Here is a 228554-nt window from a genome sequence, read left to right as displayed (position 1 = left end):
TAACAAATAATTGGCGGCGACATTGACAAGCGCACTCACGGCGCAGTCAAACAGTGCGAGATCAATTTTTTGCCCGCGCCCCGTTTTCTCGCGGGCCAAAAGCGCCGCTTCGACCGCGATGGCGGCATACAGGCCGGTGAACACATCCGTGACGGCGACGCCGACTTTGAGCGGGCCAGTATCCACAGTGCCATTGATGCTCATCCAGCCGCTCATTGCCTGAATGATGTAGTCGTAGCCGGCTAATGGAGCGAGCGGCCCCGTTTCGCCAAACCCGGTGATGGAACAGTAAATGAGGCGCGGGTTGAGGCGCGACAACGATTCATAGCCAAGTTCCCACTGTTCCATCGTTCCGGTTTTGAAATTGTGGATGAGGACATCGGCCGTTTTGGCGAGGCGGCGAATCGTTTCCCGTCCTTCCTTGGATTTCAAATTAACGGTCATGCTTCGTTTGTTGCGATTGACGGCCGTATAGTAGGCGCTCATGCCGTTTTGGAACGGCGGCCCCCAAAACCGGGTGTCATCTGATCCGCCCGGCGCCTCGATTTTGATGACATCAGCCCCTAAATCGCCTAAAATCATCGTTGCATACGGGCCGGCCAACACGCGTGACAAGTCGAGCACACGTACGCCATCAAGTGCTCCTGGCATCGATTCCCCTCCTTTCGTTTCACATGCAAAAAGCCGGTTCCTATATAGTGCAGGATAGGAACCGGCTTGAACGGACTGAGAAGGCATTCCGGCGCGGAGATGCCGTCAGGCCGTACAGTTCTTTTGGTGGTCGATGCATAAAAGATGACAACGCTGCCTGTCAGGCAATGGGGCCATCGGACAGATGGCAGGGGCCGTCCGGTCTGCACAAGCGGCCAAGCTGGCAGGAGACGGCTTATACGTTTATTATAGTGTTTTGTTTGATAATTGTAAATAGTCGAACAAAAAATTGTCAGCGAAAAGGGAAGTAAGGCACATTGTCGGGGTGCTGGCATAGAACGTTTTCAATGGAATGACCAGACATCATGGTCCGGTTGGACAATTTAGCATGAAAAGGACGCAACATTCACCTAAATTTCTATATAATTGTAGAGAAAGGGGAATCGATGACGCAAAAAAGGAAGTGATGGTGCATGTTCCATGTGTTAGTGACGACAGACGCCAATTATCTTCCGCCGCTGAGAGTCTTGATGCATTCGCTGTTTTGCAACAACCGGCGCCCGTTTACGTTTTACTTGCTTTACTCGCGCATTGCCGAGGAAGAGATTCAGTCCCTTGGCGAGTTTGTTCGCCGGCAGGGGCATGAGCTGGTGCCGATTTACGTTGATCCAGAACTGTTTCATGATGCGCCTGTTTTCCGCCACTATACGGTGGAGATGTATTACCGGCTGGCGGCGCATTTGTTTTTGCCGCCGGACGTCGACCGTGTCTTGTACCTTGATCCAGATATTGTGGCGATCAACCCGATGGATGAGCTGTATGACATGGATTTTGAAGGGAACTTGTTCATTGCGGCTGAGCATACCCATTCGACGAAGGTGGCAAACTTGTTCAACAAGTTGCGGTTAAAAACGCCGAACGCGAAAGGGTATTTCAACACAGGTGTGATGATGATGAACATTGCGATGATGCGCGAACACGTTCGGCTTGCGGACATTTACCAGTTCATTCGCGACAATCGGTTCAAGCTTGTTCTTCCTGACCAAGACGTCGTAAATGGGCTGTATTGGGACAAGATCAAACCGGTCGACGGCTACCGTTACAACTACGACGCGCGCTATTATGACTTTCTGCAGCTTTTGCCCAACCCGAAACATGATTTAGCTTGGATTGAGGAAAACACCGTTTTTATCCATTATTGCGGCAAGGAAAAACCGTGGAAAGACCATTACAAAGGGGAGTTGGGGCGGTTTTACAAACAGTACAGCCAAGTGTTGGAGCTCGAGGGCGAGGCGACGGTGTAGCGAGGCTTGGGAGACGCGTTGAACAAAGAAAGTCTTTAACTTCCAGCAAAGCGAAGTGGAAGCAGTTCACAGGAAAAAGGCGCCCATCAAAACGGGCGCCATGTTCGGTTATTGTTTGCGCTCTTGCCGGCGGATGCCGGCTGCCGCAGCGCGTGCCTGTGCTTCAAGGTCTTCATGGTCGGCAAATTCTGCGGAGTATTCCACATCGATGCCGTCCGATTTCAGCTGTTTCGGCACTTGCGGCAAAGTCGCCTTGTTTTTGTCGCGCGTCCGTTGTCCGCGAGAACGGCCCATCATCCATGCCCCCTATAGAGAAGTGTGAATCGTACGATTCAATCATTAGGATGGCATGGAGGGAGCCAGAGTATAAATAGCAATCGTTTCTAGTGGCGCGCCTTTTTGGCCGTATAGCCGCCCGCTTGGTCCGCCATTTTAAAATCGCGGGCATAGCTTACTTCTTGGGCGCTTGTCAGCGTATGCTTCGCTTTTTCGCGTTTTCGTTTTTCCGCCATCGCTTGTTCCCTCGCTTTGCATCCATATTCCTTTAGTTCCATTTTGGACAAAACGAGCCGTTTTTATGCTTGACACTCCACACGGCTAAAGCCGTGGGATTCTTGGGTCGTTCGCGTCTTCCTCCTTGCAGCAATGACAGGATGCCATTTCCATATGAAGAAAACGGCTCACTTTCATCCCACGCCTAAAGAGCGTGGGCTTTCGCGTTCGCGAATCTGTAAAAAAGAGGATGTCCCTTTGGACAGCCTCTTTTTGCATCAGATGCGCTCTCTCGCGGCTTATGCCTCTTTGCGCTGTTCTTCATTGTGGGCAAAGGAAGGATGGCGCATGGTATAGAGCGTGTAGTTGTCTTTTGTAATTTCGTACAAATTGTATACATCCGTGCCGATTTGCTCGAGCAACGCCCGCCGCGTTTCATTGGCCGGCGTGACGTACGGCAGTTTTTCCGCCGCTTTGATCGAGCGGACGTTGACTTTGCGAATGCGCAAAAACACGGTTTCGATCGACAGCTCATAAAACAGCTCATGGAAAAACGCTTCTTTGGCGCGCCGATTGTAACCGAGCCCGTGATACGGCTTGCCGAGCCACGTGCCTAAAAAGCCGGCGCCATCTTGGATATCAAAGAGGCTGATGGTGCCGATGGGGTTTCCCCATTCGTCCAAAATCGTGCGCGAAATCAATTCGCCGCGTTCTTCCGCCTCGATGAGCTGTTTTGTCATGAATAAAAACTCTTCGTACGAGCTGGCTTTTTGGCGCACGAAAGGGAAGACGTCCGGATGCACCATCAGCTCGTACAGCGCATGGCAGTCTTGCAGCTCGCGTTTTTTCAACATGGCCAATCCCTCCTTTGGATGCCGAGGGCAGCCTCCCAGCGGGAACCCACCCTCGAAATTTTTTTATTAAAACTTCATTAAAAAAATTTCGGGGTGGGAATCGAACCCACTAGGACCAGCGCGAGCGCTGGTGGCGCACCATTTGCCTTCCCCTTATCTCAGCCCGTATGCGATTATGACGACAACTAGCCTAGGGTCTCCTTTATCATACACGATCGGAGGTGAAAAGGGAATTGTTTTTTTGTTAATTTTTTTTGGATATTTTTTGTCGGTCATGGGGCAAAAGCAAATCGGTGAGACAGCTTTCCAACGTTGGAAACGAAAAGCGGAAGCCGGCTTGCAATAGTTTCTCTGGAATGACGCGCTGCCCTTCGGTGACAAGCATGCTCATTTCGCCAAGGAGAAGGCGAAGCGCCCAAGCGGGAGTCGGAAGCCAATGCGGACGGCCAAGAAGACGGGAGGCCATGCGGCCGAACTCATCCATTTGCACTGGATCGGGTGCGGTGAAATTGATCGGGCCGGACAATTCCTCGTGTTCGATGATGTACGAGACTGCGCGCACGACGTCTTCAAGATGAATCCACGATAGCCATTGCCGTCCGCTGCCGATTGGGCCGCCGACAAACAGCCGGTACGGCTTGATCATCATCGGCAAGGCGCCGCCATGTCGGGCAAACACGACGCCAAAGCGAGCGTAGACGGTGCGAATGCCAAGCTGCTCAATCGGACGGGCCGATGCTTCCCATGCTTGGACGGTCTGGGCTAGAAAGTCGCCGCCGTAATCGGTCGTTTGCTCGGTAAATGTTGCGGAGTCCGAAGTGCCGTAAATGCCGATGGCGCTGGCGTTGATAAACAACGACGGGGGGCGGGACAGTGAATCGATGTAGCGGCCCATCGCTTCGGTGGATCGAAGGCGGCTGTCAAGGATGATCTCTTTTTGCTTCGCCGTCCAACGTTTTCGATTGAGCGGCTCCCCGGCTAAATTAATGGCGACATCGACAACTTCAGGCTTTCGGTCGTTGTCGAAGGAAAGATAATGAATGCTGCCTTCGGAAGGTTTGGGAGAGCGGGTGAAAATGTAGATCTCATGTCCTTGCTTGGAAAAATGGCGGGCGAGCGCCTGGCCGATCAGCCCAGTGCCGCCGTTGATGGCGATGCGCATCTTGATTCCCCTTCCATTGGTTTATTTTATGACTTCGCTTTTGGTGTCAGAAGTTCCTGCTTATGATACCATAAAAGATAAGGGGGACAAACAATGGGAACGATTGCCGACATTGTCGCAACCGAACAAAATGCTGAACGATTTTGGATTGTCGTGCACCGTGACGGCGCACCGTCGTTGAGATTGACAGTTGATCAAGATGTATTGCTTCAATTCCGCTTGAAAAAAGGGATGGAGATCAGCGACGACCTGCTTCAACATATTGTGTATGCCGATGAGGTGAAAAAGGCGTATCAACAGGCGCTTTACTTTTTGGCGCACCGGATGCGTTCAGAGCATGAGGTCGCCGCACACTTGCGAAAAAAAGGCGCTCCGGATTCGGTGATTGATGAAGTGCTCAAAAAACTTCGCGCCGAGCGGTATGTCGATGACGAGGCGTTTGCCGCCGCTTACGTACGCACGCAAAAAAAGACGGCGGCGAAAGGGCCGCTTCTCATCGGAGCTGAATTGGAACGGCTCGGTGTTCCGGACCGCTTGATTGAGCAGAGTTTGGCGGAGTATACGTTGGATGAACAGAGGGCCATCGCCCGCTCGCTTTACGAAAAAGCGAAAAAACAGCGCCGGGCTGAATCGGCTCGCGCGTTTTTGGAACGGGTGCGGCAACAGCTGATGCGCAAAGGGTTTCCGCATGAGGTGATTGCCGCCGTTTTGGCGGGTGGCGGCGATCATACTGAACAAGAAGAACGGGAGGCGCTCCGTGTTCAGGCGGAGAAAGCGCACCGCCGTTATGCGCACCACCAGCGGCCGCTTTATGAGCAAAAGATGCGCCAAGCCCTGTGCCGAAAAGGATTCGCACTTGACTTGATCAATGAATGGCTGCGCATGCACGGTAATGACGAGTGATCTCGAATGAAAGGATTTGAAAAAATTAGGGGATATTATCAGTTTTGTCGTTGAATGTTGATCACAAAATCGTTTCAGTTCTATAAATCAAGAGATGTTCTGAGCCCTTTGCCGAGTTCCATGTGGATGAAAACGATCCATCCGGAATGCTCAAAAAGGAGGCTTGCCTATGATCAAAGGAGAACAAAAACGGTACAGCGAAATGACGAAAGAAGAACTGCAACAAGAAATCGCCATGTTGACGGAAAAGGCACGCAAGGCGGAGCAGATGGGGATGGTGAACGAATACGCCGTCTACGAGCGGAAAATCGCCATGGCGAAGGCGTATATGCTTAATCCAGCTGATTTTCATCCTGGGGAGATTTATGAAATGGAAGGGGCGCCCGGAGAGTATTTTAAAGTCCGCTATTTAAAAGGAGTGTTTGCTTGGGGATGGCGGTTGAAAGGAAACGGAGAGGAGGAGGCGCTGCCGATTTCACTGCTTCGTAAACCGAATTTGCCTCAATCATGACGGGCGGGACAAGTTCACAGTCGGACGGAAAGAGAGCCTAACAACCTAGGGAGGGTGTCTCCCTAGGTTGTTTCGCTACGACTGCTTGCGCGTCTGCCGCTCTAAAATGATGAGGTCAAGCGTTTGCTGCGTTTCACCGTTCACCTGCGAATGAGCGTGTTTTGGATTGGCCCACGGCTGCTGAAACGGGTTCGAATAAAAGTTGTCATAAAATTTTTTGCGCCGATGGTGACCCATGATTGTTCACCTCGCTGCGGAATGTGCCGGGGGAGTGCGGCGAACGATGCCGTGCTCCCCCTTCATGTTAAAAGAAATCGCTTCGTTCGCCGGAGGCGCGCATCCGCTCTTGCGGGTGAGTGTTGGTTGTACCGTCAGCCCGCTTTGATGCGTACTCCGCTTTGGCGCGCGGCTCGCCTTCGAGCTTGTTGTTGTTTTGGTTCGGGAAGTTGCGCTCCTTATTCCGCACGACCCATTCCCCCTTTTGAGGCGTGCTCGTGTTGGATGGCCAACACGTATTTTTATTATGGGACGCCCTGTAGCGCTTATGCGTGGCAATGATTGGGGCGGAGCCCATCAGCCGTTTGGAGCCAGTTCTAGCTTTTTGCGCAGTTTGCCTTCGCTGCAAAATTGGTCAACTGTCTTTTCTCTGACAGCCGATCGATTAGCCGTCATTTCTGAACCGTTTGCCGATCGCTTTGAGAGCGGACAGGAAAAAGCGGATCGCGCGGTTGATGTCCGGGTCATTGAGCGCTTTAAGCAAATCAAACAACCCGATTTTTTTTGTTTCGGCGGAGTTTTGTTCGTACGCCTCCAGCGCGCCGGCGGCGATGTGCTCAAGCAGTTTCGCCGTTTTCTCCGGATCAAGTGAAGCAGCAAGGCCAGCTATAGCGAACGCATGGTTGATCATCGTTGTCACCGGTTTTTGGTTGAGCTGGCCGACGACGATTTTCGCCACGTCTTCCCGCGCTTTTAACAAGGCGTTGGCCGCTTCGAGCAGGCCGCTTTCATGGAGCTGCTCGATGAACTCCAAGAGCTCGCGAACCGCCTCTTCACTGTCGCCGACAGCGGCTTTTAGCTTGGCCAGCGCTTCAGTTCGTTTTTCTTCCTCCGTCATTTGGCGCTTTTGAATGGTGGTAATCGGCTTAGCCACCGATCGTCACCCCCTTGTTTTCCTCGGTGAGCGGCACGTAGTCGCTTCGCCGCCACTTCCGCTCCACCTCGACGCCGTTTTGCGGATGCCGCTTTTTAAAGCGCGGATTTGTGCGCGGCAGCGGCGTCTTGCCGGACCGTTCAATGACTTCCATGCGCACGCGGGCTTGTTTGTAAGCCGGCGTGTTCGTGCGATGGTCGGTTTGCGGGCCGGTCAGCATGTTAATGGCGCTCTCATTGGCTGTAGAGTGCATCGGCAAGAACAGTTCATTGCCTCTGACTCGATCGGTGACAAGCACGCGCACTTTGACGCGGCCGTACGGCGAGATGAGCCGAACGAGCGCTCCATCTTCAATGCCGCGCTCTTTGGCGAGTTCAAGGGATACTTCGACAAACACTTCTGGGAATTTATGCTCGATGCCTTTGGATTTGTACGTTAAGTTCCCTTCATGGAAATGTTCGAGCAATCGGCCGTTGTTCACAAGCAAATCGTACTCTTTTGGATATTGCACCGGTTCGACCCAATCGGCTAACGCAAAGCGGGCTTTGCCGTCCGGGAAGTTGAACCGCTCTTTGTACAACAGCGGCGTATCAGCGCCATCATAGCTGCCCCAGCAAAGGCTGTTCCAGCCCTCGAGCCGGTCGTAATGCGCTTGTGAGTACAGTGGAGCGAGGCTGGCGATTTCATCCATGATTTCTTTCGGACCGGCGTAATGCCAATCGGCGCCAAGCCGCTTCGCGATTTCTTGAATGATCCACCAGTCTGGCTTGGAGTCGCCAAGAGGCTCCAGCGCTTGGTAAAACCGTTGGATGCGGCGCTCCGTATTGGTGAACGTTCCTTCTTTTTCCAAGCTTGGCGCGGCCGGCAGGATGACATCCGCAAATTGCGCCGTTTTTGACAAGAAAATGTCTTGAACGACAACAAAGTCAAGCTTTGCCAACGTCTCTTGCACATGGTTGGCGTTGCAGTCGACAAGCGCCATATCTTCGCCGACGATGTACATCGCTTTCAGCTCGCCGCGCTCGGCCGCTTCGAGCATTTGGATGTTGTCAAGGCCTGGTTTCGCATCGATGCGGACGCCGTACGCTTGTTCAAACTTCGCTCGCGCCTCATCATCGGTGACATGTTGGTAGCCAGGCAGCCAGGCAGGAAGCGAACCCATGTCGCAGGCGCCTTGGACGTTGTTATGGCCGCGCAATGGGAACGCGCCCGCCCCCGGACGGCCGTAGTTGCCGGTGGCCAACAACAAGTTGGAAATCGCCGCCGATGTGTCGCTGCCGCCTGTGTTTTGCGTGACCCCCATGCCCCAGAGGACGCACGTGCCGTCCGCTTCATGGATCATTTCGGCGATGCGGATGAGGTCGGCTTTGGCGACGCCGGTGACTTGTTCGGCATAATCAAGCGTATATTTTTCCAGCAATTGTTTAAACTCTTCAAAGAAATGGACGCGCTCGCGAATGAACGCCTCATCGTGCCAGCCTTGGTCGATGATGTATTTCGTCACGGCCATGAGCCATACTTGGTCGGTGCCTTGTTTCGGGCGGATGAACAGGTCAGCTCGCTCGGCCATTTCATTTCGGCGCAAGTCCGCGACAATGAGTTTTTGCCCAAACAGTTTATGCGCCCGTTTGACGCGGGTGGCGATGACCGGGTGCCCCTCGGCTGGGTTGGCGCCGATGATGATGACTAGGCCGGCAGAGGCGATGTCATGAATCGTGCCGGAATCGCCGCCCATGCCGACCGTGCGGAACAGGCCGTCCGTCGCCGGCGACTGGCAGTAGCGCGAACAGTTGTCGACATTGTTCGTTTCAAATACTTGCCGTGCGAGTTTTTGCATTAAATAGTTTTCTTCGTTGGAAATTTTGGATGATGAAATAAAACCGATGGCGTTGCCGCCGTATTGCCGCTTGATCGCCCCGAGCTTTTCCGCGACCAAGTCGAGTGCTTCGTCCCATGTCGACTCGACGAATACGTCGCCTTTGCGAATGAGCGGTTTCGTTAGGCGTTCTTCGCTGTTGACGAAATCCCAGCCGAATTTTCCTTTGACGCATGTGGAAATGGCGTTGACCGGCGCTTCGGATACCGGCTGGATTTTTAAAATTTTCCGCCCTTTCGTCCACACTTCAAACGAACAGCCGACGCCACAGAACGTGCAAACCGTTTTCGTCTTTTTGATCCGTTGTTCGCGCATGGCCGCTTCAATTTCGGAAACGGCGAAAATGGCGGTGTAATTCGGCTCCACTTCTTTGACAAACTCGATCATCGGGTTGAGAACGTCTTTGTCCAGCCCCGTCATAAATCCGGCCTCGCCGAGCATCGATTTTTCCATTAACGCGTTGCACGGACAGACAGTGACGCAATGCCCGCAGCTGACGCACGACGATTCGTTGATCGGCACCCCACCGTCCCAAACGACGCGCGGCCGTTCCGCTTCCCAATCGATCGAAAGCGTTTCGTTCACTTGCAAGTTTTGGCAGGCCTCGACGCATTGCCCGCAGGCGATGCATTGATTCGGGTCGTAGCGGTAGAACGGATGCGACATGTCCACCTCGGACGGGTCGACTTTCGGCCGGTACGGGTATGTTTGATGTTCAATTTGCATCATTTCCGCCGTGTTGTGCAGCTTGCAGTTGCCGTTGTTGTTGTCGCACACCGTACAGTATAAAAGGTGGTTTTCCAAAAGGCGATCCATCGCTTCTTTTTGCGCCGCTTTCGCCCGCGGTGAACCGAGCTCGACGACCATGCCGTCTTCCACTAGCGTCGAACAGGCGCGCACGAGTTTTCCGTCCGCCTCCGCGATGCACGTGTCGCATGTCTGAATGGCGCCAAGCTCCGGTGTATAGCAAACTTGCGGATGCGGGATGCCGTGCTCATTGACGACTTCCAAAATCGTCATGCCTGCTTTGGCGCGGTACGCGTGCCCATTGATGGTGACCGTCACCATTTGCGCTTCCATCATCGCTCCTCCTTTGTCAAAATAAAAAACTCCACCCGCGACGAGACGAATGCTTCATCGTGGTGGAGTAGTTCTTTAGCATCACGATACTAAACAACCAATCCAAACTTTTTATATTTAGTAGAAAAATAACAAGGCCGCTTCTTGCCTTATTATTTTTCCACTATGTATACATTTGCTATAGTTTTATTATAGTACAGCGAAACAGAGAACACAACGGATGGGCCGGAAGTTTTTCTGCTGACTGCAAGGAGGGGTGAGAATGTCTAAAAAAGAAGCCGCTTTCAACGATATTGTGCGCAAAGTGCGCAAACAACTGTTTGGGAAAGGGCCCGAGCGGATCAAAACGTATTTTGTCGACAATTTGGCGATTACGATTTTGCACGGCAATTTGACGCCGACGGAGAAATTTATCGCCCGCACGCCGGAGGGACGGGAGATGGTGCATGCGGCGAGAACGAAAATGATCCAAGATGTGTACGCCCAGCACGTGCCGGACGGCATGGAAGAGCTTGTCGGTTCAAAGCTGCTCTATTTATTCAGCGATATTAAAGTGGAAGAAGATATGGCAGTGTCCGTTTTCGTTTTTGAAAAACCGATTGAATTGTGACGATTTTGTGAACGGAAACCATTGTTTTTCGCTGCTGTTCGTGGTATGCTTATGAATAGTTAGCACGATGAAAATAGTGGAAGCCTTGCCGGCTAAACGGTTTTGCCGCTTGGCAGGCAGGTTTCGGAAACAGATGTGCGTTGGTTTCGCTGCAGACATGCTGGGCGCAAACTACCGCCGCTTTTCGCTGACAGGGGGCGAGTGTGTCCTCTTGTCCGGAAGGCGGCGGTTTTATTTTGCATGGAAAGGGGGAATGGCAAGGTGAGCGGGTTTGCGGCGAAACGGCGGCCGATTGCGAAATATCGGAACGGGCGCCTTGTTGAGGAAGAGGACGAGATCGCGCTCGAGTTTCCGCTGACCATAACGGTCAATGGCGAGGAGTTTGCGACGATCGTTTGCACGCCGGCGCATCTCAATGAATTGGTCATCGGATTTTTGGCTTCGGAAGGAGCCATTCGGACATGCAGCGACATCAAAGGGATGACCATTGATGGTGAGCGGGGCTTTGCTTATGTCGAACTCGCCGCAGGCGGACTGCCGGCCAAACAGTTTTATGCCAAGCGGTTCATCGGCTCGTGTTGCGGAAAAAGTCGGCAGTTTTATTTTTACAATGACATGAAGACGGCGAAAACGATCGTCGGCGGCATCGTCGTGAAGGCGGATGACTGCATTCGCCTCATGGAAGCGCTGCACGAGCGGTCGACGGACTTTGCGGCGACGGGCGGTCTTCACAACGCCGCGCTCGCCACACCGGATGGGATGGTCGTAATTCGTTCTGACATCGGGCGTCACAACGCGCTTGATAAGCTGTATGGCTATTGCCTGCGTCATCAAGTTGCAGTGAAAGACAAGCTCATTGTATTCAGCGGCCGCGTCTCGTCGGAAGTGCTGTTAAAGGCGGCGAAAATGGGAGTGAGCGTCCTGCTCTCGAAATCGGCGCCGACGACGCTGGCCTTAGATTTGGCGGATGAACTCGGCATAACCGTCGTTGGCTTTTTGCGCGGGCAGGCGTTTAACGTGTATACGCATGAGAGCCGGATCATAATCGGGTAAAAGGGGAGGAGAGGCTGTGAAAAACCGTTGGCTCATTGCGTTATCGGCCGTCGGCATTCATATTTCGATTGGGTCTGTTTATGCGTGGAGCAATTTTACCAATCCGTTAAAACAATTGTTTGGATGGTCGGACCAGGAAGTGGCGCTCACGTTCAGCATTGCGATCTTGTTTTTAGGATTGTCCGCTGCGTTCCTTGGCCATTTTGTTGAAAAACACGGACCGCGGAAATCCGGGCTATTGGCCGCCATCTTTTTTGGCCTTGGGGTGACGGGGTCTGGTTTGGCCGTAGCGCTTGGTTCGAAATACTTGCTGTATTTGTTTTACGGGGTGTTGGGAGGAATTGGGCTCGGCGTCGGGTATATTGCGCCGGTGTCAACGCTTGTCAAATGGTTTCCAGACCGGCGCGGGTTGGCTACAGGGCTGGCGATTATGGGGTTCGGGTTTGCCGCTGCGATCGCGAGCCCGGTGATGAACAGTTTGATTGCCTCCGTCGGCGTCCAAAATACGTTTTTCATTTTAGGGATTACGTATTTTGTCATTATGACATTATCTTCTCTTTATTTAGAAAAACCGCCGGAAGGATGGCTGCCGGAAGGATTTCAGGAGAAAGTGAAGGCTGGAAAAGCCAAACCTTCGCTTGATTTGGCGCAATTGACGGCCAACGAGGCGGTCAAAACAAGACGGTTTTGGTATTTATGGTTGATGCTCTTTATCAATGTAACGTGCGGGATCGCCGTTTTAGCGGTGGCGAAACCGCTGGCGGTGGAAAGCATCGGCATCAGCCAAACGGCCGCGGCGGCATTAGTTGGCGCCATTGGGGTGTTCAATGGGTTAGGGCGCATCGGTTGGGCATCGGCTTCTGATTATATTGGACGGCCGAATACGTATACGGCGTTTTTCGTTTTGCAAATTGTGATTTTCTTCCTGTTGCCGAACGTGTCCATCAAATGGCTGTTTGTGGTGATGCTGACGATTGTGTATACGTGCTACGGCGGCGGATTCGCCTGCATCCCGGCGTATATCGGCGATTTGTTCGGCACAAAGCAGCTCGGCGCCATCCATGGTTATATTTTGACCGCTTGGGCTGCAGCGGGCCTTGTCGGACCGATGTTTGCCGCGTATATTAAAGACACGACCGGTTCTTATGAAGGAAGTTTGGCCTTTTTTGGCGGATTGTTTGTCATCGCTTTCATCATTTCGTTGCTCGTGCGCATGGATATTCGCCGATTGCGTGCTCGACATGAATCGATCGCCTATGTTTCTGCGGCTAAGGAAAGTTGAGAACGATTTCCTTCCGTTTCCCCTCGGCGTGCGGCAAGCCACGCCGGGGGTTTTTTGATATAATAAGGTGGATATGGATAATAGGCATCATGGGGGAAACGTTGCATGACAAGAGAAACAGAGCGATTTCCAGCGCGCGAGTTTCAGCGCGATTTGCTTGACTGGTTTGCCCGCGAGCGCCGCGACCTGCCGTGGCGGAAAGACCGCGACCCATATAAAGTATGGGTGTCGGAAGTGATGCTGCAGCAGACACGCGTCGAGACGGTCATTCCGTATTTTGAACAGTTTATCGATCGGTTTCCGACGCTGGAGGCGCTTGCTGACGCTGATGAGGACGAGGTGCTGAAGGCGTGGGAAGGGCTCGGCTATTACTCGCGCGTGCGCCATTTGCACGCGGCGGTGAAAGAAGTGAAAACGCGCTATGGCGGCAAAGTGCCGGACGATCCAGATGAATTTTCTAGGCTGAAAGGAGTCGGACCGTATACGGTCGGGGCGGTGTTGAGCCTCGCTTATGGGGTCCCGGAGCCGGCTGTTGACGGCAACGTAATGCGTGTCTTGTCGCGTCTGTTTCTCGTGACAGACGATATTGCCAAACCGTCGACGAAAAAACGATTTGAACAAATCGTCCGCGAAATTATGGCGTACGAAAACCCGGGAGCGTTTAACGAGGCGCTGATTGAGCTTGGCGCTCTTGTTTGCACACCGCGCCGCCCGTCGTGCCTTCTTTGTCCCGTGCAAGTCTACTGCCAAGCGTTCGCCGAAGGGGTGGCGGAAGAGCTGCCGGTGAAAACGAAAAAAACAGCGGTCAAACAAGTGCCGCTCGCCGTAGCGGTGCTGGCCGATGATGAAGGCCGCATTCTCATTCGCAAGCGCGACAGCACCGGTTTGCTTGCGAACTTATGGGAGTTCCCTAGCTGCGAAACGGACGGCGCAGATGGAAAAGAGAAGCTCGAGCAAATGGTTGGGGGGCAATACGGTTTGCAAGTGGAGCTTACAGAACCGATTGTTTCGTTTGAGCATGCGTTTTCCCATTTAGTCTGGCAGTTGACCGTGTTTCCCGGCCGCTTGGTTCATGGCGGACCGGTCGAGGAGCCTTACCGGCTTGCGCCGGAAGACGAGTTGAAGGCGTACGCCTTTCCGGTGTCCCATCAACGTGTTTGGCGCGAATATAAAGAATGGGCGGGTGGAGTACGCCGCCCCGATTAATCAGGCACCGGCATTGTGCCGTGTGTATACGTTGCTTCACGGCGCCCAAGGCCGCCGCGCGCTTCGATTTCCTCGATGATTTCGCGGTGAATCGTCTGCCCTTCAACGTTTAAATATGGAGCGATTTGTTGGAACGAATGATGAAAATAAGCGAGTTCGTCATCGGTCCATTCCGTTTTCGGAATCATCGACAGCTCCGTCATATCGCGGCCGACGTACATAGGCAGCCCCTCCCTCATCTATGGAATTCGGCTATATTATATGTATAAGGAGTGAAAAACATGAGCGGAAAAGTAGCAGTGGTCACCGGCAGCAGCCGCGGCATTGGCAAAGCGATCGCTTTGCGGCTGGCCAAGGAAGGATATGATATTGTCGTCAATTACGCCCGCAGCAAAACAGCCGCCGAAGAAACGGCGCGCGAAATTGAAGCGCTCGGGAGAAAAGCGCTCGTCGTCAAAGCGAACGTCGGCGACGTTGAGAAAATTCACGCCATGTTTGCCCAAATCGATGAGGTGTTCGGGCGGGTCGACGTGCTCGTGAACAACGCCGCATCCGGCGTCTTGCGCCCGGCGATGGAACTTGAGGAAACGCATTGGAACTGGACGATGAACATCAACAGCAAAGCGCTTTTGTTTTGCGCCCAGGAAGCGGCCAAAAGAATGGAGCGGGTCGGCGGCGGGAAAATTGTCAGCATCAGCTCGCTCGGGTCGATCCGCTATTTGGAAAACTATACGGCGGTCGGAGTCTCGAAGGCCGCACTTGAAGCGCTGACCCGCTACTTGGCTGTCGAGCTGGCGCCGAAAAACATCGCCGTCAACGCTGTCTCCGGCGGGGCGGTCGATACAGATGCGCTGAAGCACTTCCCGAACCGTGAAGAGTTGCTCGCCGACGCGGCTGCGAACACGCCGGCTGGCCGCCCGATCAAACCCGATGATATCGTCAACGCGGTTTTGTTTTTGCTCTCGGATGCCGCCGAGATGATTCGCGGGCAGACGATCATTGTCGATGGTGGAAGATCTTTACTTTTGTAACGTCAGCGGATAGAACGATCACCCCCGGGGCATAGTAAAGCACGTGGAGGTGAGAACAATGGCCAAACAACCGAACAAAACAGCAGCTGGCACAAACATTCAAGAAGTAAGACAACAAAATGCCCAATCGGCTCAAGCCGCTCAAGCTGGCCAGTTTGCGACGGAATTTGCGGCTGAGACGAATGTGCAACACGTAAAACAACAAAATGCGCAAGCGGAAGCCCGCAAAGCGCAAAATGTCAATCAATAACCAATGATCATCCATGGCTGACGCCTGGCGGTTGTGACGACGGCGTATGTTGCTGCAAGAGCACAGGCGATAGGCCGAAGATGGAAGGCAAAAGCAGGGGCAATACGCCTCTGCTTTTTTTGTCGACAAAAGCTGTCATCTCTTTACAAGATTAGTGAAAGGGATTTATGGGTGCGGACGCGAAATGATGAAAGGAAATCACACGACAAAGGGGAAGGGAGAACGGAAGGGCGATGGAGCACGCATGGACGAATGTAGGCGACGAGGCGCTGTTTTTGCAACAGGAGATGGAGCGTTGCGAGGAGATCACCCGCCAGTTGGATGAACTTGAACGTGAAGCGCCGACCGCCGCCTTGCGCGAGGAAGTGCGGCAAATGAAACGGGAGGTGGAAGCCATCCGCCGCGCATTTTTAGGGCAGATGGCATCCGGTGTCTGACGGACAGGCTGCGTCTTTGAGCCAACGCGCCAGTTGCCTTTTCCTCAGTAAGGCGGCCTGCTTTTCTTTCCTTTTGCAAAAGGAACAGGGTATAATATAACGAAGAAGCTCCCATCGGAAAGTAGGGAAGAATGATGCCAGCTTACCCTCGGGAAGGGAAAATCATTCAAATCCATAGCTACAAACATAATGGGATGATTCACCGGATTTGGAAGGAAACGGTCGTATTAAAAGGGACGCCATCGTATGTGATCGGCGGCAATAACAAAACACTCGTCATGGAAGCGGACGGCCGGACGTGGGTGACGCGCGAACCGGCGATTTGTTTTTTTCATGCTAAGCATTGGTTTAACATTATCGCCATGATTCGTGAGGACGGGGTGTACTACTATTGCAATTTAAGCTCGCCGTTCGTATGGGATGAAGAAGCGCTGAAGTACATCGATTATGATTTGGATATGAAAGTGTTTCCCGATATGACGTACATGCTGCTGGATGAAGATGAGTATGAGCGGCATCGCCGCGAAATGCACTATCCCGATGTGATCGACCGCATTTTAAAAAACAACGTTCAAAAACTGATCGGCTGGATTAAGGAGCGGAAAGGGCCGTTTGCGCCCGAGTTCATCGACAAATGGTATGGAGTGTTTCAGGCGCACCAAACGTAAATAGCGGCATGAAAAAAGCCTGTTCGGCATCGATGGAAGGTTTTTCTGCATTTTTGTCGAAAGCGGCACGCCTGAAGAGCTGATGGTGAGGCGGGGGATTGTCGGGAGCACCCGCCCTACGGCAGGTTGTCAGCCAAGCCATTCTCGTGCGTCCCACGGTTGGGCTGCCTTGCTAACGCTTATGCTTAAAAGCAGGGGTCTCGATTAGAGGTGAGAAATAGCGACATGAAAAATCCTGTTCGCAAGTCGGCAGTTTTTCTGCTTTTTCCCGCATGCATGAGGAATGGTGACGGTCAAGCAGGGGTGATCAGTTGATTTGGGGGCAAAAATGGAATGAAACATTAGAAATTATGATAAAAAATCTCCGTGCACTATTTTGGCAATCGGTTCGGCGTGAAAACGGCCGCTCAAGGTGCTTGCATCTTTACAACAAATAAGGTCAACGAGGGATTGTTTCATCCCCTCGTTGTTTTATTGTTTTCGCTTTTTCGATAATTTTAATTTTTTATAATATTATATTGTGTTAGAAAACAATACATGGCATAATTTTATTCAGAGAGCAAAAGTTTCATCAAAATCGAATGAGAGAAGGGGAGCGTGATGGGGGAGAAGGTTTTATTGGAAGTGCATGGACTTCGGACATCTTTCTTTACGGATGATGGGGAGATCCCGGCGGTCGATGGTGTAGATTTTTTCATTCGTGAAGGCGAAGTGCTCGGCATTGTCGGGGAGTCCGGGTGTGGGAAAAGTGTGACGTCATTGTCTATTATGGGGTTGTTGCCAAAAGGAATCGGCAAGGTGGTTGGCGGCGAGATTTTGTTTAAAGGGGAGAATCTAGTCGAAGCCTCCGAGCGGCGGATGAAGCAAATCCGCGGCAATGAGATTGCCATGATTTTTCAAGAGCCGATGACTTCCTTGAATCCGCTGTTTACGATTGGCAACCAGTTGGTTGAGGCGATTCGCATACATACGAAAATAGGAAAAAAAGAAGCGCGAGCGCGGGCAGCGGAGATGTTGAAACTCGTTGGGCTGCCGCGCGCTGCGCAACTGTTGGACGAATATCCGCATCAGCTGTCTGGCGGCATGCGCCAGAGGGTGATGATTGCGATGGCGATGTTGTGCCGCCCGGCGCTTTTGATCGCGGACGAGCCGACGACGGCGCTTGATGTGACCATTCAGGCGCAAATTTTGGCGTTGATGAAACAATTGAACCAGACGTTCGGCACAGCGGTGATGATGATCACCCATGATTTAGGAGTTGTCGCTGAACTATGCGATCGCGTCATTGTCATGTACGCTGGCCAAATCGTGGAAGAAGGAAGCGTTCGGGACATTTTCCGCAATCCGAAGCATCCATACACCATCGGCCTGATCCGCTCGATCCCGGATATCCGCGGCAAAAAGGAGCGGCTTTATTCCATTCCGGGTCAAGTGCCAAAACCTGGGGCGATCCGCCGCGGCTGCCGGTTTGCTGATCGGTGTGAATGGGTCGTTGACCGCTGCCGCCACGAAGATCCGCTATTGTACGAAACGAGTGAACAAGGCCATCGCGCCCGTTGCTTTTTGGCGTTAGAGAGGGAGGGGCTAGTTGATGAGCGAGCCGCTGCTCGAAGCGAAAGGGCTTAAAAAATACTTTCCCATTACCGGGGGCGTTTTTGGCAAACAAATTGGGACGGTCAAAGCGGTCGATGATGTGACATTCACCGTGTACCGCGGTGAGACGCTTGGCATTGTCGGTGAGTCGGGCTGCGGCAAGTCGACGACGGGCCGAATGCTGCTGCGCCTCATTGAGCCGACAGACGGTTTGATTCTATTTGAAGGGAAGAATGTAACCGCTTTATCCAAAGTGGAGCTGCGTCGGTTGCGGCGCGATATGCAAATGATTTTCCAAGACCCGTTCGCTTCGCTGAACCCGCGCCATACAGTCGAAAAAATTTTGGAAGAGCCGCTTATTGTCCACGGCATTGGATCAAAAGAGGAACGGAAGCGGCGGGTGCGGGAGATGCTTGAGGTGGTCGGACTCGGTTTGTATCATGCCAAGCGCTATCCACATCAGTTCAGCGGCGGCCAGCGCCAGCGCATCGGCATTGCAAGGGCGCTGATGACCCGTCCGAAACTGATCATCGCCGATGAACCGGTGTCGGCGCTTGATGTCTCGATTCAGGCGCAAGTGCTCAATTTGCTCGAAGATTTGCAAAAGCAGTTTGGGCTTACATATATTTTCATTTCCCATGATTTAGGGGTCGTTCGCCATATCAGCGACCGGGTCGGCGTCATGTATTTGGGGCGAATGGTCGAATTGGCGGACAGCGAATCGTTGTATGAATCGCCGAAGCATCCGTATACGCAGGCGCTTTTGTCCGCTGTGCCGATTCCAGATCCTGATCATAAAACAGAACGACAGTTGCTCTCCGGCGATTTGCCGAGCCCAGCGAATCCGCCGCAAGGATGCGCCTTCCATACGCGTTGTGCATTCTGCATGGACATTTGCCGCGAGCGGCGTCCGGAGTGGCGAGAAGTGGCCGATGGGCATTACGTTGCTTGCCATTTATACGAGCCAACAGGCGAGCAGCGTGATGATAAACAAATGGAACACAGGGGGGAAATGGAATGAAGAGAAAAACATGGTTCACATGGCTTGCTCTGATGCTGGCTGTGATGCTTGTTCTTGCCGGCTGCGGCAAGTCGAAACAAACCGCAGGGGGCGGAGGCGACAAGTCGTCGACCCAAGACACGCTCGTGTACGGGCGCGGCGGCGACTCCGTGTCGCTCGACCCGGCGACTGTGACCGATGGTGAATCGCTGAAGGTGACGAAAAACATTTTTGACACACTGCTGGACTACAATGACAACGATACGTCCATCAAACCGGCCCTAGCGACGGAATGGACGATTTCAAACGATGGATTGACGTATACGTTCAAACTGCGCCAAGGTGTCAAGTTTCATGACGGGACAGAGTTTAACGCCGATGCAGTGGTCTTTAACTTCGAGCGTTGGGCGAACGGCAATGCCGACAAGTTTCCGTATTACGGATCGATGTTTGGCGGTTACAAGCAGGATGACAGCCATGTGATTAAAGAAGTAAAGGCGCTTGACAAGTACACGGTGCAATTTGTGCTGAAACGGCCGCAAGCTCCATTTTTGAAAAATCTCGCCATGACGCCGTTTGCCATCGCCAGCCCAGAAGCCGTGAAAAAATACGGCGACAAGTTTGGCGAACACCCAGTCGGGACCGGCCCGTTCGTCTTTAAAGAATGGAAGCGGAACGAACGGATCGTGCTTGAAAAAAATAAAGACTATTGGGAAAAAGGCTATCCAAAGCTGAACCAGCTCATCTTCGTGTCCATTCCGGACAACTCGGCGCGTCTCAATGCGCTCTTAAAAGGCGAAATCGACATCATGGAAGACTTGAATCCGACGGACTTAAAACAAGTGGAAGGAAACAAAGAGTTTCAAATTTTCAAGCGACCGTCGATGAACGTCGCCTATGTCGGACTGACGGCGACGAGAGGGCCGCTGAAAAACAAGTTGGTTCGCCAAGCGTTGAACTACGCGGTTGACAAGAAAGCGATCATCGATGCGTTTTACGCCGGCCAGGCGGAACCGGCGAAAAACCCGATGCCGCCGAGCATCCCGGGATACAACGATGCGATTCAAGACTATCCGTTTGATTTGAATAAAGCGAAAGAGCTGCTGGCGAAAGCGGGTTATCCGAATGGCTTTGAAATCGAACTGTGGGCGATGCCGGTGCCGCGTCCGTATATGCCGGACGGTCAAAAAATCGCTGAGGCCATTCAAGCGAATTTTGCCAAAATCGGCGTGAAAGCGAAAATCGTAACGTATGAATGGGCGACCTATTTAGACAAGCTCGCTAAAGGGGAAGCGGACGCCTTCCTGCTCGGCTGGACGGGCGACAACGGCGACGCGGATAACTTCTTGTATGCGCTCCTTGACAAAGACAGCATTGGCAGCAACAACTACACCTATTTCTCGAATGATGAGCTGCATGACATTTTGGTCGAAGCGCAAACGGTGAGCGATGAAAACAAACGGAACGAGCTGTATAAAAAAGCGCAAGAGATCATTAAAGAAGAAGCGCCATGGATTCCGCTCGTCCATTCCACTCCACTGTTGGCTGGCAAGGCGAATATCCAAGGCTTTCACCCACACCCGACCGGTTCGGATAAGTTTACGAAAGTCGAGTTTCGATAATCGACTGAGAGAGGGGAAGGAGCGCATCTTCCCCTCTTTGTTTGCCGCATGTTAAGGGAGGGAGAGTCAGGTGCTGTCGTATGTTGTGAGAAGGGTGCTGATGGTGATCCCGGTGTTGTTTGGCATGTCGCTTGTCGTCTTTTTTATGATCCGAGCCATTCCAGGCAACCCGGCGCAAGTCATTTTAGGGCAAAAAGCGACGAAAGAGGCTGTAGCGGCTTTGACCCATAAGCTGGGGTTGGATCAGCCGTGGTATGTGCAGTATGTCAAATACATCGGCGGTTTGCTGCACGGTGACTTAGGCGAGTCGATCCGCACCGGTGCCCCCATCGCCGAAGAAATTTGGCCGTATTTAGCGGCCACGATTGAACTGTCGCTGGCGGCGATGCTGATTGCGGTGATCATTGGCGTGAACGCCGGCATTATTAGCGCTTGGTTTCAAAATTCATGGTTTGATTATATTGCGATGGTGTTGGCTCTCATTGGAGTGTCGATGCCGATCTTTTGGCTTGGCTTAATGGAGCAATGGCTGTTTTCCATCCAGCTCGATTGGCTTCCGACATCAGGACGGGAAGACGTGCGCAACCCGATTGAACCGATCACCCATCTTTATCTCGTCGATACCCTTCTGTCGGGGAACACCGATCAGTTTTGGCAAGTGGTGCAGCATCTTGTCTTGCCGAGCATGGCGCTGGCGACGATCCCAATGGCGATTATCGCCCGCATGACGCGCTCAAGCATGTTGGAAGTGATGAAATCGGACTACATTCGCACCGCTCGCGCGAAAGGGTTAAGCATGTTTTGGGTCGTGTACAAGCATTCATTAAAAAACGCCATTATTCCCGTGTTGACGGTCATTGGGCTGCAAACAGGGCTGCTGCTCGGAGGAGCGATTTTGACGGAAACGATTTTCAGCTGGCCCGGCATCGGACGCTATATTTATGATGCAATCGGGTATCGGGATTATCCGGTGATCCAATCAGGCATTTTGATCATTGCCACTATTTTTATTTTCATTAATTTAATCGTGGATTTGCTGTATGCGATCATTGATCCGCGCATTAAGTACAATTAAGAGGGGGAGGGCGCCTATGGCTGAACTAGCACGCACGCCGGCAACACCGCCAGCGGCAATGGGGGAGACGGAATCCGTTTCTTTATGGAAAGAAGCATGGCGGCGATTTCGAAAAAATAAAATCGCCTTGGTCGGCGCTGGGATCGTTTTATTTTTCATCATTGTCGCCCTCTTGGCGCCGTGGCTGGCGCCGTATGATTACAAGGAACAGCAATTGGCCGAGCGGCTGCAGCCGCCTTCTGGGGAGCATTGGTTCGGCACCGATGATTTCGGCCGCGACATTTTTTCCCGCGTGATATATGGAGCCCGCATTTCCCTGTGGGTCGGATTTTTTTCCGTGCTCGGCTCGGTCGTGGTTGGTTCGCTGCTTGGCATTATCGCCGGCTACTATGGGCGCTGGATTGATGGGGTGATTTCGCGTTTGTTTGACATTATGCTGGCGTTTCCGAGCATTTTATTGGCGATCGGCATCGTTGCTGTGCTCGGGCCTTCTTTGCAAAACGCCCTCATCGCCATTGCGGTCATTAATGTACCGAACTTTGGGCGGCTCATCCGTTCTCGCGTGCTAAGCATTAAGCAAGAAGAATACATTATGGCAGCGAAAGCGATCGGCATGAGCGACTGGCGCATTTTATTCCATCATATTTTGCCCAACAGCCTCGCGCCGATCATCGTTCAAGGGACACTGGCGATCGCCACGGCCATTATCGAAGCGGCCGCACTGGGCTTTTTAGGCTTGGGGGCGCAGCCGCCCAATCCGGAGTGGGGGAAAATGCTATCGGACGCCAAAGATTTCTTGACTCAGGCGCCGTGGACGATGATTTTCCCTGGATTGGCGATCATGCTGACGGTGCTTGGCTTTAACTTAATGGGCGACGGGTTGCGCGATGCGCTTGACCCACGGATGAAAAATTGAGACAGGCGGTCCGCTACGAGCGGCCGCCTGCTGACTTTTCCAGCTCTTTTTCCAGCGTTTCATCGTAATGGTAGTGATGGTAACTGTCAATCAGTTTATCTAAATGTTCAAGGCGATCCCCATAATCCATGATCGCTCCGATTAAAGAAAACAACCGATAATCGCCCGGCGGTTGGCCGTCCGCATAAAAGGCGGAAGTGAGCTGCTCGCGCTGATGATGAATTTCCTCGGCCCGTCTGCTGTGAGGGAGCGGCTTTGCCTTATGGATAAATTTCAGCAACAGTTGCTCATGGTAGTCAAGCAAGCAGCCAAGATGCAGGCAGATGGCTTGACGAAGCTCGGCGGGCAAGCGGCTGAACTCGTTTTCGAGCCGGTGCAGCCATTTTAAGACAGATAAAGCCCGATCGGCCGCTGCTATCATTTGCCGGTACAACACGAGTTTGCGAGATTTTTGAAAGCGTTGGCGTCGAAAATACGTGCGTTCTTCTTTGTACATAAAATATAGATGCTCGAGTTTGGTCATTTCTTCGTGTCGTGTTTCAATTTCTTCCTTCAAATGGTGATGGTTGGCTGCCTGCTGTTTATGCAGGCGGATCCATTTTAAAATGGCCTCTGTTTCTTCGCTGATTTTTTCATATACCTTTTTTTCGTATTTTGGCGGCAAGAAAATCAAGTTGACGACAAAGGCAGCGAAAATACCGAGCATCATCGTGAAAAAGCGAATGGCCGCAAATTCAATGAACTGGCGGTCTGTATATTCCATAATGGCAATGACGGTGACAAGCGCTACGGAAATCGTCGATGATTCAAGGCGCATTTTTAGGCAAAGGGCGATGACGAGCATCAGCGTCAAACCGACGATCAACGGATCGCGTCCAAGGATAAGGACAGCGGCAATGGCGAACAAGGCGCCGATCACATTCGCTTGCACTTGCTCGATCAGCGATAAATAGGAGCGGTAAATGGTCGGCTGCATGGCGAACACAGCGGAAATGCCGGCGAATGACGGCGATGGAAACTGAAAGAGCGTTGCTAAGAACAAGGCGAGCGCCACTGCGATCCCCGTTTTGAAAATGCGGGCACCGAGTTTCATCTATATCAAAACTCTCCTTTTTGTTTTGGTGGACCATTCAGTACTATACACAGTTTCATCCTATGTGCGCAAGGAAAAAATATAACGCCCCGCCGAAATCGACAGGGCGTGAAGGATCAAAAGGAGATCGGAGCATGTGCGTCGCGTCGGTTGGAGAGGCGGATTGCCATCTCTTGGCGGAAATGGTCGCCATTCAGCCATTGGTTTCGCCCCGCTGTGGAATGGATGAGCGCCAGCGGCTGGCCGGGAGCGAGCGGTTCGGCATGGCCGCCCTGCGGATGAGAGGCGATGAACACACGAGAGGAATCGTCCGTTTTCCAAAGCGCTCCGGCTGTTCCGGCGACCCATACAGCTTCTTGTTCGAAGCTGGCGACAAAACATGCCGGCATTTGTCCGAGCGGCTGAAAGCTGTGTTGTTTGGCCGCGTCGGGCCAAAAAGCAACTCCGGCTGCCTCGAGCAGGCTGTAACCGTGGTCGTAAATGAGCGCCTCCACAGCACCAACAGACATTTCCCCGCAATGGACAAGCATGCCGGCTGAACCGAGCCGGTGATGGCAAAGGGAGGCGTCTGCTTGCCCGACATAGGCGAACGCGGCGGCTGAGGCGAGAAACGGATGGGATACATCCGGTTCGCGCAACAAATCAGCCAGCGTATCTGCTTGATAGACAACATGAGTGTGGCCGAGCGAAGCAACGCGGACGTGCGGCTCGCGTTCCATAGCGGCCGTCAGCCGAAACAAGCGGTCGGATAACGAAAATACATCGCCTGGCAGCATGGCGATTTGCCAAAACAAGGCGCTTTCATCTGCGGATGGCCGGATGGTTTCGAACAGAAGAATGAAGCCAAACTGTTTGCACAATTGGCGAAGGTGCGCCCGAATCCGCTCCGCGTCAGCGGAAGGCGCAATGTGTATATGGCCGACGGTGAAATAGCTGTTTGTTGCAATTTCTGGATTTTGTCCGGCATTAGCCAGTTTTTCCATCCATAGTTTGCGCGGGATGTCCAGCTGAATCGCAGCGTTTCCTTTTGCGCCCCATTGGGCAAGCGTCTGAAGGACAGCTTGGACATGTTCGTTGGTCGGGATGTTCCGCTTTTCCACGGCCGCCAACAACAGGGCGCCGCGCTGGTTCGCTTCGTTTGCCAAACGATATGTACGTTGCTCCATATATACTTAGGCGCGGTCGGGAGGGCGTTCTCCCCTCGGCGCCGGTCACCTCCTCCACTGCTTGCTGGATGAAAAATGCGAGTCTTAATTTTCAGAATTTGGTGTTTATCATACCATGCAGGCAGGTGGAAATCAATGACCCTTTCCCGTTCTCCTGCGTTGTTCACAAAATTGTCAACAAGTGCAGCGAAAACAAAACATCGCCCGTCTGACGCGGGCGATGTTGGATGAGGGTGACGGAGGCGTAAGCGATTATAGCTGCCGGAACGCCTTGCCGACCGCGTCGATCGTATAGGCGATATCGTCTTCCGTATGGGCGAGGGTGATAAACCATGCTTCGTATTTCGATGGCGCGAGATTGATTCCTTGTTTTAACATCAGTTTGAAAAACTTGGCGAACATCTCGCCGTCGCTTTGTTGGGCTTGCTTGTAGTTTTCTACTTTTTCGTCAGTGAAGAAGACGGTGAGCGCGCCTTTTAAGCGGTTGACAGTCACCGGCAGGCCGCATTGGCGAGCATGGGCAAGGATGCCCTCTTCCAGCATGGCTCCCAATTGGTCGAGATGCTCATAGACTCCCTCTTGTTTCAACACTTCAAGGCAAGCGATGCCCGCAAGCATCGACGCCGGGTTGCCGGCCATCGTCCCGGCCTGGTACGCTGGTCCGAGCGGAGCGACTTGTTCCATAATGTCTTGGCGTCCGCCATATGCCCCGATCGGCAAGCCCCCGCCGATGATTTTCCCCATCGCTGTCAAGTCGGGCTCCACACCGAGCAAGTTTTGCGCTCCGCCGTACATAAAGCGGAAGGCGGTGATCACTTCGTCGTAAATGACGAGCGCCCCTTCCTTGTGAGCAATCTCATTGATCGCTTCTAAAAAGCCCGGTTTTGGCAGGACGATGCCGAAGTTGCCGACGATCGGCTCGACGAGGACCGCTGCGACTTGCTCGCCCCAAACGTTCATCGCTTCGCGGAACGATTCGACATCGTTGTATGGCACGGTAATGACTTCTTGGGCGATGCTCGGCGGCACGCCGGCTGAGTCCGGCGTCCCCAACGTCGATGGGCCCGAGCCGGCGGCGACGAGCACAAGATCCGAATGGCCATGGTAGCAGCCTTCGAATTTGACGATTTTGCTTCGTCCGGTGTAGGCGCGGGCGACGCGGATCGTGGTCATCACCGCCTCCGTTCCCGAGTTGACAAACCGCACTTTCTCGAGCGACGGGATCGCCTCTTTTAACATTTTGGCAAACGTGATCTCATGCGGCGTTGGCGTGCCGTACAACACACCGGTCTCGGCGGCGCAGCGGATGGCTTCCGCGATGTGTGGATGGGCGTGCCCGGCGATGATCGGTCCGTAGGCGGCCAAGTAGTCGATGTACTTGTTTCCATCCACATCCCAAAAGTAGGCTCCTTGCGCCCGCTCCATCACGACTGGCGCACCGCCGCCGACCGCTTTGTATGAGCGGGACGGGCTGTTCACTCCACCAACAATGTGCTGGAGCGCTTCTTCATATAATTGTTCTGATTTGGTCCACTGCATGGCTTGATCCTCCTGTTTCCGTTGACTGCCTCTTTCTATAGTAAACCGATGAGAATCAAACTTCAATGCTGTAGTAGGTGTAAGGGAGTGCCGGCTGAAAAAATCCGGCAAGAAATCGTTTGTTTCCGTCAATTGACGACGGTCGATCGGCGAGTGGGCGTTGATGGAAGATGAACGCAGGGCGGCGGCTGGCGCAATGGCGTCAACAGACTGGAAAACAAAAAAGATGCAAATGGCGGCGATTCATGTATAATGCAACATAGGAGAAGGGCGCATGCCGCCTTTTTCAATTGACGCCAAGGAGAGGCCAGGAGGAAAATGATGAACGCGATTGAAGTAGAACATTTGCGCAAAGAATTTAAAGTGCACAAAAGCCGCTCCGGCCTTGTCGGAGCGTTTCGCGATTTATGGACGCGCCGTTATACGCTCGTTCGAGCGGTTGATGACATTTCGTTTGCTGTTAAGCAAGGGGAAATCGTCGGCTATATCGGCGAAAACGGCGCCGGCAAATCGACGACGATCAAGATGTTGACCGGCATTTTAACCCCAACGTCTGGGCGCATTGTCGTCAACGGAATGAATCCGCATAAAGAACGGGAAAAATTCGTGCGCACGATCGGCGTCGTGTTCGGCCAGCGTTCGCAATTATGGTGGGACATCGCTGTTCAAGAATCGTTTCGCTTGTTGAAAAAAGTGTACCGCGTCTCAGACGAGCAATATCGCCGCCATATGGGCGAGGTGATTGACATGCTTGAGATCGGCCCGCTGCTTGATAAACCGGTGCGCAAGCTGTCGCTTGGCCAGCGGATGCGCTGTGAGCTTGCCGCCGCGCTCATTCACAACCCGCCGCTGTTGTTTTTGGATGAACCGACGATCGGCCTTGATGTGCTTGTCAAACTCAACATCCGCCAGTTTTTAAAGCAATTGAATGAACGGTATGGCACGACGATTCTGCTGACGACGCACGACATGTCAGACATTGAAGCGCTTTGCGAACGGGTCATTATGCTCGATGAAGGGAAAATCATTTACGACGGGTCGCTTGAGCGCCTGAAAGAAAGATGGGGCCAAGGAAAACGGGTCGCCTTTACGTTCGCCGAAGCGGTGACGTCCGCTTTTTTGCAGCAGTTGACTGAAGGGTTGGAGGTTGTTTGGAAAAAAGGTGAACAGCCAAACGTTTGGGTCTCGCACGTCCCATCAGGAGGCGTGCCGGAAGTGGTCAGTCGCGTGGCTGCCCGTTGTGCGCTGCAAGACATTCGCATTCATGAAGTGCCGACGGAAGAAATCGTCCGCAACATTTATGAAGAAGGTGCTGTCCGTGGATAAGTATATGGAAATGGTCCGCATCCGCTTTTTAATGATGCTCGCCTACCGGACAAACTATTACACTGGCATTTTGATTTACGCCATTAACATCGCAGCGTATTACTTTCTTTGGTCAGCCATTTATGGCGGTAAATCATCGATGCAAGGGATGTCGCTTGGGCAAATGACGACGTATGTCGCCATTTCGTGGCTGGCGCGGGCGTTTTATTTTAATAATCTTGACCGTGAAATCGCCATGGAAATCCGCGATGGAAAAGTGGCGGTCGAACTCATCCGCCCGTACAGCTATTTAGGGATGAAAGCTGTGCAAGGGCTTGGCGAAGGGTTGTTTCGCCTTTTCTTTTTATCGCTGCCTGGGCTTTTTTTCGTATCGCTTTTTTTGCCGCTTCAGTTTCCGGGACACGCCAAAACGTGGCTGTCTTTCGGCTTGTCGCTTCTATTTAGCTTTATCATTTTTTCGGAGCTGAACTTGCTTGCGGGGGTTGTGACGTTCTTTACGTTCCGAAATGAAGGGTTGCTTAGGGCGAAGCGGTTTATTATCGATCTATTTTCCGGTCTTATTTTGCCTTTGTCGTTTTACCCGGATTGGGCGCAGCAGCTCATGGCGTATATGCCATTTCAAGCCATTAGCTATATTCCAAGCATGATCATTACGGAAAGCTTCCAAGGCGCCGCTGTAAGCGATGGATTGTTCACGCAGGCGGCGTGGTGCGTGCTGTTATGGTTTCCGATCGCGCTGCTATGGCGGGTGGCGAAAAAACGGCTTGTTGTGCAAGGGGGGTAGACATTGTTTTACGTATCTGTTTTTTTTCAATATATGGCCCAGTACATGAAGACAAAATTGCAATACCGCACTGATTTGCTCATTGAATGGTTGTCCGACTTAATGGCGCAGGCGGTCAACTTGGTATTTTTGCTGGTTGTGTTCGGCCATACAACGCTGCTTCACGGCTGGTCGCGCGATGAGATTTTGTTTATTTACGGTTTTTTTCTTGTTCCGTATGCCGTATTTGGCGCCTTTTTTAACCTTTGGGATTTTAATGAACGATATATTGTGCAGGGGGAAATGGATCGCGTGTTGACACGCCCGCTAAACAGCCTGTTTCAAATTGTTTTGGAGCGGATGGAGCTCGAATCGTTGCTTGGCGCTGTGCCCGGGCTGATCATTATGCTGTATGCCGGCAGCCGCTTGTCTCTTTCATTTCATTGGTATGATGTCTTCGTGTTTATTTTGCTTGTGATTGGCGGTGCATTGATTTATGCCGGCATTTTCATTTCACTGGCGACGATCAGTTTTTTTGCCGACGCCCGCACCTCCATCATGCCGATGATGTACAACATCAGCAGCTATGGCCGCTACCCGATCGATATTTATCATCGCGTCATCCGCTATATTTTAACGTGGGTGCTGCCGTTTGCCTTTGTCGGCGTTTATCCCGCTGCTTATTTTCTTGATAAAAAGGAATGGTACAGTTATGCCTTTTTCACCCCAGTGGTCGGCATGGTTTGCTTCACCGTTTCGGTCATGCTTTGGAACGCCGGGGTGAGACGATATCGCGGGACGGGGAGCTAGGCGCCCCGCCCGTTTTTGTTCATTTGCCATCAAAATGACAAACAATGGTCAAGCAATCGACACAATCTTGTCTGTATCGTTAGCATGTTGTGGCGTAAAATAAAATGTGAATATATTCACAAAAAAGGAAGAAGGGGTGAATAGTGATGAAAAACGGGAGAGGAAATCGGGTAGCGGTCGTCGGCACCGGGTTTGTCGGCGCCAGTTATGCGTTTGCCTTAATGAATCAAGGGATTGCCGATGAGATCGTGCTCATCGATGCAAATGAAAACAAGGCTGAGGGCGATGCGATGGACTTAAACCATGGGAAAGTATTTGCGCCGAAGCCGGCTGACATTTGGCACGGCGATTACGATGATGGCCGCGATGCCGATTTGGTTGTCATTTGCGCCGGCGCCAACCAAAAACCGGGCGAGACGCGGCTTGATCTTGTGGATAAAAACATTGCCATTTTCCGCTCGATCGTTGAGTCGGTCATGGCATCTGGATTTCAAGGGGTGTTTCTTGTCGCCACCAATCCGGTCGACATTTTAACGTACGCGACGTGGAAATTCAGCGGCCTGCCGCAAGAGCGGGTGATCGGATCGGGCACGATTTTGGACACGGCGCGGTTTCGCTTTTTGTTGGGCGACTATTTCGCCGTCGCCCCGACGAACGTGCACGCCTATATGATCGGCGAACACGGCGACACTGAGCTGCCGGTCTGGAGCCAGGCTGATATCGGCGGCGTGCCGATCCGCAAGCTGGTCGAGTCCAAAGGGGAAGAAGCGCAAAAAGAGCTTGAGCGCATTTTTATCAATGTGCGCGACGCTGCCTACCAAATTATTGAGAAAAAGGGAGCGACGTACTACGGGATTGCGATGGGGCTTGCCCGAGTGACGCGCGCCATTTTGCATAATGAAAATGCCATTTTGACCGTTTCCGCTTATTTGGACGGTCCATACGGCGAACGTGATGTCTACATCGGTGTGCCTGCTGTGATCAACCGAAATGGCATCCGCGAAGTGATTGAAATTGAACTTGACGAGGAGGAGAAACAATGGTTCCACCGTAGTGCTGCGACGTTAAAAGGTGTATTGGCGCGCTATTTTGCGCAGTAAAGCGCAACGATTGGCTTCGTCTGACGGGACGCTGGCTTGCCAAATGGGTCGGGCGATCCGGTGGAATACAGGAGTGCTGCCGATTCAAGCAGGGTGCGGAGGGTCATGCGGTATAATCGCCCGGTTGTCCGCGTATATATGAACGACGGACCAAAATGGGGGGAACGTGATGGATTACGCCTTCCTTGGCATTGTTGCCGCCGTACTGCTCGGCAGCATCACCTCGCTTTGGACAGTGCGCGTGCAAGCGACGCATCGCATGTCACTCGATAGCTTATGGGTTCTCGTCCAATGGTATTTAACGATGTTGCTCGGTTTTGCCATGATTTATATGATTTTACAAGTAAACGGCCATGCCGTGTTTACCCCATCCCCAAATAGCGCATCGAAAGATCGTTTGTCGCTGCTTGAAGACAGCTTGTATTTGAGTGGCATGACGCTTTTGTCGGTCGGATACGGAGACGTTACTCCAATTGGCGTCGGGCGGTGGATCGCCATTGCCGAAGCGCTGCTCGGCTACATTATGCCTGCTGTCATCGTGACGCGCACCGTGTTTGACTGGGATCATCGCTGATATGAATTGCAATTTCCCCTCGTCTTCGCTACGCTAAAAGAAAACGAAGAAGACGGAGGGAACGACATGACGATTGCCATTGGCCAGCCAGCTCCAGATTTCACTTTGCCGGCAAGCAATGGGAAAATGGTTTCGCTGTCTGATTTTCGCGGCCGGTATGTGGTGCTTTACTTTTATCCAAAAGACATGACCCCGGGGTGCACAGCCGAAGCATGCGACTTTCGCGATCGCCATGCGCAGTTCGCTGAGTTGAACGCCGTCATTTTAGGAGTGAGCACTGACTCGCTGAAGCGGCATGAAGCGTTTATCGAAAAATACGAGTTGCCGTTTTTGCTTCTTTCCGATGAGCAGCATAAAGTGGCTGAGCTGTACGGGGTATGGAAGAAAAAGAAAAATTTCGGCAAAGAATATATGGGCATTGAGCGCTCGACGTTCATCATTGCTCCTGACGGAACATTGGCCAAAGAATGGCGCGGAGTGAAAGTGAAGGGTCACGTCGATGAGGCGCTGGCGGAAGTTGCCCGACTAGCGTCATCTAGGTAAGCGTCCAGACAATGTACATCGTTTTGCGTATGATACATAGTAACCTCCTCAAATGAATGACATCAGAGGCGGAAACAATTTCCGCCTCCTTTTTTTGTTAAAACGGCGTCTGAGCCTATATATTAATGGCATCTATATTGACAAATGGCATGTATTCTTTGTAGACTAATTATAAATATTATAAAGTGATAATTTTTTTCGTCTTTGAACAGAGAGTGAGGTGCATGACGGTGTCTGACAACGAGCAACTGAAGGAAGCGCTTGACATGTTGAAAAAGACAGGCATACGCATTACGCCGCAGCGTCATGCGATATTGGAGTATTTGATCAGCTCGATGTCCCATCCGACGGCTGATGAAATATACAAAGCGCTCGAAGGGAAATTCCCGAATATGAGCGTAGCCACCGTCTACAATAACTTGCGCGTCTTTAAGGAAATCGGGCTTGTCAAAGAGCTGACGTACGGCGATTCGTCCAGCCGGTTTGACTTCGTCACTTCCAATCATTATCACGTCATCTGTGAAGAGTGCGGCAAAATTGTCGATTTCCACTATCCAGCGCTTGATGAAGTCGAGCAGCTTGCCGCTCACGTCACCGGCTTTAAGGTCGACCATCATCGCATGGAAGTGTACGGAATCTGCCCTGACTGTCAAAAAAGCGGGGCGCCGGCGCATTCGCATTAAAAAAGCTGATAGCACAAGGCGGCTATCAGCTTTTTCTTTTTTTGTTGTACTTTTCGTCAAACTCTTTTCCTTCCAGTTCGCGGTCTAACGTCAACGGTTCACGGCAAAACATACATAAATCGACGCGTCCGAGCATTTTTGTCACTTTGCCGCACGACGGGCAAACAACTTGGACGGCTCTCGTCGAGAGTGTACCGATCCAAAAATATACAATGCCACTGGCGACAAGAAACAACATCCCAAACAACATAAACAACGTCATGATGACCGGGGACGTACGAAAAAACAGCCCAAGATACATGACAATGACACCGATAAAAATCAAGCTTAAGGCGAAAGTGCGAATTTTGTTGATTTTGCTCGAATATTTGATGCTCATCACAGTCCCTCCTACATAGACCACTATACCATAAAACCGGGTCTCATCGCGAAGAAGAAATCAACAAAATCGACGTTTTAAAGAAAGGAATTCCTTGTTTTTTGTCGAATAACGAACGACGTCAACAAACGACAGCTTCATGGATGCGAGCATTCTGGTCTTTCTGAAATGAAACAGACGTTGACACCATTGTTTGAACATCTGCACAAACGCAATGTGATGATTGATGACGGTGGAAGGGAGGAAAAAAACGTTGCAGAAAAACAGCCGGCTCAAAATGGGAACGTATGGTTGTCTGTCAATCGATATGTGGGGATATCTGAGGGATTTGTCCGCCGGATATCGCGGTCGGCTTTCTGCAACGGACGCGAGGTATGAAAGAATTGGTGCATCCCATCTGTCACGAATGGGCAAACCGCTGCAACACGCACGGAATTTTAATGATTGAAAAGACGGCTTGCCATGCAGCCACAACGGATACGTTTGATGTCGTGCTGCTCGTCATTGTCGACCCACAAAGCGAGCCTATGGTTCTCAGACAGTATTCACGAAACGAGAAAAAGGCGGTGCTTTATGCAGTCAGTGAACGGCAGTTAAATGAATGGCTTGTTCTCGGGTCACATCGAAAGGCGGTCGACTGGGTGTTCAACGGAAAGGTCGTGTTTGACCGAAACGGCTATGTTCAGCAGTTGCGCCAGCGCCTTGAGCAATTCCCGCCTAAAGAACGGCGATTGAAAATGGGACTCGAGTTTGCCAAACTGATCCGCCGCTATACAGATGGCAAGGCGCTGTTTGCCGCCAAGCATTGGCTTGACTCATACAACCATATGGTGCAAGCCCTCCATCATTTGGCGCGATTGACCGTGATCCAGCACGGACTTTACCCGGAAGTGACCGTATGGAATCAAGTCAAGCGAATGGATGGAAGGATTTATAAACTGTATGAAGAACTCGTCGGAAGTGAAGAACCGCTTCCGAAACGGCTGGAACTTTTGTTGCTGGCCAGTGAATTTTTGATTCATTCTTACGTAGAATCAGGTTCCTCTCATTTATGCGAAGCGCTGAAAGAAAAAAATGGTGCTTGGAGCATTGAGGAAATGACCGGTCATCCGCAGTTTGCGCCTTACTCGATTGATCTTGTCATCATGCTTGAGTATCTTGTCGAAAGGAAAGTGCTAACCGTCGTGGAAATGCCGACAAAAGGAAATACAATGTTCGAACGGTATTACCGTTGCAAAAAAGAATTTTGACGGTCCCCTTCCTCTTATACCAAAAAAATGGAATGTAACCGATGAAAGGATGGATACTATTAGAAATTTCATTGTGTTTATACAAATATCAGTTGCCAAGATCATCGAAGGAAGGAGGCAACGCGGCCGAAAAAAGCTCTTGACTTCCTTGTCGAACGATGATATATTTTAAATCGCTGCCGCGGCGGGAAAATGTTGCGGAGTGGTATGAATAAAAGGATGTTGACAACGAACAATAAAAATGCTATGATGTAAGGGCCGCTTTAGGAAGTGGAAACAAATTTGCGTTTGAGGGAGTTTAGAGGAGTTGGATTCCTCGACGCAAGACTGCAACGAAGCAAGTTCAAGAAGAGGTCTCGTTCCTTGAAAACTGAACGAAACGAAGTGCGACGAAAAGCGGAGGCCGCATGGGCCAAAGCAAAAGCCAATCAACTTTCTTTTGGAGAGTTTGATCCTGGCTCAGGACGAACGCTGGCGGCGTGCCTAATACATGCAAGTCGAGCGGACCGGATCGGGGCTTGCCTTGATTCGGTCAGCGGCGGACGGCAAAGAAGCGGGGCGAAGCCTTCATGCTTGGGCGTTCCATCAATTGCAAACGATGATCGCCTATAAAGCGGAAATGGCGGGCATTCGGGTGGAGTGGGTGAATCCAACCTACACGAGCCAAACGTGTAAATGTGGTCATCGAGAGAAAGCGAACCGAAACGGCATCCGCTTCCGATGCCAAAGGTGTGGATACACTCTCCACGCCGACTTGAATGGCGCGATCAACATCGCCAAAGCGATTTCGGGCTTTGCCGTCTAACCTAGCGCACTGGTCACAGGTGCGCCGCCCATCGGGGTACACTCTAACCCGATGGGACGGGGTGATGACACACCCCGAAGCTTTTGCGTTGTCCGAACCAGAAATGGATGAGGACGCGAACGACCCAAGAATCCCATGACTTTAGGCGTGCGGAGTGTCAAAGATGGACGCCACGAACGCTTCGCAAATAGGAACGGAAAATCAAAAATGTCCTCCTTCACCAAGGGATGATGGCGATTCGCTTAGTCACGGAAAGGCTATTTGGGCAAAGAGATGGCCTCTATGGTCAATGTTTGCTGACAAACGGCGTCCCATTCTGTCTCACTGTTTCTGATTGTTCGATTCTCCTTGTAAATTTAGAGCGTCGTGGAACGTATGTTTTTAAATAAAAAATGGAAGAAATTTGAAAAAATATGTACATATCTTCCAATATTTGATATAATATAATTAGTGAGATATAAAGGAGGTGGGAAAAATATGAAAGAAAGACAAATGACAGCTGACGAAATTATTGAGGCCATCCAAAAAATGAACAACGAAGAACGTTGGAAATTGCTTGATAAGATGTACGAAATGTATTTCAATAAAGAACACTTAATTATAAAAGAAAAACGTGAGCTCTTAGAGGAGGACGAATATTAATGAAAGGTGAAATCTGGATATACCTCGACACTGAGAGCTCAAAGAAAAGACCAGGAGTTATAATTGGTTGCGGTGCTACAATTGCGGATATAGATGTGACGATCGCTAAAGTAACAAGTCAACAACCAAGAAATGAATTCGATGTTCCAATTGAGCATTGGCAAGAAGCTGGTTTAATAAAACCCTCAGTGGTTCGATGCACAAAACTAAAGACTTTAAGCAGTTTGGAACTTTTATATAAGGTCGGAACACTTCATGAAGACGATCTAAAGAAAGTTATCGAAGCTGTAATCAAATATCTAACGTCATAAGGGGCAAGAAGCCCTTTATTTTTATCCTTTTTCTTTTTTTACAATCCGAAGGCTTCTGCCAACAACTCTTCATCCTTATTTTTTAAATACCTCTGAGTTGTATCAATGGACTCGTCCTCCATATATCTCGACTTTGATAGAATGCGGCGGGTGCTCTGCTGGATGTAAAAAGATAAACCAAAAAAGCTCTACAAACACCGGACTGATTCAAAAGAAAAAATGTGTTGACAAAAACAAAAAAGGGTGATAAATTATAAGAGTCGCCTTTGAGGAGGTAATCCTTCGGGCGATAAAGAGATTGATCGTTCCTTGAAAACTGAACGAGACGAAGCGCAACGAAAAGCGGAGATCCGATATTTCGCCTAAAAGCAACCCGCGTTCTGCGGGCAACGGCGAAATATCGCCATCCTGGCGATCGCGACGGGCAAATGTTCTTCACCTCGAGGGGTGCTTGCACCCCCGAGGGGGAAGGTGATTTGACCCCGAGCGGCGGCGGACCGAAGCTGGACAATCCGGAAAGCAGAGGCCGCTTGCCTATCGGCGAAACGCGCTGAGAGGCCCGCGAGCGGGTTTAGCCCGCCAAAGCGGGACACGAAGCGTCGCGAGCCGATAGCGGCCGAAGCTAGACAATCCGAAAAGCCAATCAACTTTCTTTTGGAGAGTTTGATCCTGGCTCAGGACGAACGCTGGCGGCGTGCCTAATACATGCAAGTCGAGCGGACCGAACGGGAGCTTGCTCTCGTTTGGTCAGCGGCGGACGGGTGAGTAACACGTGGGCAACCCCATTGAGCACATTCACCGCCCCAAATACAGAAACGTGGGCATGATGGCCGTACGTGGGCACTTGTTTTTGCCGGCCTGCCTCCGACCAAGTGGCCCGCAGGATTTGATAAGACCGGACATGAGTCTCATCGGCATATAAAAGAATCGTATCGGGAGTGATCAGTTTTTTTTAATGAGATCCATTTGTTTCTCAAACGCCTGCTGTTGTTCGGCATCGCCTTTGGCCAGGGTATAGGTGGGACGAGTCCAAGACAATCTCATTCGATGTAAAAGTTTGCGAATTCCTTCCCGGGACATGTCCACCTCGTAGTGTTCGCGGATATAAGACTGAAGAATCCGCGTATTCCAAGAAGAAGCGATGTCCCAACCGAGTTCGGCCGGGGTGTGGGTCAAGATCGTCTGTTTCAGTTCCTGTTGCTGTTCCAGTGTCAAAAACGGCTCCCGGCCCGGCGGATATTTCCGATCGAGCAGGAGATCGAGCCCTCCTTCGTTGAATAAGGAGACATAAAATGCGACGCTTTGGCGGCACAGGTTGAGCATGGAAGCGACGTCTTTCCCTAGATACCCTTCCATGACGAGGCGAACGGCCATGACGCGTTGACGCAGGGAAATGTTTTTGATTTTTTTCTCTTCCTTTCGAAGGGTTCGTGGCGTCCATCCATGGTCATTGGTGATTTTCAATCGTTTCATTCCGTTTCCGCTCCTTTTCTTCGTGAAGTACCTAGGAGCAGTATAACCGGGGTGGAAGCCACTTATACGGACGTTAATGTTTCAATGTGCATCTATATATATGCTCCATGGAATTATCATGACGTATAAAGATGTGGAAGAACGTGTGATTGAAATTGAAAGACGAGTGTTTCCTATTGTCAAAAAATCAGTCAATTATTTGGTAAAAGGAGCATTCCCGTTAGGAGCTTTTCCGGGGACTTGATCAAAAAAAGCCCTCTTGGTATGATGCAGGGGTGTCAAACAACACCTACCATCATGCCAAGGAGGACTTCAGATGAATTGTACACAAAACGCGTTAGGCGGGTAAGATCCCTCGAAGATGACGAGGTCGATAGGTCCGAGGTGGAAGCGTGGCGACACGTGGAGCTGACGGATACTAATCGATCGAGGGCTTAACCTAGAAAAGCGCAGGCGAGCGGCGGCGAGCCGGAGCTGGACAGCAGAAAAGTGGAGGCCGCCCGCTTATCGGCGAAACGCGCTGGAGGGCCTGCGAGCGGGCTTAGCCCGCCGCAGCAGGACCGAAGCGTCGCGAGCCGATGGCGGCCGGAACTAGACAGCGAAAAGCGGAAGCGCCGCGGCTTCTTCCGACGGTTATCTAGTTTTGAGGGAATGAAAAAGTCTTGACAACAGGTCAACTTTCCTTATAATAAGACTTGTCCATTGTTGCCTAGTGGCTATGGCGGAGGGGAAACACCCGTTCCCATCCCGAACACGGAAGTTAAGCCCTCCAGCGCCGATGGTAGTTGGGGCCAGCGCCCCTGCAAGAGTAGGTCGCTGCTAGGCAATTTCGTGGAGGATTAGCTCAGCTGGGAGAGCACTTGCCTTACAAGCAAGGGGTCGGCGGTTCGATCCCGTCATCCTCCACCATCTTAATATAAAAGCTGACTTGCTTTCTCATCATCGCGGCGTGGAGCAACGAGCCTTCGCTTCATCGAAACCGCTTCGAGTTGCCCCGACGCATCTCGCTTCCTCGAATCAGCTAGTAGAGGAAGAGGCAACGAAAAATTTACTCAGAGTATGATCAAAACTGAATCATTTCTTATCGCCGCGGGGTGGAGCAGTCCGGTAGCTCGTCGGGCTCATAACCCGAAGGTCGCAGGTTCAAATCCTGCCCCCGCAACCAAAACTGGTCCCGTAGTGTAGTGGTTAACATGCCTGCCTGTCACGCAGGAGATCGCGGGTTCGAGTCCCGTCGGGACCGCCATTCTTTCAAAATTGTGAAAGATGAAAAAATATGGCTCGGTAGCTCAGTCGGTAGAGACGAGCATCCGCTTCATTGAATTCGCTTCGAGTTGCCTCAACGCATCTGGCTTCTTCGAATGGGCTGGTAGAGGAAGAGGCACAAAAGTCATCAACGAACAAAGGAAAAATAAGATACGGCTCGGTAGCTCAGTCGGTAGAGCAAAGGACTGAAAATCCTTGTGTCGGCGGTTCGATTCCGTCCCGAGCCACCATTTGTATCATAGTTCTGAAAGAAGATTCCTGCTTCATGCAAAGCTAAGAGTAGTTCACAGACATGTCAGATGTTCAAGCCACCCCGGCTTAGTTCAATGGGTAGCCACGAGTACTCGCATCGTCGAATCTGCTTCGAGTTGTCCCGACGCATCCCGCTTCTTTGAATAAGCTTGCAGAGGAAGGGACACCGAGCATTTGACTTCCTCGAATCAACTTGTAGAGGAAGAGGCACAGCTCAGCATAATAGGAATCATTGCTTCATTACTAAATATGCCGGCTTAGCTCAATTGGTAGAGACGAGCATCGGCGTCATCGAATTGGCTGCGAGTTGTCTCGACGCACAAGGCTTCCTTGAATGAGCTTGAAGAGGAAGAGGCACAGTTCAGCGTAATAGGAGTCATTGCTTCATTACTAAATATGCCGGCTTAGCTCAATTGGTAGAGCAACTGACTTGTAATCAGTAGGTTGCGGGTTCAAGTCCTGCAGCCGGCATTCTTATTCTTTAATAACCCCTTAAGCCATTAAGGCGGCAACCGCGAGCCATTAGCTCGGTAACGAGCGTTGCATCTTTCGAGTTCACTGCGAGTTGCTCCGACGCATTTGGCATCTTTGAATCGGTTGGGAGAGGAAGAGGCAGGTAGAGCTAGGTAGTACCTAGCGTGTATACCCAACCATGAGCCATTAGCTCAGTCGGTAGAGCAACGAGCATTGCATCCTTGGAATAGGCTTCGAGTTGTCCCGACGCATCTTGCTTCCTTGAATACGCTTGTAGAGGAAGGGACATCATTATCCTAGAGTGTTATCCAACTCATGAGCCATTAGCTCAGTAGGTAGAGCATCTGACTTTTAATCAGAGGGTCGGAGGTTCGAGTCCTCCATGGCTCATCGTCTTGCGGAAGTAGTTCAGCGGTAGAACACCACCTTGCCAAGGTGGGGGTCGCGGGTTCGAGCCCCGTCTTCCGCTCCACTTCCGCCGGGGTGGCGGAATTGGCAGACGCACAGGACTTAAAATCCTGGGGTAGGTAACTACCGTGCCGGTTCGAGTCCGGCCCTCGGCACTTGTGCGCTCGTAGCTCAATTGGATAGAGCATCTGACTACGGATCAGAAGGTTAGGGGTTCGAATCCTCTCGAGCGCGTTTTGTCGGGAAGTAGCTCAGCTTGGTAGAGCACACGGTTCGGGTCCGTGAGGTCGCAGGTTCAAATCCTGTCTTCCCGATTTATCATGGGGCCTTAGCTCAGCTGGGAGAGCGCCTGCTTTGCAAGCAGGAGGTCATCGGTTCGATCCCGATAGGCTCCACCTTTTGACTTAGATTTGGCGGTGTAGCTCAGCTGGCTAGAGCGTACGGTTCATACCCGTGAGGTCGGGGGTTCGATCCCCTCCACCGCCACCATTATCGGACCTTTAGCTCAGCTGGTTAGAGCAGACGGCTCATAACCGTCCGGTCGTAGGTTCGAGTCCTACAAGGTCCACCATTATTATTGTTGCTTTTTTGGAGGAGTACCCAAGTGGTTGAAGGGGTCGGTCTTGAAAACCGAGAGGCGCCGCAAGGCGCGCGGGGGTTCGAATCCCTCCTCCTCCGCCATGCACTTTAAAATCGTGCCGGCTTAGCTCAATTGGTAGAGACGAGCACTTGCATCGTCGAATCTGTTGCGAGTTGTCCCGACGCATCCCGCTTCTTTGAATAAGCTTGCAGAGGAAGGGACACCGAGCATTTGACTTCCTCGAATCAACTTGTAGAGGAAGAGGCACAGCTCAGCATAATAGGAGTCATTGCTTCATTACTAAATATGCCGGCTTAGCTCAATTGGTAGAGACGAGCATCGGCGTCATCGAATTGGCTGCGAGTTGCCTCGACGCACAAGGCTTCCTTGAATGAGCTTGAAGAGGAAGAGGCACAGTTCAGCATAATAGGAGTCATTGCTTCATTACTAAATATGCCGGCTTAGCTCAATTGGTAGAGCAACTGACTTGTAATCAGTAGGTTGCGGGTTCAAGTCCTGCAGCCGGCACCAGAACGAGGCGACTATGGCGAAGTGGTTAACGCACCAGATTGTGGCTCTGGCATGCGTGGGTTCGATTCCCACTAGTCGCCCTTTTCTTCTTTAATATATTTGCCGGTGTAGCTTAGTGGTAAAACCTCAGCCACGAGCATCTGCATCATCGAATCTGCTTCGAGTTGCCCCGACGCATCTGGCTTCTGTGAAACGACTGGCAGAGGAAGGGGCATGGAAGTAGCGTGGCAGATGTTAAGCCAAATATTATGCGGGTGTAGCTTAGTGGTAAAACCTCAGCCACGAGCATCTGCATCATCGAATCTGCTTCGAGTTGCCCCGACGCATCTGGCTTCTGTGAAACGGCTGGCAGAGGAAGGGGCATGGAAGCAGCGTGGCAGATGTTAAGCCAAATATTATGCGGGTGTAGTTTAGTGGTAAAACCTCAGCCTTCCAAGCTGATGTCGTGGGTTCGATTCCCATCACCCGCTTTGATGGGCCTATAGCTCAGCTGGTCAGAGCGCACGCCTGATAAGCGTGAGGTCGGTGGTTCAAGTCCACTTAGGCCCACCATTTTCCATTGCATGTTGTTTCACTGTTCGCTATAATAGTGAGCGAACGATGTTTGATCATTCCGCAATAGCTCAGCGGTAGAGCAACCGGCTGTTAACCGGTAGGTCGTAGGTTCGAATCCTACTTGCGGAGCCATGTTACGGAGAAGTACCCAAGTGGCTGAAGGGGACGGTTTGCTAAACCGTTAGGTCGCAGTTTTGCGGCGCGCGGGTTCAAATCCCGCCTTCTCCGCCATAATGGCCCGTTGGTCAAGTGGTTAAGACACCGCCCTTTCACGGCGGTAACACGGGTTCGAATCCCGTACGGGTCACTGGTTGCGGCACCAGAGATTCTGGTGCCCTTTTGTGTAATTTCTTTTGTCGATTTTTGCGTTTTTTTCTTGCGATGCGTGTGGAAGTCTGTTATAATGTCTCTCATCAGCTTTAAAAACGTTATGATGGTTGGGGACAACGCAGTGTTTCGTTTCGTTCAAGAACGAGGCATTGCGTTTTTTTATTTACCACCCTAAACCGAGAAGACCCTCACTTCCACGCGTGAGCGTAGGGAGAGAGTTCAGGTAGGGAGGGAGTCCCCCGTTTCCAACGGCAGGAAAGTGGGGGGAGAAGATCAAACGAACAATTGGGCGTCGGCTTCGCCGCCATGAATTTGCACAAACATCGTTTGGATGGCTTGAAGCTGGCGCTTGGCGGTTTCTTCTGGCGTTGATGGGAGAAAGTAAACGATTTGCAAAGCGTTTTTCGTTTCTCTCGTCACGGCGGTCCGCTCCGAATCGACGATCGGACTGCCAAACGGCCCTCGTTCATCTTTGCTGACGAGTTTGTTGGCAAAGTTGACTGTGCGGCCGTTTAACGCGATGTATTCATCTTGTTCCGTGCCGATCGTGAGCGTCACTGTCCCGTTGATGCGGTCTAGATCATAGATGCCGAGCGGAATTTTATAATAGAGTGAAAAAAAGTTGTTTATGTCCGCCGCTGAATGGATAGGCGGAATGAAGCTTTTTTTCTGGATGCGTCGGTACAGGCTTTCACTTGACGGTCGATAGCGGCTTGGGTCCGTTCCGATTTGTTTGAAAGTACGGCGCCATTCGACCATTTCAGGAATGTCGGCAATCGACTTTTCCTGCAGCTCGATGTAAAGAGATTCTTGAAACAGCTCAAGCCGCCCCCTTAACATTTGCGGTGAATCGCTGACCTCGATATGATGATAGCGGATGACGCCGAATTTACCAGAAGGAAGGCGTTGCTTTAGTTGTTCTGATATCACGCATTTCATCTTGATCACCTCGGATTTCATTTTACCATATATGACGAAAGGAGGGAAAACGATGGATGTTATGGCATTAAAGCAGGAAGTCATTGAGTACAGTCGGTCAATCGGCATCGATAAAATCGGATTTGCGAGCGCTGATCCGTTTGTGGAATTAAAGGAACGGCTGCGCCGCCAGCAGGAGCTCGGCTATCAGTCCGGTTTTGAGGAACCAGATATTGAGAAACGGACGAATCCTTCATTGCTTCTTCCGGAAGCAAAATCGATCATTGCCATTGCTCTTGCCTATCCGTCTAAAATGCAAAATGCGCCGCGGGGGACAAAGACGGAACGGCGCGGCGTTTTTTGCCGCGCTTCATGGGGAAAGGACTACCACGATGTGTTGCGGGAACGTTTGCAGCAGCTCGAGGAGTTTTTGCTGGCCAAAGTGCCCCATGCCCGCGTTCGCTCGATGGTGGATACCGGAGAGCTCGCCGATCGGGCGGTGGCGGAACGGGCAGGGATCGGTTGGAGTGGCAAAAATTGCTCTATTATTACACCGGAGTATGGATCGTATGTGTATTTGGGAGAAATGATTACGAATATTCCATTCCCCCCTGATGAACCGGTTGAAAACCGATGCGGCACGTGCACGAAATGCATTGATGCCTGCCCGACCGGGGCGCTTGTGCAAGGGGGACAACTGAACGCACAGCGGTGCCTTTCCTTTTTAACGCAAACGAAAGGCTTTTTGGCCGACGAGTTTCGAGAGAAAATCGGGAACCGGCTGTACGGCTGCGATACATGCCAGCAAGTCTGCCCGGAAAATAAGGGAAAAGACTTTCATTTGCATCCAGAATTCGAGCCGGATCCGGAAGCGGTAAAGCCGAAACTCATCCCGCTGCTTCAGATGAGCAACCGTGAATTTCAAGAAACATTTGGGGCCATGGCGGGTTCATGGCGTGGGAAAAAGCCGATTCAGCGCAATGCCATTCTGGCGCTTGCCCATTACAAAGACCAAACCGCGGTGCCGCATTTGCTGCGTTTGTTGAAAGAGGATAGCCGTCCAGTCATCCGCGGGACGGCGGCGTGGGCGCTCGGGAAAATCGGGGATCCAAGCGCTAAGCCTTATTTGGAGGCCGCGCGGCAAACGGAGGCGGATGCCGATGTGATCGCTGAGATTGAAAAAGGACTAAAACTGTTGGCTGAGGCAAAGGAATAGGGAAAAAAACGCAGCTTCCCCACATAAGGTAGTAACAAAAACGAAAGTGGTGGAAAGCAGCATGAAAAAACAGTTGCGCGCGTGGTTGGATGAGCGAGCCCGCTCGTTTGTGTCGGAAAGCAATATCCGAAGCGAAGAGGCAGCAAGAAAGCAACAGCTTTGCCAAAAGCGCGGTGCGGAGATCGTCCGTTGCACGATCCGGGGACAAATTGTCGGCAGGCAGACCATCGAGCGGGAAGCGAAAGTGATGTATATTGCCCACCATCAATTTTTAATTAAGCAAAGGGGTTCACTATATATAGAAGAACAGGTTGAGGAGCGATGCGCCTGTTTTGTTCGCGGTGAGCTTGTTGCTGATGAACCGATCAACCGATTGGGGGGGGATATGGAGGCGCCGCGCGTCGAACGAGAGCAATGGACGGGAGATCGTCTTTCTTACCAGTATGACCGCGCCCGGGCGGTGCGGTATGCGGAAACGTGGTGGAATCGGCATAACCCGGTGTTTCCGTCGTTTCCGGTGGATTGCACGAATTTTGTTTCCCAATGCTTGTATGCGGGCGGGGCACCGATGACGGGCTATCCGAACCGGGCGAGGGGATGGTGGTGTCAAAACGGAAGTTGGAGTTACAGCTGGGCTGTCGCTCATTCCTTTCGTTGGTATTTGAGCGGGTCGCGCATTGGCTTGCAGGCGGTGGAAGTGGCGGAACCGGAGCAATTGATGGCAGGCGATGTGATCTGTTATGATTTTCAAGGGGACGGGCGCTTCGACCATTCGACGATTGTGGTGGCGAAAGATCAGAACGGGATGCCGCTTGTGAACGCCCATACGACCAACAGCCGAATGCGCTATTGGTCGTATGAAGACTCAAGCGCCTATACGCCGAACATTCGCTATAAATTTTTTCACATCATCGATCGCAAATAATCGTTGTTGAGGTGAAGGAAATGCCGCTTCATGTAGTGCTATACCAGCCAGAAATTCCAGCCAATACTGGAAACATCGCTCGTACGTGCGCAGCAACCGATACGTCGCTCCATTTGATCCGCCCGCTCGGTTTTTCTACGGATGATAAAATGTTAAAGCGCGCCGGGCTTGATTATTGGCCGTATGTCAATATTTCGTATTATGACTCGCTTGACGAACTATTCGCCCGCTTTCCGGAAGGGGAGTTTTATTTCATTACGAAATTCGGGCGCCGGTATTATGATTCGTTTGATTTCAGCGATACGGAAAAAGACATTTTCTTTGTGTTTGGACGCGAAACGACTGGGCTGCCGAAAGAACTGCTTGAAGCCAATATGGACCGTTGCCTGCGCATTCCGATGAACGACAAAGTCCGTTCGCTGAACTTATCCAACACGGCGGCCATTTTAGTGTACGAAGCGTTGCGCCAGCAGCGATTTCATGGGCTTTCGTAAACAAAAAAAACGACCTTCGCTCTGGAGGTCGTTTTTTTGGTCTTATTGTCTGACGCCTGGTTTGTCTTCATAGCCAGCGGTGAAAATGGCCGTCAAAAACGCAATGATAACCCCTAGCACAAGCAAAGTGCGCATCGTTTGTTCCTCCTTCATAATGAAAGTGGCAGGCGTTTTCCCCCTTTATTATAGCGAATATGGCCAAGCATGTGAATGACCGCAGCTAGTTGTTAGGAGACAAAATTTTTTTTGCGGCGAATGATACGGGACATCCTCGCATAAATTGTAATAATCTTGCTGTTAGACATCCAAGGGTGAGGAGGTCCTTTATGGATATTTTGCAAAAGATCGCCCGGTATCGGGAAGAAGAAGAAAAGTTGAAATGGGAAGGAACGTTTGCCGAGTATTTAAAGATTTTAAAAGAAAAGCCGTGGGTGGCCCAGTCGGCTCATTCGCGTGTTTATAATATGATCAAAGATGCTGGGGTCGAAGAGGTGAATGGGCGGAAACGATATAAGTTTTTCAGCCAGCACCTGTTCGGGCTTGAGGAGGCGCTTGAGCGGCTCGTTGAGGAATATTTCCATCCGGCGGCGAAGCGGTTGGATGTGCGGAAGCGGATTTTGCTGCTGATGGGGCCGGTCGGCGGCGGGAAGTCGACGCTTGTGACTTTGCTAAAGCGCGGGCTTGAAGAGTATTCCAAAACAGAGCGCGGCGCTGTTTATGCCATTAAAGGCTGCCCGATGCATGAAGATCCGCTTCACCTCATTCCTCACCATTTGCGCGACGATTTTTACCGCGAATACGGCATTCGCATTGAAGGCGAGCTGTCGCCGCTCAATATGATGCGGCTGGAGAAAGAATACGGCGGACGCATTGAAGACGTGCTAGTGGAGCGCATTTTCTTCTCGGAAAACCGCCGCGTCGGCATCGGGACGTTCAGCCCGTCTGACCCAAAATCACAAGACATCGCCGATTTAACGGGAAGCATCGATTTTTCAACGATCGCGGAATACGGATCCGAGTCCGACCCGCGCGCGTATCGGTTTGACGGCGAACTGAACAAGGCGAACCGCGGGATTATGGAATTTCAAGAGATGCTAAAGTGCGATGAAAAATTTCTTTGGCATTTATTGTCGCTGACGCAGGAAGGCAATTTCAAAGCGGGACGGTTTGCTTTAATCAGCGCCGATGAATTGATCATCGCGCATACGAACGAAACGGAATATCGGTCGTTCATTGCCAACAAAAAGAACGAGGCGCTCCATTCGCGCATCATCGTCATGCCGATTCCATACAACTTGCGCGTCTCGGAAGAAGAGCGCATTTACGAAAAAATGATCCGCGAAAGCGATGTCGCCGACGTGCATATCGCTCCACATACGTTGCGGATTGCGGCCATGTTTACGATTTTGACGCGGTTGAAAGAATCGAAGCGGCCGGATGTGGATTTATTGAAGAAAATGCGCTTGTATGATGGCGAAATGATTGAAGGATTCAGTGAGGTCGATGTGGAGGAGCTGAAAAAGGAGCATCCGGACGAGGGGATGAGCGGCATCGACCCACGCTATGTCATCAACCGCATTTCTGCCTGCATCATTCGCAAAGGAGTGCCGTCAATCAATGCGCTTGACGTGCTTCGTTCGTTGAAAGAAGGGTTAGATCAGCACCCGTCGATCACGAAGGAAGACCGCGAGCGGTACTTGAACTTCATTTCGCTTGTGCGCAAAGAGTATGACGAAATCGCCAAACAAGAAGTGCAAAAGGCGTTCGTCTATTCGTATGAAGAGTCGGCGAAAACGTTGATGGATAACTATTTGGACAACGTCGAGGCATACTGCAACAAGACGAAACTGCGCGACCCGCTTACGGGTGAGGAAATGAATCCGGATGAAAAGTTGATGCGCTCGATCGAGGAACAAATTGGCATTTCCGAAAATGCGAAAAAAGCGTTTCGTGAAGAAATTTTAATCCGCATTTCCGCCTATGCGCGCAAAGGGCAGCGATTTGATTACAACTCCCATGAACGGCTGCGCGAGGCAATCCAGAAAAAACTGTTCGCTGATCTAAAAGATATTGTGAAAATTACAACGTCGACGAAAACACCGGATGAGCAGCAGTTGAAAAAAATTAACGAAGTCGTCGCCCGCCTCATTGATGAATACGGGTACAACTCCACGTCAGCCAACGAATTGCTCCGTTATGTCGGCAGCTTGTTGAACCGCTAGGCATGCCTCCAAGCGCTGAGGCATGCTTTTTCTCATCTTTTCAGCGAACTTCCTGGGCTTTGGGAGCGGCGCCTTTGCTTAAAAGGCTGGTGATTTCGTTAGTGAAAAACTAAGCAAAACGGACTCTATTCTCAATCAGAGAAGCCTTGTCAAATCAACGCTTCTCTTTCAACTGACAACAACCGGTTCGGTGAAATCGGCCGTTTTTCGCCAGTTCTTTAAAGGAGATGTGAAATCGACAATCGGGCTTGTCCATCCTTTTGTTTTCCATATTCATTTGTCAATTATTTTTCGTTTTTGCATAGGATAAAATAAACCAACTTGGCATCGTGATGGCCCGTTTGGATGACGCCAACATAAGTATATGCGGGAAAGCGAAAAGTGTGAAAATGATTTTTTCAAAGGAGGGGAAAACATGAAGGGGAATTTTGTTGTATCAAAAGAAGATTGGTCCCTCCACCGCAAAGGATATGATGATCAAAAGCGCCATCAAGAAAAAGTGAAGGAAGCGATCAAAAACAATTTGCCCGACTTAATTACGGAAGAAAGCATTATCATGTCCAACGGACGCGACGTGATCAAAATTCCGATCCGCTCGCTCGATGAATACAAAATCCGTTACAATTATGAGAAAAATAAACACGTCGGTCAAGGAAACGGAGACAGCCAAGTCGGTGATGTCGTAGCCAGAGACGGAAGCGGGGAGGGGCAGGGGCCAGGAAAAGGCCAAGGGGCTGGCGACTTGCCAGGCCAAGACTATTACGAAGCTGAAGTGTCGTTGATGGAAATTGAAGAAGCTCTCTTCAGCCAATTGGAGCTGCCCAACTTGCAACGAAAAGAGCTGGATCAAAATGTAACTCAACATATCGAATTTAATGACATCCGCCGCACCGGACTGATGGGGAACATCGATAAAAAGCGGACGATGCTCGCTGCCTTCAAACGCAATGCCATGAACGGCAAACCGGGCTTTTATCCGATTTATCGCGAAGATTTGAAGTTTAAAACGTGGAACGAAGTCGTCAAGCCAGAATCGAAGGCGGTCGTCCTGGCGATGATGGACACAAGCGGCTCGATGGGCATGTGGGAAAAATACATGGCACGCAGCTTTTTCTTCTGGATGACGCGCTTTTTGCGCACGAAATATGAAACCGTTGAGATCGCCTTTATCGCCCATCATACGGAAGCGAAAGTCGTCAGTGAGGAGGAGTTTTTCACGAAAGGGGAAAGTGGAGGGACGATTTGCTCATCCGCCTACCGCAAAGCGCTTGAGCTGATCGAAACGAAGTATTCTCCGTCGCGCTACAACATTTATCCGTTCCACTTCTCCGACGGCGACAACTTGACATCGGACAATGCCCGTTGCGTGAAGCTTGTTCAAGAGCTGATGAACGTATCGAACATGTTTGGGTACGGGGAAGTCAACCAGTACAACCGCCATTCGACGCTCATGTCGGCGTATCGCAATATTAAAGACGAAAAATTCCGCTATTATATTTTGAAGCAAAAATCAGATGTGTTCCACGCGATGAAAACATTTTTCCGCAAAGAAGAGAGCAAACAGCTTGTTTAATCCTCTTGTTGGGCTGGAAGGGGGATTTCTTTTTTTTGGAAGCGGGGAAGAGCGGTTTCCTTCCCCGTTGGATATGTTATTGCTTTTGTAATGTAGCAACCATTGCGAGCACGGCGCCAAGCACGTCTTCGTTGCTTGGAGCGTGCACGGTCAATAGCATCGGTGTTGGTTGGGCGCTGGCGATGACATGAACGGTGACGCCGTCCGCTTGTGCAGTGTACCAAACCGCATCGGCGAACGGCTTAGGCAATCCGTTCGTTTGTTGGCGGGCGGCGTTGGCGTCAACCGCTTGGGCATGTTCTTTCGCCAGCTGCTCGTAGTTTGTTTCCCCCTCCGAAAGCAAGCGGATGCGGGCGAAGGCTTCGCCATGGAGCAAGACATCGGCGCCCGGTTCTTCCGCGTCAAGGGCCCATCCTTCCAAAACATAGAGGGAAAAATGTTGATTGTTGCTCGTTTGCAGTGTTGCCGTTTTCGTGACGGTTTGTTTCCCTTCTTGATAGGACAAGGAAACGGTCGGTTGTGAAGCAGCCGATTGCTCTTCTTTTGTCGTTGATTGTTCTTCCTCTTTTCCTGTTGGTGATGTTTGATCTTTTGTTTCTTTCGAGGAAGAATGTTCTGTGGATGACGGCGCATCAGACGATGGTTTTGGATCGTCGGCGGTCTGCTCTTCCTTTGCCCCCTGTGTTGTCTCATGCTCTTTTGTTCCACAACCAGCGAGCAAGACAGAGATGACAGCGAGGGAACATAACCATTTCCCGTATCGATTCATATTGAATTCCTCCTTATGTTCCATATACCGCTCATTATACCAATTGAAACGGTGGAAACAAACAGACTCGTTTCCCTATTTTTTTGTTTGTTTGGCGTGCAAGGCGACATGCGCGCCGCCCCAAACAGCGGCGACGATCAGAATGAGTGAAGCCAATCCGCAAAGCATGCGGTCACCTCCTCGTGTATACTAGATGGCAGAATGAACGTAATGTATGAAACGCGTTTCAAGTCAAGCGTTTTTATGCGGGAGGAGTGGGAACGTGGCGAACATCCGTGATTTGGCGAAAGAAGCGGGCGTGTCGGTAGCCACTGTATCGAGGGTGTTGAACGGACATCCATATGTGAGCGAGGAAAAACGAAAAGCGGTTTGGGAAGCGGTGGAGAAGTTAAATTACTCGAAAAATATTCAAGCCGTTCACTTGGCGAAGGGAAGGACAGCGATTGTGGGGGTCATGCTTCCGTACATTCACCATCCTTATTTTTCCGCTGTAATCGAAGGGATTTCCAAAGAGGCGCTTCGTTATGGCTACCAGTTGCTTTTGTTTCAGACAAATTATGAGGTGGAAAGGGAGCTTGAGGCGTTGGAACGGCTGCGGATGAGGCAAATGGATGGATTGATCGTATGTTCCCATGAAGTGGACTGGGAAGTGTTTGACGCTTATCAGGAAGACGGTCCCATTGTTTTATGTGAGCAGGTGGAAAGGTATGATTTTTTCACCGTCTATATCGATCACTACCAGGCGTTTGTCCGAGCGCTTCGCTACTTGATCAAAAAGGGGCACCGGCGCATCGGTTATTGCATCGGAAGAACGACCGGGCCGAACAGCCAAGCGAGGGCGGCGGCGTACCAGGATGTGTTGCGTGAAGTCGGCGCCCTTCCTCGTCGGCAGTGGGTTTTCGATGGTTGTCTATTTCTTGAAGATGGAAAGCGCGTTATGGAGCAATGGATCGCGATGGAGGAGCGGCCGAGCGCGCTGCTTGTGACGAGTGACCAAGTGGCGGCCGGAATCGTGCTCCATGCGCGCCGAATCGGGGTGCGCATTCCAGACGAGCTTGCCGTCATTGGGTTTGATAATGATCCGCTGGCCGAAATGCTGGGCATTACAACCGTGGCACTCCCCCATTTTACGCTCGGAGAAAGAGCGTTCCGCCTTCTTCACCATTGGCTGGAGACAGGCCGTGTGGCGCGAAAACAAGAAGAGCTGCCTGCCCAGTTGCTGGTGCGGGATACGGCATAATAGGGGCTGGCTTTTCCGTCTCTGACAACTAGCTTGAAGCCAAGTGAAACGGCGTCGTGTTATGTTGCTTTCAGATGGTACCGATTCACTGGGCGTCCGACGCCGCCGTATTGCACATCGAGCACGACTTTCCCCGTTTTCTCAAGGTACTCCAAATAGCGGCGGGCCGTCACGCGGGCGATGCCGACTCCTTCGGCCACTTCCTCGGCGGAAACGGGGAAGCGGTGTTGGCGCAAATAGGCGATCACTTTTTCCAATGTGACCTCATTCAGTCCTTTCGGAAGCTCGGAGGACGGTCCAGCCGATTGTTCAGTCGCCCGCCTTAGGGAATCGAGTTCCACCTGGGTGAGCGATTCCTTTTCCGCAAGCGACCGGCGGAACGTCCGATAATTTTCCAACGCCTGTTTGAGCCGTTCAAATTTGAACGGTTTCACAATGTAATCGAAGGCGCCGTTTTGCAGGACGCGGCGCACCGTTTCAATGTCGCTCGCCGCGGTAATGGCGATGATATCGACTTCATGGCCGCGGGCGCGGATTTGTTTTACTGTTTCAAGGCCGTCCAGCTGCGGCATGTAAATATCGATCATTGCTAAATCCGGGTGCAGCTCGTCGATGAGGCGGAGTCCTTCTTCACCGTTTCGAGCGAGGCCGATGACGGTGAAGCCGTCGACTTGTTCAATCATTTGTCGATTCACTTCTTGCACCATCGGGTCATCCTCGATCAACAATACGCGATACATCGCTTTTTCCTCCTTCGTCTCGACGGGGGTGTCTTTCGCGGCCGCCGCTGCATGAATGGGTAGTCACATATCAAAGGTAACCGTAAACACCGTTCCATTTCCTTCTTCCGACCGCACATCGATGCGCCCGTTTCCCTTTTCCACAATTTGCTTCACCAAATACAAGCCGATGCCTCGACCATTCTCTCCTTTGGTTGAAAAGCCTTCATCAAAAATGCGGTTGATATGCTCGCGAGCAATGCCTTGGCCGTTGTCTTCGACCGAGAGGGAACAAATGTCTTCATTTTGTTCAATGCTGATGTAGATTTCTTTTTCCCGGTCGGTTACATCACGGAACGCATCGAAGGCGTTTTCAATTAAATTGCCAAGGAGAACAACGAAATCATGGTGATCGAGATGCGGCGGAAACCGGTGCAGCCGGCTGTGGCGATCGATGGTCACGCGGATGCCGAGCTCCTTGCCGCGGCGGATTTTGCTTAAGAGCAGTCCAGAAATGCTTTCGTCCTTAATGTTGCGGCTTAAAAACTGCGTCAGTTCTGCTTGTTCCTCCGTGACTTGGAAGACGTACTCGAGCGCTTTTTCGATATGGCCGAGCTGAATAAGGCCGGCGATTGTATGGAGTTTGTTCATATATTCATGGTTTTGCACGCGCAAGGCGTGGACAAACGCCTTGACGCCCGTCAATTCTTCAGCCAGCCGCTTCACTTCCGTCCGGTCTTGGAAAATGGCGATGGCGCCAACCGTTTTCCCGTTGACTTTGATCGGGATGCGGTTGCTCCAAATCGTTAAATTGCCAATCTGCAACTCCTTATTGTAAATCGGCTTGTTGACTTCCAAGATTTCCGGAAGGTGTGTGTCCGGAATGACGGAACGGATCGACCGGCCGATGACATCCCCTTTGACGCCGAGCATTTGTTTGGCCCGGTCGTTGAAGATGGTAATGTTTTCATCGCTGTCAATGGCGATGACGCCTTCGTGCATGGCGTTAAACGCTTCCGTCCGTTCGATCAGCAGCTTGGCGATCTCATGCGGTTCCAACTCAAACATTTGCCGCTTGATATGGGAGGCGAGCAGCCATGCACCAATTCCACCGACAACGAGCGACAAAACGACCGCTACGGCAGCTTCTTCTTTCAAAGAATCAATGGCTTCGAAAAACGTCGGCAACCGGTAGGCGGCGATGACGACGCCGATTTGTTCGTGATCGCTGTTCATAATGGGAACGAAGGCGCGAACCACTGTCCCGATTTCCCCGCGGGCTTTGGACGTGTACGTATGTTCGGCAAATGCCGGCCCCTCATCAGCACCGCGGGAGATCGTGCCGATCATCGAGGGGAGCGGATGGGAGAGGCGCACTTTGTTCATATCGAGAACGACGATATAGTCGGCGCTGTGAATGACGCGCACCCGCTCGACGACCGGATTGATCAGCGCCCGGCTTTGTTTGTTTCCGACAATATGGCGTCTGACTTCGGGCAGCTCGGAGACGGTGCGCGCGGTCAATAAGGCGCGCTGGCTAAGTTCCTCTTCCTTTGTATGGAAAAAGTCGCTGATGATGAATGCACCGCTCAGCAACATGGAAAAGCTGACGATGGCGAAAATCAAAATCGTAATTTTCCAGCGAATCGGCAGCCGGTTCATGGCGGGACTCCTTTTTGGCAGTCGTGATGGCAGTTGGACATGCCATATGAATCGGGAAAGGAATAAATCAACGTTTTTTTCATTATACCAAATCTTCTTGAACGGAAAGAAACGAAAGGTGTAAAATGGCAGTGGGGAACAAATATTCTGTTCGACAGCCTAGAAGATGGGGCATGCGTAAGGCGCGACGATTGCTGCTTTCAAACCGAATCGATGGGCTAAAGCCGCCTTTTTGCTTCAATGCTTCGAGTCGAGAGAGCGTTGCGCTCGGATGAGGTTTTAGAAATAGACGGGAGAATGGTGTGAACGATGAGGAAAAGATGGAAAGCATGGACAATCCTTTTGTTTGTCGGCCTCGGTCTGGTCGGCTGGGCAGCGAGCCGTCAACTGGGACGTGAACCACTTGTTTATGACGACGAGCAAAAAGGATTGGAAAAGCAAATCATTATTTATTTCAGCCATGTCGTAGCAGAGAATACGCCAAAAGGGCTGGCGGCGCAAAAGTTTGCCGAGCTTGTCGAGCAAAAAACAAACGGCCGAGTCAAAGTCGAAGTGTTCCCGAACGGCTCGCTTTATTCGGATGGGGAAGAGCTTGATGCGCTGTTGCGCGGCGACGTGCAAATGATTGCGCCATCATTTTCGAAAGTGACAGAATTGATCCCTGAGTGGCAAGTGCTCGATTTGCCGTTTTTGTTCCGCGATGAGGACGATGTGCGCCGTGTGTTTACCGGAAAAGTGGGCGCCGAGCTGCTTCGGATGCTGGAGGCAAAAGGAATGAAAGGACTGGCGTTTTGGAGCAATGGATTTAAGCAAATGATGAGCACAACCCGTCCGCTCATCGCCCCTGACGATTTTCGCGGGTTGCGTTTTCGCATTATGCCGAGCGAAGTGATTGAAAAGCAGTTTCGCTTGCTTGGCGGTGAACCGGTTGCCGTTTCATTTGACCGCGTTTATCAGGAGCTTGAACAGCATAAGTTTGATGGGCAGGAAAATACGATTTCCAATATTTATTCGAAAGGGTTTTACAAATTTCAACCGTATATTACAATCAGCAATCATGGCTATCTCGGATACGTGGTCATGATGAATCAGTCATTTTGGGACAGATTGCCGAAAGACATCCAGCAAAAAATTACGGAAGCGATGGCGGAAGCGACGCGTTGGAATTTAGAGCAGTCGAAAGAGCAAAACGAACGGGAGCTCAAGCAGCTCGAGCGGCGTGAAGATGTCTTCCTTTACCGGCTGTCGGAAGAGGAGAAACGGAAATGGGAGCAGAAGTTCGCCCCGCTGTACGACGAGTTTACGAGGCAGTTTGGTTCCAGGCTTTTGAATGAAATGAGAGGATCGCAATAGGCTTCCGCGGGCGGAAGCTTTTTTGTTTTTGAACAGCAAAAAAGGTCAAGACCAAAACGACCATTATCACCATAATATTTTGATTTCAACGATTTTTCTTTATGATAGTGTTGAAAGCGTTGTCAAGATATCGAAAGGAGTGGGAGAAATGCGGAGAAAGCTGAAAAACTTGACGGTGCAAGTCATCATCGGCATTATTTTAGGGATCATTGTCGGATTTGCATTTCCGGAATTTGGCGCGAAGTTAAAAGTATTGGCGGATGGATTTATTAAGCTCATTAAAATGGTGATCGCCCCGATCATTTTCTTTACCGTCGTCATCGGGATCGGCAATATGGGCGACTTGAAAAAGGTCGGCCGCATCGGCGGCAAGGCGCTCATTTATTTTGAAATTGTCACCACGTTTGCGTTGGCGATCGGGATTGTCGTCGTCAACCTTGTCAAACCAGGGGTTGGGTTTCATACCGATGCCGTAAAAGGCGGCGACATTTCACAATACACGAAACAAGCGGAAGAAACAAGCCACGGGTTTGTAGACTTCGTGCTAAGCATTATCCCGGATAACGTTGTCGCCGCGATGGCGAGCGGACAATTGCTTCCGGTGCTCTTCTTCGCTGTGTTATTCGGTTTGGCTGCCGCGGCGCTTGGGGAAAAAGCAAAACCAGTGATTTCCTTGTTTGAACGGCTGGCGGAAATTTTCTTCGGCGTCGTCAACATGGTCATGAAGGTGTCGCCGATTGCCGCATTTGGCGCGATGGCGTATACGATCGGCACGTTCGGCATTGGTTCGCTCGTGTCGCTCGGCAAATTGATGGGTTCTGTTTACATTACGATGGCGCTCTTTATTTTCATCGTGCTTGGCGGGATTGCGAAGTTTTACGGATTTAACATTTTTAAGTTTCTTGCCTACATCAAAGAGGAACTGTTGCTTGTGTTGGGCACGTCTTCGTCTGAATCAGCGCTGCCGCGGCTGATGGAGCGACTCGAAAAATACGGGTGCTCAAAATCGGTTGTTGGTCTTGTCGTTCCGACAGGGTATTCGTTTAACCTCGACGGCACATCGATTTACTTGTCGATGGCAGCCATTTTCATCGCTCAAGCGTACGGCATTGATTTAACCATTGGGCAAGAGCTGACGTTGCTTGGCGTATTAATGCTCACCTCGAAAGGGGCAGCAGGGGTTACCGGTTCCGGCTTTATTACGCTGGCGGCAACGTTGGCAGCATTTCCGATGATTCCGGTCGAAGGCATCGCCTTGTTGCTTGGGGTTGACCGCTTTATGTCGGAAGCGCGGGCGATTACGAACATCATCGGCAATGCGGTGGCGACTGTTGTCGTTTCGAAAATGGAAAATGAGTTTCATCCGAACGAAGCTGAAGTGGAGCGCGCCTCGATGAGCGTGGCCAAATAAGAGTCAGGAGAGCTCTGCAAGTCCCATTAACGGCTTTTCGCCGGTGTGTTTCTGGCCTTGTTGCGGAGGGCGCCGCACGCTGCAAATCGCCGAATGGATGAAAAAAGGAATGCAATGAGACAGCGCGAGGGGAACGTTTCCCCTCGTTTTTGCGCCTATTTTCCCCTAAAGAAAGAACAAGAGGGACGTGGGGAAGTGAGAAAGGAGAGCAAGCATATATTTTGATTTTCTTTCCCTCTTTTCCCATAATGAAACTATAATGACGCTCGAGGAGGAGAGGATATGAACGGCCTGCACGATTGCGCCACTTTGCATAACGGGGTGAAAATGCCTTGGGTCGGCCTTGGCGTTTATAAAGTCAAAGAAGGGGAGGAAGTAAGAAGCGCGGTGCGCACCGCGCTCGAGATCGGCTACCGCCATGTTGATACAGCCGCTTTTTATGAAAACGAAGAAGGTGTCGGTCAAGCGATCCGCGAATCCAGCATTCCCCGCGAACAAGTGTTTGTGACAACGAAAGTGTGGAACACCGATCAAGGATATGAGACGACGCTGAAGGCGTTTGACAAAAGTTTAAAAAAACTCGGGTTCGATTATGTCGATTTGTATTTGGTTCACTGGCCGGTGAAAGGGAAGTATAAAGAGACGTACAAGGCGCTGGAAAAGTTGTATAAAGACGGTTATGTGCGCGCGATTGGAGTGAGCAACTTCCAAATTCACCATTTGCAAGATGTGATGGCTGACTGCGAAATTAAGCCGATGGTCAACCAAGTCGAGTATCACCCACGCCTGACGCAAAAAGAGCTGCTTACGTTTTGCCGGGAAAACGGCATCCAGCTTGAAGCATGGTCGCCGCTCATGCGTGGAGAAATTTTAAGCGAACCGACGATCGTTGACATTGGGCGCAAGTACGGGAAAACGCCGGCGCAGGTGGTGTTGCGCTGGGATTTGCAACACGGCGTTGTGACGATCCCGAAGTCGGTGACGCCGGCGCGGATCAAGGAAAACGCTGATATTTTTGATTTCTCGCTGACCGACGAAGAAATGAAGCAGATCGACGCGTTGAACTTGAACAAACGGGTCGGTCCTGACCCAGACAATTTCAATTTTTGATGTTCCCATGAGCCAAATAGCGCCTCGATGCAGGCGCTGTTTTTTTTTGAAACCAAAGCGGGTCGTTTGACGTATGAAAAGGTGAGCAAGTACAATAAATAATAGTATACACATTTGATGAACATTGAAAAAACGGAGGGTGCTGTGATGCTATTCCATCCGATGGATATTTTCATTTTTATCGCCTTCCTCATATCGCTTTGGGCGCAATGGAAGGTATCAAGCAATTTCAATGCCTGGTCTGAAGTTCCAGCCTCATCGGGGTTGACGGGGGCGGAAGTGGCGCGCATGATTTTAGACCGCCACGGGCTGCACCATGTGCCGGTGGAGGTCGTGCCAGGGAGATTGTCCGACCATTATGATCCGATTTCCCGCACGGTCCGTTTGTCGGAGCCGGTCTTTTATGGGCGTTCCATCGCTTCTATTTCCGTTGCCGCCCACGAGGTTGGCCATGCCGTTCAACACCAGCAAGGCTACGCTGCGCTCGTCCTTCGCCACCGGATGTTTCCAATTGTGAACTTCGCTTCGGGCGTTGCGCCGTTGTTGTTGCTCGTTGGATTTGTGCTCCATCAATTTTCGCTGATTGGACTCGGGATTTTGTTTTTCTCGCTGGCGGTGGCTTTCCAAATCATTACCTTGCCGGTGGAGTTTAACGCGAGCGCACGGGCGAAGCGGTTTATGCTGGCTGAAGGGTTGATCGCCCCAAATGAAGCGCGCGGCGTAAACAAAGTGCTTGGCGCGGCGGCGCTGACATACGTCGCGGCAACGTTGATCGCCGTGTTTGAATTGCTGAAATATGTGCTCATTTTCACCCAAGGGAACAATAATGAGGAATCGTAACATATTGGGCCGCCTAAGGCGGCCCAGCGGCATCACCGTCTATCAGCTGCAATGGAAACTTTTATGTGCAGGAGGTGTAACCTGGGCGCTTCATCCGCGCTCGGAGACGAATTGGATATAGCCAGTTTGCTGTTGGTGGCGTTTCTCATCGCTTGCACCGCCTTTTTTGTCGCTTCTGAATTTGCGATCGTCAAGGTGCGCAGCTCGCGCATCGATCAACTTGTCAATGAAGGGAATCGACGGGCGGTCGCGGCGAAAAAAGTGATTTCGAATTTGGACGGCTATTTATCGGCGAACCAGCTCGGCATTACGCTCACCTCGCTTGGCCTTGGCTGGCTGGGGGAGCCGACGGTGGCGCGGATGTTGCTGCCGCTGTTTGAACGCCTCCATCTATCGGAATCTGTCTCCCATTTTTTAGCGTTTATCGTTTCGTTTTCGCTCATCACCTTTTTGCATGTTGTCGTCGGTGAATTAGCGCCGAAGACGTTTGCCATTCATAAGGCGGAAGCGATTACGCTGTTTACGGCTCAGCCGCTCATTTGGTTTTATAAAATCATGTATCCATTCATTTGGACGCTCAACAACTCTGCGCGGCTTGTGACGCGCCTGTTTGGCCTCAAGCCGGTGGCGGAGCATGAAATCGCCCACTCTGAGGAGGAGCTGCGCCTCATTTTATCCGAAAGCTACAAAAGCGGGGAGATCAATCAGTCAGAGTACCGCTATGTCAATAACATTTTTCGTTTTGACGACCGCATCGCGAAAGAAATTATGGTGCCGCGCAAAGAAATTGTGGCGCTCGATATTAACAAAAGCGTCAAGGAAAACTTGGACATCATTCGCGAAGAAAAGTATACGCGCTATCCGGTCATTGACGGCGATAAAGACCATGTGCTTGGACTCATCAACGTGAAAGAGGTGTTTACGGACTTTATTGCCAATCCGTCCAACGAAAAGCAGATGAAAGACTATATCCGCCCGATCATTCAAGTGATTGAATCGATCGCCATTCACGATTTGTTGGTCAAAATGCAAAAAGAACGCATCCATATGGCGATTTTGGTCGATGAATACGGCGGCACATCTGGACTGGTTACAGTCGAGGACATTTTGGAAGAAATCGTTGGCGAAATCCAAGATGAGTTTGATATTGATGAAACGCCGCTCATTCAAAAAATGGACGATCGATTGATTTTGGATGGCAAAGTGTTGATCAGCGAAGTGAATGACTTGCTTGGGCTGGATATTGACGATGATGACGTCGATACGATCGGCGGCTGGATTTTAACGAAGCATTATGATATCAAACCTGGCGAGAGTGTCGAAATCGATGGCTACTTGTTTACAGTGAAGGAAATGGATGGACATCATGTAAAAACGCTGGAAGTGGCAAAGAAAGAGCCGAACAAAGAGGAGGAGACGGCAGGCGCCGAAGAGGAGGAGTTGCGTTTGTAAGGCAGACGGGGGCGTCTGCCTTTTCTCGTTTCGGCCGATAAATCTCCTCCTCCATTGAAGGACGGTGGAGTAGATCAATTGTAAATGCGCGAAAGGTCGGTGGGAAAATCGCTTGTTGGCGCGAGACAAATGACTTCTTCAGTTGTAAACGGATGGCGGAACGTTAGTTTGGCGGCATGAAGCGCATGGCGATGAAACACTGGCTGGCCGCCATAAAGCACATCGCCGACAAGCGGATGGCCGAGATGGGCCAAATGGACGCGGATTTGGTGCGTCCGTCCGGTCTCGAGAGAAAGCTCGACAAGCGATGCTGACGGGAATGTTTTGATGACGCGATAGTGTGTCACCGCTTTTGCCCCCGTCTTCGAGACGCGCCGGCGCGTCGGATGATGGCGGTCGCGGCCGATTGGCGCGGAAATGGTTCCTGATTTCGGGGACAAACGACCGTGAACAAGGGCGACGTACGTCCGCTTGATGGCACGGTGGGCGAGCATCCGATCGAGCGTCGCACCGGCAAGCGGGTGTTTGGCAAATAAAATCGCTCCCGACGTGTCGCGGTCAAGTCGGTGAATGTGGCGCACTTTTGTTAAAATTGCCTGCGACTGCAAATAAAACGCGACCGCATTGGCGAGCGTGCCGGTTTGCCCCGGTTCGGACGGATGAATGTCGATGCCGGCTTCTTTGTTCAAGACGAGCAGATGGTCGTCCTCCCATAAAATCGAAAGTTCCCGATATTCTGGAACGATGAACGACGGCTCTGGCTCATATGCGTAAAGCTGAAGCCGGTCGCGTTCGTTGAGCACCGTCTTCCAGGGAACAGCCTGGCCGTTCAGTTTGACGCCGTGTTCCATCCGCCAACGGTGGGCGAGCTTTTTCGAGGCGGCCCATACGTCTTTCAGGAGCTGTTCAATCGTCAAACCGCTCCACCAGCTAGGGATGATGCATTCCAGCCAATCGCCTTTTCTTGTCCACAAAGGTTGTCACACTCCCAATTATTTGTTAGCTGTGGAAACACTTTCTACCCCTATCCTTGCGCGAGATATGGTACACTCATAGTATCGTCTTCGTGATGGAGAACGCAAGCATTGCGGCGAGAAAAGGTGGTATGGACGTTGAAAATGATGTATGCGGCGACTCCGGAACAAGAGCATTACATGCAGTATTTGCTCAACTACTTTTATACCGATGTGTTCCCGTATTACTTCGATGATGAACAAATCCGTCAATTTGAGGAATGGGGCATTCTTTCGCTGGACCACAAACATGTGGCATATAATGGGACAATGAAAGAGGCTTTCCAAATCATTTCGGCGCTGCAGTCGCTCATTACCGTCATCGAGCACATCGGAGAGCATGGGGATTTGGAACAGTATGAATGGCTGTTTGTTCGCAATCAAAAGATTTTGGCCCGCCATGGCATCACGTTCCCATTTCGGGCCAAGCAGTTTCTCCATAAGCGGGCGATGCCGTGCAGCATGTATGTTCCCGCTGTGAACCAGTGGGTGATGTAGGGCAAGGGGCTGCGTCTGGTAAAAGGCGCAGCTCCTTATTTTTTTGGCATTGGCAGTGAGGCAAACCATCGGCGAAACGTTTTTTCATCATGGTATCCTTCGATGCGTTTTGCCTCTTTGCCGTTTTCGTAATGGACGATCGTCGGGGTGGCTTCAATATGGTACGCATCCCACCCGTCTTCGAATTCAAGCAAGTTGAACAGCTTTAAATCGATGCCAAGCTCCTTGGCTAGCGGCACGACGATCGGCGTTGTCCGGCGGCAGTGCGGGCATGTCGGGCTGTAAAAGTAAACGGTGAGCGTCTTGCCGTCAGCCAGCTGCTGTTTCAACTCCGTGGGCAAAATAATGTTGCGGTAGTTCGGGTCGTCAAGTTGGGCGATGGTGGCTGGGTTGAGTTCGCTTTTATGGTAAGGATTCTCTTTGGCCGCCTCTTTTTGCTCATAAGAAGTGATGAAAGCAATCGCTGCAAACAAGGCGATAATGGTCCCGCCTAATATAAGCAGTTTTTTCAACCTTGTTTCCCCTTTCTTTGCTGTTTTAGGATGGATAGGCTGAGCCCCATGATGATCAGAAAGGCGGTTAGCGCCAAAAACGGGATGGTGATAAATCCGAGCCAGTTGATATATTGCCCTGTGCATGGAATGCGGCCGCAGCTGATGGAGTATTCTTGAAGAAGCGGAATTTTTTGCAATCCGTAATGATACAGAGAAATACCCCCGCCAATCAATGACAGTGTGAAGCTATAGCGAGCTGCCGCAGCGTCTTTCCGTACGATGGCGATTCCTAAAATGATGACTTGCGGATACATAAAAATGCGTTGAAACCAACAAAGATCACAAGGAATAAAGCCGAGCACTTCGGAAAAATAGAGGCTTCCGAGCGTGGCGATCAGGGCTGTCGCCCATGCGGCCAAAAGCAAGTTCTCTGCACGTTTTTCTCGTTCCATGTTCTCTCCTTCTTCCCCATCATGCTCCCGATCTTGCCTCCGTCAGCTCCATTATAAGGGAAAAGAAAACGGCACGTCCATTCATAACCGGCAAAGGGCAGGAAAGAAAGCAACATTTTCTATCTATATCGCTCGACAAACGAGCCATACTAATCGGTGAAAGGGGAGGATCACATTGACGAACAACAGCGGAAACAAAGTGCAGGACATTATGACGAAAAACGTCGCAACGATTTCGCCGAACCAAACGGTGCAAGAAGCGGCGCAAATCATGAGCCAAAAAAATATTGGGGCGCTTCCGGTTGTGGAAAACGGGCAAGTCAAAGGGATGATTACGGACCGCGATATTACGTTGCGTGTTTCGTCCCAAGGAAAAGACCCGTCGACCGTCAAAGTAGCGGAGGTCATGACGAACCAAGTCGTCACCGGTACGCCGAATATGAGCGTACAGGAAGCCGCGAATGTCATGGCCCAACATCAAGTTCGCCGTTTGCCGATCGTGGAAAACAACCAGCTTCAAGGCATTGTTGCGCTAGGCGATATTGCGACGAACAGCGCATCAAACGAAGCGGCTGAACAGGCGTTGACGAACATTTCGGAACCGTCGCAACCGCAAGGGTAATGGGGGAAAAAGGATGTCCACATTTTTTCCAGGGCATCCTTTTTCTTTTGGCAGGTATATTGTATGATGGGAGCGAATACATAAACAGGGAAAATGAAAATCAAGGGGGAACAGCGATGGAGTGGAGACGAAAATACGAACAATGGCTGCGTGAGCCGCAGCTCGATCCGGAATTGAAGCGGTTGTTGGAACAACGCCGCCATGATGAACGGTGGCTGGAGGATTGCTTTTACAAAAATCTCGAATTCGGCACCGGCGGCATGCGCGGCGAGATTGGCCCGGGGACGAACCGAATGAACATGTATACGGTGCGAAAAGCGTCGGAAGGATTGGCGCGATACATACAATCGTTTGGCGACGAGGGGAAGCGGCGCGGGGTCGTCATTGCCTATGACTCCCGGCATAAGTCGCCGGAATTTGCGATGGAGGCGGCGAAAACGTTGGCGACGAACGGCATTCAAACATACGTGTTTGATGAATTGCGTCCAACGCCGGAACTGTCGTTTGCTGTTCGCTATTTGCGGGCGTTTGCCGGCATTGTCATCACCGCTAGCCATAATCCGCCCGAATATAACGGCTATAAAGTGTATGGAGAGGACGGGGGACAGCTGCCGCCTGCTGTCGCCGACCAAGTGATCCGCTATGTCAATGAAGTCGAAAATGAGCTTGCCATTCATGTGGAAGATGAGGAAACGTTAAGAGAAAAAGGCCTTATTCGCATCATCGGAAGCGAAGTCGATGATGCTTATATCCATGCGGTCAAAACGATTTCCATCCATCCGGAGCTCGCTCGGGAAGCGGCGATCCGTATCGTGTTTACGCCGCTTCACGGCACGTCAAACAAACCGGTGCGCCGCGCGCTCGCTGAGCTCGGCTACCAAAACGTCTTTGTCGTCAAAGAGCAGGAGCTGCCGGATCCGAATTTCTCGACGGTCGCTTCGCCCAATCCGGAAGAACACGCGGCCTTCGCCATGGCGATGGAGTTGGGCAAGCAAGTAAATGCCGATCTGTTGATTGCCACCGATCCGGATGCCGACCGGCTGGGCGTGGCGGTGAAAAATGACAAGGGCGACTATGTCGTGCTGACTGGCAATCAAACCGGCGGCTTGTTGCTCCACTATTTGCTGTCGCAACGAAAAGCTCAAGGCACTCTTCCGGAAAACGGAGTTGTCTTAAAAACGATCGTGACGTCTGAATTGGGCCGGGCGATCGCCCAATCGTTTGGTCTTGAGACAGTCGATACGCTGACCGGGTTCAAATTCATCGGTGAAAAAATAAAGGAATACGAGCAAACAGGGCAATATGTGTTCCAGTTCGGATATGAGGAAAGCTATGGGTATTTGATCGGCGATTTTGTCCGTGACAAAGACGCGGTGCAGGCGGCTGTTCTCGCGGCGGAAGTGTGCGCGTTTTATAAAAAGCAAGGAATGTCGCTGTATGAGGCGCTCTTGCAATTGTTTGACCAGTACGGCTATTATCGCGAGGGACAACGATCGCTCACGCTGAAAGGCAAAGAAGGAGAAGAGGCGATTGCCGCGATTTTAGCGTCGTTCCGCCAACAGCCGCCGGTGGAGGCCGCGGGGACAAAGGTGACGGTGATTGAGGATTACAAAACGAAAGAGCGGACGAACACGTTGACCGGCGAAAAAACGGCCATTGATTTGCCGACATCCAATGTGCTTAAGTATATCTTGGAGGATGGCTCGTGGTTTTGTCTGCGTCCATCAGGGACGGAGCCGAAAATGAAGGCGTACTTCGGCGTCAAAGGGACGTCGCTAGGAGATAGCGAAGAAAGACTAGCGCGCTTGGCAGACGCCGTCATGCAACGCGTAAAGGATGTGCTCAGCACCGTTTCGTCTTCTTATGCGCCATGATCAGCGCAATTTACGGGGAATTGGCATCGGCCAATTCCCCGTTCGATTTACGAGTAAAACTGCGCGTACTGCTCGACTCCCATTTTTTGTTCGCTCACTTCAAGCGCATGGTCTATATAGCGAAGCAAGGCGTGCAACCGCTCCTGGATGACGGAGTAGTCATGTTCAAAGTTATAAGCGTGGAGAAACTTTTCAATTTTTTTCGACAGAATATCATCAGGCGTACGCACCATTAAAATGAGCAAATTGTCCCATTCAGAGCGATGCGTGTAATAGAGCGCCTTATCATAGTCGACGGTGTTCAAGCGGCATGCCTCCTTTATCAAGAAGGAGTCATTGTTAGTGTATGACGGCGGGGCGTTTTGTTGCCCTGTAAATGTTGCGACAGAAGGTAAAATATAAATTATAACCGAAATGAAAACGAAAAAGGAAAAATAAATGTTGCAATTTTGTGACAAGGATAGTATCCTCAAAGTAAGGGGATGATGAGAATGAACAAACGGCGTGAAGGGCACGAAATGATCAACATGTGCAAATGGATGGCGTCAGTGGGATTGATTGTCGGATTTGTACTGTTTTTGCTTAGTTTTATCGCAAGCGCTTACAACAAAGACTATTTCTTGACGATCGTCAGCCTCGGCATTATCGGGGCCTCGATGTTTATGTTCGGATTCGGCCTGTTTATGGGTCTGCTGACGGAAACGTACCATCGCGGCCCGCGCGAGAACGTGTAGCGTGCATCGAGAAATGAGAAACACCGGGATTACCCCGGTGTTTTTCGCTTTTGTTGCATGTACCAATAAAGGATGGCGAAGCCAAGAGCGACCAAAAAGACGGGAAATAAGAACGGACGGTAGGCATGGATGTACTGCTTGACGGCCATCCAGCGGCTTTCAAAATAGGCTCCGATTGTCAAAAAGACAGCGACCCACACCATCGCCCCGCTGTAGGCGAACAAAGCAAACTTTCTCAAGCTGTAGGCGTTCATGCCGGCCCAAAAGGCGGCGAGATGCCGAACGCCGGGGATGAAATAGCAAATGAACAATACCGCTGGGCCGAGTTTCGAAAAAAGTGCTTTCGTTTGCTCGAGCCGCTTTTCCGTAAGATGGAGCTTGGGACCGAATTTATGCAAAAACGGGAGCCCCAATGTGATCCCAAGGGTATAACTGATTGAAATACCTGCGATCGCCCCGAACCAACAAGCGAGAAAGGCGAGTGGATACGAAAAGGCGCCGGTTGAGACGCGGTAACCGGCATATGTCAACAGCAGCTCATCGGGAATCGGCAATCCGACGATGCCAAGCATGAGCGAAACCATAATGCCGACGTAGCCAAAATGTTCAATGAAATGATGCCAATATTGATGCAAACGATCACCACGCTTTATGGAAATATGTCGTGTACAACACAAATTATAAAGGACGGCAGGCAGAAATGGAAAGCATGGACAATGATTCAACGTATCAAAATTTCTTTTCCCTCATACATTGTGGTAAGGGGGAAAAGGGGGGGTTTGGATGCGGAAGGGCGACCTGAAAGAGCTGGAACGGGCCATTGCCGAAATTACCGAAATTGCGGAAGGATTTGGCCTTGATTTTTATCCGATGCGTTATGAAATTTGTCCGGCGGACATTCTTTATACGTTTGGCGCCTACGGAATGCCGACGCGATTTTCCCATTGGAGCTTTGGGAAACAATTTTACAAAATGAAGCTTCATTATGATTTAGGGTTAAGCAAAATTTACGAACTTGTCATTAACTCGGATCCTTGTTATGCGTTTTTGCTCGATACGAATACGCTCATCCAAAATAAGCTGATCGTCGCCCATGTGTTGGCTCACAGCGACTTTTTCAAAAACAACGTCCGCTTTAGCAACACGAAGCGCGATATGGTGGAAAGCATGGCGGCGACAGCGGAGCGGATCAAGCATTATGAACATCAATACGGAAAATTGGAAGTGGAAAAATTTTTAGATGCCGTCTTGGCCATTCAGGAGCATATCGATCCCTCGCTCTTGCGGCCGAAGCTGTCATGGACGTGGGAAGATACGGAAGTGTACGAAGAGGAGGAGCCTCCGAAAACATCGACGCCGTACGACGATTTATGGTCGCTTGACGAGCGGAACAAGCTGAACACGCCGCCGCGAAAGAAACGGCGCAAGTTTCCGCCGCAACCGGAAAAAGATGTGCTATTGTTCATTGAAGAATACAGCCGCGAACTGGAGGACTGGCAACGCGACATTTTAACGATGATGCGCGAGGAAATGCTCTATTTTTGGCCGCAGCTGGAGACGAAAATCATGAACGAAGGCTGGGCGACGTATTGGCATCAGCGCATTTTGCGGGAAATGGACTTAACGAGCGATGAAGCGATTGAATTCGCGAAGTTAAATGCCAATGTTGTGCAGCCATCGCGCACTGGCATCAATCCGTACTATTTAGGGCTGAAAATTTTTGAGGACATCGAAGAGCGCTGGAACAATCCGACGGAAGAGATGAAAAAATACGGTGTCAAACCAGGCTCAGGACGGGCGAAAATTTTTGAAGTGCGCGAGCTGGAATCCGACATTTCGTTTTTGCGCAACTATTTGACGAAAGAGCTCGTCATGCGCGAAGATATGTATTTGTTCCAAAAACAGGGGAAAGAATATAAAATCGTCGACAAAAACTGGGAGCATATCCGCGATCAGCTTGTCAGCATGCGGGTCAACGGCGGGTTTCCGTATATCACGGTCAATGACGGCGATTATATGCGCAACGGGGAGCTGTATTTGAAGCATTGGTATGAGGGGATTGAGCTTGACTTAAAATATTTGGAAAAAGTATTGCCGTACATTTATCAACTGTGGGGACGGCCGGTTCATATGGAGACGGTTGTTGAAGAGAAGCCGATATTGTTCACATATGATGGGAAAACGGTCCATCGAAAATATTTGTAATTGGCAAGGCAGGGGCATCCTGCTTTTTTTGTTTGCCATCATGAAAGGATGATGCATAGTCTGCCGTCAATCGCCCACACTAGCGGATGACAAGTCATAAAGAAAGGGTGGACGATGATGAAAGAAGTATTGCAACGCGTAAAAGAGCAGCTCGAACAATCGTTCCATGACCCACTTTCAACGAATCTTGATGAAGGGATTCGCGAGCTTGAACAATTAAAAGCGAGCGCAGGTGAGAAACAGCCAATGATTGAAGACGTCATCCGCGCTGTCACCCATGCGCACAATGCACGGGTCGAACTTGCCGCCGCCGGTGACGAATCGGCGACGAACGCCTTCGCTGAAGCTTACCGGGCGCTTGATCAGGCGATTGAATCGTACAGTGACGTCGATAACGACCCGGTGTAAGACGGATGGGGGCCCTCGGCCTTCATCTGTCGGAAATATGCGGAAGACGGATGGATTGCAAGCGCTTGGTTCACGTGGTATGCTGATTGGCAGCCAGTCAATACAAGAAACGTTTTCGAGGGTTCCGCAGCTGCCAGGCGGCTGGGCTGTGACCGAGAGAAAACGCGCGGCGCTGCTCGCGTACACGGAGGGATAAAAGCCCGGGAGGAGTATCGTTTCGATATTTCCCGCGGCTTTTTTATTTTGGAAAGGGGGAATGCTCATTGGCGTGGGTTTACTTAACGGTCGCCGGACTGTTCGAGGTGGTGTGGGCCATTGCGCTGAAATATACGGCCGGGTTCACCCGTCTTTGGCCGTCTGTCGTCACTGTTGCGGGGATGGCAGCCAGTTTTTACTTTTTATCGATGGCAACGAAAACATTGCCGATCGGCACCGCCTATGCGGTTTGGACGGGAATCGGGGCGCTCGGGGCGGTCATCATCGGCATGCTGTTTTTAAATGAGCCGATAAACGCGCCGCGGATTGTCTTTTTATTGTTCATTCTTGTCGGGATCATCGGTTTAAAGTTCACAGCCGGGCAATGAAAAGGCGGAGGGGAATTGTTGCGCTGTTTGGAAAGGGAGTGGAGGCGATTTTTTGCAACAGATGAAAAAATGGTATTGACAGGACGCGTGAACATTGAATATCATGAAATTGCAAAATGAATGTGCATTTGTTAAAGGGGAGTAGCTTTAACAGCAAAGTCGTCAGTTCAGGGCGCGCGCCCTCGGCTTTGTTGGCAACGGCGACGTTGTTAGCGAGACCTTTACCGATGTGGGTAAAGGTCTCTTTTATTTATGAAGGCCTTTACCAAGGATGGTAAAGGCCTTCTTTCATGTCATGAAACAAAAGGGGGGAAGATAATCGTAAAAGAAGATAGGTTCGGCTTCAAAAAGAACAAAAAGCGGGGGGAATGGCATGCGCAAATGGTGGAAACGGCTTCGCTTCATCATCCATGTCCGGCGTTTTCTTCCATTTCTGTTTGAATTTTTTGTTTCGCGCGAGGTGCCGATGCGAAAAAAAGCGTTCTCTGTCGGGTTGTTCCTGCTATATATGGTGCTGCCGTTTGATCTCATTCCTGATTGGCTCGCGTTATTTGGTTTGATCGATGATTTGGCCGTCTTCCTATTTATTTTGCAGCAAGTCATCAAGATGGCTCCGATTTCGCTAAAGGAAAAATATAACTTGTAAAGGGGGATTGTTCCATGGATGTATTGTCAGCAGAGTTTTGGACGGCGTTGCTCTCGATCATTATTATCGATCTTTTGCTGGCAGGGGATAACGCCATCGTGATTGGGTTGGCGGCTCGCAACTTGCCGAAACACCAGCAAAAAAAGGCGGTTGTCTGGGGAACGGTAGGCGCTGTCGTCATCCGGGCGCTGGCGACGATTTTTGTCGTCTGGCTGCTGAAAATCCCAGGGCTTTTGCTTGTCGGCGGCGTGCTGCTTGTGTGGATCGCCTATAAGTTGCTTGTTGAGGGGAAGGGACACGACGATGTTGAAGCAGGGGGGAGTTTATGGGAGGCGATTCGCACGATCATCATTGCCGATGCGTTGATGGGCCTTGACAACGTGTTGGCGGTTGCCGGAGCCGCGCACGGAAGCTTTCTCCTCGTGATCCTTGGGCTGCTCATTTCCGTTCCGATCATGGTGTGGGGAAGCACGCTCATTTTAAAATGGATCGAGCGCTTCCCAATCGTTATTACGATCGGCGCCGGTGTCCTCGCTTGGACGGCGGCGAAAATGATCGTCGATGAGCCGTTTTTAAAGGCGTATTTTGCCAATCCCGCCGTGAAGTATGGATTTGAGCTGCTCGTTGTTGCCGCTGTCATTGTGGCGGGAGCGATAAAAAAACGAAAAAGCGCCAAAGAGCCGCAACCGAAAGCCGCCAATGAATAATTGGCGGCTTTTGTGGTAGGGCAATCACCAAGCGGATGGCTATTTCCATTTCAGCAGCAGAAATTGCAGCAACCATCCAATGAAGAGCCCGGGAATGACCGCTAAGATCGGCAGCCAAATCGGCCCGAAAAACACGCCGCCAACCGTTACGTGCGTCGAGTACATCAAGCCGACCGTCACAAAGTAGGCGGAGACGACAAACGGTAAAAACGAGTACGGTGTCCGCCCGCCGCCAGCGTCTTTAAATGCATCCCACATGGCAAAAAAGTATAGACATGGATAAAACATCAGCCATCCGATATCGATGATGCGGGAGGCCTCATCTGTACGTCCCAAAAAGCTGAGGCGGATGGCTTCATTGAAATGAGATTGGGTGTTAATCACAAATTCCAACGCAATAAACAAAATTCCTTTTATATACTTTTTGTTCAACAGTTGCCCAAATCCAGGCAAAGCAATGCTCCATAACAATGCTTCGATCGCCTTCACCTTCTCGAACCCTTTACTGAAATAGTAGTTGATCGTTGTTTTGTCCATTGTGCCGTTAGATGGAGCTGGAGACAATCAATGGGTGCTTCATAGTCAGTTGCTGGTTAAGCCGATGGGTGCAATTACATTTTTTGCGCCAAAGACTTGTTTTATACTTTTGTGAAATAGGAATGCGGAAAAACGTTCCTATAGAACCAAACGATACGTTAGTTTGAAGATGAAAAAATATCTTTAAATTTTTCAGAATAATGAATATAATGGTAGCGTAAAGGATTTTGATAATAAAAAAGGAGGAAGCCGTGTGAAGGGACTAAAATCGATCCTGTTATGGGGACTCATTTCTGTCCTCGGGGCCGCCGCGTTTGCCATTTTGGCTTTAAGCCGCGGCGAGTCGGTCAACGCCATGTGGCTGATCGTCGCCGCTGTCTGCACGTATGCGGTCGCCTATCGTTTTTACAGCCGGTTTATCGGCCGCAAAGTGTTTGGCCTCGATGATAATCGAAAAACGCCGGCTGAAGTGTTTAACGACGGGAAGGACTATGTCCCGACGAACAAATGGGTGCTGTTCGGGCATCACTTCGCCGCCATCGCCGGCGCCGGGCCGCTTGTCGGACCGATTTTGGCCGCGCAGATGGGGTACTTGCCCGGGACGCTTTGGATTGTGATCGGCGTTGTGCTCGGTGGAGCGGTGCAAGACTTTGTCATTTTGTTTGCGTCGATGCGTCGCAACGGGAAGTCGCTTGGCGAAATGATCAAGGAAGAAATGGGACCGGTGACGGGCTTGATCGCAGCGCTTGGCATTTTGGGCATTATGATTATTTTATTGGCCGTATTGGCGCTCGTTGTTGTGAAAGCGCTTGTCGGAAGCCCGTGGGGGATGTTTACGATTGCTGCGACGATTCCGATTGCGATTTTGATGGGCATTTACATGCGCTTTATCCGTCCGGGGCGTGTGGCAGAGGCGTCGCTTGGGGGATTTGTGCTGTTGATTTTGTCGATTGTGGCCGGTCAGTACGTCGCAGAGCACCCGACGCTCTCGGCGATGTTTACGCTCAAAGGGGAAACGATCGCGATCTTAATGATCATTTACGGATTTGTCGCTTCGGCGCTGCCGGTATGGCTGTTGCTTGCGCCGCGTGACTATTTGAGCACATTCTTGAAAATCGGTACAATCGTTGGATTGGCGCTTGGCATTTTTGTTGTCATGCCGGACTTGCAAATGCCGGCGGTGACGAGATTTATCGACGGCACAGGGCCGGTCTTCGCCGGCAACTTGTTCCCGTTCTTGTTCATCACGATTGCCTGCGGCGCGGTGTCCGGGTTCCACGCGCTCGTTTCATCCGGCACGACGCCGAAGATGATTGAGCTTGAAAGCCATTCGCGGCCGATCGGCTACGGTGCGATGTTGATGGAGTCGTTCGTCGCGGTTATGGCGATGGTGGCGGCTTGCGTCTTGACGCCAGGGGCGTATTTTGCCATCAACAGCCCGGCGGCAGTGATTGGCCAAGACGTGGCGCAGGCGGCAAAAGTGGTATCGTCATGGGGCTTCACCATCACACCGGATATGCTTGCGCAGCTGGCGAAGGACGTCGGCGAGCAAACGGTGTTGTCACGCACGGGCGGGGCGCCGACGTTGGCGATCGGGATGGCGCACATTTTATCGAGCGTCATCGGGGGCAAGGCGCTTATGGCGTTCTGGTATCACTTTGCCATCTTGTTTGAAGCGCTGTTCATCTTGACAACGATTGACGCCGGCACGCGCGTCGGCCGTTTCATGATCCAAGACATTATGGGCACGTTTTACAAACCGCTCGGAAAAACGGATTCGCTTGCCTCGAACTTGATCGCCACGACCCTTTGTGTGCTGGCGTGGGGCTACTTCCTGTACCAAGGCGTCGTCGACCCGCTAGGCGGCATCAACACACTATGGCCGCTGTTTGGCATCGCCAACCAAATGTTGGCGGGCATCGCCTTGTTGTTTGCGACGACGGTTCTATTTAAAATGGGCAAAAAGGCATATGTTTGGGTCACGCTCGTGCCGACAACATGGCTTTTGGTTGTCACGCTGACGGCCGGGTATCAAAAGCTGTTCCATGAAAACGTCAAAATTGGTTTCTTGTCGCATGCAAACATGTTCCAAGACAGCTTGAGCCAAGGCAAAATTTTGGCGCCGGCCATGAATGAGGCGCAAATGCGGCAAATTATTATGAACGACTACATTGATGCGACATTGTGCGCGATTTTCATGCTCGTGGTGATCGCCATGCTCATTTCCGCATTGAACATCTGGATCAAAGTGCTGCAAAACAAACATGTGCCGCTCAAAGAAGCGCCGTATGTGCCGCGCGATGGAGAAGGAGCGAAGCACTATGCCTAAATGGCTGCAAACCGTGTTGGCTTATCGCCGCCAGTTTCTTGACTTGCTGGTCGGCGTGCCGAGCTATGAAAAATATGTTGAACATATGAAAACCCATCATCCGGGCGAGCCGATTAAGTCGCGGAAAGAGTTTTTCTGCGAGGCGCAAGAGGCCCGCTATAATGCCAAAGGCGGCAAAGTGTCGCGTTGTTGCTAGCGGACGAGAAGGAAGGAGGGGCGCGTTCCCTTCTTCCTTTTTTCTCTTCTTGTTCATCATCGTCGAGAAGCATGTTCGATTGGCGGCATGGCTTTTGTGAAAGACGTTGGAAGCGCAGGATCAACCCTCAAGTAGAGAAAGGAGCTGTACATACGATGCGCATTCTGTTTGTCGGAGCGGGAGCGGTCGGCGGGTATTTCGGCGGCCGTCTTCTTGAAAAAGGAGTGGACGTAACGTTTCTTGTCCGCGAGCGCAGAAAACAGGAACTGGAGAAATACGGGCTTGTCATCCACAGCATCCATGGCGATGCGGTATTGGCGCCGAGATTGCTTGTTGCCGATGAATCGGCCGAGCCATTTGATCTTGTCGTGTTCTCAAGCAAAGCGTACCATTTAGCCGGCGCCATCGCCGACGCGAAACCGTATGTTGGAGAGGGGACGATGATTTTGCCGCTGTTAAACGGCATGGCCCATATGGATGCATTATGGGAGGCGTTCGGCCGCGAGAATGTCTTAGGTGGGCTTTGCTTTATCGAAACGACGTTAAACGAGAGAGGGGAGATCGTCCAAACGAGCTCAGCGCATGAGATGCGATTCGGCGAATGGCCAAACGGGCGGAGCGAGCGAACGGAGGTGCTTGCATCGCTGTTTGCCGGCGCCAATGCCCGTTTTCGCCTAAGCGAACAGATCGCTGCCGATATGTGGAACAAATATTTGTTCATTGCGACGATGTCGGGCGTGACGACGCTGTTCCGCGCCCCGATCGGGCCGATTCGCTCCGGCGAGTACGGGAACGTCATCATCGACCGGCTGTTTCGCGAAATCAAAACGATCATCCAAGCGCAGGGGGCGCCGTTGACCGATGAAATGGCCGAGCGGCAACGCACCCAGCTCGAACAGATCGCCCCGACGATGAAATCGTCCATGCAGCGTGATATGGAAAAAGGGATGCCGATTGAAGCCGATCATTTGCAAGGGTATTTGCTGGAGCTGGCGAAGCGGTACGGCATCGACGCCCCGATGCTCGAGGCAGTGTATCACAATTTAAAAATTTACGAAGCGAGCCGCACAGCCGCGCACTAACCGATGGACAAGCGCTGTCCGGCGGGCGGGAGCCGAAGGGCAACCGCTCGCCGGCTGTTTTTATCATCTCTAACCGAGAAGATCCCCACTTCCACGCGATCAGCGTAAGTGGGAACAGCGGAACCGTGAGGCGCACGGGGATGGCTTGGCTGTCAGCCTGCCTTGGAGCAGGTGTTTCCAAGAATCTCTCACCTCTAAGCATTTGCGTAGGTGGGAGAGCGTTCAAAAAAAGAGAGTTGTTTCTTGCGGCAATGTAGTGTACAGTTAGTAGTGAAAACGTGTGCACAGAGGAGGAGCTGCTGTGAAAAAGGCGTGGTGGAAAGAGGGCGTCGCTTATCAAATTTATCCGCGCAGCTTTATGGATGCCAACGGCGACGGCATCGGCGATCTTCGCGGCATTATGGAAAAGCTGGACTATTTGGTGGAGCTTGGGGTCGACATCGTTTGGATTTGCCCGATTTACCGATCGCCGAACGCCGATAATGGATATGACATCAGCGACTATTATGCGATTATGGACGAGTTTGGAACGATGGACGATTTCGATGAATTGCTTGCCCAAGCCCATCGGCGCGGGTTGAAAGTCATTTTGGATTTGGTCATCAACCATACGAGTGATGAGCATCCGTGGTTTGTTGAATCGCGGTCATCGCGAGACAACCCGAAGCGCGACTGGTACATTTGGCGCGATGGCAAGGATGGGCGCGAACCGAACAACTGGGAAAGCATTTTCGGCGGCTCGGCGTGGCAGTATGACGAGCGGACGGGTCAATATTACTTGCATATTTTTGACGTCAAACAGCCCGACTTGAATTGGGAAAACAGTGAGGTGCGCCAAGCGCTGTATGACATGATCAACTGGTGGCTGGATAAAGGCATCGACGGCTTTCGCATCGACGCGATTTCCCACATTAAGAAAAAGCCAGGCCTTCCTGATCTTCCGAATCCGAAAGGGTTGAAGTATGTGCCGTCGTTTGCTGCGCACATGAACCAGCCAGGGATTATGGAGTATTTGCGAGAGTTGAAAGAGCAAACGTTTGCGCGATATGACATTATGACGGTCGGCGAGGCGAACGGAGTAACGGTTGATGAGGCCGAACAATGGGTCGGGGAAGAAAACGGCGTGTTTCATATGATTTTTCAGTTCGAGCATTTAGGGCTTTGGAAAAGGAAAGCCGATGGTTCGATCGATGTCCGCCGGCTGAAACGGACGTTGACGAAATGGCAAAAAGGATTGGAAAACCGTGGGTGGAACGCGCTCTTTTTAGAAAACCACGACTTGCCTCGATCAGTGTCGACATGGGGAAATGACAGCGAGTATTGGGCGGAGAGCGCAAAGGCGCTTGGCGCGCTCTACTTTTTCATGCAAGGGACGCCGTTCATTTACCAAGGGCAAGAGATCGGGATGACGAACGTGCAATTTTCCGACATTGGCGACTACCGCGATGTCGCTGCCTTGCGTCTGTATGAGCTCGAACGGGCGAACGGCCGGACGCATGAGGAAGTGATGAAGATCATTTGGCAAACCGGGCGCGACAACTCGCGCACCCCGATGCAATGGTCTGGTGCCCCAAACGCTGGATTCACGACAGGTACGCCATGGATCAAGGTGAACGAAAACTATCGTACGATCAATGTCGAGGCCGAGCGGCGCGATCCGAACTCGGTATGGTCGTTTTATCGGAAAATGATTCAGCTTCGGAAAGCGAACGAGCTGTTTGTTTATGGAACGTACGATCTGCTTTTGGAAAACCACCCATCCATTTACGCGTACACAAGAACGCTTGGCCGCGATCGGGCGCTTATCATGGTCAACGTATCCGATCGTCCTTCACTTTACCGCTATGACGGCTTCCGCCTTCAGTCAAGCGATTTGGCGCTCTCGAACTACCCGGTCCGTCCGCATAAAAATACGACGCGTTTTAAGCTGAAGCCGTACGAGGCGCGCGTATACATCTGGAAAGAATAAGAAGGAATTTGCCTTTCTGTGTGGAATGAATGAATACGGAAGGGAGATGATCAACATGGCGACGGTCGATCCGATTCGCTACCCGATCGGAACGTTTCAAGAGCCGGAGCGTTTTGAGGCTGAGGAGGTGCAAAAGTGGATAGCTGCCATCCGCGGACTGCCGAACGACTTAAGAACCGCTGTTTCCGGCTTGAACGATGAGCAGCTGAACACGCCGTATCGCGACGGCGGCTGGACGGTGGCCCAAGTCGTCCATCATTTGGCTGATGCAAGCATGAATGCGTTTTTGCGCACGAAATGGGGAGTGACGGAAGACGGCCCAACGGTGAAGCCGTTTGCGGAAAGCGAATGGGCGAAAACAGCTGATGCCCGTACATTGTCGATTGAATCGTCGCTTTTGTTGCTTGACGGGCTGCATGCGCGCTGGACGGTGTTGCTTGAATCGATGACGGAGGTGGATTTTCACCGAACCATTCGGCCGGAAGGGGCGGCGAGGGAGATGCCGCTGTATGTATTGACCGCGTTGTACGCATGGCATGGGAAACATCATACCGCACAAATTGTGTCGTTGCGCAAACGAAAAGGATGGTAAAGGCTGCCGATTGTTCGGCGGCTTTTTTTCATGCATCATTAAGTAAGGATGATGCTGCGCAAACACTATTGGGAATCCGCCGGCTGGGCAGGGCTTTTTGGTTCTGATCCTGCCAGGAGAACGGTGAAATCGCATTTTGCTTAAACGACGGCATAGGATTATGTTATACTAACAAATATTAAGGGACACGAAATACATCGTTCGCAAGGGGGATCGGTATGGGAGCGGAGCAGCAGCCGCTTATGGCAGAACAAAAAGAAAAAATATGGACGAAAGATTTTGTGTTGATTTGTTTGGCCAATTTTTTTGTGTTTCTTGGGTTTCAAATGACGCTGCCGACCATTCCGCTGTTTGTCGAGCATTTGGGCGGCAACGATCAGCTGATTGGCGTTGTCGTCGGTGTGTTTACGTTTTCAGCGCTCATCGTCCGTCCGTTCGCCGGCCATGCGCTTGAGACGAAAGGGCGCCGGTTTGTGTTTTTATTGGGGCTTCTCATTTTTGTTATTTCTGTCGGTTCCTACAGCTTGATCTCAAGCATTTTCCTTCTCTTTTTGATGCGGGTCGTCCAAGGAATCGGCTGGGGGTTTTCGACAACCGCTTCCGGAACGGTGGCGACGGACATCATTCCAGCGAGCCGCCGCGGGGAAGGAATGGGCTATTACGGGCTGTCGGGGAATATCGCCTTGGCGTTTGGTCCGTCGCTTGGACTTGTGCTTGCCGCTATGATCCCGTTTAGCCATCTGTTTGCCATTTGTGCAGCGCTTGGGGTCGCTTCGGTGCTGTTTGCCGCCGCGATCACGTATAAAAAAGCGGAAGCTGTGCATGGCAAAGGGGCGGACCGATGGGATTTGTATGAAAAAAGCGCTTTGACGCCGTCGTTGCTGTTGTTTTTCTTGACGGTGACGTTCGGCGGCATCGCCTCATTCTTGCCTCTCTATACGACGCAAAAACAGATTGGCGGCCTGCAGCTGTACTTTTTGCTTTACGCGCTTGCCTTGATGGTGACGAGAACGTTCGCTGGCCAGTTGTATGACCGAAAAGGGCATCGAGCCGTCTTTCTCCCTGGTGCGGGGCTGATTTTGCTGGCGATGCTTCTTCTCGCTTGGCTGCCGGGAGAATGGGCGTTGCTTTTGGCGGCGGTGCTGTACGGTTTCGGCTTTGGCATGGTGCAACCGGGGCTGCAGGCGTGGTCCGTCGAGCGGGCGCCTGCCCACCGCAAGGGAATGGCGAATGCGACATTTTTCTCGTTTTTTGATTTAGGGGTCGGAGTCGGGGCGATGGTGTTTGGCCAAATCAGCCATTGGTTCGGCTATCCGAGCATTTATTTGGCCGCCGCCGGTTCGGTGCTCCTTTCGATGTTTGTCTATTGGACTGTCTTGCACAGAGAGCAGCCCCTTCGTTCAAAAGCGGGAAAAAACGCTTAGGGACGCCCCTAAGCGTTTTTGGCTAGGTTCTTTACCGGCGGGAATGCACTTCGTAAATGGCGAATTTTAAGTAGTCGCCTTCTTCAGCGGCAAGAAGTTTCGGGTGGTCGTAGCCGGCGCCGTTCCAATATACTTGACGCAGCACTTTTTTCGCGTCAAACGCCGCATCAGCGATCATCTCTTGAAATAGGTGTGGGCGGACGTGGTACGAGCAGCTTGATGTGACGAAGAAGCCGCCGTCTTTGACAAGCTTCAACCCGTTTAAGTTAATGTCTTTATAGCCGCGCAGCGCCTTCGGGACGGCATGGGCCGATTTCGCGAACGCCGGCGGGTCGATGATGACGACATCCCACTGTTTGCCGGCGCGCACCGATTCACGCAAATAGTCGAAAGCGTTGGCGACGACAAATTCAACGTTCGTGAATCCGTTTAACGCGGCGTTCCGTTTCGCCGTTTCGATGGCATGTTCCGAAATATCGACGGCAGTAGCATGTTTTGCCCCATACAGACAAGCGTTTAGCATAAACGAGCCGGTGTGGGTGAAGCAGTCGAGCACGGTCGTCTCCGGACCGATGAGCGGACGAAGAGCGGCGCGGTTTTGCCGCTGGTCGAAGAAAAAGCCGGTTTTTTGTCCGTTTTCAATATCGACGATGTATTTTACGCCGTTTTCCTCGATTTCGATTTCCGTTTCCGCTTCCCCGTACCAAAAGCCTTTTTCTTGTTTGAGGCCTTCAAGCTCGCGGACGGATACGTCGTTGCGCAAATAAATGGCCCTTGGAGCAAACACGTCAAGCAAGCCGCGCAAAATCCAGTCTTTCCGTCTTTCCATGCCGAGCGCCAAGATTTGCACAACAAGCACATCTTCATATTTGTCGACGATCAATCCGGGCAAAAAGTCGGCCTCGCCATAGACAGCGCGGCAGGAGCGAACGCCGGGAATCATCCGTTCACGGTACGCCCATGCCTGACGGATGCGCTCAATGAAAAAGCGTTCATTGAGTTCATCGTTTCGGTTTTGTGTCAAAACGCGGACGATGATTTGCGAAGCGGGGTTGATATATCCTTTCGCCAGCCAATAGCCTTGATGATTGTAAACATCAACGAAATCACCCGGCGCCGCATCGCCTTCGATGCGGTCGACTTCACTTTGAAAAATCCATGGATGCCCTTGTTCAAGCCGTTTTTTTCGTTCTCTTTTCAGGATGACCTTCGCCATCATTTCCACTCCCATTCCGTCGTCAATTGCTGCGTTTCCATCATAGCGGATTGGAACGCATAGCGCAACGTCGGCAAAAAAAAAGATTGACAATCGTTCGTGCCATGGTATGATTAAGTGTAAAGAAAACTGAAAATTGCACCATCATCCACTAGGGGGGCCTTTAGAAAGGCTGAGATCAAAGTGTGCCTTTGAGACCCTTAGCACCTGATCTGGGTAATGCCAGCGTAGGGAAGTGGAGGAGCAGCACAGCAAGGCTAGGCTTTGCCTTGCCAACGTCGCATGCCCACGCCGCTTTCTTTACGCCAATCGGCAAAGGAAGCGGCGTTTTTATTTTGCCAAAAAGGGGGAAAACGAATGTCATTTGCCAAACAATTGCGTCAAGCGGCCGATCCGATCTGGCAGGCGAGTTTCCGCCATCCGTTTGTTCAGGAGCTTGGCCAAGGGACGCTTGCGCGCGAGAAGTTTCGCTATTACGTGATGCAAGATGCCTATTATTTGCGCCATTTTGCCCGCGTGCAGGCGATCGGGGCGGCGAAATCGCCGGATTTGGCGACGACAGCCCGGTTGGCGCACCATGCACAAAGCACGTGCGAAGCCGAGCTGTCGCTGCATGAAACGTTCGCCAAGCTCTTGGGCATTACGGAAGAGGAAAGGGCGGCGTTCATTCCGGCGCCGACGGCGTACGCCTATACGTCGCACATGTACCGCGCGGCGTACGAAGGGCATCTCGGTGATGTGATCGCCGCCATTTTGCCGTGCTACTGGCTGTATTACGAAATTGGCGAGCGCTTGAAAACGTGCCGGCCGAACGATCCGATTTATGAAAAATGGATCGGCACCTACAGTTCCGACTGGTTCCGCTCGCTTGTGGAAGAGCAAATCGCGCGGCTTGACGACATCGCTGACGCGGTCACCGAAGAGGATCGCCATCGGATGAAGCGGCATTTCCTCATCAGCAGCGAATATGAGTACGAGTTTTGGGAGATGGCGTATCGGCTTGAGCAGTGGCCGTCGGTTGAATTGGCGGCGAGCCGTTGACGCAAGACAAGGAGGAGAACAGGATGGAAGCGAAGACAAAAGGGTTAAAATTGGCGGATATTTTAACGACGATCGTCATTGCGATTGTGTTTGGAATTATTTACAAATTATGGGGACCGCTATATAGTGCGGTGGGAGCAGTAGGGTTTCATCTCGATCAACTCATTTACGGCATGTGGTTTATTGCCTCCTCGCTCGCTTATTTGCTCATTCGCAAGCCGGGGGTGGCGTTGCTCGCAGAAACAGCTGCATCAGCGGGAGAACTGATTACAGGATCGCAATGGGGGCTTGAAGTGCTTATTTACGGGGTTGTACAAGGGCTGTTTGCCGAGCTTGTCTTTGCCGTCTTCCGCTATCGGCGCTTTGATGTATTTGTTGTATCGCTCAGCGCGGTCGGGGCGACGATTGGCTCGCTCATCATGGACTTTTACAAAGGCTATATTGGTTCGCTCGCCCCATGGAATCTGGCGCTCTTTTTGCTGGCGCGTTTTATCGGCGCCATCCTCATCTCCGGCGTGTTTGCCGTTTCATTGGCGAAAGCGCTCGAAAAAACCGGAGTGACGCAAATGTGGCGGACGGCCTCAAAAGACGATTACGATGCATTGAACCGGTAAGGCGGCGAATGGCGATGAAACAAGCAATTGTGATTGATCGGCTGCGCCTAAAATTTCCCGGGAGCGACGGGCTGCTGTTTCGCGACTTGTCGCTTTCGATTGCCGAGGGGGAGAAAGTGCTCCTCCTCGGTCCGTCGGGATGCGGCAAGTCGACATTATTGCAAGTGATGGCTGGCATCATTCCCCACTCGATCGATGCACCGATGAAAGCGGAGCGCCTTGAGCGGCCGGAACGGTGGGGCTATGTTTTCCAAGATCCTGATGCGCAATTTTGCATGCCGTATGCGGACGAGGAAATCGCTTTTGCCCTCGAAAATCGAAGTGTGCCGCGCCGTGAGATGCCCGCCCGCATTCGCGCCCTGCTGGACCAGGTCGGTTTGGAGATCGCCCCGCATACGGATATTCATACGCTTTCCGGTGGAATGAAGCAGCGGTTGGCTCTTGCTTCGGTGCTGGCGCTTGAGCCGGATGTGTTGTTTTTGGATGAGCCGACGGCGCTGCTTGATGAAGAAGGGACGAAGGCGGTATGGCAAACGGTGAAGCAGGTGGGCCGCGGCAAAACGGTCATCATCGTCGAGCATAAAATTGACCATGTGCTCGACTTTGTGGATCGCATTGTCTTGTTCGGCCGCGATGGGCGCATCATCGCCGACGGCGAGGCGAAGGCGGTGTTTTCTGACTATAAAGACGTCATTGCTGCTGAAGGGATCTGGTATCCGGGTGTTTGGGACGACTATGACCGGACGGCAAGGCGGCGAAATCGCCATCAAGGCGAGGAGCTTCTTCGCCTCTCCCATTTTCGCGGGTTCCGCGGTCGGGAGGCAAAAATCTATGTTCCTAAAGCAACGGTGCACGCCGGCGAATGGATTGCCGTCACCGGAAAAAACGGCGCCGGTAAAAGCACGTTGCTGCAAGCGCTTATGCAACTCATCCGCACGGACGGAGAGTATATGCTGCTAGGCGCCGACATCAAGCGGCAACACCCGCTCTACCGCCATATTGCGTTCGTTTTCCAAAATCCGGAGTGGCAATTTGTCGCCCATTCTGTTCGCGAAGAGCTCGCCTACTCGCTTCGGCTTGAAGGGCGGCCGGAAGCGGAAATCGAGGAAACCATCGCCTGCCTGTTGCGTGAATTTGATCTTGTTGAGCAGCAAGACCAGCACCCATACCAATTGTCGATCGGACAAAAGCGGCGGTTGAGCGTCGCCGCTTCGATCGTCGCCGGCCAACGCCTCTTTTTGCTTGATGAGCCGACGTTTGGTCAGGACGCGAAAAACACGTTTGCTTTGCTTGAAATGCTTGAAGCGCACCGCGAACAAGGAGCGGTGATCATGATGGTTACACATGACGAACAAATCGTCCGCCGCTTTGCGACGAGACAGTGGGTGATTGAAGACGGGGCGCTCGTTCGGGACGAACAGCTTGAAATTCGAGAGCCGGTGTTGACGGAAGGTGGAGCAGGGCAATGAAATGGGAGGTTCGCTGCCGCGAGACATGGCTTCATGAGACAAATCCGAGCTTGAAGCTCATTGTGCTTGTCGTGCTCTTTTTCGCTGTGTTGTTCATTCATAACCCGAACGTGCTGATTAACGTTTCGCTCGCTCTCTTCGTTTTGTTTTGCTTTGGCACCGGCTATCCGGCGAATGTGTTGTTTTGGCTGTTTTTGCCGTTTTTCCTCGTGTTTGTTTCGACCGCTTCATCGATGATGATGTTTGGCGAGGGAACGACGACATGGGTTCGCTGGGGGCTCATCCATGTTACAGCGGAAAGTTTTTGGCGCGGGGTGCACATCGGGTTTCGCGCTTTGGCGCTTGGGCTTCTCGGATTGATTTTTTCGCTGACGACCCGGCCGGTTCCGTTGTTTTATTCGCTCATGCAGCAGCTGAAGCTGAAACCAAAGTATGCATACAGTTTTTTAGCGGCGGTTCGGTTGTTGCCGATGATGCTCGAAGAGTTTCAAACCGTTCGCTACGCTTTGACCGTGCGCGGCGTGCCAAACAAGGGCGTCCTCAGCAAAGTGAAGCGCTACGCCATTCCGCTGTTGTCGCAAAGCATCCGCCGCGCCCAGCGCATCGCCGTGGCGATGGAAGCGAAACAATTTTCCGGCAGCGGGCAGCGCACGTTTTATTATGAAATCGGGTTCGGCAAATATGATATTTGGCTTGTCGCCTTGTTTGCCGCTTTGATGTTCGTCGCCTACTATATGGGTGTTCATTATCCGTATATTTCGATAAGGGATGTACGATAGAAAGAAAGGGATGGCAATGGGGGTTCTCCATTTTGTTTCCACCGGGCGTCAGACGGTTGACGAATTCGCCGCGATTTGTGCGCACACCCATCCGTATGCCGACCTGATTCATATTCGCGAAAAAGGGAAGACGGCGCGTGAAGTGGCGGCGTTTGTCGCGGCACTGCTTCGCGTCGGGGTGCCGCTGCAAAAAATCATCGTCAATGACCGGGTTGATGTCGCCGCCGTCTACGGTGTCAAAGGTGTGCAGCTTGCTTATCACAGCCTGCCGGTGCGCGCCGTCCGCCGCTCGTTTCCGGACTTGACGGTTGGTTGCTCGGTGCACGGTTCGGAGGAGGCGAAACAAGCCGAACAGGACGGCGCTCACTTTTGTTTGTATGGCCATATTTTTCCGACGGACAGCAAGCCCGGTTTGCCGCCGCGCGGTCTGGACTCGCTTGCGGAAATCGTGGGCGCCGTGTCCATTCCCGTCATCGCCATCGGCGGCATTCACGCCGGCAACGCCCGTCGGGTGCTGGAAGCGGGCGCAGCCGGGGTGGCAGTATTGTCGGCTGTTTTTTTCGCTGCTGACCCCGTTGCTGAGGCCAAACGGCTGGCAGACATCGTGAAAGGGAGGGGGTAGGGGATGACGCATCGGTATGACGTCGCCATCGTCGGCGGCGGGGTGATTGGGGCGGCCATCGGTTTTGAGCTCGCCAAGCGGCGGCATCGCGTCGCCATTTTTGAAAAAGGAACGATGGGAAGCGGGGCGTCAAGCGCGGCAGCCGGCATGCTTGGGGCGCAATCTGAGTTTTCGACGCCAAGCCCGCTTGTGCCTCTTGCCTTGCAAAGCCGAGCGCTCATGCCGGCCTTGGCTGAAGAGCTGAGGGAGAGGACCGGCATCGATATCGGCCTTGTCGAAAAAGGATTGATCAAACTAGCGACAACGGAAGAGGAAGCAGACGATCTCTATCGCCATTATACATTTTGGCGGGACATAGGCGAACCGGTGCAGTGGCTCACGAAAGGGGAGGCGCTTGAAATGGAGCCGCGCCTTGCGGCGGAAGCGCTTGCCGGCGCGATGTACATCCCTGGCGATGGGCAAGTGAGCGCTCCGGATTTGGCCGCCGCTCTCGCCTATGCCGCCGCCTCCGCCGGCGCTTGTCTGTACGAGTATACGGAAGTGTTCGACATTCGTTCCGACAGCAGCGGGCATATGTTAGACACAACAGGCGGGACGTTTGCCGCCGAGGCGGTCGTCATCGCTTCCGGCGCTTGGGCGGCGCGGCTCGGCGCGCGGGTCGGTCTTTCGCTTTCCGTTTATCCGGTCAAAGGGGAGTGCGTCATGGTGCGCACTCCGGTTCCGTTGTTGCAAACGACTGTATTTGCGAAAAACGGCTGCTACATCGTTCCGAAATCGGGAAACCGGCTGCTCATCGGAGCGACGTCCACGCCCGGCACGTTTGATCGGCGCGTATCGGCCGGTGGGGTGATGAACTTGCTTCACCGCGCCGCCCACCTTGTTCCGGACATCGAACAGGCGGAATGGGTGGCATCATGGAGCGGCATTCGACCGCAGACCGAAGACGGCTTGCCTTATCTAGGCGAGCATCCGGAGCGGCGCGGCTTATTCGTCGCTGCCGGCCATTACCGGAACGGCATTTTGCTCAGCCCGTTGACCGGTCTGCTTGTCGCCGACTTAGTGGAGCGGAAAGAGACGGCGTTTGACCTTGCGCCATTTTCGTTGACACGCCATATCGGAAAGGTGGGGGTGGAATGACGTTAGTGATTAACGGGGAGGCGATCGCAGTGCCCGACGAGGTGAAAACGGTGGGCGATTTGCTTGCCCATTTCCGGCTTGAGAACAAGCTTTGCATCGTCGAAGTCAATGTCCGCATCATCCAAAAACATGAGTATGAGACGACGGCGCTATGCGATGGCGATCGCGTGGAGATCGTTCATTTTGTAGGAGGTGGTTGAGATGTTGAAAATTGGCCCATATGAATTCTCTTCGCGGCTGTTGCTCGGCACGGGCAAATATCCGAGCTTGGACGTGCAAAAAGAAGCGGTGGAAGCATCAGGGGCGGAAATTTTAACGTTCGCCGTCCGGCGGATGAACATCTTTTCCCCAGAGCAGCCGAACTTTTTAGAGCAGCTCGATTTAAGCAAATATAAGCTTTTGCCGAACACCGCCGGGGCGAAAACGGCCGAAGAAGCGGTGCGCATCGCCCGGCTCGCCAAGGCATCCGGATTGTGTGATATGATAAAAGTAGAAGTGATCGGCTGCGACAAAACGCTCCTCCCAGATCCGATCGAGACGTTGAAAGCGGCGGAAATGCTGCTTGAGGAAGGGTTTATTGTGTTGCCGTACACATCCGATGATGTCGTGCTGGCGAAGCGGCTAGAGGAGCTTGGCTGCCATGCGATCATGCCAGGCGCCTCGCCGATCGGGTCCGGGCAAGGCATCATCAATCCGCTCCATTTGAGCTTTATCATTGAGCAGGCGAACGTGCCGGTCATTGTCGACGCTGGCATCGGCGGACCGGCGGACGCGGCGCTGGCGATGGAGCTTGGCGCGGATGGGGTGCTCTTGAACACCGCTGTTTCCGGCGCGGCCGATCCAGTGAAAATGGCGAAAGCGATGAAGCTGGCGGTGGAAGCGGGCCGGCTCGGCTATGAAGCCGGACGCATCCCAAAAAAACGGTACGCGTCAGCGAGCAGCCCAACGGAAGGAATGAGTGTTGTTTGAACGAACGGTATTCCCGGCAGCAATTATTTGCACCGATTGGCGAGGAAGGGCAAAAGAAAATACGGGGAAAGCATGTCGTGTTAGTCGGAGCCGGAGCGCTCGGCACAGGCAACGCCGAAGCGCTCGTTCGCTCCGGCATCGGCAAATTGACGATCATTGACCGCGACTATGTCGAATGGAGCAACTTGCAGCGCCAGCAGCTTTACAGCGAAGCGGATGCGAAGGAGCGGCTGCCAAAGGCGATCGCTGCCAAACGGCGCCTTGAACAAATCAACAGCGAGGTTGAGATCGAGGCCATTGTCGGCGACGCCGGCCCGGAAGAATTGGAAACGATCGCCCTCAAGCAACGCCCTGACTTATGGATTGATGCGACAGACAATTTTGATACGCGCCTTGTCATCAATGACGTTGCCTACAAGTACAACATTCCGTGGATTTATGGCGCTTGTGTCGGCAGTTACGGTTTAAGCTGCGCCTTCATTCCGAACCGCACGCCTTGTTTGTATTGCTTGCTTGAAACGGTGCCGCAAGGAGGATTGACGTGCGATACGGCCGGCATTATCAGCCCATCGGTGCAAATGGTGATCAGCTATCAGATGGCTGAGGCGTTAAAAATTTTAGTGGAAGACTGGTCGGCGCTCCGCGGCAAGCTCGTTTCGTTTGACCTTTGGACGAACGAATACGCCGCCATTCGCATTGACGGGGTGAAAAAGGACGGTTGCCCGACGTGCGGACGTCATCCATCTTATCCGTTTCTTTCCTATGAACAACGGACGAAGACGGCCGTCTTGTGCGGGCGCGATTCCGTGCAAATCCGTCCGCCTGCTTTGCGCCAGTACGACTTGAATGAATTGGCGGAGCTGTTTCGCCGCCAAGGGCTTCAAGCGGAAGCGAACCCGTATCTTGTCTCCGTTTCGCTCGGTGACAAGCGATTGGTTGTCTTTCGCGATGGCCGTGCGCTTGTGCACGGCACGAAAGACGTGCAGGAGGCAAAGGCGATCTATTACCGCTATTTAGGTTGAAACGAGAGAAAATGAAATGAGGGCGTCCATTGATGGGAGGACTCCCTTGTTTTGTTCATCAAACTGTCAAAAAGACACCCTTCTCCTCCTGCTTTTCCCGCCGCCAAAATGGTACGATGAAAGAGGGGAAGAAAAGGGAGGGGAAGACGAATGGCCGAGTGGTCGGTGACATTCAACATTGCCTCATTGCTTGTTCTTATGTATTTGATTGGTTCCTGTTGGCTTGAATCATGATGCGCTTCGGTTCATCCGGCGCATTTTTCTTTTTGGTTGTCTGGATTTATATGGAAGGACAACTCGCCAGCTATAGTCAGTTGGCGAAAAATTTGTTATATTTAAGACTAGGAAGAGAGAAAACGGCTGCTGCCGGCCGCATCGCTTTGTTTCCGCTTAGCGCGGAAAGTGTGGCTTTTACAGATTCGCGAACGAGAAAGCCCACGCTCTTTAGGCATGGGATGAAAGTGAGCCGTTTTCTTCATATGGAAATGGCATCCTGTCATTGCTGCAAGGAGGTGAATCCATGCCCACGATCACACTAAAGCTGGACCTGTACAAGCCGACGAAAGTGAAACAAGATATGTATGAACGGATGACAGAAGTGAATACCGCGTTTGCGAATTGGCTGTTGAATCCAAGCTGAATCAAGCGACGAGCAAATTATTTAAAGCGTTTTCGTCGCAGCGGTTTCCTTGCGCCGTCGTGAATCAGACGATTCGAGAAGTGAAGTCCCAAAAGAAAAACCAGAAAACAAAGAAGTTTCAAACATTATGGTGTTGCTTTAACAATCAAAACGTGAAGGTGGAAAAGAAAGGAGCGTTCTACACGGTTTCCTTCCCCACACTGGAGAAGCGAATCGGCGTGCCTGTCGTCACGCGCCCCTATCAAGAAGCGTGGCTGAATCGGCTGCTCGATGGAACCGCCAAACAAGGGGCCGCCAAGCTTTATAAAAAGAGAACGAAATGGTGCTTGGCTGTTGCGGTCACATTTGAAGTGGAACCGCGGCACGAAACAAAGGTGATGGGCGTTGACCTTGGGCTTCGCTATATCGCCGTGGCCAGCGTGGGAACGAAATCGTGGTTTTTCAAAGGGAACCAATGCGCCTTCATTCGTCGACGATATGCGGCTTTGCGGCGAACGTTGGGCAAAGCCAAGAAGCTCCAGATGATTCGCAAAATCGGCCGCAAAGAGTCCCGCTGGATGAAGGATCAAAATCACAAAATCAGCCGTCAAATCGTGAATGTTGCGCTCGCCAACGGTGTTGGCGTGATTCGGATGGAAGCGTTGACGGGGATTCGAAAGCGGACAACATCGGCCAAAGAAGCAGGACGAAGCCTTCACTCTTGGTCATTTCACCAACTGCAAACGATGATCGCCTATAAAGCGGAAATGGCGGGCATTCGGGTGGAGTGGGTGAAGCCGACCTACACGAGCCAAACGTGTAAATGCGGGCATCGGGAGAAAGCGAACCGAAACGGCATCCGCTTCCGATGCCAAAGGTGCGGATACACTCTCCACGCCGACTTGAATGGCGCGATCAACATCGCCAAAGCGATTTCGGGCTTTGTCGCCTAACCTAGCGCACGGGTCACAGGTGCGCCGCCCATTGGGGTACATTTTAACCCGATGGGACGGGGTGATGACACACCCCTGAACTTGGGCGTTGTCCGAACCAGAAATGGATGAGGACGCGAACGACCCAAGAATCCCACGGCTTTAGCCGTGTGGAGTGTCAAAAGCATGATTCGGCGGAAAAATGGATATGAATAACATCGTCACCATCCATAGGAGTGTGAAGATTCGTTGGAAGAGTGGCCGCTAAGGTTGTTCGGGTGGTTTTTCCTCTCCCTGCTCGCGAATGCACTGTTCGCTTCAGCAGAAGCCGCGTTTTCTTCGGCAAGCAAGGCACGGTTGCGGCATTATGCGGAAGAGCATCTGCACAATAAGCGCCTCCAAGCGGTGATCGGTCAGCTTGACCGCGTGTTGTTGGCGCTTGCTGTGGCCAACCGCCTCACCAGCGTCATGACGGTCGTGCTCTTTACGGACATCGCCGTTTCGTTGCTTGGGGAACAGATGGGCTTATTTGCCACGCTGGCGGTGATGACCGTATTATTTGTCGTCTTCGGTGAAATTTTGCCAAAATCGATGGCGAAAGAGCATGCGGAGCAGCTCGCCATCCGATACGCCGGCCTTGCCTATGGGCTGATGAAGTTGATGACGCCGGTTACGGCATCGCTCCAAGCCTTAAAAAATCGAATCGCTAGGCGGTTCGCCAATGGGGTGGCTGTGCCGGCTGTGACGGAGGAAGATATTAAAGTGATGGTTGAGCTGAGTGAAGAGGAAGGGGTCATTGACAACAAAGAAAAAGAATTGATCCAACGTTCGCTCGATTTTGATGAAATTTTGGTCGGAGAAATTTTCACGCCGCGCGCTGATATGGTGGCGGTCGAGGTCAACCAGCCGATTGAAGAGATTCGCGACGTGTTTTTGGAAGAGAAATATTCCCGCATCCCGGTCTATGAAGGGGATATTGACAACGTGATCGGCATTTTGTCGGAAAGCGACTTTTTCAGCGAGCTTGTGCAAAAGCGGGAGGTGCGCATCCGCGATTTGTTGCGCCAGCCGTTGTTCGTTGTCGAGTCCATGAAAGTGTCGGATCTCCTGCCGGAGCTGCAAAAAAGCAAAGTGCATATGGCGATCGTCGTCGACGAGTTTGGCGGCACCGCCGGCTTGATTACGCTCGAAGATATTCTCGAGCAAATTGTCGGCGAAATATGGGATGAGCATGATGAGGCGGTGAAAACGGTGCGCCAAATCGACGAGCACAGCTTCGAGTTCAGCGCCGAACTGCCGCTGGATGAATTTTGCGAAGTGATGAACATCGACGTGCCAAAGAGTGAATCGCATACGTTGGGTGGCTGGATTTTTGAGATGTTTGAGCGCATTCCAGCAGTCGGCGAAACGTTGCAATATGGATCGCTGACGTTCACTGTCCGCCAAGTCGACAATCGCCGTATTCGCAAAGTGCTTGTCTCATTGAGCCAACCGCTTGCTGAGCAGGCGGGAGGCGCCTGATTCGTTCTCCGTTTCCATATGAAAGCGCCCCGGGCTGACGGCCCGGGGCGTTTGCCATCTATTATGAAGTTGTTCGTAAGGCGGTTATTGAACGTTGCCGAATTGGCCGCCAAGTTGTTGCTGAGCCATGGCGACAAGACGTTTCGTAATTTCGCCGCCGACCGAACCGTTCGCGCGAGAAGTCGTGTCAGCGCCGAGGTTCACACCAAATTCTTGGGCGATTTCGTACTTCATTTGATCAATGGCTTGTTGAGCACCAGCGACTAACAATTGGTTGTTGGTATTGTTGCGTGCCATCGTTGATCATCTCCTCTTAAAAATTTTTGATGGTTGAGGTGGTTGGATTTGCACCAACACTTCACGCTGCAAGGCGTGTGCCAAGCTTGGCTGAACCCACCGGCCCACCCGCTTTTGGCTTCGCCAGCGTCCCTCGTTGCAACGGATGGGTGGTTTCGCTGGCGGTACTCATAGTTTGGGACGTTTTTTGCCTGTTATGCATGGTGAGAATATGGGAATTTTTAACGTTTTACCGCTGTCACCATTAGGGAATATGTAAAGATAAGGAACATCTTCGAGGAGGAAGCAGCATGAATGTATGCCCGCTGTGCAACGGGCTGCGCCGGGTGACGGTGTATTGCAGCTACTGCCGGCAACCAATGGAAGATCATGGGAAAGTTACGGATTATTTCGATGACTACAGCCCGTACATGGATGCCGACGTCATGAAGCTTGTCGACGGCTATTTGCGCACGTATACGAATCATGAATGTGTTCATTTGTTTTACTGTCCGACTTGCCGTGAGGAGGAAGTGCGTTTTATCAAGGAATAAAGCTGTTGATGGAGTGAAAAGAAAGGCGTTCCTTGTTTTTTCGGAACGCCTTCGAACGAATCTATATGAACAACAATGGGGGGTTACTTTTCATCTGCCGCTCGGATGCGCCGTTCCGTTTCAACGTCAAAGAAATGCGCTTTGTTCATATCAAGCGCCAGGTCAATCCGGTGGCCCGGCTTGATTTCCGTGCGGGCGTCGATGCGAGCGACCAATTCTTGGTTGTCGATGCTAAAATAGATCATCGATTCAGCGCCAAGCAGCTCGGCGACTTCGACGAGAGCGGTAACTTTCGTCGCCGGAGAGGCTTCAAGGAAGAGCGGTTCGTCGTGAATGTCTTCCGGACGAATGCCTAAAATCACTTCCTTGCCGATATACCCTTGCTCACGCAACACTTTCATTTTTCCTTCCGGAATGCCAAATGATGTTTGGCCGACGACAAACTTGCCGTCTTGCAGCGTTCCGCGAAGGAAGTTCATGGCCGGTGAACCGATAAAGCCGCCGACAAAAATGTTTTCCGGTTTTTCGTATACCTCGCGCGGCGTTCCGACTTGCTGGATGATGCCGTCTTTCATGACGACAAGACGGGTGGCCATTGTCATGGCTTCCGTTTGGTCGTGGGTGACGTAAATGGTTGTCGTTTCCAAGCGCTGATGGAGCTTTGCGATCTCCGAGCGCATTTGCACCCGCAGTTTCGCATCCAAGTTCGAGAGCGGCTCGTCCATTAAGAACACTTTTGCATCGCGGACGATGGCCCGTCCCAATGCCACGCGCTGCCGCTGCCCGCCGGAGAGCGCTTTCGGTTTGCGGTCCAAATATTGCTCGAGCCCAAGAATGCGCGCCGCCTCGCGGACGCGTTTTTCAATTTCCGCTTTCGGGAATTTGCGCAATTTTAAACCGAACGCCATGTTGTCATAGACGCTCATATGTGGATACAGGGCGTAGTTTTGGAACACCATGGCGATATCGCGGTCTTTCGGCGGCACATCGTTCATTCGTTTGCCGTCGATGTAAAGATCGCCTTTGGAAATTTCTTCAAGGCCGGCGATCATCCGCAACGTGGTGGATTTGCCGCAGCCGGACGGGCCGACAAATACGATAAACTCTTTGTCTTGGATATGTAAATTGAAGTCTTTGACGGCGACCACATTGTTGTCGTAAATTTTGTAAATATGATCAAGAATGAGTTCTGCCATAACCATCCTCCTCATCGCCGAAATCGTTTTCTTGTTATTAGTGTATAGAAAAATAGGAACATTCGTAAATGGACGAGGTGCACAAAAAATGCCGCCGATTTTCGGCGACATGACAAAAAAGCGGGGGATTACGAACGGCGCCGATGCAAGATGGCCAAATAGACGGCTGCCGCCCCTTTGAACCGTTTGATGTCAACACCAGTTTGCTCCGCCCATTTATCGATTCGATATTGCAAACTATTGCGGTGCATATACAGCTTTTTCGCTGCCATCGAGACGTTTAAGTTGCATTGCAAAAACGTCTCCATCGCCCGCACTTCCTCCTCGTCGAATCCGTCAAGAAACGAGAGGGTCCGGCGGGCTTTCTCACTGACTGCTCCTTCTTCAAAGAGCGGAAGCGGAATGACGTCTTCCCATTCGTACACCGTTCGTTTCGGCCAAAAGCGCCGAGCGGCGGAAAAACACTCTTTTTCAAGGAGAAACGATTCATATAGCCGTTCATCGACGGAGCGGATTGGGCCGATCAATAAATGAAGGGCAGTATAAAAATCAGCGGCGAGCGCCTCAGCCATGTCCGCTAACGAAGGCGGCTCCGTCGTCCGCTTTTGTTTCGCTTCGACGATCAGCCCGCGCCGATCTTGTTCCCAGACGATGGCAACCGGGGAGGAAAATAAGCCGCGAACGGCGTCAGCAAACTCCTCTTTGTTGGCGATCGGCCGGCTGGCTGTAAAATGAATGAACCGGCAATACGGAGCAGCGAGCCGAGCGAGCGCGGCTGGGTCGCCGTTTGCCATCCATCGTTTCCATGCCCGCTCCTCTTCGCTTTCCGGTTCGCGCCGGCGCTCGGCGGGGGTGAAAAAAAGCGCCAGCAATCGCCGCTCCTGCTCAGTCAATCGATGCTTGGCGATGCCGATCTCATCACCATCGGCAGTATAAAACCATTCGTAATCTTCGGGGTGTTCCGGCTGACCGTTGATGACGATGTTCCCTTCATAAAGCGATTCGAGCTCTTTTAGCATCGCGGCGCACCACTTTCCGTCAAGGATGATGTCACGCCGAAGAGGAATCGGCGTTGTTTTCATTATACCAAATCCCCGCGAACGGAAAGAAAGACAAGGGATGAAAGCGGGAAAGCCGCAGGATGAACGGGCGGTTTGGCCAACAGCAGTCGTTTCGAACGATCCCTGCCTAACGCATTGGCGGAGAGGCTTCATAAAACAAAAGACCGACTTTCCCGACGAGGGAAAATCGGCTCCGTTTACTGGCCGGTTTCGTACGGCGGCTCTTCTTTGACAAGATCGCGCGCTTCCTCCATGTTGACGTCATCGCCGTGGCCGTACACAGCACCTCCGGCCATCCCTTCGTTGATCATGCGGTCGATGTCCATATAGTATTCATCGCGCCCTTCGTACAATGAATCCCGGCTCTCGTTTTCCTTTCGTTCCATCATCTTGCTCCTTTCTCTCATCATTTTTCCTAAAGTTTGTCCAAAAGAAGCATACGCTATCCATGCCATTCATATGGATGAAAGAGGACAAGTGGAAAGAAAGGAGCGGCAAGCGATGATCATGCTGATCAAAAAATTGCTCGAAACAACCGCTGCGGCGGAAGAAAAAGCCCGGCAGCTCGCTGAGATGGAAACGGATGAGGCATGGGCGGTCTATTTGGCTGAAGCCGAGCGGCAGCGTAAACTTTGGCAATACGTGCATTATTTCGTTGCTGGGGCTAACGCCGACAGTCGAGTGGAAAGAAAGCAAAGAAAAGCAGGCGCAACGCGTTGTGATCTCTTGCAAGCCATGGCGGCGGCTGAGTGGGAAAAAGCGATGTTATGCCAGAACGTCTGTCAAAGCGTAAATGGAGCCGTCAAACAAGCGGTTGATGCTGTGTTCCGCCAGGCGCTTCGCTACAGCGGCCAGTTTCTAGCTATGGCGTACGATGAGCGAGCTCGGCAAACAGCTGATTGAGCCTCTCGAGCCGCCGTGCCTCAATCTCCGGCTCATCAAACACCATCGGCTTGGCGTTGATTTCATAAATGTAAAGCTCGCGTTCGCTTCCGACGCCGATGTCGGCGGAAAACTCGCCGACAAAGCCAAACCGTTCGCCAAGGCATGCGCCGCTCAAGGCAATAAGCCGCTCGAGCGCCGCTTCATCGATGCGTTCCTTGACTTCTTTGTACGGAAGGATGGTTCCGCCATGAAACACATGGGTCGTCATTGACTCGACGTCGGCCGAACGGACGCCGATGCCGGTGATCGCATGGCGGCCGTTGTGCCAATGGGCGAGCACGCGCAAATCGTAGCGGCGTCCATTCCACTCGTCCGTTTCAGCCAATGCTTGGGCGATGTAGCGGCCGGACTGAATGAGTGATGCGAGCGCATCGAGTGAGCAGAACCGTTTTTGGCCGCCCGGATATTCGCAAATGGCTTCCGTCTCCGACAAGGCGGTGAGACGAAACAGCCCCATTCCTCTGGCGCCGTCATCCCGCTTCAAGTAAATGCAGCTGTATTGGCGGAGCCAAGCGCGAAGATCGGCCGCTGTTTGGACAGGCGCCGTCGACAATAGATGTGGCCAGAGCCGACGGTCGGACCGCAGCGCGTCATAAACGTCCGATTTGCGAAAAAAAGAGCGGTTGACAAGTGGAATGCCATGGGCGCTCAACTGGGCGGCCGCCGTTTGAAACGGCTCGCTTTCTTCTTCTTCGCGGCTTTTTACTCGATTGTAGACGACATCGGGCAGTGGAGCGGCCGCTTCGATGAAACGATGAAGCGGCGGAACGAATACATATCCGGAGACCGTTTTCTCTCCGATGCCGGCGGCCGCACTGACGACGGAGATGCCGCCGGCTTTGTGGATGGAGCGGATGACGGTTTCAAGCCACGGCTTTTTCCCAGCCAGCAAAGCGGCAAGGGACGAGGCGCTGACCAGCACGCCGACGAGCGGTCCCACCCGTCCATCTTGCTCGCGGACGGGAAAGACGGGATCGGGAAGGACAGCGGCGGGAGCAACCCAGCCGCTGCCGAATCGATAAGGGCCGCCCGGGCTGTTGCACACCCACTCGCCGGTGTCAGGACGGTAGCCGATCGTCAGCATGACCAAAGCGCCTCGGGTTCGGTGATGGCGGTTTTGCTGAGGTGGACGGCGTAAGCGAGCGGCAACCGCGCTGTTCGTTCGTCTGCGTCCTTTAATTTTGGATGCTTAAAAATCGACCGTCCGGGTTTGGAATTGGCTTCAAACATCCAAATCCTTCCTTGTTGGTCAACGCCAAGGTCAAAACCGATTTCGCCGATCAACGTTTCGGATGCTTCATCAAGGCAACGGCTGAGCGTAAGGGCGGCGTCAGAAAGACGGGCGAGCATGATTTCGCGCTCGGCGGCATCTGGGAACATTTCTTCCAGCGTTTTGACGATGCCCCCGCTGTTCATATGGGTCGTGATGCTTTGTTTTCCAGCGATTTTGGCGGCGATGGCGCTCACTTGCCATATGCCGTGTTCGTTTTTGTTAACGTGAACGCGGAAATCAGTCGGTCGGCCGTTGACGGCAAGAAGCGGCACCGCTTGTTGGATGACATAGCGGTGAAGCGGCGCATGAGCGAGCAAATGATGCCACACCGCCATGGCGGTCGGAAACAGCACTGTTTGTATTTCTCCGCTTTCATCGCGGAATCGGCATTCATAGGCGTTTTTTTTCACTACATGATAAATGCCGCGGCCGAGGCTGCCGTCGGCCGGCTTAATGTACGCTTCACGGTAGCGGGCAAGAAACTGCTCAATGGTGTGCTGCGTCACGTGGGCGGACGTCGCCGGCAAATACGGCTGCGCCTTCGGATGAAGAGCGAGCCGGCGGTAAATGTCCCATTTGTTGAAAAAACACCCGTTAAAGATCGGGATGCCGTAGGTGGTTTGCAGCGTCTTCGTCATCGTTTGAAACGTTTCCTCCTTTTCGACGCGCCGGTTTGGCAGCCGGTTGTAAACGACATTCGGCAACGGCACCGTATGGCGTTCCCAGCCGCGCTCTGTGTAAAAATAGCCGTTCGTCATGCCGTTTTCCCAGTCTATATGGGGCGCGCCAAACAAAAAGGCAAATCCGCCGACTTGCTTTTCTTGCGCCAGCAACTTGGCAAAAAAGAAGCTCCGGCTGCCGACCGGGCGGTGGAGCGACTTTGTGAATCCGGCGGTCAAAATGCCGACAAGCGGCCCGAAGTGAACGGTCTCATCGGTCAAAAAGACATGAACGTCAGCGGCAAATGGGATCGACAAGCATCGAGCGACGTCATGTGCCACAATCACGCGGTCGACAAGACGGGGAGAGGAAATGACCCGGCATGGGGTGACAAGGCTGCCGAACGCAGCCGCCGTTTGCCCTGCTGCTTGGAGCGTGGCGGGAAGAATCACCGTATTGGTTTGTTGTTCGTCAATGATCAATGTGTAGGTCATTGTCTTTTCCTCCTCTGGCCAAAAACAAGCAATACCGAAGCGGCGCTTCGTACAGTTCGTTTTGTTGCTCCGGGGGCAGAAGATGCGCCACTTTTCTCCCCGGTTTGGAATTGACATCCAAAATCCAAACCGCCCCGTTGTCAGTTGCCCCAAGATCCAAGCCGATTTCAAACAGAGGGCCGAACGTATGATCCAAGTAAGGAGGCAACGTCTCGATGATTGTCTCTATGCCATCGAGCACGAAGAGACGTTTTGAAGAGGAAAGCCGGTCGAGCCACTCGGAAAACGGACGAATGTCCGCGCCGGCGCGGACGTTGGCCACCCATGCCCCCGGTCGGCCGACTCGCACGGCCCGCACCCGCTCTATCCAGCGTCCGTTTTCATCCTTTTGCAAAAGAATGCGGAGGTCAAACGGTTCACCCTCCGGGGTTGATAACGGGAGCAATGGCTGCAGGACATACTCGCCGCGGCGGCTCCAAGAGGCGATGAGCTGTTCCAGCTCGCTTCGGCGGGCAATGACGGCCTGTTCTTGACCGTGATGGTCTTGGACGGACAGCGTCTTCCCCTTCTTTTGAAAGATGCCAATACCGCGTCCCCCGGAGCCGTGCACCGGCTTGGCGATGGCGGCTTGTTCGCGGCGGAGAAGCACAAGCACATCATCGGCGCGCTCAAGACGGACAGTCGGAGGCACGTATGCGGACAAGAGGGGATGAGAGGAGAGCGCTTCATATACGTCCCATTTGCCCGGCAGGCCATAGCCTAAAAATGTGAGGTCAGGTCGCTGCTTCAACCAGTTCATAATCGGTTTTGCTTTTTTGGACCGCTCATCATGGCCGTAAAAGCAGCGGTCATATAAAAATGGCGGAATGGCAAAGACGGCGTTTGTCCATTCGTTCGTTTCCTCTTGAAAGAGAAAGCCGCGGACATTTTCCGTCTGCGGATCGATCGATAGCGGTGAAAAGCGGCAGACGGAAATGCCGTAGCGTCTGGCGCGTTTCGCCACCTCCGTGCAATACGTGTGGTCTTGCTGCTCGTCAAGGGTGACAAAACCGAGTGAAAGCAAAACGGTTCACTCCTTTTCTTCCATCAATGTCAAACTATAGTCGATGATTGCCTTCGCCGACGGGCGGACCGATTGGCAGGAAGCGGCCATATTCGTCTGTTTCGACGGCTTCGTATTCACCTCGATGATCCACGGCTGGCCATGGATGTCAATGGCAAGATCAACGCCAAACTCTCCATACAGTCCTTCCGATTCCGAGGCGAGGACGACGGCGGATTCCAGTGCGATTTCTTTCAGAAGCTGTTTTTGCTGGAACGCGTCAGCTCTCGTACACCACTTTCGCAAGACGTCATTGACCGCCATGAGCTCCCCGCCGCGGGCAAGGTTGGCCACGAATTGGCCGGGCGGCGCGATGCGGGCGACGGCGGACGTGACGCGCCAATCATTGTGGCGGACTCGATGACAAAGCAGGCGAAAATCGACCGGGCGGCCGTCGAGGGTGCGAAGTTCAAGCCCTTGTTGGATGATCATCGGCGTTCGGATTTGTTGCCGCAAAGCGGAAGCTAAAGCGTCCATTGAACGATATACGGCCGTTGAAGCGGAAGTGGAATGGCGAAGACAAATTCCGTCGTCCGAATGTTGGAGGCAGAAAATCCCTCGCCCTTGGCTGCCATAGATCGGCTTGAGAAAGACGGATGGGAAAGCGCCAAGGAACGCCTCAAGCGTATGTTGACCGCTCCAGAGCGCCGTTTTCGGCAAGTGCGGGTGCAAGTACTCGTGCCGCTCAAAATGGCAGTGCACTTCCCATTTATGCAAAAAGCGATGGTTGAATATCATCCCATTCTCTTCGGCAAGCCGAGCAAGCAGCTCGGCAAACAAAGGGGAGCGTTCGAGCTTGCGCGAGTGAAGGCGATTGTAAACGACATCGGCTGGAGGCACGTCCCGCTTGCTCCATCCGCTTTCGGTCCACTGATAGCCGACTCCCTCTAAGTAAAGCGCCGGCGAGGACACGTAAAACAAGAGACCACGCTTTCTAGCATATGCCGCCAATTCCTCGCAAAAATGATGGATGGATCCAAAAGCAGCCCGTTCACTTGTTTCATGGATTTCCGTCAGCACAGCCATCGTTCGTTGTTTACTCATCGCAGTCCCTCATTTGCGCATTCGTCAGGCAAGCTCTATAATGAACAATTAGGCAAACGTTTATATCGCCATCGTATGATGACGGACGCCGTTTGGTGACAGCGGCGGGGACGGAAGGAGAAGAGGATGGAAACGTTCGTTTATTTGCTGTTTATGGTGGCGGTCGGGGCGCTCATTGGCGGGGTGACGAATTTGATCGCCATCGTGATGCTGTTTCGCCCATATGAGCCGATGTACGTGTTTGGAAAACGGCTGCCGTTTACGCCGGGATTGATTCCAAAGAGGCGGCAGGAGCTGGCCGAACAGCTCGGGAAAACGGTCGTGGAGCATTTGGTGACGCCGGAAGGATTGCGGCGCAAACTCACGGATCCGGCCTTTACGGCCAAGATGGCCGAGTGGGGGCGGGAATGGCTTCGAAAGTGGCTTGCGCGCAAAGAAACGCCGGCTGAGTTGCTTGAACGCCTCGGTATTCGCTCTCCAGCCGAGCGGCTCGAAGCGATGGCGGCCGAGCAAGCTGAGCGAGCGTACGAACGGTGGAGCGAAACGTGGCGTCTGCGGCCGATACGCGATGTATTGCCAGCGGAGTTGAAGCAGACGATGGAAGCGCGCGTCGAAAGTCTAGCGGGTTATTTGGCCGACAGGACGCTTGACTACTTTCGCAGCGAGGAGGGAAAGCAGCAGATTTCCAGCATGATCGAGCGTTTTTTCCAAGAGCGCGGGATGGTGGGAAATATGCTGCAAATGCTGCTTGGCAATGTCCATTTCGTCGATAAGGTGCAGGCGGAGCTCGGTAAATTTTTGCGCCATGCTGGCACAAGAGAGGTGCTCTCCCGCCTTCTTTGGACGGAGTGGAACAAATGGTTGGACTATCCGCTCGCAACCGTGGAAGAGATGATCGGCCGCCAGCGCATCGATGAAGCGATGCGGTCGGCTGTCCGCCGTTTGGTGCAAAGCGGCGGCTGGCTGCATCGCCCGCTTGATGAGCTGATCGCTCCGTATGAGCAACCATTGTTTGACCGCCTCATCCCGCAGGCGGCGGAAGCGGTCAGCCGTTTGCTCAGCTGCAAGATTGAGGCAATCGTGGCGCAGCTGGGGCTCGAGGATATCGTCCGCGACCAAGTGGAGTCGTTTTCGTTGCGGCGGTTGGAAGCGATCATTTTATCGATTGCCCGCCGCGAGCTAAAGATGATTACGTATTTGGGCGCTTTGCTGGGCGGGTTGATCGGCGCTGTTCAAGGCGTCATTGGCTTATGGCTGTAGGCTGTGGCATATCGCCGTCAGATGGCGCATACGTTAGAACGTGAACGATATTCGTATAGGAGGCTCTTTTTATGTCTGAACCCCTTCATGCGCTCGCTAGACAGCTTGAGCAGGCGATTCGGGCGAGCGAGCCGTTTCAGCAGCTGAAACGGGCATACGAAGATGTCCGCCGAGATGAAATCGCCTATCGAATGTTCGTGAATGTCCGCGACATCCAGCTTCGGCTCCATGAAAAACAGATGCGCGGGGCGGCCATTTTGCCTGATGAAATCGAACAGGCGCAAAAGGCGATGGCGCTCGCCCAGCAAAACGAGAAACTCGCCCGCCTGATGGCGCTCGAGCAGCAAATGAGCATAACCATTGCCGAGGTTCAGCAAATCGCCATGAAGCCGCTTGAGGAGTTGCACCGTTCATTCATGGAAGGAAGATAGGAAAAACACCCGGTCGGGTGTTCTTTTTTTGTCCGTTTCGTCATAGTCATGAAAATGATAAGGAATGCAAAGCCGCCGCCAGCTTGCTGGCGGCGGCAAGAGAGGTTGAGACGGACAAAAGGGGGAGACAGCCGTGTATAAGCTGTTGGCGCTCAACATTGACGGAACGATTTTAAAAAACAACGGCCGCCTGCCGCGCGAAACGAAAGAGGCGGTCGACTATGTGAAGAAAAAAGGAGTTTATGTTACGTTAATCACGAGCCGCAATTTGCTTTCCGCCCGCAAAGTGGCGAAAGCGCTGCGGCTTGATGGGATGCTCATTGCATTCCAAGGAGCGATGATTGCCAGAACGCTTGATGATCGGCTGTTTGACGCCGTGATCCCTGAGGAGCGGACGTTTAATATCGTGCAAATTTTAGAAAATTTCAACTGCAACATCCGCCTTATGCATGAGCGGTATTCGCTCGGCAATCGAAAGAAGGTGAAGAAAAACCTTGTCGTGCAAACGGTTCTCTCCTCAAGCGACCCGTTTTTCTATCCGACTCAATTTGTCGATTCACTCGGCGATGTGCTGATCGACGAACCGATCGCTGTGCCGAAAATTGATGTCTATTTTGCTGCAGACGAAGAGAGGGATGCAGCGGCCGCTTTATTGATGAAATCGATTCCGTCCATTGATATGATTATGCAGCCAAACGGAAAAATGGAAATTGTCCCACAAGGAGTGTCGAAACTCGCGGGGTTGCGCCGGCTGGCTCAACATATCGGCGTATCGTTGAAAGAAACGGTGATGATCGGTGACGGCCTTGACGATTTGCCCGCCATTGAAGCGGCTGGACTCGGCGTCGCCATGGGGAACGCGCCGCTTGAGGTGAAGCGGGCGGCAGACTGGGTGACGCGTTCGAACGAACAGCTCGGCGTCGCCTACATGGTGAAAGAACATTTCCGCAAACAGCAACGGATCGAGTTTTTGCAAAAACTCAAAACAAAACGATGAGCAGTCCATGGGGGCTTGCTGTTTCAAAATGAGGCCGGGAGTGAATGCCCGGCTTTCTTCATTAATACATTCCGAGTTCGATAGTCACTAGGCAAACAAAATGCCTCTTGGGCGCACTTTGGACGTGTATCTAGGAGGATGGTGAAAAACAACCGATTGCGCCGAACCAGTTGCTTTTGGATGAACGAAAATCGTTGATTTTAAAGGGTTTCTCAATTTGAGAAGGAAATCCGTTTTCTGCGACTTTTCACTCAATCACCAGCCTTCTAGGATCCACATTACGAAACCCTTGCCTTGATATAACAACATTTTGGTCATTTCCATTTGCCTAAAATGACCTCAAAACTGTCGAACTCGGGCTTTTCAAGGTGCATCTATTACATCACAATTTGCTCATCCATCCCAATGCTGATAATATGATAATAATAGTGATCATCTTGATGAAAAGACCCTTTAGATCTATTTTTTTATTTTTTATTTGGAAAAACAAAATAAACAGAGAAATAATTAAAACTGTAGATGAGCAAATTCGCTAACATAAATTGACAATCAAACAAAAAAGGAGACATGAACCGGACTCCTTGGTTAGAATAGATGTGCTACCAACTACCCACAAGGAGGTTCATGTCCCATGAATAGATTAGCACATCACCAAGGAATCTACAAGTTTTTCTTCACTTTGGGGTTGACGCTGCAACTTTCCAAACCGGTCTTGAAGCATCTCGTTCACATTGTCGATGCCTTGACCACCAAGGGATTTTCGGGAACGTTGACCGATGTCCATCACTGGGTGAAACGGTATTGGGCGGTGGTGCTGCTCTCCTGCGTGTACAGCATCGCCGAATCCCGACAAACCCTTTCCGCTGGACTGGAGCTTCTTCGATCGCGGAAAGGCCACAGCGTCGTCGAGTTCATTGATGACGCCGCGAAGCAAGATATTCCCATTGATGTGATCAAAAAACAGCTCCATGTGGCCTAAGGGGTATCCTGTTTGTCTCTTAGAACATGGAAATTATTGTAATTAAAAATGCTCATCTACAGTAGGAGTAATGTTGTTCGTGCCGTTGATTTTCTTAGTCATTTCCTTATTGACAAACAGGTGGGGATTTTTCCTTTGGAGTTTGGCACCAAGCTTTACTGTGGGGATGACAGGGTTTTTCGTAGCAAAAGATAAATAATATACCACACCCGTGGTGCTAGTTGAGTGGCTAACGCTCGACTAGCACCACGGGTTATTTATACAAATATTGTAGTGGAAAAGGGAGAAGTGTATTGAAAACGCGGACATCGTTGCGACCTGAAACATTTTTACTATTTTTACATAAATGGATAAGAGGGATTTCCATCATGAAGAACATGTATTATAATAAGAGCTGGATATGATAGACATAGGAGGGAAATGATGAATAAAGCGAAGCATGTGATAATGTCTTTCTTGTTGTTGGGGACATTATTTTTCCCGCTCTCGCACAGTTGGGCGCAATCCTCCATCTTGCTTTACGTCAACAACAAAGCCGTGCCGACGAAAGAGGGCGTGCCGTTTGTGTCGAATTCCGTGACGTACGTGCCGCTGAAGGCGGTGGTGACGCGGATGGGGGACAAGTATTCGTACAGTTCGAAGACGCTTACGGCTACGGTGACGCTGAAAAACAAAACGAAGATTCAAGTGCAGGCGGGGAAAACATACGCCAAAGTGAACGGGAAGGCGCGTTACTTGGTGTGGACGACGAAAAAAGGGGTGAAGTACCCAACAAGCGACAAGGCGCGCATCAAAAACAATGTGTTTTACGTTCCTGCGCCGTTTGTTCGTGACGTGATGAAGTACCCGCTTTCGACGAAAACGACAAGCGGCAAGACGGTGGTGTATGTCGGCAAGCAGCCGAAAACGACGGCCAAGCCGACGACGCCGAGCAGCAAAACGACCGATCCTGATGAGCTGGCGAAGCAGGAGTTTTTGAAAACGTGGACGCCGCCGAAAATCAAGTCGAAAATGACGAACGATCCTGTGAAAAATGCTCGCATTTTGGCAGATGAGCTTGGATTGTATCAGCCTGATCCTGACGGGGCGGCTGCGATTTTCAATCCGTTTGCGCAATCCAGCGGCGCTTGGGCGTTCGCTGTTTGCGAAGACACGGGGATTGAGGGTGTGGATTTGGAGATTGGGATTAATCAGTGGTTTGGAAACCGATGGAACCCTGAATTTTACAAAACTCCTTATGTGTTAAAAGAGGTGTTCAAGTTTTACGAACTGCCAGAGGTTTACGACATCTTGTATAGAGGAATTGAGAAAAAGGAAAATGTAGACGACAAGGTCGGAAAATGGTTGACGTTTGGAAAGAGAAAGGTATTGATTTTTGAAGGAAAAAGTCAAGTTTTTGTTCAAGTGAAGAACTTGTATCAACGTTGACGGGGCGATGGGTCCCGTCTTTTTTGTTATATTTTCTGTTTTGATTGATAAAATACGTTAAACAGAAAAAGAGAAGGGGGTGTTTGCATGAAGAAGTGGGCAGGAATTGTTTTGGCCTTTTTGTTTTCCTTTGGGATAAGCGTTGATGTACATGCATTAGGAGATCCTTTGATAGGGAAAACTATCAAACACTACGACGGCCGCACGACGACGACGGGGGCGCCGACGTATATCACCTTCAATCCTGCTTATCGGACGAAAGACGGGAAGCAGAGTCCGCAATATCGGTTTTACGGCGGGGACAAAAAGTTTTGGGAGGACTTCCATTGGAATGAATTCCATTGGTACACCATTGTGCCGCCGAAAAACCCGACGGCGGATCAGCAAAACATGAAAAACATGTTGGAGAACAATCAAGATGAGCTCGGCTGCAACGGCCGCTATTTGGTCAGCTCGTCGGACTGCAACTTAAAGAAAGGGCGGCAAGACCCTCGCACGCGGGTGTATATGGGAGACAATTCGGGGACGACGTTGATCACGGTCGGTCCGTATAAAGGCAAACATTATGAGTGGCGGTACTTGGGCTATACGCCCGACGGGGAGCCTGTAGACAACCCGTTTTTTCCTGATGATTACGCGGCAACGGACACGAAATGGTACACGCGAAAATGGGTGAATTTCGAACAAATTGCTTCGATGGGGTACATGGAAAAAACGGATTATGACTACAAAGCTCTTTCGAAGCGGATTCAGTGGATTAAGGAGAAATTGTTGCCTGCAAATCCAGGTTTGATCAATCCCAAAAAATCGTTGGAAGAAAACGCGGAGTATTATGCAAGAGTCTTTTCGTTTCGTTCCGACCCTGACATTTCTACAGGCATTGTGACGGGGTGGCACAATACGAACGGCAGCTTGAGATATGTGTCGTTTGCGATGAAGAAACCGATTAAGCCGAACTTGCGGCTGGTTGAGTACGACATTTATCTCAAGACGGACGTGGACGGAGACGGGGACCAAGACCTGAAACTTATCGCGACAGCCAAACGGGACCCGAACGATGACGACGACATCGAGGAAACCAAAAAAGTCTTGTACAACAAGGTGTCGCGAGGACAGACGTATGTCTTTGTCGCGAAGGTCAAGAACATGAAGACAGGAGCCAACCACGATACGACCTATCGTCCCATCACGCTTGACCACATGTACGCCTTTGATGAGGACGCGTTGCAATTCAACGACTATTCGGTGGTGTTTGAGGGCGCTCAAGGGGCAAAGCCGACGACGCCGAAGACTGCGATTAAGTACGGAGAGACCGTGGAGTTTCGTTGGGAGTACACCGTTCCTTACACGCCGCAAAAGAAAATATTGATGGGAGCCAGCATTCCGATTGGGTTTTTTGAAAAGGGAGACAACATTTATCGAGGCGACGACAAGTCGGAGTTTCTCTTTGACGTCGAACAAGAGGACATCGGTCTTGTGAACCGCATTGAGTTGGTGGATGTCGCGACAGGAGATGTCGCGGACACGGTGATCCCGAATCATACGTACACGCTGCGTTACTACGTGAAAAAATATAAGGGCAACATGCCTGTCGGTGACGCGAAAAGGCCTGACAAGAATCCGTTTGCTTCGATTGACGCGACCGTCAGCGACCAAGTCACGACAGAAAAGGGGTTCAAAGATCAAAGGGCGACGCAGACGCTGAGAAAGGCGGGGGATATGGTTCGGATTGAGATCCCGAACGCGGTGACGCCAAAGGGCCCCTGTGTCTTCACTCGTGTCGTGTTGAATGCAAAACATCGGGCGAATGGACAAAGCACGGACTATTCCAACGATGGCCCTATTGAAAAGCGTATTTGTGCAGAGATCAATATCAGCGTGAAAGGTTTTCAAGTAAAGCCGCAAGGGATTCGTCTTCCGTACAATCAATCATCCAGCCGAGAGGATTTGTCGTTTTCGTTTACGGTGACGAATTACAACTTGGAAGGACAAGCGAAGGATATTCCGTTTGTCCTTTACAAAGAAGGCTCGGTATTGTATAGAGGGTCTGTTTTGGTTCCGCCGAACAAGCCGACGACATACCATGTCGCGGTGCCGAACGTATCTCTTTCGACGGGGGACGAGGTCTTTCAGATTGAGGTGAACTACCCGAATCCGACTCGAAAATGGGTTGAATATTTGCGGGATGGGTCTGATCCGTATAAAGACAATGTCGCGAAAAATGCCATCACGGTGCAAAAAAACGAGAAGCCTTACGCGGTGTGCAAATTAAATCATACACGAAATACATGGAAAACAACGTATTCGTTGTATCAATGGGATGGAACTCGGGTCTATTATTGGGTTCCAGGCTGGTGGGAGTATGACAGCAAGTTTTTTCATGATAGGGCCTATGATCCTCCACCGCCTCGCAAAAAAGCTATGAAGGCTTGATAGGTTTCGGCAGAACCGTCGGATATAAAAGATGATGCCGTCCTTTGTCGGGAGGAACGGAGCCTGGTTCGTCCTTTCGGTCAATCCCAACGGCTCTTTCACGACTTGCCATACGGCGGACAACGTATACTGAAAATACGGGAGGAGAAAGGAAGGCAGCACACTCACCGTCTTCAAGCATTCCCGACAGCGATACCGCACAATCCAAATGCGATCATCGCCATGTGGGGTCAATGCGTTTCGCTTATAGTAACCGTGGCGGTGCAACGAGCGCTTGGCCCGGCAATGCGGACACTGTGTCAGAAGAGGGAAGTCGTTTTCTTTTCCACGTTCTGCATACGTTTGAACGTCAATGCCAAAGTCATGAAATTGAATCACGTCCTCCTCCCCTCCCCTCCTCTGAACCGATGGACTTTTTCTTCCGAAATAATTCACAAAAAATTTAGCACATTCTTTCGGAAAAGGGGAGAGGGCTTTCTGAAAGAATGTGCAAAAAAAATGGCTCTTTTGTTCCGAAACAAAGTGATAATTTACAATAAACCTTATCGTATTTCATATAGATTGGCGAAGTTTAGGAAAACACGACTTTTTCCTTTTTGTATATCATCTAGATGAATAAAACTTTCTTCTCTTGGATTGTTGTTAATTAACAAGAAAAACCGTTTTTTGCTAGATAAAGTGATTTCTTTTGGAATAGGGATGATAAAATCCTGATCTTTTGGTTGTTCAAGTGTATAAGAACGAGGTTGTTTTCCTTTTAATCCATATATATTTCCTTCCATATCAAAAAACATGATCTCCTCCACCATTTTGTGCGGACTTTGATCAATTCGAACATACCGTGCTTTATGAACCTCTTCTACTTTTAAAGGGGTGAAACGATCATTTAACAAAACAACAGATGGCAGGCCAAACTCGTTGCTTTTACTCTTTTCCTTCTTAAATATCTTTTGAACATTATCCAATTTTATATGTGATGGTATTTCAGAGAAATCATTTTTATTCTTTTTACTTACTAATATCTTCGTTACAGGTATGTTTTCTGTAAAAAAATGTTTTTGATCTTTATCAATTAAAATAGGCAAATACTCACTAAAATCATCATTATTTGCTATCTGGACACGAATCGGGATTTTTAAGGATCCATTCCCTTTCATGCGAATATCATAATACGTATATTTTTTATTGTTAATCGAAAATTTAACAAATTTTTGATTATGGAAAATAAACAGACGAAAGTGACGGTCTCTATCTTTTAGACTATCAATGATAAAGTTGAACGTGAATTGTTTCATTCCAGGTTTTAAAGAAACAATATCAACGGATTCATTATCAATCATCCACTTTTTTTTCAGTTTCGAATCCACTGCAAACGAAGTTGCGGTATCAGGAATAAATCCAAGCTGTTCCTGCGCATTATTTGGTATAATAAAGTGTTCATTTTCATGGAAGGAGATAGTATCACTTGTATGTAAGGGTTGCCTATTTTCTTTTTTTAAAAAATGATTGCATCCTGAAAACAACAATACAGAAAGCATGGTGAGTGCTAGAATCAAATAGCTTTTTTTTGGATCCATTTTATCATTTTCCACCTTTCGTTTTTACCTTGATGAAAAAGCTCAAAATGCCTCAGCATTTTGAGCTTTTAGTTTTTATTAAAATCTTATACTATCCCCTGTATCAGCCATATAAGTATTGGTAGAAGTTGATAATGTGTGATGAGAAGTCGCTCGATATTCCCATCCAGAAGGAATACTTCCTGGATAATGAGAAACTGTTGCTGTATCAGTTGTTTTTCCTAACCCAGTATCGTGCTTAGTGCCTAGAGAGTTTCCATTAAGCATTAACGTCGTAGTTACTCCATGAGATGAAAGAGTAACTTTACTCGTCGTTTTTCCAACAGCCTTCACTTCACTAACAGGATACGCATTCGGAGCAATTCCTTTTATTGAAGAAGATAGTGAAGATTCTGAAACATAAATATACGTGGAGCCTGTCCCTACCGTGGATATAGAAATTGATCCTTGAGCCGTCACTTTTCCGTTTTCTACTGCTGCTCTCAAGTTTGCTTCATTGCTATAATGGATGGCATTTTCCATAATTTCGAAACACTGTCTTTATTCTCTTCTGCAAAAACTCCTCCTGAAGAAAGAGAAATCAAAGAAGCGGACAAGGCTGTAGCAAGTCCGAATTTCCAAAATTTCATTTTCTTCATTTCTTATCCCCCTCGTATAGTATGTTTAGAAAGATTTTTAAATCGAATTTCCAGTTGGATATGCTCCTTGACAATCGTATATGCTTGAGTGATTTGCCCACGGGGGGGAGGGGCGCGCCCCTCCCCCGTGGATCGCACCACATCGGGGTTGGATTATTTATCATTTTTTTACAGTTCCATTGTAAATTATTAAAAATAAACTTTTCAATAGTAAATTTTACCCGAGTTAGTCAGCTTTGAGGCCATTTTAGGCAAATGAAAATGGTGAACAATCTCACATTTCGCACCCTAACAGGGTAGTAAAGAAAGGATTTTTATTTTGTTTTTCGGAATAACGTTTCGGTCAACACAACTACAATTAATAGGGATTGTCATCACTTTTTGTGCTGATTTAAAAAATTAATAAAAAATCCTTTGTTTCTGTACTGTTGGGGTAAGGATGAGTCGAAGGGTTTTTGGGGGTTTTCATCATCCATTCAAGCTCCGTTCCAACGATTTTCCCGACATAAGCCCCTTAAATCCCTGCCTCAGAGTGTACTTTTTCACCGGCCTTCTAGGTTCTCCAAGCAGGAGCCATTCCCAATAAAGTCGGCGAAAGGTGCATTCTTCCGCTTGACGAAGGAAACAGCCGTTCAGTACACTGAAAGAAGTTTGACAGAAAAGGTGATGAACGTGCGGATTGAAATTCAAGGACTGCCAAATCCGGAACGGTTTCAGCGCCCGCTTGAGGTGATGACCGAGCTGTTTTTCGAAGCGCCGGAGCTGTCGTTCGCGCCGCTTCCCGAGGCCGATATGGCCGCTATGTTTTCCGTCAAGGAAGACGGGGGCATTGCTGTTTCGGGGACGCTTCTTGACAAGACGTCCGGGCGTGTTGAGGAAGTAAGTCATGAACGCAGCACGCCGGCGGACGCTGACGGGAAAACGTACGAAAAACAGCTGAAAAACGCCGTTTTGCATGTCTATTTGACGTTGCTTGAGCGTTCTACCGGCCTCGTTCAGCCGTGGGGCGTGCTGACCGGCGTCCGCCCGGTCAAGCTGCTTCATCAGCTTTTGCGCTCGGGCCTTTCGAAAGAAGAGGCGCACCGGAAGCTGGCTGAAGAGTATTTAGTGACAAACGAAAAAATCGAATTGATGCAAGCGATCGTGGATCGCCAGCTCACGGTCGTGCCGGATTTGTACGATTTGGCCCACGAAGTGAGCATATATATCGGCATTCCATTTTGCCCGACGAAATGCGCGTATTGCACATTTCCGGCGTACGCCATCAACGGCCGCCAAGGGTCGGTCGACGCCTTTTTGGCCGGCCTTCATTACGAAATGGAGGCGGTCGGCCGCTTTTTGCGCGAGCGCGGCATTCGCATTACGACGATTTACTACGGCGGCGGGACGCCGACGAGCATTACGGCCGACGAGATGGACCGGCTGTACGCTCATATGTACGACGTCTTTCCGGATGTTGACCGCGTCCGTGAAATCACGGTCGAAGCCGGGCGGCCGGATACGATTACGCCGGAGAAGATTGACGTATTGAAAAAATGGAAGATCGACCGAATCAGCATTAACCCGCAGTCGTACATCCAAGAGACGTTAAAAGCGATTGGCCGCCATCATACCGTTGAAGAAACGATTGAGAAGTTCCACTTGGCGCGGCAGATGGGGATGAACAACATCAACATGGACTTAATCATCGGACTGCCGGGCGAGGGGCTTCCAGAGTTTACGTATACGCTTGAACAGACGGAACGGCTTCTGCCCGAGTCGCTGACCGTTCATACGCTGTCGTTCAAGCGGGCGTCGGAAATGACGAAAAACAAACAAAAGTACAAAGTCGCCAGCCGCGAGGAAGTGCAGGCGATGATGAAGGCGGCCCAGGAGTGGACAAAGGAGCACGGATATGTCCCGTATTACTTGTATCGGCAGAAAAATATTCTCGGCAACCTTGAAAACGTCGGCTACGCGCTGCCAGGTCAAGAGAGCATATACAACATTATGATCATGGAAGAGCAGCAGTCGATCATCGGCCTTGGCTGCGGGGCATCAAGCAAATTCGTCGATCCGAAAACGCGGAACATCACCCGCCAGGCGAATCCAAAAGAACCGAAAGTGTACAACGAGCATTTCACCGAATATACGGAAGAGAAAATCAATATATTAAAGGGAATATTCGGATAAATAACAACACCCCGGGAACAACCCCGGGGTATTTTGATTAGCGGTGAAATAAAATGAGCTTGCCGCTGGCGTTGACGCAACGGTGTGTTTTGTCCCAACAGCCGCGCTCGCGCAGCTTTTGCTCGCCGATTTTTTTCGCTTCTTCATCATTGGCTGCTTCAAACGTTTCATCGAGCAATTTTTCCCCGTCGCGCTCAAAAGCGGTCAATGTATACATCGGCATGTGATCATCCCCTTTCGCTGAACCATCATTCATTTCTCTTTCATTAGCGGTTGGATCGGCAAATTCCTGCTTTTATCTGAAACTTTTTTTAAGATTGTACGTTTTAATAGTGTAGTGGAAAATTTATTTTACGTTGGGGGAATGTGGATGGGTTTAGAGATCATTGAGGTGACGAAACGGTTTGGCCAGGCGACGGCCGTTGATCATTTGACGTTGACGGTTCCGGAAGGGGAGATGTTCGGATTGCTTGGGGCGAACGGGGCGGGAAAAACAACCACTTTTCGCATGATTTTAGGCCTTCTGCTCCCGACGGAAGGGGTGATCCGTTGGCAAGGCGAGCCGATTGATGACGCGAAAAGCCATCTGATCGGCTATTTGCCGGAAGAGCGCGGGTTGTACCCGAAGCTGAAAGTGCAAGAGCAGCTTCTGTATTTAGGGCGGCTGCGGGGGATGAAAAAGACGGATCTTCTTCCGGAAATCGACCGCTGGCTCGAGCGTTTCCATATCCGCGATTACGCCAACAAGCGGGTCGAGGAGCTGTCGAAAGGCAACCAGCAAAAAATCCAGTTTATCGCTGCTGTGCTTCATCGACCGAAGCTATTAATCTTGGATGAGCCATTCAGCGGTCTTGATCCGGTGAACGTTGAACTGTTGAAAGAAGCGGTGCTTGATTTAAAACGGAACGGCACGACCATTGTCTTCTCGAGTCATCGGATGGAACATGTGGAAGAGCTGTGCGAACATGTCTGCATTTTGCGCCGCGGCCGCGCGGTGGTGGCTGGAGCGCTGCGTGAACTGAAACGTTCGTTTGGCAAACAAATACTTGTTATTCAAGGGGACGGGCCGTTTGAACAATTGGCGCGGTTTCCTGGCGTTTTGCAGTGGAAGCGGACGGCGGAAGGGGTGCGGCTGCAAATCGCCAATGAGGAGGCGGCGCAAGCGATACTCGGCCATATAGCAGGAAAAGTCGCGGTTCGTCTGTTTGCCTTGGAGGAACCGTCTCTGAATGATATCTTTATTGAAAAAGTAGGTGCGGCGTATGAATAAGTTTTTCCTTGTGGCGGTACATACGTATCAGACGAAGCTGAAGGCGAAAGCATTTTTGGTGACCACTGCCATCACTTGCCTGTTGATCATCGGGGTGGCCAACATTCAGCCGATCATCGAGTTTTTCACCGGTGATGAAAAGACTCATGTCGCGGTCATTGACCGCACGGGGTCTTTGTACGGTCCGCTTGCGAAGCAAGCAAACGATGATCAAGTAGCGTTGACGAAAATTACGGATATGGAAAACGAAGCGAAAGAAGCAGTCAAAGAAGGCAAATGGGACGGATTGCTCGTATTGTCCATGGATGCGGAAGGATTGCCGGAAGCGGTGTATTATGCCAATACGATTGTGGACAATCAGACGCCTGAGGAGCTGGAACGAGCGCTAAGCCAGCTGAAAACAGCACTTTCAGCTGCTAAGCTCGGCCTGACGGATGAACAAATGGCTGAGCTTTACAAACCGGTTCCGTTCCAAAAGGTGGCATTGGAAAAAAACGCGAAGACGGAAGAGGAGCTGAACCAAGCCCGCGCTCTTGTTTATGTCCTTCTGTTCGCGATGTATATGTTCGTTTTGATGTATGGAGGTATGATCGCGACGGAGGTGGCGACGGAAAAATCGTCGCGCGTGATGGAAATTTTAGTGTCAAGCGTCCCGCCAGTCCAACAGCTGTTTGGCAAAATCATCGGCGTTGCGCTTGTCAGCTTGACGCAATTTTTCGTGTTTTTCGCCGTCGCGTTCGCCGCGTTAAAAACGAGCGGGCAGGAAGTGTGGCGTTTTCTCGGATTTGACCACCTGCCGGCCTCGATCTTTGGATACGCTCTTGTTTTTTTCCTGCTCGGCTACCTCTTGTATGCGGTGCTGTTTGCCGTGCTCGGTTCGCTCGTCAGCCGGGTTGAGGATGTGCAGCCGGCGATTACGCCGGTCATGATGCTGGTTGTCGCTGCCTTTATGATCGCGATGTTTGGCTTGAATGCCCCAGAGTCGGCGTTCGTGACCGGCGCTTCGTTCGTTCCTTTTTTTGCGCCGATGCTCATGTTTTTGCGCATCGGCCTCGTTTCCGTGCCGGGATGGGAAGTGGCGCTTTGCCTTGCGCTTTTGGCGGCGACGATTGCCTTGCTGATCTATTTTGGCGCCAAAGTGTACCGAGGCGGCGTGCTGATGTATGGGCGAATGAACATTTTCAAGGATATAAAACAGGCCATTCAGCTGACAAAAAAATAAACAGTGTGACGGGACGTATGGGCCAATGTTTCCTTGCCGTTTCGGCAAGGCTTTCTTTTTGCCCTCTACCCGTTATGATATACTAGAAAGTACGTACAGAGAAACGGAGGAGAACGAAGTGGCGAAAGGCATCATCCATTATGAGGTTGGGGAACAAGTTGATCTCTTTTTGCTCATCAAATCCGCAACGAAAGGCATTGCCAGCAACGGCAAGCCGTTCTTAACGTTGATTTTGCAAGATAAAAGCGGCGACATTGAAGCCAAACTGTGGGATGTCTCGCCGGATGACGAAGAGCGGTATGTGCCGGAGTGCATCGTCAAAGTGGCGGGAGACATCCATAACTACCGCGGCAAATTGCAGCTGCGCATCCGTTCGATCCGTCCCGCACATCCGGGCGATGCGGTGCGCATCGATGACTTTTTGGAGAAGGCTCCGCTCGGCCGCGAGGAAATGAAGGCGAAAGTCATGGAATACATATTTGCGATGGAAAATCCGAACATCCAGCGCATTACCCGCTATTTGTTGAAAAAATACGAAAAGGCGTTTTTTGAGTACCCAGCGGCGACGAAAAACCATCATGAATTCATCTCCGGACTGGCGTATCACGTCGTGTCGATGCTTGAACTCGCCAAGGCGCTCATCCATCTCTATCCGTCGCTCAATAAAGACTTGCTTTATGCCGGCGTCATTTTGCATGACCTTGGCAAAGTGATGGAATTATCCGGTCCGGTATCGGCGACGTATACGCTTGAAGGAAATTTGCTCGGACACATTTCGATCATGGTGAGCGAGATCAGCAAGGCGGCGGAACAGCTCGGCATTCAAGGGGAAGAAGTTGTCATTTTGCAGCATCTTGTGCTCGCGCATCATGGCAAGGCGGAATGGGGCAGCCCGAAGCCGCCGCTTGTCAAAGAAGCCGAGGTGCTTCATTACATTGACAATTTGGATGCGAAAATTACGATGATCGACCGCGCGCTTGAGAAAGTGAAACCAGGTGAATTCACCGAACGTGTCTTTGCCCTTGACAACCGCTCGTTTTACAAACCGGCGTTTTTATCTGTTTCAAAGCCAAAAAACGCGGGTAGTAAAGAGTAGGGACGGATCAAGGGAGGGATGGATCATGATCGAACCGATCATTGAAATCGTCCCGACGGCTCAGTATGAACAGGCGAAAGAAGAATTGAAGGAATTGCGCCGTCAATGGAAAAAGGTAGAAGAGAAGAAGAAGCCAAAACGAAGCGAAACATAAGCGTTGTCCCCATGAAAGAGGCGGCTTTCCCGCCTCTTTCTTCATGCATACGGCTGCCCGCTCACGCGTATAGTGTACTAAGACAAGCATACAAGGGGGAATGGCGATGCTCAGTTTGCCTTGGTGGGTGTATTTGGTTGTGGCCGGCATTATTTTCAGCGGCTATATGACCGTCAAAACGGCGGCGCGTGAGCGGGAAATCGACGAAGCATTCATTGAAAAAGAAGGGGAGATTTACATGGAGCGCATCCGAAAGGAGCGCGAGCGGCGGAAACAAGCGAAGTCCTTGCAATAGCCAAGGGCTTTCTTTTTTTTGTTTTTTTGAAAACGCTTTTTTCAAAAAATTCTCTTTCTTTTTTTGTGAATCGTGTTAGGATAATAATATCGATGGACTACCAGGAGGCAAAGTGAGGGATGACAATGAAACGCGCGTACAACTTCAACGCCGGCCCGTCAGCGCTGCCGCTTCCGGTGCTTGAGCGGGCGCAAAAAGAGCTGCTGAATTTTCAAAACACCGGCATGTCGGTGATGGAATTGAGCCATCGAAGCAAGGAATACGAGGCTGTCCATAATGCGGCGAAAGAGCGGCTCAAGCGGCTTCTAAATGTGCCGGACGGATATGACATTTTATTTTTGCAAGGCGGGGCGAGCCTGCAGTTTTCCATGGTGCCGATGAACCTCCTCACGGAAGGGAAAATCGGCTGTTATGTGCTGACCGGGGCGTGGTCGGAGAAAGCGCTGAAAGAAGCGCAAAAAATCGGTTTGACAACGGTCGTCGCTTCGAGCAAAGAAGCGAACTACACATACATTCCGCCGCTTGATGACGTCCAATGGCCGAAAAACGCCGCCTATGTCCATATTACGTCAAACAACACGATCTTCGGTACCCAATGGAAGGAATTTCCGAACACGCCGGTTGACCTGGTCGCGGATATGTCGAGCGATATTTTAAGCCGTCCGTTCGATGTCAGTCAATTTGCCCTCATTTACGCCGGGGCGCAGAAAAATCTCGGCCCGTCAGGAGTCACGGTTGTCATTCTCCGCAACGATTTGCTTGAGCGCATTCCGGACGGGCTGCCGACGATGCTGGATTACCGGACGCACCAGAAGAGCAATTCGTTGTACAACACGCCGCCGACGTTTGCGATTTACATGCTGTCGCTCGTGCTCGAATGGGTCGAAGAGCAAGGCGGTGTGGCGGCGATGGAAGAGCGCAACCAGCAAAAGGCGGCCGTGCTGTATGAGGCGATTGATGAAAGCGGCGGCTTTTACAAACCGCACGCCGAAAAGGGGAGCCGTTCGCTCATGAACGTCACCTTTACGCTTCCAAATGAGGAGCTGACGAAAACGTTCCTCGCCGAGGCGAAAGAACGCGGGTTTGTCGGGCTCGGCGGGCACCGATCGGTCGGCGGCTGCCGGGCGTCGATTTACAACGCGGTGCCGCTTGAGGCGTGCGAAGCGCTCGCGTCGTTTATGAACGAGTTCCGCCGCCGTTTTGCCTGAAAATTTCTTCTTCACTTTTACACTGCAAAGTGATATAATGATAGAAAAATTCTCGAGCAAAAGATATAGACGAGGAGAGATGAGGAGAGATGAGCATGAATGTGAGAGCATTAGTATCGATGGCGCTGTTAGTCGGAATCGGAGCCGTGTTGCATGCGGTCATTCCGGGGTTGTTTTTCGGAATGAAGCCGGATATGATGCTGGCGATGATGTTTTTGGCGATTTTGCTGTTTCCAAACGTCAAAGCGGTCGGCCTTGTCGGCGTCGTCACTGGCTTGATCTCCGCCATGACGACGACGTTCCCGGGCGGACAGCTGCCGAATATGATCGATAAGATCATCACCGCCTTTGTCGTGTTTGCCCTAGCGACTTTGATGAAAGCATACAGCCAAACGGTCATTGGGGCTTCAGTGCTGGCGGCAGTCGGCACGGTCATTTCCGGCGGAGTGTTTTTGGCTGCGGCGCTCTTGCTTGTCGGGTTGCCGGGCGGATCGACGTTTTCGGCGCTGTTTGTCACCATCGTGCTGCCGACAGCGGCGTTGAACGCCGTGGCGATGGCCATCATCTATCCGATCGCATCGTCGATTTTCCGACGGATGAATGTGACAGCGCACGTGTAGACGGCGAAAAACCCGATCATGGCTGGTCGGGTTTTTTGCTATCAAAAGAGAGAGGAACAGGCAGGAGAAAAATGCCTCCCGTTCCATTCAGTTCTGACGTATATTAGACATAGCTGAGAATCCAAGCGGCGAGCAAGCAAATGAACGCTATTCCAATATAGCGCAAAGTCCGCTCTTTCAGCAATGCTTTCGGCGGGTACGCCCGCGTTTTCCATAAGGCGAAAAATGCGTTTATAAAAAGACAGAAAAATAAGAATCCGACAGCGATCAACATCCATTGTATATACACCATGGCATTCTCCTCCTGTATGCGCCAAGCGCCTTATGCTTACTACTATGAATATGCAAAAAAAATCATAAAAATAAACACTTTTGTCTTTATTCCTTTTTGTTTTATTGATATAATGGGGAGTAAAAAATACGGTGAGGGAAGAGTGGGTGGAACGATGAAATCGACAGAACAGCATTATTCCATCAAAGAGGCGATGTTATTCAGCCAACGAATTGCCCAGTTGAGCAAAGCGCTATGGAAATCGATTGAGAAAGATTGGCAGCGGTGGATCAAGCCGTTTGACCTAAACATTAACGAACACCACATTTTATGGATCGCCTACCACTTCAAAGGAGCCTCGATTTCCGAAATCGCCAAGTTCGGCGTGATGCATGTGTCAACGGCGTTCAATTTCTCAAAGAAATTAGAAGAAAAAGGATTGCTTTCCTTTTCCAAAAAACAGGATGACAAGCGCAATACGTACATTGAGTTGACGGAAAAAGGCGAAGAAGTGTTGATGAAGTTGATGGAGACGTATGATCCGACGAAAAATGCCGTTTTCAATGGGGCGTTGCCGTTGCGCGAGTTGTACGGGAAGTTTCCAGAAATTTTAGAAATGATGTGCATCGTCCGCAACATTTATGGCGATGATTTTATGGAAATTTTTGAGCGGGCGTTTGAAAACATTAAAGAAGATTTTATCGAGCAGGACGGCAAACTTGTCAAGCGAAAGCCGAAAACGGAAGAGCACGAGAAAGAATTGGCCGGCCAGGCTAACTGATGGTGCGAATGAGCGTTTTCAGCTCGGTCATCAGCGGGACAAACATTTGTTGGGCCAAAAGAGCGTCAACGGTCTGTTCCAGCGGAAGGTTCGGATGAAGCATCCCAGCAAACTGCACGAGCAGGGGAGTGAACATCGTCAACCCTTCCGCTTTTTGCTGTTCGTATTGGTCGGCAAGCTCTTGGCAAAACGCCAAGAAGGCGTCGACTTCTTCTTTGGTCAAATCCGCGCGGATGATGAGGGAATAAAATGGTTTTTTCGTTTCGTCGATCATTTCCATCAGCAGAGACTGGTGAAACTCCAGCTTGGCCACTCGCTTTTCCAACGATTCCATATATCGTGCTCCTTTTGGTGACGAAAATGTGACCGTTTTTACGTATATTTTACCGAATTTGTGCGCATTCACCAATAGAAAAATCGGTTTGTGTCTGGAAAACGAAAAATGATTGATTTCCCGCCATGAACGATGTAAAGTTAAAGCCATGGGCGGCGTTTGGCGAAGAAGCAAAGAGGAGGGGAACAGTTTTGGCGCTTTCTTTCATCCTCCTGGCGGTTGTGGTCTTATTTTGGATCAACCAGCTCACACACTCGCTTTGCGCGCAGCGTGACATCCCGGAGGAGCAGCAGCCAGCGGTTTTTCGCACGATCAATGTCCTGATTACGATTTTATTAATTTCTTCTTACTTTGAAGTGTTGTTTACATAACTTTTCTCTCTTCTGACAGTTGATGCGGGGTTGTGACGTTTTTCTTTTGATGGAGCAAGTTCCATTGTCGTGGTTCCTTCCTTTTGTTTGAAGGAAGGCGAAAAAAGGGGTGCTCCTTTTGCGGGAGCCCCCTCTTTCGTTTAGTAGATGACGCAGGCGCAGCCGACAATGATTAGCAAAATAAACAGCACGACAATCAACGCAAAGCCTCCGGAATAAGGTGCGCTCATCGTAACACCCCCTTTCGGCAAGAAGAAGCCTGTCGAGCGCTTCATCCTCATCATATGTATGGCAAGCGTGCATGTTATGGGCGGATGACTAAAGCGGAAAGAGGTTTTTTTTTCGTTGGAAATATGGTATAGTTATTGTCGTGGCTGAAGAGGCGAGCATGTTGTTTTATGGGCGCGCTTGGGCGCCATTCGATCTGCGCCGCTGGAAAGCGTGGGGACATCCAATCGAAAAAAGATGTAGGAGTTGTGAAGCGAATGAAAAAATGGATGATGGCCGCTGCCGTCGTTTCGCTCATGGCTTTGTCGGCCTGCAGCAACGACGGTTCGGAAGCGATTGTGGAAACGAAAAACGGCAATATTACGAAAGACGAATTTTATAATGAGATGAAAGAGCGCGTCGGCAAATCCGTCCTTCGTGATTTGATTGACGAAAAAGTGTTGAGCAAAAAATACAAGGTGACCGATGAAGAGATCGACCGCGAAATCGAGCGAATCAAGGAAGCGTATGGAACGCAATATGATTTAGCCGTGCAGCAGAACGGAGAAAAAGTGATCCGCGAAATGGTCAAGCTCGATTTGCTGCGGACGAAAGCGGCCGTTGAAGACATAAAAGTGACGGACAAAGAGCTGAAGGAGTATTATGACAACTACAAGCCGAAAATTCGCGCCAGCCATATTTTGGTCAAAGATGAAAAAACAGCAAAAGAAATCAAGGCGAAGCTTGATAAAGGCGAGGATTTCGCCAAGTTGGCCAAAGAATACTCCCAAGATCCAGGCTCGGCGTCCAACGGCGGCGATTTAGGCTGGTTTGGCCCAGGGAAAATGGTCAAGGAGTTTGAAGAAGCCGCCTATAAGCTGAAAGTCGGTGAAGTGAGCGATCCGGTGAAAACGGATTACGGCTACCATATCATTAAAGTGACGGACAAAGAAAAGAAAAAGTCGTTCAACGAAATGAAAGACGAAATTGCGTTTGAAGTCAAACGGAACAAGCTTGATCCTGCGACGATGCAGTCAAAAGTGGACAAACTGGTGAAAGAGGCCGGTGTTGAGATCAAAGACAAAGATTTGCAAGATGTGATCGAGCAGGAAAAACAGTAAAAAACGGAAGCGGAACATCCCTGCTTCCGTTTTTTATTGGTGGGCTTGGCCTTTCTTGCTGTTCAACAACGGGAGATCAGCCGAGCTGCTCGCGAATGGCGGCCGCGATCGCCTGCAGGTCAGCGGGCGTATAGTCGCTTGCATGCGACTTCCAGACCGCGCCAAACCCATCCCCTTTGCCGTAGCGTGGAATGAGGTGAAGATGGTAATGAAACACTGTCTGCCCCGCTTGCTCGCCATTGTTGTTCAATAAGTTGAGCCCGACCGGGGAAAATGCTCGCTTGAGTGCATTGGCAATCGTCGGCACTGCGCGAAACAGTTGGCCGGCCGCCTCCGACGTGAGGGTGAAAATGTTTTCCGTATGTACTTTCGGGATGACAAGCGTATGCCCTTTTGTCACTTGGCTGATGTCCAAAAACGCGAGCACATGGTCGTCTTCGTACACTTTCGCCGCGGGCAATTCGCCGTTTATGATTTTGCAAAAAATGCAATCGCTCACTGTGATCACCCTTTCCTTCCTATTTTCTTCATTTTACCATAAAAAAACCGAGATGTAATCCCGCAACGCAGGTTACATCCCGGTTGGTGAAAAGGGGAGAGGATGATTCAAGCAAATGTGCGTTTGATGAACACCCCATTTGCAGCAAAAGTTGGTTCGGCGTGAGCGCTTCCTTTGTTCAACGTGACCATCCCCTTTGGACAGGCTCGTTGCTTCCCAGCAACGAATGCGATGGTCGCTTCCTAGGAACGTTTACAACGTTTTGCGGCTCACAACGGTGTCTTTGACGAACACCCCATTTCGGATGGATCGTTCATCAACTTTTTGATTCCTCATCCCCTCTTCGCTATTTATCATGCCCGGCTTGAGTGAGTTTATGCAAAAGAACGGTGTGATCTTTTTTTGGTAAGCGAGGTTATCGTTTGGTACAATGGGGACAAAGGCCAGAATGGAAAGGGAGCGGACGATGACGCTTTTAGAAGTGAAGGATCTATCCGGAGGCTACACGGCGCAAAACGTGCTTGAAGACGTGACGTTTTCGGTCGACCGCGGCGAAATGGTCGCCTTGATCGGCCTGAATGGAGCCGGCAAAAGCACGACGATCAAACATATTATCGGCTTGATGGAACCGCGCCGCGGCGCGATTTCCATTAACGGCTATCGGCTTGCAGACGGGCCGGAAACGTATCGAAGACAGTTTGCTTATATCCCGGAAACGCCGGTGTTGTATGAAGAATTGACGCTTGAGGAACATTTGCGTCTAGCGGCGATGGCGTACGGGTTGAGTGAAGCAGAGTATGAACGCCGCCTTCCGCCGCTGCTTCGCGAGTTTCGATTGGAGCGGCGGCTTTCCTCGTTTCCGGCTCATTTTTCGAAAGGAATGAAGCAAAAAGTCATGATTGTATGCGCCTTTTTGCTTGAACCGCCGCTTTATATCATCGATGAGCCGTTTCTCGGCCTCGATCCGCTTGCCATTCACGCCCTGCTTGAGCGAATGAATGAACAGAAAGAGAAGGGGGCGGGCATTTTGCTGTCGACGCACATTTTAGCGACGGCAGAGCGGTATTGCGACTCATTTGTGATTTTGCACAACGGCCGCGTCAAAGCCAAAGGGACGCTCGATGACATTCGCCGCCAGTTCGGGCTCTGGGGGGCGTCGCTTGATGAACTGTACGTCGAATTGACAAAGGACGATGCGCCATGATTGACGCCCGCCGTCTTTGGAAGCAGCGTTTCCAAGCGGAATGGCGAAAACGGATCCGCTACTTGCGCTATATGTTCAACGACCATTTGCTCGTCGGGTTGATCATTGTGCTTGGCGGCATAGCGGTGATGTACAAGCGCTTTGCGGCGTCGCTTCCTGACTCGTTTCCGTATCCGGCTATTGCGGCGGTCGTGTTCGGCTGGGCGGCGGCCGCTGGATCGGTGCGCACCTTGTTCCGCAAGGCGGATGCGGTGTTTTTGTTGCCGGCGGAAGAACGGCTCGGTCCGTATATTCAGCGGGCGTTTTTCGTCTCATGGTTATGGCAGGCGTACGGCCTTTCTTTGCTTTTGCTGTTGGCGGGTCCACTTCACGCTCGCTTTTCCCTGGTGCCATGGCCGCTTTTTTTGTTCGGTCTTTTCTGCTTCAAAGGATGGAGCTTATGGGCCAGTTGGCAAGGAAGCTACATCGCCGATCCGTCTTTTCATCGCTTTGGCGCCTTTACCCGTTTCAGCCTAGCGGCGGTGTTCGTTTATTTGGTACTGGTTGCGGCCCCATGGCCATTTTTTGTCGTTTTGGTCGGTTTGATGGCCGTTCTGTCCATCTGTTTGTCACGGTTGACGATAGGGAAAACATGGAAATGGGAACGGATCATCGCGGAAGAACAGCGAGCGGCCACGGCGTTTTACCGGCTGGCCCACTTGTTTACCGATGTTCCGGAATGGCGGGAGGCGGCGAAGCGGCGGCGCTGGCTTGATTCGCTGCTCGCTTTGATTCCGTATGACAAGCGGCATGTGTTTTTTCATTTGTATGCCCGCACGTTTTTGCGCGCCGGCGGGTATGCTGGTCTATATGTCCGTCTCACTGCGATCGGAGGCGTCATGCTGGCTGTGATCGATCACCAATACGGGCGGGCGGCCATCGTATGTTTGTTTCTTTACGCGACCGCTGTTCAATTGGCCGCGCTGCCTTCTCATCATCGCTATTCGCTATGGCCGCGGCTGTACCCGTTGCCGCAGGCGCAACCGGATGCTGCGGCGGTTCGGTTGCTTTCCATTCTGCTGATTGGGCAAAATACGGTATTCCATCTCGTACTGTTGGCTGTTTCCCCGCGCCTTCTTTGGCTCGCCACTTGGCTTGGCGGAAATATATGGGGGCTTTGGACGGCAGGGCGGTACGTGCGCCTGCAGCGTGGGCAGAACGCCGGACGCTAGCGCTGTTTGCGCTGGCGCCGGCGTTTTTCATTCTTCAATGGATGGCCGAAGCTTTCACACCTTTTTTCCCGCTTCATATGCTGTAGTACACCGGCCTGGGCGCATGTCCGGCGGTCAGGCTGGAAGTCGGGAAGAGAGGGGAACGATTCATGGGTGTAGAGCTTGTAGCGCTCCACTGGATTTACTTGCTGTTCATCGTGCTCATTATTGGGTTTATGGTCGCCCGCAAAGATACATCGCTCATTTGCATTGCCGGCATCTTTTTATTGGCGGCGGTCGCTACCCATTCGTTGAGCGCGGCGGTCAGCGGAGTGTTTAACAGCTTTATTTACGCCATTACGGAGCTATTGCCGACGATTTTAGTCATCTCCATTATTGTGGCGATGAGCAAAGTGTTGTCGGCCACCGGCATCAATGATGTCATGGTTTCGCCGTTTGTCCGTTTCATCCGTACGCCGGCTTGGGCGTATTGGACGATCGGAATTTTGATGATGATCATTTCTTGGTTTTTCTGGCCGTCCCCGGCTGTTGCTCTCATGGGGGCAGTTCTGTTGCCGGCAGCGGTCCGGGTGGGTTTGCCGGCGTTGGGAGCGGCGATGGCGATGAACTTGTTCGGACATGGCATCGCGCTTTCCGGCGATTTTATCATCCAAGGGGCGCCGAAATTAACGGCCGATGCCGCCGGGCTGCCGGTCGGCGACGTCATTGCCGCCAGCGTTCCGCTTGTTTTTGTCATGGGGGTCGTCACAACGGTCACCGCGTTTTCCTTGCTGCGCCGTGACATGAAGCGAGGGCGCCTGGCAAGCGGGGAGGCGGAAATGGCTGCAACGGTCGATTCGACATTGGAAAAAACAAGCCATTTCCTGACGGGACAAACGAAAAAATGGCTTGCGCTGTTGATTCCGATTTTGTTCGCCCTTGATGTCATCGCGATGTTTGATTTGCGGTTGCAAGGCGGGGAAGCGACTGCCTTGGTCGGTGGGACGGCGATTTTCATTTTGATTCTCATCTCCGTTCTCGCCCATCGGCAAGAAAGTTTTGCGGAAGTGACCCATTACTTTATTGAAGGGTTTCAGTTCGGGTTTAAAGTGTTCGGCCCTGTTATTCCGATCGCCGCGTTTTTCTATCTTGGCGATGCGGGGTTTGTGAAAATCATCGGCGACTATTTGCCGCAGGCATCGCAAGGCATCGTCAACGATTTAGGGGTTGCCTTGGCTCATGCGGTGCCGCTGAACAATGAGGTGGGGGCGGTTACGCTCACGATCGTCGGGGCGATTACGGGTCTTGACGGCTCTGGGTTTTCCGGCATCTCGCTCGCCGGTTCAGTCGCCCATTTGTTTTCTGTAGCGATCGGCGGCGGAGCGGCGACGTTGACGGCGCTCGGCCAAATCGCCGCCATTTGGGTCGGCGGCGGCACGCTCGTTCCGTGGGCGCTCATTCCAGCGGCAGCGATCTGCGGGGTTGACCCGTTTGAGCTGGCGCGCCGCAACCTCATTCCTGTTGCTGTCGGCTTGGTAGTTACGACCGTTGTCGCCATGTTTCTCATCTGAACAGAAAGCTGTCCCGTGCGGCCGGGGCAGCTTTTTTGCTATAATGGGCATGGACTTAAAAATCGGTCGATTTTTTGACAGTTCGCCTTCTTCTCTATACATTGGGTACGGAAAGCTGTATAGTGAAAAGGAGATAGGCAACGTTTAAAGATGAAGAAAAACGCGAAACCATTGACGGGATTGTGAGGAAAGAAAGGCGGATGGAGATGGCTAGACAGATCAACGATACATTTTTGCGCGCCTGCCGCGGCGAACAAACATCGTACGTGCCGGTTTGGTATATGCGGCAAGCCGGACGGTCGCAGCCGGAGTATCGGGCGCTGAAAGAAAAATATTCGCTGTTTGACATTACGCATCAACCGGAGCTTTGCGCGTACGTCACGAGACTCCCAGTTGAGCAATATGGCGTCGATGCCGCCATTTTATATAAAGACATTATGACACCGCTGCCGGCCATTGGCGTGGACGTCGAGATTCAGGGCGGCGTCGGGCCGGTGATCGCGAATCCGATTCGCTCGCTTCAAGACGTCGAGCGGCTTGGGGAGATTGATCCAGAACATGATGTGCCGTATGTGTTTGAAACGATCCGGCTCCTTGTCAACGAACAGTTGGATGTGCCGCTCATCGGGTTTGCCGGGGCGCCGTTTACGTTGGCGAGCTACATGATTGAAGGCGGTCCGTCAAAAAATTATCATAAGACGAAAGCGTTCATGTATGCTGAACCGAAAGCGTGGTTCGCCTTAATGGACAAGCTCGCTGAGATGACGATCCGTTATGTGCGGGAGCAAATTCGGGCGGGGGCAAGCGCTGTGCAAATTTTTGATTCTTGGGTTGGCGCCGTCAATGCTGACGATTACCGGACGTTTATCAAGCCGGCGATGGCGCGCATTTTTGCCGCTTTGCGGGAAGAAGGGGCTCCGCTCATTATGTTTGGCGTCGGCGCCAGTCACTTAGTGCATGAGTGGAACGACTTGCCGCTTGATGTCATCGGCCTTGACTGGCGGCTATCGATTCGCGAAGCGCGCCGCCAAGGCATTGCGAAAGCGATTCAAGGCAACTTGGATCCGGCGGTGCTCCTTGCGCCGTGGGACGTGATCGAAGAACGGGTGAAGCGCATTTTGGACGAAGGGATGGAACGGCCGGGCTACATCTTCAACTTAGGCCACGGCATTTTTCCGGATGTTCAACCGGCGACACTGAAGCGTCTGACCGCTTTTATCCACGAATATACGTCAACCAACTAAACGAGGGGGTGGCACAATGGTGAAAAAAACAGCGGGGCTGCTCGTGATGGCGTACGGAACGCCGTACCGGGAAGATGATATTGAACGGTATTATACGCACATTCGCCATGGGCGCAAGCCGCCGCAAGAACAAATCGAGGATTTAAAAGCGCGCTACCGGGCGATCGGCGGGTTGTCGCCGCTTGCGAAAATTACGGAAGAGCAGGCGAAACGGCTCGAGGAGCGGCTGAACGAAGTGCAAGATGAAGTCGAGTTTCGCATGTATTTAGGGCTCAAACATATTGAGCCGTTCATTGAGGATGCCGTCGAGCGCATGCATGATGACGGCATCCAAGAAGCGGTTGGGATCGTCCTAGCCCCTCATTATTCCACATTCAGCATTCGCTCGTACAATGAGCGGGCGAAAGCGGCAGCAAAAAAGCTCGGCGGACCGACCATTTACACGATTGATCAATGGTATGAAGAGCCGAAGTTTTTGCAATATTGGGCAGAACAAGTGCGGGCGATTTTTGCCGCCATGCCGGAACGTGAGCGGGAGCGAGCTGTGCTGATCGTATCCGCACATAGTTTGCCGGAAAAAATTATTCAAGGCGGTGACCCGTATCCAACGCAGCTCGAAGATACAGCGAAACGAATTGCGGATCAAGCCGGCGTCGCCCACTATGCCGTCGGCTGGCAAAGCGCCGGTCAGACGCCGGAACCATGGCTTGGGCCGGACGTGCAAGACTTGACGCGCCAGCTTTACGAAGAGCGCGGCTATACGTCGTTCGTTTACGCACCGGTCGGTTTTGTCGCCGACCATTTGGAAGTGTTGTATGACAACGACATTGAGTGCAAACAGGTGACAGAAGAGATCGGCGCCCGCTATTACCGACCGGAGATGCCCAACACGAATCCATTGTTTATTGATGCATTGGCGTCGGTTGTGTTAAAGCGGTGGGCGGAAGAAGGCGATCGAAATGAATGAAGGGCAACGGACGGTCGTCATCATCGGCGGCGGCATTACCGGCTTGACGGCTGCTTACTACTTGCAAAAAGCGATTCGAGAGCAACGCCTCCCACTTGCATGCAAACTTGTCGAGGCGACGCACCGGCTCGGCGGAAAAGTGCAGACGGTCGTCCGCGACGGTTTTGTCATTGAACGCGGTCCAGACTCGTTTTTGGCGCGGAAAACGAGCGCGTTTCGCCTTGTGAAGGAAGTCGGCCTTGAACATGAGATCGTTCATAACGCGACCGGAACATCGTACATTTTGGTCAACGGCAAACTCTATCCCATTCCGGGCGGAGCAGTGATGGGCATTCCGACGCGCATCGCCCCGTTTTTAACGACCGGACTGTTTTCCCCGGCCGGCAAGCTGCGGGCGGCGCTTGACTTTGTGCTGCCGCCGGTGAAAGTCGATGGTGATATGCCGCTTGGCCGCTTCTTCCGACGCCGCCTCGGCGATGAGGTGGTGGACAATCTCATCGAACCGCTGCTTTCCGGCATTTACGCCGGCGACATTGATGAGATGAGCCTAATGGCGACGTTTCCACAGTTTTTTCAGCTTGAGCAAAAATACGGAAGCCTTGTCCGTGGAGCGAGACGAACGACGCCGAAAGAGCAAAAAGAGCGGAAAGGGGCGTTCCAGACGTTAAAAACGGGCTTGCAGTCGCTCGTTGATGAAGTGGAAAAACGGCTTGAGCCGGGCAGCGTCATCAAAGGGGTGCGTGTCGAGCGGATCGTTCGCACCGATTCGGCGTATCGGCTGCAACTGAGCACAGGAGAGGTGTGGGGGGCAGACGGCATCATCGTGACAACGCCGCATCATGTTGTGCCCGACATGTTCGCTGACTATCCGTTTTTCGCCCCGTTCCGTTCAGTGCCGCTGACGTCGGTGGCGACGGTGGCGCTCGCATTTCCGAAGGAGGCGATCCGCCAAGACATTGACGGCACCGGGTTTGTCGTTTCGCGCCGCAGCGATTACACGATGACAGCGTGCACATGGACGCATAAAAAATGGCCGCACACCGCGCCGCCTGGCAAGGCGCTCTTGCGCTGCTACGTCGGGCGCCCGGGCGATGAGGAGATCGTCGACCAACCTGATGATGAGATCGTCCGTGTTGTATTGGATGATTTAAATAAAGTGATGAACATCGCCGGCCAACCGGAGTTCGCCGTCATCTCGCGCTGGAAGCGGGCCATGCCGCAATACACGGTCGGGCACCGCGAGCGGCTGGCGCACATGAAACGGCAGATGGGCGATGCGCTGCCGGGGGTGTTTTTGGCCGGCAGCTCATACGAAGGGCTCGGATTGCCGGATTGCATTGACCAAGGCGAAAAAGCGGTGCGTGACGTGCTTCTGTATTTGCAGCAAGCGCCAGTTCAACAGACGTCCGATCTGTACAGCAGCGTCCGTTAACCAACGGTTTTCCAACGCCTTGGTCCGTTCGCCGCTCACATTTGGACGTCGGTGCGGCCGCCCGCCGTTTGAAGCGAAAAGCAGCGGATGGCTGTTTGTCTCTTTTGGTTCGTGGAAGTGGTTTTCGCTGCAAAAGGATGTGAAAAGAACGTGGGAGAAGCTCCGACAGGCTTCTCCTCATTTGCTTGGAAAGGATGAGGGAGCAGGAAGAAATTCTGTCCCCAATGCGACGGCCCTTTACATCCATGTTGTTTGATAGTATAATGGATACGGATTGACCAAATTGTTCATTTAGTCAGTTTGAAGGATGAGGAGTATGGCAAGCGACCGCAAACGGCAAATCATCGAAGCGGCGGCCCAATCGTTTGCTGCCTTTGGCTACAAGGCGACGACGATGGAGCAGATCGCCAAGCTCGCCAACGTCGGCAAGGGGACGATCTATACGTTTTTTAAAAGCAAAGAGGAATTGCTTGATGAAATCGTCTCTGAATTGATTATAGAAATCAAGGCGGAAGCGGAGCTGGCGATGGACTCGTCGCTGCCGTTTTCCGAAAACGTCCACCGCGCCTTGTACCGCATTTTGGAATTTCGCCAGCGCCATCAGCTGACGGCGAAGCTGCTTCAAGAAGTGCGCAATATCGGCACGGCGGCGGTGCAAGAAGTGCTTGCCAAACTGGACCGAGCAATGGTCGAGTTCATTCGGCAAAAAATTGATGCGGCGGTGGAAAAAGGGGAGATTCGTCCGTGCAATTCGGAAATTACGGCATTTTTGATGCTCAAGACGTACATCGCCTTGATCGTCGATTGGGAAAAAGATCATGAACCGTTGACAAAAGAACAAATGGCGGAATTGTTTACGCTCTATTTTTTGCAAGGATTGTCGAGATAGATGATCCTCGTTTTTTGTTGGAAATTGACCGTGCGAACAATTTGGTCATCTGTACAAAGGAGGGAGCGCCATATGCTGCGAAAAGAGCTGCGGGCCATCGTGCTCCGCCCGAAAGTGTTTGTCCCGATCCTAGCTGTTCTGTTCATTCCTCTTCTGTACAGCGGGTCGTTTTTATGGGCGTTTTGGGACCCGTATGGGCATTTGGACCGCCTGCCGGTCGCGGTCGTCAATGAAGACCAAGGAGCTAAGCTTGACGGTGAACCGATGCATCTTGGCGACGATGTTGTCAAGCGACTGAAGGAAAAACATTCATTTGCTTGGCATTTCGTCAGCCGAAAACAAGCTCTTCAAGGTTTGAAAAACGGAGAGTATTACATGGCCATCATCATCCCCGATGATTTTTCCGCCAATGCGACGACGGTGCAAAATGAAGCGCCGAAGCCGCTTCGCCTCATGTATATTCCAAACGAAGGGGCGAACTATCTTGTCGGAAAAATTGGGGATTCGGCCGTGACGGCCATCAAAGAGGAGATTGCAAAAAATGTCACCAAGGCCTATGCGGAAACGATGTTGTCGAAGATGAAAGAGGCAGGAAAAGGGTTGGAAAAAGCGAGCGAAGGAGCTTCCCGGCTTCGTGATGGAATCCAATCGGCCGAACAGGGCAACCGCAAGCTAGTCGAGGGGATGGATGTTGCCGAACAAGGCAGCGCCCGCTTGGCCGCCGGAGCGGAAAAAGCCAAAGACGGGGCGGTTCAATTATCAGGCTATTTAGCCGAACTTGCTCGGAAATCAGTGAAGTTTGAAAACGGATTGCAGTCTGCAAGCAATGGAGCAAAGCAAATGCAGGCCGGCGCCGCCGCATTGCGAGATGGTCTCGGGAGGCTTGCTGATGGCAGCCGCCGCTTGGCTGATGGGGAAAAACAAGCGCAAACGGGCGCCGCTATGTTGGCTGCTGGGCTTCATGAATCCCTTAACGGTGTAGAAACGTTGCAATCCCGGCTTCCCTCTCTAACCAATGGGGCGAACAAAGTCCAGGAAGGAGCTCAGCAATTGTCGCAAGGGATGGCCATTTGGCAACAAAAAGCTGGAGAGGCTGCGGCCGGTGCGGACAGGGTGAGCGAAGGATTGCAGCAATACGCCGTCAGACTGCAAGCGTTGGCGGAAAAAGCGGGCGATCCAGAGCAAAAAGCGATGCTTCAAGCGTTGGCGCAACAGCTAGAGCCGCTTGTCGAAGGCAGTAAAAGCGTGGCGGCCGGCGTCGGGGAACTAGCTGGTAAAGCCGGCCAGCTTCAAAGCGGTGCAGTCCATCTAGCTGATGGTGCATCATCGCTCGCGAGCGGACAGCAGGCCGTACAGGAGGGAATCGGGAAGATCGCCAACGGCCAACAGCAGCTCGCAGCCGGGGCTGATCAATTGGCTGCTGCTCACCAAAAATTAACAGGTGGAGCGAACGAGCTGGCCGGTCAGCTTGAGCGGGCTTACCGCGGGGCGCAGACGCTTGCGGAAGGCAGCGGCCGATTGGCTGAAGGAGTGCATGAGCTCGCTCTTGGTTCAAGCAAGCTCGTTTCCGGAACGGGCGAATTGGCCAATGGGGCGGGCGAACTGTCAGATGGCGTCGATGCCGTGGCGAAAGGAGCATCATCGCTTCATCAGGGGATGGACCGTCTCCTTGGCGGCGGGCGGTCGTTATCATCCGGATTGGGACAGTTGGAGCGAGGATCGGCCGAGCTGGCGAATCGGTTGGATGAGGGAGCGAAAGAGGCGGCTGGTGTTCGGGCGAACAAGCGCATTTATGAGATGATCGCCAATCCGGTGAAAAACGACAAAGAGCCGCTCCATCATGTGCCCAACTATGGAACCGGTTTTGCTCCGTATTTTTTGTCGCTTGGGTTATTTGTCGGCGCTTTGCTGCTGACGATCGTCTTTCCGCTGCGTGAGCCGGTCGAGCGACCATCGTCAGGCGTCGCTTGGTTTTTTGGAAAATGGGGCGTGCTCGTTTTGGCTGCGGCAGCGCAAACACTCTTGGCCGATGCGTGGTTGTTGTATGGGCTTGATTTGCATGTCGAAAGCGTAGGGCGTTTTCTAGTGTTCACTTGGATCATTAGCATAACATTTATGATGATTATTCAATTTCTTGTTACGCTGTTTGATAATCCTGGGCGTTTTCTTGCCATTTTGTTGCTGATCGCTCAGCTGGTCGGAAGCGCCGGCACGTATCCGATTGAGCTCGTTCCGGGTGCGTTGCAGTCGCTTCATCCGTGGCTGCCGATGACCCATGCGATCCGTGGGTTGCGAGCCGTCATTTCAAGCGGCGATTTCTTGGTCATGTGGAAGGAAGCTGCGATATTGCTTGCGACAGCCGCGGTCTTTGCCTTGGCGACGCTCGTGTATTTTCTCCTTCGGTATCGCCGCCGTTATGCGGTATGGACGGAAACGGAGACAGCGGCGCAAACGTGATGGCTGGCTGCGCTGCCGGCTGGCGCAAAAGCAGTCATTTCTCCGACATGCCAATGAGCAATGCGAAATGAGAATGAAGGAAAGGCGTCCCTCTCATCTTTTTGGGGCGCCTTCTTCTTTTCACATGAATCAAACCATCAACCGGGAATCAATGAGAGAATAACCATTGCTGTGATTGGGGCGGGTGGCGGCTGTTCAAACATGGGGCGATGAGGGGGACGACCGAAAATGAAAAAACTGCCTCTCAACCAGAGGCAGTCAAAAGAAAAGGCAGGCTGCATTAGGGAACAGCCAAGCGCCGGCGGGGCAGCCGACGTCGTGACGCAAGAAGGTATTCCGCTTACCTATTGGCGGTAAGCGGCGCCAAGGCAATCAGAGCACGCGTTGCCGTAGCATTCATGCTGCTCGTCAATCTCTTTGCCGCAGTGCGTGCATTTTTTAGGTGGCAAGTTTCTGAAAAATTCTAACACTTTCATCAACATTCCGATCCCCTCCGTTGTCTTGGTGACTTTATTGTATTATAACACAAACCAAAATGTCAATATGTGTTTTAAAACAAAAATCAACAAAGATGAAAAAATAGGCGCGGTTGTGTATGATGAAGACAAAACGAATAGAAGGAGAGAACCGAAAATGAAAGTGACGGTCATCGGCTATTGGGGAGGATTCCCTGCCGCCAATGAAGCGACATCGGCGTATTTGTTCGAGCATGACGGATTTTGCCTGCTCGTTGATTGCGGCAGCGGGGCGCTTGCCAAGCTGCAAAACTATACGGCTGTGGAAAACTTAGATGCGGTCATCATCTCCCATTACCATTACGACCATATCGCCGACATCGGCCCGCTCCAATACGCGCGTCTCATTCATAAAAATTTGGGCGCTGACCTTCCTATCTTGCCGATTTACGGCCATATGGAAGACGAGGCGGCGTTTTCCCGCTTGACGCACAGCGGCATTACGGAAGGAATGGCCTATGACCCGAATGGGACGCTGGCTGTTGGACCGTTTTCGATCACATTTATGAAAACAGTCCATCCGGTGCCATGCTACGCGATGCGCATTACGGCCGGCGGCAAGACAGTTGTTTATACAGCCGATTCAAGCTATATACCGGAGTTTCTTCCGTTTGCCAAAGGAGCCGACTTGCTCATTTGCGAGTGCAACTTTTACGCTGGGCAAAACGCGGCGCCGGCTGGGCATATGACGAGCGAGGAGGCGGCGGCCATCGCGGAGGGAGCACGTGTCGGAGAATTATGGTTGACGCATTTGCCGCACGTTGGCCGGCACGAGCAGCTGGTTGAGGAGGCTGGCCGGACGTTCCGCGGTGTCATCCGCCTTGCCCGCACTGGCCTCACATGGGGGCAATAGGCCAAAAACAGGGGAGAACAGCAAAGGAAACGCTTTCTCTTGCCCTTTGCTGTTCTTTTTTTTATAATGGATATAGTTCGAATTTTTTTACTTATAAAATGAATGGTCATTCATTCATTTTTGGGGGGAGGAGCGTATATGAACGTCACGGCGCGGTTGGCGCAAATCGCGAAGCAGTTGCCGGACAAAGAAGCGTATGTGTTTAGGAAAGAGCGATGCACGTATCAACAATTGGATGAAGCCATTTCCCGATTTGCCGACGGATTGGCGAAGCTTGGCATTCGCCAAGGCGACCATATTGCCTTGTTGCTTGGCAATTCGCCGCAGTTTGTCATCGGCTTGTACGGGGCGCTGCGGCTTGGGGCGACCGTCATTCCGATTAATCCCATCTACACGCCCGAGGAACTTTCTTATATTTTGCACAACGGCGACGTCAAGGCGGTGATCGGCCTTGACTTGCTTGCTCCGTTGTTGGTGGAGGCGAAAAAGCGGCTTCCGCTGCTCGAGCATGCGATCGTTTGTGAAACGCCAGAAGGGAAGGAGAAGGGCGTTACCCTGTCGGAAGGGATGAAACCGTTTGCAGAATTGTTGGCGGACGGCAGCCCAGACTTTACCGGACCTGAACTGGGTGATGACGATGTCGCCGTCATTTTGTACACATCGGGGACGACCGGCAAGCCGAAAGGGGCGATGCTCACTCATCAAAACATATACAGCAATGCGCAAGATACGGCTGATTATTTAGGCATCAATGAAAACGATCGTGTCATCGCCGCCTTGCCGATGTTTCATGTCTTTTGCTTGACCGTGGCGCTCAATGCCCCGCTGATGAACGGCGGAACGGTGCTCATCATGCCAAAGTTCAGCCCATCGAAGTTGTTCCAGCTGGCCCGCGAGGAAAAAGCGACGATTTTTGCCGGCGTGCCGACGATGTACAATTTCCTTTATCAATATGAAGGTGGATGTGCGGACGATTTGCGGACGCTCCGCCTCTGCATCTCAGGCGGCGCTTCGATGCCGGTCGCCTTGCTTGAAAACTTTGAGAAAAAGTTCAATGTCATCATCTCGGAAGGGTACGGGCTTTCGGAGGCATCCCCTGTCACCTGCTTCAATCCTCTCGACCGGCCGCGCAAACCCGGCTCGATTGGAACAAGCATTAAGAATGTTGAAAATAAAGTCGTAAACGAATATGGAGAAGAAGTGCCCATCGGTGAGGTTGGCGAGCTTGTCGTCCGGGGGCCGAACGTCATGAAAGGGTACTACAAAATGCCGGAAGAAACGGCGGCCGCCTTGCGCGACGGCTGGCTGCACACCGGCGATTTGGCGCGCATGGACGAGGACGGTTATTTCTATATCGTCGACCGAAAGAAAGAGATGATTATCGTCGGCGGCTACAACGTGTATCCGCGCGAAGTCGAAGAAGTGCTGTACAGCCATCCAGATGTCGTGGAAGCTGCGGTGATCGGCGTGCCGGATCCAGACTACGGAGAGGCCGTGCGGGCGTATGTCGTCGCGAAAAATCCGGAATTGACGGAGGAAGAGCTCATTGCTTACTGCCGTGAGCGGTTGGCAAAATATAAAGTGCCGAGCGCGATTGACTTTTTGGACGAGCTGCCGAAAAATGCGACAGGGAAAATTTTGCGAAGAGTGTTAAAAGAGCGGCTCGTGTCTTCCCATGCTTGATGGTGCTGAATTTTCAGCGCCTTTTCTTTTTTTTGAATAGTATATTGAAAACAAGTAGAGAAATTTATATAATTTAACACATAAAAGTTTAAAAGGAATAAACTTTTCTACATAGGGGGATGGGATCGTGGGTCAATCGATTCGGCAGTTCGCCGCGGTGTGTGCGGCCAGCTTTTTGTTGCTTGGAGGCTGCGGCGGTGCGAAAGAGACGGGAAGCAGCCAGGGAAGCGGCGGACAGAGTGGAAAAGAAAAGACGTACAAAATCGGCGTGACGCAAATTGTCGAGCATCCATCGCTCGATGCGGCGCGCAAAGGATTCCAGCAGGCGTTAAAAGACAAAGGGCTGTCCGTTGAGTATGACGTGCAAATCGCCCAAGGCGACCAAAGCAACAACCAAACGATCGCCAATAATTTTGTTTCGGAAGGCGTCGACTTGATTTTTGCCAACTCAACGCCAAGCGCGCAGGCGGCGCTCAATGCGACAAAAGACATTCCGATCGTGTTCACTTCGGTGACCGACCCAGTCGGCGCGCAACTTGTTCAATCAATGGAAAAACCGGGCGGCAATGTGACGGGGACGACCGATACGCACCCGGATGCGATCCCGAAAACGGTGCAGTTTATTGACAAATATATCAAAGGCAACCGTGTCGGCATGGTATATAACGCCGGCGAACAAAACTCCGTCGCTCAAATCGAGCAGGTGAAAAAAGCGATGCAAGGAACGGACTTGAAAGTTGTTCCGGCGTCAGTATCGACATCAGCAGAGGTGAAGCAGGCGACCGAGTCGCTCGTCGGCAAAGTCGATTGTCTGTACATCATCACCGACAATACGGTCGTCTCGGCGCTTGAATCCGTCATTCAAGTGGCGAATGAGCACGACATTCCGCTTTTTGTCGGTGAACTCGATTCCGTCAAGCGCGGCGGTTTTGCGGCGTACGGGTTTGACTATTATGACATCGGCTACGAAGCGGGGGAAATGGCGGCGCAAATTTTGCAAGACGGCAAAAAGCCAGCCGATTTGCCGGTGCAATATCCACAAAAATTGAAGCTTGTCATCAACAAAAAAGCAGCGCAAGAAATGGGCATCAAGCTCAATCCAGAATGGGATTCCATTGCGGAATATATTGAATAAGCGGCCTAAGCGGCCGTCCCTCCTTCGATAGAAGGAGAGGGCCAAAAAAGTAGGGAAAGTGCGTTTTGGCACTCAACGTGTCACATGCGCCTTCGGTGTGTTTCCGAAAAGGTAGGTGAAAAGCTGTGTGGACAGCGATGTTCAGTTCCGTCGAAGCCGGCTTGATTTACGCCGTGATGGCGCTCGGCGTCTATCTATCGTTTCGCATTTTGGATTTTCCCGATCTGACGGTTGACGGCAGCTTCGTCACCGGCGCGTCCGTCGCCGCCGTGCTCATTGTCAATGGAGCCAACCCGTTTGCCGCCTCAGCCGCGGCGCTGTTGGCCGGCTTTGCCGCCGGGGTGTTGACCGGGCTTTTGCATACGAAAGGGAAAATCAATCCACTGTTATCCGGCATTTTAATGATGATCGCTTTGTATTCGATCAATTTGCGCATTATGGGCAAATCGAACGTTCCGCTCTTGCAGCAGGAAACGGTCATCACCAACATCACCGCTGTTTGGCGGCAAGCCGGATTGGATGCGGCGTTCAACCAGCTCGTTTCCTTCACCGGCTTTGCGCCGCGGACATGGGCGGTGCTTGTGTCAATGGCGATTGTCGCGCTAATGGTCAAAGGACTGTTGGATTGGCTGTTGAAAACAGAAGTGGGGATCGCCTTGCGGGCAACTGGAGACAACAAGCCGATGGTGGCGAGCTTTTCTGCCAACACCGATTGGTTGATCGTGTTTGGCCTTGGGCTGTCGAACGCACTTGTGGCGCTTTCCGGAGCGCTCGTCGCCCAGTACGGCGGATTCAGCGACGTCGGGATGGGAATCGGGATGATCGTTATTGGGCTCGCTTCCGTCATCATCGGGGAGGCTTTGTTTGGCGCCCGTTCGGTCGCACGCGCGACGTGGGCGGTCATCGGTGGCGCCATCGTCTATCGCCTCATTTTGGCGCTTGCGTTGCGCGTCGAGTTTTTGGAGACGGGCGATGTGAAATTGATTACTGCGCTCATTGTGATGATGGCGCTCGTCGTGCCCAACACGTTGGCGGCGCAAAAAGAACGGCAGCGGAAAAAGCGGAGGGTGCGGCAGTTGGAGAGGGGGGAAACCGTTGCTGGAGCTGAAACGAATTACAAAAGTGTTTAACGAAGGAACGGCTGACGAGAAAATCGCTTTGCGCGGCATTGATCTGACGCTTGCCCCCGGCGATTTCGTCACCGTCATCGGCAGCAACGGCGCCGGCAAGTCCACGCTCATGAACATCATTTCCGGACGGCTGTCTCCTGATACCGGCGAAGTGTGGATCAACGGCCGCGATGTAACTGCGCTCAAGGAGCATGCGCGCGCCCGCTACATCGGCCGCGTCTTTCAAGACCCGATGGCCGGCACCGCCCCGCATATGACGATTGAGGAAAATTTGGCGCTCGCCTACAACCGGACAAAGCGGCGCACGTTAAGCCTTGGCGTCACGAAGCAAAAGCGCGAGTGGTTTCGGGAGACGCTGCGAACGCTTCATTTAGGGCTTGAAGACCGGCTCGCCGCCAAAGTCGGGCTTCTTTCCGGTGGGGAGCGGCAGGCGCTTTCCCTGTTGATGGCGACGTTTACAAAACCGGATGTGCTGTTGCTCGATGAACATACCGCCGCCCTTGATCCGGCGCGGGCGGAGTTGGTCACGGAGTTGACGAAGCAAATGGTTGAGCAGCACCGCCTGACGACGCTCATGGTGACGCACAACATGGAGCAGGCGATTCGCCTTGGCAACCGGTTGATCATGATGGATGGCGGGCAAATCATTTTTGCCGCAGAAGGAAAGGAGAAAGAAGAGCTGACGGTCGAGCGGCTGCTTGAGGCATTCCAACGCATCCGCGGCAGCCAGTTTGCGAGCGACCGCGCCGTGCTCAGCTCATAAAGGAAATGAGGTGTCCTTCTTTGGCTGGGGGACACCTCTTCTGTTCGGCCGGCCGGTCAGATATTTTGGGTTTCTCGCTGCGTCGCTTGTCGGTAGGCGGCTTGCAGCGCCTTCGTCACCGCCCCCGGCGCGCCGCTTCGGATCACCGTTTCGTCGACTTGAATAATCGGGATAATCGCTGACGTCGTGCTCGTTAAAAACAGTTCGTCCGCCTCCCTAAGGTCGTTGGTGGAAAACGCTTCTTCGACAAATGGAATGCCAAGCTCAGCGCAAAACTGCTTCACTTTCGTGCGGACGATGCCGTTTAAAATCCGTGCGGTGGCCGGATGGGTGTACACCGTTTCATTTTTGACAAGGAAAATGTTTGACGAGCTGCCTTCGGTTACGACGCCGTCGCGATGCAAAATCGCTTCAAACGCTCCGCGCTCAACCGCTTCTTGTTTCGCCAATACGTTGGGCAATAAGTTCAAGCTTTTAATGTAACAGTATTCCCAGCGGACATCTTTCGTCAAAATCGTGCGCACCCCATGTGTCATTTCCTCGGTTTTCCGCGCCATCGGCTGGATGTAGGCGTACAAGTTCGGCCGGTTTTCCGCCGGAAACGCATGGTTGCGCGGGAAGCTGCCGCGCGTCATTTGCAAATACAAAATCGCATCTTCCTGCACATCGTTGAGGCGGCGAAGCTCCTCAAGCTGTTCGATGAGCTCTTCGCAGCCAAACGGAACGGATAGGCGAATGGCGGTCGCTGAACGGTACAGCCGGTCAAGATGCTCGTGAAGCCAAACGTATATCCCGCTATATAAACGGACGACTTCGTAGACCCCATCGCCGAATTGCAAACCGCGCTCTTCCATCGGGTACGTGACTTGTTCATAACGGAAAATGCCGCGGTCGGTTAATACATACGGTTTCACTGACATGGACGTGCACTCCTTTTCTGTTGCCGTCAATCATGAATCAGTTTGATTATATCATAGATTGGCCTCTCTCTGCGTTTGTCTCGTGTTTGGCGTGAGCAGAAACAATGGATGGACGTTCGGGTTGCGAAATGAGGGGAATTTTTAGACAATAAAGTTATCAATCTAGTCGAATGGGGGGATGAGTGAATGGAAACGACATGGGCAGCCGGCAAGATGGCGCCGTTTCGCCAAGGGGTGCAAGCAGGAGCAACGATTGCCATCGGCTACATGCCGATCGCGCTGGCGTTTGGGCTGCTCGCCAAGACAACCGGACTGACGTTCGCCGAGACCGTGCTCATGAGCATCGTCGTCTTCGCCGGCGCCTCGCAATATATCGCGTTAAGTTTGCTTTCGGCGGGCACCGGAGTGTTTGAAATTGTGTTGACGACATTCGTATTGAACATTCGCCATTTTTTAATGTCGGCGTCCCTTAATGAAAAGGCTGGGCCGGACGCACTTTGGAAAAAAGCGCTGTACGCCTTTGGCATTACCGATGAGACGTTTTCGGTGGCGGCGATGAAAGAAGGAACAATCAACGCCTCATATATGTTTGGGCTCATTGCCATGGCGTATGGCAGCTGGGTCGTCAACTCGGGCATTGGTTATGCCGCTGGGGCCGGTTTACCGGAAAGTTTGCAAGAAAGTATGTCCATTGCCTTGTATGCCATGTTTATCGGCCTGCTCGTTCCAGCGTTGAAAAAGCAGCGGAAAATCGTCTGGCTGGCGGGGCTGTCGGCTTTATTCAACTCGATCGGCACGTTTGCCTTTCACTTGTCGAAAGGCTGGTCGATCGTATTGGCTACATTGTTGTCGGCTATCATCGTGCAATGGCTGATGAAGGAAGGAGGAAACGACGATGAATAGCGCGATCGTATGGATGATCATCGGCATGGGAATCGTGACGTATTTGCCGCGCTTGTTGCCGTTTTTGTTGCTCGGCGGCGTCGAGCTGCCGTCGTTTTGGCAAGGAGTGCTGAAAAATGTGCCGTATGCGGTGCTTGGGGCGCTCATTATTCCTGACGTTTTTTTCATCCAAGATGATCTTTCGTTCGGTGTCATCGGTTTTGCGGCGGCCGTCATTACAGCTTGGCTTGGGGCCAACGTCATGATCGTCGTGCTTGCGGCGGTTGCGGCGCTCAGCTTGTATTCGTTATTTGTTTAAAAAGGGAAGCGGACATCGCTTCCTCTTTTCCTTTTGCCATAGGTATGCAAACCCGCTGTGTGGTTATGACAATTCCTCCATAATCGCCTTATATACCTCATCGACATGAAATCGAGATGCCCCCATGCCAATTTGCTCAACGACGCGTCCGTTGCGGTCGAGCAAATAAGCGAGCGTCGTATGCACGATCATGCCGCTGCCCGGGTCGCGGTATTGAAAGTGGAAGGCGTTCGCTACTTTTTTCGTGTCCGCTTCACTGCCGCGCAAAAACATCCAACCTTGTCCGTCGCTCGTGACTCCAAACGTATGGGCATATGTTTGCAGCTTTTCGTTCGTATCGCGCGCCGGATCGATCGTGATCGTGATGAATTCGACTTTGCTTCCGAACACACCGGCTTTTTTCAGCCGATCCCGCAGCTTCGCCATTTGCATCGTTGTATTCGGACAAATATCCGGGCAACTTGTATACATAAATTCAACGAGCCGTACTTTCGGCGGAAGGTCGCCAAACGCGTACGGTTTTCCCCATGCCGTTTCCATCGTCACGTCATTTGGAAGCCGCATCGTCGATGGCTGGTAGACAGCAAAGTACAGGATGCCGGCGCCAACGCCGATGATGATGAGTAAGGCCGCTAACATATACCATTTTTTCACCGTTCATCACTCCTCTACAGTAGATCATACCAAAAAGGTCAATGGAAAAATCGCTATGTTTATGAACATTATGCGACTATTTTCCTAATTGAAAAAAGTTTCAAAAAAAGTCTTGCGTTTTTGCCTTTCTGTTATATAATAAAAACGTAAACAAAAATATGTAATATAACAATAGAGAGATGGGGGAAGGAAAAATGGCGTCATTTGCTGAACGTGTCCGGCAATTAGAAGAAAGTTGGAAAAATGAGGAGCGCTGGAAAGGGATCGTCCGTCCGTACAGCGCCGAGGATGTCATTAAACTGCGCGGCTCGCTGGATATCGAGCATACGCTCGCTCGACGCGGAGCGGAAAAACTGTGGAAGCTGCTTCATACAGAAGATTACGTCGCCGCCCTTGGCGCGCTGACCGGAAATCAGGCAGTGCAGCAAGTAAAAGCCGGCTTGAAGGCGATTTATTTAAGCGGCTGGCAAGTGGCCGCCGACGCCAACCTCGCCGGACAGATGTATCCGGACCAAAGCCTGTATCCGTCCAACAGCGTTCCGCATGTCGTCAAGCGAATCAATCAAGCGTTGCAGCGCGCGGATCAAATTCAATACTTAGAAGGCAGCGGGGACGTGGACTACTTTGTGCCGATCGTCGCTGACGCTGAGGCGGGGTTCGGCGGCCAACTGAACGTCTTTGAGCTCATGAAGGCAATGATTGAAGCCGGAGCGGCTGGCGTCCATTTTGAAGACCAGCTGTCATCGGAGAAAAAATGCGGCCATTTAGGCGGCAAAGTGCTTTTGCCGACGCAAACGGCGATTCGCAACTTGATTGCGGCAAGGCTTGCCGCCGATGTCATGGGGGTTCCGACGGTGCTCATTGCACGCACCGACGCGAACGCTGCTGACTTGATCACAAGCGACATCGACCCGCGCGATCAAGCGTTTATCACCGGAGAACGGACACCGGAAGGATTCTATCGCACAAGAGCCGGTTTGGATCAAGCGATCGCCCGCGGGCTTGCCTATGCGCCGTATGCCGACCTCATTTGGTGTGAGACGAGCGAGCCGAACTTGGATGAGGCGCGCCGGTTTGCCGAAGCCATTCATGAGAAGTTCCCAGGCAAGCTGCTGGCGTACAACTGCTCGCCGTCGTTCAACTGGAAGAAAAAATTGGACGATGAAACGATCGCCAAATTCCAGCAAGAGCTCGGCAAAATGGGATACAAGTTCCAATTTGTCACTTTGGCTGGCTTCCATGCGCTCAACTACAGCATGTTCGAACTGGCGCGCGGCTACAAAGAACGCGGCATGGCGGCGTACGCCGAGCTGCAGCAAGCCGAATTTGCCGCCGAGAAGTACGGATACACGGCGACGCGCCATCAGCGTGAAGTCGGCACGGGCTATTTCGACGAAGTCGCCCAAGTGATCTCCGGCGGCCAATCGTCAACCGTCGCTTTGAAAGGATCGACCGAAGAAGAACAGTTTACAGCCATCTAATGCCGATCACCAGCAAAGAGACGCCCGGCTTGGCCGGGCGTTTTTTGTTTGAGACGAAGGGCCTCCTTGCTTCCATCGCATAATAAGGAAAAAAATGACGCATCCTATGGAGTACAAGGAGGCGATGTGATGGAAAAGAATCAAGGCGATCTGCCGGAGCTGATGCCCGCTGAGTTTCGCGTCAGTACGGATCTTCATGTTGAGCAATGGTTGATGGATGAAGAGACGTATGCTGGCGACTCGGTCGGCGAGCATACCGCGTTGGAACAGGCGAATGAATATTTAGCGTCCAAAGAAATCGGTCAAACGTTTGAAAACTCTTAGAACACCCATGACGATTGTCATGGGTTTTTTTAATAGATTTTTTGCAAAATATAGAAAAATATAACTGCTGATGGTATGATAGGAGTAGTGGGTGAGTTGATTAAGAGAGGAGACGAACGGATGAAAGTCAATGAATTCATTGTCTTGGAGCAATTCATCGTAAGCCGTTATACGATGGCGATTCTCCCATACTTTTTAAACAGCGATGTGTATGCGAAAGTCATTGAGGAGGACGGCGAATATATCATCAAACAAACGCCGATGGACATTATTAAACATAGTTGCGATTACTATGGAAGCAGCTTTCAAGGGAGAAAAGAAGGAACAAAAGCCGTCATTGGCATCACCCATAAAGCGCCGATCGCCATTGAACCGGCCAATGAAATTTACGTATTTCCAACCGCTTCTCCGCGTGACTCCCGCTGCGTTTGGCTCTCGCACATGCACGTCTATCGGTATGAGCCTGCCAAATATGAGCGGACCATCGTTTATTTCCGCAACGGAAAAAGCATATCCCTCGATGTTTCCTGCAAATCGTTCATCAACCAGTTATACCGAACGGCTCAACTTCGAACGAAATTATCCGAGCGGATGGAAGCGAGGGAGCGCAAACTCCAATACATATTTCGCATGCAGCAAGAAAAAAAGAGTTAGCTGAACAAATTGATAAAAATGGTTTTTCAGATGAGTTCAAATTAGGCGTCCGGACGTGTAAAATAAAGATATAAACGGCATATGAATGGGGAATAGACATGGATATGGAAACAATCAAACAATGGTTCACGCTCGACAGCATCCTTTCCCTGCTCGAACAATACCGCTCTTTCGGCGTGCTTCCCGGCATCGCAGCGACGTTGCTTGAGTCGTTTTTTCCCATTTTGCCCATGTTCGTCTTCGTGATGGCGAACGCAGCGGCGTTCGGACTATGGAAAGGGTTTCTGATCTCTTGGCTAGGCGCTTCACTTGGCTCGCTCATCGTGTTTTGGCTGACGCGGAAAGTGGGGCAGAAGCGTTTTTTTCACTTTGTCCGCCGCCACCCGAAAGTGCGGCAGTTTATGCATTGGATTGAGCGACACGGATTTGGTCCGCTGTTTTTGTTGTATTGCTTTCCGTTCACCCCATCGGCGCTTGTCAATATTGTTGCCGGACTGTCGCGCATCAGCCGCCAGCAGTTTGTATTGGCGGTGCTGCTAGGAAAGATGATCATGGTGTTTACCATCAGTTTTATCGGCTATGACTTGAAGGCGCTCATCCGTCAGCCGCTGCGCACGGCGATGATCGCCGCAGTCGTTTTGTTGCTTTGGTACGCCGGAAAACGGGTGGAAGCGCGATTTTCGTTGACGGAAGAACAAGGCGGCGAGGAGGGCGGGGAGTGACAAAGCAAAAGGAAAAAGAAAAACGAGGCCGCCGATGGCCATGGTTTGTTGCCGTTTGCGTTGTCGCCACGCTTCGGTTGTTCGTGTTCAGCAATTACGTGGTGGAAGGAAAATCGATGATGCCGACGCTAGAGAGCGGCAATTTGTTGATCGTCAATAAGCTTTCCTACGACATCGGGCCTATTCGCCGGTTCGACATTATCGTTTTTCACGCCAACAAAAAGGAAGATTACGTCAAGCGGGTGATCGGCCTGCCTGGCGATCGGATCGCGTACAAAAATGACATCTTGTATGTCAACGGAAAAAAAGTTGACGAACCGTATTTGCGCCCTTATAAGCAAAAGCTGCTTGACGGCAGGCTGACCGGGGATTTTACGCTTGAGGAGGTGACCGGGAAAACACGGGTGCCTCCCGGCTGCATTTTCGTTCTTGGCGACAACCGGCTTAGCAGCTGGGACAGCCGCCATTTTGGGTTTGTCAAAATCAACCAAATTGTCGGCAAGGTGGACTTTCGCTACTGGCCGTTTAAACAGTTCGCCTTTCAATTTTAACCTTAATCTCGAAAGAAGTCTTCCGCTTCTATAACGAAGTGAAGCTTCAGAGACCAATAAATGGATCCTTCGAAGCGAGGTTGTTCAGTCGTCCGACAGTCGCTGACATGTCGGCTGGCTCCACAAAAAGAAACAAACGTTAACGTTTCAGATTGCCTCTATATAACCCGCAGCCGAAGGGCGTTTTTTTTCTTCCCAAAAGCGAACATACGTGCTAAAATAAAACAAATAAAGGAAACGAATGGTGGTGGATACAATGTCGCTGCGGTTTTTGCTCGGACGGTCAGGAAGTGGGAAAACGGCCGTCTGCCTCGAAGAAATTCGCCGCCAGTTGCAAGAGGATCCAAAAGGAAGGGCGATCGTCTATCTCGTTCCGGAGCAAATGACATTTCAATGCGAATACGCGTTGATCCATACCGAGGGAGTGGGCGGGATGATTCGCGCCCAAGTGTTCAGCTTCACCCGTCTCGCTTGGCGCGTGCTGCAGGAAACAGGCGGCATGACCCGGTACCACATTCATGATGTTGGCGTGCAGATGATGATCCGCAAAATTATTGAGCAACGCAAACAAGAGCTGAAACTGTTTGGCCGCGCGGCGGACAAACATGGGTTTATCGAGCAGCTGAACGAAATGATCACCGAATGCAAACGGTATTGCCTGACGCCGGGCGAACTCCGCCGACATGCTGAGGCGTTCGAGGATGGGCCCGATCAACCGGGCCGCCGCTTGCTCGCTGACAAGTTGAGAGATGTCGCGCTTGTGTATGAGGAACTTGAGCGGAGTCTTATCGGCCACTATCTTGATTCGGAAGATTATTTGCGCTTGCTCGCTGAGCATATTCCGCGCTCAAGTTATTTGCGGGATGCCGATATTTACATCGACGGCTTTCATCATTTCGCGCCGCAAGAATATATGATCATCGAACAGCTTCTTCGCCATTGCCGGCGCGTCACCGTTTGTTTGACGATCGACCGCCCGTATGACGACGGAATGCCGGACGAACTTCATCTCTTTTATTTGCCGGCGCAAACGTACCGCCAGCTGAGGGAGTTGGCGCTAAGCAATGACATTGCGATCGAAGAGCCGATCGTGCTTTCGGCCAACCGACGCCATGAAGACAGGGCGCTCGTTCATCTTGAGGCGCAATTTCACCGACGCCCCCTGTCGCCATACGAGACGACGACCGATGCCATCCATCTTTATGAAGCGGCCAACCGCCGCGCAGAGATTGAAGCAGTCGCCCGGGAGATCGTTCGCCTTGCCCGCGATGAAGGGGCGCGCTATTGCGACATTGCGCTGATCATCCGCCAGACGGAGGCGTATCGCGATCTGGTGAAAACGGTGTTTTTTGATTTTGGGATCCCGTATTTTATGGATGAAAAAGAACCGATGCACCACCACCCGCTCATTGAACTCGTGCGCGCTGCCTTAGAGACGGTCGTGACGCGTTGGCGATATGAAGCGGTGTTTCGGGCGGTGAAAACGGATTTGCTTTTTCCAACGGACGGCGATCTGCACATGTGGCGCGAGGCGGCCGACAAGCTCGAAAACTATGTGCTTGCTTACGGAATCAAAGGGGATAAGTGGACAAACAATGAGCGCTGGGCGTATCGGCGCTATCAGGCGCTTGACGGTTTGAACGTACCACAAACGGACGAAGAGCGGCAGTTTGAGGACATGCTCAATGAATGGCGCGAGGCGTTGGCCGCTCCGCTTCGCCGGTTGGAGCGCCGTCTGCGCCGGGCGGAGGACGGACGCGGGTTTTGTATGGCATTATATCTGTTTTTGGAAGAATTGCAGATTCCAAAAAAACTAGAGAAAATGAGCGCACAAGCGGAAGCGGACGGCCGCCTCGTTGAAGCGCGCCAGCATGAACAGGCGTGGAACGCCGTCGTCGATTTGCTTGACCAATATGTAGAAATGCTCGGGACAGAATCGCTGCCGCTCGCTGAGTTTGTCAAGATTATCGAGGCCGGGCTCGATCGATTGGAATTCTCCCTTGTGCCGCCGGCGATGGACCAGGTGATCGTCGCTCAGCTTGATCGCTCTCGTTTAATTGACATCAAGTATGCGTTCGTCATCGGCGCCAACGATGGCGTGATTCCAGCGAAAGTGAAGGAAGACGGGCTGATGGCGGAAGTGGAGCGCGAGCAGCTGCGTGAGTTGGGGGTGGCGCTCGCCCCAGGGGGGCGGGAGCAGCTGTTTTATGACCCGTTTTTTGTCTACTTGGCACTTGTTTGTCCGAGCCGGCGGCTGTATGTTACATATCCGCTTGCTGATAGGGAAGGGAAAGCATTGATGCCGTCGCCGCTCATCAAGCAGCTTACGGAACTGTTTCCGCATGCGCCGGTGCATCTGTGCGGCAACGACCCGTTCGACGCCCCGGCAGAAAAAGCAGAGGCGTTCGTGACCGCGCCGCGGGCGACGCAAACGTATTTGATCAGCCAGCTTCGAGCATGGAAGCGCAACTACGGCATCGATCCGCTTTGGTGGGATGTATATAACACGTTCATCGGCCATCGGGACTGGAAGGAGCCGGTGCGGCATGCCGTCTCCGCGCTCTTTTATACAAACGGAGCGACGCCGCTCAAAAAACAGTGGAGCCAGCGGCTGTACGGCAAAAAAATTCAGGCGAGCGTCTCGCGCATGGAGCAGTTTCAAAAATGCCCGTACGCCCATTTCGCATCGCACGGGCTGCGGTTGAAAGAGCGCAACGTTTTCCGACTTGAGGCGCCGGATGTTGGGCAATTGTTCCATGCCGCCATCAAGCAAATCGCTGACCGGCTGCGTGAACAGCATCTTGATTGGCGCGAACTGTCAAGATCAGACTGTGAACGGCTGTCGGCCGAAGCGGTCGAGCGAATCGCCCCGCTTATCCAGCAGCAAGTGCTCTCAAGCTCTCATCGCTATGAATATATGAAACGAAAATTGAAACACGTCGTTGCCCGTACAACCCATGTGTTAAGTGAGCATGCGCGGGCGAGCGGTTTCGTTCCGATCGGACTTGAGCTGTCATTCGGCCCCAATGGCGACCTGCCGCCGCTTCGGTTTCGGCTTCGCGATGGCACAGTGATGGAGCTCGTCGGACGGATCGACCGCGTCGACAAGGCGGAAAGCAGCCAAGGGGTGCTTCTTCGCATCATCGATTACAAATCGAGCGCGAAAACGCTCGATTTGACGGAAGTATATTACGGCCTGGCGCTGCAAATGTTCACCTACCTGGACATCGTGCTGACGTATGCCGAACAGCTCGTCGGCCAGCCGGCCTTGCCAGCCGGGGTGCTTTATTTTCACATCCACAATCCGATCGTTCAAGCGAAGCAATGGGTGGATGATGAGGTGGAAATGGCGAAAAAGCTGCTTGAACCGTTTCGGATGCGCGGACTGTTGCTCGCTGACGTCGAGGCGATCCGGTTGATGGACAACCGAACGGAAGACGGACAATGGTCGCTGATTGTGCCCGCTCAGCTTACGAAAAGCGGATCGATCCATTCGCGTTCGTCGGTGGCGAGTCCATCCGACTTTGCCGCGCTCCGCCAGCATGTCCGCCGTTTGTTCATCGACATCGGCGGGCAAATCGCCGACGGCGTCGTGTCGATCGCCCCGTACAAGTTGAAAGATAAAACAGCGTGCGAGTTTTGCGTCTTCAAACCGGTCTGCCAATTTGATGAGGCACTCTCCGGCAACGAATACCGGAAGCTTGCCCCGCAAACGAAGGAAGCGGTCATCGAAAAACTAGCGGAAGGGAAGGAAGGATAAATGAACGCCACGATTCGCCCGAAGCCGGCTGGGAGCCGATGGACGGATGAACAATGGAAGGCGATCGCCGCGGGTGGCCGAGACATTCTTGTCGCCGCGGCGGCCGGATCCGGGAAAACGGCCGTTCTTGTCGAGCGGATCATTCAAAAAGTGACGGCGGAAGAAGGAGCGGTCGATATCGACCGGCTGCTTGTCGTTACCTTTACCAATGCGGCAGCCGCGGAGATGAAAGCAAGAATCGGTGAGGCGCTCGAGCGGGAATTGGCCAAGCGTCCGCATTCGCTCCATTTGCGGCGCCAGCTCAGCCTGCTTCCCCGCGCCGCGATCTCGACGCTCCATTCCTTTTGTTTGGATGTCATTCGCAAATATTACTATTTGCTCGATTTGGATCCGTCGTTTCGCATCGCGGATGAAACGGAAATCGAGCTGTTGAAAGAGGATGTCCTTGAAGAGCTGCTTGAGGAGGAATACGGAAAGCCGGACAACGAGCGGTTTTTCGCCGTCGTGGATGCCTATACGGGCGACCGGAGCGACGCCGAGCTGCAGGAGATGATTGTCGCCCTTTATGAATTTTCCCGCTCCCATCCGGAACCAGATGAATGGTTGGCCGGTTTGGCCTCGATGTATGACGTCGATGAACGGACGGATATCAAGACGCTGCCAGCAGCCCGCTATATCGCGCAACATGCCGCGATGGAGCTGGCGGCGGCCAAACGGCTGATCCGAAGGGCGCTTGAGCTCGCCGAAGAACCGAGCGGGCCGCGGCCGTATGCCGAGCGGCTATGCGAAGATCTGGAGATGATCGCCAAGTTAGAGGCGCAACTTTCCGGGCCGTGGGCCGAGCTGCATCGCGCGCTAAAGGCGCTGTCGTTTGGGCGGCTGCCGGCCTGCCGCGGCAAGGACTATGACGAGCGGCTGATCGACGAAGCCAAATCGCTGCGTGATCAGGCGAAAAAGAAAGTGGAGGCGCTGCGCGACAATGTGTTTTCGCTCGATCCATCCGTTTGGCTCCGCCATATGAGGGAAATGAAGCCGATCGTTGAAACGATCGCTAACCTTGTCCGCCGTTTTGCCGTCATGTTCCAAGCGGCGAAACGGGAAAAAGGAATCGTTGATTTTTCTGACTTGGAACATTATTGTTTGCATATTTTGCGGCGGCGCGATCCGGAAACGGGCGAATGGCAGCCTTCCTCCGCCGCCTTGGAATACCAGGCGCAGTTTGATGAAGTGCTTGTTGACGAGTATCAAGATACGAACCTCGTTCAAGAAGCGATTTTGCGGATGGTAAAAAAAGGAAGCGAACGAACAGGCAATTTGTTTATGGTCGGCGACGTGAAACAGTCGATTTACCGATTCCGCCTTGCCGAGCCGATGCTGTTTTTGGACAAATACAAACGATTCACCGCCGATGGGGAAGAAGGGGGGATGAAAATCGACCTCGCGAGCAACTTCCGCAGCCGCCGCGAAGTGCTTGACGGGACGAATTTTCTGTTTGCGCAACTTATGGGGGAAACCGTCGGCGAAATGGTTTACGACGAAGCGGCGCAGCTGAAATACGGCGCCGATTACCCGGAAGGGGAGGATGCGGCGCCGGAAGTCATGATCATCAACCGGCAGCGTGCGGCGGAAGAGGACGAAGAGGAAGCGGCTGAATGGGAAGCGGCGGAGCTCGAGGCGCGGCTGATGGCGAAAAAAATCAAAGAGATCGTTTCCGCTCCGTTTTATGTATACGATCGTTCGAGCGGGCAGCCGCGGCGCGCCATGTACCGTGACATTGTCATCCTTGTCCGCTCGATGACGAATGCGCCTCAGATGATCGAGCAGTTGCAAGCGCAAGGCATCCCGGCGGCCGCGGATTTGTCATCCGGCTATTTTCAGGCGACGGAAATTTCGATCATGCTCTCCCTGTTAAAAGTGATCGACAACCCGCACCAAGACATTCCGCTCGCCGCGGTGCTCCGGTCGCCGCTCTTTCGTTTTGACGAGAATGAGCTCGCCATGATTCGCCTCGCCGATCCAAAAGGCACGTTTTATGAAGCGCTCTGTTCGTTTCGGCAAAAGCCGGCGGAAACAAAAGAGGAGGCCAACGCCCAAAGGAAAGCGGCGGCTTTCTTAGAGCGGCTCGAGGGCTGGCGTACGATGGCGCGCCGCCGCTCATTAGCTGATCTCATTTGGCAGCTGTACCGCGATACGCAATTTTACGATTTTGTTGGCGCACTGCCGGGCGGCAGGCAACGGCAGGCGAACTTGCGCGCTTTGTACGACCGCGCGCGGCAGTACGAGTCGACGTCGTTTCGCGGCTTGTTTCGCTTCCTTCGCTTCATCGAGCGGCTGCAAGAGCGCGGCGACGATTTAGGGGCGGCCCGGCCGCTCGGCGATCAAGAAGACGTCGTGCGCATCATGACGATTCACAGCAGCAAAGGATTGGAATTTCCGATCGTGTTTCTCGCCGGGCTTGCTCGTTCGTTTCATACGCGCGATTTGCATCACCCCTATTTGCTTGATAAAGAGCTGGGCTTTGCCGCCCGCTTTGTCCACCCGCGGCTGCGCATCAGTTATCCGACGCTGCCGCTGCTTTCCATCCAAACGAAAAAGCGGCTTGAACTGCTCGCTGAGGAGATGCGCATTTTGTATGTCGCGCTCACAAGGGCAAAAGAGAAGCTGTATTTGTTGGCGTCGGTCAACGATGCGGCCAAGGAGATTGAAAAATGGAAAAGCGCTGCTTCGGAACGCGGCTGGCTTCTCCCCGACGATGTGCGGGCTTCGGCCCGCTCCTACTTGGATTGGATCGGCCGGGCGCTCATCCGTCATCGGGATGGGGGGGCGCTTGCGGGAACGAAGGCGCCTGAAGAGGTCGCCTCTCACCCGTCTGTATGGCGTGTCGCCATCGTGCCGGCCGCCGATTTGCGCGGCGCAGAGGCTGCGAGGGAGGAGATGGATGGCGGCGTGCTTCTTGCCCTCGAACAAGGACGACCCGTTCCCGTAGAAGGAGGGTGGCAGAAGGAGGTCAAACGCCGCTTGTTGTGGCGGTATTCGTATGAGAAAGAAACGGCCGTGCGCGCCAAGCAATCGGTGTCAGAACTGAAAGAACATCGCGCGCTCTTTGGCGAGCAAGCGGACGAATGGCGGCCGCGACAAGGGACGGCTCCGGTGTTTTCTCGGCCGCGTTTCATGCAGGAGAAAACATTGACGCCGGCCGAAAAAGGGACGGCGCTCCATATCGTCATGCGCCATCTTGATTTGCAGGCGCCGCTTGATGAATCGTCGATCCGCAGTCAGATCGTCCGCCTTGTCAAAAAAGAGCTGCTGTCGGCAGAACAAGCCGAGGCGGTCGATCCAGCGGCCATCGCTGCCTTTTTCACTGCAGATCTTGGCCGCCGCCTTTGCGCCGCCCGCGAAGTGCACCGTGAAGTGCCGTTCAGCTTGGGGCTTAAAGCGGCTGAACTGTACGGCGGCGAAGGGGCGGAAAGCGGCCGGCGCGTCCTCGTGCAAGGGGTGATCGACTGCGTGTTTGCCGACGAATGCGGCTATGTGATGATTGACTATAAAACAGATGAAGTCGTCCACCGTTTTGCTGGGCAAGAGGAAGAAGCGGCTCGTTTTTTGCTCGGCCGCTACGGGACGCAAATGCGCTTGTACCGGCGGGCCATCGAGCAAATTTGGCGTGCGCCGGTGGCGGAATGCTATTTGTATTCGTTTGACGGCGGGTTTGTTGTGGCTGTGGAGTGATGCAAGGGGGGAAAGAGAGAATGCGGATTTTGCATACCGCGGACTGGCATTTGGGGCGAACGCTCGAGGGACGGAGTCGGATGGCCGAGCAAGAGGCATTTGTTGATGAGCTTGTGGAGATTGTCAAGAAAGAACAAATCGACATCATCCTTGTGGCCGGCGACGTATTCGACTCCGTCAATCCGCCGGCGGCTGCGGAACAACTGTTTTATGAAAGCCTTGCCCGCCTGTCCGACAAAGGACGCCGCCCGGTGGCAGTCATCAGCGGCAACCACGACCACCCCGACCGGATCAGCGCTGCCCGGACGTTGATGTGTGCGCACAACATTTTTCTTTTCGGCCGCCCGCAAGCGGCTGTTTGCCGGATTGACGTTCCATCACGCGGCGAAACGATGATGCTTGCTCCATTGGCCTATCCGTCCGAATCGCGCCTTGCTGAGCTGTTGTCATCCGACTGTAAGGAGACGACGATGCGCGATCGGTACGATGACCGCATCCGCGCCCTATTAGCGGCGATGGCCGCCTCGTTCACAGCGGAGACCGTCAATATCGCGATGAGCCATCTTTACGTTGCTGGCGGACGTACGTCCGATTCCGAGCGGCCGATTGAAGTCGGCGGCGCTTATACGGTGGCGGCTGAGAGCTTGCCGAAAGCCGCGCAATATGTGGCGCTTGGCCATCTGCACCGGCCGCAGGATGTCAAGCAGGCACAGACGGCGGCGCGCTATTCCGGCTCGCCGTTGGCGTACAGCTTTTCCGAAGCCGGTCAAGCCAAATCAGTCACGGTCGTTGACGTGCATCCAGGCGGGGCGGCCAAGGTGGCGGAGATACCGCTCGCTGCCGGCAAACCGCTCATCCGTTGGAAGGCGACAGAGGGGCTCGCTCAAGTATACCGCTGGTGTGAGGAAGGAAGAGACCGATCAAGCTGGATCGATTTGGAGATCCATGTGACCGAGTCGTTGACAATGGACGAAATTGATCGGCTGCGTAAGCTTCATCCCGGATTTGTCCACATTCGCCCGGTGCTTCCCAATCGGGCGGAAGAGATGATGGAAATGAGCCGCGAGCCGCTTTCACTTGAAGAAATGTTTCACCGCTTTTACGAACGGCAGACTGGGGGACAAACGCCGGATGAAGAGCTCGTCCGCCTCTTTTTGGAGCTGGCGGCGGAAGAAGAGAAGGAAGGGGAGGAAGAATGAAGCCGATCTCGCTGACGATCGCCGGGCTTCATAGCTTTCGTGAAAAGCAGACGATCGATTTCACCGCACTGTGTGAGGGCGGTGTGTTCGGCATTTTCGGGCCGACGGGAAGCGGCAAATCAACGATTTTAGACGCCATGACGCTCGCCTTGTTCGGCAGCGTCGAGCGGGCGGCCAACCGCACGCAGGCGATCATCAACCACGCCGAGCAAGAGTTGTTTGTCTCGTTTACGTTTGAGCTGGAAAATGCGGCAGGAGCGAAACGGTATACAGTCGAACGAAGCTTAAAAAAAGTGGACGAATGGCGGACGCGCAGCGCCGTTTGCCGCCTGATCGAGCATCGGTCCGAGCCGGTCGTGCTCGCCGATAAACTATCGGAGGTGGACAAGGCGATCGAGCAATTGCTCGGCTTGACGATGGAGGATTTCACCCGGGCGGTCGTCTTGCCGCAAGGAAAATTTGCCGAATTTTTATCGCTCAAAGGGTCGGAGCGTCGGCAAATGCTGCAGCGCCTCTTCCATCTTGAGCGGTATGGCGATCAGTTGAATAAAAAGTTGAAAGACCGGCTTGCCGCCGCTCGGCAAGAATGGGAAAAAATCGAAGCGGAAAAAGCGGGGCTTGGCGATGCTTCAAAAGCAGCGCTCAAGCAGGCAGAGGCGGATGTGCGGGAGCTCGCGGGGCTGTTTACCAAGCGAAAAAAAGAGCTTGAGGAAGTCGAAGCAGATGTGGAACGAACAAAACAACGATGGGCGTGGCAGCAAGAAAAAGAAGCGGTCGAACAAGAGCTTGCCGCACTGCACCGGCATGAGCCCGCTATCCGCGAGCTGGAAGTGAAAAAAGAGCGCGCTGAGCAAGCAGAGCGCATCTGGCCGTATTGGGAGCAGTGCGAGCAGGCATGTCGCTTGCGGGCAGAGGCGTTTCGTCGGTATGAAAGACTGGCGCGTCGATTAGAGGAAGCCCAATTGAGCTATGAAGAAGCGGCGCGGCGTTATGAACGGGCGCGCCAAGAAAAGGCGCAGCGCGAACCGGAATTGCTCGTCCAGATGGAACGGCTGCGGCAGGCGGCGCAGCTTGAGCAGCAAATGGAAGTGCTTGGACAGGAGCTCACAGCTCTTCGTGAAGAGAGGAAGCGACTCATTGCCCAGGAGAAGGCAGCTGTACGCCGGTTTGAAGAGGCGTCGGTCTGGTATGAGCGCGGCGCGAAGCGGCAGCGGGAGTTGAAAGAAGAACTGAAACAGCATGAAGAGGCGCTCGATAGAAAAGATGAGGCAGAGCGGGCGTACAGGCAGAAGCAGCATATTGAGCAAGCGGCGTCAGCCATCGCTCGCGTCGATGCCCAACTTCAGCAAAAGGAGGCCGTTTGGCGTCGGGCGAAAGAGGAAAAGTTGGAGCGGGAACGCCGATCAGCCGCTGTCGGCTCCCGGCTTCAAGAGCTGTTCCGGCGTATGGAGCGGACGTATCGTTTCGTCTGCTGGCGGCAGCAGGACGCTGAAAAACAATTGTATACGTTGCAGAAAACCATGGAGGCGGAGCGACAACGAGCCGAAGAAGCGCGGACGGCGCAACTCGCCTCCGCCTTGGCTGAGCGGCTCCGTCCCGGCGAGCCGTGTCCAGTGTGCGGATCGCGCGAGCATCCGCATCCGGCCGCCGCACCGAACGATGTCCAACTTGAGCGTCTGTCCGAGCTTGAGGCAGAGCGGAAGCGGTATGAACAAGATTGGCAAATGATCATTTCGTTCAAGGTGCAGCTCGAGCAGCTCGCCGAGCTGGCGGCAGGCCATGAAGCGCCGCCTCTGTTTGCCGAAAGCCGCTCGGTGGAGGAGGCCGTCGACCTCACTGTGGAAGTGCGGGCGCTTGGGCAAGAGGTCATTGAATTGAAAGAAGCGGTCTACCGGGTGCTTGCCCAATGGAATGAAGCCGAGTCAGCGCGGCGCGAAGCGGAGAAAGCGTGCCAATGGATAGCGGCGGACATCGAAGCGCTGCAAGTTGAAAAGCAGCGGCTGGAGGAAGAGCGGCGGCTGCTTGAACAGCAATGGCGGCAGATGTATCCTTTCCTTTCGCTTGAGACGATCGATGCGGTGTATGAACAGCTGTGTGAACGGGAAAACGTGCGGCGCGACGTGCAAAAACGGCTGGAGGACAGCGTGCTGTTTTTAGAGGAAAAACAGCGGGCGAAAGAGGAAGCGGCCAAAGAGCGGAGCCGGCTTGAGACGGAGCGGGTGCGTCTTGACTCACTGATTAGTGCCAAACAGCAGCAATGGAACGAATATGAGCGGCAACGGGGCGAGAAGGCGGGGGAAGGCCCAGCGGCTGTGCATCTTCAGAAGGCGGAGGCCGAATGGCGCCAGCTGCAAAACGGCGAGCAACAGGCGTATGAGGCCTGGCAGCGAGCCCAGCGGGAATATCAAATGCTTGAAAGCGAAACAAAAGCAGCCAAGCAGGCGTGGGAAGAAGGCGTCCGCCGCGAAGAAGAGGCGCTCGCTCGCTGGCGCGGCGCGCTTTTGGACACCATGTTTGCCGATGCCGAACAAGTCAAGCAAGCGAAGGCGGAAAAAGCGCAGCGAGATGAATGGGATGAGACAATCCGCCGCTATTGGCGCCAAATCGAGCAAGCCGAACATCGCCTCGCTCAGCTAGCCGCCGCCATCGGGGGGGCGACGGTGAGCGCTGAACAATGGGAGGCGATGCAGCGTGTATACGCCGAGTTGAAGGGGCAAGTGGAGGCGATGACGCAGCAGCTTGGGGCGGCTCAAGCGAAGGTGGAAGAGTTGAGAAAAAAACATAGCCGCTTTGTTGAACTGGAGGAGAAGCAGGCGGAGCTCAGCCGGCGCATCGAGCGGTATAAACAGCTGCAGGCGTTGCTTCGCGGCAACAGTTTTGTCGAATTTATGGCGGAGGAGCAGCTTGAGCAAGTCACCGCCATGGCTTCGGAACGGCTGCAGCGGCTGACACGGCACCGGTATTCGCTCGAATTGGATTCGCAAGGCGGGTTTCTGATCCGTGATGATGCCAATGGCGGCGTCAGACGGCCGGTATCGACGCTCTCGGGTGGGGAGACATTTTTGACGTCACTGTCGTTGGCGTTGGCGTTGTCGGCGCAAATTCAGCTGCGCGGTGAGTATCCGCTCCGCTTTTTCTTCTTGGACGAAGGGTTTGGCACCCTCGATGCTGAGCTGCTTGAGACGGTCATTTCTGCCTTGGAAAAGCTGCATACCGAGCGGCTGGCGGTCGGTGTCATCAGTCATGTACAAGAAATTCGCCACCGTCTGCCGCGACGGCTCATCGTCGAACCGGCTGAACCGTCCGGCCGCGGCACGCGCGTCTGGCTGGAAATGATTTGACACTCCGCACGCCTAAAGGCGTGGGATTCTTGGGTCGTTTGCGTCCTCATCCATTTCTGGTTCGGACCACGCCCAAGTTTAGGGGTGTGTCATCACCCCGTCCCATTGGGTTAGAGTGTACCTCGATGGGCGGCGCACCTGTGACCAGTGCGCTAGGTTCAGCGGCGAAGCCCGAAATCGCTTTGGCGATGTTGATCGCGCCATTCAAGTCGGCGTGGAGAGTGTATCCACACCTTTGGCATCGGAAGCGGATGCCGTTTCGGTTCGCTTTCTCTCGATGACCACATTGACACGTTTGGCTCGTGTAGGTTGGATTCACCCACTCCACGCGAATGCCTGCCATTTCCGCTTTATAGGCGATCATCGTTTGCAGTTGGTGAAATGACCAAGAGTGAAGGCTTCGCCCCGCTTCTTTGGCCGATGTTGCCCGTTTCCGAATCCCCGTCAACGCTTCCATCCGAATCACGCCAACACCGTTGGCGAGCGCAGCATTCACGATTTGACGGCTGATTTTGTGATTTTGATCCTTCATCCAGCGGGACTCTTTACGGCCGATTTTGCGAATCATATGAAGCTTCTTCGCTTGGCCCAGCCTTCGCCGCAAAGCCGCATAGCGTCGGCGAATGAAGGCGTATTGGTTCCCTTTGAAAAACCATGATTTCGTTCCCACGCTGGCCACAGCGATATAGCGAAGCCCAAGGTCAACCCCCATCACCTTTGTTTCGTGCCGCGGCTTCACGTCAAAGGTGACCGCAATAGCCAAGTACCATTTCTTTCTCTTTTTGTAGAGTTTAGCGGCCCCTTGTTTGGCGGTTCCATCGAGCAGCCGATTCAGCCACGCTTCTTGATAGGAACGCGTGACGACCGGCACGCCGATTCGCTTCTCCAGCGTGGGGAAGGAAACCGTGTAGAACGATCCTTTCTTTTCCACCTTTAGGTTTTGGTTGTTAAAGCAACACCAGAATGTCCGGAACTTCTTTGTTTTCTGGTTTTTCTTTTGGGACTTCACTTCTCGAATCGTCTGATTCACGACGGCGGAAGGAAACCGCTGCGACGAAAACACTTTAAACAGTTTGCTCGTCGCTTGATTCAGCTCGGGATGGTTCAACAGCCAATTCGCAAACGCGGTATTCACTTCTGTCATCCGTTCGTACATGTCTTGTTTGACTTTCGTTGGGTTGTGCAGTTCCAGCCTTAGTGTGATGGTCGGCATGGATTTACCTCCTTGCGACGATTACATGATACCGTTTCTTTCATCATCATTCAATAAGTATGAAGAAAACGGCTCGCTTTCATCCCACCCCTCAAGGAGTGGGCTTTCTCGCTCGCTGATCTGTAAATGGATAGCCCGTTGAGCTGAACGGGCTTTCGGGGAATAATGGAGAGAGGCGGTCGCAAAAGGTTGGTTTCCTTTCGATCAAGCACAATGTATGGTTTTTTAGATATAGAGGCAAATAAGCAAAGGTGTCCGGATCCTTTTGGGACACCTTCTCTTTTTGGTTTCGGCAGCGTTCGGCTGATAAGGTTGATGTTGGCAAATGAAAAGCGAGGGGATTCGTTTTCTGCCATGTTCAGTTGTTGGCGGCCACGTTTTGGTCGGATACATCGGGATCAAACGCGTTTGTAAAGCTGATCGCGTTGTTCGTCATCACAAAATCGCCGGTGTTGAATCCGCCGGATCCGGCTTGCGTTTTCGTGGCGACTTTTGGCGCGATGTACAGACAGTCGCCCATTTGCACGACAGCTCCGCTGCTGACGCTGTTGATTTTAATCGGGCCGACAAACGAAGGCATTATGAATCCCTCCCTCTTGTTGGCGCGCTCGACTCAGAGCCGGCCAGCTGGCGGATATGTTTCATTCTTGCCTCTGCCTCCGCTGTCGAGGTCGAGCCGATATGGACGATGGCGGACGAAGAAATGGCGAGCACGCGCACAGACTGAACGGAAATGACCGGGGACTCATGGAGCGTTTGGCGTGCAGCTGTCGGCGGTGGAGAAGTCCAGCGCGGGATCGGTTTCGCAAAAACAGGGAATATTTGTTCTCCTTCTGGGCCAAAAAACAGTTCGTATTGCCGCTGCACGGCTAAGGCGCGCGTGCGGGTGGAAATCCGTTCAGAGTCGCCGATTTGCAGCACGGAGCTAATAATCAACGTTTCAGCATGGAACGTTTGCACAACTGACGTTCGTTTCACGGCGTATCCCCTCGAGCCGGCACGAGCGGGACGAACGGGCCGATGATCAGCGATTCCGGTGGTGTGTCAAACGCGGATGACAAGTTGATCACATCAGCATCACCGATTAAAAACAGCGAGGCGCTGGCGACGGCCGTCAAGCGGATGTCACCGACATGCACGTCGCGGTTAATGACAGTATAGTTCACGTTGATTCCTCCCCTGAAGGCAAATGTTTCAAAAACGCATCGAGCGATTGTTCAATATCCGCTTTCACCTTTTGGAAGATCTCGTTTTCCACCGTTTCATCGCGATCGCCCGGGGGAACGTAGCCTTGATTTGCTTTCTCTTGCAAATAAAAGTGGATGCGTTCATCTGTCTGGCGGGCGATATCTTGCAAAATAAACTGCCGGTACGTATCATCAAGGCGGCGGCCGTATTGCTGCTCAAGGCGTTTTAACGTTTCCGACGCCTCCCCGTTGAGATAGGCGGCCACTTTTTCTTGAATCGGGCGCATGAGCACCGGCTCCGGCTTTGGAATGATGGTTTTGACCGGTTCGACGGCAAAGTCTTCAATTGCACCGCCGGCTCCGGGCGGAGCGATCCCGATGTTTAGCGTTCCTTCGAGCGTTTCCACTTTGAGCTGGTCAAATTTATATTCAATTCGTTCGATCGATGTGCGCGGCTGAGCCTCCATTTCCCGAAGCCGGGCTTCGAGTGAGCGGAGACGGCGTTCCAGAGCCCGTATTTTTTTGGTTTGCCATAATAAATAGCGGTGCAGTTGGACGAAATACTCGTAAATGCTCATTGTGCACCATCATCCTCTCCAAAGAGCCCTCTTACTTCAATATATGGACGGCCTTTCGCTCTCATCACTTTTTTCGCTGAATTTAGCGGGTGGCTGAATGGAGAGGAACGAGAGGAGCGGATGCACCGGGCGGCACGGTCGCCTGTGGGGCCGGACCGGTGAATCCGCCGGTGTTGGCAAGCGTTGAGAGCGCTTGAATGCTTCCGGCGCTGCCGATTTGCAAAACGGAAGAATTGGTGACCGAGCCGATCCGCAACTGGTGGATGCAGATGCTTTGGCTGATGTAAACGTGCACCCTCCTTCTCCTCCTTATACATTTCCGACGACATTTTCATCGGCGACATCGGCGTCATTCGTATTCGTATTGCTGTAATAGTTATAGATATGAAGCCCGTCGCCGGTGTTAAACGAACCGGCGCCAGCGAACGTTTTCGTCACGCTTTGCGGGGAAATCGCAAACACATCGCCAATATGGAACACGCCGCTGCTTCCGATGCTGTTCAGTTTGACGACTCCGACAAAAGCCGGCATGTGGGCATGCTCCCTTCCATGTTGTCTTCGTTGATACTAGTGTATGGGCGCAAGTTGCGAAACGTTCGTTTTAATTGTTGGCGGCATTATTGGAATCGAACACATCCGGGTCGCCGGTGTTTGTAAAGCTGACGAACGTATTCGTCTGCAGGAAGTCCCCGTTGTTGCCGCCGCCTGAGCCGGTGTTGGATTTCAACGTGCTCTTTGGCGTGATTTGCAAGACGTCGCCGAAATTCACCGTGCCGTCGCCGCTGACATGGGTGATCTTAATCGGACCGCTGATAAATGAAGGCATGAAGAGCCCCCTCCTTTTTCATCGTGTCGCTATCGTTATTGTATGAAAACAGAGAAAAAACGGTTCAATGCGGGGCGAGAGTCCAATTGTGGGAAGCAGCTCCCGCGTATGATAAAGAAAGGGAACGGGCAGAAAGGAAGGGGAAAGGGGATGCCAGCAATCGTCATTGGGGGGATTAAGGTGACGAACGTAAGCGGCAATGGCACTGTCAACATGGGGGATGTGCTGCAAATCGCTCCGAAAAGCACGACAAAGTCAAACTCAGGCGCCGGCGGCGGCAATACTGGCGATTTCTTGCAAACGAATACGTTTTGCAGCGTCACGAATACGGTCGATCCGGACGTCTCCGACGCCGGGGTGAAAGGAAATAACTAGCGATTGTCGAGACGATTCGCCTAGCATTCGTTTTTGGGCAAAAAGAAGAAACCGGGTTCTTTTTTGGCGCAATGGATCGGACTAACGAAGAAAGAGGACTGGCTTCAAAAGTCGTTTTACGACCTTTTGGGACGGGTCTCTTTTTCTTTATGCCATCTTTGTTATATAATACAATTGTGAATTTTCTAAAACTAAAACAGGGGGATGGGAGAATGAACGCACCACTCGTTCTGACCCATTTTTTAGACCGGGCTGTCGCTCTGTATGGGGACAAGCCGGCGATGATTTGTTCCGGACGGACGGTGACATACAGGCAGCTTGGCGAACGGGTGCGGAGGCTTGCCAATGGGTTGCGGGAGCTTGGCGTTCGCAAAGGGGAGCGCGTCGCGTATCTCGCTCCGAATACGCTGGAAATGCTGGAAGGGTTTTACGGTGTATTTGAAGTGGGAGGGGTGATGGTGCCGCTGAATACGCGGCTGAAACCGGATGATTACGTTTTTATTTTGAATCACAGCGAAACGAAAGTGTTGTTTGTGGATCAGGAGCTGTATGGGCTGATTGCACCAGTCAAAAACAAGCTTGAAACGGTCGAGGAGATCATTGTCCACCATAAAACAGAGGCGGCGATTGATGAAACCGCTTACGATGAATGGCTCGCCGCCCAGTCGTCAGCGCCGGTTCCGCGCCCGATGATCGATGAGAACGATATATGCAGCTTGCTATATACAAGCGGGACGACGGGCAACCCAAAAGGAGTCATGCTGACGCATCGGAACAACTATTTGCATGCGCTTGTGACGATGCACCATTTGCGTGTATCTGACCGAGATACGTATTTGCATGTGTTGCCGATGTTCCACGTCAACGGCTGGGGGGCGCCGTTTTACTACACCGCCAATGGCGCGACGCAAATTGGGCTGCGCAAAGTCGATCCGAAAATCATTTTTGAGCTTGTCAAGGAACATCAGGTGACGGTTATGCATATGGCTCCGACTGTGCTCACTATGTTGCTGCAATATTATGAGCAATATCAACCAGATGTCCCGGAAGGCGTGCGGATCGTCATCGCTGGTTCTGCGCCGCCGCCGGCGTTTGTCGCACGCGTTGAGGAAAAGCTCGATTGGGAGTTTATTCAGGTGTACGGCATGACCGAATCATCTCCGCTCAGCACGATTTCGCTCATTCGTCCGCAACTTGACGGACTGCCTGTGGAGCAAAAGCAACGGCTCAAGGCAAAAGCCGGCTATCCGATGATCGGCTGTGAAGTGAAAGTGGTCGATGAAAACGGCGACGAAGTACCTCATAATGGTCGAGCGATCGGCGAGGTGATCGTCCGCAGCCATGGCGTCATGAAAGGATATTGGAAAAACGAAGAAGCAACCGCCGCAACGATCCGCGACGGCTGGCTGTATACCGGCGATATGGCGACCGTCGATGAATACGGACATATTGATATCGTTGATCGGAAAAAGGATATTATTATTAGCGGAGGGGAAAATATTTCGTCGATTGAAGTCGAGGGTGCGCTTTATGAACACCCTGCTGTGCTTGAGGCAGCCGTCATTGCCGCGCCGCACGAAAAATGGGGCGAAACGCCGCATGCGTTTGTCGTCGTTCGTCCGGGGCACAACGTGACAGAGGAAGAGCTGATCGCCTTTTCTCGGGAAAAACTGGCCCATTTCAAAGCCATTACAGGCGTCACGTTTGTTGATGAGCTGCCAAAAACAGCCTCCGGAAAAATCCAAAAGGTGCATTTGCGCCGCCAATATTGGGATGCAGTTGGAAAATCGGGCCGCTATGTCAACTGATGGCACAGGCATGTGTCCTTGGGACGTGCAGAGGAGAGCAAGTCGAATGAAATGGATAAGGTGACAGGCGAGCTGGTCAAGCGATTTCCCGGCAAGGTGTCCCCGGCTTCGCAGGCGGCGAGGCGATGGAAAGAAGGGAGAATGGGATGGTTGAATTGTCGGAGCGAATCGCCGCGGCGGATGTGTTGCGTGGATTCGCCTTGCTCGGCATTTTGCTTGTCAACATCCGTTATGTTTCCTCGCCAGCGTTATACGACGAAAGCGTCAGGGGCGGTGCTTTTGACCGAGTTTTGGCCGCGGTCGTCGACGTGTTGTTTGAAGCGAGCGCCTATCCGTTGTTTGCGTTTTTATTCGGGTTCGGGGCGATGACCATGTTCCGCCGGATCAGCAGCCGCGGAAAGCGGCCGATTCCGATTCTGTTGCGCCGCTTCCTTTTTTTGATTGGGATTGGCGCTGTCCATGCGTTTGGCCTTTGGTTTGGCGATATTTTAATCCCCTATGCGGTCGCCGGATTCATCATGCTTTTCTTTTTCGCCGCCCCGCCGCGCTGGTGGTGGACGGCGGCTGTTGCTGTCTTTTTTCTTTTTCATGGCCTCATGGCGCTGCTAATGGCCCTCAGCATGTGGACAGGAGGAACGGAAACAGTTGGCGGCCACGAGGCTGAGGCGGCCGCAGCGGTTCGTCATTATCAAAGCGGAACGTTTGGCGATGTGTTTTGGCAACGTTGGCATGACTGGGCCTATGTCAACAGCGATGGCGGGCTGCTGTTTACGGTGTTGACCGTATTGCCCTTTTGTTTACTCGGCGGCTATGCCTCTTGCGAACGTTGGCTTGAACCCGACTGTCACTCGCCCGCCAAGCTGCGCCGCCTGATGAAGTGGGCGCTATGTTTTGGTTTAGCGCTGAAAACCATTCCGTATTGGGCTGGGGTCAACGACTTGACGATGTACATCCAAAACAGCTTTGGAGGCGCCGCATTGGCGGTGTTCTACGTGGCTGCTGCCGTGTTCGTCTGCGGGAAACGAAGTTGGCAGCGCGCTTGGCGGTGGTGGCAAGACGTTGGCAAAATGTCGCTCACCCATTACCTCGCGCAATCGCTCGTTTGCACGTCGCTGTTTTATGGTTATGGGCTTGGGTGGTATGGACGCACAAGCGCATGGCAGGAGATGTTGATTGCGTTTGCCTTGTATGCAACTCAAGTGTGGATAAGCCGCTTTTGGTTTGCGCGTTTTCATTATGGCCCGGTTGAGTGGATGTGGAGGTGGGGGACATACGGAACGCGGCCGCCGTTTCGCCGCCGGCCGGGGCAATAAAAACCCCCGTTTACTGGACGGACGGGAAAGGCGATTCCAACATTCTCGTGTGCTGCAAATATTGGTTGATCAATTGGTCAAGCTCTTGGCTGCATTCGATCGTCTCTTTGGCCGTGAATCCATACGTGAGCGCCAATTCGATCATTTGTTGTCGTTTTTCTTCAATTTGCAACAGAACCATTTCCTTCACCATCAATTCGTTTGAAATGTTGGTTAGGGTATGCCGTTTCGATGCAAGACGTTTGTTGCATGACGAAAGTCGCAATCGACTCCCTAGTGGAAACTAAACATTATTATACATATCAAGACGAAAAAAGGAAGCGATTCGGGAAAATAAGTGATAAATTTCCTGATTTAGACAAAATTCTACAAAAACAGGACTTTTTCGCCTTGATGGAGAATATCATCCTCAACGCGCCAAAATGGCGAAGGTGGGCGGAAGAGAAGAGTTCACGAAGCGTCCGCTGCATAACAAAGAAAGGGAGAGAGACACGATGAAACTGATCACCGCACTTTGCGATGGCGAAACGTTTGTCGGAGCCGTGCCGCAAGGGGACGACCGGGCGGTTCATTTGCGCCGCGCCGAACGGGCGATGGATGGAACGGAGACGATGCCGACGACGATGCTTGAAGCGATTGCCCAAGGGGAGGGGTTTCTCGTACGGGCGCAAAAAGTGGTTGACTGGGCGCTAGGCCATCCGACGCCGGAGTACGTTTATCGCCTCGACGATGTCCGTCTTTTGGCCCCGATCCCACGGCCGGCGAAAAACATTTTTTGCATCGGCAAAAACTATGTTGATCACGCACTGGAGCTCGGTGGCGCCGATGTGCCGGAGCATTTGATCGTCTTCACGAAAGCGCCGACAACGGTCATCGGCCATGAGGAAACGATTTTGCGCCATGCCGATGTCACGGATGAAATGGACTATGAAGGGGAGTTGGCGGTGGTCATCGGCAAACAAGGGCGGGCGATCCGCCGCGAAGACGCGCTTCATTACGTATTTGGATACACGATCATCAACGATGTGACAGCGAGAGATTTGCAGGAGCGGCACCAACAATATTTTCTAGGCAAAAGTTTGGATACATTTTGCCCGATGGGGCCATGGATCGTGCCGAGTCGGTTTGTGCCGAATCCAAACAATTTGCGCATCGAGACGCGGGTCAACGGCGAAGTGCGCCAGCACGCGAGCACGAAACAGTTGATTTTTTCCATTGAATCGATCATCGAGACGATCTCAAAAGGCATTACGCTTGAGCCGGGCGACATCATCGCTACAGGAACGCCGGCTGGAGTCGGCAAAGGGATGAACCCTCCGCGCTTTTTGCAGACGGGTGATGTCATTGAGGTGACGGTGGAAGGCATCGGCACGTTGCGCAACAAAGTGGGAGAGTAAACGGCGAAAGTGAGGAAGTTCCCATTGATGTTCGAAAGGCGTCCTCTTGAAAGAAAGGGCGTCTTTCGTTTTCGTGAAGTTTGTCAATCGTCCGCCCGCCGTGCTATGATGGGAAGGAACAAGGAATGGTTGGAGGGATGGACGTTGACGCATGCCCATATTACGAGCTGGCTCATCACGATTGTTTTGTTTTTCCTTGCGGTGTCGATGGAGCGGCAAGGGGCGGGCAAAGCCAAGATCGTGCAAATGGTGTTGCGGCTGTTTTACATTCTCACGATCGCGACGGGGGGGCTTTTGCTGCATAGCATTGCTTCGATATCTGCGCTTTATTGGCTAAAAGCGCTTGCCGGGCTGTGGGTGATCGGAGCGATGGAAATGGTTTTAGCAGCTGTAAAAAAAGGAAAAAGCGCAGCGGCAGGATGGACGCAATGGGTCATTGCCCTTGTGGTGACGCTGTTCCTCGGCCTGCTGCTGCCGCTTGGTTTTGACTTATTCTAAAGCGAAGCGGCAGCCTTCTATTGGTTGCCGCTTTTGTCGAAGGCGAAAATATGATATGGTAAAACAAACAATGTTTTTTGAATTTTTCGACCTTGTTGGTCAGCGGGAGGGGGCATGATCGTTTATGCGTTGGTTCAGCTGCCGCCGTGCCGAGGAGTTGGATCGTCTGTTCAGTGATCATTGTTCTTCCTTGGACGAGCCGCAGTTTATCCAAATCGCCGGCCGTGATGTGGGTGAAGTGGATCGAATGGTTGCTGAACTGGCCCGCCGTTGGCCGCGCGCCCATATGATCGGAATGGCAGGGCTGCTGCCAATGGCCGGTGGGCGAGATATTGCCGTTGGCATCGCGTCGATGCTGTCCTCCACCGTTTCATCGCTGGCGCTTCCGGCCGAGGAGTTTGATCGCCCGGACGAATTGGCGGAGCTCATTGCAGGGGCAGTCATTCACCGGGATACGGCGTTGCTTCTTCTATTTTCTGACCGCCGTTTTGTTTTGCCGTCCCTGCTTCGCCGCTTGCCGCTTGCCAATGAACGGATGGTCATGGTCAGCTGTGCGCTTCCTGAGGGCAGTGTGTTGTTTTCGTCCGACGGACGAATTGTGAGCGGGGGCATGGCCGTTTCATTCAGTGGAACTGCGCTTCGCAGCCACTGTATGGCCCCGTTTTTATGGGAGCCGGTCGGACGATCCTTCTCCATTACGAAAAGCAGCGGCCAACAAATTGATGAGCTTGATGGACAAAAGCCGTCATGGTATTTGGAACGATATTTAGGCAAAGAATTTATGGACCGTCTGCCGCTTTCCGGAGTGGAATTCCCGTTTCTTATCGAACGAAACGGGCGCGATGTCTGCCTGCCGATTGTCGCTCTCCATTCAGACGGTTCCGTTGCCGTAAGAGGTCACGTCCATGATGGGGAAAAGGTTCGTTTTTCCTATGTTCATGCCCCGTCCCTTTACTGGAGCGCGCGCGACGCCGCCATGCATGCGGCCAAGCAATCGGCTGAGGGGATGTTCTTTTACTACAGCGCGGCGCTCAGTGGGTATACGCGCCCGCTATTTGACGGTGTTGTGTCTGCTTTTGGACAGGCTGCATTCTTTCCGGCTGTCGAAGTATTCGTGAAAGACGCACATACAGCTACAGCGATGCGGACGGCTGCGTTTGCCGCTGTGTCGCTGACGGAAACAGCGGCATCAGCGGAGAACAGTTTGTCGTCGCCATTGCCGGCGCCGCCGGAAGGAATCATGACGCTCGCCCAGCTCATGTCAACATCGTCCCGCGACATGGAGCGGCTGCACGTCCGCCTGCAAATGTCGGAGCAACGCTACAAATCGTTGTTTGAGCATAACACGGACATTGTCTATTCCACAGATTTGCACGGCCGTTTGACAAGCGTCAATCCTGCCTTTGAACAAGTGCTCGGTTACAAAAAGGAAGAGATTTTGTATACGAATTCGCTCAAGTATATTCATCCGAATGATATTCCCCGCGTCACCCGCTATTTTTACCGAGCGCTGCGGGGGAATATCCAAACGTATAATTTGGAGATTCCGACGAAATCGGGAGAGCGGCTTTTGTTTCAAATGAAAAACATTCCCATCATTGTGGATGGCAAAAAGGTCGGCATTTACGGAATTGGACGCAACATTACCGAGCAAAAAAAGGCGGAAGAGAAAATCTCTTATTTAGCATATTACGACATCGATACGAACTTGCCCAACCGGACAAAGTGGATGGAATTGTTTTCCGAACAGCTGGATAAAGCCAAGCAGAAGCAGCGAACGATAGCGGTTGCTTTGATTGATTTAGACCGGTTTAAATGGATTAACGACAGCGTCGGCCATTACGCCGGAGATGACATTTTGCGCCAGCTTGTCGAGCGCATTCGCCGCGTCTTGCCGCCTAGTGCGGAGCTTGGTCGATTTCATGGCGACAAGTTTTGCTTGCTTTTTCCGCTCAAAACAGAGGTCCAGGCGGCGACGGAAGCGGCGCTCCGCATCGTGCGCGAAGTGGCGCGGCCGATTGTGTACGACGGAAAGGAATTTTTCGTTACGGCAAGCGTTGGTCTAGCGATGTTTCCAGATGACGGAGAGGACGAACATGCGCTGCTTCGGCACGCCGATATGGCGGTCAATATGGCGAAAAAAGGCGGCGGCAACCGGGTGGAGCGCTACTGTGCGCAAATGAACGAAGAAGCGATGCATCGGATGGAAATGGGTGGCCATCTGCGCAGAGCCATTGAAGAGAACGAACTGTTTCTTTGTTATCAACCGATTGTGGATGTACATACTCGTGCAGTAAAAGCAATGGAAGCGTTAATCCGTTGGCGCCACCCGAAGCTTGGGCTTGTACGGCCGGATGAATTCATCCCTTTGGCGGAAGAGACCGGGTTGATTCATGAGATTGGGCGATGGGTGTTGAAAACCGCCTGCAAACAAGCGAAGCGATGGCAGGAGATGACAGGGAATGACCAACTTGCGATTTTTGTCAATGTATCCGCTGTTCAGTTTCAGCATGAGCGGTTTGTGGATGATGTCAAACGAGCGCTTCGGCAGTCGCGTCTGTCGCCGTCGTGTCTGCATCTTGAACTGACCGAACATTCGATGCTCCGTTATTTATCCAACACGCTGCGAACGATGGATGAACTCAGGAAGCTTGGCGTCGGCATCGCCGTCGATGATTTCGGCAGCGGATATTCCTCGTTCCATTATTTAAAGAGGTTGCCAGCGACAATATTGAAAATTGACCGTGCCTTTATTGAACAATTGCATGCCAATGCTTCCGATGAGGCGATTGTCAGGGCGATGATTACGATGGGGCGCGGATTGGGGCTTGAGACGATCGCCGAAGGGGTGGAAACGCCGGAACAGCTCAACCGGCTTCGCGATTTGCAATGCACGTATGCCCAAGGGTATGGGATTTGTCCTCCGCTTTTGGCTGAAGAAGTAACGCTGTATGTGACCGAGAAGCAACCATGATCCCCCGCCCGGCGTTGATTGGCGGCGGGGGAGTCGATGTTTTTTTCATAAAATGTATTTCAGTGCAATATCGAGAAAGAGAAAATGTTGGCGTCACGCCGTTGATTTCACCAGTGGTTCCGCTCAGCCAATTTGGGCGCAAATCGTCCGCTCCCCGCTGTTTAGCGTAATTTCAAAACGATCGCTCGGTGTCTGTCCGCGTTCGTAATAGTGATGGACGCTGGCGATTTGTTTCGTGTTGTCATAAATCATGAAATTCACGCCAGACGATTTGGCAAACAATAGGCCGTTGTAGCAATATAAGCAGTCATACAGCGAGAACCCGAGGCTGTTCAGCCATTGAACAAACTGGAAAAAGGTTGAATCCGAAAGGGCGGCAAGCCATTGCTGATAGGCATACGTCAGCCGTTTGCGGAAACGGATGCGATCGCCGTTTTCGAGGGGAAAGACGCCAAGATCCGTGGCGACCGCGCCCTGATCCTGCCATTGCCCGGACAGCCAATGCCCGCAGTGAAACCATTCAATCCCTTGCTCGGCCATTTCTTCTACTAAAGAGGCTTCCTCTTCTTCGTCGTCGAAAAAGATCCATTCATCGTTGACGAGCTCCACTGTCCCATACACATACGCCCGCGGCTGTTCCACAATGCGTTGCAGTCGTTCCTCGATGTTCAATATTTCTCATCCTCCTTGTACTCCTCTGTTTTTCCATTTTTTTGCTGATTTATTCATGCGGTGACCGACGTCGGACAATTCATCGAAATGACGGGGGGTGCATAAAATGGAATCATGCCGACGTGGAGAACCATCGTGAATCAAAGGGGCGATCGCTGGAAACGATCGTGAAAAAAGAACGGACGAAATGATGGAAACGGGTGAGAACTTGCCATCTTTGATAAAAGAAAGGATTGGTTTGTATGTGTGGCATTACTGGCTGGGTCCATTTTGGGCGCAATTTGCGCCGCGAGCGGACGGTCATTGACAGCATGACAGAGACGCTCGCCAAACGTGGACCGGATGATACAAATACGTGGCTGGACACTCATGTCGCCTTCGGCCATAAACGGCTTGTCGTCGTGGATCCGGCTGGCGGCAAACAACCGATGGTCCGGCAAAAAAACGGACATCGTTATACGATCGTCTATAACGGCGAGCTGTATAATACGGAAGACATTCGCAAGGAACTGTTGCGCCAAGGCTATCGATTTGATGGTCATTCCGATACAGAAGTGTTGCTTGCCGCATATATGGAATGGAAGGAGAAATGCGTGGATTGGCTCAACGGCATTTTTGCCTTCGCCGTTTGGGATGAGGAGCGCGAGCTGTTATTTATGGCGCGCGACCGGCTCGGAGTAAAGCCTTTGTTTTATCGAGAAGATGGCGGGGGGTTGCTGTTTGGCTCGGAAGTGAAAGCCATTTTGACCCATCCCGATGTAAAGGCAGAAGTCAATTATGAAGGATTGGCGGAAGTATTCGGACTTGGGCCGTCGCGCACGCCGGGGCACGGCGTGTTTTGTGGTGTTCAGGAGCTGCGTCCAGCGCACGCGTTGACTTTCTCTCGCAGCGGGCTTCGCATTTGGCGATATTGGAATGTCGAAAGCGACGTCCATCGCGATTCATTCGAGGAAACGGTCGAAAAGCTGCGCTTTCTATTGACGGATGCGGTCACGCGCCAACTCGTTTCCGATGTACCGGTTTGCACCTTCCTTTCTGGTGGGGTCGACTCGAGCGCCATTACGGCGATTGCTGCCAATGCCTTCGCGGCAGCTGGAAAAGGGCCGCTGCACACCTACTCGATCGATTATGAAGGGAACGACCAGTATTTCAAAGCCAACGATTTTCAACCAAACACGGATGCGCCCTTTATCGAACAGGTGTCAAACCAATTTCAAACGGTTCATCATCGCTGCGTGATCACGCAAGAGGAACTGTTCCGCCATTTGCATGAAGCCGTCATCGTCCGCGACGTTCCGGGCATGGCCGATGTGGATTCTTCGCTTCTTTGGTTTTGCAAACAAATTCGCGAACGGTTTGTCGTCAGCTTATCAGGGGAGTGCGCCGATGAAATTTTCGGCGGCTATCCATGGTTCCATCGGCCGGACGATTTGGCGCGGAAAGGATTCCCATGGATGCGCTCGATTGAGGCGCGCATCGGATTGTTAAAGGAAGAATGGCGGCAAAAGCTCCGACTCGATGATTATGTGCAAATGCGTTATGAACAAACGCTTGCGGAAGTGCCGCGTCTCGAGGGGGAAAGCGCCGAGGATGCGAAGCGGCGTGAGCTGTTTTACTTAAATATGATTTGGTTTATGACGACACTGCTTGACCGAAAAGACCGGATGAGCATGGGAGCAAGCTTGGAAGTGCGTGTGCCGTTCGCTGACCATCGCATTGTCGAATACGTTTGGAACATTCCATGGGATATGAAAATGTATGGAGGACGAGAAAAAGGCCTTTTGCGAAAAGCGCTCGAGGGATTGCTTCCCGAAGAGGTGCTCTACCGGAAAAAAAGCCCCTATCCGAAAACGCACCATCCTCTATATACGAAACTTGTCAAGCAATGGCTTGAGCAGTTGCTCCATGACCGCTCTTCGGTTTTGCACGAGTTTTTCGACCGGGAAAAATTGTTGGCGCTCATTGAAACAGAAGGGAAGTCGTTCCAAGTGCCGTGGTTTGGGCAGCTGATGACCGGTCCACAGTTGCTCGCTTACCTTGGCCAAGTGCACGTTTGGTTTGATCATTACGGCATTCGCATTAAAGAATAAGAGCTGCGCCTACGCGCAGCTCTTATTCGATTTGGCGGCGCTACGCCATTTTTGCTTGTGGCACCATCGTTTTTTTCATCCAGACGCGCGACCGCCAGCGCCAAAGCATCAACAGTCCGCGCATCCATTCGTCGGCGATGAACGACAGCCAAATGCCGACGAGGCTAAATCCGAGGGCGATGCCAAATACGTAAGCGATGGTCACGCCGACGCCCCACATCGACAAAATGCCCATATAGACAGGGAATTGCACATCGCCAGCGGCACGAAGCGAGCTGATAATCACTAAAGTGAACTACCCACCACCTACGCTTCGCTTAGAGGTGGGGGCTTCAAGCGACTTGTGTGTGTTCGCCGAATGGTAAGCCACACACAAGAACCCTTTACGCTTCCCTTCGTTCCGAAGGTGTCCGTTCTAGCCATATTCTATCATACTCGTTGGCTAACGCCAACCGACATTCATCTCCCACTTTCACTTCGTTTAGAAGTGGGAGACTTCTTTCGGAAAGATGTTAAAGCGATGATTTGGTTCGCCACACCGACGGCAGCAACCGCGTGATCTGAATACTGGCTGAGCATCAGTGTATCGGCGTTGCCCATCACCATATAGAGCAACGTTTCAATAAAAATTGGCCACGTCAAGGAAAACAGTGACCGCGTTTTGGCCTCACGGCGCATGTTGAGACAACTCCTTTTTCTTATTCCGACTTGAACGATATATTCAGTTTAGCTAGTTTGTTGCATAATGGAAAGAGAAAGAAGCGATTTTGCTTGCACATTTCCGACAAAAGAGGGGAGAGGCCGATGGATACGGTCACATTTTCCATGCCGCCGTTGCCGGTGTTCATCAAAGGGGCAGAAAGTGTATTTCTGGAAGGAAAGAAGCATTTCCGCCGCACATTTTCCGTCTTTGATTTGCTTTACGTGAAACGAGGCTGTTTGTATATGACAGAAAACGGGCGCGAGTTTGCGGTTGGCAGTGGCCACTATTTGTTGTTGATCCCGGGGAGGGAACATTACGGACACCGCCCATGCGAAGAACGGACGGAGCTGGTTTGGCTTCATTATTTTGCTGCCAGACTTTGCGGTCGTTTCCGATTGCGGTGTCAGCCGGCAGATAGTGATCGAAAAGGAGGCGACATACACCGAGCCGATCCAATACCGGCTCTCCATACGTCAATATGGCGAAGTCAAGCAGCGCGAGCGGGTGGAACAGCTGCTAAGTCAAATCGTGGAACAAAGCATTCGGCGGGATATCGATCAGCCGCTCCGGCAGCTGCTGTTGTTCATTGAATTCCTTTGGCACTTGCAAAAACAAGAGCTTTCCGTCCCGAGTGCGTCTGAACAGATCAGCGCCGCGGTGGTTGCGTATATCGAGAAACATTTCAGCGAGCCGATTACACTGGACATGCTCGCGCAGGAGCTCCGATTCCACCCCGACTACATCACCCGCTGCATGCAAAAAACGATGGGCATGGGATTTAGCCGCTACTTGGCGCATTATCGGCTGTCAAAGGCAAAGCAATGGTTGGCGGAGACGAACGAGACGATTGAGGCGATCGCCAAGCGGGTTGGCATTGACGATGGCGCCTACTTTTCGCGCCTGTTTAAAAAGGTGGAAGGAATCACGCCGACTGAATATCGGCGCATGGCGCGGCGTAATTGACCTCCTTCTATGCCGGTGGTATAGATGGGGACGGTCAGCAAAAGATCAAACCGGTGCAGTTTGTCCGTTGCACCGGTCGCCTTTCCTGTATTTGCGCTCATCCATCGTTTGTCGCGGCGCCGCCTTACCAGCTTTCGATCGCGTAAAGCACGAACCCGTACGGCGGCAAGGAGACGCAAAGTGTTTCCGCCTCTGCAGCGAACCGCTCCCCTGTCAGAAGGTTGACCAGCCATTTTCCACGCGCATCGATTGGCATGGGAATTTCTGCTGCTTCGTTGCTCCGGTTGATGATGATCATGACCGTTTCATTGCCATCCGTTTTTTCATAAACAAGATGGTTCGCTTCATCATCGGCGGCGAGAAAAGCAACATCGCCGCGTCGAAGCGCCCGATATTGCTTGCGAAGAGCGATCAGTTGCTTGACATGTTCATACAGTTCTTTGTTTTGCTTCTCTGGATCCCACACCATACATTTCCGGCATTCCGGATCGTTTCCGCCCGTCATGCCGATCTCATCGCCATAATAAATGCATGGCGAACCAGTGAACGTGAGCTGGAACAAAAACAACAACTTCGCTTTGCGGACGTCGCCGCCGCAAATCGTGAGCAGCCTTGGTGTATCATGGCTGCCAAGCAAGTTGAATGCCGCTTCGTTCACATGTTTCGGATACGAATGAAGGAGCCGAACCATGATATCGGCAAACTGGCGGGCGCTGATTTCCTCTTTCGCGAAAAAGCGAAGCGCCCCGTCCGTGAACGGGTAGTTCATGACGGCGTCAAACTGGTCGCCGCGCAACCAAGGCATGGCATCATGCCAAATCTCGCCGAGAATGTACACATCGGGCTTTAGTGCTTTCACCGCCTGACGGAATTCTCGCCAAAACTCGTGGTCAATCTCATTGGCAACATCAAGACGCCAGCCGTCAATGTCAAACTCGCGAATCCAGTATGTCGCGACATCAAGCAAGTAGCGCTTCACTTCCGGATGAGCGGTGTTGAGTTTCGGCATTTGCGGCACGAACGCAAACGTGTCGTAATTCGGGCGCGGCTCCGTTTGGAGCGGAAACTCGCGAATATGGAACCAATCTTTATACCGAGACGCTGCACCGTTTTTTAACACATCTTGAAACGGGGCAAACTCATAGCCGCAATGATTGAAGACTGCATCGAGCATGACGCGGATCCCTTTTTCATGGCAGTGCTTGACAAGTGTTTTCAACGTCTCTTTGTCCCCAAAGTGCGGGTCGATTTCAAAATAATCAGCGGTGTCGTATTTATGATTCGAAGGCGCACGGAAAATCGGCGTCAAGTAAATGCCGGTGATGCCGAGATCAGCCAAATAGTCAAGGTGATCGATGATTCCTTGCAAGTCGCCGCCAAAAAAGCTCGTCGGCGTCGGGTCCTCGCTTCCCCACGGCCGCGCTCCTTTCGGACTGATGGCCGGGTTGCCGTTGGCAAACCGCTCGGGGAAAATTTGATACCATACGGTGTCTTTTACCCAGTCCGGCGCTTGGAATAGGTCGACCCGATGAAGAAAGGGGAAGCAAAAGTAGTAAGCGGTGTCGTCGCTCGGAGCTTCATGGTAAAATCCTTTTTCCGTATAGACCAGTTTCTCGTCCCCAGCTCGAAGCACAAACCCATAGCGCAGCCGCCGATATGGCGGTTTGACCTCGGCGAACCAATAGTCAAACAACCCGTCGCTTCCTGTTTTCCGCATCGGCATCGTTTGAAACTGCCAGGCGCCATCGTGCCATTCGTACGGATCGCCAAAAAGCAGCTCGACGTGGTCGACATCATGTTTCTTTGTTTGAAGCCGGAGATGGAGCGTCTCGCTGTCATAAGCATAAGCGAAGTTGTCGGTTGAGCGGTGGTGGATGGCTTCTTTCCTCATTTTCTTTTTCCTCCTTTGTTATCCGAAGCAATCGTTTGCATTCATGACTCGTTATAATAAAAAGTACGTTAAGAGAAAAGAAAAGTCAAATTTTATAGAAAAAAGGCTTGTAAAATGAAAAATAGGCGTTATAATGGAGATGAGTGGTGCAATCGTTTTCATAGAAAGGGTTGAAATTTATTTGTGCAAACGTTTGCTTTGTGATTGTACCGCTAAGATTCCGTCATGATGACAGGAGGGGGATTATGAGAAAAGCGTTATCTTTCTTTCTCATGGCTGTTTTGTTGATTGGCGTGCTGAGCGCCTGCGGTCCTAAGCGCGATGTCCAGCAGCCGAAAGGAAATGACCAAAAGACGGCAGAACAGGACAAAAAGCCAGAGAAACTCGTCGTGTGGGTGAACGATGATGAAAAACAAAAACAAGCGTTAAAGGATATTTTTCAAAAGTACACAGAAAAAACGGGAATCAAAATCGAAACGGTAGCTGTCAACATGCTCGACCAAACAAAAAAACTGGCGCTCGACGGACCGGCTGGCAAAGGGCCGGACGTGTTCTATCAACCGCATGACCGCATCGGCGACATTGTGTTGCAGGGACTGGCCGACCCAGTCGACCTTGGCGATGCAAAAGGCGAGTACAGCCCGACAGCCATCAACGCGGTCACCTATGACGGGAAGACGTATGGCGTGCCGATGGTCGTCGAAACGTACGGCGTGTTCTACAACAAAAATTTAGTTTCAGAAGCGCCGAAAACGATGGAAGACTTGATGAAGATCGCCAAGGAAAAAACGAATGCGGCCAAAGATCAATACGGCTTTTTGATGGAAGCGGCCAACTTCTATTTTGTTTATCCGTTTTTTGCCGGCTATGGCGGCTATGTGTTTAAAAATGAAAACGGCAAATACGATACAAGCGACATTGGGCTCGTGAATGATGGAGCCGTCAAAGGAGCCGAACTCGTCCAATCGTGGTTTAAAAACGGCTACATTCCGAAAGAAATCACAAGCGATATTATGAACGGACTATTTACGAAAGGAAATGTGGCCGTTGCCATCACCGGACCATGGAACATCGCGTCGTATAAAGAAGCATTGGGCGACAAATTGGCGACCGCGCCGCTGCCGGTTTTGGACAACGGCGAGCATCCGAAATCGTTCGTCGGCGTAAAAACATGGATGCTCTCCGCCTATTCGCAAAACAAAGAATGGGCGATCGACTTCATGAAATTTGTGACGAACGAAGAAAATTCGCTCCATTACTATGAAGTGGCAGGTGAAATGCCGGCGAATGAAAAAGCGTTGACGAATGAGAAAATTACGAACGACCCGCTGATCGCCGGTTTTGCGGAGCAAATCCAATACGGCGAGCCGATGCCGAACGTGCCGGAAATGTCGCAAGTGTGGGAGCCGATGGGCAATGCGTTGCAATTTATCGCAAAAGGCGACAACCCGAAAGCGGTGCTCGGTGAGGCGGTCAAAACGATTCAAGATAAAATCGCCGCCAGCGGCGCTGGAAAATAACGCGTGATGTCGTGGTGGATAGGATCAGCCCTATCCACCATTCTTATCCATATGATAGGGGGGATTGGAATGCCGGAAGCAAACGTCCGCCATCGGCCGGCGGTGGCGATGGCGTTGTCGCTCTTGTTTGCCGGCCTTGGGCAATTGTACAACCGCCGGTATGTCAAAGGCATCTTGTTCATCATCATTGAGGCTTCGTTTTTGCTGACGTTTTACAACTTTTTGAACATCGGGCTGTGGGGGCTCGTCACGCTTGGCGAAATCCCGATGTTGGATCATTCGATTTTTCTCTTGATTCAAGGATTGGTTTCGGTCATCATCATCGTGTTTGCGGCCGCCCTGCATATTGCGAACATCATTGATGCGCGCAACGATGCCCGACGTCGGCAGCGCGGCGAGCCGTTCCCATCGCTGATCGAATCGTGCCGCCATGCGTGGGATCGGGGGTTTCCGTACATCTTTGTGACGCCCGGGCTTGTGATGCTGTTGTTTATCGTGGTGCTGCCGCTGTTGTTTATGGTGTCGCTCGCCTTTACCGACTACAACTTGTACCACTCGCCGCCACGGCATTTGCTGAATTGGGTTGGATTTGAAAACTTCAAAAACTTAGTGTCGATTCCGATTTGGAAAAGCACATTTTTCAGTGTTCTCGCCTGGACGATTGTCTGGACCGTGGTGGCGACGACGGCACAAATCGCCCTTGGTCTGTTTTTGGCGCTCCTTGTCAACGACCCGCGCATCAAGTTCAAGCGGTTCATCCGCACGGTGTTGATTTTGCCGTGGGCCGTGCCCGCGTTTGTCACAATTTTGGTGTTTGCGGCGATGTTTAACGACAAATTCGGCGCCATCAACCGCGAAGTGCTGAGCTTGTTTGGGTTGTCGATCCCATGGATGACCGACCCGTTTTGGACGAAAGTCGCGCTCATTTTGATTCAGACGTGGCTTGGCTTTCCGTTCGTCTTTGCGTTATTTACCGGCGTTTTGCAAAGCATTTCCCGCGACTGGTATGAAGCGGCCGATATCGACGGGGCGACACGCTGGCAAAAGTTCAAATCGATCACGTTGCCGCACGTCCTGTATGCGACCGCACCGCTATTGATTATGCAATACGCCGGCAACTTCAACAACTTTAACATCATCTATTTGTTCAACGACGGGGGACCCGCCGTGCGCGGACAAAACGCCGGTGGAACGGACATCTTGATCTCGTGGGTGTACGATTTGACGTTCACGACGAACAATTACAATATGGCAGCGGCGATTTCGCTCATCATCGGCTTGATCGTCTGCGGGTTTGCCATTTACCAGTTCCGGCGCACCCGTTCCTTTAAAGAGGAGGGGAACATTTGATGAACCGCAAATGGAAATCGCATATTGAAGTAACGCTCATTTACTTGTTTATTGCGTTTATGTTTGTTGTCATCGCCTATCCGCTCCTTTGGACCATCAGCATGTCGCTCAATCCAGGAACAAGCCTGTATTCGGCATCGCTCATCCCCGAGAAGTGGACGTTCGAGCATTACAAATGGCTGTTTACAAGCCCAGAGAGCGACTATTTGCTTTGGTATAAAAACAGCTTGTTTGTCGCGGCGGCCAATGCGGTGTTGTCCGTCTTGTTTACGGCGCTCATCGCCTATGCGTTTTCGCGCTACCAATTCGTCGGGCGGAAAACGGGGCTGTATTTGTTTTTAGTGTTGCAAATGTTTCCGTCGCTCATGGCGATGGTGGCGCTGTATATTTTGCTGAACATGCTCCACCTGCTTGATTCGCTTTGGGGGCTCATTCTCATTTATGTCGGGGGGCAAATCCCGTTTAACGCCTGGCTTGTGAAAGGCTACTTTGATACGATTCCGCGCGAGCTGGATGAGGCGGCGCGCATCGACGGCGCCGGGCATTTCGGCGTCTTTTTCCGCATTATGCTGCCTTTGGCCAAGCCGATTTTGGCCGTTGTCGCGTTGTTCAACTTTATGGCGCCGTTCACCGACTTTTTGCTGCCGTCGATCGTGTTGCGCGACCCGGACAAATTTACATTGGCGGTCGGGCTGTTTAACTTCATCAGCGACCGGTTTGCGAACAACTTCACCCGCTTTGCCGCCGGCTCGATTTTGATCGCCGCGCCGATCGCCGTCGTCTTTTTGTTCTTGCAGCGGTATTTGATTTCTGGCTTAACGGCTGGTGGCACAAAAGGGTAAGAACCGCTATCATAAATAGTGGGCTTACCCGTTTCCGAATGAGCAAATGAATCGGGAAGGGAGGAATGGAAATGGGGAACCGGCTCTTTATGCTGCTCGTCCTTCCGTTCCTTCTTTTTTATGCCTGGCCGGTGCAGGCGGCGGAGAAAGAAGAACGGACGTGGCAAGATGAAGCCATTTATTTCATTATGGTCGACCGGTTTAACAATATGGATCCGACAAACGACCAAGACGTGAATGTGAACGATCCGAAAGGGTATTTCGGCGGCGACTTGAAAGGGGTGACGGCGAAACTCGATTACATCAAGGAGATGGGATTTACGGCCATTTGGCTGACGCCGATTTTCGAAAACATGCCGGGCGGATACCACGGGTATTGGATCAAAGATTTTTATCGCGTCGATCCGCATTTTGGCACGCTTGATGACTTGAAAACTCTTGTGAAAGAGGCGCATAAGCGCGATATGAAAGTCATTTTGGACTTTGTCGCCAACCATGTCGGCTATGACCATCCATGGCTTCGCGATCCGGCGAAAAAAGATTGGTTCCATCCGAAAAAAGAGATTTTCGACTGGAACGACCCAACGCAGCTTGAAAACGGGTGGGTGTATGGGCTGCCGGATTTGGCGCAGGAAAATTCAGAAGTCAAGAAGTATTTAATCGATGCGGCCAAATGGTGGATCAAAGAAACGGATATTGACGGCTATCGGCTCGATACGGTGCGCCACGTGCCGAAATCGTTTTGGCAGGAGTTCGCCAAAGAAGTGAAAACGGTGAAAAAAGACTTTTTCCTGCTCGGCGAAGTGTGGAGCGACGATCCGCGCTATATTGCGGAATACGGCCAATACGGCATCGACGGTTTTGTCGATTACCCGCTGTATGGCGCGGTGAAGCAGTCGCTTGCTAGGCGCGATGCATCGCTGCGCCCGCTGTATGATGTCTGGGAATACAACAAAACGTTTTACGACCGACCGTATTTGCTTGGGACGTTTTTGGACAATCACGATACCGTGCGGTTTACGAAACTTTCGATTGACAACCGCAACAATCCGATTTCGCGCATCAAGCTGGCGATGACGTATTTGTTCACCGCCCCCGGCATCCCGATCATGTATTACGGGACCGAAATTGCCATGAACGGCGGCCAAGATCCGGACAACCGCCGTCTGATGGACTTCCGCGCCGACCCAGAAATCATCGATTACTTGAAAAAGGTCGGCCCGCTCCGCCAACAGCTGCCATCATTGCGGCGCGGCGATTTTACGCTCCTGTATGAAAAAGACGGCATGGCGGTGTGGAAACGGCAATATGAAGATGAAACAACGGTTATCGCCATCAACAACACGGGCGAAACGCAGCACGTTCACCTAACGAACGACCAGTTGCCAAAAAACAAGGAACTGCGCGGCTTTTTATTGGACGATCTCGTCCGCGGCGATGGCGACGGATACGATCTTGTGCTCGACCGCGAAACGGCGGAAGTGTACAAGCTGCGGGAAAAAACTGGGATCAACGTTCCGTTTATCGCCGCCATCGTATCGGTTTACGTATTGTTTCTTTTGTTTTTGTATTTGGTGAAAAAACGGGCGAAGCGGATGCCGGAATAGAGGGAAAGGAGGGACCTTATGACCGTTACGATTAAAGATGTGGCGAAACGAGCGAACGTTGCGCCGTCGACCGTCTCGCGGGTGATCGCCGACAGCCCGCGCATCAGCGAGAAGACGAAGCAGCGGGTGCGCGAGGCGATGAAAGAGCTCGGCTATCATCCGAACTTTATCGCCCGCAGCCTCGCGAGCCAAATGACGCAAGTGATCGGCATCGTCATGCCGAGCTCCGCCGATCAGGCGTTGCAAAACCCGTTTTTCCCGGAAGTCATCCGCGGCATCAGCAAAGCCGCCCATGAAAAACGGTACGCCTTGCAAATGTCGACCGGAGAGAAAGAGAACGACATTTACGAGCGAGTCGTGGAGATGCTGCAAGGGCGGCGCGTCGACGGCGTTATTTTGCTTTATTCCCGTCAAAACGATAAACTGATGAAATACTTGCAAAAACACGACTTTCCATTTGTCGTCATCGGCAAGCCGCACCAAAAAGTGGAACAAGTGACCCATGTCGACAACGACAACGTCCAGGCGGGAAAAGATGCGGCGAACTGGTTGATCGCCCGCGGCCATGAACGGATCGCCTTTGTCGGCGGCAACCCGCAATATTTGGTGACCGTAGACCGCCAAACCGGCTACGCCGCGGCCTTGCAGGAGGCTGGGCTTCCATATCGGTCGGAATACGTCGTCCATGCAGAATTTTTGCAGGAAGGCGGCCAAGAGGCGATGAAGGAGCTTCTTTCGTTGCCTGAGCCGCCGACCGGGCTTGTCGTCGCCGATGATCTCATGGCGCTCGGCATCTTGAAAACGCTTGATGAAATGGGGCTTGGCGTCCCGGAAGATGTTTCGATCGTCAGCTTCAACAACACGCTGCTCGCCGAAATGTCGCGTCCGCCGCTCACGTCGGTTGACATCGGCATTTTTCAGCTCGGCTACGAAGCGGCGAAAAGTTTAATCGAGAAAATCACCAACCAAAATGAACCGATCAAGCGCATCATCATCCCGCATCGTCTCGTTGAGCGGGGGTCGTGTGCCCCGCATTAGGCAGAAAGAAGCAGAGGGAAGAGACGTCCGTCGTATTGACGGGCGTTTTTTCGTTTTGGGGCATGATCATGTTTTCGTTTTGGTCACCATGCAAAAGCAGTGTGGACAGCGTATGTTCAGGTTTGGAAGGAAGAAACGAAAAAATTAAGGGAAAATTAAGCAACCCTTTGGATAATCGGAGTGTCGATGCCTATTACCAAGAAAGGGGAATGCGAAGTGAAAAAATGGATCATCGTGTTGGTTGCGATTGTGGCTGCAGCCGGCGCCGGCGGTGCATGGTACTTCACACAGGCGAAAAGTGAGCCGGCCATGGCCCAGACGGCAACCGCTTCAGTGCAAAAAGGGACATTGGAAGTGAAAGTAAATGGATCGGGAACGGTTGAGTCCGTAACAAGCACGGACATTCAAGCTGACGGCAGCAAAGAAGTGGAGGAAGTGCTCGTTTCCGAAGGGGAGACTGTGACGAAAGGGGAAGACCTCATTACATTTACTGATGGCAGCGATCCGATTGAAGCGCCAGCTGCCGGCACGATCACCTCGCTCGACGTGGAAGAAGGAGACCGCGTCAATGACGGACAAGTCGTCGCCCATCTCACCAATTACAGCGATTTGCAAGTAAAAGTGCAAGTGGATGAGCTCGATATTCCAAAAGTGAAGGTCGGACAAACCGCTGCGATCAAAATCAACGCTTTTCCTGAGGCGACCTACACTGGAAAGGTAACCTCCATCGCCAAAGAAGGGACGGTTTCGAACGGCGTGTCGACATTCGATGTGACCGTGCACATCGATAAACCGACGAATGTAAAAATCGGCATGACAGCGGAAGTGAGCATTTTAGTTCAAAAGAAAGACAATGCGTTGTATGTCCCGATCGAAGCGGTTCACACGATGAATCATGAAAAGTTCGTGCTTGTCGTCCAACAGTCGGCGGACGGGAGCAGCACGGCTGTGCGCCAAACGGTGAAAACGGGCATCAGCAATGAAGATAACATTGAAATTACCGATGGATTGAGCGAAGGGCAAATCGTGCAGCTGCCGAACGTTTCAAATTCCTCTAACACGAATCAGTCAGGGCGGCAAGAGAGAATGATGGGTGGGATGCCAGGCATGGGCGGCATGCCGGGAGGCGGAATGAACCGTCGGACAGGCGGCCAGCCATGAGAGGAAGGAGGAGATCGTATGTTGATGATTGATATTCAAGAGATGACGAAAACGTACCGTTTAGGCGGAGAAACGGTGCACGCGCTGCGCGGGATTTCCTTGCAAGTCAAACGAGGGGATTTTGTTGCGATTGTCGGCCCCTCTGGTTCGGGCAAGTCGACGCTGATGAATATGATCGGCTGCCTTGACCGCCCGGATTCCGGCAGCTACCGGCTCGACGGGAAGGAAGTCAGAACGATGAAAGATGATGAGCTCGCCGTCATTCGCAATCAAAAAATTGGATTTGTATTTCAAAATTTCAACCTTCTGTCCAAACTGACGGCGTTGGAAAATGTCGAGCTTCCCCTCATTTATCGGGGGATGAAAGTGAAAGAAAGGCGAACCATTGCTTATGAATGCCTTGAAAAAGTGGGGCTGCAGGAGCGCGTCCACCATTTGCCGAACCAACTGTCAGGCGGCCAGCAGCAGCGCGTCGCCATTGCCCGCGCTCTTGTCGGCCATCCGCCGATTTTGCTTGCTGACGAGCCGACCGGAGCGCTTGACAGCAAAACGAGCAAAGAGATTATGCACATCATGAAGCAGCTCAATGAGCAAGGGCATACGATCGTGCTCATCACTCATGATTGGGAAGTCGCGAGAGAAGCGAAGCGGATCGTCCGCATTCAAGATGGCGAGTTGTTGGAAGAAAGAGGTGAGTTCGTTGGGGATTCTTCCATCCATTAAAATGGCGTGGCGCAGCATTCGCGGCAACAAGCTGCGCTCCTTTTTGACGATGTTGGGCATGATCATCGGCGTATCGTCCGTCATCGTGCTCGTCTCCATCGGCCGTGGTTCAAGCGAGCAAGTGACAAGCCAAATCAATCAGCTCGGAACGAATTTGTTGACGGTCAACGTCATGAACAGCGATGAAGTGAAGCTGACGGTTGAAGACGCGAACAAGTTTCGTGAACTTTCCGGCGTAAAGGACATCGCTCCTATCGTGTCTGGGAGAGTGAGTGTCAAACAAGGGGCTGCTTTAGCACAAGTGTCGTTAATTGGCACGACTGCTTCGTATGAAGCGGTGCGCGATGTCAACGTGAGCAGCGGCCGATTTTTATCAGACATCGATGTCGAGTACAGGCAAAAAATCGTCGTGCTCGGCGCGACGACAGCGCAAACATTGTTTGGATTCGGCGATCCAGTTGGCCAGTACGTGCAAATCGACGGGACATCGTTTAAAGTTGTCGGCGTTTTGGCGTCTAAAGGTGGTTCTCTCGGACAAAGCGGGGACGATGTCATCTTGATGCCGCTGTCGACCGCCCAGCGTCTGACAAAGACGATGAACATCCAAACCGTGTATATCCAAGCAGACAAGGCTTCAGACGTCAACTTGGTGATGGTGGGAGCAAAACGGCTTCTTGCCCATTTGTTCCCAAACAATGAAGACAGCTACAGCGTCTTTAATCAGCAGGACTTGATGGAAACGGTCAGTTCCGTAGCCGATACGATGACGCTGATGCTTGGCGGCATCGCCGGCATCTCGTTGCTTGTCGGCGGCATCGGGATTATGAACATCATGCTCGTCTCGGTGTCCGAGCGGACGAAAGAAATTGGCATCCGCAAAGCAATCGGCGCCAAACGCCGCCACATTTTGCTTCAATTTCTTGTTGAGGCGGTGGTGCTCAGCTCATGCGGTGGAGCCATTGGCGTCGTTCTTGGATTTGGTGTTGGCCAAGTGCTGAAGTCGGTGATGGGGATGACAATCTCCTATTCCCCTTCCGTGTCATTGCTCGCCTTTTTGTTCTCTTTGTTGGTCGGAGTGGTGTTTGGCGTATTTCCGGCAAACAAAGCGGCCAAGCTTGACCCGATTCAAGCGTTGCGCTACGAATAAAAGAAAGAAAAACAAAGCGTTCGCATCATGCGGCGCTTTGTTTTTCCTTTCCCGATACGGCATGTATGGTGCTTAGCTGTTGCCTTTCACTGCGAAGGGAAGTTCCTTACAGCCATAGGTTAAAAAAGAGGAGGGAAGATAGTTGAAGCTGCTGGTTGTCGAGGATCACCACGACTTGCGGGAGGCCATGATCGAGATGCTGGCGGATGAGTTTGAGGTTGACGGGGCATGTGACGGCGATGAAGGGTTGTTTTTAGCGCAGCAAAACATTTACGACGCCATCATCTTGGACGTTATGCTTCCCGGCATCGATGGTTTTTCCATCGTCCGTCGTCTTCGTGAAGACGGAATCGAAACGCCGGTGTTGTTTCTGACGGCGAGGGACTCGCTTGAAGATCGGGTGAAGGGACTTGATTTTGGCGGAGACGATTACTTGGTGAAGCCGTTTCAGTCTCCGGAACTGAAGGCGCGTCTGCGGGCTCTTTTGCGGCGCAGCGGCGCCCTGACGACGAAACAGACGATCCGCTACCGCGGCATCGAATTGTTTGGCAAAGAAAAAGGAGTCGTGGTTGACGGTCAACCGCTGAAATTGACCAGCAAACAGTACGAGCTTTTGGAATATCTCGTTCATAATCAAGGCGTCATTTTAACGAAGGAACAAATTTTTGACCGCATTTGGGGATTTGACTCTGATACGACGATCGCCATTGTCGAAGTGTTCGTTCATCAGCTGCGGAAAAAGCTTGAGCCGTTTGGCTATCATACAGATATTCAAACTGTCCGCGGCATCGGCTACATGTTGGCGCGGGAGCAGGAGTGAAAATGTGCCATGTTTCACAAAACCCTTTGGCGTTTGACATTCGTCAACTCGTTCGTCGTGTTTTTCGTGATTAGCGCGCTTGGCGTTGTGCTGTACGTGTATATGCAGGAGCGTCTGTACCATGCGGCCGATGTTCCGCTTGAACGATTGGCGGAGCGGATTAGGCAGGGCGGGCCATGGCGCAAGGATGATGCGTTGTCAGGAGATCCGCTCTTTCATGATCCACTGTTGCGCGACCCGCGGCTGTTGGTGGTCATCTGGAACGAGAAAGGAGAAATGGTCGGCATGACCCGCGATGCTTCTTTTTTCACCGGGCTGCCGCTCACTCCCCCAGAAAGGCTTGATGAACTGTATGAGGTGAACGTAGGCCATCTCTATTTTCGGACGTTGGCTGTTGAAGTGAATACGGCGTTTGGCCCGATAACGGTGCAAATGCTGCGCAATATGAACTCTGAACGCGAGCTGCTTGACGAATTGATGTTCATGATTGCAGCTGGATGCATACTGAGCGCTCTGTTTGCCATCGCGGCAGGCTATTTTCTGGCTGGCCGGGCGCTCGTTCCCATTCAAGCGGCGTGGAAAAAACAGCAGCAATTTGTCTCCGACGCCTCCCATGAATTGCGCACGCCTCTTTCTGTCATTCAGGCAAAAACGGATGCGCTTTTTCGTTCTCCGAAAGCGACCATTGAAGAGAAAAGCGTCGATATTTCTGTGATCGCCAAAGAATGCCGCCGCCTCTCGCGGCTCGTTTCCCAGCTGCTCACTTTGGCGCGTTCAGACTCGAATCAGCTGGAAATGCAAAAAGAAGCGTTTCGGCTGGATGAATTGGTTCGCGACATTGGCGAACAGTACAGCGAGATTGCTTCGTACCAACAGAAAACGATGAGCGTCGAAGCGCAAATCCCTATTGAGTGGGTGGGCGACCGTGAACGCATCCATCAATTGATCGTCATTTTGCTTGACAATGCCTTGAAATATACGATGGAAGGCGGGCACATTCGCCTTGCATGCCGTCGTTTTGCCTCATCGGTCGTGGTGGAAGTCGAAGATGACGGCATCGGCATCCCAACTGAAGATCTCCCTCGCATTTTCGACCGATTTTATCAAAGCGACAAGGCGCGCTCCCAATCGGATGGAGCCGGTCTTGGATTAGCGATCGCCAAGTGGATTATTGATCAACATCATGGCAAGGTGAAGGTGGAAAGCAAACTTGGCGAAGGAACGCGGTTTCAAGTGACGTTTCCGGCAGCGAGATGGAAATATAAGCGGACGGGGGATTAAAAATTGACGTTTTGTTTATATTTGTATACAATTGTATACGAAAAAGGTTTGAAGGAGGGGAAACATGGAACCGAAGCATCCGCACGATCGCCGTGAAGGATGGGAGTTGTTTCGGCAATTAAACCGCTACATGAATGAACAGTTTGCTCCGCAAGATGAAGTGCTTGCCAGCATCCGACGCTCAATGGAGGAAAACGGCCTTCCGTCGATTTCTGTTTCGCCGGCGACAGGAAAACTGTTGACGATGCTTGTCGCCATCTCCGGCGCCAAAAACGTGTTGGAAATCGGAGCGCTTGGAGGTTACAGCGGTGTTTGTCTTGCGCGCGGGCTTGGGCCGGATGGAATGTTGACGTCGCTTGAGCTTGTGGCGGACTATGCCCGCTTGGCAAAACAGAACCTAGAAAAAGCCGGTTTTGGCGGTCAAGTCGTGTACATGGTCGGACCAGCCTTGGAAAGCCTTGAAGAGCTTGTTGCCCAAGGCTCGCGCTTCGACTTCTTCTTCATTGATGCGGACAAAGAAAACTATGTTCATTATCTCGATTATTGCCTCCGCCTCGCCAATCCGGGCGCGATCATCGCAGCGGACAACACCATGGCAGGAAGCGGCATCGGCACTCCGCGCGCCTTGGGACGGCGAGGGGAAATCATGAGGCAATTCAATGAGACCGTTGCTCGGCATCCAGCGCTTGATGCCCTGTTTCTCCCCATTGGGGACGGTGTGACGGTGGCAAGAGTGAAAGCGGCGAAGGAGGAAAGATGACGGCATGCATGGACATTTTTTTCATGGACATGGACATGGACATCCATTCGAAGGCCATCCCGCATGGAAAGGCGCGCATATGCACAAAGGGCCGCATCGCGGCGCCAAAACGTTCCGTCGCGGGCGAGCGCTCGAATTTTTAGCACGGCTGTACGTCAAAAGGGAGACATTGAAACAACAACTGCAATCGCCGGAGCTTCAATCGATTCATCCCGTGCTGACAGGAGAGTTGAAAGCGATCGAGATGGTGATCAATGAATTCATCCAATCGTTTGATATTCATGACGAAGAGCTGAGCAGTATATGGGGAGTTCAAAACCGCGACGGAGATGCCCCCATCGATGAACAGCGCAACGATGAGGACAGCAGCGAACAATAATCGCATCATCATCAACAGAGAAAGGGAGAGGATTTATGTTCGTTCAAATGCGTAAAATCACAGTGGCCGAAGGATTCGCCGACCAAGTGGCTGAGCAGTTTCGAAAGCCTGGGATCATCGAACAGCAAGAGGGGTTTGTTGATTTAAAAATATTGGTTAAAAAAGCGCGCCGCGGCGATGAGGAAGTCGTCATTTTGATCACATGGGAATCGGAGGAGCATTGGAAAAAATGGGAGAAAAGTGATGCTCATATCGCCGGACATAAACAGAGACGAAACGAAGCGAAGCCGGAGTACATCCTTAATGTCGAAGTCGGACATTATGAGGTGAAGGCGGTGAAACAAGCGGCACAGCCAGCATCGAGCGAAGATTGAAGGAGGGAAATGAAAAAGAGCTCCTCTTTTCGCTGATGGCACTCGCGTTGAGAGGAGCTGAATGTTGTTATTGTTTTACTTCGCTTGGAACATTTGGTGTCCCGTAAGTATGGAATGTTTCCACCGTTTTGTTTCCCCAAGCTTGCCCTCGTTTTCTCTCTTCTTCGGTCCATGTAATTGGTTTCCAATCGGGAGCCAAGACAAGATAGCCTCCGGAACATACTTCAATTCGATTGCCGCCGGGTTCGTACACATATGTCGTATACGTTTGATTGATGGCATGCTTGCTTGGAGAAAGCTCGATGTAAACGCCGTGATCTACAAATACATTGGCCGCTCTCACGATATCGGCCATGCTTTCCACAGCAAAAGCGATATGATGAAGCCGTCCTCTTGATCCGGTCGCATCTTTTGTATAAACAATATCATACGACTTGTTCGTGGCTCGATACCAAATTCCTGTTTTTCGGCCGTCATTCATCACGATTTGTTCCGTCAGACGAAGACCAAGGATCGTTTCCGCAAACTCCCCGTCTTTTTCGGGATTGGAAGATAAAAAGTTAATATGGTCTAATGTCTTGACAGCGGCTCCATGTCCCGTGAATTTTTGTGGCTGATTTTTCCAATAAGGCTTGAGATGATCGGGCGCCGCATAAAAATTAGTCTCATAGTACAATTCCATCACATGGCCGTCCGGGCTGTAAAAACGATATGCTTTGCCGTGTCCTTCATCGCCGTCAATCCATCCGATTCCTTGTCCTGTTTCTTTAATGGCATGCACTTTTCTTTCCAAGGCTTCAAGGCTTATCGTTCTCAATGCCGTATGGCCGATTCCAGCATGTTCAGCTTTTGTCAACTTTAAGGAATATTCTTCGTAATCCCCCCAGCAACGCAAATATGCAGACTGGCTGTTTCGATACACTTCTTGCATTCCGAGAATATCAGTAAAAAAATGAACACTTTCTTCGAATTTTGGCGTCAACAGTTCTACATGACCAAGATGGGCGATATCGAAGTCGAGCTTTTTTGTTGTTGGCATGGTCTCCCCTCCGCGATAATTAAACATAATTGTTTAACAATTTAACTATACAAAATGCAAAAAGTTATGTCAATAAGCGTTTTCATATTCAGTTGTCATCCGCTAAATGCTGCGCAAAGAAAACGTTTTGCGAAACATTGACGAATTCAATTTCATCATTGAAAATAAATGTATAATCATATTGTTAAACAAAATGGAGATGGAGCGATGACAATGGCCAAAAGACCGATGGATGTAGCTTATGAATATATTAAAGAACGAATTATGAACGGCACGTTTTTACCTTCGCAAAAGTTAAACGAAAGCGAGCTGTCTGCGCAAATCGGCGTCAGCCGAAATACGGTCAAAAAAGCGTTATTTAAATTGGAGCAGGAACATTTAGTAGACATGGAAGAAAACAAAGGGGCAACGGTGAAATCATTTACTGTCAAAGAAGTTTCCAACTATTTTGAGATCCGTGAGGCATTGGAAGGACTGATCATCCGCAGTGCGGTGGAACGGTTGACGGAGGAAGACCTTCGACAAATGGAAGATATTTGTAAGAAGATGGAGACATATTTAGATATGGGGGATTTTGAAGAATATTCACAGCTTAACAAACGGTTTCATGATATGATTTATCGAGCGAGCGACAATCAACAGGCGGTGGAAATGGTCAACTTGATCAAAGGCCAACTTCTTCGCTACCATTTGCGGACGATTTTGATTCCAGGACGAAAGGAAAATTCAGCGAAAGAACATCAGCAAATTTATCGCGCGTTAAAAGAGCGAAATGCTGAGGAAGCGGAAAACGCTGTTCGCCGTCATATTGCCAATATCCGAAAAACGATCGAAGAGCACTTTGCCTTTTTAGTTTAGCATCTTTCCGAAAGAAGTCTCCCACTTTGAAACGAAGGGAAAAAAGGAGAAATTCGATTGGCTTAGCCAACCAATACGATAGAATATGGTTAGAACGGACACCTTCGGAACGAAGGGAAGCGTAAAGGGTTCTTGTGCGTGGCTTGCCGTTCGGCGAACACGCACAAGTCGCCTGAAGCTCCCACCTCTCAGCGAAGTGTAGGTGGTGGGTAGTTTACCAGGATGAAATGGTCTGGCCTCCAACGATATACATGCAACATGAAGAGTTAACCTCTCCGTTATCCTGCACACCCTGAGCGTTGCAGCACTTCCTCCAAAGACCCTGTAGGCTCAATCTGCGAGCTGAGCCATGGGGGAAGGCAGTTCGTTGCAGGAGAAGGCAAATGTTAATTTTTTAATGAGCATGTATAGAGATTGTTAAAAGAGTCCGGTAAGAGTGGAGGAACATGCTGGTTTATTCAGCGACAAAGCTGAAACCAGCTTTTTTTTTTACGAAATTTTTGAATGATTTTGTTGACATGATGAAGAATAATATTTTATAATTCAATCATAAACAAAATTGTTTAACAATATTGTTCAAAGAAAGAGGGATGCTGTTTGTATGAAGAGTTGCTGAAGGATGCTTATGATCTTCATGTTCATACCGGACCTGACGTGTTGCCGAGAAAACTGGATGATTTTGAGATGGCAGCACGGCTTCAACGGCTTGGCATGAAGGGATACGGCATTAAGTCCCATTATTTCTGCACCGCTGAACGAGCAGCTTTGGTCAATCGCCAGTTTCCTGGATTTCAAGCGGTTGGAGCAATCTGCCTAAACAATACAGTTGGAGGGTTAAACGCTGTTGCGGTGGAAATGGCGGCAAGAGACGGAGCGAAAATCGTGTGGATGCCGACGTTTGACGCTGCGAACGAACAAGAACATTTCATCAACAGCCCTCCTGCGAAATTGCCACATTGGGCGAAGTTGCGTCTAGAGTTTGAGGCGCAAGGAAAGGCGTTGCCAACCATTCGAATTTTAGATGAAAACCATCGTTTGAAAAAAGAAGTGTACGACTGTTTGGAAGTGATGGCAAAATACGATTTGATTTTGGCGACGGGACATGTGGGCAAACAGGAAATTTATGAACTGGTGAAAGAAGCTCGTGCGGTCGGTGTGCGGAAAATCGTCATCACCCATCCGAACTTTCCATCGATCGCTTTGTCCAAAGAGGAACAAAAAGAGCTTGCTGAGATGGGAGCGATCATGGAACATTGCTTTACAACACCGGCATCAGGAAAGACGACGTGGGAGTCGGTATTTGCGGAAATTCGGTATGTTGGTCCCGAACATTGCATTTTATCCACCGATTTGGGGCAACCAAGCAATGTTTATCCCGATGAGGGGCTTCTCGAGTTTGTTCGTCAACTGATCGAGCAGGGTGGTTTTGCACCGGACGAAGTCAAACGAATGACTGTCATCAATACAGCCATTCTCGTGGAAGAAGTCGCTTCGAAAGTGTAAGCGCAACCGGTTATAGAAAGAGAATAAGTGTTCGATAGGAGGAGAAGCCATGGATCAACACACAAACCTATTAGTCGTCAGCGCCCATGCTGCTGATTTTGTTTGGCGGGGCGGCGGGACGATTGCGAAGTATGTAAAGGCTGGAGCCAATGTGTCGCTTGTGATTTTGAGCTATGGAGCGCGTGGTGAATCAAACGATTTATGGAAGGTGGAAGGACAGACGCTTGAAAACGTTAAAGCGGTACGCCGAAGTGAAATCGAAGCCGCGGCAGAATGCTTGGGAGTGAAGGATTACGAGATTTGGGATTACGAAGATTATCATATGACCATCACGCCGGAGCGGACGTTGCAATTCGTAAGAAAGATTCGTGAGGTTCGCCCGAATGTGATTTTAACACATGGGCCGCGTGATGCGTTCAATCCCGACCATGAAACCGTTTCCCGTTTTGTGTTTGAAGCGTCCGTGTTGGCGACATCGGCTGGGGTGCGCGATGTCGATTTGCCGAAAATCAAGCAACCGAAACTGTTTGGCTTTGAACCGCACCAATCGGAGATTAGTGATTTCAAGCCGGAAGTGATCGTTGATATTACCGATACGTATGAACAAAAATATGCAGCGATGAATTGTTTCAAGGCGCAAAAACATTTAATTGACTATTATGCAGCTAAAGCAGCTTTACGCGGCAACCATGCACGCCGGTGCTCGGGCAATCAACAATATCAATACGCGGAAGCGTTTAGCCGTTTTTTCCCTCTTGTAGGGGGTGAGCTTATCTGATGGAAAAATACATCATTCGCAACATTCAACGTCCAGCTTTGTCAATCATCGAGGAACTGAAACATTACGATGTGTCAACCGTGTATGAAGCGCAAGGAAAGCAAGGGCTGCTTTCTCCTGAACTGAAGCCGATTCAACAGGGGATATCGATATGCGGGCCAGCAGTGACCGCCGTTTGCTACGCGGGAGATAATTTAATGATCCATGCCGCCATTGAAGTGTGTCAGCCTGGAGACGTACTTGTCGTCGCAACGATTGGCGAAGGAATTCATGGGATGATTGGTGAGCTTATTGTGCGTGCGTTAATGAAGAGGGGCGTACAAGGGCTTATTATCGATGCTGGCATTCGCGACGTAAAACAAATTCGTGAACTCGGCTTTCCAGTTTGGTCGAAAGCTGTTCATCCGGAAGGCACTACAAAAGCGAGGGGCGGTTGGGTGAACGCTCCCGCCGTATGCGCTGGCGTGCTCGTCCACCCAGGGGATCTCATCATGGCGGACGATGATGGAGTGGTAGTGATTCGCAAAGATGAGGCGGCTTCATCATTGGAGGCGGCAAAAAAACGCGTTGACAAAGAAGCGGAAACAAAGCAGAAAATTGAAAAAGGCGAGCTGAGCTTAGATTTTTACCATTTGCGAGCAACATTGCAAAGAGAAAATGTGGTGTACTACGAGAACGAGGAAGCGTTTCAAAAACGGCGTTCTTTTGGAATCAAGGTGACATAAACGTTTTGAACGGGAGATGAAAAATGATAGCACCATCGATTGGATTTATTGGATTCGGAGAAGCGGCTTTTGCCCTGTCAAGCGGGCTGCTGGAAGAAAAGAAGATCACCTCTATTTTCGCCTATGACATAAACAGCGACCATCCTTTATATGGAGCTATGATCCGCGAGCGGGCAGCGGCGCTCGGCATCCCGCTCACGGCTTCCTTGAAAGAACTTTGCGAAAACACAATACATCTTTTTTGCACGGCCAGCGCGAAAGTCGCGGAAATGATCGCGGAAAACATTCAGCCCTTTTTGCATACCGATCATTGTTACATTGATATGAACGCGGCTTCTCCGATGACAATGGAGCGAGTGGCGGCACGCATTGCCGAAACAGGAGCCTCATTTATCGATGCGGCAGTGATGGACGCTGTTCCTCTGAAAAAGCATAAAGTGCCAATCTATGTCAGCGGATCGAAGGCGCTCGGGTTTGCAGAAGAAGCCAATGGATGGGGGATGAATGTCACATTCATTGGCGAAACTCCTGGAAGTTCGTCAGCCATCAAAATGTTTCGCAGCATTTTTATGAAAGGGGTTTCGGCATTGTTGCTTGAGACGTTGCATGCAAGCCGAATATATGGGGTTGAGGAGACGGTGCTGGCTTCTCTAAATGAATCGATAACCGCACAGCCGCTGCAAGAAACAGCGGATTTGCTGTTGCCGCGCACCGCTATTCATGCGGAGCGACGGGTGGCAGAAATGAGAGAAGTGATGGCCACGCTCGGCATGCTGGGCATTGATGCGACAATGTCTGAGGCCGTGGCGGCAAAATTGCAATGGCTGGCCGACCACCGAATACGTGAGCTGTGGAATGGCCATCTTCCGCAACATTATGATGCATTGCTGGAGATGTTGGAAGGAAAAAATAGAAAAAAGACGGACGACTATCAAAATTGATTCTTCAATGGGGGAGAGGAAGACGATGAATCAAGGGGCTGTACAGGCGTTTCTCAATACGCGTCATTTTAACCGTTTTCATGCTGTTTTGTTGCTATGGGGGCTGTTTACGATTTCATTTGAGGGGTATGACTTAGTCGTCTATGGTTCTGTCGTTCCTGTTTTATCGAAAGAGTGGGGGCTCAGTCCTGTTCAGGCTGGGGTGATCGGCAGCTATGGATTGTTTGGCATGCTGTTTGGATCCATTTTGCTCAGTGCGCTTGCAGATCGCTTTGGACGAAAACCGCTGATCGTTGCATCGATCGTGCTTTTTAGTGTTGCTACAACTCTTTCCGGTTTTGCCCAAGAACCGACCTTGTTCTCATGGTGCCGCTTTTTGGCTGGAATCGGGTTTGGGGGAGCGTTGCCTGCCGTCATTTCCCTGTTAACGGAATATATGCCGCAAAAGAATAAAAATCGGTCGATTACGTTGGCGTTATGCGGGAATCAAATAGGCGGGATCCTGGCGCCGCTTGTCGCAGTCGTATGTTTGCCCAACATTGGATGGCGTCCGGTCTTATGGTTCGCTTTCATCCCGTTAGTCATCGTTCCGTTTATGTTGAAAGCGCTGCCGGAATCGCCCCAGTTTTTGCTTCGGCGTGGAAGAAGAGAGGAATTGGAGAAGGTGCTGCGGAAAATCGATGAATCATACAGCCATGAATCGCTTCCAGATGTGGGCGGACAAACAGTTAAAGAGGAAAAGGTGCCGTTTATCGGTTTGTTTCAAAACGGTTTAGCGGTAACGACCATTTTGTTTTGCCTAATCTATTTTATGGGGCTTCTCATGATTTACGGCTTGAATACATGGCTGCCGAAATTGATGGAAGCGGCCGGTTATCCGCTTGTTTCCAGCTTGGTATTTGCTATTTTCCTAAACGGAGGCGCCTTGATCGGGACGTTGATCATTGGCGGAATGGCCGATCGCATGGCAAGCTCCAAACCGCTTATTGCGACTTTGTATATTGTGGGTGCTGTTTGCTTGTCGTTGATGGGAATGAAAAGCAACACGTTTTGGCTTTATGCGCTCATCGCTGTAGCTGGTGTTTGTACAATGGGAACGCAAAGCTTGTTGAATGCGTTTGTCTCGCAATATTATCCCGCTCATGTCCGCTCTACGGGCATTGGATTGGCCAATGGCGTCGGCCGCTTAGGAGGAATGGTTGGCCCGACGCTTGGCGGGGTGCTGCTAGGAATGAAAGCCCCCATTTTCATCTGCTTTGTTGCTTTTGCGCTGCCAGGCGTTATCGCTTCTTTGGCTGTTCTTTGCGTGCGCAAGAAAAAACGAGACATAGCGGTTGCTGGACAAGAGGTGGAAACCCTCTTCACATGAGATGGTGAATAGAAAACATGCAGTGGCATTCCTTGAACTATTGACTGCTTAAAACAGAGGAGGAGCGCGGAGGCGTTTTCAGGTTCTATCCATCGATTCCGATGATGTTTCTTTTTTTCGCGATCAGTCTTATGAATTCATGATGTTGGTGTGCTGTTTGAACATTTTACGATAAAACAGGGTAAGGGGGCATTGTCAAGTAAAGCCGCCAACAATGTCCCCCGTTCCGCTATCCTGCAAGCAGTTGAAGAAGATGGGGATGCACTTTCTTGTTGACAAGGGATGTGCTCCATACACTAAAGTCCAAGTGTCCATGTAAAAGCGGCATATTCATTTTCTACGCTTTCCGCTCGAATTTCTCCGCCCAGCCTCTCTATGATGGCTTTTGCAATAGACAGCCCTAAGCCATAGCCGTCTGTTTCTTGCGTTCTAGAAGGATCGGCGCGATAAAATCTGTCAAATATTTTTGGCAAGTCTTGTTTAGCGATCCCTTTCCCGCTATTTTTTATGGAAAACACAATATGACGTTTTGATTTTTTGAGAGATAAGTCGATCTTCCCTTTTTCATCTGTATATTTGACGGCATTCTCAAATAAAATGGTGATAACCTGTTTGATTCTTTCTGGATCACTTTTTACCATGACGTCAGGTTCAATGGAACAGGTGAGCTGAATCTTTTTATCGGTCATTGCAGCTTCCATGGATAAAATCACATCATGAATGGCGTTGCTTATATTGAATGGAACTTTTTGTATTTCAAAACTCATATCTTCCATTTGTGCTAGGGACAATAGGTCATTAATTAGTTTTGCCATTCTGTCCGTTCCGATCTTAATATAGTTGAGCCATTTGATTTGGCTCTCGATTGTTTCTTCGCGATTGGCCAATAGTACATCGTAATTGGCTTTAACGTGAGGAAATAAATTTTGTATACAAAAAAATCCACCCCATTCCGGGGTGGACTGAGAGAAGAGGGGCACCTTGCAAAGAAGTAGAGGAACATCGTAGTTTTATCGTATCGGTTTCTTTACAATAATTCTATATTTTTGTAAGAAAAGGTAACGAAGTTTTGTCAAAAAGGATTGACCGCAGCGGCTGCGATGGTCAGCCGCTGACGAACTTTCCGCCGTCGACGTGAAGCATTTGCCCGGTCATGTACGACGATTCGTCGCTCGCCAAAAAGACGTAGCACGGAGCGACTTCGCACGGCTGGCCGGGCCGTTTCATCGGCGTGTTGGCACCGAATGTGGCGACTTGCTCGCTTTTGAACGTCGACGGGATGAGCGGCGTCCAAATCGGGCCTGGGGCGACGCCGTTGACGCGAATGCCTTGGCCGACGAGCGCTTTGGCGAGCGAGCGGGTGAAGGCGACGATCGCCCCTTTTGTCGCCGAGTAGTCGATGAGTTGCTCGTTTCCTTCGTAGGCGGTGATCGAAGCGGTGTTAATAATCGCGCTTCCGCTTTTTAAGTGCGGGAGCGCCGCTTTCGTTAGGAAAAAGCAGCCGAACACGTTCGTGCGAAACGTTTTTTCCAGCTGCTCGGCGGTAATGTTGAGAAAATTCGGCTGCGGGTGCTGCTCGGCGGCGTTATTGACGACGATATCGAGCTTGCCGAACGCTTCGATCGTCTGTTTCACCGCCTCTTTGCAAAACGCTTCATCGCCAATGTCTCCCGCAATGGCCAGGCACCGTCTTCCTTCCTGCTCGACGAGCCGTTTCGTTTCTTCGGCGTCTTCATGTTCGTTGAGATAGAGAATCGCCACATCGGCTCCTTCCTTGGCAAAATGGACCGCGACCGCCCGGCCGATGCCGCTGTCGCCGCCGCTGATGATGGCGGTTTTGTTTTTGAGCTTGCCGCTTCCTTGATACGTGTCTTTGATGGTGACCGGCTGCGGGTTCATCTCCGTTTGCAGGCCGGGCTGGCGCGTTTGGTGCTGCGGGGGCAGTGTCGTTTGTTGCTTTGTGACCATCGTGGTCCCTCCTTGACGGATATTGTCACCGTTAGTATGGGACGGAGGAGGAGAATTATGTGTGAAGAGGGGAGGGATCACGAACAATGAAGAAGCCGTTGGTCATCTTTTTTCCGCCCACGTTTCCATCCACATCGCGATTTCCTCAATCGATGGTTTATCGGTTACGATTTTCACGGTATATTCTTCTGCTTCTTTTTCCGGAGCGGCAAGGCGATAGCCGTTTAGCCAAAGAAACTGTTTCATGGCGGCAAAGCCTGTTCGTTTATTGGCATTGTGAAACGGATGGTTTTGGCAGAGGCTGGCGTATAACGCTGCCGCCTTCAGCCAAAGGGTTGGATCAGCGTCCTGCCCGAAAGCGCTTTGTTTCGGGCGGTTGACCGCGCTGTTCAACAGCTTCGGAAATTTGGGGAACATGTTTTTTTGTTCTTGCCATAGAAGTCTTGGGGGATTAGACGATCTTTACTTTTTGATTAAGTAAAGATAAAATGATTAGCAAAGAGGAAAGGAGGAATCATGATGAAGCCATCCTCACATGAAACGTATACGTATTACTCCACACTTTCATCGAAACATCAAGTGACGATTCCAATGAAGATTAGAGAAGTGCTGGGGGCAGAACCGGGAGACCAAGTGGCGTTTGTTTATGGGGAAAATCAAGAGGTGACGTTAAAGGTGAAAAAGAAAGATGCGTTGCTATCTTTGTTCGGCACCATGCCGCCTAGGGGAGACAGCCGTCCGATGGCATGGGAGGATATTCGCAAACAAGCGAAAGAGGAACGGATGTCCAAGAGGGAAAAGAACGCAGAGTAGATGATAGGGAGAAGAGGATGAAACGTGTATATTTTAGATACAAACATCATCATTCGTTTTTTAACCAATGACGATGAGGAACAATCTTTGGTTGCCTATCGGGTATTTGAAAAGGCGGTCAACGGTGAATTTGTGTTCCTATTGCATCCTCTTGTCGTGGCGGAATGCTGCTGGGTGCTCGAGTCGAAACGGTACGGGTATACGAAGAGAGAAATCGCAAGCAAGCTGAAGCAAATCATAGAAGCTTCTTGTGTGAAGACGATAGACAAAGAAGTTGTTGGAAAGGCATTAGACGATTACGCCTGTTGCAGCGTCGATTTTGCTGATGCGTATCTTTCGGCGCTGGCGCAGCACACTTCATCCATCCAAGGGATCATCACCTGGAACGAAAAAGATTTTCGTCGGCTTGGCGTGGAATGCTATATGCCTGAATCCATCATTTGAATCAATGATGGCTGACATTTGAATAAACATCGCGATTTTCCCAGAGCGCCAATCCCCCGTCTTTTTTTGCTGCAAAACGGGAAACGTCCCAATGGAGCGGCCGAGGGTTGTTGCGTAAAAAAGCAAACGAGCTGGCTCACATAGTCCAGCTCGTTTCTCGCTTATAACACATTGAAATACCGTGCCTCTGGATGGGCGAAGACGATCGCCGAAACCGATGCTTCGGGCTCCATCATATAGCCGTCGGTGAGACGGATGCCGACATCTTCTGGATGAAGCAGGCGGAACAGCTTCTCTTGGTCTTCCAAGTTCGGACAGGCCGGGTAGCCGAACGAGTAGCGCTGGCCTTGGTATTTGGCGGCGAAGCGCTCTTCCATCGTAAAATCCGGGTCGTCCGGGAAGCCCCAGCGGTCGCGCATAATTTGGTGGATGCGCTCGGCGAATCCTTCGGCAATCTCGAGCGCCAGCGCTTGGATGGCATGGCTTTTCAAAAATTCGCCTTCGTCTTTCCACCGTTGGGCGAGTTCGCGGACGCCATGCCCGGCCGTGACGGCGAACAAGCCGACATAATCCATTTCCCCGCTGTCTTTCGATTTCAAGTAATCGGCAAGGCAAAGATGCGGCGCCCGCGGCTGGCGCGGGAAGTCAAACGTCTCGAGCACGGTTTTGTGATCAACCGGATCGTAAACGTAGACGCGGTTGTCGTCGCTTTGCGCCGGGAAGAAGCGGTAGACGCCGGCGGGCTGAATCCAGCCGCGCTCTTTCGCTTCGGCGAGGAGTTCGTCGACGACCGCTTTTAACGCCAGCGCTTTTTCGTCCCGTTCTTCGAGCAGCCGCTTCACTTTTCCTTTCAAGCCGAGGTGGTGGCCGAGCACCATTTGCCAGTTGACGTACGGCAAAATGTGGTCAAGCGGCACGTTTCGCAGCACGTGGCGCTCGAGATCGGCTGGGATGTAGACGGGAACGTCGGTCGAGACGTTCGATTTGACCGTTGCGGCAACGGCTGTTGGCCGCGTTGGCTCGCTTTCGGCTGCTTCTTTTTTCGTGTATTCGATTTCTCCTTGCTGGATTTGGTTGGCGAGCGCGAGCCCGTCCATGGCGTCTTTTGCGTACAGGACGACGCCGTCATATTCGGGTGCGATTTTGTTTTCGGTAAATTTGCGCGTCAAGGCGGCGCCGCCGACTAAAATCGGAGTTGAGATGCCGGCTTGGCGCAAGTCTTGGGCGGTGACGACCATCTGCTGGGCTGATTTCACAAGCAGCCCCGACAGCCCGATGATGTCCGGCTGATGTGCGCGCACCGCTTCGATCAGCTGCTGCGGCGCGACTTTAATGCCGAGGTCGATCACCTCGTAGCCGTTGTTGCTTAAAATGATGTCGACCAAGTTTTTGCCGATGTCATGCACATCGCCTTTGACGGTGGCGAGAATGACTTTTCCTTTTGTGCTTCCTTCTTTCTTTTCCATATACGGCTCTAAAAAGGCGACCGCTGCTTTCATCACTTCCGCGCTTTGCAATACTTCAGCGACGATGAGCTGGTTGTTGTTGAACAGCCGCCCGACTTCATCCATGCCGGCCATAAGCGGGCCGTTGATGATCGACAGCGGATCGGAGTAGGTCTCAAGCGCCTTCTCCAAATCAGGAATGAGCCCGTCTTTCGACCCTTCAATAACGTAGCGGGCGAGCCGCTCTTCAAGGCTCAAGTTTTCCTCAGTCGGCTTGGCGGCGGTGATTTTGCTTCGGTAAAATTCGATGAAGGTGTTTAACGTTTCGTCGCTCGTGTTAAACAAAAGCGCTTCGGCCATCCGCACTTCGTCTTCCGGAATCGAGGCGAACCGCTCAAGCTTCTCGGTGTTGACGATCGCATAATCGAGCCCGGCTTGCGTGCAATGGTACAAAAAGACGGAGTTGAGCACCTCGCGCCCGGCCGGCGGCAAGCCGAACGAGACGTTGCTGATGCCAAGCATCGTCAAGCACTCAGGCAGCCGCTCTTTAATGAGGCGAATGCCCTTGATTGTTTCGTTCGCCGCGCCGATGTATTGCTCATCGCCGGTGCCGACCGGGAAGACGAGCGGGTCGAAAATGATGTCGCGCGCCGGCACGCCGTAGCGGTTGACGAGCAAGTCATACGAACGCAAGGCGATTTCCAGCTTCCGCTCCGCGGTGACGGCCATCCCTTGTTCATCGATCGTGCCGACGACGACGGCGGCGCCGTATTTGTGCAAGAGAGGAACGACTTTCGCAAACCGCTCTTCACCGTCTTCCAAGTTGATCGAATTGATGATCGCTTTCCCTTGCGAGTAGGTGAGGGCGCGCTCGATGACGCGCTCGTCGGTCGAGTCGATGACGAGCGGCACTTTCACTTTTTTCACGACTTCGCGGACGAACTGTTCCATGTCATAGAGTTCGTCGCGGTCCGGGTCGGCCAAGCAAATGTCGATGACATGGGCGCCGTTTTTCACTTGGGCGCGGGCGATTTCCGCCGCTTCTTCGTATTTCCCTTCGGCGATGAGGCGCTTGAATTTGCGCGAACCGATGACGTTTGTCCGCTCGCCGACAAAGAGCGGGCGCATCGTTTCATCATAAATGAGCGCATCGATGCCCGAGACGGCGTGCACATCGAAAGAAGACGGAATCGCCCGCGGCGGGATGTCACGCACCGCTTCAGCAATGGCGCGAATATGATCCGGTGTCGTGCCGCAGCATCCGCCGACGATGTTGATCCATCCCTTTTCGGCAAAGCGGCGGATTTTCTCCGCCAGCATGTCCGGCGTTTCATGGTAACGGCCTTCTTCATCCGGCAGACCGGCGTTCGGGTAGCAGCTGACGGCCGTATCCGCAAGCGAGGCGAGCGTCCGCAAATGGTCCGTCATAAACTCCGGGCCGGTCGCGCAGTTTAAGCCGACGGCGATCGGCTTCATATGGCGCACCGAGATGAAAAACGCATCGATCGCCTGGCCGGCGAGCGTTGTGCCCATCGGTTCGATCGTGCCGGAAATCATGAGCGGCACGCGGCGGCCGACCGCTTCAAACGCTTTGGAAATGCCGAGGAAGCCCGCTTTCACATTCAACGTATCTTGGCACGTCTCCAGCAACAGAAGGTCGACGCCGCCCAAAAGCAGCCCGCGCGCCTGTTCTTCGTAGGCGGCGACGAGTTCCTCAAACGTCGCGCCGCCTGTGACCGACAACGTTTTCGTCGTCGGCCCCATCGACCCGGCGACGAAGCGCGGCCAGTCGGGAGTCGAGAACGACTCTGCCGCATGTTTGGCGAGCTTGGCCGCTTCGATGTTCAACTCCAGCGCCAAATGTCCGAGGCCGTATTCATCGAGCACAATGCGCGTCGCCCCGAACGTGTTCGTTTCGATGATGTCCGCTCCTGCTTCTAAATAGGCTTCGTGAATGTGGCGGATGACATGCGGGGCGGTCAATGTCAAATATTCGTTGCACCCTTCATACGCCTCGCCGCCAAAATCGGCGGCCGATAAATTCGCGCTTTGGATCATCGTCCCCATCGCGCCGTCGATGACAAGAATTTTTCGCTGCAGCTGCTGTTCTAAGGTGACCTTAGCCATGAACAACCTTCCTTTCTTTGGCGGCCGCTTCTTTTTCGTGAATGTAGCGGACGAGCTCGACCGTCATGTCATAGCGCAAAAACGGCGTGATCAAGTAAATGCCGTTAAACAAATCGAATGCCGCGTCAATGAGCGATTTGGCGATGGCGATCCCTTCGCGCGCTGCTTGCACCGGGTCGTCGCCGCAGGCGGCCATGCGGGCGCGAATCTCGTCCGACAGGGTGATCCCCGGCACTTCATGATGCAAAAACTCGGCGTTGCGCGCGCTCACCAGCGGCATGATGCCAATGTAGATCGGCGTGTCGAGATGTTTCGTCGCTTCGTATATTTGCACGATTTTTTCTTCCGAGTAAACCGGCTGGGTCAAGAAATAGTGGGCGCCGCATTGAATTTTTTTCTCCATTCGCTCAACCGCTTTATCCAAATGGCGGACGTTCGGGTTGAACGCCGCGCCGATCGAGAAGTTCGTTTTTTGTCCGAGTGATTTGCCCGAGTACGACAGTCCTTCGTTAAATTGGCTGATCAAACGGATCAAATCGAACGATGATAAGTCGTACACGGACGTTGCTCCTGGGAAGTCGCCGATTTTCGACGGGTCGCCGGTAATGGCGAGCACGTCGGTGATGCCAAGCGTATGCAAGCCCATCAAATGCGACTGCAAGCCGATCAAATTGCGGTCTCGGCATGTCATATGCACGAGCGGGCGGACGCCGATCCGCTCTTTGATGATCGTGGCGACGGCGGCGTTGCTGATGCGCGGCGTGGCAAGCGAGTTGTCAGCTAACGTCAGCGCGTCGATGCCAGCGTCATGGAGCGCTTTCGCCCCAGCGAGAAACTTGTCAATGCCGAGTTGTTTCGGCGGGTCGAGTTCGACAATGACCGAGCGGCGCGTGCGGGCAAGCTCGGGAAGCGGAGTCGGCGCGGGCCGCTCGGCTTGCACCGATACCGACACTGCGCGCCGCTTCACCGTTTTTTCCGTCACCGGCGTCCGATCGGCGAGCGCCTTTGCCATCGCTTCAATATGTTTTGGCGTCGTGCCGCAGCAGCCGCCGATCAAGCGCACCCCTTGGTCGCGGAACGCTTTGGCCGTCTCCTCGAAATATTCGGCGTTCGTCTCGTACACGAGCCGGCCGTCGCGGTAATCAGGGAGGCTGGCGTTCGGATACGCCGATAAAAACGCTTGCTTTGGCAGGGGCACTTCCTCGAGCGACTGAATCATATAGTACGGCCCAAGGCGGCAGTTGAGCCCGACGACATCGGCCCCGAGCGCCTCCAGGCGGCTAAGGGCGTCCGCAAGCGGCGTGCCATCTTGCAAGACGCCGACTTCATGAAGCGAGACGTGAGCGATAATCGGCAAGTCGGTCTCTTGGCGGGCGATGGCAAGCACCGTCTCCAACTCTTCCAAATCGTAATACGTCTCAAGCAACACGCCGTCGATCCCTTCAGCCAGCAGCACAAACAGCTGCTCGCGAAACGTCCGCTTCACTTCTTCGAGCGTGACGACGCTTTTGTTTAACGTGCGCAGCCCTCCGATCGTTCCGAGTACGTACGCCCGCCCATTTGCTGCTTGTTTCGCCAGCCTTACAGCGGCGCGATTGATCCCCGGCACCTCGTCTTGCAAGCCGTAGCGCGCGAGTTTCACATAGTTGGCGCCGTATGTATTCGTCTGAATGACATCGGCGCCTGCCGCGATATACGCCTCGTGAATATGAATGATTTCATCTGGATTGGATAAATTCAATTCTTCAAAACAACGGTCAATGCCGTGCGAATATAGAAGCGTCCCCATCGCCCCGTCGGCGATGAGAATGCGTTGTTTCAACTCATCGAGCAGCCCCACGTTCGATTCCCCCGTTTCCTTAAAGTAAAAGAAAAAAGCCTTCTAAGAAGAAGACTTTTCATTCGCTTCTTCTTATCTTCCAGGCTGTTGCCTGTCTGGATTTAGCACCTTGGCCGCGGCCAGGTTGCTGAGGGTTCACCGGGCCAGTCCCTCCCCCTCTCTTGATAAGAATGTCCGTATGCAGTTGTTCATTTTGTCTTGATGATTACTATATAATTTAATGTATTTTTCGAAATTATTCAATACGGTGAAGCAAGGAAATTTGAAAAAACGATCAATGAGACAGCGGATTTCCGCCTTGCGGGCAAAATTGAATAAAAAATGAACCATTGCATCTCCTCCCTTGTCCTTGCACAAAGCTCTTAACAGCATCTCTGTTTCATTCCGATAGAGCGAAATATGTCGAAATGTGTTAAAAAAAAGATAAAATTGTCGAACGATTTCTCTTTTTTTTTTAGAGTCAAGGTGTATGATTAAAATGGATGATATTAACAAGGAATTTACTAGAAACCGCATCACAGACGGGAGTGAAATGGGTGAGACAATGGTCGTGGCCGTATTTTATTCTGATTAGCCTGCCGCTTGTCGTGTTGATTGTACTTGCTTTTCGCCTAAAAGCGGCCAGCATGCCCATCAAAATAGGGTTGATTGTATTGGTGTTGCTTTACGGGGGAGTTTATTCTCGTTTAGTGCGAAGGATGAGATAGACGCAGAATGTTTTTGAAAAAAGTTTTGATCGATTATCATTTACTGGAAGAAGGTGATAGGTTATGAGTTTGTTGGCGCTTGTTGCCGGGACGCTCGGCGTGTCGCAGGCAGTCGCGACGACGGTTGTTTCGATTGTGCTGACCGGCTCCACGCTTATTTCTATTATTCTTGGGATCACCGCTATTTTGTCAGGTGGAGTCGACGCCATTTTGGAAATTGGGTGGTCAGCTTTTGTCGCGACGGTGAAAAAAATAGTGGCGGAACGAGGAAAAGCGGCAGCGATTGCATGGTAAAGGGAAAACGGCAGGGGAAAGACTCCCCTGCCGTTCCTAATGAGTTCAATGCAAGGGGGGAGAGAAATGAAGCTTGTATGGTTGCTGTATCAACAAAGACAACGAAGCAGTTTGGCGCCGTTGCAGAAAAAATCGCCTTTTTCCCCGCAGATGACCATGTTCTTGGTGGAAGCGGCGAAATGGCTTGTTTCATCGGCTGTGGTTGTAGCCCTTTGCGCTCGATCCTCGACGCTGTTTCGCCCTTCTGTGGTTATGGGAGCTCTTTTTTTCATGTCGGTCAGCCCTTTCATAGGAGTTTTGCTTGAGTCCAAAGAGGCATTGCAACGTCAATACCATTATCATTATGTGCGTCTGTCTGGGGTGCGGGATGATGAGGTGTGGCAGCGGTTGCTCAAAATCCACTACGCTGTGTCTCTTCTGCGGCTATTGCCGATTTGGTTGCCGCCTTCAATTGGATTGATGGTGATGTTTGGGATGATGACAGGCGCATCATTCGTATGGTTTGGACAAACGATGTTGCTTCTTCTTTATGTAATATCGCATATAGTGCGTGGCTCAACTGTTAGAGCGACGGGCGTATTTTCTGCCGTTTTCTTTCGAATGGCATCATTCGCGATAGGCTATGCCGTGATGGCGGCGATTGTGCCGCTGCTGCAATTGTCCCGCCAAGCGGTTCGGATGTATGGGCTGTCTCTTTCTTATCTGGCGTATATGGATGGTTATGCTGTCCACTGGCAGCAACGGTTTTATGAGTGCATGACTAGCTGGGGAGGATGGTCATTTTCAAGTACGAGTTTATCATTCATCGGTGCTGGATTCGCTCTGTTGGCTTTAATTTGCTTTTCTTTCATTCGCCCGTCTCATTCTCACAAGGCGGCGTACAGACTATATTCATGGTATCAACGTGTCATAGAGTCGTTAAAAGTTCGCGGCACCAATAATGCAATTTTATATAAAGATCTTTGTCTGTTCACACGCCCAGTCCGTGAGTTGACGAAACCGCCTTGGTCGCTATTTTTGCCGGGGGAATGGTTTTTGGTCGCAGGAGCGAATGTGGCGCTGTTGCCGATCGTTCATAACGGGTCGATCATTTTGTTTTTGTTTATGTTTGAAATGTATATCGTCATGACAGGGGCGTTGCGAGCCATTACCGACGTCTTTCGGGACATTTTTCAGTTTGAAAGCGAGATGGAGCGTCTCACCGTGTTTCGCCTCCTTTCCCCGCCTCCTCTTGTGCCGTTAATCGAAGCGAAATGGACGTTGCTTGAACGATTAGGCGTCTACCCATGCATGACGGCAGTAGGATTGCTTCTCCTCGAATACATAGGATTATTGGGGATGCGTGGAGGGCTTTGGGCAGCAATGGGAGCTGTGATGATGATGCCTGCCTATTCGCTTGTTGTCAAACGGATTTTGCGCACCGATTATGAAGTGTTCTGCCTTGTTTTAGCGAGCGGTGAGCAAACGGTGTTGACATCTCCGCGTGATTATGCAGGGTATATGGTGATTGCGGCCGGAAATCATTCGTTTCATCGCTTATTGATTTACATAACTGTTTTTTCATCGCTTCTTTCTGCCTTTTTTATGCTCTTGAAAGGTTGGAGTTGGGCATGCTACAGCGTTTTGTTTGTTGTGATGATTTACCTTGTATTATGGAATGGTTCTCAATATGCTCAGCGTACATGAGGAGGCATTCGCGATGATCAAACGAGCCATTTACACTCATTTTCCATATTTTCTCTTGTCGTTCGGTGTATATGTTGTCTGCTTTGCGTTGGGAGCAGGGATTTTTTCACAACGGCTTGCCATCCACCCAACCTCTATGGAATTTGGAACCACTTTCGGACACAACTTGCTCGTTGGAGCCATTTTGATGGTCGGCGGATGGCTGACGTTAGGAATGGCCAATACCCTTTATCTGGCCTATAATGCGGCAATGTTCGGAGTGATCGTGAAAGGAGTCATGAAGGGGTATGGCATGCAGCCGTTAATTACCGGTGTTGTTCCCCACGCCGTTCCTGAAATCATCGGCCATGTCTTGTTTTGTACATTAGGGTACGAGACGTGGAGGTTTCTTCAAATCATCAAAAAAAGAGCAAGGGGAGAAGAAGAAACGCTCTATATACGGGATATTCTCTTGTTGCTAGTGCTGGCGGTCGTGTTGCTGGTCATCTCTGCATGGCTGGAATCAAAGGTCTCTCACGTGTGACAAGAAACGGACCGAAAAATAGAGAAGTTATAAAAAGGGGCGGAACAGATGGAACCGTTGTTTACTTTGCAAAACTTGACGTATCGCTATGATGGGGGAACCACGATTTTTCAGCAATTCTCATTTTCCATTTTCCCAGGGGAGACGGTGCTTCTCACCGGCCCCAATGGAGTGGGGAAAACGACTCTTTTGCACATTATTTCGGGATTGCTCGATAAAGGAGAGCTGCATTATCAAGCCTTTTATAAAGGCAATCCGATTCCGCTTCCCGACATGCGAGCCCATTTGTCTTATGTGACATCCGAGACCGTCATGTTTTCAAAATTGACGGGCTATGAAAATATCGAATGTTTCCGGCTTTTATGGAAGCTGGATCAACAGTACGTCCGGAAAGCAAACGAATTATGCAGTCTGCTTGGAATGGAGGAAATGCTCTCGCTTCCGGTGGATCAGTATTCATTAGGAACAAAGCAAAAACTGCATATTGCGATTGCTTTAGCCCGTCCGGTCGAATTGTATTTGATGGATGAGCCGTTCAATTCCCTTGATAGGTTAAGTCGCGATCGGTTGGCGGAGTGGATTCAAGGCGACCGTCAAGGTGCTTATCTCATTGCTTCTCACGTTCATCAAGAGCGCTTCCCTGGTTCCCGCATAATCTCGCTTACACGTCCAAACAATGAAGACAAAAGGAAAAAATGATAGCGGGATCTTTATGAAAAATTCAGTTTCCATAGATGTGATCAAGGATTTTTCCGTTGCACTTTCCACTCTCCTATGTTCTAATTAGGAATAGTGAACATCAAGAAGACGGGGGGCTGAAAGTGAACGGAGAAATCATCCGCTTCGAGCGCGTGACGAAGGAATATGACGGCATGACTGTATTGGATGATGTCAGTTTTGCGATGGAGCGCGGAAAGTTTTATACGCTGCTTGGGCCGTCGGGGTGCGGGAAGACGACGATTTTGCGGCTGATTGCCGGGTTTATCGAGCCAACGCAAGGAACGATTTATTTCCACGGGAAGCCGATTCAAAACGTCCCGCCGAACAAACGGCAAGTCAACACTGTCTTTCAAGACTATGCGTTGTTTCCTCACCTCGATGTGTTTGAAAACGTCGCGTTTGGTTTGCGCGTGAAAAAGATGAAAGAAGCCGACATTCGCGAGAAAGTGAGGGAAGCGCTTCGATTTGTCAACTTAGACGGCTATGAGCGCCGCCGCATTCAAGAAATGTCCGGCGGCCAGCGTCAGCGCGTCGCGATTGCGCGGGCGATTGTGAATGAGCCAGAAGTGTTGCTCTTGGATGAACCGCTGTCAGCCTTGGATTTGAAATTGCGCACGGAAATGCAGTATGAACTTCGCGAACTGCAACGCCGCTTAGGGATTACGTTCATTTTTGTCACGCATGACCAAGAAGAAGCGCTGGCGATGTCCGATTATATTTTTGTTCTAAATAAAGGAAAAATTCAGCAGTTTGGGACGCCGAAAGACATTTACGACGAGCCCATCAACCGATTCGTCGCCGATTTCATCGGGGAATCGAACATTTTGTCGGGGCGCATGATCGACGATTTCCTCGTCGAATTTGCCGGCAAACAGTTTGCATGTGTTGACCGCGGCTTCGCACCAAACGAACCGGTCGATGTCGTCATCCGCCCGGAAGATTTGGAGCTCGCGGCGCCGGGAGATGGGCAGATCGTCATCCGCGTCGATTCGCTCTTATTCCGCGGTGTCCATTATGAAATTTGCGGCTATGACGAAAACGGCAACGAATGGCTTGTCCATTCGACGAAAAAGGCTGAAGTCGGGGAAACGGTCGGCCTTCGTTTTGAACCGGAAGCGATTCACGTCATGCGACTCGAAAAGGAGGATGAGGACGCATGACGGAACGGACGTGGCGGAACTGGTATTTAATCCCTTATGGCATTTGGCTTGTGCTGTTTGTCGTGGCACCGATTGTCTTTTTGGTGTATGAATCGTTTTTGGATCTCGACGGCCGTTGGACGTTGTCCAACTACAAAGCGGTGTTGACGCCCATTTATTTAAAAATGATGGCGTATTCGTTTTGGTACGCGTTTTTGATTACCCTTGTGTCGCTGCTCATCGGCTATCCGACCGCCTATTGGCTGACAAAGACGAGGCACAAGCAGTTATGGCTGTTGTTGCTCATCTTGCCGATGTGGGTGAATTTGCTGCTGAAGGTGTATGCGTTTTTAGGGCTGTTCGGCACGTATGGGCTGGCCAACGCTTTTTTGAAGGTGTTGGGCGTCGGGCCGCGGCAGCTGTTGTTCACCGATTTCAGTTTTGTCTTTGTGTCGGTGTATATTTTTATTCCGTTTATGGTGCTGCCGATTTTCAATGCTCTTGAAGAATTGCCGCCGTCGCTTGTCGATGCCGCCCGCGATTTGGGGGCATCGTCATGGACAACGTTCCGCCGCGTCGTCTTCCCGCTCACGCTTGGCGGAGTGAAGGCCGGCTGCCAAGCGGTATTCATCCCGGCGCTGTCGCTGTTTATGATTACGCGCCTTGTCGCTGGCAACCGCGTCATTACGCTCGGCACCGCCATTGAGCAGCATTTTCTTGTCACCCAAAACTGGGGGATGGGGGCGACGATCGCGGTTGTGTTAATGATCGCGATGGCGGTCATCGTCGTCCTGACAGGAAGCGGAAGAAAAGAGGGAAGCCGATGAAACGGACGCATAGGTGGGGACGGGTGTATCTTTTGGCCGTGTTTGCCGTGATGTATATGCCGATTGTGTATTTGATGTATTATTCGTTCAACAGCGGCGGGGCGATGCACGATTTTCAATCGTTCACGTTGAAGTGGTATCGCGACGTGCTGTCCGACGACCGCTTGCTCATCATCGTTTTGAATACAATCGTCATTGCACTGTTGTCGGCGGCGGTTGCGACGATACTTGGGGTCATCGGAGCGCTCGCCGTTTACTATGTCAAGCGGCAGCGAACGAAAAACGCTCTTCTCGCCCTCAACAACGTGCTGATCGTCAGCCCCGATGTCATCATCGGCGCTTCGTTTTTGCTTCTGTTTACGATAGCCGGCATCAAGCTCGGCTTTACGTCCGTGCTGTTGTCTCATATCGCGTTCAGCGTGCCGATTGTCGTGTTGATGGTGCTGCCGAAACTGGAAGAAATGAGCCCGACGCTGATTGATGCGGCTAGAGATTTAGGAGCCAGTCATTGGCAAGTGCTGTCCGGTGTGGTGCTGCCGTTTTTGGCTCCGAGCATATGGGCGGGCTTTTTCATGGCGCTCACGTATTCGCTCGATGACTTTGCCGTGACCTTTTTTGTCACGGGAAATGGGTTCTCGACGCTGTCCGTGGAAATTTATTCGCGGGCGCGCCAAGGCATTTCCTTGTCGATCAACGCATTGTCGACGCTTCTGTTTTTGTTTACGATGCTGCTCGTCATCGGCTATTACGTGCTCAGCCAAAAAGGCGGCCGCTTGTACGGGATAGGGGGGCGAAAGTAGGTGAGACGGCTTGTCCAAGGATTTGCGGCCGTGTTCATCGCCGCGTTCGTCCTGATGTTTGTCACGCATCGGCTGAACGAAGCGGAAGGGTACGGCGGAGGCAAAACGGTGACGGTCTACAACTGGGGCGATTACATTGACCCGGCGCTCATTCGCGAATTTGAAAAAGAGACAGGGTGGAAAGTGATTTACCAAACGTTTGATTCCAATGAGGCGATGATGGCGAAAATCGCCCAAGGCGGGGCAACGTTTGACGTCGCCGTTCCATCCGATTACGCCATCAGCAAAATGATCGAGGAAAAGCTGCTTCTGCCGCTTGATCACCGAAAGCTTCCCAATTTGCAATATATCGAGCCGCGGTTTCTCAACTTGTCGTTTGATCCGCACAACCGGTATTCCGTGCCGTATTTTTGGGGGACGGTCGGCATCGTCTACAACCGCGAGATGCTTGGCGGCAAGACCATCACAAGCTGGAACGACTTATGGGATCCAAGCTTGCGCAATCAAATTTTGCTTGTCGACGGGGCGCGCGAAGTGATGGGGATGGCGTTAAACAGCCTCGGCTATTCCCTCAATGACACGAACAAAGCCCACTTGCAAGAAGCCAAGCGGAAGCTCGATCGGCTCATGCCGAACGTGAAGGCGATTGTCGGCGATGAAATCAAGCTGCTGCTTGCCAATGAAGAAGCAGCCATCGGCGTCGTCTGGTCGGGCGATGCGGCCGAAATCATCGCGGAAAACGACAAGCTCGACTATGTCGTGCCGAAAGAAGGCTCCAACTTATGGTTTGACAACATGGTCATTCCGAAAACAGCGAAAAACATCGAAGGAGCGCACGCGTTCATCAACTTTATGCTCGACCCAAAACACGCGGCGCAAAACGCCGAGTACGTCGGCTACTCGACGCCGAACAAAAAGGCGCTTCGCTATTTGCCAAAAGACATCGCGGGCGACCGCCGCTTCTACCCCGATTTGGATTCAGCAGGGCATCTCGAAGTGTACGAAAACTTGGGAAAACAGATGCTCGCCTACTACAACGAACTGTTTTTGCAGTTTAAGATGCAGCAAAAGTAACCATAGAGATGCAACCCAATCGTTTCCGATATCCTTGACGGAAAAAGCGGCTCATCCATTCTTGACTGACGAAGGCAAGCCACAGGTTTGCCTTCGTCACGCTTTAGCGTGACGGAAGACCGAACAGCGACTCGCTTCCTAGAAGGACGGTGAAAAACGGCTGTCACGAGCAAATCAGCAGAATTTCGCCAGAAGGCTGATTTCGCAAGGTTTTTCTAATTGAGCAATCAGAGCAGGCGCCGTCCTCTCGAATAGGGAGATGGGCGTCTGCTTGTCCGTTTGCGTAAAGGGTTGCGCCGCTTCCCTAGCACGCAGGAACGAAGAAGCCCATAGGCGGTTTCACATACAAGAAGGGATCGAACGCAGGGAAGAAGAATAGAAAGACATGATAGGATGAAAAAGAGGAGGTAGGAACGTTGCCCAATCATTTGCCGATGGAAGAAAATGTGATGGATATGCTCATCGGCGGCTTTTCGGTTGTGATGTTGATCGCGGTTGCGACAATCGTTTTTCTTTGGCGAAGGAATCGAGAGGGGCGGGCGTTCCTGTGGATATTGGCCCATTTCTTGTTGCTGTCTCTGGCTGTTTTCTTTGCGCTGAAGGCGATTTCCTTTGATCTTACCCATGTGCAGGCATCCGAAGAAATCTCCCTTTTTCTCGGCAAGGCGGGGTTGGCGTGGGGAGCAGGGATGGTTTGTTTGCTGGCCGGCATTGTGAAACTTTCCAGACGATGACCACGATTTAGATCGGTATGATTGTAGAGAAACGCCAAGCTGCAAAAAAAGCCATCCGCCTTTATCGACTGACGGTTCTGAGGGGCGGATGGCGTTTGTGAGAGGGCCTGAATAAGGAATTGCCTGTTTCAGTTGAGGAGATGTATTGGTGTAAATTTACAGACAAAGATGTCCATTTCGGAGGAGGAAACCCATTTTTTGATATAGAGTACTTATATTCGATTCCCTTCAGCGTTGGGGTCGGGCACTTCGACATGAACATCCACGAAAAATACTCTTTCACTTCCCTTGTGTTCCAACAATTCATTCGGTATTGTGACAAAAAATCTCCCAAACAGTGAAGGTATTGAGCTGCTGGGTCACTGCTTTAGTAACAAATCCATCATTTTCAAACCAATTGCACAGAAGCCTTGGCAAGTCAATGGCTACTTGCATAAATATTTTAGCGGTGCTTATTAATCAATCACTTCTGGAAAGGGTGTTGTTCATGACATTCACTTTATATGGAATGGAGCCTAGCGATTTGATTATTACAGAAGATATGTTCCAAGATCAAACTAAATTTATTAATTTGTGCGAAAATAACGAAGGATTCAATAAAATGATTACAACACTTCAACGTGATGGATATGTTGTGTGGTTTAAAACTGTCCGAACCGTTGAGTTACCTGTAAGGCAGAAAAATGTAGGAAATCCCGCTATTGATTTAATTGTTTACAATATTTTTGTGGGAAATTTGATGGTTGGAGAGGCGTATATGGTCTCTGGTCCGCATCAATCGTTCGCTTTTAGTGTTGTTAAAAATCTCAACAACACTATATCATATTATTTTGTTGAAAATAATGAGACTCAGAGATTGATTTTTGACAAGAATGGCAATCTATACAACGCAACTATCAATCTTGACTTCGATCGTAATGATGACATTTCCACGAAACAATTATCATGCGAAACTATTTGTACAGGACTTTGTTCTGGAGGGCTAGCGGGCTCTATTCCTCGGTGTATTACTGGATGTCTAGTTACTGGGCCAGTAGGTACCCCGTTTTGTACGGTGCTTTGCACTTTGTTGGTTACTTTTGGATGTGCTTATGGCTGTGATGCTCTTTGTCAATTGATTTAAAAATTAAAAACTCGTCTTTCAGTATGGGGGAAATTATCACGTAATTTTGGAACGAAAGGATTATTTTTTTGCAAATTAAAACGAGTTTTTGTACGTTAATCCAGCAAAAATCTGGAGTATTGCGCAAATTTCCTCTCTTTTTTATGGAAAAAACTGTTTGATGGCTTGACATGGAGTTTCTGCGGACATGTTTTCTAGCGAAAGGGGGAGAGCAGGAACCCTTATTTCGCTAGGCAATTAGCCAACATGTCCGCTGCCTCATGTAAAGCTTGTACTTCTGTATACATGCTCATTAAAAAAGTTAACCCTTTACTTTTACATAAGTGGTACTCACTCCGGTTATACTGCTCCTAAAGAAAAGCATGGGAAAAAAGCGGGATTCTGCATGAAAAGCCCCCGGTTGACTCGCCAGATGTCATGGAGATGTTCCGGTGTCATCAGTTGCCACCTTTCAAACCAGTAACACTACCCGCCTCATCGAGGCCCTGAAATTGCCCCTTATCGCGATACACAAGGCAACGCTTCAGCCCTGTTGTGACGAGGGGGTATCTTGAGGCTCGATATAGCGGGCAAACTGCTTGGTTTCGATGGTGTTGCTGTTCATAGGGAATCCGGTTCGTTTTGAGTATGATGATAAGGAATCTTTTTCAGACGGACTTCGCTGAGCGTTTGCAATGGATGCTGACACCCCCCGATTGATCCTCTCCTCTGATCGAGGAAACCATTTCCATCACTCTCCATCACTTGGTTGATGTTGCTTCTTCCCGCCGTCATACAACTCACATTTCGCATCCAGACCATCCCAAGATAAAGGATTTTTTATTTACTTTTCAAAAATAATTTCCGGCCCAACACGATAAGCGATGGCAATCCTTTTTTTACCATCGCTCGTCGTTCCTTATCGCATAAATCGCCTGAATCCGAATGGTCATGATGCCGAAACTCCTTTGCTTTCTCGGTGTATCAAGGATTTATTCGGCATCCCCCTCAAAAAATCCTCCCGATTCTGCTCGGGAGGTTGCGAAATGTGAGGCCTAAAGAGATTTTATAGGGGAAATGTGCCAAGATTTCGTCCATTTTCTCCGAATGTTCGGCAAGTTTGTTCAAAAAATTGTCATATTTTGATGAGAAAGTTTTCACAAAGTCTTGATGACTTGTTTCTTTGTTGCAGAACCATATTGTAGGGTAGGATATGAAACATGGCGGCTGCTTTATATGTGAAAAAAGAAAGTAATGTTGCTCAAATGAGGTAAATTGTATAAAAAGGAAAAACGTTATTTTGATTTTCTTTATTATGAACATATTTCTTTGTCAAGTGCATTTTGTGATGAAGAGCCAATATTAAAAAAAGGAAGAGGAGGAATGGAAAGAGAAGTGTAGAAGAAATATCGCCTTACCTTGATGAAAGGGGCTGTAAACATGCATAAACATTTGCAGATGGAAGAGGAAGTGATGGATTTACTCATTGGCGGTTTTTCCGTCGTGATGTTGATCGCCACCATGACGGTCGTTTCCCTTTGGAGGAAGAATCGGACGCGTCGTTTGGCATTCTATTGGATTTTTGCTCATTTTCTGCTGCTCTCTATTGCCGCTTACTTTGCGTTTAGAGCCATTTCCTTTGATCTTACCCATCCGCAGGCATCCGAAGAAATCTCCCTTCTTCTCGGCAAGGCGGGGTTGGCGTGGGGAGCAGGGATGGTTTGTTTGCTGGCCGGCATTGTGAAACTTTCCAGACGATGACGGCGATCCCGATCGATAGGATTGTAGAGAAACGCCAGGCCGCCAAAACGCCATCCGCCTTGATCGGCTGACGGTTCCGAGGGGTGGATGGCGTTGAGTCAGTCAAGGTGTTGTGAAAAACGTTTCTTCGGTATATAGCGGGCATTGTCATGGATATTGTGAGCGTTTTTTAGAATTTCCTCCCTCATCTTGATGTCATGATCTGCTATCCCATTTTTTACACTTTTCTATCGCACTTTGCTTGGGAGTTTGGATGATTTGTGCGAATAAAAGCTTGTGATTCTCATTAGAGAATCGCTTTGAAATGTCACTCACCGCTATTTTGCTCGTTCGTTCATACGTAGCTTCCGATTTTTCCATTTTTTTTCGCCCAATGCCATTGCTGCTTCAAGACGAATGAGCCCATGGCCAGCCAGAATAGCGAGATGCCGAGAGCAGGAAAGAATACGGGCCATCCTTCATTCACTCCTTGCACGGCCCAAGAAAGAGGAGAAAAGCAGTTGAGAATATGAAACGCTGTCGGCAATGCATTCGAAGATAGAAAAAATCCCGAGAAGATCAATAAATAATAAAGCAGCACCTCGGTAACGGCTCCCACTTGCTTTAAGCGAAGAGACAGTCCTAAAATGAACACGCCGATTCCCGTCATCCCGATAAGGCTGACGCCGCCAAATACGACGATCTCCGTTATCATGGATGCGATTCCCGAGAGAATTTCGGAAAATCCGATCATCAAAGCCGCACAAATGAAAAAGAGCGTCACCCACATGGACGATAAGGTGATTTCAGCGATGACTACGCCGATCAAAATCTTCCATGGAGCAGTCTTGGTGGAAAGCACTTGCTCGGCGGTGCCGAGATACGCTTCTTCGATCACCGTATTGCCTAGTTTCGAGATCAAATGAGCGCTTAAGTACCAAAGGCTGAAACCGAACAGTTTGACCGTCGCTTCTTTTCCGGTTTGTATCGGGCTTGCGTACAGCGTGCCGAGAAAAAAGACAAATTTAATGATCAACCCAACGGTAAAATCGAACCAATACCGGCGATACTCTGCCCTTTTTTTCAAAAAGGACGCCCATACGACATTCAAAATTTGCCGGGACAACGGGTTCACCTCCTTAGACGGATAGGTTGGAACGAACAGCGGCCAAAAAATGAGTTTCAAGGTCGGCTGGAGTGGAAAAATGTTCTTTTGTGCCGCTCCAAACGATTTTTCCGTCTTGAATAAAGACAAACTTATTTCCAACGGCGTGGGCAAAAGGAATGTCGTGGGTGGTGATGAGAACGGCTTTCCACCATTGGTTTTCTTCCGTTAACATGGTTCGGATATGATGCTGCGACTCCACATCAAGGCCAAGAGTCGGCTCATCAAGGAACAAAAACGGCGCGCCTTTCATTAAGGCGATCGCAAATGCTAGTTTTTGTTTCATCCCACGTGAAAGGGTTTGGGTGAGACGTTCAGCGTATGGGGTTAGATTCAACACAGCCATCATTCGTTCGGCTCTTCGTTTTGCTTCAGCACGACTCCATTTGTTCAGCAAGCCGAAGTATAAGAGATTTTCCAAAACCGTTAAATAGGAATAGGAATTGTCAGCTTCTTCAAATACGACTGCAATTGACTCGCGCGCTGCATCTGGATGGCGGACAACATCCACTCCATTTACATAGATGCTACCGCTGTCTGGTGCAGTAAGCCCGATGATGCACCTTATTAAAGTAGTCTTTCCGGCTCCATTCGGCCCTAAAAGAATAAGTCGATCCCCTTCAACCAGTTCGAGGGAAACATGATGCAATACTTGGCGGTTTGGCGGATAGATTTTGTTTACGTCTTGCACGGCAATCATTTTTTCTACCCTTTCAATTTAGTAAGCTAGGGTGGTCTTGAAAAATCTTGAGGACCACCCCAAAGGATTATTACCAACTCGCAGGGACTTGAGACGGAGCATGTTTTAGTATGTCGTCACTTGTAGGAATAGGAGGGACCACCGTAAGAGAACCATGTCCTTCCAATTGATAGAAAAGTTCTGTAGAAATACTGGTAGAAAATTCAATAGCTATATCAATTTTGCACCACATATTAAATACTCGGAAGAAATATTGGCGTAAAGGTATTTGATTAAATTCAACACATTTAACAAAAAGTTCTGGATCAACTTTTGCCACTTCTTTGCAAGTCTCCAAAACTTTGATAAGATCTTGTAAAGGGTTTATTGTGTTTTTAAATAAATCTCTCTCCCATTTGAAATATTTTACTAGATTATCTTGCTCAATAATTCCTGAGACTAACTCCCACATTTCTTGTGATGGTGGTAAGAATAGGTTCTTTTCCAGCTTATCTTTTAGGTTCCATTTATTAATTTGTGAAGCTAATGGATTTCCCTTATATTCAAGTTCAACGCATTTTTTGAGGAGGTCATCGTAGGATTCTATAATATTATGGATATCATGGATAGCAGCTTGTAAAAGAGATATGGAGTTTTCTAGATGTGCAACTGAATCGCCGGTTGGTTGTACAAAACGAGTAGCATCTGTAGCGCCGGTGGCAGCGATAATAGCTTTTTCTAGTTCAGAATTCGCCTGCCACAAATGAGTAATGCCTTGCCCTATAGCCCAAGCGCATTGAGCAGATAAAGCGGTGGTAATAGCCAGGCCTTTCGTTGGTCTATGATTTTTTCCACCTATATTCTCTTTCTCCTTTCTTTTCCTAATTTAATTGCATTATACAAAAAAAAAAGAAAAAAGTAAATATTGAACGTGTTGCAAAACGCATAACAAATGCATAAATGCACATAAAAATCCACCACCTTGGAAATCATATACAGTGACCAAAAAAACAACTCTCCAAGGGGTGGACACTATTATGATTTCCAATTGGAAATAAATCGCCTGAATCCGAATGGTCATGATGCCGAAACTCCTTTGCTTTCTCGGTGTATCAAGGATTTATTCGGCATCCCCCTCAAAAAATCCTCCCGATTCTGCTCGGGAGGTTGCGAAATGTGAGATACAAGCGAAAGGCAAATAGAAACATTTGCGCAAAAGCATCGAACTTGAGCTTCTCCACCTTTCATCGAGGAGGCCTCTTGTCGTGCACATCAACGTAAAAAGAGTCTTCTTCAGTTGCTGGTCAATCGGAAGACGATCTATTTTGGTCAATGCTGATGCCGGTTGTAGTCATAAGGGAACAATAAGTGTTGACACATATCGTGAAGTAACATATAATTTAAAAATGTAATATATATATTACAGGATGTTGATAACACATGGAGAACTTCAAAATTCGCAACAGAGTCAAGATTGCTCGAATCGAAAAAGGGAATTTAACACAAACAGAATTAGCGAAAAAGGTGGGGATTACCAGGCAGACCTTAAATTTGATTGAGGCACAAAAATACAACCCTTCTCTAAAAGTGTGCTTGCTTTTGAGCAAATATTTAGAAAAAGGATTAGATGAGCTCTTTTGGTTGGAAGAAAGTGAATAAAGATCGGGGTGGTTTTGTGAGGCAGAAAGATTTTTTGTTTCTTTTAATTGGTTTCATGATTGCTGCTGTCTTGCTTACTCTCATCAGAGGCGAAATGCAATGGCCTATCCTCATAGGAGGATTGATAGGAGTGGTTGGAGCGGAGTTGATCAGAAGGCTGAGGAGTAAGGGACAACAGGAAGATAGTGAAGTAGAGTATGATGAGCGGATCAATGATTACATGAAAACATGGATCATAAACTTGATGGGGATTTCACATCTTCTGCTTCTCATTGCGTTGATTGTAATCCAGTCTGTATTCAAACAGCCTGCTGTGAAAGTAGAGTATGTGATTTTATATCTGCTTGTCACGTTGATCGTCGCTTTTTTCCTTATACCAAGCGTAGCCAGGAGGAAATAATGGCTATGTTATTTATGTTGGTAGTTTAAGTCAGAAATGTTTTTATTTCTATTGCTTCTCCTTAGTTCATCGGCAAATCGGTGATGAATAGTGGCCATCGAGCAATGGCCACTGCGCGAAACATTAAGCCGCAAAAAAGCCATCCGCCTTTATCGACTGATGGTTCTGAGGGGCGGATGGCGTTTGCATGATCATTCGAATCAGAAGCTGCTTATGTTGTTTTTCGATTTCTTGGTATGGTCAGGGTTTTCCAGTTGTTTCGGTTCAGCTGTTTCGCGATATAGACGATTTGCCCGATATGATACGAATAATGGTACATTTGCCGCTCAATGGCTTCGATGACGGAATGGGGTTTGCCGCGGATCGTGACCGTCCGCAACAAATCCGTTTCTTGCAGTTCGTTCAGCGTCTGAAAGAAAGCAGACCACCCCTTTTCCCAGCAAGCCATGACTTCTTTGCGCGTATGGAAGTCGTTAATAAACTCATCATCGCGGTTTCGGTCCGGTTTTTCCCCATCCGATGACAAAAAGTCTGTCCAGCGCGACACCATATTTCCGCTCATATGTTTGACAATGATGGCGATGCTGTTTGCCTCCTCATGAAAGCAATGGAACAGCTGTTCCTCGGAACATTGGTCCATAGCCCGTTCGGCGGTCTTTTTCATGTCAAGAAAGCGTGCGCGCACCACTCGCAAATATTCTTGGCCGATGTTCATTCACACACCTCCGTCAAAGAAATGCCATCTCTTTTATTCGCCGTCGATGCTGTGATTTCTTTCTATGTGACGGCAAAAAACAAAAAAAGCAACGCCTTGGGCGGACATGACTATGGGTCATGTTTTCGAAGCAGGCGAGTGAATAATCAGATCATAGCGGCACTCTTCGTTGCCTGTGTTCATAAATTGATGTTCGCAGGCGGCGTCGGAATAAAGAGAGCTCTCTTCGTGCAAGATGTCCGTGTTATGAAAACTCCTTTGCTTTCTTATTTCCAACGGCGTGGGCAAAAGGAATGTCGTGGGTGGTGATGAGAACGGCTTTCCACCATTGGTTTTCTTCCGTTAACATGGTTCGGATATGATGCTGCGACTCCACATCAAGGCCAAGAGTCGGCTCATCTGTTTTTTGCAAGCAAAAAATGCAGAGAAGTGCAAGAAAAAATACATAGGCTTGCCAGCTCAAGACTTAAGGTTCTAGACCGGGGGAAGAGGACGGCTGGATCGCGGAGAGAGCGTTCCGCAGTCGACGTGTTGCGGTCGAGTCAAGGAGTCTCTATCGCTTTCTGAGCGTACATTCCGCTGTGAATGTGGATTCGAGAGAGACAGGGACGTCAATGCGGCCATCAATATCAAACATGAGGGCATGAAACGATTAGCGATAGTCTAACTTGTCCTCGAACCGTGGGGCACACGGGGATCGCTCGGTCAACTTCCCATCATGAGATGGGATTACCCGAGAAGCCCCCACCTCTAAGCGAAGCGTAGGTGGTGGGTAGTTCACTGGAGCATGATCCAGAACCATGGCCTAGGAACATTCCGACAGATCCAAATCATCCTAAATGGGAGTATTGTTTTGGGGGAGAACCTATTTTTGTTGTCTGCAGAGCTCCTATTTATCATGCAAGAAAAAGCAGATACACGTCTAATGGGCTTGAAATTACTTTCCAACCGAGAGGTACGCTTGATGATATAACAGGAGATACTCCAAGAGGTCAATAAGTAAGAGAAATGATTAGAGCCAGATTAAAACAATACGATGCAATTCCTCCTCATCCAGATATAGGCGATTATGGAGCCCCTGACAAAAGAGAATGGAAACAGTATATATTACCTGATACAAATGAAGAAAGTGTGATGAGGTGTCCATTAAAAAAGGAGAGATTAATATATGCTAAGTAGTTTTTTTGCTTCGGTTCTTCTTGGCTTATCTTTATCAATTCCGATTGGTCCTATTAACATAGAAATGGTGAAGCGGGGAATAAAGTACGGATTTTTTCATTCATGGGTTGTCGGATTGGGAGGAATGTCAGCGGATATAGTACTAATGTTTGCCATCTTTTTTGGCTTATCCGTTTTTTTAACAAAATCTGTTGTACAGCTCATCATGTGGTTTTCTGGTTTCTTCATTTTGTGTTATTTGGGTTATGATAGCATAAAGGAGCATTCCCGTTAGGAGCTTTTCCGGGGACTTGATCAAAAAAAGCCCTCTTGGTATGATGCAGGGGTGTCAAACAACACCTACCATCATGCCAAGGAGGACTTCAGATGAATTGTACACAAAACCGCACCCTAGGTCTGTAAGATATCCACAAAACTGAAAAAGGATGTAAGGGATTTTGTCGAAAAATATTTTTTGGACACCCCTGAGAGGCCGAAAAGCCTTGATAGATCAACATTTCTAGAGGGAGGCATTTAAAAAGGTTGAAATAACCGGAGAGGTTAACAAAGAAGGTTTATTCAAATCATATCTTTCTGGCTTCTTTATAGCTATATCGAATCCACTTAATATTGTTTTTTGGGTTAGCATCTATGGATCTGTATTAGCGATGGAATTGAATTCTATTGAAAGATATCATGCACTTGCTAAAAGTAGTGCGATATTTCTGGGGATCGCATTATGGGATTTTACAGTAGCACTCTCTGTACATTTGGGAAGAAAAATGATAAGTCAAAAGTGGCTAAAATGGTTATCTGTTGCTGCAGGGATTTCTTTGATTGGATTTGGTATAAGCTTTGGATATAGAGCCTTTAAAACGTTTCTACATATGATATAATTTTTGGCATCAAAAGATACCTCGATCAATACGATTACTTGATTGTGTTCTGTTTGAATTTCCCATACTTTTGGCCACGCTAGATATGCGAACATCGGATATTTGTAGGTATCAAGACGGAAAGGTTTATAACGTCAGAGATTATAAGCCAGGGGCGAACGCGCCGCCATTTCATGTGCGCTGCCGAACGACGACGATTCCGTAGTTTGATGAATCGGAGTACACAAACGGCGAAAAACGTCAGTCAATGAATGGATTGGTGGGTTCGATTTCGTATGATGAGTGGTATAATGAAAATGTATTGAAACCAAAGCTCGAGGCTGAACGTAGAGAAAGAGAGAAACGCCAAGCGTTAGAAGAACAGATACGAGCCGATATTCGTAATGGTGTTTATAAATTGGAACATAGCCGAAACCATTATGACAAGCATAATCCATCTCATAAGCGCTATCTTGATTATGTAGAGAGAAATAGCAAAGGGTAAGCAGAAACCAAGCTATTTAACGATTTCTTATGAAAAAGCCAATGAGTTAGTGAAACAATATGCCGGAACAGGGGAATTGAAGGTGAATATGAAAACCCTGAATCCGTGACAGAAGTGCATCAAAAATGCTGGGAAACCCAATCGTGTCGAGACTTCGACTCCATTTCGAATGTTCACCTATTAGGTGAAGAACCCCGAGTGCAATATTTTGTTGATTGATCAACCTGAATCCGTGACAGAAGTGCATCAAAAATGCTGGGAAACCCAATCGTGTCGAGACTTCGACTCCATTTCGAATGTTCACCTATTAGGTGAAGAACCCCGAGTGCAATATTTTGTTGATTGATCAAGTTTTCTTGGCAGCTTTGAACGCGTCTTTATCACGGATTCAGGAAAACTTTAGAGTGGTTGAAAAAGGAGGATATTTTTTCACATTCCGAACCGATAGGAGTGCATGTAAACCAAACGACTGGTGAGGAAACAGTGACAAGCAGTTTCAGAATACACTACTCTAAAACGGGTATTCATATTGTTCCAACAATAAAGAAAGGTGATGAGTAATGAAACTCTGGGAATACGTAGGTAAGAAGGTGAGAATTGTATACAAAGATGGGGATGTGCTCGAAGGGTTTGTTCGCGATTATTGCGACGGGGAAGACAGTGAGGATGGAATAGATAGCTTAATAATTACAAACCAAGAAACAAAAGGGCAAGGATACGTTTTTGGTGTGCTGGAAACCGAAATAAAATCGATTGAGGCCATTGGCTAGAAGCGCTGAATCACATTTAGGTGGTTGAGTGCTTTTTTATTTTTCCTCGTCTTTTTAGCATTTGTAGACGTTAAAGAACAAAGCAGTTCGCGGCCGCAACCACCATTGAAAGTTCCTTTGGTTGCCCGAGTTCGACAGTTTTGAGGCCATTTTAGGCAAATGAAAATGGTTAAAATGCTGTAATATCAAGGATTTCACGATGCGGTTCCTAGAAAAAAACGCTGAATTCCATAGGCACACGAATCATTTATTTTAACTTTTAAAAAAGCTGAATATCGGTTATAATATAGGCATGTACATACGGCGAGTCACACGCAAAAACAAAGATGGAACGACCGTGGCGTATCTCCAGCTTGCTCACAACGAATGGGATCCGAAGGCCAAATATGCGAAAGCGAAGGTGATTGATTCGTTTGGGCGCGAAGATGAAGTGGATCGCGCTGTCTTGGAGCGTCTGGCCAAAAGCATTTCGCGATTCCTTTCTCCTGAGCAGGCTCGGGAAATCGAGACGTTGACAGGAGAAGTGTCGGATGACTTTCAGTTTCAATCAAGCAAACGCCTTGGCGGCGCTTGGCTTTTGGATCAGCTCTGGAGACAACTGGGATTGGGAGAGATTCTCCACTCCTTGTTTGCCTCCCGACATCATCAGATTCCGTTGGAACGGCTCATTTTTGCCATGGTGGCGAATCGTGTAATGAGTTAAAGAGTGACGGGTTGGAACAGCCAAGATGGTATGGATTTCATCGATATGTACTGCATGTGTTATGTTGCATCCTTATGCATAACTTCGAGTTTTTACTCTAGTTTTGCAACACCATCAGTAAATATTTAAAATTAACGTGACATTAGAAATCGATCAAAAATACACGCCAAGACAGGGATTCCAGGAGCTTGTGTAAAAAGAGGGTCGTTTTCCTTGAAGTCGTCGTCAACACCATGCTTTTTTGAGCAGTTGGACTCCAAGCTCAATGTCCTCGAGCGACAAGCCGCTAAAACCGATCTTGATCATGGGTTGGTCCGGCTGTTGGTTCACAAAATAGCGCGAAGTGGGATACACTTTTACCCCACACGATAGGGCGCGCTGAAGCAACTGTTCTTCTGTACAATCCGACTGAACTTTGATTAACACGTATAAACCGGACTGTTCGCCAATAATGGAGATCATATCCCCAAATGCTTTTCGCAGCAGTGATGTTAAGTGCTCCATTTTTCGTCTATACACGAGGCGCATGCGTTTAATATGGCGGACCCATTCCCCCTCCTCCATAAATTTGGCCATCGCCAATTGGCTGAGGATGGACGCAGTGCTTTCGAAAAGGCGAAACCGCTGCTGATAACGGTCCAAAAGCGACGGCGGCAACACCATGTAACTTAAGCGAATCCCAGGCAGAAACGATTTTGAGAAATTGCCCAGATAAATGACTCTTGACGAATCAATGGAGGCAAGAGCAGGAAACGGCTTTTGCGTGTAACGGAATTCGCTGTCGTAATCGTCCTCGATAATATAGCCATCCATGTTGTTCACCCATTGAATGAGCCTGTGCCGCTGCTGGATCGGCATGCTGACTCCCATGGGGCTTTGATGCGAAGGGGTGACATAGATGAGCCGCGATCGCCTGTTCTCGAGCGGCGAAAGATCGATGCCGGTTTCGGAAACAGGCACCGTTTCCAGCTGAAAGCGGTGAAACAAAAACGCTTCTCTGGCCCCGTCATAGCCAGGGTCTTCGACGATCACGCTGTTGAACTCATCTTTTAGAATATGGCCAAGGGAGAGAAGCATTTGCTGTGTGCTGCTTCCAATGATGATGGCGTTTGGCTCTGTGATCACCCCGCGGGATTCGAGAAGATAGATGGAGATTTGTTTGCGCAAGCATAATTCCCCAAACGGATCCCCATAGCGAAAACATCCTTTGGCCGCCAATACTTGATTGGAAATTCTTCTCCATGCTTTAACGGGGAAATGATCGGCATCGACGGTATCGGCGCGAAAATCGACAACAACGGACGTTGCTGCTTCCCTTGCCGATTGGCGTGCAGAAATGCGGGCTTTTGGAATGAAAAGAGGTTCCACTTCATTGGCAAAATACCCTTTTCGTTTTTCCGCGCGAATATATCCTTCCGCTACCAGCTGTTCGTAAGCCATTAAAGTTGTGTTCCGGCTGACATTTAATGATTCGGCGAGTTGGCGAATGGAAGGAAGCGGCTCATTAGCTCGAATGTCGCCTTGTTCAATCAATGATTTCAATTTTTCGTAGATTTGCTTGTATTTAGGCGAGCCGTCCTTCAAGTCAAAAATGATCGTCTTCATGTTCATCCTCCTGACATGTTTATTTTTTTGTTATTGTCACTTTTTTTATGTCAGTTTTGATTATATTATACATTGTGAACAATGGAATGCTGTAATTGAAAAGATGGGGGGGAGAGGACTGATGTATATTCCGAAGCATTTTGTCATCAACGATATGTCTGTCGTCTATGAGGTGATCGAGGAGAACAGTTTTGCCACCTTGGTGTCGATGCATCAAGGGGAGCTGTTTGCCACCCATTTGCCGCTGTTGCTCGATCGAGAGAAAACGTGTTTGTACGGCCATTTTGCCCGTTCGAATCCGCAATGGAACGACATTCAACATCAGACGGTCTTGGCGATTTTCCACGGTCCGCATTGTTATATTTCTCCTTCTTGGTATGAAACGAACCAGGCGGTGCCAACATGGAATTATGTGGCCGTCCATGTGTATGGGAACGTGGAGTTGATCGACGATGAAGAAGAAATCATGCAGTCGCTGCACGATATGGTAGAAAAATACGAAGCACCGGGCAGCCGTTACCAGCTGTCAGAGGTCGATTCTAGGATGCTGTCCGGCATGAACAAAGGAATTCAAGCTTTCAAAATCATCATCAAACGAATCGAAGGAAAAGCCAAGTTGAGCCAAAACCATCCTGCACACCGACAAGAACGGATCATCAAGCAGCTCGAGCAAATGCCATTTGAAAACGAAAAGCAAATCGCTTTCCTGATGAAAAAGCAACAGCAGTGAAATAGAAAATGAAGGAGTGAGATGTGATGGATCTTGCGGCGATCGGTGTGTTTATAGTGGCAGCCACGGCGCTGCTCATCGTCCCCGGACTGGCAGTATTGTACATCATGGCTAGGAGCATGAGCCAAGGAACGAAAGCAGGGGTTGTATCGGTGCTCGGCGTAGCTTTTGGGGGCGCTGTCCATGTTATCCTTGGAGCCGTGGGCGTTTCCGCGATTTTGATGACATCGGCGGCTGCCTTTACGATGATCAAATATTTAGGAGCCGTTTATCTTATCTATTTGGGAGGCAAAACGTTATTTTTTGCTTCCACCAAGGATGAGGAAATCCCGAACACGAAGGCCAAGGAGAAAACATTGGCGCAAGTGTTTTACGAATCTCTATTTGTCGAAGTGACCAATCCAAAAACAGCGCTCTTTTTTCTTGCCTTTTTTCCCCAATTTATTTCGCCTTCTGCTGGATCGGTGGCTGGTCAATTTTTGCTTTTGGGGGCGATATTTGTTGTTCTCGCCTTGCTGAATGACAGCTTGTATGCCATGTTGGCCGCGGGCATCCGCAAACGGCTGGCTGCCAAGAAAGGAAGTGTGAAGGTAATGAACCGGGTGGCGGGCTGTTGTTATATCTTGTTAGGACTATTCTCCGCATTGGCGAACCCTTCGAAACCGTAAGGAAATGGAGGAGTGAATGATGACACGTTTTGTTGTTGAAGACGATGTTTGGGCCATATTTCCCCATGCCAAAATCGGTGTGGTCGTTGCCCAAGGGATTGACAACAGCATCAAGAATGCCAGTGTTTACGAACAAATGCTGCGGGAGGCGGAGAAAGAGGCACGGAAATTCCTAGAGTTTGAAGAGTTGAGCCGCAACCCCGTCATCAGTGTTTGGCGAGAGGCATTTCACTAAACAAGAAAAGCGGATGGAGGTTTTCCCCATCCGCTTAGCGGTAATTCACAAACTGCACGTCAATCGGCAAATCGGCTTCGCGAATGGCGGCAATCACCTTTTGCAAGTCGTCTTTGCTTTTGCCGCTGACGCGGATTTGGTCGTCCTGCACTTGGCTTTTCACTTTCAAGCCGGTGTTTTTGATGATCGTGTTGATTTTTTTCGCATTTTCTTTGTCGATCCCTTGGACGAGCTTGGCGCGCTGGCGCACCGTGCCGCCTGAGGCCGGCTCGATTTTGCCGTATTGGATGTTTTTCGTCGCCACCCCGCGCTTAATGAGCTTGCCGATGAGCACATCTTTCAGCTGCTCAAGCTTAAACTCGTCGTCAGAGATGAGAACGAGCTCGTCTTTCTCGAGCGAAATGTCGCTTTTGCTTCCTTTGAAGTCATAGCGCGTCTTGATTTCTTTCATGGCGATGTTGATGGCGTTGGCCACTTCCGCCAAATCGACTTTCGATACGATATCGAACGAACTTTCTTTCGACATAGGCGACCTCCCGGGCGTGTGATGTACTTTCATTATAGAAAATGATGGGTGGGAAGGCAACTATAAGGAAAGGACTAGGCCTAGCGATGGGAATAATAATGTGGAAATGAAGGGAGACAACACAAAAAAAGCGGCGATCGAGCCGCCTTTCGTTCTATGTCTATCATAAATGATCCGTCTTCTTCGAATACGCGAACTTCCCGGCTTCGCGGTTTTTCTCGCGCATCATGTTTTTCTCATGGCGCTTCGCTTGGTTGTCGCGCGCTTTTTTGTCGTTGTCGCTTGTGTTTGGCATCGGCAGCCCTCCTTTGTTTCGATCGTTCATCAATAGTATGCGGCAACTAGAAATGAACTATATGGAAATAGGGGAAGGTAGTTTGTGGAAAGATAAATGGAGAATTTTTCTTCACAAATGGTTCGCCACAGAGTATAATGAAGTACAAAAATAGAGATAAATGTTTGTAATATGGTAAATATAGGTGTTTAACGATCATTTTTTATCTAAAATGTTTGCAAAGGGGGATGGAAAATGAAACGAAAACCGTTTGTCCCCTTCAAGCTTCCTCTTAGCGAAGATGTCGTGAATCAAATGCGTTTTCTTCGCGAATTGATCGAAGCGAATAAGGCGATGGTGGAGTATCAAACGATGCTGCGGCATTCAAAGCTGCATCCGCGATTTCTGCTCAGACCGATCATGCTGAAGGAGGCGGTGCAGTCGACGAAAATTGAAGGGACACAAGTGACATTGGATGAAGTGATGGAGACTGAAGCACAAAGCAGAAAAGCGAACAGCGATGTGCGAGAAGCCTTAAATTATTATGAAGCATTAGTAGCAGGAATGGATGCGCTGAAAGAAATTCCTATTTCAACTCGGTTGTTTAAGCAGTTGCATCGAATTTTGTTGTCAAACGACGTACGCGGATCCCATCGATCGCCAGGGGAATTCCGAAGGGTGCAAAATTTCCTCGGTCCTGAAGGATGCACGATTGAAACCGCCACTTACATTCCTCCGGAGCCGCATCTTGTCAATGAGTATATGTCAAATTTAGAGAAATACATTCATGAACCGAATGATGATTATGATGAATTGGTGAGAGTAGCCATTATTCATGCGCAGTTTGAAACGATTCATCCGTTTCTGGACGGAAACGGTCGGATTGGGAGAATTTTGATCCCACTCTATTTGTATAGCAAGGGTGTCATCGATTACCCGAACTTTTTTGTCAGCGATGTGCTGGAACGGGATAAGCACAAGTATTACCGCTACTTGAATGATACCCGCTACAAAGGAGACTGGACGCAATGGATTCAGTTTTTCTTGCAATGCGTCCATTTACAAGCAAAACAAAATGTCCGATTGATTCAAAAAGTAAACGATTTGTATGAAGAAGATTTGGAAAAGGCGAGCGCGCTTGTGAACAGCCAGAATATTCGAACCGTTGTCAATGTCATGTTCCAGCATCCGATTTTTACCGCTAAGCAGATGGCGGCGTTGACTGGTTTGCCGGAAGCAACTGTTCGGCGCTATTTGAATCGGTTTGAGGAGCAGAAGCTCATTTTCTCGGATGGGCGGATGCGGTCCAAAACGTACTACTACTATAACCTTCTTGATCAACTTCGGTGATGAACACGGGCGCCTGTGTTGGGCAGGCGCCCGTGTCTCGTCCGGCGGGAAAGGCGTCAGATCTCAATATATTTGTTCAGAAAAAAGAGGGCAATCGTCCCCGGCCCAGCGTGGGCGCCGATGGCGCTGCCGATGTCAGAGAGGAAAAAGCGCGTGCAGCCGTGCGTTTCTTCGATCATCCGCTTCAGTTCAAGCGCCGTTTCTTCATCATCCGCGTGGCTGATGCCGATCGTTTGCTTTTGCAGGTCGTCGCCGCGCTCGCCCATCAACTCGACCATGCGTTTCAACACTTTTTTCCGCCCGCGCAGCTTCTCAAGTGGGACAAGCGCGCCGTCTTCGACATGGAGAAGCGGCTTGATGTTGAGCAAGCCCCCGAAGGCCGCCGCGGCTTTACTGATGCGTCCGCCGCGCGCGAGGTAGTCCAAGTTGTCGACGGTGAAAATGTGCTCCATATGGCGGCAGTACGATTCGATCGTTTCACAAAGCAAATTGTACGGCGTGTTTCGCTCCGCCAGCTCGACCG

229 protein-coding genes, 21 tRNA genes, 1 rRNA gene, 11 pseudogenes, 3 riboswitches and 1 other annotated feature (2 of these 266 only partly in view) are annotated in these 228554 nt (G+C 51.2%); of the genes and pseudogenes, 187 read left to right on the top strand and 75 right to left on the bottom strand.

What is annotated here, in order from left to right; genetic code table 11:
* Positions 1-651: the 5' portion of a CaiB/BaiF CoA transferase family protein gene (locus tag B9L19_RS16005; protein WP_047752265.1), read on the bottom strand. It extends 516 nt beyond the left edge of the window; only the first 651 of its 1167 coding nucleotides appear in the window; the start codon lies at positions 649-651; the stop codon falls past the left edge of the window.
* A 473-nt stretch (positions 652-1124) separates the two neighbouring features.
* Here B9L19_RS16005 and B9L19_RS16000 point away from each other — a divergent pair, with 473 nt between their 5' ends.
* On the top strand, positions 1125-1955 hold the full coding sequence (locus B9L19_RS16000; protein WP_047752264.1) for a glycosyltransferase family 8 protein: 831 nt from the start codon (positions 1125-1127) through the stop codon (positions 1953-1955).
* A 108-nt stretch (positions 1956-2063) separates the two neighbouring features.
* Here the strand turns inward: B9L19_RS16000 and B9L19_RS15995 are convergent, their stop codons facing one another.
* The 4 genes from B9L19_RS15995 to B9L19_RS15980 all read right to left on the bottom strand — a co-directional run bounded on the left by B9L19_RS15995 (position 2064) and on the right by B9L19_RS15980 (position 4463).
* Positions 2064-2249 carry a YfhD family protein gene (locus tag B9L19_RS15995; RefSeq protein ID WP_011229952.1) on the bottom strand — a complete coding sequence of 62 codons (186 nt, stop codon included), beginning with the start codon at positions 2247-2249 and terminating at the stop codon, positions 2064-2066.
* A gap of 89 nt (positions 2250-2338) precedes the next feature.
* Complete coding sequence (locus B9L19_RS15990) at positions 2339-2467, bottom strand: YfhE family protein (RefSeq protein WP_013146323.1); 129 nt, start codon at positions 2465-2467, stop codon at positions 2339-2341.
* Between the two features lie 279 nt (positions 2468-2746).
* Positions 2747-3301 (bottom strand): GNAT family N-acetyltransferase, encoded by a 555-nt coding sequence (locus B9L19_RS15985; protein WP_025949107.1) that lies wholly within the window; start codon positions 3299-3301, stop codon positions 2747-2749.
* A gap of 244 nt (positions 3302-3545) precedes the next feature.
* The gene (locus B9L19_RS15980; RefSeq protein ID WP_025949108.1) at positions 3546-4463 is read right to left on the bottom strand and encodes a TIGR01777 family oxidoreductase; all 918 of its coding nucleotides are present in this window, start codon (positions 4461-4463) and stop codon (positions 3546-3548) included.
* Positions 4464-4556: 93 nt separating this feature from the next.
* Between B9L19_RS15980 and recX the strand changes: the two genes are divergently transcribed.
* Positions 4557-5366: a recombination regulator RecX gene (gene recX / locus B9L19_RS15975; RefSeq protein WP_047752260.1), complete on the top strand. Its 810-nt coding sequence runs from the start codon at positions 4557-4559 to the stop codon at positions 5364-5366.
* A gap of 169 nt (positions 5367-5535) precedes the next feature.
* The gene (locus B9L19_RS15970) at positions 5536-5877 is read left to right on the top strand and encodes a YfhH family protein (protein WP_025949110.1); all 342 of its coding nucleotides are present in this window, start codon (positions 5536-5538) and stop codon (positions 5875-5877) included.
* Between the two features lie 75 nt (positions 5878-5952).
* Here B9L19_RS15970 and B9L19_RS15965 read toward each other — a convergent pair whose 3' ends face one another.
* The 4 genes from B9L19_RS15965 to fdhF form a co-directional block, all read right to left on the bottom strand.
* Positions 5953-6114 carry a YpzG family protein gene (locus B9L19_RS15965; protein WP_071880153.1) on the bottom strand — a complete coding sequence of 54 codons (162 nt, stop codon included), beginning with the start codon at positions 6112-6114 and terminating at the stop codon, positions 5953-5955.
* Positions 6115-6181: 67 nt separating this feature from the next.
* The gene (locus B9L19_RS15960; RefSeq protein WP_025949111.1) at positions 6182-6343 is read right to left on the bottom strand and encodes a small, acid-soluble spore protein K; all 162 of its coding nucleotides are present in this window, start codon (positions 6341-6343) and stop codon (positions 6182-6184) included.
* Positions 6344-6538: 195 nt separating this feature from the next.
* Positions 6539-7027: a helical membrane plugin domain-containing protein gene (locus tag B9L19_RS15955; RefSeq protein WP_025949112.1), complete on the bottom strand. Its 489-nt coding sequence runs from the start codon at positions 7025-7027 to the stop codon at positions 6539-6541.
* Positions 7020-9983 (bottom strand): formate dehydrogenase subunit alpha, encoded by a 2964-nt coding sequence (gene fdhF, locus B9L19_RS15950; RefSeq protein WP_047752259.1) that lies wholly within the window; start codon positions 9981-9983, stop codon positions 7020-7022. Before fdhF ends, B9L19_RS15955 begins: the two co-directional genes overlap by 8 nt.
* Before the next feature lie 262 nt (positions 9984-10245).
* On the opposite strand from fdhF, the gene B9L19_RS15945 reads away from it, so the two are divergent.
* The 4 genes from B9L19_RS15945 to mutY all read left to right on the top strand — a co-directional run bounded on the left by B9L19_RS15945 (position 10246) and on the right by mutY (position 14134).
* Positions 10246-10593, top strand: coding sequence for a Na-translocating system protein MpsC family protein (locus B9L19_RS15945; protein WP_025949114.1), 348 nt, complete (start codon positions 10246-10248; stop codon positions 10591-10593).
* Positions 10594-10854: 261 nt separating this feature from the next.
* Positions 10855-11646 (top strand): formate dehydrogenase accessory sulfurtransferase FdhD, encoded by a 792-nt coding sequence (gene fdhD, locus B9L19_RS15940; RefSeq protein WP_025949115.1) that lies wholly within the window; start codon positions 10855-10857, stop codon positions 11644-11646.
* Between the two features lie 16 nt (positions 11647-11662).
* Positions 11663-12928: an L-lactate MFS transporter gene (locus B9L19_RS15935; protein ID WP_047752258.1), complete on the top strand. Its 1266-nt coding sequence runs from the start codon at positions 11663-11665 to the stop codon at positions 12926-12928.
* Positions 12929-13033: 105 nt separating this feature from the next.
* Complete coding sequence (gene mutY / locus B9L19_RS15930; protein WP_025949117.1) at positions 13034-14134, top strand: A/G-specific adenine glycosylase; 1101 nt, start codon at positions 13034-13036, stop codon at positions 14132-14134.
* On the opposite strand, the gene B9L19_RS15925 is transcribed toward mutY, so the two are convergent.
* Entirely contained in the window at positions 14131-14355 is a 225-nt protein-coding gene (locus tag B9L19_RS15925; protein WP_011229968.1) for a hypothetical protein, read from the bottom strand. The genes mutY and B9L19_RS15925 overlap by 4 nt on opposite strands.
* A gap of 60 nt (positions 14356-14415) precedes the next feature.
* Between B9L19_RS15925 and fabL the strand changes: the two genes are divergently transcribed.
* From fabL to nikC, 9 genes are all read left to right on the top strand, one after another.
* Positions 14416-15165 carry an enoyl-[acyl-carrier-protein] reductase FabL gene (gene fabL, locus B9L19_RS15920; RefSeq protein WP_047752257.1) on the top strand — a complete coding sequence of 250 codons (750 nt, stop codon included), beginning with the start codon at positions 14416-14418 and terminating at the stop codon, positions 15163-15165.
* 58 nt (positions 15166-15223) lie between these two features.
* Positions 15224-15415, top strand: coding sequence for a gamma-type small acid-soluble spore protein (locus B9L19_RS15915; protein WP_011229970.1), 192 nt, complete (start codon positions 15224-15226; stop codon positions 15413-15415).
* 233 nt (positions 15416-15648) lie between these two features.
* A complete protein-coding gene (locus B9L19_RS15910; RefSeq protein WP_025949119.1) occupies positions 15649-15852 on the top strand; it encodes a YgaB family protein in 204 nt (67 codons plus the stop codon).
* A gap of 134 nt (positions 15853-15986) precedes the next feature.
* On the top strand, positions 15987-16520 hold the full coding sequence (ntdP, locus tag B9L19_RS15905; RefSeq protein WP_025949120.1) for a nucleoside tri-diphosphate phosphatase: 534 nt from the start codon (positions 15987-15989) through the stop codon (positions 16518-16520).
* Positions 16521-17120: 600 nt separating this feature from the next.
* A complete protein-coding gene (locus B9L19_RS15900) occupies positions 17121-18146 on the top strand; it encodes an ABC transporter ATP-binding protein (RefSeq protein ID WP_025949121.1) in 1026 nt (341 codons plus the stop codon).
* On the top strand, positions 18112-19134 hold the full coding sequence (locus B9L19_RS15895; RefSeq protein WP_047752256.1) for an ABC transporter ATP-binding protein: 1023 nt from the start codon (positions 18112-18114) through the stop codon (positions 19132-19134). The genes B9L19_RS15900 and B9L19_RS15895 overlap by 35 nt, the downstream gene beginning before the upstream one ends.
* The gene (locus B9L19_RS15890) at positions 19131-20735 is read left to right on the top strand and encodes an ABC transporter substrate-binding protein (protein WP_047752255.1); all 1605 of its coding nucleotides are present in this window, start codon (positions 19131-19133) and stop codon (positions 20733-20735) included. The genes B9L19_RS15895 and B9L19_RS15890 overlap by 4 nt, the downstream gene beginning before the upstream one ends.
* Before the next feature lie 70 nt (positions 20736-20805).
* Positions 20806-21810: an ABC transporter permease gene (locus B9L19_RS15885; RefSeq protein WP_025949124.1), complete on the top strand. Its 1005-nt coding sequence runs from the start codon at positions 20806-20808 to the stop codon at positions 21808-21810.
* A 16-nt stretch (positions 21811-21826) separates the two neighbouring features.
* Positions 21827-22726, top strand: coding sequence for a nickel transporter permease (gene nikC / locus B9L19_RS15880; protein WP_015373973.1), 900 nt, complete (start codon positions 21827-21829; stop codon positions 22724-22726).
* A gap of 13 nt (positions 22727-22739) precedes the next feature.
* Here the strand turns inward: nikC and B9L19_RS15875 are convergent, their stop codons facing one another.
* The 3 genes from B9L19_RS15875 to B9L19_RS15865 form a co-directional block, all read right to left on the bottom strand.
* The gene (locus B9L19_RS15875) at positions 22740-23819 is read right to left on the bottom strand and encodes an FUSC family protein (RefSeq protein ID WP_047752254.1); all 1080 of its coding nucleotides are present in this window, start codon (positions 23817-23819) and stop codon (positions 22740-22742) included.
* A gap of 116 nt (positions 23820-23935) precedes the next feature.
* Positions 23936-24964: a glutamate synthase gene (locus tag B9L19_RS15870; protein WP_047752263.1), complete on the bottom strand. Its 1029-nt coding sequence runs from the start codon at positions 24962-24964 to the stop codon at positions 23936-23938.
* 273 nt (positions 24965-25237) lie between these two features.
* Positions 25238-26524 (bottom strand): glutamate-1-semialdehyde 2,1-aminomutase, encoded by a 1287-nt coding sequence (locus tag B9L19_RS15865; RefSeq protein ID WP_025949127.1) that lies wholly within the window; start codon positions 26522-26524, stop codon positions 25238-25240.
* 321 nt (positions 26525-26845) lie between these two features.
* Between B9L19_RS15865 and B9L19_RS15860 the strand changes: the two genes are divergently transcribed.
* From B9L19_RS15860 to perR, 7 genes are all read left to right on the top strand, one after another.
* Entirely contained in the window at positions 26846-27850 is a 1005-nt protein-coding gene (locus tag B9L19_RS15860; protein WP_025949128.1) for an ABC transporter ATP-binding protein, read from the top strand.
* On the top strand, positions 27843-28634 hold the full coding sequence (locus tag B9L19_RS15855; RefSeq protein WP_025949129.1) for an ABC transporter permease: 792 nt from the start codon (positions 27843-27845) through the stop codon (positions 28632-28634). Before B9L19_RS15860 ends, B9L19_RS15855 begins: the two co-directional genes overlap by 8 nt.
* Positions 28635-28637: 3 nt before the next feature.
* Entirely contained in the window at positions 28638-29423 is a 786-nt protein-coding gene (locus B9L19_RS15850) for an ABC transporter permease (protein WP_025949130.1), read from the top strand.
* 146 nt (positions 29424-29569) lie between these two features.
* The gene (locus B9L19_RS15845) at positions 29570-30523 is read left to right on the top strand and encodes an L-lactate dehydrogenase (RefSeq protein WP_089113983.1); all 954 of its coding nucleotides are present in this window, start codon (positions 29570-29572) and stop codon (positions 30521-30523) included.
* A gap of 169 nt (positions 30524-30692) precedes the next feature.
* Positions 30693-31097 (top strand): potassium channel family protein, encoded by a 405-nt coding sequence (locus B9L19_RS15840; RefSeq protein WP_013522997.1) that lies wholly within the window; start codon positions 30693-30695, stop codon positions 31095-31097.
* A 66-nt stretch (positions 31098-31163) separates the two neighbouring features.
* On the top strand, positions 31164-31640 hold the full coding sequence (gene bcp, locus B9L19_RS15835) for a thioredoxin-dependent thiol peroxidase (protein WP_025949132.1): 477 nt from the start codon (positions 31164-31166) through the stop codon (positions 31638-31640).
* A gap of 224 nt (positions 31641-31864) precedes the next feature.
* Entirely contained in the window at positions 31865-32323 is a 459-nt protein-coding gene (gene perR / locus B9L19_RS15830) for a peroxide-responsive transcriptional repressor PerR (protein WP_025949133.1), read from the top strand.
* A gap of 25 nt (positions 32324-32348) precedes the next feature.
* Here the strand turns inward: perR and B9L19_RS15825 are convergent, their stop codons facing one another.
* Positions 32349-32702: a YgzB family protein gene (locus tag B9L19_RS15825; RefSeq protein ID WP_011229983.1), complete on the bottom strand. Its 354-nt coding sequence runs from the start codon at positions 32700-32702 to the stop codon at positions 32349-32351.
* 374 nt (positions 32703-33076) lie between these two features.
* On the opposite strand from B9L19_RS15825, the gene B9L19_RS15820 reads away from it, so the two are divergent.
* The 4 genes and pseudogenes from B9L19_RS15820 (at position 33077) to B9L19_RS15810 (ending at position 35710) form a co-directional block, all read left to right on the top strand.
* Positions 33077-33952 (top strand): nucleotidyltransferase-like protein, encoded by an 876-nt coding sequence (locus tag B9L19_RS15820; protein ID WP_025949134.1) that lies wholly within the window; start codon positions 33077-33079, stop codon positions 33950-33952.
* 541 nt (positions 33953-34493) lie between these two features.
* Positions 34494-34948: pseudogene (locus B9L19_RS19690) on the top strand (RNA-guided endonuclease TnpB family protein); the annotation flags it as partial.
* A 286-nt stretch (positions 34949-35234) separates the two neighbouring features.
* Positions 35235-35399, top strand: a complete 165-nt coding sequence (locus tag B9L19_RS19120; RefSeq protein ID WP_167372757.1) for a hypothetical protein — start codon at positions 35235-35237, stop codon at positions 35397-35399.
* Positions 35399-35710: a type II toxin-antitoxin system PemK/MazF family toxin gene (locus tag B9L19_RS15810; protein WP_025949720.1), complete on the top strand. Its 312-nt coding sequence runs from the start codon at positions 35399-35401 to the stop codon at positions 35708-35710. Before B9L19_RS19120 ends, B9L19_RS15810 begins: the two co-directional genes overlap by 1 nt.
* Positions 35711-36353: 643 nt before the next feature.
* Here the strand turns inward: B9L19_RS15810 and B9L19_RS19460 are convergent.
* On the bottom strand, positions 36354-36593 hold the full coding sequence (locus tag B9L19_RS19460; RefSeq protein WP_249044221.1) for a hypothetical protein: 240 nt from the start codon (positions 36591-36593) through the stop codon (positions 36354-36356).
* 59 nt (positions 36594-36652) lie between these two features.
* The gene (locus B9L19_RS15800) at positions 36653-37183 is read right to left on the bottom strand and encodes a helix-turn-helix domain-containing protein (protein ID WP_015375203.1); all 531 of its coding nucleotides are present in this window, start codon (positions 37181-37183) and stop codon (positions 36653-36655) included.
* A 332-nt stretch (positions 37184-37515) separates the two neighbouring features.
* Positions 37516-37613, top strand: a sequence feature (23S ribosomal RNA rRNA prediction is too short).
* A 278-nt stretch (positions 37614-37891) separates the two neighbouring features.
* Between B9L19_RS15800 and rrf the strand changes: the two genes are divergently transcribed.
* From rrf to B9L19_RS15690, 22 genes are all read left to right on the top strand, one after another.
* Positions 37892-38008, top strand: a 5S ribosomal RNA gene (gene rrf / locus B9L19_RS15795).
* Between the two features lie 8 nt (positions 38009-38016).
* A tRNA-Val gene (locus tag B9L19_RS15790) sits at positions 38017-38092 on the top strand.
* 179 nt (positions 38093-38271) lie between these two features.
* Positions 38272-38348, top strand: a tRNA-Met gene (locus B9L19_RS15785).
* A 5-nt stretch (positions 38349-38353) separates the two neighbouring features.
* Positions 38354-38429, top strand: a tRNA-Asp gene (locus B9L19_RS15780).
* Positions 38430-38603: 174 nt separating this feature from the next.
* A tRNA-Phe gene (locus tag B9L19_RS15775) sits at positions 38604-38679 on the top strand.
* A gap of 420 nt (positions 38680-39099) precedes the next feature.
* Positions 39100-39172 (top strand) — tRNA-Thr (locus tag B9L19_RS15770).
* A 320-nt stretch (positions 39173-39492) separates the two neighbouring features.
* Positions 39493-39565, top strand: a tRNA-Lys gene (locus B9L19_RS15765).
* A gap of 7 nt (positions 39566-39572) precedes the next feature.
* Positions 39573-39647: transfer RNA gene (locus B9L19_RS15760), tRNA-Gly, on the top strand.
* 5 nt (positions 39648-39652) lie between these two features.
* Positions 39653-39738 (top strand) — tRNA-Leu (locus tag B9L19_RS15755).
* Positions 39739-39743: 5 nt separating this feature from the next.
* A tRNA-Arg gene (locus B9L19_RS15750) sits at positions 39744-39817 on the top strand.
* Positions 39818-39823: 6 nt separating this feature from the next.
* A tRNA-Pro gene (locus B9L19_RS15745) sits at positions 39824-39897 on the top strand.
* Between the two features lie 8 nt (positions 39898-39905).
* Positions 39906-39978, top strand: a tRNA-Ala gene (locus B9L19_RS15740).
* A gap of 17 nt (positions 39979-39995) precedes the next feature.
* Positions 39996-40072 (top strand) — tRNA-Met (locus tag B9L19_RS15735).
* Positions 40073-40077: 5 nt separating this feature from the next.
* A tRNA-Ile gene (locus tag B9L19_RS15730) sits at positions 40078-40154 on the top strand.
* A gap of 19 nt (positions 40155-40173) precedes the next feature.
* Positions 40174-40264: transfer RNA gene (locus tag B9L19_RS15725), tRNA-Ser, on the top strand.
* Positions 40265-40618: 354 nt separating this feature from the next.
* A tRNA-Thr gene (locus B9L19_RS15720) sits at positions 40619-40694 on the top strand.
* Positions 40695-40701: 7 nt separating this feature from the next.
* A tRNA-His gene (locus B9L19_RS15715) sits at positions 40702-40774 on the top strand.
* A 319-nt stretch (positions 40775-41093) separates the two neighbouring features.
* Positions 41094-41164, top strand: a tRNA-Gly gene (locus tag B9L19_RS15710).
* Positions 41165-41169: 5 nt separating this feature from the next.
* Positions 41170-41246 (top strand) — tRNA-Ile (locus tag B9L19_RS15705).
* 60 nt (positions 41247-41306) lie between these two features.
* A tRNA-Asn gene (locus B9L19_RS15700) sits at positions 41307-41381 on the top strand.
* A gap of 6 nt (positions 41382-41387) precedes the next feature.
* Positions 41388-41480, top strand: a tRNA-Ser gene (locus B9L19_RS15695).
* Positions 41481-41484: 4 nt separating this feature from the next.
* Positions 41485-41556, top strand: a tRNA-Glu gene (locus tag B9L19_RS15690).
* Between the two features lie 296 nt (positions 41557-41852).
* Here the strand turns inward: B9L19_RS15690 and B9L19_RS15685 are convergent.
* Positions 41853-42518: a B3/B4 domain-containing protein gene (locus tag B9L19_RS15685; protein WP_025950426.1), complete on the bottom strand. Its 666-nt coding sequence runs from the start codon at positions 42516-42518 to the stop codon at positions 41853-41855.
* Between the two features lie 52 nt (positions 42519-42570).
* Between B9L19_RS15685 and queG the strand changes: the two genes are divergently transcribed.
* The 5 genes from queG (at position 42571) to yhbH (ending at position 48927) form a co-directional block, all read left to right on the top strand.
* Positions 42571-43713: a tRNA epoxyqueuosine(34) reductase QueG gene (gene queG, locus B9L19_RS15680; protein ID WP_025950427.1), complete on the top strand. Its 1143-nt coding sequence runs from the start codon at positions 42571-42573 to the stop codon at positions 43711-43713.
* 61 nt (positions 43714-43774) lie between these two features.
* Positions 43775-44638, top strand: a complete 864-nt coding sequence (locus B9L19_RS15675; RefSeq protein WP_025950428.1) for an amidase domain-containing protein — start codon at positions 43775-43777, stop codon at positions 44636-44638.
* Between the two features lie 20 nt (positions 44639-44658).
* Positions 44659-45132: a tRNA (uridine(34)/cytosine(34)/5-carboxymethylaminomethyluridine(34)-2'-O)-methyltransferase TrmL gene (trmL, locus tag B9L19_RS15670; protein WP_025950429.1), complete on the top strand. Its 474-nt coding sequence runs from the start codon at positions 44659-44661 to the stop codon at positions 45130-45132.
* Positions 45133-45458: 326 nt separating this feature from the next.
* Positions 45459-47354, top strand: a complete 1896-nt coding sequence (locus B9L19_RS15665) for a PrkA family serine protein kinase (protein WP_011229990.1) — start codon at positions 45459-45461, stop codon at positions 47352-47354.
* A gap of 415 nt (positions 47355-47769) precedes the next feature.
* Positions 47770-48927, top strand: coding sequence for a sporulation protein YhbH (gene yhbH, locus B9L19_RS15660; protein ID WP_053915212.1), 1158 nt, complete (start codon positions 47770-47772; stop codon positions 48925-48927).
* Positions 48928-49003: 76 nt separating this feature from the next.
* Here the strand turns inward: yhbH and B9L19_RS15655 are convergent, their stop codons facing one another.
* Positions 49004-49696 (bottom strand): hypothetical protein, encoded by a 693-nt coding sequence (locus tag B9L19_RS15655; protein WP_025950417.1) that lies wholly within the window; start codon positions 49694-49696, stop codon positions 49004-49006.
* A 262-nt stretch (positions 49697-49958) separates the two neighbouring features.
* On the opposite strand from B9L19_RS15655, the gene B9L19_RS15650 reads away from it, so the two are divergent.
* Positions 49959-50936 (top strand): LacI family DNA-binding transcriptional regulator, encoded by a 978-nt coding sequence (locus B9L19_RS15650; RefSeq protein WP_025950416.1) that lies wholly within the window; start codon positions 49959-49961, stop codon positions 50934-50936.
* A gap of 59 nt (positions 50937-50995) precedes the next feature.
* Here the strand turns inward: B9L19_RS15650 and B9L19_RS15645 are convergent, their stop codons facing one another.
* Complete coding sequence (locus tag B9L19_RS15645; RefSeq protein ID WP_047752203.1) at positions 50996-51676, bottom strand: response regulator; 681 nt, start codon at positions 51674-51676, stop codon at positions 50996-50998.
* Between the two features lie 63 nt (positions 51677-51739).
* Positions 51740-53317 carry an ATP-binding protein gene (locus B9L19_RS15640; RefSeq protein WP_025950414.1) on the bottom strand — a complete coding sequence of 526 codons (1578 nt, stop codon included), beginning with the start codon at positions 53315-53317 and terminating at the stop codon, positions 51740-51742.
* A gap of 309 nt (positions 53318-53626) precedes the next feature.
* Here B9L19_RS15640 and B9L19_RS15635 point away from each other — a divergent pair, with 309 nt between their 5' ends.
* The 5 genes from B9L19_RS15635 to B9L19_RS15615 all read left to right on the top strand — a co-directional run bounded on the left by B9L19_RS15635 (position 53627) and on the right by B9L19_RS15615 (position 59483).
* Positions 53627-54670, top strand: coding sequence for a TRAP transporter substrate-binding protein (locus B9L19_RS15635; RefSeq protein ID WP_025950413.1), 1044 nt, complete (start codon positions 53627-53629; stop codon positions 54668-54670).
* Between the two features lie 148 nt (positions 54671-54818).
* Positions 54819-56081, top strand: coding sequence for a dicarboxylate/amino acid:cation symporter (locus B9L19_RS15630; RefSeq protein WP_025950412.1), 1263 nt, complete (start codon positions 54819-54821; stop codon positions 56079-56081).
* 282 nt (positions 56082-56363) lie between these two features.
* Positions 56364-57191, top strand: coding sequence for an aldo/keto reductase (locus B9L19_RS15625; protein ID WP_047752202.1), 828 nt, complete (start codon positions 56364-56366; stop codon positions 57189-57191).
* Between the two features lie 147 nt (positions 57192-57338).
* The gene (locus tag B9L19_RS15620) at positions 57339-58031 is read left to right on the top strand and encodes a zinc metallopeptidase (protein ID WP_011230067.1); all 693 of its coding nucleotides are present in this window, start codon (positions 57339-57341) and stop codon (positions 58029-58031) included.
* A 111-nt stretch (positions 58032-58142) separates the two neighbouring features.
* On the top strand, positions 58143-59483 hold the full coding sequence (locus B9L19_RS15615; RefSeq protein WP_015373991.1) for a hemolysin family protein: 1341 nt from the start codon (positions 58143-58145) through the stop codon (positions 59481-59483).
* Between the two features lie 74 nt (positions 59484-59557).
* On the opposite strand, the gene B9L19_RS15610 is transcribed toward B9L19_RS15615, so the two are convergent.
* Positions 59558-60457, bottom strand: coding sequence for an RluA family pseudouridine synthase (locus B9L19_RS15610; RefSeq protein WP_025950409.1), 900 nt, complete (start codon positions 60455-60457; stop codon positions 59558-59560).
* A 138-nt stretch (positions 60458-60595) separates the two neighbouring features.
* Here B9L19_RS15610 and B9L19_RS15605 point away from each other — a divergent pair, with 138 nt between their 5' ends.
* Entirely contained in the window at positions 60596-60994 is a 399-nt protein-coding gene (locus B9L19_RS15605) for a YhcU family protein (RefSeq protein ID WP_025950408.1), read from the top strand.
* 35 nt (positions 60995-61029) lie between these two features.
* Here B9L19_RS15605 and B9L19_RS15600 read toward each other — a convergent pair whose 3' ends face one another.
* Both B9L19_RS15600 and B9L19_RS15595 read right to left on the bottom strand, forming a co-directional pair.
* A complete protein-coding gene (locus tag B9L19_RS15600; protein WP_025950407.1) occupies positions 61030-61506 on the bottom strand; it encodes a thioredoxin family protein in 477 nt (158 codons plus the stop codon).
* Positions 61503-61940, bottom strand: a complete 438-nt coding sequence (locus B9L19_RS15595) for a disulfide oxidoreductase (protein WP_025950406.1) — start codon at positions 61938-61940, stop codon at positions 61503-61505. The genes B9L19_RS15600 and B9L19_RS15595 overlap by 4 nt, the downstream gene beginning before the upstream one ends.
* Positions 61941-62115: 175 nt before the next feature.
* Between B9L19_RS15595 and B9L19_RS15590 the strand changes: the two genes are divergently transcribed.
* On the top strand, positions 62116-62562 hold the full coding sequence (locus B9L19_RS15590) for a CBS domain-containing protein (protein WP_011230073.1): 447 nt from the start codon (positions 62116-62118) through the stop codon (positions 62560-62562).
* 116 nt (positions 62563-62678) lie between these two features.
* Entirely contained in the window at positions 62679-64436 is a 1758-nt protein-coding gene (locus B9L19_RS15585; RefSeq protein WP_025950405.1) for a phospho-sugar mutase, read from the top strand.
* A gap of 47 nt (positions 64437-64483) precedes the next feature.
* On the opposite strand, the gene B9L19_RS15580 is transcribed toward B9L19_RS15585, so the two are convergent.
* On the bottom strand, positions 64484-64741 hold the full coding sequence (locus B9L19_RS15580; RefSeq protein ID WP_013146280.1) for a YhdB family protein: 258 nt from the start codon (positions 64739-64741) through the stop codon (positions 64484-64486).
* 180 nt (positions 64742-64921) lie between these two features.
* Here B9L19_RS15580 and B9L19_RS15575 point away from each other — a divergent pair, with 180 nt between their 5' ends.
* On the top strand, positions 64922-65170 hold the full coding sequence (locus B9L19_RS15575) for a hypothetical protein (protein ID WP_025950404.1): 249 nt from the start codon (positions 64922-64924) through the stop codon (positions 65168-65170).
* A 29-nt stretch (positions 65171-65199) separates the two neighbouring features.
* On the opposite strand, the gene B9L19_RS15570 is transcribed toward B9L19_RS15575, so the two are convergent.
* Complete coding sequence (locus B9L19_RS15570; RefSeq protein ID WP_025950403.1) at positions 65200-65805, bottom strand: DedA family protein; 606 nt, start codon at positions 65803-65805, stop codon at positions 65200-65202.
* A 148-nt stretch (positions 65806-65953) separates the two neighbouring features.
* Here B9L19_RS15570 and B9L19_RS15565 point away from each other — a divergent pair, with 148 nt between their 5' ends.
* From B9L19_RS15565 to B9L19_RS15545, 5 genes are all read left to right on the top strand, one after another.
* Positions 65954-67375 (top strand): SpoVR family protein, encoded by a 1422-nt coding sequence (locus tag B9L19_RS15565; RefSeq protein WP_047752200.1) that lies wholly within the window; start codon positions 65954-65956, stop codon positions 67373-67375.
* Positions 67376-67492: 117 nt separating this feature from the next.
* On the top strand, positions 67493-67783 hold the full coding sequence (locus B9L19_RS15560; protein WP_025950401.1) for a hypothetical protein: 291 nt from the start codon (positions 67493-67495) through the stop codon (positions 67781-67783).
* 105 nt (positions 67784-67888) lie between these two features.
* Positions 67889-67992: riboswitch (guanidine-I (ykkC/yxkD leader) on the top strand.
* Positions 67993-68046: 54 nt separating this feature from the next.
* On the top strand, positions 68047-68367 hold the full coding sequence (gene sugE / locus B9L19_RS15555; RefSeq protein ID WP_047752199.1) for a quaternary ammonium compound efflux SMR transporter SugE: 321 nt from the start codon (positions 68047-68049) through the stop codon (positions 68365-68367).
* A 373-nt stretch (positions 68368-68740) separates the two neighbouring features.
* Positions 68741-69013, top strand: coding sequence for a YkvA family protein (locus B9L19_RS15550; protein WP_025950400.1), 273 nt, complete (start codon positions 68741-68743; stop codon positions 69011-69013).
* Positions 69014-69027: 14 nt separating this feature from the next.
* Positions 69028-69720 (top strand): TerC family protein, encoded by a 693-nt coding sequence (locus B9L19_RS15545; RefSeq protein WP_089113982.1) that lies wholly within the window; start codon positions 69028-69030, stop codon positions 69718-69720.
* Between the two features lie 39 nt (positions 69721-69759).
* Here B9L19_RS15545 and B9L19_RS15540 read toward each other — a convergent pair whose 3' ends face one another.
* Positions 69760-70209 carry a hypothetical protein gene (locus B9L19_RS15540; RefSeq protein WP_025950398.1) on the bottom strand — a complete coding sequence of 150 codons (450 nt, stop codon included), beginning with the start codon at positions 70207-70209 and terminating at the stop codon, positions 69760-69762.
* Between the two features lie 301 nt (positions 70210-70510).
* On the opposite strand from B9L19_RS15540, the gene B9L19_RS15535 reads away from it, so the two are divergent.
* The 6 genes from B9L19_RS15535 to B9L19_RS15510 all read left to right on the top strand — a co-directional run bounded on the left by B9L19_RS15535 (position 70511) and on the right by B9L19_RS15510 (position 77849).
* The gene (locus tag B9L19_RS15535; RefSeq protein WP_025950397.1) at positions 70511-72586 is read left to right on the top strand and encodes a carbon starvation CstA family protein; all 2076 of its coding nucleotides are present in this window, start codon (positions 70511-70513) and stop codon (positions 72584-72586) included.
* The gene (locus B9L19_RS15530; RefSeq protein ID WP_015374005.1) at positions 72579-72782 is read left to right on the top strand and encodes a YbdD/YjiX family protein; all 204 of its coding nucleotides are present in this window, start codon (positions 72579-72581) and stop codon (positions 72780-72782) included. The genes B9L19_RS15535 and B9L19_RS15530 overlap by 8 nt, the downstream gene beginning before the upstream one ends.
* Before the next feature lie 155 nt (positions 72783-72937).
* Positions 72938-73864 (top strand): ketopantoate reductase family protein, encoded by a 927-nt coding sequence (locus B9L19_RS15525; RefSeq protein ID WP_025950396.1) that lies wholly within the window; start codon positions 72938-72940, stop codon positions 73862-73864.
* Between the two features lie 301 nt (positions 73865-74165).
* Positions 74166-75833, top strand: coding sequence for a glycoside hydrolase family 13 protein (locus tag B9L19_RS15520; protein ID WP_025950395.1), 1668 nt, complete (start codon positions 74166-74168; stop codon positions 75831-75833).
* 55 nt (positions 75834-75888) lie between these two features.
* On the top strand, positions 75889-76425 hold the full coding sequence (locus B9L19_RS15515; protein WP_025950394.1) for a YfiT family bacillithiol transferase: 537 nt from the start codon (positions 75889-75891) through the stop codon (positions 76423-76425).
* A gap of 218 nt (positions 76426-76643) precedes the next feature.
* Positions 76644-77849: an MFS transporter gene (locus tag B9L19_RS15510; RefSeq protein WP_025950393.1), complete on the top strand. Its 1206-nt coding sequence runs from the start codon at positions 76644-76646 to the stop codon at positions 77847-77849.
* Positions 77850-77880: 31 nt separating this feature from the next.
* On the opposite strand, the gene B9L19_RS15505 is transcribed toward B9L19_RS15510, so the two are convergent.
* On the bottom strand, positions 77881-79065 hold the full coding sequence (locus B9L19_RS15505) for a class I SAM-dependent rRNA methyltransferase (protein ID WP_025950392.1): 1185 nt from the start codon (positions 79063-79065) through the stop codon (positions 77881-77883).
* A 143-nt stretch (positions 79066-79208) separates the two neighbouring features.
* Positions 79209-79316: riboswitch (TPP riboswitch) on the top strand.
* A 106-nt stretch (positions 79317-79422) separates the two neighbouring features.
* Between B9L19_RS15505 and tenA the strand changes: the two genes are divergently transcribed.
* The 11 genes and pseudogenes from tenA to B9L19_RS15440 all read left to right on the top strand — a co-directional run bounded on the left by tenA (position 79423) and on the right by B9L19_RS15440 (position 89790).
* Positions 79423-80106 (top strand): thiaminase II, encoded by a 684-nt coding sequence (tenA, locus tag B9L19_RS15500; protein WP_047752195.1) that lies wholly within the window; start codon positions 79423-79425, stop codon positions 80104-80106.
* Positions 80107-80129: 23 nt separating this feature from the next.
* Positions 80130-80720, top strand: coding sequence for an ECF transporter S component (locus B9L19_RS15495; protein WP_025950390.1), 591 nt, complete (start codon positions 80130-80132; stop codon positions 80718-80720).
* Between the two features lie 14 nt (positions 80721-80734).
* Complete coding sequence (locus B9L19_RS15490; RefSeq protein WP_047752194.1) at positions 80735-82189, top strand: ABC transporter ATP-binding protein; 1455 nt, start codon at positions 80735-80737, stop codon at positions 82187-82189.
* Positions 82186-82968, top strand: coding sequence for an energy-coupling factor transporter transmembrane component T family protein (locus B9L19_RS15485; protein ID WP_025950388.1), 783 nt, complete (start codon positions 82186-82188; stop codon positions 82966-82968). Before B9L19_RS15490 ends, B9L19_RS15485 begins: the two co-directional genes overlap by 4 nt.
* A gap of 16 nt (positions 82969-82984) precedes the next feature.
* A complete protein-coding gene (gene tenI / locus B9L19_RS15480; protein ID WP_047752193.1) occupies positions 82985-83590 on the top strand; it encodes a thiazole tautomerase TenI in 606 nt (201 codons plus the stop codon).
* Positions 83591-83593: 3 nt separating this feature from the next.
* The gene (thiO, locus tag B9L19_RS15475) at positions 83594-84727 is read left to right on the top strand and encodes a glycine oxidase ThiO (protein WP_047752192.1); all 1134 of its coding nucleotides are present in this window, start codon (positions 83594-83596) and stop codon (positions 84725-84727) included.
* Entirely contained in the window at positions 84724-84927 is a 204-nt protein-coding gene (gene thiS, locus B9L19_RS15470; RefSeq protein ID WP_025950385.1) for a sulfur carrier protein ThiS, read from the top strand. Before thiO ends, thiS begins: the two co-directional genes overlap by 4 nt.
* Before the next feature lies 1 nt (position 84928).
* Positions 84929-85696 (top strand): thiazole synthase, encoded by a 768-nt coding sequence (locus tag B9L19_RS15465; protein WP_025950384.1) that lies wholly within the window; start codon positions 84929-84931, stop codon positions 85694-85696.
* Positions 85693-86718: a thiazole biosynthesis adenylyltransferase ThiF gene (locus B9L19_RS15460; protein ID WP_047752191.1), complete on the top strand. Its 1026-nt coding sequence runs from the start codon at positions 85693-85695 to the stop codon at positions 86716-86718. The genes B9L19_RS15465 and B9L19_RS15460 overlap by 4 nt, the downstream gene beginning before the upstream one ends.
* Before the next feature lie 520 nt (positions 86719-87238).
* Positions 87239-88290 (top strand): annotated as a pseudogene (locus B9L19_RS15445) (RNA-guided endonuclease TnpB family protein).
* Positions 88291-88518: 228 nt separating this feature from the next.
* On the top strand, positions 88519-89790 hold the full coding sequence (locus tag B9L19_RS15440) for a hemolysin family protein (RefSeq protein ID WP_047752189.1): 1272 nt from the start codon (positions 88519-88521) through the stop codon (positions 89788-89790).
* Positions 89791-89874: 84 nt separating this feature from the next.
* Here the strand turns inward: B9L19_RS15440 and B9L19_RS15435 are convergent, their stop codons facing one another.
* Positions 89875-90087: an alpha/beta-type small acid-soluble spore protein gene (locus B9L19_RS15435; RefSeq protein ID WP_025951216.1), complete on the bottom strand. Its 213-nt coding sequence runs from the start codon at positions 90085-90087 to the stop codon at positions 89875-89877.
* Between the two features lie 290 nt (positions 90088-90377).
* Here B9L19_RS15435 and B9L19_RS15430 point away from each other — a divergent pair, with 290 nt between their 5' ends.
* Positions 90378-90620, top strand: a complete 243-nt coding sequence (locus tag B9L19_RS15430; RefSeq protein ID WP_047752188.1) for a hypothetical protein — start codon at positions 90378-90380, stop codon at positions 90618-90620.
* Positions 90621-90703: 83 nt separating this feature from the next.
* Here B9L19_RS15430 and B9L19_RS15425 read toward each other — a convergent pair whose 3' ends face one another.
* The 3 genes from B9L19_RS15425 to B9L19_RS15415 form a co-directional block, all read right to left on the bottom strand.
* Positions 90704-91816 carry an ABC transporter ATP-binding protein gene (locus B9L19_RS15425; protein WP_025951218.1) on the bottom strand — a complete coding sequence of 371 codons (1113 nt, stop codon included), beginning with the start codon at positions 91814-91816 and terminating at the stop codon, positions 90704-90706.
* A gap of 128 nt (positions 91817-91944) precedes the next feature.
* Entirely contained in the window at positions 91945-92835 is an 891-nt protein-coding gene (locus tag B9L19_RS15420) for a PucR family transcriptional regulator (RefSeq protein WP_025951219.1), read from the bottom strand.
* A 239-nt stretch (positions 92836-93074) separates the two neighbouring features.
* Entirely contained in the window at positions 93075-93263 is a 189-nt protein-coding gene (locus tag B9L19_RS15415; RefSeq protein WP_025951220.1) for a hypothetical protein, read from the bottom strand.
* A 115-nt stretch (positions 93264-93378) separates the two neighbouring features.
* Here B9L19_RS15415 and B9L19_RS15410 point away from each other — a divergent pair, with 115 nt between their 5' ends.
* A complete protein-coding gene (locus B9L19_RS15410; RefSeq protein WP_047752187.1) occupies positions 93379-93780 on the top strand; it encodes a hypothetical protein in 402 nt (133 codons plus the stop codon).
* Here the strand turns inward: B9L19_RS15410 and B9L19_RS15405 are convergent.
* From B9L19_RS15405 to B9L19_RS15390, 4 genes are read right to left on the bottom strand one after another with little or no spacing between them, the layout of a single operon-like run.
* Entirely contained in the window at positions 93740-94906 is a 1167-nt protein-coding gene (locus B9L19_RS15405) for a YheC/YheD family endospore coat-associated protein (protein ID WP_047752186.1), read from the bottom strand. The two genes, B9L19_RS15410 and B9L19_RS15405, sit on opposite strands and share 41 nt — an antisense overlap.
* Positions 94900-96249 (bottom strand): YheC/YheD family endospore coat-associated protein, encoded by a 1350-nt coding sequence (locus B9L19_RS15400; RefSeq protein ID WP_047752185.1) that lies wholly within the window; start codon positions 96247-96249, stop codon positions 94900-94902. The genes B9L19_RS15405 and B9L19_RS15400 overlap by 7 nt, the downstream gene beginning before the upstream one ends.
* The gene (locus B9L19_RS15395; protein WP_047752184.1) at positions 96227-97312 is read right to left on the bottom strand and encodes a YheC/YheD family endospore coat-associated protein; all 1086 of its coding nucleotides are present in this window, start codon (positions 97310-97312) and stop codon (positions 96227-96229) included. The genes B9L19_RS15400 and B9L19_RS15395 overlap by 23 nt, the downstream gene beginning before the upstream one ends.
* A gap of 6 nt (positions 97313-97318) precedes the next feature.
* A complete protein-coding gene (locus B9L19_RS15390; RefSeq protein ID WP_047752183.1) occupies positions 97319-98395 on the bottom strand; it encodes a YheC/YheD family endospore coat-associated protein in 1077 nt (358 codons plus the stop codon).
* Between the two features lie 126 nt (positions 98396-98521).
* Between B9L19_RS15390 and B9L19_RS15385 the strand changes: the two genes are divergently transcribed.
* From B9L19_RS15385 to B9L19_RS15360, 7 genes and pseudogenes are all read left to right on the top strand, one after another.
* Positions 98522-99655 (top strand): DUF445 domain-containing protein, encoded by a 1134-nt coding sequence (locus B9L19_RS15385; RefSeq protein ID WP_047752182.1) that lies wholly within the window; start codon positions 98522-98524, stop codon positions 99653-99655.
* Positions 99656-99726: 71 nt separating this feature from the next.
* A complete protein-coding gene (locus tag B9L19_RS15380) occupies positions 99727-100086 on the top strand; it encodes a YlbF/YmcA family competence regulator (RefSeq protein ID WP_047752181.1) in 360 nt (119 codons plus the stop codon).
* Between the two features lie 133 nt (positions 100087-100219).
* Entirely contained in the window at positions 100220-101083 is an 864-nt protein-coding gene (locus B9L19_RS15375; protein ID WP_047752180.1) for a Cof-type HAD-IIB family hydrolase, read from the top strand.
* Between the two features lie 631 nt (positions 101084-101714).
* Positions 101715-101870, top strand: a pseudogene (locus B9L19_RS19455) (IS701 family transposase); the annotation flags it as partial.
* Between the two features lie 3 nt (positions 101871-101873).
* Positions 101874-102062, top strand: a pseudogene (locus B9L19_RS19850) (IS701 family transposase); the annotation flags it as partial.
* Between the two features lie 423 nt (positions 102063-102485).
* Positions 102486-103490 (top strand): stalk domain-containing protein, encoded by a 1005-nt coding sequence (locus B9L19_RS15365; protein WP_157720889.1) that lies wholly within the window; start codon positions 102486-102488, stop codon positions 103488-103490.
* 87 nt (positions 103491-103577) lie between these two features.
* Positions 103578-105923, top strand: coding sequence for an Athe_2463 domain-containing protein (locus tag B9L19_RS15360; RefSeq protein WP_047752176.1), 2346 nt, complete (start codon positions 103578-103580; stop codon positions 105921-105923).
* Here the strand turns inward: B9L19_RS15360 and B9L19_RS19450 are convergent.
* The 4 genes and pseudogenes from B9L19_RS19450 to B9L19_RS19115 form a co-directional block, all read right to left on the bottom strand.
* Positions 105864-106301: pseudogene (locus B9L19_RS19450) on the bottom strand (DUF6431 domain-containing protein); the annotation flags it as partial. The gene B9L19_RS15360 and the pseudogene B9L19_RS19450 overlap by 60 nt on opposite strands.
* Before the next feature lie 164 nt (positions 106302-106465).
* Complete coding sequence (locus tag B9L19_RS15350) at positions 106466-107515, bottom strand: hypothetical protein (protein WP_241771916.1); 1050 nt, start codon at positions 107513-107515, stop codon at positions 106466-106468.
* 63 nt (positions 107516-107578) lie between these two features.
* A complete protein-coding gene (locus tag B9L19_RS18825) occupies positions 107579-108022 on the bottom strand; it encodes a hypothetical protein (protein ID WP_128733394.1) in 444 nt (147 codons plus the stop codon).
* A complete protein-coding gene (locus B9L19_RS19115) occupies positions 107983-108138 on the bottom strand; it encodes a hypothetical protein (protein ID WP_157720888.1) in 156 nt (51 codons plus the stop codon). The genes B9L19_RS18825 and B9L19_RS19115 overlap by 40 nt, the downstream gene beginning before the upstream one ends.
* 666 nt (positions 108139-108804) lie before the next feature.
* Between B9L19_RS19115 and B9L19_RS15345 the strand changes: the two genes are divergently transcribed.
* On the top strand, positions 108805-110310 hold the full coding sequence (locus B9L19_RS15345) for a coproporphyrinogen III oxidase (protein WP_047753606.1): 1506 nt from the start codon (positions 108805-108807) through the stop codon (positions 110308-110310).
* Between the two features lie 37 nt (positions 110311-110347).
* On the opposite strand, the gene B9L19_RS15340 is transcribed toward B9L19_RS15345, so the two are convergent.
* Complete coding sequence (locus tag B9L19_RS15340; RefSeq protein ID WP_014194986.1) at positions 110348-110533, bottom strand: YhzD family protein; 186 nt, start codon at positions 110531-110533, stop codon at positions 110348-110350.
* A gap of 147 nt (positions 110534-110680) precedes the next feature.
* Here B9L19_RS15340 and B9L19_RS15335 point away from each other — a divergent pair, with 147 nt between their 5' ends.
* The 7 genes from B9L19_RS15335 to B9L19_RS15305 all read left to right on the top strand — a co-directional run bounded on the left by B9L19_RS15335 (position 110681) and on the right by B9L19_RS15305 (position 116175).
* Complete coding sequence (locus B9L19_RS15335) at positions 110681-111580, top strand: ABC transporter ATP-binding protein (protein ID WP_047753604.1); 900 nt, start codon at positions 110681-110683, stop codon at positions 111578-111580.
* Positions 111573-112802 (top strand): ABC transporter permease, encoded by a 1230-nt coding sequence (locus B9L19_RS15330; RefSeq protein WP_089113979.1) that lies wholly within the window; start codon positions 111573-111575, stop codon positions 112800-112802. The genes B9L19_RS15335 and B9L19_RS15330 overlap by 8 nt, the downstream gene beginning before the upstream one ends.
* 118 nt (positions 112803-112920) lie before the next feature.
* Positions 112921-113898: a 3'-5' exoribonuclease YhaM gene (gene yhaM / locus B9L19_RS15325; RefSeq protein ID WP_025950935.1), complete on the top strand. Its 978-nt coding sequence runs from the start codon at positions 112921-112923 to the stop codon at positions 113896-113898.
* A gap of 25 nt (positions 113899-113923) precedes the next feature.
* Positions 113924-114052 carry a hypothetical protein gene (locus tag B9L19_RS15320; protein ID WP_047752172.1) on the top strand — a complete coding sequence of 43 codons (129 nt, stop codon included), beginning with the start codon at positions 113924-113926 and terminating at the stop codon, positions 114050-114052.
* A gap of 106 nt (positions 114053-114158) precedes the next feature.
* Positions 114159-114347, top strand: coding sequence for a sporulation YhaL family protein (locus B9L19_RS15315; protein WP_011230152.1), 189 nt, complete (start codon positions 114159-114161; stop codon positions 114345-114347).
* 125 nt (positions 114348-114472) lie between these two features.
* Complete coding sequence (gene serC / locus B9L19_RS15310) at positions 114473-115555, top strand: 3-phosphoserine/phosphohydroxythreonine transaminase (protein ID WP_041469550.1); 1083 nt, start codon at positions 114473-114475, stop codon at positions 115553-115555.
* A 95-nt stretch (positions 115556-115650) separates the two neighbouring features.
* On the top strand, positions 115651-116175 hold the full coding sequence (locus B9L19_RS15305) for a tryptophan transporter (RefSeq protein WP_047752171.1): 525 nt from the start codon (positions 115651-115653) through the stop codon (positions 116173-116175).
* A 103-nt stretch (positions 116176-116278) separates the two neighbouring features.
* On the opposite strand, the gene yhzF is transcribed toward B9L19_RS15305, so the two are convergent.
* Entirely contained in the window at positions 116279-116467 is a 189-nt protein-coding gene (gene yhzF / locus B9L19_RS15300; RefSeq protein ID WP_025950939.1) for a membrane protein YhzF, read from the bottom strand.
* A 154-nt stretch (positions 116468-116621) separates the two neighbouring features.
* On the opposite strand from yhzF, the gene B9L19_RS15295 reads away from it, so the two are divergent.
* Positions 116622-117227, top strand: coding sequence for an HTH-type transcriptional regulator Hpr (locus B9L19_RS15295; RefSeq protein WP_025950940.1), 606 nt, complete (start codon positions 116622-116624; stop codon positions 117225-117227).
* Here B9L19_RS15295 and B9L19_RS15290 read toward each other — a convergent pair.
* Entirely contained in the window at positions 117220-117561 is a 342-nt protein-coding gene (locus B9L19_RS15290) for a YhaI family protein (RefSeq protein ID WP_013146232.1), read from the bottom strand. The two genes, B9L19_RS15295 and B9L19_RS15290, sit on opposite strands and share 8 nt — an antisense overlap.
* 191 nt (positions 117562-117752) lie before the next feature.
* Between B9L19_RS15290 and B9L19_RS15285 the strand changes: the two genes are divergently transcribed.
* Positions 117753-117932, top strand: a complete 180-nt coding sequence (locus tag B9L19_RS15285; RefSeq protein WP_025950941.1) for a hypothetical protein — start codon at positions 117753-117755, stop codon at positions 117930-117932.
* Positions 117933-118072: 140 nt separating this feature from the next.
* Here B9L19_RS15285 and B9L19_RS15280 read toward each other — a convergent pair whose 3' ends face one another.
* A complete protein-coding gene (locus B9L19_RS15280; RefSeq protein WP_021322511.1) occupies positions 118073-118162 on the bottom strand; it encodes a YjcZ family sporulation protein in 90 nt (29 codons plus the stop codon).
* A 255-nt stretch (positions 118163-118417) separates the two neighbouring features.
* Between B9L19_RS15280 and B9L19_RS15275 the strand changes: the two genes are divergently transcribed.
* The gene (locus B9L19_RS15275) at positions 118418-119260 is read left to right on the top strand and encodes a peptidylprolyl isomerase (protein ID WP_047752173.1); all 843 of its coding nucleotides are present in this window, start codon (positions 118418-118420) and stop codon (positions 119258-119260) included.
* A 76-nt stretch (positions 119261-119336) separates the two neighbouring features.
* Here the strand turns inward: B9L19_RS15275 and B9L19_RS15270 are convergent, their stop codons facing one another.
* Positions 119337-119759 (bottom strand): HIT family protein, encoded by a 423-nt coding sequence (locus B9L19_RS15270; protein ID WP_047752170.1) that lies wholly within the window; start codon positions 119757-119759, stop codon positions 119337-119339.
* A gap of 466 nt (positions 119760-120225) precedes the next feature.
* On the opposite strand from B9L19_RS15270, the gene B9L19_RS15265 reads away from it, so the two are divergent.
* From B9L19_RS15265 to B9L19_RS19610, 9 genes are all read left to right on the top strand, one after another.
* Positions 120226-120963 carry an ABC transporter ATP-binding protein gene (locus B9L19_RS15265; protein ID WP_025950943.1) on the top strand — a complete coding sequence of 246 codons (738 nt, stop codon included), beginning with the start codon at positions 120226-120228 and terminating at the stop codon, positions 120961-120963.
* The gene (locus B9L19_RS15260; protein WP_025950944.1) at positions 120960-122174 is read left to right on the top strand and encodes an ABC transporter permease; all 1215 of its coding nucleotides are present in this window, start codon (positions 120960-120962) and stop codon (positions 122172-122174) included. Before B9L19_RS15265 ends, B9L19_RS15260 begins: the two co-directional genes overlap by 4 nt.
* A 149-nt stretch (positions 122175-122323) precedes the next feature.
* On the top strand, positions 122324-123724 hold the full coding sequence (locus B9L19_RS15255) for a hypothetical protein (protein WP_025950945.1): 1401 nt from the start codon (positions 122324-122326) through the stop codon (positions 123722-123724).
* 206 nt (positions 123725-123930) lie between these two features.
* Positions 123931-124968, top strand: coding sequence for a uroporphyrinogen decarboxylase (gene hemE / locus B9L19_RS15250; RefSeq protein WP_025950946.1), 1038 nt, complete (start codon positions 123931-123933; stop codon positions 124966-124968).
* Positions 124969-124984: 16 nt separating this feature from the next.
* Positions 124985-125935, top strand: coding sequence for a ferrochelatase (gene hemH / locus B9L19_RS15245; RefSeq protein WP_025950947.1), 951 nt, complete (start codon positions 124985-124987; stop codon positions 125933-125935).
* On the top strand, positions 125928-127367 hold the full coding sequence (gene hemY / locus B9L19_RS15240) for a protoporphyrinogen oxidase (RefSeq protein ID WP_047752169.1): 1440 nt from the start codon (positions 125928-125930) through the stop codon (positions 127365-127367). Before hemH ends, hemY begins: the two co-directional genes overlap by 8 nt.
* A 316-nt stretch (positions 127368-127683) precedes the next feature.
* Positions 127684-128256 (top strand): TetR/AcrR family transcriptional regulator, encoded by a 573-nt coding sequence (locus B9L19_RS15235; RefSeq protein WP_025950949.1) that lies wholly within the window; start codon positions 127684-127686, stop codon positions 128254-128256.
* 72 nt (positions 128257-128328) lie between these two features.
* Positions 128329-130713, top strand: a complete 2385-nt coding sequence (locus B9L19_RS15230; RefSeq protein ID WP_025950950.1) for a YhgE/Pip family protein — start codon at positions 128329-128331, stop codon at positions 130711-130713.
* 228 nt (positions 130714-130941) lie between these two features.
* Positions 130942-131070: a hypothetical protein gene (locus B9L19_RS19610; RefSeq protein WP_256363758.1), complete on the top strand. Its 129-nt coding sequence runs from the start codon at positions 130942-130944 to the stop codon at positions 131068-131070.
* On the opposite strand, the gene yhfH is transcribed toward B9L19_RS19610, so the two are convergent.
* On the bottom strand, positions 131058-131195 hold the full coding sequence (gene yhfH, locus B9L19_RS15225) for a protein YhfH (RefSeq protein WP_075261415.1): 138 nt from the start codon (positions 131193-131195) through the stop codon (positions 131058-131060). The two genes, B9L19_RS19610 and yhfH, sit on opposite strands and share 13 nt — an antisense overlap.
* Before the next feature lie 151 nt (positions 131196-131346).
* On the opposite strand from yhfH, the gene B9L19_RS15220 reads away from it, so the two are divergent.
* The 5 genes from B9L19_RS15220 (at position 131347) to B9L19_RS15200 (ending at position 136792) form a co-directional block, all read left to right on the top strand.
* On the top strand, positions 131347-132081 hold the full coding sequence (locus tag B9L19_RS15220) for an MBL fold metallo-hydrolase (protein ID WP_025950951.1): 735 nt from the start codon (positions 131347-131349) through the stop codon (positions 132079-132081).
* A gap of 138 nt (positions 132082-132219) precedes the next feature.
* A complete protein-coding gene (locus B9L19_RS15215; RefSeq protein WP_089113978.1) occupies positions 132220-133764 on the top strand; it encodes a fatty acid--CoA ligase family protein in 1545 nt (514 codons plus the stop codon).
* Between the two features lie 127 nt (positions 133765-133891).
* Positions 133892-134899: an ABC transporter substrate-binding protein gene (locus B9L19_RS15210; protein WP_047752166.1), complete on the top strand. Its 1008-nt coding sequence runs from the start codon at positions 133892-133894 to the stop codon at positions 134897-134899.
* Between the two features lie 137 nt (positions 134900-135036).
* Positions 135037-136029, top strand: coding sequence for an ABC transporter permease (locus B9L19_RS15205; protein ID WP_033024357.1), 993 nt, complete (start codon positions 135037-135039; stop codon positions 136027-136029).
* Positions 135995-136792, top strand: a complete 798-nt coding sequence (locus B9L19_RS15200) for an ABC transporter ATP-binding protein (protein ID WP_025950954.1) — start codon at positions 135995-135997, stop codon at positions 136790-136792. The genes B9L19_RS15205 and B9L19_RS15200 overlap by 35 nt, the downstream gene beginning before the upstream one ends.
* 56 nt (positions 136793-136848) lie before the next feature.
* Here B9L19_RS15200 and dat read toward each other — a convergent pair whose 3' ends face one another.
* The gene (gene dat / locus B9L19_RS15195) at positions 136849-137712 is read right to left on the bottom strand and encodes a D-amino-acid transaminase (protein ID WP_025950955.1); all 864 of its coding nucleotides are present in this window, start codon (positions 137710-137712) and stop codon (positions 136849-136851) included.
* Between the two features lie 186 nt (positions 137713-137898).
* Between dat and B9L19_RS15190 the strand changes: the two genes are divergently transcribed.
* Both B9L19_RS15190 and B9L19_RS15185 read left to right on the top strand, forming a co-directional pair.
* Positions 137899-138615: an AzlC family ABC transporter permease gene (locus B9L19_RS15190; RefSeq protein ID WP_047752165.1), complete on the top strand. Its 717-nt coding sequence runs from the start codon at positions 137899-137901 to the stop codon at positions 138613-138615.
* On the top strand, positions 138608-138913 hold the full coding sequence (locus tag B9L19_RS15185; protein WP_025950957.1) for an AzlD domain-containing protein: 306 nt from the start codon (positions 138608-138610) through the stop codon (positions 138911-138913). Before B9L19_RS15190 ends, B9L19_RS15185 begins: the two co-directional genes overlap by 8 nt.
* 63 nt (positions 138914-138976) lie before the next feature.
* Here the strand turns inward: B9L19_RS15185 and B9L19_RS15180 are convergent, their stop codons facing one another.
* Positions 138977-139567: an SCO family protein gene (locus B9L19_RS15180; RefSeq protein WP_047752164.1), complete on the bottom strand. Its 591-nt coding sequence runs from the start codon at positions 139565-139567 to the stop codon at positions 138977-138979.
* A 194-nt stretch (positions 139568-139761) separates the two neighbouring features.
* On the opposite strand from B9L19_RS15180, the gene aceA reads away from it, so the two are divergent.
* The 9 genes from aceA (at position 139762) to B9L19_RS15135 (ending at position 155328) form a co-directional block, all read left to right on the top strand.
* Positions 139762-141048 (top strand): isocitrate lyase, encoded by a 1287-nt coding sequence (aceA, locus tag B9L19_RS15175; RefSeq protein WP_025950959.1) that lies wholly within the window; start codon positions 139762-139764, stop codon positions 141046-141048.
* 129 nt (positions 141049-141177) lie between these two features.
* Entirely contained in the window at positions 141178-141372 is a 195-nt protein-coding gene (locus B9L19_RS15170) for a hypothetical protein (RefSeq protein ID WP_013146212.1), read from the top strand.
* A gap of 120 nt (positions 141373-141492) precedes the next feature.
* Complete coding sequence (locus B9L19_RS15165) at positions 141493-142026, top strand: competence protein ComK (RefSeq protein WP_025950960.1); 534 nt, start codon at positions 141493-141495, stop codon at positions 142024-142026.
* 98 nt (positions 142027-142124) lie between these two features.
* On the top strand, positions 142125-142748 hold the full coding sequence (locus B9L19_RS15160) for a TVP38/TMEM64 family protein (RefSeq protein ID WP_013146210.1): 624 nt from the start codon (positions 142125-142127) through the stop codon (positions 142746-142748).
* Positions 142745-143299 (top strand): signal peptidase I, encoded by a 555-nt coding sequence (lepB, locus tag B9L19_RS15155; RefSeq protein WP_047752163.1) that lies wholly within the window; start codon positions 142745-142747, stop codon positions 143297-143299. The genes B9L19_RS15160 and lepB overlap by 4 nt, the downstream gene beginning before the upstream one ends.
* A gap of 256 nt (positions 143300-143555) precedes the next feature.
* The gene (gene addB / locus B9L19_RS15150; RefSeq protein ID WP_279627601.1) at positions 143556-147059 is read left to right on the top strand and encodes a helicase-exonuclease AddAB subunit AddB; all 3504 of its coding nucleotides are present in this window, start codon (positions 143556-143558) and stop codon (positions 147057-147059) included.
* Positions 147060-150788, top strand: a complete 3729-nt coding sequence (addA, locus tag B9L19_RS15145; protein ID WP_047752161.1) for a helicase-exonuclease AddAB subunit AddA — start codon at positions 147060-147062, stop codon at positions 150786-150788.
* Positions 150789-150808: 20 nt separating this feature from the next.
* Positions 150809-151987, top strand: a complete 1179-nt coding sequence (locus B9L19_RS15140) for an exonuclease SbcCD subunit D (protein ID WP_047752160.1) — start codon at positions 150809-150811, stop codon at positions 151985-151987.
* On the top strand, positions 151984-155328 hold the full coding sequence (locus B9L19_RS15135; RefSeq protein ID WP_089113977.1) for an SbcC/MukB-like Walker B domain-containing protein: 3345 nt from the start codon (positions 151984-151986) through the stop codon (positions 155326-155328). The genes B9L19_RS15140 and B9L19_RS15135 overlap by 4 nt, the downstream gene beginning before the upstream one ends.
* 46 nt (positions 155329-155374) lie before the next feature.
* On the opposite strand, the gene B9L19_RS15130 is transcribed toward B9L19_RS15135, so the two are convergent.
* From B9L19_RS15130 to B9L19_RS15095, 8 genes are all read right to left on the bottom strand, one after another.
* Positions 155375-156541, bottom strand: coding sequence for a transposase (locus B9L19_RS15130; RefSeq protein ID WP_241771915.1), 1167 nt, complete (start codon positions 156539-156541; stop codon positions 155375-155377).
* 358 nt (positions 156542-156899) lie between these two features.
* Complete coding sequence (locus B9L19_RS15125) at positions 156900-157121, bottom strand: spore germination protein (RefSeq protein ID WP_013146204.1); 222 nt, start codon at positions 157119-157121, stop codon at positions 156900-156902.
* Positions 157121-157519: a spore germination protein GerPE gene (locus tag B9L19_RS15120; RefSeq protein ID WP_025950967.1), complete on the bottom strand. Its 399-nt coding sequence runs from the start codon at positions 157517-157519 to the stop codon at positions 157121-157123. Before B9L19_RS15120 ends, B9L19_RS15125 begins: the two co-directional genes overlap by 1 nt.
* Positions 157516-157707 carry a hypothetical protein gene (locus B9L19_RS15115; RefSeq protein WP_025950968.1) on the bottom strand — a complete coding sequence of 64 codons (192 nt, stop codon included), beginning with the start codon at positions 157705-157707 and terminating at the stop codon, positions 157516-157518. Before B9L19_RS15115 ends, B9L19_RS15120 begins: the two co-directional genes overlap by 4 nt.
* Positions 157704-158306 carry a spore germination protein GerPC gene (gene gerPC / locus B9L19_RS15110; protein WP_047752159.1) on the bottom strand — a complete coding sequence of 201 codons (603 nt, stop codon included), beginning with the start codon at positions 158304-158306 and terminating at the stop codon, positions 157704-157706. Before gerPC ends, B9L19_RS15115 begins: the two co-directional genes overlap by 4 nt.
* 82 nt (positions 158307-158388) lie before the next feature.
* Positions 158389-158601: a spore germination protein GerPB gene (locus B9L19_RS15105; protein ID WP_013146201.1), complete on the bottom strand. Its 213-nt coding sequence runs from the start codon at positions 158599-158601 to the stop codon at positions 158389-158391.
* Between the two features lie 14 nt (positions 158602-158615).
* Positions 158616-158837: a spore germination protein gene (locus tag B9L19_RS15100; protein WP_011230193.1), complete on the bottom strand. Its 222-nt coding sequence runs from the start codon at positions 158835-158837 to the stop codon at positions 158616-158618.
* Between the two features lie 70 nt (positions 158838-158907).
* Positions 158908-159132: a spore germination protein gene (locus tag B9L19_RS15095; RefSeq protein ID WP_011230194.1), complete on the bottom strand. Its 225-nt coding sequence runs from the start codon at positions 159130-159132 to the stop codon at positions 158908-158910.
* Positions 159133-159282: 150 nt separating this feature from the next.
* On the opposite strand from B9L19_RS15095, the gene B9L19_RS15090 reads away from it, so the two are divergent.
* The 3 genes from B9L19_RS15090 to B9L19_RS15080 all read left to right on the top strand — a co-directional run bounded on the left by B9L19_RS15090 (position 159283) and on the right by B9L19_RS15080 (position 162628).
* Positions 159283-159507 (top strand): spore germination protein, encoded by a 225-nt coding sequence (locus B9L19_RS15090; RefSeq protein ID WP_013523085.1) that lies wholly within the window; start codon positions 159283-159285, stop codon positions 159505-159507.
* 212 nt (positions 159508-159719) lie between these two features.
* Positions 159720-161315, top strand: coding sequence for a fatty acid--CoA ligase (locus tag B9L19_RS15085; protein WP_047752158.1), 1596 nt, complete (start codon positions 159720-159722; stop codon positions 161313-161315).
* A gap of 146 nt (positions 161316-161461) precedes the next feature.
* A complete protein-coding gene (locus tag B9L19_RS15080) occupies positions 161462-162628 on the top strand; it encodes a DUF418 domain-containing protein (RefSeq protein WP_047752157.1) in 1167 nt (388 codons plus the stop codon).
* Positions 162629-162638: 10 nt separating this feature from the next.
* Here the strand turns inward: B9L19_RS15080 and B9L19_RS15075 are convergent, their stop codons facing one another.
* Positions 162639-162809 (bottom strand): aspartyl-phosphate phosphatase Spo0E family protein, encoded by a 171-nt coding sequence (locus B9L19_RS15075; RefSeq protein WP_025950972.1) that lies wholly within the window; start codon positions 162807-162809, stop codon positions 162639-162641.
* A gap of 313 nt (positions 162810-163122) precedes the next feature.
* On the opposite strand from B9L19_RS15075, the gene B9L19_RS15065 reads away from it, so the two are divergent.
* From B9L19_RS15065 to B9L19_RS15055, 3 genes are all read left to right on the top strand, one after another.
* Positions 163123-164025, top strand: a complete 903-nt coding sequence (locus tag B9L19_RS15065) for a fumarylacetoacetate hydrolase family protein (RefSeq protein WP_047752155.1) — start codon at positions 163123-163125, stop codon at positions 164023-164025.
* A 144-nt stretch (positions 164026-164169) separates the two neighbouring features.
* Positions 164170-164523 carry a YisL family protein gene (locus B9L19_RS15060; RefSeq protein ID WP_025950975.1) on the top strand — a complete coding sequence of 118 codons (354 nt, stop codon included), beginning with the start codon at positions 164170-164172 and terminating at the stop codon, positions 164521-164523.
* A gap of 124 nt (positions 164524-164647) precedes the next feature.
* On the top strand, positions 164648-167497 hold the full coding sequence (locus tag B9L19_RS15055; RefSeq protein WP_047752154.1) for an EAL domain-containing protein: 2850 nt from the start codon (positions 164648-164650) through the stop codon (positions 167495-167497).
* A 123-nt stretch (positions 167498-167620) separates the two neighbouring features.
* Here the strand turns inward: B9L19_RS15055 and B9L19_RS15050 are convergent, their stop codons facing one another.
* Positions 167621-168169: a DUF2777 domain-containing protein gene (locus B9L19_RS15050; protein ID WP_047752153.1), complete on the bottom strand. Its 549-nt coding sequence runs from the start codon at positions 168167-168169 to the stop codon at positions 167621-167623.
* Between the two features lie 242 nt (positions 168170-168411).
* On the opposite strand from B9L19_RS15050, the gene asnB reads away from it, so the two are divergent.
* Positions 168412-170259: an asparagine synthase (glutamine-hydrolyzing) gene (gene asnB, locus B9L19_RS15040; protein WP_033024352.1), complete on the top strand. Its 1848-nt coding sequence runs from the start codon at positions 168412-168414 to the stop codon at positions 170257-170259.
* 40 nt (positions 170260-170299) lie between these two features.
* Here asnB and B9L19_RS15035 read toward each other — a convergent pair.
* Positions 170300-170554, bottom strand: a pseudogene (locus tag B9L19_RS15035) (MATE family efflux transporter); the annotation flags it as partial.
* 164 nt (positions 170555-170718) lie between these two features.
* Positions 170719-170937: an MATE family efflux transporter gene (locus B9L19_RS15025; RefSeq protein ID WP_025950980.1), complete on the bottom strand. Its 219-nt coding sequence runs from the start codon at positions 170935-170937 to the stop codon at positions 170719-170721.
* 126 nt (positions 170938-171063) lie between these two features.
* On the opposite strand from B9L19_RS15025, the pseudogene B9L19_RS15020 reads away from it, so the two are divergent.
* Positions 171064-171925, top strand: a pseudogene (locus B9L19_RS15020) (helix-turn-helix transcriptional regulator).
* 124 nt (positions 171926-172049) lie between these two features.
* Here B9L19_RS15020 and B9L19_RS15015 read toward each other — a convergent pair.
* Positions 172050-173816 carry an alpha-glycosidase gene (locus tag B9L19_RS15015; RefSeq protein ID WP_047752152.1) on the bottom strand — a complete coding sequence of 589 codons (1767 nt, stop codon included), beginning with the start codon at positions 173814-173816 and terminating at the stop codon, positions 172050-172052.
* Between the two features lie 245 nt (positions 173817-174061).
* Between B9L19_RS15015 and B9L19_RS15010 the strand changes: the two genes are divergently transcribed.
* The 13 genes from B9L19_RS15010 to B9L19_RS14950 all read left to right on the top strand — a co-directional run bounded on the left by B9L19_RS15010 (position 174062) and on the right by B9L19_RS14950 (position 186818).
* Positions 174062-175336 carry a sugar ABC transporter substrate-binding protein gene (locus B9L19_RS15010; RefSeq protein ID WP_047752151.1) on the top strand — a complete coding sequence of 425 codons (1275 nt, stop codon included), beginning with the start codon at positions 174062-174064 and terminating at the stop codon, positions 175334-175336.
* A gap of 69 nt (positions 175337-175405) precedes the next feature.
* Entirely contained in the window at positions 175406-176686 is a 1281-nt protein-coding gene (locus B9L19_RS15005) for a sugar ABC transporter permease (protein ID WP_047752150.1), read from the top strand.
* Positions 176686-177528 carry a sugar ABC transporter permease gene (locus B9L19_RS15000; RefSeq protein ID WP_025950985.1) on the top strand — a complete coding sequence of 281 codons (843 nt, stop codon included), beginning with the start codon at positions 176686-176688 and terminating at the stop codon, positions 177526-177528. Before B9L19_RS15005 ends, B9L19_RS15000 begins: the two co-directional genes overlap by 1 nt.
* A 71-nt stretch (positions 177529-177599) precedes the next feature.
* The gene (locus B9L19_RS14995) at positions 177600-179135 is read left to right on the top strand and encodes an alpha-amylase family glycosyl hydrolase (RefSeq protein WP_025950986.1); all 1536 of its coding nucleotides are present in this window, start codon (positions 177600-177602) and stop codon (positions 179133-179135) included.
* 18 nt (positions 179136-179153) lie between these two features.
* Positions 179154-180173, top strand: coding sequence for a LacI family DNA-binding transcriptional regulator (locus tag B9L19_RS14990; protein ID WP_025950987.1), 1020 nt, complete (start codon positions 179154-179156; stop codon positions 180171-180173).
* A gap of 216 nt (positions 180174-180389) precedes the next feature.
* Positions 180390-181334 carry an efflux RND transporter periplasmic adaptor subunit gene (locus tag B9L19_RS14985; protein ID WP_025950988.1) on the top strand — a complete coding sequence of 315 codons (945 nt, stop codon included), beginning with the start codon at positions 180390-180392 and terminating at the stop codon, positions 181332-181334.
* Positions 181335-181352: 18 nt separating this feature from the next.
* A complete protein-coding gene (locus tag B9L19_RS14980) occupies positions 181353-182057 on the top strand; it encodes an ABC transporter ATP-binding protein (RefSeq protein WP_047752149.1) in 705 nt (234 codons plus the stop codon).
* Positions 182035-183204: an ABC transporter permease gene (locus B9L19_RS14975; protein WP_241771913.1), complete on the top strand. Its 1170-nt coding sequence runs from the start codon at positions 182035-182037 to the stop codon at positions 183202-183204. The genes B9L19_RS14980 and B9L19_RS14975 overlap by 23 nt, the downstream gene beginning before the upstream one ends.
* Positions 183205-183346: 142 nt before the next feature.
* Complete coding sequence (locus B9L19_RS14970; RefSeq protein WP_089113976.1) at positions 183347-184024, top strand: response regulator transcription factor; 678 nt, start codon at positions 183347-183349, stop codon at positions 184022-184024.
* Positions 184025-184033: 9 nt separating this feature from the next.
* The gene (locus B9L19_RS14965; RefSeq protein WP_047752146.1) at positions 184034-185305 is read left to right on the top strand and encodes a sensor histidine kinase; all 1272 of its coding nucleotides are present in this window, start codon (positions 184034-184036) and stop codon (positions 185303-185305) included.
* 64 nt (positions 185306-185369) lie between these two features.
* Positions 185370-186065 (top strand): O-methyltransferase, encoded by a 696-nt coding sequence (locus B9L19_RS14960; protein WP_047752145.1) that lies wholly within the window; start codon positions 185370-185372, stop codon positions 186063-186065.
* A 4-nt stretch (positions 186066-186069) separates the two neighbouring features.
* A complete protein-coding gene (locus B9L19_RS14955; protein ID WP_047752144.1) occupies positions 186070-186444 on the top strand; it encodes a hypothetical protein in 375 nt (124 codons plus the stop codon).
* Positions 186445-186479: 35 nt separating this feature from the next.
* Positions 186480-186818, top strand: a complete 339-nt coding sequence (locus B9L19_RS14950; RefSeq protein WP_025950994.1) for an antibiotic biosynthesis monooxygenase — start codon at positions 186480-186482, stop codon at positions 186816-186818.
* A 67-nt stretch (positions 186819-186885) separates the two neighbouring features.
* Here the strand turns inward: B9L19_RS14950 and B9L19_RS14945 are convergent, their stop codons facing one another.
* Positions 186886-187857: a catechol 2,3-dioxygenase gene (locus B9L19_RS14945; protein WP_089113975.1), complete on the bottom strand. Its 972-nt coding sequence runs from the start codon at positions 187855-187857 to the stop codon at positions 186886-186888.
* A 207-nt stretch (positions 187858-188064) separates the two neighbouring features.
* Between B9L19_RS14945 and B9L19_RS14940 the strand changes: the two genes are divergently transcribed.
* The 6 genes from B9L19_RS14940 to B9L19_RS14915 all read left to right on the top strand — a co-directional run bounded on the left by B9L19_RS14940 (position 188065) and on the right by B9L19_RS14915 (position 194031).
* Positions 188065-188715: a GntR family transcriptional regulator gene (locus B9L19_RS14940; RefSeq protein WP_013146173.1), complete on the top strand. Its 651-nt coding sequence runs from the start codon at positions 188065-188067 to the stop codon at positions 188713-188715.
* A 597-nt stretch (positions 188716-189312) separates the two neighbouring features.
* The gene (locus B9L19_RS14935; protein ID WP_025950996.1) at positions 189313-190218 is read left to right on the top strand and encodes a DUF6282 family protein; all 906 of its coding nucleotides are present in this window, start codon (positions 189313-189315) and stop codon (positions 190216-190218) included.
* Positions 190219-190267: 49 nt separating this feature from the next.
* Positions 190268-190996: a PIG-L deacetylase family protein gene (locus B9L19_RS14930; protein ID WP_089113974.1), complete on the top strand. Its 729-nt coding sequence runs from the start codon at positions 190268-190270 to the stop codon at positions 190994-190996.
* The gene (locus B9L19_RS14925; protein WP_089113973.1) at positions 190996-191721 is read left to right on the top strand and encodes a 4-carboxy-4-hydroxy-2-oxoadipate aldolase/oxaloacetate decarboxylase; all 726 of its coding nucleotides are present in this window, start codon (positions 190996-190998) and stop codon (positions 191719-191721) included. Before B9L19_RS14930 ends, B9L19_RS14925 begins: the two co-directional genes overlap by 1 nt.
* Positions 191722-191744: 23 nt before the next feature.
* Positions 191745-192662: an NAD(P)-dependent oxidoreductase gene (locus B9L19_RS14920; RefSeq protein ID WP_089113972.1), complete on the top strand. Its 918-nt coding sequence runs from the start codon at positions 191745-191747 to the stop codon at positions 192660-192662.
* A gap of 25 nt (positions 192663-192687) precedes the next feature.
* Entirely contained in the window at positions 192688-194031 is a 1344-nt protein-coding gene (locus B9L19_RS14915) for an MFS transporter (RefSeq protein ID WP_025951000.1), read from the top strand.
* Between the two features lie 296 nt (positions 194032-194327).
* Here B9L19_RS14915 and B9L19_RS14910 read toward each other — a convergent pair whose 3' ends face one another.
* The 3 genes from B9L19_RS14910 to B9L19_RS14900 all read right to left on the bottom strand — a co-directional run bounded on the left by B9L19_RS14910 (position 194328) and on the right by B9L19_RS14900 (position 196416).
* Positions 194328-194918, bottom strand: a complete 591-nt coding sequence (locus tag B9L19_RS14910) for a sensor histidine kinase (RefSeq protein ID WP_244182588.1) — start codon at positions 194916-194918, stop codon at positions 194328-194330.
* Between the two features lie 217 nt (positions 194919-195135).
* Positions 195136-195999 (bottom strand): SDR family oxidoreductase, encoded by an 864-nt coding sequence (locus B9L19_RS14905; protein WP_053915229.1) that lies wholly within the window; start codon positions 195997-195999, stop codon positions 195136-195138.
* 102 nt (positions 196000-196101) lie between these two features.
* Entirely contained in the window at positions 196102-196416 is a 315-nt protein-coding gene (locus B9L19_RS14900; RefSeq protein WP_089113971.1) for a type II toxin-antitoxin system death-on-curing family toxin, read from the bottom strand.
* Between the two features lie 102 nt (positions 196417-196518).
* On the opposite strand from B9L19_RS14900, the gene B9L19_RS14895 reads away from it, so the two are divergent.
* Together B9L19_RS14895 and B9L19_RS14890 are read left to right on the top strand one after the other, a co-directional pair.
* On the top strand, positions 196519-196812 hold the full coding sequence (locus B9L19_RS14895) for an AbrB/MazE/SpoVT family DNA-binding domain-containing protein (RefSeq protein ID WP_025951003.1): 294 nt from the start codon (positions 196519-196521) through the stop codon (positions 196810-196812).
* A gap of 24 nt (positions 196813-196836) precedes the next feature.
* The gene (locus tag B9L19_RS14890) at positions 196837-197256 is read left to right on the top strand and encodes a type II toxin-antitoxin system VapC family toxin (protein WP_025951004.1); all 420 of its coding nucleotides are present in this window, start codon (positions 196837-196839) and stop codon (positions 197254-197256) included.
* Between the two features lie 161 nt (positions 197257-197417).
* On the opposite strand, the gene metH is transcribed toward B9L19_RS14890, so the two are convergent.
* Together metH and B9L19_RS14880 are read right to left on the bottom strand one after the other, a co-directional pair.
* Positions 197418-200828, bottom strand: coding sequence for a methionine synthase (metH, locus tag B9L19_RS14885; RefSeq protein ID WP_089113970.1), 3411 nt, complete (start codon positions 200826-200828; stop codon positions 197418-197420).
* Positions 200821-202668, bottom strand: a complete 1848-nt coding sequence (locus B9L19_RS14880) for a bifunctional homocysteine S-methyltransferase/methylenetetrahydrofolate reductase (RefSeq protein ID WP_025951006.1) — start codon at positions 202666-202668, stop codon at positions 200821-200823. The genes metH and B9L19_RS14880 overlap by 8 nt, the downstream gene beginning before the upstream one ends.
* Before the next feature lie 69 nt (positions 202669-202737).
* A riboswitch (SAM riboswitch) is annotated at positions 202738-202839 on the bottom strand.
* 599 nt (positions 202840-203438) lie between these two features.
* On the opposite strand from B9L19_RS14880, the gene B9L19_RS14870 reads away from it, so the two are divergent.
* The 11 genes from B9L19_RS14870 (at position 203439) to B9L19_RS14810 (ending at position 214035) form a co-directional block, all read left to right on the top strand.
* The gene (locus B9L19_RS14870; RefSeq protein WP_013146157.1) at positions 203439-203669 is read left to right on the top strand and encodes an uberolysin/carnocyclin family circular bacteriocin; all 231 of its coding nucleotides are present in this window, start codon (positions 203439-203441) and stop codon (positions 203667-203669) included.
* A gap of 66 nt (positions 203670-203735) precedes the next feature.
* Entirely contained in the window at positions 203736-205355 is a 1620-nt protein-coding gene (locus B9L19_RS14865; RefSeq protein WP_047753412.1) for a hypothetical protein, read from the top strand.
* 13 nt (positions 205356-205368) lie between these two features.
* Positions 205369-205878 carry a stage II sporulation protein M gene (locus B9L19_RS14860; RefSeq protein WP_047753413.1) on the top strand — a complete coding sequence of 170 codons (510 nt, stop codon included), beginning with the start codon at positions 205369-205371 and terminating at the stop codon, positions 205876-205878.
* A gap of 48 nt (positions 205879-205926) precedes the next feature.
* Complete coding sequence (locus B9L19_RS14855) at positions 205927-206577, top strand: ABC transporter ATP-binding protein (RefSeq protein ID WP_047753414.1); 651 nt, start codon at positions 205927-205929, stop codon at positions 206575-206577.
* Positions 206578-206699: 122 nt separating this feature from the next.
* Positions 206700-207758, top strand: coding sequence for an ABC transporter ATP-binding protein (locus B9L19_RS14850; protein WP_047753415.1), 1059 nt, complete (start codon positions 206700-206702; stop codon positions 207756-207758).
* Complete coding sequence (locus B9L19_RS14845) at positions 207755-208564, top strand: ABC transporter permease (protein ID WP_047753416.1); 810 nt, start codon at positions 207755-207757, stop codon at positions 208562-208564. The genes B9L19_RS14850 and B9L19_RS14845 overlap by 4 nt, the downstream gene beginning before the upstream one ends.
* On the top strand, positions 208561-209364 hold the full coding sequence (locus B9L19_RS14840; RefSeq protein ID WP_047753417.1) for an ABC transporter permease: 804 nt from the start codon (positions 208561-208563) through the stop codon (positions 209362-209364). Before B9L19_RS14845 ends, B9L19_RS14840 begins: the two co-directional genes overlap by 4 nt.
* Positions 209365-210438 carry an ABC transporter substrate-binding protein gene (locus B9L19_RS14835; protein WP_047753418.1) on the top strand — a complete coding sequence of 358 codons (1074 nt, stop codon included), beginning with the start codon at positions 209365-209367 and terminating at the stop codon, positions 210436-210438. It begins immediately after the preceding gene.
* A 416-nt stretch (positions 210439-210854) separates the two neighbouring features.
* On the top strand, positions 210855-211172 hold the full coding sequence (locus tag B9L19_RS14830; protein WP_089113969.1) for a hypothetical protein: 318 nt from the start codon (positions 210855-210857) through the stop codon (positions 211170-211172).
* Positions 211173-211659: 487 nt separating this feature from the next.
* Complete coding sequence (locus B9L19_RS14820; RefSeq protein ID WP_047753420.1) at positions 211660-212295, top strand: hypothetical protein; 636 nt, start codon at positions 211660-211662, stop codon at positions 212293-212295.
* Positions 212296-213714: 1419 nt separating this feature from the next.
* Positions 213715-214035: a hypothetical protein gene (locus tag B9L19_RS14810; RefSeq protein ID WP_047753556.1), complete on the top strand. Its 321-nt coding sequence runs from the start codon at positions 213715-213717 to the stop codon at positions 214033-214035.
* A 334-nt stretch (positions 214036-214369) separates the two neighbouring features.
* Here the strand turns inward: B9L19_RS14810 and B9L19_RS14805 are convergent, their stop codons facing one another.
* The 3 genes from B9L19_RS14805 to B9L19_RS14795 all read right to left on the bottom strand — a co-directional run bounded on the left by B9L19_RS14805 (position 214370) and on the right by B9L19_RS14795 (position 216621).
* Positions 214370-215149, bottom strand: coding sequence for an ABC transporter permease (locus B9L19_RS14805; protein ID WP_241772026.1), 780 nt, complete (start codon positions 215147-215149; stop codon positions 214370-214372).
* A 4-nt stretch (positions 215150-215153) separates the two neighbouring features.
* Entirely contained in the window at positions 215154-215879 is a 726-nt protein-coding gene (locus tag B9L19_RS14800) for an ABC transporter ATP-binding protein (protein WP_047753555.1), read from the bottom strand.
* Between the two features lie 70 nt (positions 215880-215949).
* Positions 215950-216621 carry a hypothetical protein gene (locus B9L19_RS14795; protein WP_025948436.1) on the bottom strand — a complete coding sequence of 224 codons (672 nt, stop codon included), beginning with the start codon at positions 216619-216621 and terminating at the stop codon, positions 215950-215952.
* Between the two features lie 677 nt (positions 216622-217298).
* Here B9L19_RS14795 and B9L19_RS14785 point away from each other — a divergent pair.
* On the top strand, positions 217299-217517 hold the full coding sequence (locus tag B9L19_RS14785) for a helix-turn-helix transcriptional regulator (RefSeq protein WP_172643518.1): 219 nt from the start codon (positions 217299-217301) through the stop codon (positions 217515-217517).
* Complete coding sequence (locus tag B9L19_RS14780; protein ID WP_025950787.1) at positions 217510-217917, top strand: hypothetical protein; 408 nt, start codon at positions 217510-217512, stop codon at positions 217915-217917. The genes B9L19_RS14785 and B9L19_RS14780 overlap by 8 nt, the downstream gene beginning before the upstream one ends.
* A 211-nt stretch (positions 217918-218128) precedes the next feature.
* On the opposite strand, the gene B9L19_RS14775 is transcribed toward B9L19_RS14780, so the two are convergent.
* Complete coding sequence (locus B9L19_RS14775; RefSeq protein ID WP_025950788.1) at positions 218129-218632, bottom strand: DUF1572 domain-containing protein; 504 nt, start codon at positions 218630-218632, stop codon at positions 218129-218131.
* Positions 218633-218876: 244 nt separating this feature from the next.
* Positions 218877-219095 (bottom strand): hypothetical protein, encoded by a 219-nt coding sequence (locus tag B9L19_RS19445; protein ID WP_053915237.1) that lies wholly within the window; start codon positions 219093-219095, stop codon positions 218877-218879.
* Positions 219096-219128: 33 nt separating this feature from the next.
* On the opposite strand from B9L19_RS19445, the gene B9L19_RS14765 reads away from it, so the two are divergent.
* From B9L19_RS14765 to B9L19_RS19430, 10 genes and pseudogenes are all read left to right on the top strand, one after another.
* Positions 219129-219299: a zinc ribbon domain-containing protein gene (locus B9L19_RS14765; RefSeq protein ID WP_089114009.1), complete on the top strand. Its 171-nt coding sequence runs from the start codon at positions 219129-219131 to the stop codon at positions 219297-219299.
* Between the two features lie 113 nt (positions 219300-219412).
* A pseudogene (locus B9L19_RS14760) lies at positions 219413-219811 on the top strand (YqcI/YcgG family protein); the annotation flags it as partial.
* Complete coding sequence (locus tag B9L19_RS14755; RefSeq protein WP_047752907.1) at positions 219801-220085, top strand: LysE family transporter; 285 nt, start codon at positions 219801-219803, stop codon at positions 220083-220085. The pseudogene B9L19_RS14760 and the gene B9L19_RS14755, both read left to right, overlap by 11 nt.
* A 253-nt stretch (positions 220086-220338) precedes the next feature.
* Positions 220339-220686, top strand: a complete 348-nt coding sequence (locus B9L19_RS14750; RefSeq protein ID WP_255347952.1) for a LysE family transporter — start codon at positions 220339-220341, stop codon at positions 220684-220686.
* 85 nt (positions 220687-220771) lie between these two features.
* On the top strand, positions 220772-220891 hold the full coding sequence (locus B9L19_RS19440; RefSeq protein ID WP_244182605.1) for a minor capsid protein: 120 nt from the start codon (positions 220772-220774) through the stop codon (positions 220889-220891).
* A 42-nt stretch (positions 220892-220933) separates the two neighbouring features.
* Positions 220934-221170 carry a hypothetical protein gene (locus tag B9L19_RS19435; RefSeq protein ID WP_249044219.1) on the top strand — a complete coding sequence of 79 codons (237 nt, stop codon included), beginning with the start codon at positions 220934-220936 and terminating at the stop codon, positions 221168-221170.
* Between the two features lie 408 nt (positions 221171-221578).
* Positions 221579-221731: a polymorphic toxin type 50 domain-containing protein gene (locus B9L19_RS14740; RefSeq protein WP_279627610.1), complete on the top strand. Its 153-nt coding sequence runs from the start codon at positions 221579-221581 to the stop codon at positions 221729-221731.
* Positions 221731-221940 carry a hypothetical protein gene (locus tag B9L19_RS14735; RefSeq protein ID WP_047752908.1) on the top strand — a complete coding sequence of 70 codons (210 nt, stop codon included), beginning with the start codon at positions 221731-221733 and terminating at the stop codon, positions 221938-221940. Before B9L19_RS14740 ends, B9L19_RS14735 begins: the two co-directional genes overlap by 1 nt.
* Before the next feature lie 292 nt (positions 221941-222232).
* Positions 222233-222640, top strand: a pseudogene (locus tag B9L19_RS14730) (IS1634 family transposase); the annotation flags it as partial.
* Positions 222634-222744: pseudogene (locus B9L19_RS19430) on the top strand (ISNCY family transposase); the annotation flags it as partial. The pseudogenes B9L19_RS14730 and B9L19_RS19430, both read left to right, overlap by 7 nt.
* A gap of 124 nt (positions 222745-222868) precedes the next feature.
* Here B9L19_RS19430 and pdxR read toward each other — a convergent pair.
* A complete protein-coding gene (gene pdxR, locus B9L19_RS14725) occupies positions 222869-224248 on the bottom strand; it encodes a MocR-like pyridoxine biosynthesis transcription factor PdxR (RefSeq protein WP_047753554.1) in 1380 nt (459 codons plus the stop codon).
* Between the two features lie 121 nt (positions 224249-224369).
* On the opposite strand from pdxR, the gene B9L19_RS14720 reads away from it, so the two are divergent.
* The 3 genes and pseudogenes from B9L19_RS14720 to B9L19_RS14710 all read left to right on the top strand — a co-directional run.
* A complete protein-coding gene (locus B9L19_RS14720; RefSeq protein ID WP_015374087.1) occupies positions 224370-224978 on the top strand; it encodes an FMN-binding negative transcriptional regulator in 609 nt (202 codons plus the stop codon).
* 26 nt (positions 224979-225004) lie between these two features.
* Positions 225005-225646, top strand: a complete 642-nt coding sequence (locus B9L19_RS14715) for a LysE family translocator (protein WP_089113967.1) — start codon at positions 225005-225007, stop codon at positions 225644-225646.
* 19 nt (positions 225647-225665) lie between these two features.
* Positions 225666-225875: pseudogene (locus B9L19_RS14710) on the top strand (B3/B4 domain-containing protein); the annotation flags it as partial.
* Between the two features lie 40 nt (positions 225876-225915).
* Here B9L19_RS14710 and B9L19_RS14705 read toward each other — a convergent pair.
* On the bottom strand, positions 225916-226407 hold the full coding sequence (locus B9L19_RS14705) for a YajQ family cyclic di-GMP-binding protein (protein WP_020958869.1): 492 nt from the start codon (positions 226405-226407) through the stop codon (positions 225916-225918).
* A gap of 163 nt (positions 226408-226570) precedes the next feature.
* Positions 226571-226702: a DUF3941 domain-containing protein gene (locus B9L19_RS14700; protein WP_008879040.1), complete on the bottom strand. Its 132-nt coding sequence runs from the start codon at positions 226700-226702 to the stop codon at positions 226571-226573.
* A 234-nt stretch (positions 226703-226936) separates the two neighbouring features.
* Between B9L19_RS14700 and B9L19_RS14695 the strand changes: the two genes are divergently transcribed.
* The gene (locus B9L19_RS14695; protein ID WP_025948433.1) at positions 226937-228031 is read left to right on the top strand and encodes a Fic family protein; all 1095 of its coding nucleotides are present in this window, start codon (positions 226937-226939) and stop codon (positions 228029-228031) included.
* A 56-nt stretch (positions 228032-228087) separates the two neighbouring features.
* On the opposite strand, the gene B9L19_RS14690 is transcribed toward B9L19_RS14695, so the two are convergent.
* Positions 228088-228554, bottom strand: the 3' portion of a protein-coding gene (locus tag B9L19_RS14690; protein WP_025948432.1) for a DegV family protein. 397 nt of this gene lie beyond the right edge of the window; only the last 467 of its 864 coding nucleotides appear in the window; its start codon lies beyond the right edge, outside the window; its stop codon occupies positions 228088-228090.

Source organism: Geobacillus thermocatenulatus (assembly GCF_002217655.1).
In the GTDB taxonomy this organism is placed as follows: Bacteria; Bacillota; Bacilli; order Bacillales; family Anoxybacillaceae; genus Geobacillus; species Geobacillus thermocatenulatus.
Note: the sequence above shows the minus strand (reverse complement) of the source record. Positions and strands in the feature narration are given on the sequence as shown.

Coding starts and splice junctions, on each gene's coding strand:
- B9L19_RS15810 (WP_025949720.1), top strand. CDS start 35,399: ATGAAAGGTGAAATCTGGATATACCTCGACACTGAGAGCTCAAAGAAA.
- B9L19_RS14995 (WP_025950986.1), top strand. CDS start 177,600: ATGGGGAACCGGCTCTTTATGCTGCTCGTCCTTCCGTTCCTTCTTTTT.
- B9L19_RS14840 (WP_047753417.1), top strand. CDS start 208,561: ATGAAACGGACGCATAGGTGGGGACGGGTGTATCTTTTGGCCGTGTTT.
- B9L19_RS15685 (WP_025950426.1), bottom strand. CDS start 42,518: ATGAAATGCGTGATATCAGAACAACTAAAGCAACGCCTTCCTTCTGGT.
- dat (WP_025950955.1), bottom strand. CDS start 137,712: ATGTCAGTGAAACCGTATGTATTAACCGACCGCGGCATTTTCCGTTAT.
- B9L19_RS15800 (WP_015375203.1), bottom strand. CDS start 37,183: ATGAAACGATTGAAAATCACCAATGACCATGGATGGACGCCACGAACC.
- B9L19_RS15465 (WP_025950384.1), top strand. CDS start 84,929: ATGTTGAAAATTGGCCCATATGAATTCTCTTCGCGGCTGTTGCTCGGC.
- B9L19_RS15915 (WP_011229970.1), top strand. CDS start 15,224: ATGGCCAAACAACCGAACAAAACAGCAGCTGGCACAAACATTCAAGAA.
- B9L19_RS15970 (WP_025949110.1), top strand. CDS start 5,536: ATGATCAAAGGAGAACAAAAACGGTACAGCGAAATGACGAAAGAAGAA.
- B9L19_RS15530 (WP_015374005.1), top strand. CDS start 72,579: ATGCCTAAATGGCTGCAAACCGTGTTGGCTTATCGCCGCCAGTTTCTT.
- B9L19_RS14895 (WP_025951003.1), top strand. CDS start 196,519: ATGAAGCCATCCTCACATGAAACGTATACGTATTACTCCACACTTTCA.
- B9L19_RS14865 (WP_047753412.1), top strand. CDS start 203,736: ATGAAGCTTGTATGGTTGCTGTATCAACAAAGACAACGAAGCAGTTTG.
- thiO (WP_047752192.1), top strand. CDS start 83,594: ATGACGCATCGGTATGACGTCGCCATCGTCGGCGGCGGGGTGATTGGG.
- B9L19_RS15965 (WP_071880153.1), bottom strand. CDS start 6,114: ATGGGTCACCATCGGCGCAAAAAATTTTATGACAACTTTTATTCGAAC.
- B9L19_RS14705 (WP_020958869.1), bottom strand. CDS start 226,407: ATGTCGAAAGAAAGTTCGTTCGATATCGTATCGAAAGTCGATTTGGCG.
- B9L19_RS15320 (WP_047752172.1), top strand. CDS start 113,924: ATGATCGAACCGATCATTGAAATCGTCCCGACGGCTCAGTATGAACAG.
- B9L19_RS18825 (WP_128733394.1), bottom strand. CDS start 108,022: ATGGAAAATGCCATCCATTATAGCAATGAAGCAAACTTGAGAGCAGCA.
- B9L19_RS14820 (WP_047753420.1), top strand. CDS start 211,660: ATGACATTCACTTTATATGGAATGGAGCCTAGCGATTTGATTATTACA.
- bcp (WP_025949132.1), top strand. CDS start 31,164: ATGACGATTGCCATTGGCCAGCCAGCTCCAGATTTCACTTTGCCGGCA.
- B9L19_RS14810 (WP_047753556.1), top strand. CDS start 213,715: ATGCATAAACATTTGCAGATGGAAGAGGAAGTGATGGATTTACTCATT.
- B9L19_RS15565 (WP_047752200.1), top strand. CDS start 65,954: ATGCGGAAGGGCGACCTGAAAGAGCTGGAACGGGCCATTGCCGAAATT.
- B9L19_RS15490 (WP_047752194.1), top strand. CDS start 80,735: ATGAAACAAGCAATTGTGATTGATCGGCTGCGCCTAAAATTTCCCGGG.
- recX (WP_047752260.1), top strand. CDS start 4,557: ATGGGAACGATTGCCGACATTGTCGCAACCGAACAAAATGCTGAACGA.
- B9L19_RS19440 (WP_244182605.1), top strand. CDS start 220,772: ATGCGAACATCGGATATTTGTAGGTATCAAGACGGAAAGGTTTATAAC.
- B9L19_RS15410 (WP_047752187.1), top strand. CDS start 93,379: ATGATCATGCTGATCAAAAAATTGCTCGAAACAACCGCTGCGGCGGAA.
- B9L19_RS15305 (WP_047752171.1), top strand. CDS start 115,651: ATGAATGTGAGAGCATTAGTATCGATGGCGCTGTTAGTCGGAATCGGA.
- B9L19_RS15675 (WP_025950428.1), top strand. CDS start 43,775: ATGAAAAAACAGTTGCGCGCGTGGTTGGATGAGCGAGCCCGCTCGTTT.
- B9L19_RS14775 (WP_025950788.1), bottom strand. CDS start 218,632: ATGAACATCGGCCAAGAATATTTGCGAGTGGTGCGCGCACGCTTTCTT.
- tenI (WP_047752193.1), top strand. CDS start 82,985: ATGGGGGTTCTCCATTTTGTTTCCACCGGGCGTCAGACGGTTGACGAA.
- B9L19_RS15185 (WP_025950957.1), top strand. CDS start 138,608: ATGAATAGCGCGATCGTATGGATGATCATCGGCATGGGAATCGTGACG.
- B9L19_RS15160 (WP_013146210.1), top strand. CDS start 142,125: ATGGATATGGAAACAATCAAACAATGGTTCACGCTCGACAGCATCCTT.
- B9L19_RS15280 (WP_021322511.1), bottom strand. CDS start 118,162: ATGAGCGCACCTTATTCCGGAGGCTTTGCGTTGATTGTCGTGCTGTTT.
- B9L19_RS15095 (WP_011230194.1), bottom strand. CDS start 159,132: ATGCCTTCATTTATCAGCGGTCCGATTAAGATCACCCATGTCAGCGGC.
- B9L19_RS15840 (WP_013522997.1), top strand. CDS start 30,693: ATGGATTACGCCTTCCTTGGCATTGTTGCCGCCGTACTGCTCGGCAGC.
- B9L19_RS15190 (WP_047752165.1), top strand. CDS start 137,899: ATGGAAACGACATGGGCAGCCGGCAAGATGGCGCCGTTTCGCCAAGGG.
- B9L19_RS15495 (WP_025950390.1), top strand. CDS start 80,130: ATGGAAGCGAAGACAAAAGGGTTAAAATTGGCGGATATTTTAACGACG.
- B9L19_RS15925 (WP_011229968.1), bottom strand. CDS start 14,355: ATGTACGTCGGCCGCGATATGACGGAGCTGTCGATGATTCCGAAAACG.
- B9L19_RS15330 (WP_089113979.1), top strand. CDS start 111,573: ATGAATAAGTTTTTCCTTGTGGCGGTACATACGTATCAGACGAAGCTG.
- B9L19_RS15055 (WP_047752154.1), top strand. CDS start 164,648: ATGCGTTGGTTCAGCTGCCGCCGTGCCGAGGAGTTGGATCGTCTGTTC.
- B9L19_RS15820 (WP_025949134.1), top strand. CDS start 33,077: ATGAAAGAATTGGTGCATCCCATCTGTCACGAATGGGCAAACCGCTGC.
- B9L19_RS15845 (WP_089113983.1), top strand. CDS start 29,570: ATGAAAAACGGGAGAGGAAATCGGGTAGCGGTCGTCGGCACCGGGTTT.
- B9L19_RS15510 (WP_025950393.1), top strand. CDS start 76,644: ATGGGAGCGGAGCAGCAGCCGCTTATGGCAGAACAAAAAGAAAAAATA.
- B9L19_RS14950 (WP_025950994.1), top strand. CDS start 186,480: ATGTTCGTTCAAATGCGTAAAATCACAGTGGCCGAAGGATTCGCCGAC.
- B9L19_RS15425 (WP_025951218.1), bottom strand. CDS start 91,816: ATGGCAGAACTCATTCTTGATCATATTTACAAAATTTACGACAACAAT.
- B9L19_RS15000 (WP_025950985.1), top strand. CDS start 176,686: ATGAACCGCAAATGGAAATCGCATATTGAAGTAACGCTCATTTACTTG.
- B9L19_RS15265 (WP_025950943.1), top strand. CDS start 120,226: ATGACGCTTTTAGAAGTGAAGGATCTATCCGGAGGCTACACGGCGCAA.
- B9L19_RS15995 (WP_011229952.1), bottom strand. CDS start 2,249: ATGGGCCGTTCTCGCGGACAACGGACGCGCGACAAAAACAAGGCGACT.
- hemH (WP_025950947.1), top strand. CDS start 124,985: ATGGTGAAAAAAACAGCGGGGCTGCTCGTGATGGCGTACGGAACGCCG.
- fdhF (WP_047752259.1), bottom strand. CDS start 9,983: ATGGAAGCGCAAATGGTGACGGTCACCATCAATGGGCACGCGTACCGC.
- B9L19_RS15945 (WP_025949114.1), top strand. CDS start 10,246: ATGTCTAAAAAAGAAGCCGCTTTCAACGATATTGTGCGCAAAGTGCGC.
- B9L19_RS15365 (WP_157720889.1), top strand. CDS start 102,486: ATGAATAAAGCGAAGCATGTGATAATGTCTTTCTTGTTGTTGGGGACA.
- B9L19_RS19120 (WP_167372757.1), top strand. CDS start 35,235: ATGAAAGAAAGACAAATGACAGCTGACGAAATTATTGAGGCCATCCAA.
- trmL (WP_025950429.1), top strand. CDS start 44,659: ATGCCGCTTCATGTAGTGCTATACCAGCCAGAAATTCCAGCCAATACT.
- B9L19_RS14965 (WP_047752146.1), top strand. CDS start 184,034: ATGTTTCACAAAACCCTTTGGCGTTTGACATTCGTCAACTCGTTCGTC.
- B9L19_RS15640 (WP_025950414.1), bottom strand. CDS start 53,317: ATGAACCGGCTGCCGATTCGCTGGAAAATTACGATTTTGATTTTCGCC.
- tenA (WP_047752195.1), top strand. CDS start 79,423: ATGTCATTTGCCAAACAATTGCGTCAAGCGGCCGATCCGATCTGGCAG.
- B9L19_RS14695 (WP_025948433.1), top strand. CDS start 226,937: ATGAAACGAAAACCGTTTGTCCCCTTCAAGCTTCCTCTTAGCGAAGAT.
- B9L19_RS15220 (WP_025950951.1), top strand. CDS start 131,347: ATGAAAGTGACGGTCATCGGCTATTGGGGAGGATTCCCTGCCGCCAAT.
- B9L19_RS14785 (WP_172643518.1), top strand. CDS start 217,299: ATGGAGAACTTCAAAATTCGCAACAGAGTCAAGATTGCTCGAATCGAA.
- asnB (WP_033024352.1), top strand. CDS start 168,412: ATGTGTGGCATTACTGGCTGGGTCCATTTTGGGCGCAATTTGCGCCGC.
- B9L19_RS15525 (WP_025950396.1), top strand. CDS start 72,938: ATGCGCATTCTGTTTGTCGGAGCGGGAGCGGTCGGCGGGTATTTCGGC.
- B9L19_RS19435 (WP_249044219.1), top strand. CDS start 220,934: ATGAATGGATTGGTGGGTTCGATTTCGTATGATGAGTGGTATAATGAA.
- fabL (WP_047752257.1), top strand. CDS start 14,416: ATGAGCGGAAAAGTAGCAGTGGTCACCGGCAGCAGCCGCGGCATTGGC.
- B9L19_RS15430 (WP_047752188.1), top strand. CDS start 90,378: ATGAATGTATGCCCGCTGTGCAACGGGCTGCGCCGGGTGACGGTGTAT.
- B9L19_RS15065 (WP_047752155.1), top strand. CDS start 163,123: ATGAAACTGATCACCGCACTTTGCGATGGCGAAACGTTTGTCGGAGCC.
- B9L19_RS15025 (WP_025950980.1), bottom strand. CDS start 170,937: ATGCGCCGTGAGGCCAAAACGCGGTCACTGTTTTCCTTGACGTGGCCA.
- B9L19_RS15550 (WP_025950400.1), top strand. CDS start 68,741: ATGCGCAAATGGTGGAAACGGCTTCGCTTCATCATCCATGTCCGGCGT.
- yhbH (WP_053915212.1), top strand. CDS start 47,770: ATGAAGGGGAATTTTGTTGTATCAAAAGAAGATTGGTCCCTCCACCGC.
- B9L19_RS15345 (WP_047753606.1), top strand. CDS start 108,805: ATGAACGTGCGGATTGAAATTCAAGGACTGCCAAATCCGGAACGGTTT.
- B9L19_RS15080 (WP_047752157.1), top strand. CDS start 161,462: ATGGTTGAATTGTCGGAGCGAATCGCCGCGGCGGATGTGTTGCGTGGA.
- B9L19_RS15435 (WP_025951216.1), bottom strand. CDS start 90,087: ATGGCACGCAACAATACCAACAACCAATTGTTAGTCGCTGGTGCTCAA.
- B9L19_RS15005 (WP_047752150.1), top strand. CDS start 175,406: ATGCCGGAAGCAAACGTCCGCCATCGGCCGGCGGTGGCGATGGCGTTG.
- B9L19_RS15980 (WP_025949108.1), bottom strand. CDS start 4,463: ATGCGCATCGCCATCAACGGCGGCACTGGGCTGATCGGCCAGGCGCTC.
- thiS (WP_025950385.1), top strand. CDS start 84,724: ATGACGTTAGTGATTAACGGGGAGGCGATCGCAGTGCCCGACGAGGTG.
- B9L19_RS15585 (WP_025950405.1), top strand. CDS start 62,679: ATGGAGTGGAGACGAAAATACGAACAATGGCTGCGTGAGCCGCAGCTC.
- B9L19_RS14945 (WP_089113975.1), bottom strand. CDS start 187,857: ATGCCAACAACAAAAAAGCTCGACTTCGATATCGCCCATCTTGGTCAT.
- metH (WP_089113970.1), bottom strand. CDS start 200,828: ATGGCTAAGGTCACCTTAGAACAGCAGCTGCAGCGAAAAATTCTTGTC.
- B9L19_RS15415 (WP_025951220.1), bottom strand. CDS start 93,263: ATGGAACGAAAGGAAAACGAGAGCCGGGATTCATTGTACGAAGGGCGC.
- B9L19_RS15360 (WP_047752176.1), top strand. CDS start 103,578: ATGAAGAAGTGGGCAGGAATTGTTTTGGCCTTTTTGTTTTCCTTTGGG.
- B9L19_RS15215 (WP_089113978.1), top strand. CDS start 132,220: ATGAACGTCACGGCGCGGTTGGCGCAAATCGCGAAGCAGTTGCCGGAC.
- pdxR (WP_047753554.1), bottom strand. CDS start 224,248: ATGAAGACGATCATTTTTGACTTGAAGGACGGCTCGCCTAAATACAAG.
- gerPC (WP_047752159.1), bottom strand. CDS start 158,306: ATGAGCATTTACGAGTATTTCGTCCAACTGCACCGCTATTTATTATGG.
- B9L19_RS15130 (WP_241771915.1), bottom strand. CDS start 156,541: ATGCCGACCATCACACTAAGGCTGGAACTGCACAACCCAACGAAAGTC.
- B9L19_RS15075 (WP_025950972.1), bottom strand. CDS start 162,809: ATGGTTCTGTTGCAAATTGAAGAAAAACGACAACAAATGATCGAATTG.
- B9L19_RS15625 (WP_047752202.1), top strand. CDS start 56,364: ATGAACGGCCTGCACGATTGCGCCACTTTGCATAACGGGGTGAAAATG.
- serC (WP_041469550.1), top strand. CDS start 114,473: ATGAAACGCGCGTACAACTTCAACGCCGGCCCGTCAGCGCTGCCGCTT.
- B9L19_RS14940 (WP_013146173.1), top strand. CDS start 188,065: ATGACAATGGCCAAAAGACCGATGGATGTAGCTTATGAATATATTAAA.
- B9L19_RS14715 (WP_089113967.1), top strand. CDS start 225,005: ATGGATCTTGCGGCGATCGGTGTGTTTATAGTGGCAGCCACGGCGCTG.
- addA (WP_047752161.1), top strand. CDS start 147,060: ATGAACGCCACGATTCGCCCGAAGCCGGCTGGGAGCCGATGGACGGAT.
- B9L19_RS15545 (WP_089113982.1), top strand. CDS start 69,028: ATGGATGTATTGTCAGCAGAGTTTTGGACGGCGTTGCTCTCGATCATT.
- B9L19_RS15085 (WP_047752158.1), top strand. CDS start 159,720: ATGAACGCACCACTCGTTCTGACCCATTTTTTAGACCGGGCTGTCGCT.
- B9L19_RS14920 (WP_089113972.1), top strand. CDS start 191,745: ATGATAGCACCATCGATTGGATTTATTGGATTCGGAGAAGCGGCTTTT.
- B9L19_RS14755 (WP_047752907.1), top strand. CDS start 219,801: ATGCTAAGTAGTTTTTTTGCTTCGGTTCTTCTTGGCTTATCTTTATCA.
- B9L19_RS15340 (WP_014194986.1), bottom strand. CDS start 110,533: ATGCCGATGTATACATTGACCGCTTTTGAGCGCGACGGGGAAAAATTG.
- B9L19_RS15655 (WP_025950417.1), bottom strand. CDS start 49,696: ATGAATCGATACGGGAAATGGTTATGTTCCCTCGCTGTCATCTCTGTC.
- B9L19_RS15125 (WP_013146204.1), bottom strand. CDS start 157,121: ATGCCTTCGTTTGTCGGCCCGATTAAAATCAACAGCGTCAGCAGCGGA.
- B9L19_RS15170 (WP_013146212.1), top strand. CDS start 141,178: ATGGAAAAGAATCAAGGCGATCTGCCGGAGCTGATGCCCGCTGAGTTT.
- B9L19_RS15385 (WP_047752182.1), top strand. CDS start 98,522: ATGGAAACGTTCGTTTATTTGCTGTTTATGGTGGCGGTCGGGGCGCTC.
- B9L19_RS15485 (WP_025950388.1), top strand. CDS start 82,186: ATGAAATGGGAGGTTCGCTGCCGCGAGACATGGCTTCATGAGACAAAT.
- B9L19_RS15825 (WP_011229983.1), bottom strand. CDS start 32,702: ATGAGCATCAAATATTCGAGCAAAATCAACAAAATTCGCACTTTCGCC.
- B9L19_RS15515 (WP_025950394.1), top strand. CDS start 75,889: ATGGCGACGGTCGATCCGATTCGCTACCCGATCGGAACGTTTCAAGAG.
- hemE (WP_025950946.1), top strand. CDS start 123,931: ATGGCTAGACAGATCAACGATACATTTTTGCGCGCCTGCCGCGGCGAA.
- B9L19_RS15595 (WP_025950406.1), bottom strand. CDS start 61,940: ATGGAACGAGAAAAACGTGCAGAGAACTTGCTTTTGGCCGCATGGGCG.
- B9L19_RS14800 (WP_047753555.1), bottom strand. CDS start 215,879: ATGATTGCCGTGCAAGACGTAAACAAAATCTATCCGCCAAACCGCCAA.
- B9L19_RS14855 (WP_047753414.1), top strand. CDS start 205,927: ATGGAACCGTTGTTTACTTTGCAAAACTTGACGTATCGCTATGATGGG.
- perR (WP_025949133.1), top strand. CDS start 31,865: ATGACGGTGTCTGACAACGAGCAACTGAAGGAAGCGCTTGACATGTTG.
- B9L19_RS15420 (WP_025951219.1), bottom strand. CDS start 92,835: ATGCTAAAAGAGCTCGAATCGCTTTATGAAGGGAACATCGTCATCAAC.
- aceA (WP_025950959.1), top strand. CDS start 139,762: ATGGCGTCATTTGCTGAACGTGTCCGGCAATTAGAAGAAAGTTGGAAA.
- B9L19_RS15635 (WP_025950413.1), top strand. CDS start 53,627: ATGAGGAAAAGATGGAAAGCATGGACAATCCTTTTGTTTGTCGGCCTC.
- B9L19_RS15575 (WP_025950404.1), top strand. CDS start 64,922: ATGAGAATGAACAAACGGCGTGAAGGGCACGAAATGATCAACATGTGC.
- addB (WP_279627601.1), top strand. CDS start 143,556: ATGTCGCTGCGGTTTTTGCTCGGACGGTCAGGAAGTGGGAAAACGGCC.
- B9L19_RS14735 (WP_047752908.1), top strand. CDS start 221,731: ATGAAACTCTGGGAATACGTAGGTAAGAAGGTGAGAATTGTATACAAA.
- B9L19_RS14720 (WP_015374087.1), top strand. CDS start 224,370: ATGTATATTCCGAAGCATTTTGTCATCAACGATATGTCTGTCGTCTAT.
- B9L19_RS14860 (WP_047753413.1), top strand. CDS start 205,369: ATGATCAAACGAGCCATTTACACTCATTTTCCATATTTTCTCTTGTCG.
- B9L19_RS15630 (WP_025950412.1), top strand. CDS start 54,819: ATGCGGAGAAAGCTGAAAAACTTGACGGTGCAAGTCATCATCGGCATT.
- B9L19_RS15015 (WP_047752152.1), bottom strand. CDS start 173,816: ATGAGGAAAGAAGCCATCCACCACCGCTCAACCGACAACTTCGCTTAT.
- queG (WP_025950427.1), top strand. CDS start 42,571: ATGGATGTTATGGCATTAAAGCAGGAAGTCATTGAGTACAGTCGGTCA.
- B9L19_RS15255 (WP_025950945.1), top strand. CDS start 122,324: ATGGGTGTAGAGCTTGTAGCGCTCCACTGGATTTACTTGCTGTTCATC.
- B9L19_RS15505 (WP_025950392.1), bottom strand. CDS start 79,065: ATGGCGAAGGTCATCCTGAAAAGAGAACGAAAAAAACGGCTTGAACAA.
- B9L19_RS15295 (WP_025950940.1), top strand. CDS start 116,622: ATGAAATCGACAGAACAGCATTATTCCATCAAAGAGGCGATGTTATTC.
- B9L19_RS14700 (WP_008879040.1), bottom strand. CDS start 226,702: ATGCCAAACACAAGCGACAACGACAAAAAAGCGCGCGACAACCAAGCG.
- B9L19_RS15010 (WP_047752151.1), top strand. CDS start 174,062: ATGAGAAAAGCGTTATCTTTCTTTCTCATGGCTGTTTTGTTGATTGGC.
- B9L19_RS15140 (WP_047752160.1), top strand. CDS start 150,809: ATGCGGATTTTGCATACCGCGGACTGGCATTTGGGGCGAACGCTCGAG.
- B9L19_RS15100 (WP_011230193.1), bottom strand. CDS start 158,837: ATGCCGGCTTTTGTCGGAGTCGTCAAACTGAACAGCATCGGAAGCAGC.
- hemY (WP_047752169.1), top strand. CDS start 125,928: ATGAATGAAGGGCAACGGACGGTCGTCATCATCGGCGGCGGCATTACC.
- B9L19_RS15900 (WP_025949121.1), top strand. CDS start 17,121: ATGGGGGAGAAGGTTTTATTGGAAGTGCATGGACTTCGGACATCTTTC.
- B9L19_RS15230 (WP_025950950.1), top strand. CDS start 128,329: ATGCTGCGAAAAGAGCTGCGGGCCATCGTGCTCCGCCCGAAAGTGTTT.
- B9L19_RS14925 (WP_089113973.1), top strand. CDS start 190,996: ATGGAAAAATACATCATTCGCAACATTCAACGTCCAGCTTTGTCAATC.
- mutY (WP_025949117.1), top strand. CDS start 13,034: ATGACAAGAGAAACAGAGCGATTTCCAGCGCGCGAGTTTCAGCGCGAT.
- B9L19_RS15390 (WP_047752183.1), bottom strand. CDS start 98,395: ATGAGTAAACAACGAACGATGGCTGTGCTGACGGAAATCCATGAAACA.
- B9L19_RS14955 (WP_047752144.1), top strand. CDS start 186,070: ATGCATGGACATTTTTTTCATGGACATGGACATGGACATCCATTCGAA.
- B9L19_RS14980 (WP_047752149.1), top strand. CDS start 181,353: ATGTTGATGATTGATATTCAAGAGATGACGAAAACGTACCGTTTAGGC.
- B9L19_RS15985 (WP_025949107.1), bottom strand. CDS start 3,301: ATGTTGAAAAAACGCGAGCTGCAAGACTGCCATGCGCTGTACGAGCTG.
- yhzF (WP_025950939.1), bottom strand. CDS start 116,467: ATGGTGTATATACAATGGATGTTGATCGCTGTCGGATTCTTATTTTTC.
- B9L19_RS15895 (WP_047752256.1), top strand. CDS start 18,112: ATGAGCGAGCCGCTGCTCGAAGCGAAAGGGCTTAAAAAATACTTTCCC.
- B9L19_RS15135 (WP_089113977.1), top strand. CDS start 151,984: ATGAAGCCGATCTCGCTGACGATCGCCGGGCTTCATAGCTTTCGTGAA.
- B9L19_RS15290 (WP_013146232.1), bottom strand. CDS start 117,561: ATGGAATCGTTGGAAAAGCGAGTGGCCAAGCTGGAGTTTCACCAGTCT.
- B9L19_RS15260 (WP_025950944.1), top strand. CDS start 120,960: ATGATTGACGCCCGCCGTCTTTGGAAGCAGCGTTTCCAAGCGGAATGG.
- B9L19_RS15235 (WP_025950949.1), top strand. CDS start 127,684: ATGGCAAGCGACCGCAAACGGCAAATCATCGAAGCGGCGGCCCAATCG.
- B9L19_RS15315 (WP_011230152.1), top strand. CDS start 114,159: ATGCTCAGTTTGCCTTGGTGGGTGTATTTGGTTGTGGCCGGCATTATT.
- B9L19_RS15860 (WP_025949128.1), top strand. CDS start 26,846: ATGAACGCGATTGAAGTAGAACATTTGCGCAAAGAATTTAAAGTGCAC.
- nikC (WP_015373973.1), top strand. CDS start 21,827: ATGGCTGAACTAGCACGCACGCCGGCAACACCGCCAGCGGCAATGGGG.
- B9L19_RS15205 (WP_033024357.1), top strand. CDS start 135,037: ATGTTCAGTTCCGTCGAAGCCGGCTTGATTTACGCCGTGATGGCGCTC.
- B9L19_RS15665 (WP_011229990.1), top strand. CDS start 45,459: ATGGATATTTTGCAAAAGATCGCCCGGTATCGGGAAGAAGAAGAAAAG.
- yhfH (WP_075261415.1), bottom strand. CDS start 131,195: ATGTTGATGAAAGTGTTAGAATTTTTCAGAAACTTGCCACCTAAAAAA.
- B9L19_RS14870 (WP_013146157.1), top strand. CDS start 203,439: ATGAGTTTGTTGGCGCTTGTTGCCGGGACGCTCGGCGTGTCGCAGGCA.
- B9L19_RS15090 (WP_013523085.1), top strand. CDS start 159,283: ATGCCAGCAATCGTCATTGGGGGGATTAAGGTGACGAACGTAAGCGGC.
- B9L19_RS15990 (WP_013146323.1), bottom strand. CDS start 2,467: ATGGCGGAAAAACGAAAACGCGAAAAAGCGAAGCATACGCTGACAAGC.
- B9L19_RS14915 (WP_025951000.1), top strand. CDS start 192,688: ATGAATCAAGGGGCTGTACAGGCGTTTCTCAATACGCGTCATTTTAAC.
- B9L19_RS15890 (WP_047752255.1), top strand. CDS start 19,131: ATGAAGAGAAAAACATGGTTCACATGGCTTGCTCTGATGCTGGCTGTG.
- B9L19_RS19115 (WP_157720888.1), bottom strand. CDS start 108,138: ATGAAGAAAATGAAATTTTGGAAATTCGGACTTGCTACAGCCTTGTCC.
- B9L19_RS14990 (WP_025950987.1), top strand. CDS start 179,154: ATGACCGTTACGATTAAAGATGTGGCGAAACGAGCGAACGTTGCGCCG.
- B9L19_RS15380 (WP_047752181.1), top strand. CDS start 99,727: ATGTCTGAACCCCTTCATGCGCTCGCTAGACAGCTTGAGCAGGCGATT.
- B9L19_RS14845 (WP_047753416.1), top strand. CDS start 207,755: ATGACGGAACGGACGTGGCGGAACTGGTATTTAATCCCTTATGGCATT.
- B9L19_RS15275 (WP_047752173.1), top strand. CDS start 118,418: ATGAAAAAATGGATGATGGCCGCTGCCGTCGTTTCGCTCATGGCTTTG.
- B9L19_RS14960 (WP_047752145.1), top strand. CDS start 185,370: ATGGAACCGAAGCATCCGCACGATCGCCGTGAAGGATGGGAGTTGTTT.
- B9L19_RS14900 (WP_089113971.1), bottom strand. CDS start 196,416: ATGTTCCCCAAATTTCCGAAGCTGTTGAACAGCGCGGTCAACCGCCCG.
- B9L19_RS15910 (WP_025949119.1), top strand. CDS start 15,649: ATGGAGCACGCATGGACGAATGTAGGCGACGAGGCGCTGTTTTTGCAA.
- ntdP (WP_025949120.1), top strand. CDS start 15,987: ATGCCAGCTTACCCTCGGGAAGGGAAAATCATTCAAATCCATAGCTAC.
- B9L19_RS14930 (WP_089113974.1), top strand. CDS start 190,268: ATGGATCAACACACAAACCTATTAGTCGTCAGCGCCCATGCTGCTGAT.
- B9L19_RS15645 (WP_047752203.1), bottom strand. CDS start 51,676: ATGTATCGCGTATTGTTGATCGAGGATGACCCGATGGTGCAAGAAGTG.
- B9L19_RS15620 (WP_011230067.1), top strand. CDS start 57,339: ATGCTATTCCATCCGATGGATATTTTCATTTTTATCGCCTTCCTCATA.
- B9L19_RS19610 (WP_256363758.1), top strand. CDS start 130,942: ATGAAAAAACTGCCTCTCAACCAGAGGCAGTCAAAAGAAAAGGCAGGC.
- B9L19_RS15400 (WP_047752185.1), bottom strand. CDS start 96,249: ATGACCTACACATTGATCATTGACGAACAACAAACCAATACGGTGATT.
- B9L19_RS14905 (WP_053915229.1), bottom strand. CDS start 195,999: ATGGTCACAAAGCAACAAACGACACTGCCCCCGCAGCACCAAACGCGC.
- B9L19_RS15875 (WP_047752254.1), bottom strand. CDS start 23,819: ATGAAACTCGGTGCCCGCATTTTCAAAACGGGGATCGCAGTGGCGCTC.
- B9L19_RS15405 (WP_047752186.1), bottom strand. CDS start 94,906: ATGCTGACGATCGGCTACCGTCCTGACACCGGCGAGTGGGTGTGCAAC.
- B9L19_RS15165 (WP_025950960.1), top strand. CDS start 141,493: ATGAAAGTCAATGAATTCATTGTCTTGGAGCAATTCATCGTAAGCCGT.
- B9L19_RS15560 (WP_025950401.1), top strand. CDS start 67,493: ATGAAAGAAGTATTGCAACGCGTAAAAGAGCAGCTCGAACAATCGTTC.
- B9L19_RS15335 (WP_047753604.1), top strand. CDS start 110,681: ATGGGTTTAGAGATCATTGAGGTGACGAAACGGTTTGGCCAGGCGACG.
- B9L19_RS15865 (WP_025949127.1), bottom strand. CDS start 26,524: ATGCAGTGGACCAAATCAGAACAATTATATGAAGAAGCGCTCCAGCAC.
- B9L19_RS16000 (WP_047752264.1), top strand. CDS start 1,125: ATGTTCCATGTGTTAGTGACGACAGACGCCAATTATCTTCCGCCGCTG.